This window comes from Streptomyces sp. 3330, assembly GCF_031456635.1.
In the GTDB taxonomy this organism is placed as follows: domain Bacteria; phylum Actinomycetota; class Actinomycetes; order Streptomycetales; family Streptomycetaceae; genus Streptomyces.
This window is the reverse complement of the sequence record NZ_JAVDVA010000005.1, coordinates 166,867-391,357: the sequence shown is the minus strand read 5'-3', so window position 1 is coordinate 391,357 and position 224,491 is coordinate 166,867. Positions and strand designations below refer to the sequence as shown.

General features: G+C 72.4%; 203 protein-coding genes, 1 pseudogene and 1 riboswitch (1 of these 205 cut by a window edge). Of the genes and pseudogenes, 89 read left to right on the top strand and 115 right to left on the bottom strand.

Features of this window, described 5'->3' with window-relative positions; genetic code table 11:
• The 7 genes from J2X68_RS11950 to J2X68_RS11920 all read right to left on the bottom strand — a co-directional run.
• Nucleotides 1-881 carry the 5' portion of a type II secretion system F family protein gene (locus tag J2X68_RS11950; RefSeq protein WP_310432435.1) on the bottom strand. It extends 64 nt beyond the left edge of the window, so only the first 881 of its 945 coding nucleotides appear in the window; it begins with the start codon at nucleotides 879-881; the stop codon falls past the left edge of the window.
• A 5-nt stretch (nucleotides 882-886) separates the two neighbouring features.
• A complete protein-coding gene (locus tag J2X68_RS11945; RefSeq protein WP_310432434.1) occupies nucleotides 887-2,224 on the bottom strand; it encodes a CpaF family protein in 1,338 nt (445 codons plus the stop codon).
• Nucleotides 2,225-2,240: 16 nt separating this feature from the next.
• The gene (locus J2X68_RS11940) at nucleotides 2,241-2,636 is read right to left on the bottom strand and encodes a TadE/TadG family type IV pilus assembly protein (protein WP_310432433.1); all 396 of its coding nucleotides are present in this window, start codon (nucleotides 2,634-2,636) and stop codon (nucleotides 2,241-2,243) included.
• 1 nt (nucleotide 2,637) lies between these two features.
• Nucleotides 2,638-3,021 carry a pilus assembly protein gene (locus tag J2X68_RS11935; RefSeq protein ID WP_310432432.1) on the bottom strand — a complete coding sequence of 128 codons (384 nt, stop codon included), beginning with the start codon at nucleotides 3,019-3,021 and terminating at the stop codon, nucleotides 2,638-2,640.
• 5 nt (nucleotides 3,022-3,026) lie between these two features.
• On the bottom strand, nucleotides 3,027-4,283 hold the full coding sequence (locus tag J2X68_RS11930) for an AAA family ATPase (protein ID WP_310432431.1): 1,257 nt from the start codon (nucleotides 4,281-4,283) through the stop codon (nucleotides 3,027-3,029).
• A 13-nt stretch (nucleotides 4,284-4,296) separates the two neighbouring features.
• Entirely contained in the window at nucleotides 4,297-5,004 is a 708-nt protein-coding gene (gene cpaB / locus J2X68_RS11925; RefSeq protein ID WP_310432430.1) for a Flp pilus assembly protein CpaB, read from the bottom strand.
• Nucleotides 5,005-5,104: 100 nt separating this feature from the next.
• Nucleotides 5,105-5,977, bottom strand: a complete 873-nt coding sequence (locus tag J2X68_RS11920) for a hypothetical protein (protein ID WP_310432429.1) — start codon at nucleotides 5,975-5,977, stop codon at nucleotides 5,105-5,107.
• 250 nt (nucleotides 5,978-6,227) lie between these two features.
• On the opposite strand from J2X68_RS11920, the gene J2X68_RS11915 reads away from it, so the two are divergent.
• Entirely contained in the window at nucleotides 6,228-7,925 is a 1,698-nt protein-coding gene (locus J2X68_RS11915; protein WP_310432428.1) for a glycoside hydrolase family 18 protein, read from the top strand.
• Between the two features lie 188 nt (nucleotides 7,926-8,113).
• On the opposite strand, the gene J2X68_RS11910 is transcribed toward J2X68_RS11915, so the two are convergent.
• Nucleotides 8,114-8,518: a hypothetical protein gene (locus tag J2X68_RS11910; RefSeq protein WP_310432427.1), complete on the bottom strand. Its 405-nt coding sequence runs from the start codon at nucleotides 8,516-8,518 to the stop codon at nucleotides 8,114-8,116.
• A gap of 118 nt (nucleotides 8,519-8,636) precedes the next feature.
• On the opposite strand from J2X68_RS11910, the gene J2X68_RS11905 reads away from it, so the two are divergent.
• Together J2X68_RS11905 and J2X68_RS11900 are read left to right on the top strand one after the other, a co-directional pair.
• A complete protein-coding gene (locus J2X68_RS11905; protein ID WP_310432426.1) occupies nucleotides 8,637-9,149 on the top strand; it encodes a SigE family RNA polymerase sigma factor in 513 nt (170 codons plus the stop codon).
• A gap of 146 nt (nucleotides 9,150-9,295) precedes the next feature.
• Nucleotides 9,296-10,555 (top strand): hypothetical protein, encoded by a 1,260-nt coding sequence (locus tag J2X68_RS11900; RefSeq protein ID WP_310432425.1) that lies wholly within the window; start codon nucleotides 9,296-9,298, stop codon nucleotides 10,553-10,555.
• Between the two features lie 241 nt (nucleotides 10,556-10,796).
• Here the strand turns inward: J2X68_RS11900 and J2X68_RS11895 are convergent, their stop codons facing one another.
• Nucleotides 10,797-12,134 (bottom strand): Nramp family divalent metal transporter, encoded by a 1,338-nt coding sequence (locus J2X68_RS11895; protein WP_310432424.1) that lies wholly within the window; start codon nucleotides 12,132-12,134, stop codon nucleotides 10,797-10,799.
• A 280-nt stretch (nucleotides 12,135-12,414) separates the two neighbouring features.
• Here J2X68_RS11895 and J2X68_RS11890 point away from each other — a divergent pair, with 280 nt between their 5' ends.
• The gene (locus J2X68_RS11890; protein WP_310432423.1) at nucleotides 12,415-13,785 is read left to right on the top strand and encodes a M14 family metallopeptidase; all 1,371 of its coding nucleotides are present in this window, start codon (nucleotides 12,415-12,417) and stop codon (nucleotides 13,783-13,785) included.
• Here the strand turns inward: J2X68_RS11890 and J2X68_RS11885 are convergent.
• The 5 genes from J2X68_RS11885 to J2X68_RS11865 all read right to left on the bottom strand — a co-directional run bounded on the left by J2X68_RS11885 (nucleotide 13,782) and on the right by J2X68_RS11865 (nucleotide 18,394).
• Nucleotides 13,782-14,453 (bottom strand): hypothetical protein, encoded by a 672-nt coding sequence (locus J2X68_RS11885; RefSeq protein WP_310432422.1) that lies wholly within the window; start codon nucleotides 14,451-14,453, stop codon nucleotides 13,782-13,784. The two genes, J2X68_RS11890 and J2X68_RS11885, sit on opposite strands and share 4 nt — an antisense overlap.
• A gap of 65 nt (nucleotides 14,454-14,518) precedes the next feature.
• Nucleotides 14,519-15,997, bottom strand: a complete 1,479-nt coding sequence (locus J2X68_RS11880) for a gluconate:H+ symporter (RefSeq protein WP_310432421.1) — start codon at nucleotides 15,995-15,997, stop codon at nucleotides 14,519-14,521.
• Nucleotides 15,998-16,156: 159 nt separating this feature from the next.
• Nucleotides 16,157-16,567, bottom strand: coding sequence for a RidA family protein (locus J2X68_RS11875; protein ID WP_310432420.1), 411 nt, complete (start codon nucleotides 16,565-16,567; stop codon nucleotides 16,157-16,159).
• A 7-nt stretch (nucleotides 16,568-16,574) separates the two neighbouring features.
• On the bottom strand, nucleotides 16,575-17,342 hold the full coding sequence (locus J2X68_RS11870) for an IclR family transcriptional regulator (protein ID WP_310432419.1): 768 nt from the start codon (nucleotides 17,340-17,342) through the stop codon (nucleotides 16,575-16,577).
• Nucleotides 17,339-18,394, bottom strand: a complete 1,056-nt coding sequence (locus J2X68_RS11865) for a sugar kinase (protein WP_310432418.1) — start codon at nucleotides 18,392-18,394, stop codon at nucleotides 17,339-17,341. The genes J2X68_RS11870 and J2X68_RS11865 overlap by 4 nt, the downstream gene beginning before the upstream one ends.
• Nucleotides 18,395-18,556: 162 nt before the next feature.
• Between J2X68_RS11865 and J2X68_RS11860 the strand changes: the two genes are divergently transcribed.
• The gene (locus J2X68_RS11860) at nucleotides 18,557-19,831 is read left to right on the top strand and encodes an amino acid deaminase (RefSeq protein WP_310432417.1); all 1,275 of its coding nucleotides are present in this window, start codon (nucleotides 18,557-18,559) and stop codon (nucleotides 19,829-19,831) included.
• A gap of 39 nt (nucleotides 19,832-19,870) precedes the next feature.
• Nucleotides 19,871-21,496, top strand: coding sequence for a D-aminoacylase (locus tag J2X68_RS11855; protein ID WP_310432416.1), 1,626 nt, complete (start codon nucleotides 19,871-19,873; stop codon nucleotides 21,494-21,496).
• Nucleotides 21,497-21,526: 30 nt separating this feature from the next.
• On the opposite strand, the gene J2X68_RS11850 is transcribed toward J2X68_RS11855, so the two are convergent.
• Nucleotides 21,527-22,417 carry a serine protease gene (locus J2X68_RS11850; RefSeq protein ID WP_310432415.1) on the bottom strand — a complete coding sequence of 297 codons (891 nt, stop codon included), beginning with the start codon at nucleotides 22,415-22,417 and terminating at the stop codon, nucleotides 21,527-21,529.
• Nucleotides 22,418-22,559: 142 nt separating this feature from the next.
• Nucleotides 22,560-23,180, bottom strand: coding sequence for a hypothetical protein (locus J2X68_RS11845; protein ID WP_310432414.1), 621 nt, complete (start codon nucleotides 23,178-23,180; stop codon nucleotides 22,560-22,562).
• Nucleotides 23,181-23,304: 124 nt separating this feature from the next.
• On the opposite strand from J2X68_RS11845, the gene J2X68_RS11840 reads away from it, so the two are divergent.
• The 3 genes from J2X68_RS11840 to J2X68_RS11830 all read left to right on the top strand — a co-directional run bounded on the left by J2X68_RS11840 (nucleotide 23,305) and on the right by J2X68_RS11830 (nucleotide 25,423).
• Entirely contained in the window at nucleotides 23,305-24,516 is a 1,212-nt protein-coding gene (locus J2X68_RS11840; RefSeq protein ID WP_020128071.1) for a pyridoxal phosphate-dependent aminotransferase, read from the top strand.
• 77 nt (nucleotides 24,517-24,593) lie between these two features.
• Nucleotides 24,594-25,034 (top strand): hypothetical protein, encoded by a 441-nt coding sequence (locus J2X68_RS11835; RefSeq protein ID WP_310432413.1) that lies wholly within the window; start codon nucleotides 24,594-24,596, stop codon nucleotides 25,032-25,034.
• Nucleotides 25,035-25,141: 107 nt separating this feature from the next.
• On the top strand, nucleotides 25,142-25,423 hold the full coding sequence (locus tag J2X68_RS11830) for a hypothetical protein (protein ID WP_310432412.1): 282 nt from the start codon (nucleotides 25,142-25,144) through the stop codon (nucleotides 25,421-25,423).
• 167 nt (nucleotides 25,424-25,590) lie between these two features.
• Here the strand turns inward: J2X68_RS11830 and J2X68_RS11825 are convergent, their stop codons facing one another.
• Nucleotides 25,591-27,414, bottom strand: a complete 1,824-nt coding sequence (locus tag J2X68_RS11825) for a phosphoenolpyruvate carboxykinase (GTP) (protein WP_310432411.1) — start codon at nucleotides 27,412-27,414, stop codon at nucleotides 25,591-25,593.
• Between the two features lie 313 nt (nucleotides 27,415-27,727).
• On the opposite strand from J2X68_RS11825, the gene J2X68_RS11820 reads away from it, so the two are divergent.
• From J2X68_RS11820 to J2X68_RS11805, 4 genes are all read left to right on the top strand, one after another.
• The gene (locus J2X68_RS11820; RefSeq protein WP_310432410.1) at nucleotides 27,728-28,441 is read left to right on the top strand and encodes a hemolysin III family protein; all 714 of its coding nucleotides are present in this window, start codon (nucleotides 27,728-27,730) and stop codon (nucleotides 28,439-28,441) included.
• Between the two features lie 143 nt (nucleotides 28,442-28,584).
• On the top strand, nucleotides 28,585-28,767 hold the full coding sequence (locus J2X68_RS11815) for a hypothetical protein (RefSeq protein ID WP_310432481.1): 183 nt from the start codon (nucleotides 28,585-28,587) through the stop codon (nucleotides 28,765-28,767).
• A complete protein-coding gene (locus J2X68_RS11810; RefSeq protein WP_310432409.1) occupies nucleotides 28,764-29,393 on the top strand; it encodes a TetR family transcriptional regulator in 630 nt (209 codons plus the stop codon). The genes J2X68_RS11815 and J2X68_RS11810 overlap by 4 nt, the downstream gene beginning before the upstream one ends.
• A 33-nt stretch (nucleotides 29,394-29,426) precedes the next feature.
• Nucleotides 29,427-30,152 carry a Mut7-C RNAse domain-containing protein gene (locus tag J2X68_RS11805; RefSeq protein WP_310432408.1) on the top strand — a complete coding sequence of 242 codons (726 nt, stop codon included), beginning with the start codon at nucleotides 29,427-29,429 and terminating at the stop codon, nucleotides 30,150-30,152.
• Here J2X68_RS11805 and J2X68_RS11800 read toward each other — a convergent pair.
• The 5 genes from J2X68_RS11800 to J2X68_RS11780 form a co-directional block, all read right to left on the bottom strand.
• Nucleotides 30,149-32,557: a galactose oxidase-like domain-containing protein gene (locus J2X68_RS11800; protein WP_310432478.1), complete on the bottom strand. Its 2,409-nt coding sequence runs from the start codon at nucleotides 32,555-32,557 to the stop codon at nucleotides 30,149-30,151. The genes J2X68_RS11805 and J2X68_RS11800 overlap by 4 nt on opposite strands.
• 23 nt (nucleotides 32,558-32,580) lie before the next feature.
• Complete coding sequence (locus J2X68_RS11795) at nucleotides 32,581-33,771, bottom strand: glycosyltransferase family 2 protein (protein ID WP_310432407.1); 1,191 nt, start codon at nucleotides 33,769-33,771, stop codon at nucleotides 32,581-32,583.
• Entirely contained in the window at nucleotides 33,768-35,414 is a 1,647-nt protein-coding gene (locus tag J2X68_RS11790) for a phospholipid carrier-dependent glycosyltransferase (protein WP_310432406.1), read from the bottom strand. The genes J2X68_RS11795 and J2X68_RS11790 overlap by 4 nt, the downstream gene beginning before the upstream one ends.
• Nucleotides 35,411-36,751, bottom strand: a complete 1,341-nt coding sequence (locus J2X68_RS11785; RefSeq protein ID WP_310432405.1) for a glycosyltransferase — start codon at nucleotides 36,749-36,751, stop codon at nucleotides 35,411-35,413. Before J2X68_RS11785 ends, J2X68_RS11790 begins: the two co-directional genes overlap by 4 nt.
• Nucleotides 36,752-36,964: 213 nt before the next feature.
• Complete coding sequence (locus J2X68_RS11780; RefSeq protein ID WP_310432404.1) at nucleotides 36,965-39,010, bottom strand: thioredoxin domain-containing protein; 2,046 nt, start codon at nucleotides 39,008-39,010, stop codon at nucleotides 36,965-36,967.
• Between the two features lie 156 nt (nucleotides 39,011-39,166).
• Between J2X68_RS11780 and J2X68_RS11775 the strand changes: the two genes are divergently transcribed.
• Nucleotides 39,167-42,367, top strand: coding sequence for a tetratricopeptide repeat protein (locus J2X68_RS11775; RefSeq protein ID WP_310432403.1), 3,201 nt, complete (start codon nucleotides 39,167-39,169; stop codon nucleotides 42,365-42,367).
• Nucleotides 42,368-42,498: 131 nt separating this feature from the next.
• Here the strand turns inward: J2X68_RS11775 and J2X68_RS11770 are convergent, their stop codons facing one another.
• Complete coding sequence (locus J2X68_RS11770; protein WP_310432402.1) at nucleotides 42,499-42,762, bottom strand: hypothetical protein; 264 nt, start codon at nucleotides 42,760-42,762, stop codon at nucleotides 42,499-42,501.
• Nucleotides 42,755-43,615 (bottom strand): mycothiol conjugate amidase Mca, encoded by an 861-nt coding sequence (mca, locus tag J2X68_RS11765; RefSeq protein WP_310432477.1) that lies wholly within the window; start codon nucleotides 43,613-43,615, stop codon nucleotides 42,755-42,757. The genes J2X68_RS11770 and mca overlap by 8 nt, the downstream gene beginning before the upstream one ends.
• Nucleotides 43,616-43,740: 125 nt before the next feature.
• Here mca and J2X68_RS11760 point away from each other — a divergent pair, with 125 nt between their 5' ends.
• Nucleotides 43,741-44,142, top strand: coding sequence for a DUF4307 domain-containing protein (locus J2X68_RS11760; protein ID WP_310432401.1), 402 nt, complete (start codon nucleotides 43,741-43,743; stop codon nucleotides 44,140-44,142).
• Nucleotides 44,143-44,342: 200 nt separating this feature from the next.
• Nucleotides 44,343-44,843: a transcription elongation factor GreA gene (gene greA / locus J2X68_RS11755; RefSeq protein ID WP_020128091.1), complete on the top strand. Its 501-nt coding sequence runs from the start codon at nucleotides 44,343-44,345 to the stop codon at nucleotides 44,841-44,843.
• 78 nt (nucleotides 44,844-44,921) lie between these two features.
• On the opposite strand, the gene J2X68_RS11750 is transcribed toward greA, so the two are convergent.
• The 3 genes from J2X68_RS11750 to ilvA all read right to left on the bottom strand — a co-directional run bounded on the left by J2X68_RS11750 (nucleotide 44,922) and on the right by ilvA (nucleotide 48,390).
• Nucleotides 44,922-45,785, bottom strand: coding sequence for an ABC transporter permease (locus J2X68_RS11750; RefSeq protein WP_310432400.1), 864 nt, complete (start codon nucleotides 45,783-45,785; stop codon nucleotides 44,922-44,924).
• Nucleotides 45,782-46,822, bottom strand: coding sequence for an ATP-binding cassette domain-containing protein (locus J2X68_RS11745; protein WP_310432399.1), 1,041 nt, complete (start codon nucleotides 46,820-46,822; stop codon nucleotides 45,782-45,784). The genes J2X68_RS11750 and J2X68_RS11745 overlap by 4 nt, the downstream gene beginning before the upstream one ends.
• 338 nt (nucleotides 46,823-47,160) lie before the next feature.
• The gene (ilvA, locus tag J2X68_RS11740) at nucleotides 47,161-48,390 is read right to left on the bottom strand and encodes a threonine ammonia-lyase (RefSeq protein WP_310432398.1); all 1,230 of its coding nucleotides are present in this window, start codon (nucleotides 48,388-48,390) and stop codon (nucleotides 47,161-47,163) included.
• A gap of 163 nt (nucleotides 48,391-48,553) precedes the next feature.
• On the opposite strand from ilvA, the gene J2X68_RS11735 reads away from it, so the two are divergent.
• The 3 genes from J2X68_RS11735 to J2X68_RS11725 all read left to right on the top strand — a co-directional run bounded on the left by J2X68_RS11735 (nucleotide 48,554) and on the right by J2X68_RS11725 (nucleotide 49,970).
• Nucleotides 48,554-49,063, top strand: a complete 510-nt coding sequence (locus J2X68_RS11735) for a MarR family transcriptional regulator (protein WP_310432476.1) — start codon at nucleotides 48,554-48,556, stop codon at nucleotides 49,061-49,063.
• Nucleotides 49,064-49,212: 149 nt separating this feature from the next.
• Nucleotides 49,213-49,725: a sigma factor-like helix-turn-helix DNA-binding protein gene (locus J2X68_RS11730; protein WP_310432397.1), complete on the top strand. Its 513-nt coding sequence runs from the start codon at nucleotides 49,213-49,215 to the stop codon at nucleotides 49,723-49,725.
• The gene (locus tag J2X68_RS11725) at nucleotides 49,722-49,970 is read left to right on the top strand and encodes a hypothetical protein (RefSeq protein ID WP_310432396.1); all 249 of its coding nucleotides are present in this window, start codon (nucleotides 49,722-49,724) and stop codon (nucleotides 49,968-49,970) included. The genes J2X68_RS11730 and J2X68_RS11725 overlap by 4 nt, the downstream gene beginning before the upstream one ends.
• Nucleotides 49,971-50,072: 102 nt before the next feature.
• Here the strand turns inward: J2X68_RS11725 and J2X68_RS11720 are convergent, their stop codons facing one another.
• Complete coding sequence (locus J2X68_RS11720) at nucleotides 50,073-51,227, bottom strand: cystathionine gamma-synthase (RefSeq protein WP_310432395.1); 1,155 nt, start codon at nucleotides 51,225-51,227, stop codon at nucleotides 50,073-50,075.
• A gap of 267 nt (nucleotides 51,228-51,494) precedes the next feature.
• Here J2X68_RS11720 and J2X68_RS11715 point away from each other — a divergent pair, with 267 nt between their 5' ends.
• The 6 genes from J2X68_RS11715 to J2X68_RS11690 all read left to right on the top strand — a co-directional run bounded on the left by J2X68_RS11715 (nucleotide 51,495) and on the right by J2X68_RS11690 (nucleotide 56,608).
• Entirely contained in the window at nucleotides 51,495-52,613 is a 1,119-nt protein-coding gene (locus J2X68_RS11715; protein ID WP_310432394.1) for a hypothetical protein, read from the top strand.
• Between the two features lie 281 nt (nucleotides 52,614-52,894).
• Nucleotides 52,895-53,428: a peptide-methionine (S)-S-oxide reductase MsrA gene (gene msrA, locus J2X68_RS11710; RefSeq protein WP_399039772.1), complete on the top strand. Its 534-nt coding sequence runs from the start codon at nucleotides 52,895-52,897 to the stop codon at nucleotides 53,426-53,428.
• 106 nt (nucleotides 53,429-53,534) lie between these two features.
• Nucleotides 53,535-54,647 carry an AI-2E family transporter gene (locus J2X68_RS11705; RefSeq protein WP_310432392.1) on the top strand — a complete coding sequence of 371 codons (1,113 nt, stop codon included), beginning with the start codon at nucleotides 53,535-53,537 and terminating at the stop codon, nucleotides 54,645-54,647.
• A gap of 106 nt (nucleotides 54,648-54,753) precedes the next feature.
• Nucleotides 54,754-55,425, top strand: coding sequence for a HEAT repeat domain-containing protein (locus J2X68_RS11700; RefSeq protein ID WP_310432391.1), 672 nt, complete (start codon nucleotides 54,754-54,756; stop codon nucleotides 55,423-55,425).
• A 3-nt stretch (nucleotides 55,426-55,428) separates the two neighbouring features.
• Nucleotides 55,429-56,433 carry a MerR family transcriptional regulator gene (locus tag J2X68_RS11695; RefSeq protein ID WP_310432390.1) on the top strand — a complete coding sequence of 335 codons (1,005 nt, stop codon included), beginning with the start codon at nucleotides 55,429-55,431 and terminating at the stop codon, nucleotides 56,431-56,433.
• A gap of 4 nt (nucleotides 56,434-56,437) precedes the next feature.
• Nucleotides 56,438-56,608, top strand: coding sequence for a hypothetical protein (locus J2X68_RS11690; protein WP_310432389.1), 171 nt, complete (start codon nucleotides 56,438-56,440; stop codon nucleotides 56,606-56,608).
• On the opposite strand, the gene J2X68_RS11685 is transcribed toward J2X68_RS11690, so the two are convergent.
• Nucleotides 56,595-57,047, bottom strand: coding sequence for a DUF5707 domain-containing protein (locus tag J2X68_RS11685; protein ID WP_310432388.1), 453 nt, complete (start codon nucleotides 57,045-57,047; stop codon nucleotides 56,595-56,597). The two genes, J2X68_RS11690 and J2X68_RS11685, sit on opposite strands and share 14 nt — an antisense overlap.
• Nucleotides 57,048-57,326: 279 nt before the next feature.
• On the opposite strand from J2X68_RS11685, the gene J2X68_RS11680 reads away from it, so the two are divergent.
• The 3 genes from J2X68_RS11680 to J2X68_RS11670 all read left to right on the top strand — a co-directional run bounded on the left by J2X68_RS11680 (nucleotide 57,327) and on the right by J2X68_RS11670 (nucleotide 60,143).
• On the top strand, nucleotides 57,327-58,052 hold the full coding sequence (locus J2X68_RS11680) for a DUF4389 domain-containing protein (RefSeq protein WP_310432387.1): 726 nt from the start codon (nucleotides 57,327-57,329) through the stop codon (nucleotides 58,050-58,052).
• A gap of 84 nt (nucleotides 58,053-58,136) precedes the next feature.
• Complete coding sequence (locus J2X68_RS11675; protein ID WP_310432386.1) at nucleotides 58,137-59,267, top strand: serine hydrolase domain-containing protein; 1,131 nt, start codon at nucleotides 58,137-58,139, stop codon at nucleotides 59,265-59,267.
• Nucleotides 59,268-59,345: 78 nt separating this feature from the next.
• Nucleotides 59,346-60,143, top strand: coding sequence for a Type 1 glutamine amidotransferase-like domain-containing protein (locus J2X68_RS11670; RefSeq protein ID WP_310432385.1), 798 nt, complete (start codon nucleotides 59,346-59,348; stop codon nucleotides 60,141-60,143).
• Nucleotides 60,144-60,265: 122 nt separating this feature from the next.
• On the opposite strand, the gene J2X68_RS11665 is transcribed toward J2X68_RS11670, so the two are convergent.
• The gene (locus tag J2X68_RS11665) at nucleotides 60,266-61,306 is read right to left on the bottom strand and encodes an NAD(P)-dependent alcohol dehydrogenase (RefSeq protein WP_310432384.1); all 1,041 of its coding nucleotides are present in this window, start codon (nucleotides 61,304-61,306) and stop codon (nucleotides 60,266-60,268) included.
• A 172-nt stretch (nucleotides 61,307-61,478) separates the two neighbouring features.
• Between J2X68_RS11665 and J2X68_RS11660 the strand changes: the two genes are divergently transcribed.
• Nucleotides 61,479-62,384, top strand: a complete 906-nt coding sequence (locus tag J2X68_RS11660) for a helix-turn-helix transcriptional regulator (RefSeq protein WP_310432383.1) — start codon at nucleotides 61,479-61,481, stop codon at nucleotides 62,382-62,384.
• Between the two features lie 26 nt (nucleotides 62,385-62,410).
• Here J2X68_RS11660 and J2X68_RS11655 read toward each other — a convergent pair whose 3' ends face one another.
• The 5 genes from J2X68_RS11655 to J2X68_RS11635 form a co-directional block, all read right to left on the bottom strand.
• Nucleotides 62,411-63,202: an antibiotic biosynthesis monooxygenase gene (locus tag J2X68_RS11655; RefSeq protein ID WP_310432382.1), complete on the bottom strand. Its 792-nt coding sequence runs from the start codon at nucleotides 63,200-63,202 to the stop codon at nucleotides 62,411-62,413.
• A 90-nt stretch (nucleotides 63,203-63,292) separates the two neighbouring features.
• Complete coding sequence (locus tag J2X68_RS11650) at nucleotides 63,293-63,979, bottom strand: ABC transporter ATP-binding protein (protein ID WP_054242539.1); 687 nt, start codon at nucleotides 63,977-63,979, stop codon at nucleotides 63,293-63,295.
• A 47-nt stretch (nucleotides 63,980-64,026) separates the two neighbouring features.
• On the bottom strand, nucleotides 64,027-65,511 hold the full coding sequence (locus J2X68_RS11645; RefSeq protein ID WP_310432381.1) for an ABC transporter permease: 1,485 nt from the start codon (nucleotides 65,509-65,511) through the stop codon (nucleotides 64,027-64,029).
• A 156-nt stretch (nucleotides 65,512-65,667) separates the two neighbouring features.
• Nucleotides 65,668-66,912, bottom strand: a complete 1,245-nt coding sequence (locus tag J2X68_RS11640; protein WP_310432380.1) for an Ig-like domain-containing protein — start codon at nucleotides 66,910-66,912, stop codon at nucleotides 65,668-65,670.
• Nucleotides 66,913-67,127: 215 nt separating this feature from the next.
• Nucleotides 67,128-67,493 (bottom strand): hypothetical protein, encoded by a 366-nt coding sequence (locus J2X68_RS11635; RefSeq protein ID WP_310432379.1) that lies wholly within the window; start codon nucleotides 67,491-67,493, stop codon nucleotides 67,128-67,130.
• 109 nt (nucleotides 67,494-67,602) lie between these two features.
• On the opposite strand from J2X68_RS11635, the gene J2X68_RS11630 reads away from it, so the two are divergent.
• Both J2X68_RS11630 and J2X68_RS11625 read left to right on the top strand, forming a co-directional pair.
• A complete protein-coding gene (locus J2X68_RS11630; RefSeq protein WP_310432378.1) occupies nucleotides 67,603-67,992 on the top strand; it encodes an LPXTG cell wall anchor domain-containing protein in 390 nt (129 codons plus the stop codon).
• Nucleotides 67,993-68,034: 42 nt separating this feature from the next.
• Entirely contained in the window at nucleotides 68,035-68,823 is a 789-nt protein-coding gene (locus tag J2X68_RS11625; protein WP_310432377.1) for a hypothetical protein, read from the top strand.
• Nucleotides 68,824-68,946: 123 nt separating this feature from the next.
• On the opposite strand, the gene hutH is transcribed toward J2X68_RS11625, so the two are convergent.
• The 3 genes from hutH to J2X68_RS11610 form a co-directional block, all read right to left on the bottom strand.
• On the bottom strand, nucleotides 68,947-70,485 hold the full coding sequence (hutH, locus tag J2X68_RS11620; RefSeq protein ID WP_310432475.1) for a histidine ammonia-lyase: 1,539 nt from the start codon (nucleotides 70,483-70,485) through the stop codon (nucleotides 68,947-68,949).
• Nucleotides 70,486-70,569: 84 nt separating this feature from the next.
• The gene (locus J2X68_RS11615; protein WP_310432376.1) at nucleotides 70,570-71,712 is read right to left on the bottom strand and encodes a GGDEF domain-containing protein; all 1,143 of its coding nucleotides are present in this window, start codon (nucleotides 71,710-71,712) and stop codon (nucleotides 70,570-70,572) included.
• A gap of 126 nt (nucleotides 71,713-71,838) precedes the next feature.
• Nucleotides 71,839-72,642 (bottom strand): enoyl-CoA hydratase-related protein, encoded by an 804-nt coding sequence (locus J2X68_RS11610; RefSeq protein WP_310432375.1) that lies wholly within the window; start codon nucleotides 72,640-72,642, stop codon nucleotides 71,839-71,841.
• Between the two features lie 245 nt (nucleotides 72,643-72,887).
• Between J2X68_RS11610 and J2X68_RS11605 the strand changes: the two genes are divergently transcribed.
• Nucleotides 72,888-73,580 carry a hypothetical protein gene (locus J2X68_RS11605; RefSeq protein ID WP_310432374.1) on the top strand — a complete coding sequence of 231 codons (693 nt, stop codon included), beginning with the start codon at nucleotides 72,888-72,890 and terminating at the stop codon, nucleotides 73,578-73,580.
• Nucleotides 73,581-73,649: 69 nt separating this feature from the next.
• Here J2X68_RS11605 and J2X68_RS11600 read toward each other — a convergent pair whose 3' ends face one another.
• Both J2X68_RS11600 and J2X68_RS11595 read right to left on the bottom strand, forming a co-directional pair.
• A complete protein-coding gene (locus J2X68_RS11600; RefSeq protein ID WP_310432373.1) occupies nucleotides 73,650-74,798 on the bottom strand; it encodes an adenylate/guanylate cyclase domain-containing protein in 1,149 nt (382 codons plus the stop codon).
• 115 nt (nucleotides 74,799-74,913) lie between these two features.
• Complete coding sequence (locus tag J2X68_RS11595; protein WP_310432372.1) at nucleotides 74,914-75,780, bottom strand: biotin--[acetyl-CoA-carboxylase] ligase; 867 nt, start codon at nucleotides 75,778-75,780, stop codon at nucleotides 74,914-74,916.
• Nucleotides 75,781-75,890: 110 nt separating this feature from the next.
• On the opposite strand from J2X68_RS11595, the gene J2X68_RS11590 reads away from it, so the two are divergent.
• The 4 genes from J2X68_RS11590 to J2X68_RS11575 all read left to right on the top strand — a co-directional run bounded on the left by J2X68_RS11590 (nucleotide 75,891) and on the right by J2X68_RS11575 (nucleotide 78,651).
• Entirely contained in the window at nucleotides 75,891-77,504 is a 1,614-nt protein-coding gene (locus J2X68_RS11590; protein ID WP_310432371.1) for an acyl-CoA carboxylase subunit beta, read from the top strand.
• Nucleotides 77,505-77,513: 9 nt separating this feature from the next.
• Nucleotides 77,514-77,723 carry an acyl-CoA carboxylase epsilon subunit gene (locus J2X68_RS11585; protein WP_310432370.1) on the top strand — a complete coding sequence of 70 codons (210 nt, stop codon included), beginning with the start codon at nucleotides 77,514-77,516 and terminating at the stop codon, nucleotides 77,721-77,723.
• Between the two features lie 166 nt (nucleotides 77,724-77,889).
• On the top strand, nucleotides 77,890-78,018 hold the full coding sequence (gene mmpB / locus J2X68_RS11580; RefSeq protein WP_267887997.1) for a morphogenic membrane protein MmpB: 129 nt from the start codon (nucleotides 77,890-77,892) through the stop codon (nucleotides 78,016-78,018).
• Between the two features lie 27 nt (nucleotides 78,019-78,045).
• Nucleotides 78,046-78,651: a nucleoside triphosphate pyrophosphatase gene (locus J2X68_RS11575; protein ID WP_310432369.1), complete on the top strand. Its 606-nt coding sequence runs from the start codon at nucleotides 78,046-78,048 to the stop codon at nucleotides 78,649-78,651.
• Here J2X68_RS11575 and J2X68_RS11570 read toward each other — a convergent pair.
• A complete protein-coding gene (locus tag J2X68_RS11570) occupies nucleotides 78,620-79,123 on the bottom strand; it encodes a hypothetical protein (RefSeq protein ID WP_399039734.1) in 504 nt (167 codons plus the stop codon). The two genes, J2X68_RS11575 and J2X68_RS11570, sit on opposite strands and share 32 nt — an antisense overlap.
• Before the next feature lie 363 nt (nucleotides 79,124-79,486).
• Between J2X68_RS11570 and J2X68_RS11565 the strand changes: the two genes are divergently transcribed.
• The gene (locus J2X68_RS11565) at nucleotides 79,487-81,259 is read left to right on the top strand and encodes a biotin carboxylase N-terminal domain-containing protein (protein WP_310432367.1); all 1,773 of its coding nucleotides are present in this window, start codon (nucleotides 79,487-79,489) and stop codon (nucleotides 81,257-81,259) included.
• A 181-nt stretch (nucleotides 81,260-81,440) separates the two neighbouring features.
• Here J2X68_RS11565 and J2X68_RS11560 read toward each other — a convergent pair whose 3' ends face one another.
• Nucleotides 81,441-82,406, bottom strand: coding sequence for a DeoR/GlpR family DNA-binding transcription regulator (locus tag J2X68_RS11560; RefSeq protein ID WP_310432366.1), 966 nt, complete (start codon nucleotides 82,404-82,406; stop codon nucleotides 81,441-81,443).
• Nucleotides 82,407-82,594: 188 nt separating this feature from the next.
• On the bottom strand, nucleotides 82,595-84,043 hold the full coding sequence (locus J2X68_RS11555; protein WP_310432365.1) for an NAD(P)H-quinone dehydrogenase: 1,449 nt from the start codon (nucleotides 84,041-84,043) through the stop codon (nucleotides 82,595-82,597).
• 96 nt (nucleotides 84,044-84,139) lie between these two features.
• Here J2X68_RS11555 and J2X68_RS11550 point away from each other — a divergent pair, with 96 nt between their 5' ends.
• The 3 genes from J2X68_RS11550 (at nucleotide 84,140) to J2X68_RS11540 (ending at nucleotide 87,514) form a co-directional block, all read left to right on the top strand.
• Nucleotides 84,140-84,586, top strand: a complete 447-nt coding sequence (locus J2X68_RS11550) for a gamma-glutamylcyclotransferase (protein ID WP_310432364.1) — start codon at nucleotides 84,140-84,142, stop codon at nucleotides 84,584-84,586.
• A gap of 332 nt (nucleotides 84,587-84,918) precedes the next feature.
• Complete coding sequence (locus J2X68_RS11545) at nucleotides 84,919-85,743, top strand: purine-nucleoside phosphorylase (protein WP_310432363.1); 825 nt, start codon at nucleotides 84,919-84,921, stop codon at nucleotides 85,741-85,743.
• Nucleotides 85,744-85,885: 142 nt separating this feature from the next.
• Nucleotides 85,886-87,514 (top strand): phospho-sugar mutase, encoded by a 1,629-nt coding sequence (locus J2X68_RS11540; protein WP_310432362.1) that lies wholly within the window; start codon nucleotides 85,886-85,888, stop codon nucleotides 87,512-87,514.
• 643 nt (nucleotides 87,515-88,157) lie between these two features.
• On the opposite strand, the gene J2X68_RS11535 is transcribed toward J2X68_RS11540, so the two are convergent.
• The gene (locus J2X68_RS11535) at nucleotides 88,158-88,871 is read right to left on the bottom strand and encodes a PH domain-containing protein (protein ID WP_310432361.1); all 714 of its coding nucleotides are present in this window, start codon (nucleotides 88,869-88,871) and stop codon (nucleotides 88,158-88,160) included.
• A 123-nt stretch (nucleotides 88,872-88,994) separates the two neighbouring features.
• Between J2X68_RS11535 and deoC the strand changes: the two genes are divergently transcribed.
• Genes deoC through J2X68_RS11520 form a run of 3 tightly spaced genes read left to right on the top strand, consistent with a single transcriptional unit; the run spans nucleotide 88,995 to nucleotide 92,318 of the window.
• On the top strand, nucleotides 88,995-89,957 hold the full coding sequence (gene deoC / locus J2X68_RS11530; RefSeq protein ID WP_310432474.1) for a deoxyribose-phosphate aldolase: 963 nt from the start codon (nucleotides 88,995-88,997) through the stop codon (nucleotides 89,955-89,957).
• Between the two features lie 5 nt (nucleotides 89,958-89,962).
• Nucleotides 89,963-91,414, top strand: coding sequence for an aldehyde dehydrogenase family protein (locus J2X68_RS11525; RefSeq protein WP_310432360.1), 1,452 nt, complete (start codon nucleotides 89,963-89,965; stop codon nucleotides 91,412-91,414).
• Entirely contained in the window at nucleotides 91,404-92,318 is a 915-nt protein-coding gene (locus tag J2X68_RS11520) for an aldehyde dehydrogenase family protein (RefSeq protein WP_310432359.1), read from the top strand. The genes J2X68_RS11525 and J2X68_RS11520 overlap by 11 nt, the downstream gene beginning before the upstream one ends.
• Nucleotides 92,319-92,402: 84 nt before the next feature.
• Here J2X68_RS11520 and J2X68_RS11515 read toward each other — a convergent pair whose 3' ends face one another.
• Nucleotides 92,403-92,810, bottom strand: a complete 408-nt coding sequence (locus J2X68_RS11515; protein WP_310432358.1) for a hypothetical protein — start codon at nucleotides 92,808-92,810, stop codon at nucleotides 92,403-92,405.
• Nucleotides 92,811-92,868: 58 nt separating this feature from the next.
• On the opposite strand from J2X68_RS11515, the gene J2X68_RS11510 reads away from it, so the two are divergent.
• On the top strand, nucleotides 92,869-93,576 hold the full coding sequence (locus J2X68_RS11510; protein ID WP_310432357.1) for a uridine kinase: 708 nt from the start codon (nucleotides 92,869-92,871) through the stop codon (nucleotides 93,574-93,576).
• 231 nt (nucleotides 93,577-93,807) lie between these two features.
• Here J2X68_RS11510 and J2X68_RS11505 read toward each other — a convergent pair whose 3' ends face one another.
• Nucleotides 93,808-94,551 (bottom strand): SigE family RNA polymerase sigma factor, encoded by a 744-nt coding sequence (locus J2X68_RS11505; protein WP_310432356.1) that lies wholly within the window; start codon nucleotides 94,549-94,551, stop codon nucleotides 93,808-93,810.
• Nucleotides 94,552-95,243: 692 nt separating this feature from the next.
• Here J2X68_RS11505 and afsQ1 point away from each other — a divergent pair.
• The 5 genes from afsQ1 to J2X68_RS11480 all read left to right on the top strand — a co-directional run bounded on the left by afsQ1 (nucleotide 95,244) and on the right by J2X68_RS11480 (nucleotide 99,302).
• Nucleotides 95,244-95,921, top strand: coding sequence for a two-component system response regulator AfsQ1 (afsQ1, locus tag J2X68_RS11500; RefSeq protein WP_028807033.1), 678 nt, complete (start codon nucleotides 95,244-95,246; stop codon nucleotides 95,919-95,921).
• Entirely contained in the window at nucleotides 95,918-97,597 is a 1,680-nt protein-coding gene (locus tag J2X68_RS11495; RefSeq protein WP_399039728.1) for an ATP-binding protein, read from the top strand. Before afsQ1 ends, J2X68_RS11495 begins: the two co-directional genes overlap by 4 nt.
• A gap of 5 nt (nucleotides 97,598-97,602) precedes the next feature.
• On the top strand, nucleotides 97,603-98,229 hold the full coding sequence (locus tag J2X68_RS11490; protein ID WP_310432473.1) for a hypothetical protein: 627 nt from the start codon (nucleotides 97,603-97,605) through the stop codon (nucleotides 98,227-98,229).
• 187 nt (nucleotides 98,230-98,416) lie between these two features.
• Nucleotides 98,417-98,968, top strand: a complete 552-nt coding sequence (locus J2X68_RS11485) for a VanZ family protein (RefSeq protein ID WP_310432355.1) — start codon at nucleotides 98,417-98,419, stop codon at nucleotides 98,966-98,968.
• A 130-nt stretch (nucleotides 98,969-99,098) separates the two neighbouring features.
• Nucleotides 99,099-99,302: a PspC domain-containing protein gene (locus J2X68_RS11480; RefSeq protein ID WP_310432354.1), complete on the top strand. Its 204-nt coding sequence runs from the start codon at nucleotides 99,099-99,101 to the stop codon at nucleotides 99,300-99,302.
• A gap of 85 nt (nucleotides 99,303-99,387) precedes the next feature.
• On the opposite strand, the gene J2X68_RS11475 is transcribed toward J2X68_RS11480, so the two are convergent.
• The gene (locus tag J2X68_RS11475; protein ID WP_310432353.1) at nucleotides 99,388-99,741 is read right to left on the bottom strand and encodes an ATP-binding protein; all 354 of its coding nucleotides are present in this window, start codon (nucleotides 99,739-99,741) and stop codon (nucleotides 99,388-99,390) included.
• 138 nt (nucleotides 99,742-99,879) lie between these two features.
• A complete protein-coding gene (locus J2X68_RS11470) occupies nucleotides 99,880-101,043 on the bottom strand; it encodes an adenosine deaminase (RefSeq protein WP_310432352.1) in 1,164 nt (387 codons plus the stop codon).
• Nucleotides 101,044-101,156: 113 nt separating this feature from the next.
• Between J2X68_RS11470 and J2X68_RS11465 the strand changes: the two genes are divergently transcribed.
• Complete coding sequence (locus J2X68_RS11465) at nucleotides 101,157-101,930, top strand: alpha/beta fold hydrolase (RefSeq protein ID WP_310432351.1); 774 nt, start codon at nucleotides 101,157-101,159, stop codon at nucleotides 101,928-101,930.
• A gap of 10 nt (nucleotides 101,931-101,940) precedes the next feature.
• On the opposite strand, the gene J2X68_RS11460 is transcribed toward J2X68_RS11465, so the two are convergent.
• Nucleotides 101,941-102,903, bottom strand: a complete 963-nt coding sequence (locus J2X68_RS11460) for a LysR substrate-binding domain-containing protein (protein WP_310432350.1) — start codon at nucleotides 102,901-102,903, stop codon at nucleotides 101,941-101,943.
• A gap of 63 nt (nucleotides 102,904-102,966) precedes the next feature.
• On the opposite strand from J2X68_RS11460, the gene J2X68_RS11455 reads away from it, so the two are divergent.
• The 3 genes from J2X68_RS11455 (at nucleotide 102,967) to J2X68_RS11445 (ending at nucleotide 106,739) form a co-directional block, all read left to right on the top strand.
• Nucleotides 102,967-104,238: an MFS transporter gene (locus J2X68_RS11455; protein WP_310432349.1), complete on the top strand. Its 1,272-nt coding sequence runs from the start codon at nucleotides 102,967-102,969 to the stop codon at nucleotides 104,236-104,238.
• A 101-nt stretch (nucleotides 104,239-104,339) separates the two neighbouring features.
• On the top strand, nucleotides 104,340-105,455 hold the full coding sequence (gene dnaN / locus J2X68_RS11450; protein WP_310432348.1) for a DNA polymerase III subunit beta: 1,116 nt from the start codon (nucleotides 104,340-104,342) through the stop codon (nucleotides 105,453-105,455).
• 267 nt (nucleotides 105,456-105,722) lie between these two features.
• Nucleotides 105,723-106,739, top strand: a complete 1,017-nt coding sequence (locus tag J2X68_RS11445; RefSeq protein ID WP_310432347.1) for a sigma-70 family RNA polymerase sigma factor — start codon at nucleotides 105,723-105,725, stop codon at nucleotides 106,737-106,739.
• Here the strand turns inward: J2X68_RS11445 and J2X68_RS11440 are convergent.
• From J2X68_RS11440 to J2X68_RS11400, 9 genes are all read right to left on the bottom strand, one after another.
• Complete coding sequence (locus tag J2X68_RS11440; protein WP_310432346.1) at nucleotides 106,623-107,009, bottom strand: STAS domain-containing protein; 387 nt, start codon at nucleotides 107,007-107,009, stop codon at nucleotides 106,623-106,625. The two genes, J2X68_RS11445 and J2X68_RS11440, sit on opposite strands and share 117 nt — an antisense overlap.
• Nucleotides 107,010-107,041: 32 nt before the next feature.
• Nucleotides 107,042-108,325, bottom strand: a complete 1,284-nt coding sequence (locus J2X68_RS11435; RefSeq protein ID WP_310432472.1) for a thymidine phosphorylase — start codon at nucleotides 108,323-108,325, stop codon at nucleotides 107,042-107,044.
• A gap of 117 nt (nucleotides 108,326-108,442) precedes the next feature.
• Entirely contained in the window at nucleotides 108,443-108,859 is a 417-nt protein-coding gene (locus tag J2X68_RS11430; RefSeq protein WP_310432345.1) for a cytidine deaminase, read from the bottom strand.
• Nucleotides 108,856-110,118: an ABC transporter permease gene (locus tag J2X68_RS11425; protein WP_310432344.1), complete on the bottom strand. Its 1,263-nt coding sequence runs from the start codon at nucleotides 110,116-110,118 to the stop codon at nucleotides 108,856-108,858. The genes J2X68_RS11430 and J2X68_RS11425 overlap by 4 nt, the downstream gene beginning before the upstream one ends.
• Nucleotides 110,118-111,236, bottom strand: coding sequence for an ABC transporter permease (locus J2X68_RS11420; RefSeq protein ID WP_310432343.1), 1,119 nt, complete (start codon nucleotides 111,234-111,236; stop codon nucleotides 110,118-110,120). Before J2X68_RS11420 ends, J2X68_RS11425 begins: the two co-directional genes overlap by 1 nt.
• Complete coding sequence (locus J2X68_RS11415) at nucleotides 111,233-112,921, bottom strand: ABC transporter ATP-binding protein (protein ID WP_310432471.1); 1,689 nt, start codon at nucleotides 112,919-112,921, stop codon at nucleotides 111,233-111,235. Before J2X68_RS11415 ends, J2X68_RS11420 begins: the two co-directional genes overlap by 4 nt.
• A 246-nt stretch (nucleotides 112,922-113,167) precedes the next feature.
• The gene (locus tag J2X68_RS11410; RefSeq protein WP_310432342.1) at nucleotides 113,168-114,220 is read right to left on the bottom strand and encodes a BMP family ABC transporter substrate-binding protein; all 1,053 of its coding nucleotides are present in this window, start codon (nucleotides 114,218-114,220) and stop codon (nucleotides 113,168-113,170) included.
• 231 nt (nucleotides 114,221-114,451) lie between these two features.
• Nucleotides 114,452-115,528: a BMP family ABC transporter substrate-binding protein gene (locus J2X68_RS11405; RefSeq protein WP_310432341.1), complete on the bottom strand. Its 1,077-nt coding sequence runs from the start codon at nucleotides 115,526-115,528 to the stop codon at nucleotides 114,452-114,454.
• Nucleotides 115,529-115,847: 319 nt separating this feature from the next.
• The gene (locus J2X68_RS11400) at nucleotides 115,848-117,140 is read right to left on the bottom strand and encodes an amidohydrolase (RefSeq protein WP_310432470.1); all 1,293 of its coding nucleotides are present in this window, start codon (nucleotides 117,138-117,140) and stop codon (nucleotides 115,848-115,850) included.
• Nucleotides 117,141-117,441: 301 nt separating this feature from the next.
• Between J2X68_RS11400 and J2X68_RS11395 the strand changes: the two genes are divergently transcribed.
• Nucleotides 117,442-117,693, top strand: coding sequence for a hypothetical protein (locus J2X68_RS11395; RefSeq protein WP_310432340.1), 252 nt, complete (start codon nucleotides 117,442-117,444; stop codon nucleotides 117,691-117,693).
• Nucleotides 117,694-117,716: 23 nt separating this feature from the next.
• Here the strand turns inward: J2X68_RS11395 and J2X68_RS11390 are convergent, their stop codons facing one another.
• The 4 genes from J2X68_RS11390 to J2X68_RS11375 are packed head-to-tail and all read right to left on the bottom strand — an operon-like array spanning nucleotide 117,717 to nucleotide 122,413.
• Nucleotides 117,717-118,808 carry a hypothetical protein gene (locus J2X68_RS11390; protein WP_310432339.1) on the bottom strand — a complete coding sequence of 364 codons (1,092 nt, stop codon included), beginning with the start codon at nucleotides 118,806-118,808 and terminating at the stop codon, nucleotides 117,717-117,719.
• A gap of 44 nt (nucleotides 118,809-118,852) precedes the next feature.
• Nucleotides 118,853-119,791, bottom strand: a complete 939-nt coding sequence (locus J2X68_RS11385; RefSeq protein ID WP_310432338.1) for an N-acetylneuraminate synthase family protein — start codon at nucleotides 119,789-119,791, stop codon at nucleotides 118,853-118,855.
• A gap of 13 nt (nucleotides 119,792-119,804) precedes the next feature.
• Nucleotides 119,805-121,052: an N-acylneuraminate cytidylyltransferase gene (locus tag J2X68_RS11380; protein ID WP_310432337.1), complete on the bottom strand. Its 1,248-nt coding sequence runs from the start codon at nucleotides 121,050-121,052 to the stop codon at nucleotides 119,805-119,807.
• A 20-nt stretch (nucleotides 121,053-121,072) separates the two neighbouring features.
• Nucleotides 121,073-122,413: a DUF6716 putative glycosyltransferase gene (locus J2X68_RS11375; RefSeq protein ID WP_310432336.1), complete on the bottom strand. Its 1,341-nt coding sequence runs from the start codon at nucleotides 122,411-122,413 to the stop codon at nucleotides 121,073-121,075.
• 198 nt (nucleotides 122,414-122,611) lie between these two features.
• Here J2X68_RS11375 and J2X68_RS11370 point away from each other — a divergent pair, with 198 nt between their 5' ends.
• The 3 genes from J2X68_RS11370 (at nucleotide 122,612) to J2X68_RS11360 (ending at nucleotide 126,442) form a co-directional block, all read left to right on the top strand.
• A complete protein-coding gene (locus J2X68_RS11370; RefSeq protein WP_310432335.1) occupies nucleotides 122,612-123,607 on the top strand; it encodes a glycosyltransferase family 2 protein in 996 nt (331 codons plus the stop codon).
• Nucleotides 123,607-124,959: a polysialyltransferase family glycosyltransferase gene (locus tag J2X68_RS11365; protein WP_310432334.1), complete on the top strand. Its 1,353-nt coding sequence runs from the start codon at nucleotides 123,607-123,609 to the stop codon at nucleotides 124,957-124,959. Before J2X68_RS11370 ends, J2X68_RS11365 begins: the two co-directional genes overlap by 1 nt.
• 322 nt (nucleotides 124,960-125,281) lie before the next feature.
• Nucleotides 125,282-126,442 carry an acyltransferase gene (locus J2X68_RS11360; protein WP_310432333.1) on the top strand — a complete coding sequence of 387 codons (1,161 nt, stop codon included), beginning with the start codon at nucleotides 125,282-125,284 and terminating at the stop codon, nucleotides 126,440-126,442.
• A gap of 166 nt (nucleotides 126,443-126,608) precedes the next feature.
• Here J2X68_RS11360 and J2X68_RS11355 read toward each other — a convergent pair whose 3' ends face one another.
• The 3 genes from J2X68_RS11355 to J2X68_RS11345 all read right to left on the bottom strand — a co-directional run bounded on the left by J2X68_RS11355 (nucleotide 126,609) and on the right by J2X68_RS11345 (nucleotide 129,843).
• Nucleotides 126,609-127,964 (bottom strand): polysialyltransferase family glycosyltransferase, encoded by a 1,356-nt coding sequence (locus J2X68_RS11355; RefSeq protein WP_310432332.1) that lies wholly within the window; start codon nucleotides 127,962-127,964, stop codon nucleotides 126,609-126,611.
• Nucleotides 127,961-128,944, bottom strand: a complete 984-nt coding sequence (locus tag J2X68_RS11350; protein ID WP_310432331.1) for a glycosyltransferase family 2 protein — start codon at nucleotides 128,942-128,944, stop codon at nucleotides 127,961-127,963. Before J2X68_RS11350 ends, J2X68_RS11355 begins: the two co-directional genes overlap by 4 nt.
• A gap of 248 nt (nucleotides 128,945-129,192) precedes the next feature.
• Nucleotides 129,193-129,843: a TetR/AcrR family transcriptional regulator C-terminal domain-containing protein gene (locus J2X68_RS11345; protein WP_310432330.1), complete on the bottom strand. Its 651-nt coding sequence runs from the start codon at nucleotides 129,841-129,843 to the stop codon at nucleotides 129,193-129,195.
• An 88-nt stretch (nucleotides 129,844-129,931) separates the two neighbouring features.
• Between J2X68_RS11345 and J2X68_RS11340 the strand changes: the two genes are divergently transcribed.
• Complete coding sequence (locus J2X68_RS11340) at nucleotides 129,932-131,269, top strand: FAD-dependent monooxygenase (RefSeq protein ID WP_310432469.1); 1,338 nt, start codon at nucleotides 129,932-129,934, stop codon at nucleotides 131,267-131,269.
• 260 nt (nucleotides 131,270-131,529) lie between these two features.
• On the opposite strand, the gene J2X68_RS11335 is transcribed toward J2X68_RS11340, so the two are convergent.
• Entirely contained in the window at nucleotides 131,530-133,110 is a 1,581-nt protein-coding gene (locus tag J2X68_RS11335; RefSeq protein WP_310432329.1) for a methylmalonyl-CoA mutase family protein, read from the bottom strand.
• Between the two features lie 192 nt (nucleotides 133,111-133,302).
• Here J2X68_RS11335 and J2X68_RS11330 point away from each other — a divergent pair, with 192 nt between their 5' ends.
• Nucleotides 133,303-134,157: a L,D-transpeptidase family protein gene (locus tag J2X68_RS11330; protein ID WP_399039719.1), complete on the top strand. Its 855-nt coding sequence runs from the start codon at nucleotides 133,303-133,305 to the stop codon at nucleotides 134,155-134,157.
• A gap of 212 nt (nucleotides 134,158-134,369) precedes the next feature.
• On the opposite strand, the gene J2X68_RS11325 is transcribed toward J2X68_RS11330, so the two are convergent.
• The 7 genes from J2X68_RS11325 to J2X68_RS11295 form a co-directional block, all read right to left on the bottom strand.
• The gene (locus J2X68_RS11325; protein ID WP_310432327.1) at nucleotides 134,370-135,539 is read right to left on the bottom strand and encodes a hypothetical protein; all 1,170 of its coding nucleotides are present in this window, start codon (nucleotides 135,537-135,539) and stop codon (nucleotides 134,370-134,372) included.
• A complete protein-coding gene (locus tag J2X68_RS11320; protein WP_310432326.1) occupies nucleotides 135,539-136,198 on the bottom strand; it encodes an RNA polymerase sigma factor in 660 nt (219 codons plus the stop codon). The genes J2X68_RS11325 and J2X68_RS11320 overlap by 1 nt, the downstream gene beginning before the upstream one ends.
• Before the next feature lie 293 nt (nucleotides 136,199-136,491).
• Nucleotides 136,492-137,358 carry a hypothetical protein gene (locus tag J2X68_RS11315; protein ID WP_310432325.1) on the bottom strand — a complete coding sequence of 289 codons (867 nt, stop codon included), beginning with the start codon at nucleotides 137,356-137,358 and terminating at the stop codon, nucleotides 136,492-136,494.
• A gap of 94 nt (nucleotides 137,359-137,452) precedes the next feature.
• Nucleotides 137,453-138,085, bottom strand: a complete 633-nt coding sequence (locus tag J2X68_RS11310) for an RNA polymerase sigma factor (protein WP_310432324.1) — start codon at nucleotides 138,083-138,085, stop codon at nucleotides 137,453-137,455.
• Nucleotides 138,086-138,243: 158 nt separating this feature from the next.
• Nucleotides 138,244-138,708: a hypothetical protein gene (locus J2X68_RS11305; RefSeq protein WP_310432323.1), complete on the bottom strand. Its 465-nt coding sequence runs from the start codon at nucleotides 138,706-138,708 to the stop codon at nucleotides 138,244-138,246.
• 55 nt (nucleotides 138,709-138,763) lie between these two features.
• On the bottom strand, nucleotides 138,764-139,318 hold the full coding sequence (locus tag J2X68_RS11300; RefSeq protein WP_310432322.1) for a hypothetical protein: 555 nt from the start codon (nucleotides 139,316-139,318) through the stop codon (nucleotides 138,764-138,766).
• A 310-nt stretch (nucleotides 139,319-139,628) separates the two neighbouring features.
• Entirely contained in the window at nucleotides 139,629-141,218 is a 1,590-nt protein-coding gene (locus tag J2X68_RS11295; RefSeq protein WP_310432468.1) for a glycoside hydrolase family 20 protein, read from the bottom strand.
• A 249-nt stretch (nucleotides 141,219-141,467) separates the two neighbouring features.
• On the opposite strand from J2X68_RS11295, the gene J2X68_RS11290 reads away from it, so the two are divergent.
• The 5 genes from J2X68_RS11290 to J2X68_RS11270 all read left to right on the top strand — a co-directional run bounded on the left by J2X68_RS11290 (nucleotide 141,468) and on the right by J2X68_RS11270 (nucleotide 145,678).
• Complete coding sequence (locus J2X68_RS11290; protein WP_310432321.1) at nucleotides 141,468-142,007, top strand: 2-oxo-4-hydroxy-4-carboxy-5-ureidoimidazoline decarboxylase; 540 nt, start codon at nucleotides 141,468-141,470, stop codon at nucleotides 142,005-142,007.
• Nucleotides 142,008-142,260: 253 nt separating this feature from the next.
• Entirely contained in the window at nucleotides 142,261-142,641 is a 381-nt protein-coding gene (sdhC, locus tag J2X68_RS11285) for a succinate dehydrogenase, cytochrome b556 subunit (protein WP_272112828.1), read from the top strand.
• 5 nt (nucleotides 142,642-142,646) lie between these two features.
• Nucleotides 142,647-143,129 (top strand): succinate dehydrogenase hydrophobic membrane anchor subunit, encoded by a 483-nt coding sequence (locus J2X68_RS11280; RefSeq protein WP_310432320.1) that lies wholly within the window; start codon nucleotides 142,647-142,649, stop codon nucleotides 143,127-143,129.
• 33 nt (nucleotides 143,130-143,162) lie between these two features.
• Nucleotides 143,163-144,917 (top strand): succinate dehydrogenase flavoprotein subunit, encoded by a 1,755-nt coding sequence (sdhA, locus tag J2X68_RS11275; protein ID WP_310432319.1) that lies wholly within the window; start codon nucleotides 143,163-143,165, stop codon nucleotides 144,915-144,917.
• A complete protein-coding gene (locus J2X68_RS11270) occupies nucleotides 144,917-145,678 on the top strand; it encodes a succinate dehydrogenase iron-sulfur subunit (RefSeq protein WP_189920427.1) in 762 nt (253 codons plus the stop codon). Before sdhA ends, J2X68_RS11270 begins: the two co-directional genes overlap by 1 nt.
• A gap of 85 nt (nucleotides 145,679-145,763) precedes the next feature.
• On the opposite strand, the gene J2X68_RS11265 is transcribed toward J2X68_RS11270, so the two are convergent.
• The 3 genes from J2X68_RS11265 to J2X68_RS11255 form a co-directional block, all read right to left on the bottom strand.
• Nucleotides 145,764-146,027 carry a TM2 domain-containing protein gene (locus J2X68_RS11265; RefSeq protein ID WP_310432318.1) on the bottom strand — a complete coding sequence of 88 codons (264 nt, stop codon included), beginning with the start codon at nucleotides 146,025-146,027 and terminating at the stop codon, nucleotides 145,764-145,766.
• A 235-nt stretch (nucleotides 146,028-146,262) separates the two neighbouring features.
• Entirely contained in the window at nucleotides 146,263-146,682 is a 420-nt protein-coding gene (locus tag J2X68_RS11260; protein WP_310432317.1) for a DUF2752 domain-containing protein, read from the bottom strand.
• Complete coding sequence (locus J2X68_RS11255) at nucleotides 146,675-147,178, bottom strand: TM2 domain-containing protein (protein ID WP_310432316.1); 504 nt, start codon at nucleotides 147,176-147,178, stop codon at nucleotides 146,675-146,677. Before J2X68_RS11255 ends, J2X68_RS11260 begins: the two co-directional genes overlap by 8 nt.
• A gap of 149 nt (nucleotides 147,179-147,327) precedes the next feature.
• Here J2X68_RS11255 and J2X68_RS11250 point away from each other — a divergent pair, with 149 nt between their 5' ends.
• From J2X68_RS11250 to J2X68_RS11235, 4 genes are all read left to right on the top strand, one after another.
• The gene (locus J2X68_RS11250; protein ID WP_310432315.1) at nucleotides 147,328-147,735 is read left to right on the top strand and encodes a VOC family protein; all 408 of its coding nucleotides are present in this window, start codon (nucleotides 147,328-147,330) and stop codon (nucleotides 147,733-147,735) included.
• Between the two features lie 100 nt (nucleotides 147,736-147,835).
• Nucleotides 147,836-148,252, top strand: coding sequence for a hypothetical protein (locus J2X68_RS11245; protein WP_310432314.1), 417 nt, complete (start codon nucleotides 147,836-147,838; stop codon nucleotides 148,250-148,252).
• Nucleotides 148,253-148,257: 5 nt separating this feature from the next.
• Complete coding sequence (locus J2X68_RS11240; protein ID WP_310432467.1) at nucleotides 148,258-148,767, top strand: DCC1-like thiol-disulfide oxidoreductase family protein; 510 nt, start codon at nucleotides 148,258-148,260, stop codon at nucleotides 148,765-148,767.
• Nucleotides 148,768-148,777: 10 nt separating this feature from the next.
• Entirely contained in the window at nucleotides 148,778-149,629 is an 852-nt protein-coding gene (locus J2X68_RS11235; protein ID WP_310432313.1) for a TetR family transcriptional regulator, read from the top strand.
• A gap of 1 nt (nucleotide 149,630) precedes the next feature.
• Here the strand turns inward: J2X68_RS11235 and J2X68_RS11230 are convergent, their stop codons facing one another.
• Nucleotides 149,631-152,042 carry an MMPL family transporter gene (locus J2X68_RS11230; protein WP_310432466.1) on the bottom strand — a complete coding sequence of 804 codons (2,412 nt, stop codon included), beginning with the start codon at nucleotides 152,040-152,042 and terminating at the stop codon, nucleotides 149,631-149,633.
• Nucleotides 152,043-152,209: 167 nt separating this feature from the next.
• Between J2X68_RS11230 and J2X68_RS11225 the strand changes: the two genes are divergently transcribed.
• Complete coding sequence (locus J2X68_RS11225) at nucleotides 152,210-152,899, top strand: response regulator transcription factor (RefSeq protein ID WP_310432312.1); 690 nt, start codon at nucleotides 152,210-152,212, stop codon at nucleotides 152,897-152,899.
• The gene (locus J2X68_RS11220; RefSeq protein ID WP_310432311.1) at nucleotides 152,896-154,347 is read left to right on the top strand and encodes a HAMP domain-containing sensor histidine kinase; all 1,452 of its coding nucleotides are present in this window, start codon (nucleotides 152,896-152,898) and stop codon (nucleotides 154,345-154,347) included. The genes J2X68_RS11225 and J2X68_RS11220 overlap by 4 nt, the downstream gene beginning before the upstream one ends.
• A gap of 72 nt (nucleotides 154,348-154,419) precedes the next feature.
• On the opposite strand, the gene J2X68_RS11215 is transcribed toward J2X68_RS11220, so the two are convergent.
• The 4 genes from J2X68_RS11215 to J2X68_RS11200 form a co-directional block, all read right to left on the bottom strand.
• On the bottom strand, nucleotides 154,420-154,821 hold the full coding sequence (locus J2X68_RS11215; RefSeq protein WP_310432310.1) for an ATP-binding protein: 402 nt from the start codon (nucleotides 154,819-154,821) through the stop codon (nucleotides 154,420-154,422).
• A gap of 122 nt (nucleotides 154,822-154,943) precedes the next feature.
• Entirely contained in the window at nucleotides 154,944-156,497 is a 1,554-nt protein-coding gene (locus J2X68_RS11210) for an ABC transporter substrate-binding protein (protein WP_310432309.1), read from the bottom strand.
• A gap of 195 nt (nucleotides 156,498-156,692) precedes the next feature.
• Complete coding sequence (locus J2X68_RS11205) at nucleotides 156,693-158,135, bottom strand: metallophosphoesterase (protein ID WP_310432308.1); 1,443 nt, start codon at nucleotides 158,133-158,135, stop codon at nucleotides 156,693-156,695.
• 2 nt (nucleotides 158,136-158,137) lie between these two features.
• Entirely contained in the window at nucleotides 158,138-158,377 is a 240-nt protein-coding gene (locus J2X68_RS11200) for an SCO4848 family membrane protein (protein ID WP_310432307.1), read from the bottom strand.
• Between the two features lie 91 nt (nucleotides 158,378-158,468).
• Here J2X68_RS11200 and J2X68_RS11195 point away from each other — a divergent pair, with 91 nt between their 5' ends.
• A complete protein-coding gene (locus J2X68_RS11195) occupies nucleotides 158,469-159,818 on the top strand; it encodes a D-alanyl-D-alanine carboxypeptidase family protein (protein ID WP_399039711.1) in 1,350 nt (449 codons plus the stop codon).
• Here J2X68_RS11195 and J2X68_RS11190 read toward each other — a convergent pair.
• The 3 genes from J2X68_RS11190 to J2X68_RS11180 all read right to left on the bottom strand — a co-directional run bounded on the left by J2X68_RS11190 (nucleotide 159,772) and on the right by J2X68_RS11180 (nucleotide 162,284).
• Nucleotides 159,772-160,689 (bottom strand): YihY/virulence factor BrkB family protein, encoded by a 918-nt coding sequence (locus J2X68_RS11190; RefSeq protein WP_310432305.1) that lies wholly within the window; start codon nucleotides 160,687-160,689, stop codon nucleotides 159,772-159,774. The two genes, J2X68_RS11195 and J2X68_RS11190, sit on opposite strands and share 47 nt — an antisense overlap.
• A 139-nt stretch (nucleotides 160,690-160,828) precedes the next feature.
• Nucleotides 160,829-161,782: a decaprenyl-phosphate phosphoribosyltransferase gene (locus tag J2X68_RS11185; RefSeq protein ID WP_310432304.1), complete on the bottom strand. Its 954-nt coding sequence runs from the start codon at nucleotides 161,780-161,782 to the stop codon at nucleotides 160,829-160,831.
• Entirely contained in the window at nucleotides 161,775-162,284 is a 510-nt protein-coding gene (locus J2X68_RS11180; protein WP_310432303.1) for a phosphatase PAP2 family protein, read from the bottom strand. The genes J2X68_RS11185 and J2X68_RS11180 overlap by 8 nt, the downstream gene beginning before the upstream one ends.
• A 132-nt stretch (nucleotides 162,285-162,416) precedes the next feature.
• Here J2X68_RS11180 and J2X68_RS11175 point away from each other — a divergent pair, with 132 nt between their 5' ends.
• A complete protein-coding gene (locus J2X68_RS11175; RefSeq protein ID WP_310432302.1) occupies nucleotides 162,417-163,790 on the top strand; it encodes an FAD-binding oxidoreductase in 1,374 nt (457 codons plus the stop codon).
• The gene (locus J2X68_RS11170) at nucleotides 163,787-164,542 is read left to right on the top strand and encodes a decaprenylphospho-beta-D-erythro-pentofuranosid-2-ulose 2-reductase (protein WP_310432301.1); all 756 of its coding nucleotides are present in this window, start codon (nucleotides 163,787-163,789) and stop codon (nucleotides 164,540-164,542) included. Before J2X68_RS11175 ends, J2X68_RS11170 begins: the two co-directional genes overlap by 4 nt.
• On the opposite strand, the gene J2X68_RS11165 is transcribed toward J2X68_RS11170, so the two are convergent.
• The 5 genes from J2X68_RS11165 to J2X68_RS11145 form a co-directional block, all read right to left on the bottom strand.
• The gene (locus tag J2X68_RS11165) at nucleotides 164,539-165,117 is read right to left on the bottom strand and encodes a 2'-5' RNA ligase family protein (protein ID WP_310432300.1); all 579 of its coding nucleotides are present in this window, start codon (nucleotides 165,115-165,117) and stop codon (nucleotides 164,539-164,541) included. The genes J2X68_RS11170 and J2X68_RS11165 overlap by 4 nt on opposite strands.
• Nucleotides 165,118-165,294: 177 nt before the next feature.
• Entirely contained in the window at nucleotides 165,295-166,308 is a 1,014-nt protein-coding gene (gene trpS / locus J2X68_RS11160) for a tryptophan--tRNA ligase (protein WP_310432299.1), read from the bottom strand.
• A gap of 81 nt (nucleotides 166,309-166,389) precedes the next feature.
• On the bottom strand, nucleotides 166,390-167,841 hold the full coding sequence (locus tag J2X68_RS11155; RefSeq protein ID WP_310432298.1) for a glycine hydroxymethyltransferase: 1,452 nt from the start codon (nucleotides 167,839-167,841) through the stop codon (nucleotides 166,390-166,392).
• Between the two features lie 43 nt (nucleotides 167,842-167,884).
• Nucleotides 167,885-167,974, bottom strand: a riboswitch (ZMP/ZTP riboswitch).
• Between the two features lie 124 nt (nucleotides 167,975-168,098).
• Nucleotides 168,099-169,286 carry a glutathionylspermidine synthase family protein gene (locus J2X68_RS11150; RefSeq protein ID WP_310432297.1) on the bottom strand — a complete coding sequence of 396 codons (1,188 nt, stop codon included), beginning with the start codon at nucleotides 169,284-169,286 and terminating at the stop codon, nucleotides 168,099-168,101.
• Between the two features lie 31 nt (nucleotides 169,287-169,317).
• A complete protein-coding gene (locus J2X68_RS11145; protein ID WP_310432296.1) occupies nucleotides 169,318-169,773 on the bottom strand; it encodes a hypothetical protein in 456 nt (151 codons plus the stop codon).
• Between the two features lie 129 nt (nucleotides 169,774-169,902).
• Here J2X68_RS11145 and J2X68_RS11140 point away from each other — a divergent pair, with 129 nt between their 5' ends.
• The gene (locus tag J2X68_RS11140; RefSeq protein ID WP_310432465.1) at nucleotides 169,903-170,769 is read left to right on the top strand and encodes a hypothetical protein; all 867 of its coding nucleotides are present in this window, start codon (nucleotides 169,903-169,905) and stop codon (nucleotides 170,767-170,769) included.
• Between the two features lie 110 nt (nucleotides 170,770-170,879).
• Here the strand turns inward: J2X68_RS11140 and J2X68_RS11135 are convergent, their stop codons facing one another.
• Nucleotides 170,880-172,337, bottom strand: coding sequence for a PLP-dependent aminotransferase family protein (locus J2X68_RS11135; protein ID WP_310432295.1), 1,458 nt, complete (start codon nucleotides 172,335-172,337; stop codon nucleotides 170,880-170,882).
• A 47-nt stretch (nucleotides 172,338-172,384) separates the two neighbouring features.
• On the opposite strand from J2X68_RS11135, the gene J2X68_RS11130 reads away from it, so the two are divergent.
• From J2X68_RS11130 to J2X68_RS11120, 3 genes are read left to right on the top strand one after another with little or no spacing between them, the layout of a single operon-like run.
• A complete protein-coding gene (locus J2X68_RS11130; protein WP_310432294.1) occupies nucleotides 172,385-172,903 on the top strand; it encodes a carboxymuconolactone decarboxylase family protein in 519 nt (172 codons plus the stop codon).
• A complete protein-coding gene (locus tag J2X68_RS11125) occupies nucleotides 172,900-173,385 on the top strand; it encodes a carboxymuconolactone decarboxylase family protein (RefSeq protein WP_310432293.1) in 486 nt (161 codons plus the stop codon). The genes J2X68_RS11130 and J2X68_RS11125 overlap by 4 nt, the downstream gene beginning before the upstream one ends.
• Nucleotides 173,382-174,119: an isocitrate lyase/phosphoenolpyruvate mutase family protein gene (locus tag J2X68_RS11120; RefSeq protein WP_310432292.1), complete on the top strand. Its 738-nt coding sequence runs from the start codon at nucleotides 173,382-173,384 to the stop codon at nucleotides 174,117-174,119. Before J2X68_RS11125 ends, J2X68_RS11120 begins: the two co-directional genes overlap by 4 nt.
• A gap of 3 nt (nucleotides 174,120-174,122) precedes the next feature.
• Here J2X68_RS11120 and J2X68_RS11115 read toward each other — a convergent pair whose 3' ends face one another.
• Genes J2X68_RS11115 through J2X68_RS11095 form a run of 5 tightly spaced genes read right to left on the bottom strand, consistent with a single transcriptional unit; the run spans nucleotide 174,123 to nucleotide 181,293 of the window.
• Nucleotides 174,123-175,079, bottom strand: a complete 957-nt coding sequence (locus tag J2X68_RS11115) for an ABC transporter substrate-binding protein (RefSeq protein ID WP_310432464.1) — start codon at nucleotides 175,077-175,079, stop codon at nucleotides 174,123-174,125.
• Nucleotides 175,080-175,095: 16 nt separating this feature from the next.
• On the bottom strand, nucleotides 175,096-177,042 hold the full coding sequence (locus J2X68_RS11110; RefSeq protein WP_310432291.1) for an ABC transporter permease subunit: 1,947 nt from the start codon (nucleotides 177,040-177,042) through the stop codon (nucleotides 175,096-175,098).
• Entirely contained in the window at nucleotides 177,042-178,172 is a 1,131-nt protein-coding gene (locus J2X68_RS11105; protein WP_399039766.1) for a glycine betaine/L-proline ABC transporter ATP-binding protein, read from the bottom strand. Before J2X68_RS11105 ends, J2X68_RS11110 begins: the two co-directional genes overlap by 1 nt.
• Before the next feature lie 5 nt (nucleotides 178,173-178,177).
• Nucleotides 178,178-179,710 carry a GMC oxidoreductase gene (locus tag J2X68_RS11100; protein WP_310432289.1) on the bottom strand — a complete coding sequence of 511 codons (1,533 nt, stop codon included), beginning with the start codon at nucleotides 179,708-179,710 and terminating at the stop codon, nucleotides 178,178-178,180.
• A 53-nt stretch (nucleotides 179,711-179,763) separates the two neighbouring features.
• Entirely contained in the window at nucleotides 179,764-181,293 is a 1,530-nt protein-coding gene (locus tag J2X68_RS11095) for an aldehyde dehydrogenase family protein (RefSeq protein WP_310432288.1), read from the bottom strand.
• Between the two features lie 233 nt (nucleotides 181,294-181,526).
• Between J2X68_RS11095 and J2X68_RS11090 the strand changes: the two genes are divergently transcribed.
• Entirely contained in the window at nucleotides 181,527-182,537 is a 1,011-nt protein-coding gene (locus J2X68_RS11090; protein ID WP_310432287.1) for a helix-turn-helix domain-containing GNAT family N-acetyltransferase, read from the top strand.
• On the opposite strand, the gene J2X68_RS11085 is transcribed toward J2X68_RS11090, so the two are convergent.
• Complete coding sequence (locus J2X68_RS11085) at nucleotides 182,520-183,464, bottom strand: LysR family transcriptional regulator (protein ID WP_399039703.1); 945 nt, start codon at nucleotides 183,462-183,464, stop codon at nucleotides 182,520-182,522. The two genes, J2X68_RS11090 and J2X68_RS11085, sit on opposite strands and share 18 nt — an antisense overlap.
• A 98-nt stretch (nucleotides 183,465-183,562) precedes the next feature.
• Between J2X68_RS11085 and J2X68_RS11080 the strand changes: the two genes are divergently transcribed.
• Nucleotides 183,563-184,966, top strand: a complete 1,404-nt coding sequence (locus J2X68_RS11080) for an MFS transporter (RefSeq protein WP_310432285.1) — start codon at nucleotides 183,563-183,565, stop codon at nucleotides 184,964-184,966.
• A gap of 314 nt (nucleotides 184,967-185,280) precedes the next feature.
• On the opposite strand, the gene J2X68_RS11075 is transcribed toward J2X68_RS11080, so the two are convergent.
• The 5 genes from J2X68_RS11075 to J2X68_RS11055 form a co-directional block, all read right to left on the bottom strand.
• A complete protein-coding gene (locus tag J2X68_RS11075) occupies nucleotides 185,281-186,270 on the bottom strand; it encodes a malate dehydrogenase (protein ID WP_310432284.1) in 990 nt (329 codons plus the stop codon).
• Between the two features lie 414 nt (nucleotides 186,271-186,684).
• On the bottom strand, nucleotides 186,685-187,641 hold the full coding sequence (locus tag J2X68_RS11070) for a helix-turn-helix domain-containing protein (RefSeq protein ID WP_310432283.1): 957 nt from the start codon (nucleotides 187,639-187,641) through the stop codon (nucleotides 186,685-186,687).
• Between the two features lie 126 nt (nucleotides 187,642-187,767).
• Nucleotides 187,768-188,226 carry a helix-turn-helix transcriptional regulator gene (locus J2X68_RS11065; RefSeq protein ID WP_310432282.1) on the bottom strand — a complete coding sequence of 153 codons (459 nt, stop codon included), beginning with the start codon at nucleotides 188,224-188,226 and terminating at the stop codon, nucleotides 187,768-187,770.
• A 250-nt stretch (nucleotides 188,227-188,476) separates the two neighbouring features.
• Nucleotides 188,477-189,037, bottom strand: a complete 561-nt coding sequence (locus J2X68_RS11060) for a DUF3017 domain-containing protein (protein ID WP_399039701.1) — start codon at nucleotides 189,035-189,037, stop codon at nucleotides 188,477-188,479.
• Nucleotides 189,027-189,881: a bifunctional methylenetetrahydrofolate dehydrogenase/methenyltetrahydrofolate cyclohydrolase gene (locus J2X68_RS11055; protein WP_310432281.1), complete on the bottom strand. Its 855-nt coding sequence runs from the start codon at nucleotides 189,879-189,881 to the stop codon at nucleotides 189,027-189,029. Before J2X68_RS11055 ends, J2X68_RS11060 begins: the two co-directional genes overlap by 11 nt.
• A gap of 302 nt (nucleotides 189,882-190,183) precedes the next feature.
• On the opposite strand from J2X68_RS11055, the gene J2X68_RS11050 reads away from it, so the two are divergent.
• Nucleotides 190,184-190,816: an RDD family protein gene (locus J2X68_RS11050; RefSeq protein WP_310432280.1), complete on the top strand. Its 633-nt coding sequence runs from the start codon at nucleotides 190,184-190,186 to the stop codon at nucleotides 190,814-190,816.
• A gap of 126 nt (nucleotides 190,817-190,942) precedes the next feature.
• On the opposite strand, the gene purH is transcribed toward J2X68_RS11050, so the two are convergent.
• The gene (gene purH / locus J2X68_RS11045; RefSeq protein WP_310432279.1) at nucleotides 190,943-192,526 is read right to left on the bottom strand and encodes a bifunctional phosphoribosylaminoimidazolecarboxamide formyltransferase/IMP cyclohydrolase; all 1,584 of its coding nucleotides are present in this window, start codon (nucleotides 192,524-192,526) and stop codon (nucleotides 190,943-190,945) included.
• Nucleotides 192,523-193,152 (bottom strand): phosphoribosylglycinamide formyltransferase, encoded by a 630-nt coding sequence (gene purN / locus J2X68_RS11040; protein WP_310432278.1) that lies wholly within the window; start codon nucleotides 193,150-193,152, stop codon nucleotides 192,523-192,525. Before purN ends, purH begins: the two co-directional genes overlap by 4 nt.
• Before the next feature lie 308 nt (nucleotides 193,153-193,460).
• On the opposite strand from purN, the gene J2X68_RS11035 reads away from it, so the two are divergent.
• A complete protein-coding gene (locus tag J2X68_RS11035; protein ID WP_310432277.1) occupies nucleotides 193,461-194,207 on the top strand; it encodes a hypothetical protein in 747 nt (248 codons plus the stop codon).
• Between the two features lie 142 nt (nucleotides 194,208-194,349).
• Here J2X68_RS11035 and J2X68_RS11030 read toward each other — a convergent pair whose 3' ends face one another.
• Nucleotides 194,350-196,329: a DUF6350 family protein gene (locus J2X68_RS11030; protein ID WP_310432276.1), complete on the bottom strand. Its 1,980-nt coding sequence runs from the start codon at nucleotides 196,327-196,329 to the stop codon at nucleotides 194,350-194,352.
• Nucleotides 196,330-196,425: 96 nt separating this feature from the next.
• Between J2X68_RS11030 and J2X68_RS11025 the strand changes: the two genes are divergently transcribed.
• Complete coding sequence (locus J2X68_RS11025; protein ID WP_310432275.1) at nucleotides 196,426-197,586, top strand: helix-turn-helix domain-containing protein; 1,161 nt, start codon at nucleotides 196,426-196,428, stop codon at nucleotides 197,584-197,586.
• Between the two features lie 85 nt (nucleotides 197,587-197,671).
• Here J2X68_RS11025 and sucD read toward each other — a convergent pair whose 3' ends face one another.
• The 6 genes and pseudogenes from sucD to J2X68_RS10995 all read right to left on the bottom strand — a co-directional run bounded on the left by sucD (nucleotide 197,672) and on the right by J2X68_RS10995 (nucleotide 207,037).
• Complete coding sequence (gene sucD / locus J2X68_RS11020) at nucleotides 197,672-198,559, bottom strand: succinate--CoA ligase subunit alpha (RefSeq protein WP_310432274.1); 888 nt, start codon at nucleotides 198,557-198,559, stop codon at nucleotides 197,672-197,674.
• Nucleotides 198,560-198,580: 21 nt separating this feature from the next.
• Nucleotides 198,581-199,759 carry an ADP-forming succinate--CoA ligase subunit beta gene (gene sucC, locus J2X68_RS11015; protein WP_062640466.1) on the bottom strand — a complete coding sequence of 393 codons (1,179 nt, stop codon included), beginning with the start codon at nucleotides 199,757-199,759 and terminating at the stop codon, nucleotides 198,581-198,583.
• Nucleotides 199,760-200,470: 711 nt separating this feature from the next.
• Nucleotides 200,471-201,709: a hypothetical protein gene (locus tag J2X68_RS11010; RefSeq protein ID WP_310432273.1), complete on the bottom strand. Its 1,239-nt coding sequence runs from the start codon at nucleotides 201,707-201,709 to the stop codon at nucleotides 200,471-200,473.
• Between the two features lie 66 nt (nucleotides 201,710-201,775).
• Nucleotides 201,776-202,945, bottom strand: a complete 1,170-nt coding sequence (locus J2X68_RS11005) for a VWA domain-containing protein (protein WP_310432272.1) — start codon at nucleotides 202,943-202,945, stop codon at nucleotides 201,776-201,778.
• 239 nt (nucleotides 202,946-203,184) lie between these two features.
• Nucleotides 203,185-205,779: pseudogene (locus tag J2X68_RS11000) on the bottom strand (DUF5682 family protein); the annotation flags it as partial.
• A gap of 115 nt (nucleotides 205,780-205,894) precedes the next feature.
• Nucleotides 205,895-207,037, bottom strand: a complete 1,143-nt coding sequence (locus tag J2X68_RS10995) for an AAA family ATPase (RefSeq protein WP_310432270.1) — start codon at nucleotides 207,035-207,037, stop codon at nucleotides 205,895-205,897.
• A gap of 179 nt (nucleotides 207,038-207,216) precedes the next feature.
• On the opposite strand from J2X68_RS10995, the gene J2X68_RS10990 reads away from it, so the two are divergent.
• Nucleotides 207,217-208,569, top strand: coding sequence for an SWIM zinc finger family protein (locus J2X68_RS10990; RefSeq protein WP_310432269.1), 1,353 nt, complete (start codon nucleotides 207,217-207,219; stop codon nucleotides 208,567-208,569).
• Nucleotides 208,570-208,696: 127 nt separating this feature from the next.
• The gene (locus J2X68_RS10985; protein WP_310432268.1) at nucleotides 208,697-210,307 is read left to right on the top strand and encodes a DUF5691 domain-containing protein; all 1,611 of its coding nucleotides are present in this window, start codon (nucleotides 208,697-208,699) and stop codon (nucleotides 210,305-210,307) included.
• A 189-nt stretch (nucleotides 210,308-210,496) separates the two neighbouring features.
• Here J2X68_RS10985 and J2X68_RS10980 read toward each other — a convergent pair whose 3' ends face one another.
• Nucleotides 210,497-210,913: a cobalamin B12-binding domain-containing protein gene (locus J2X68_RS10980; RefSeq protein WP_020132112.1), complete on the bottom strand. Its 417-nt coding sequence runs from the start codon at nucleotides 210,911-210,913 to the stop codon at nucleotides 210,497-210,499.
• Between the two features lie 501 nt (nucleotides 210,914-211,414).
• Here J2X68_RS10980 and J2X68_RS10975 point away from each other — a divergent pair.
• Entirely contained in the window at nucleotides 211,415-212,416 is a 1,002-nt protein-coding gene (locus J2X68_RS10975) for an alpha/beta fold hydrolase (RefSeq protein WP_310432267.1), read from the top strand.
• A gap of 473 nt (nucleotides 212,417-212,889) precedes the next feature.
• A complete protein-coding gene (locus J2X68_RS10970; RefSeq protein WP_310432266.1) occupies nucleotides 212,890-214,416 on the top strand; it encodes a M23 family metallopeptidase in 1,527 nt (508 codons plus the stop codon).
• 117 nt (nucleotides 214,417-214,533) lie between these two features.
• Here J2X68_RS10970 and pcrA read toward each other — a convergent pair whose 3' ends face one another.
• On the bottom strand, nucleotides 214,534-217,032 hold the full coding sequence (pcrA, locus tag J2X68_RS10965; RefSeq protein ID WP_310432265.1) for a DNA helicase PcrA: 2,499 nt from the start codon (nucleotides 217,030-217,032) through the stop codon (nucleotides 214,534-214,536).
• Nucleotides 217,033-217,490: 458 nt separating this feature from the next.
• Here pcrA and J2X68_RS10960 point away from each other — a divergent pair, with 458 nt between their 5' ends.
• Both J2X68_RS10960 and J2X68_RS10955 read left to right on the top strand, forming a co-directional pair.
• Complete coding sequence (locus J2X68_RS10960; protein ID WP_310432264.1) at nucleotides 217,491-218,648, top strand: NlpC/P60 family protein; 1,158 nt, start codon at nucleotides 217,491-217,493, stop codon at nucleotides 218,646-218,648.
• 304 nt (nucleotides 218,649-218,952) lie between these two features.
• Nucleotides 218,953-219,960, top strand: coding sequence for a tellurite resistance/C4-dicarboxylate transporter family protein (locus J2X68_RS10955; protein ID WP_310432263.1), 1,008 nt, complete (start codon nucleotides 218,953-218,955; stop codon nucleotides 219,958-219,960).
• Here J2X68_RS10955 and J2X68_RS10950 read toward each other — a convergent pair.
• The gene (locus J2X68_RS10950) at nucleotides 219,938-220,294 is read right to left on the bottom strand and encodes a hypothetical protein (RefSeq protein WP_310432262.1); all 357 of its coding nucleotides are present in this window, start codon (nucleotides 220,292-220,294) and stop codon (nucleotides 219,938-219,940) included. The genes J2X68_RS10955 and J2X68_RS10950 overlap by 23 nt on opposite strands.
• A gap of 460 nt (nucleotides 220,295-220,754) precedes the next feature.
• Between J2X68_RS10950 and J2X68_RS10945 the strand changes: the two genes are divergently transcribed.
• On the top strand, nucleotides 220,755-221,840 hold the full coding sequence (locus J2X68_RS10945; protein WP_310432261.1) for an NlpC/P60 family protein: 1,086 nt from the start codon (nucleotides 220,755-220,757) through the stop codon (nucleotides 221,838-221,840).
• Between the two features lie 160 nt (nucleotides 221,841-222,000).
• Here J2X68_RS10945 and J2X68_RS10940 read toward each other — a convergent pair whose 3' ends face one another.
• Both J2X68_RS10940 and J2X68_RS10935 read right to left on the bottom strand, forming a co-directional pair.
• Nucleotides 222,001-222,744 carry a response regulator transcription factor gene (locus J2X68_RS10940; protein WP_310432260.1) on the bottom strand — a complete coding sequence of 248 codons (744 nt, stop codon included), beginning with the start codon at nucleotides 222,742-222,744 and terminating at the stop codon, nucleotides 222,001-222,003.
• Complete coding sequence (locus J2X68_RS10935; RefSeq protein WP_399039694.1) at nucleotides 222,741-224,069, bottom strand: PspC domain-containing protein; 1,329 nt, start codon at nucleotides 224,067-224,069, stop codon at nucleotides 222,741-222,743. The genes J2X68_RS10940 and J2X68_RS10935 overlap by 4 nt, the downstream gene beginning before the upstream one ends.
• Between the last annotated feature and the right edge of the window lie 422 nt (nucleotides 224,070-224,491).

Genomic DNA, 224,491 nt, shown 5'->3' with positions numbered 1-224,491 from the left:
ATGATCACGCAGGCCTGGCCGATCGCCGAGCCCGTCATGCGGTCCAGCGTCCCGTCCTCGACGCTGTTCATGAGGAACAACGCCCCGACCCCCAGCACGGGCACCGCGTAGGACGTCATGTTCACCTGCGAGAGCTGGGTGCGGACCTCGCGCCGGGTCTCCTTGCGCTCCTCCAGGGTCTCCGTCAGGTTCCGCAGGGCGCCCACGACCTGGCCGCCGGCCCGGTTGGAGAGGACCAGGGTGGTGACGAGGACGACCAGTTCGCGGGAGGGGAGCCGGTCGGCGAGCTCGCCCAGGGCGTCGTCCATGGAGTGCCCCACCGCCAACTGGTTCGCCACCTTGGCGAGTTCCTCGCCCGCCGGGGCCTCCAGCTCCTCGGCGGCCATGCCGATCGCGGTGCGCAGCGCCAGGCCCGCGTGGGTGGCGTTGGCCAGGATGCGGGCCAGTTCGGGGAGTTGGTTGATGAACCGCTCGATGCGTTTCTGGCGTTGCCAGTTGAGGAACTGCCAGGCCGCCCAGACGCCCAGGAGGCCCGCGATCGGGCCGAAGAAGGGCGCCAGGGTGGCCTGGCCGATCAGCCACAGTCCGGCCACCGCCGCCAGCATGCCGACGAAGAACTCGCCGGGGGTCACGTCCAGGCCGGTCGCCGCCAGCTTGAGTTCGAGGGCGCGGCCCGTCCTCGTGCGGCGCAGTCGTCGGTCCAGGGTGCGGAAGCGCCGTCGGCGGCCGGTGTCGGGGAGCCGGCCGGTGGAGGAGAGGCGCTCCACCAGCTCCGCGCGCTGCGCCCGGCCCCGGGTGTAGGCGTGCAGGCCGGCGACGGCCAGGGCGCAGGTCACGACGGTCACGCCGGTGGTGAGGGTGATCAGGGTTTCGAGGTCCATCGGCGTCACCGGGCTTCCCGTGTCGTCAGTTCGTGTGCCGCGCGCGCCACCCCGAACGCCTGCGGGATCGGCTGGCCGGCCAGGTAGAGGCGGTCCGCGGTGCGGCGCGGGAGGGGGAAGTGCTGGAAGGCGCCGTGGACGCGGCCGTCGGCGGCCATCGGCCGGGCGTCGAAGCGGGCGATCGTCGCCAGCCGGTACGGCTCCCCGCCGTGGCTGTCGAGCACGGCCACCTCGGTGACGCGGCGGGCGCCGTCCGCGAAGCGGGTCAGCTGGACGACGACGTCCACCGCGCTGTTGATCTGGTCGTGCAGCGCGACGAAGGGGACCTCGACGTCCGACATCGACGCGAGGGTCTGGAGCCGCATCAGGGCGTCCTCCGCGCTGTTGGCGTGGACGGTGGCCAGGGAGCCGTCGTGGCCGGTGGACATCGCCTGGAGCATGTCGAGCGACTCGCCGCCGCGGACCTCGCCGACCACGATCCGGTCGGGGCGCATCCGCAGGGAGTTGCGGACCAGGTCGCGGATGGTGATGCGGCCGTTGCCCTCGACGTTCGGCGGCCGGGACTCCAGGCGGATCACGTGCGACTGCTGGAGCTGGAGTTCCGCCGAGTCCTCGATGGTGATGATGCGTTCGCCGTCCGGGATCAGGCCGGAGAGGGCGTTCAGCAGCGTCGTCTTGCCGGTGCCCGTGGCGCCCGAGACGATCACGTTGAACTTGGCCTGCACGAGGCCCGCCAGCAGGTACAGCATCTGCTCGTCCAGCGAGCCGAAGCCGATGAGTTCGTGGAGGGTGAAGGAGCGCGGGAAGCGGCGGATGGTGAGGATGGGCCCGGTCAGCGACAGCGGGGGGATGATGACGTTGACCCGCTCGCCCGACGGCAGCCGCGCGTCGACCATCGGGTTCGTCTCGTCGACGCGGCGGTTGACGGTCGAGACGATGCGTTCGATCGTCTGCATCAGCTGGTCGTTCGACGCGAAGCGGAGAGGCAGTTGTTCCACCCTGCCGCCGCGTTCGACGAAGATCGCGTCGGGGCCGTTCACCATGATCTCGGTGATGGACGCGTCCTCCAGGAGGGGCTCCAGGATGCCCAGGCCCAGTGCCTCGTCGACCACCCGGCGGATCAGCTGGGAGCGTTCCGCCGTGGACAGGACGGGACCCTCACGGCTGATGATGTGTCCCAGCACCCGCTCCAGCCGCGCCCGGCGCTCGGCGGCGGCCAGCGAGCTCATCTCGGCGAGGTCGATCTCCTCCAGCAGCTTGGCCCGGTAGGAGGTCACCAGGTGACCGTCCTCGCCCCGGCCGCCGTTCTCCTCGGGCGAGGTGATGCGTGCCCGCAGGCTCATGTCGGATGCCCTTCCCTCAGTGGTCGACCGGCATCGTGGCCGTCTTGTGGGCCTGGCCGAAGTCCCCGATGCCGGGAATGACGGACGGGATGGTGACGGTGGAGGTGACCCGGACCTCGTCGCCCAGGCCGGCCGCGCTGCAACTCACGTCCAGCCAACTGCTCACGGCCTGCGCGCAGCCGGCGCCGTAGTCCTCGTCGAGGGACGCGCTGCGGGCGCCGGTCCGGGCCGCCGTGCCCGCCTGCTGCGCCGCGTACGCGATCAGGCCGAGCTGTACGGCCGCCAGGGCCACGAGGAGGAGCAGCGGGAGGAACCCGAGGTACTCCAGGGCCACCTGACCCCGGTCACCGCCGCCCCCGCGCCCGCGCCCGGACCTCGCGCCGCGGGTCTCGCCGAACCTCGCTCCGGGCATCTCAGTCGCCGTCCTCTTCCTCGACGGCGCCGGCGTGGCCGCGCACCGTGAACGGGAAGTCGATGGTGCCGGGGAAGAGGACCGGGACCTTGAGGGAGACGTCCGCCGTGACATAGCCGCTGCCGCCGCAATCGACCACGGCGTTCCCCTTCCACGCGTCCCCGAGCTTCTCCAGGCCCGCCTGCCGGCACGCCTCGAGCCGCTCCCCCGGAGGGGCCGCCGTCCCCGCCCGCACCGCCTCGTCGGCAGCATTCCCCGCGAGCGTGAACGTGTACCCCACGAGGACGAACTGCCACACCACCACCAAGGTCACGATGATCAGCGGTGTCATGCCGAGGAACTCGATGGTGACCTGGCCCCGGTCGCGCGCCCTGTGTCCCCACATGCCGTTCACTCCCTTCGCCGCCGGAACCCGGCCGCGCCCCGGTCCGCGGCGCGCGCCCGGCCGCCCGCCCTGCGCACGAGGGCGGTCTCCGGCGCCTTGACCAGTCCCAGTTCCGCCGCGAGCGCCCACAGGGCCTGCCGCACGGCGCCCTTGCCGTCGAGGGCGTGCACCCGGCCCGCGTCGACCGCGGCCTGCAGTTCCCGGAAGTTGGCGGGGACGGTGGTCGCGGCGATCGCCGTGCCGGTGATCTTCTGGATGAGCGGGGGCTGGATCTCCGTGCCGCGCGTGTGGCGGTTGACGACGACGGTCGTCTCCTCGGCCTTGCGGATCTGGAGCCGGTCCCACATGCGCACGGTGCGTTTGGCGCCGCGGACGGCCACCACGTCGGGGGTGGTGACGAGCAGGGCCCGCTCGGCCAGTTCGACGGCGGCCGCGCCCGCGCCGCTCAGCTGCGCCCCGCAGTCGACGACGACGACCTCGTAGCGGGAGCGCAGGGCGCCGAGGATCTGGCGGGCGGCCCGGTCGGTGACCTCCTCGCCGCGTTCGCCCTCGGCGGGGGCGAGGAGGAGGGCCACGCCCGTGTCGTGCCGGAAGACGGCCTCGGCGAGGATGCGGGGCGAGATGTCGGTGATGGCGGCCAGGTCCACGACCGAGCGGCGGAACTGGACGTCCAGGTAGGAGGCCACGTCGCCGGACTGGAGGTCGAGGTCGACGAGGGCGGTGGACCGGCCGGACGCCTGGGCGGCGAGAGCCAGTTGCACGGCCGTGAGGGTCGCGCCCACGCCCCCCTTGGCGCCGCTGACCGTGACGACGGTGCCGCCGACGCCGGTGAACACGTCGGTGCCGTGGCCGAGATGGCGCCGTACTCCGACCGACCACTGGGCGACGGCCTGGACCCGGTTGGCGAGGTCCTCGTAGCTCAGCGGGAGGGTGACCAGGCCGCGGGCGCCGGAGTCCATGGCGGCGGCGAACAGGCCGGGGCCCACGTCGGTGGTCACGAGGATGACGCCGACCGCGGGAAAGCGCAGGGCGACCTCCCGGACCAGCTCCAGCGCCGGTACGGGGCCGATGCGTTCGTGGACGACGACGACCTCGGGCAGCTCGTCGACCGACTCGGCGGCCAGCCGGGCGAGGGTGTCCACGAGCTGGGTGGAGTCGGAGACCGGGGGCACCGGTTCGGCGTCCGGGAGCTGGCTGAGCAGGGTGGTGAGGGAACGGACCGCGTCCGCGTCGCCGACGGCCGGGAGGATCCTCGTGGGCATGGGCGGCGGCCTCTCACTTGTCCGTGACGAGTTCGTAGGTGCGGTCCTGGTCGGGGACCGTGGTGTCGCCGCCGGGCGCGACGAGGGCGAGGCGGACGCGCTTGGCGAAGGACTCGGCGTAGGTGATGCGCTGGGCGTCGAGCGTGGAGAGCGCGAAGGTGATGGGCACCGCGTCGGTGGGCGACTGGCTGCGGTTGTTCTCGTCCGGTTCGAGGGCCGTCAGCTCGCCCACGTCGAGGACCCGGGCGTTGGTGACGATGATCTTCGACTGGTCGGGGTCGCTCTCCCGGGCGCCCTCGAAGGTGGCGTAGACGTTGACCGACGACCCCGGGGTGATCTTGCCCGCGACGCCGGTGGCCGCGTCGATCATGATGGCGACCTCCTGCTGACCCGGCCGGAGGGCGGGCTGGTCGACGATCATGTCGCTCTGGAGCAGGGAGCCCTTCTTCAGCGTCGTCACGGCGATCTTGCCGCGGATCGCGTCGAGGTCGGTGACGGCGTTCTCCGAGAGCCAGCGCTCCGGCATCTCGATCTTCTTGAACTGGCCCGCGCTCAGGGTGGTGTAGGGCGCCACGTCGGAACGCAGCTCGTACGCCGTGACCTCGGGGCCGACCTTGGACTTCACGTCGTCGATGACGGAGAGGACGCCGGCGAACGCGCCGAGGGCGCACAGGACCGACAGGAGCAGGAGAATCACGCCGCGGCGCTGACGGGAGTTCATGAGCCGTGCAACCTCGTTGGGGGTCGGGTCGAGCGGACGGGAACAGGCGTACAGGTCGAGCTGGTCGGGCTGGTGGGGCTGGCGGGCCGGTGGGGCCGGTTCAGTCGCCCGCCGTGAGCGCGCGGGCGGCGGGACGGGCGGTGAGGTCGGAGGGAGGCGGCGGGGTCGCGGAGCAGAAGACGCAGCGGTCGCCGATCACGTCGATGCCGCACCAGTGGCAGAGGGACTGCCGGACGGAGGTGACCAGCTGGTAGAGGACCGAGAGGTCGGGCAGGTAGGCGCAGAACTCGATCGCCTTGCCGGTGCCCCACCAGTCGGCGGACTCGGCGGGCAGGTGTGTCTCGCGCAGCCCCTGGACCTTCCAGGCGGGGGCGAGGACCTCGGTGACCCAGTCGGACGGGAGCTGCCCGCGCGCGACGAGCAGCCAGGTGCCGAACTCCGGTCCGGGCAGCGCGGTTTCGGGAGTGGCCTTGACCAGGTGCGGTTGCGGGTGGGCGAGCACACCGAACTGACTACCCGGAACCCATGACCTGGCATGCGACTTCAGGCCGACCACCGGCACCCGGTCGAGGCGGGCGACCGAGCCGAGCAGCGCCCCCGCGTGGAGGTAGTGCGTGAGCAGCCGGCCGGCGGAGGCGAGGACGCCGGGCCCGAGGTCGCAGGAGGCCAGCTGGCGCAGCTGGCGGGCCAGGACGGCCACCGCGAGCGGCGGAAGGTCGGGGCGGAAGAGCGCGATGCGGTCGCTCTCCAGGAGGGAGCGGATGGTGTGCAGTCGCTGCTCGACGGCGGCGGGGACGGACCGCGAGAACACGACGATCACGTGTCCGTACTGATCGACGAGGGCCTGGACGGCGGCGAGGGCGCGGTCCAGGGGCTGCTGGTCGAGGTCGGCGAGGACGGTGGCGGGCAGGGTGCGCTCGTCCTGCGGCGGCAGCGCCAGGTCGGCTCCGGTCACGGCAATGGCTGTTGGCACGCGCAGCTCCCCGATTCCCGCGGTCCGGCCCACCGGCGTTACTCCGGTGCACCGGGGTGACTTCATTGCGTGACTACCTCAGCACTGTATCCACGCCTCTGTGGCCGGAGAACAGCTTTCCCTGGCTGCCAAGCAACTCTTCTTCGCGCAAGTACCGCCAAACCGGAGCAAGTTGCCCACGGACCCCCTCCACGCGCCCTCCACGGCCGGACCTCTTGACAACAGAATTGGTCTGGACCAACTTACTGTCATGTCCCCACTGAAACGAACGACACGACTCGGGTCGGGAGCCGCGGGCGTCCTCGCCGCCGCCCTCGCCCTGTCCATGACGGGCGCGGCTCAGGCGTCCGCCGCGGACCTGAACAACGCCAGGAACGCCGGCTTCGAGTCCGGCCTGACCGGCTGGAGCTGTTCGGCGGGCAGCGGCACGACCGTCTCCTCGCCCGTGCACGGAGGCGCGGCCGCGCTCAAGGCGACACCGGCCGGGCAGGACAACGCCCGGTGCGCCCAGACCGTGGCGGTGAAGCCCAACTCGACGTACACGCTCAGCGCATGGGTCCAGGGCGGCTACACCTACCTGGGCGTGACCGGCACCGGCACGACGGACGTGTCGACCTGGACGCCCGACTCGGCCTCCTGGAAGCAGCTGTCGACGACCTTCACCACCGGCGCGTCGACCACGTCGGTGTCCGTGTACACGCACGGCTGGTACGGCCAGGCGGCGTACTTCGCGGACGACGTGTCGGTGTACGGCCCCGACGGCGGCGGAGGCGGCGACCCGGCCCCGACGGTGCCCGCGGCCCCGGCCGGTCTGGCCGTGTCGGGCGCCACCTCGTCGTCCGTCTCCCTCTCCTGGAACGCGGTCTCCGGCGCGACCGGCTACTCCGTCTACCGCGGCGGCACGAAGGTCACGGCGGTGACGGGGACCTCGGCGACCGTCACCGGCCTCGCGGCCTCGACCTCGTACAGCTTCCAGGTCACCGCGACCAACGCGGCGGGCGAGTCGGTGAAGTCCACGGCGGTCACGGGCACCACCACCGCGACCGGCACCGGGGGCGGGACCGTGCCCAAGCACGCCGTGACCGGCTACTGGCAGAACTTCAACAACGGCGCGACCGTCCAGAAGATCTCCGACGTCTCCTCCCAGTACGACATCATCGCCGTGGCCTTCGCGGACGCGACGACGACGCCGGGCGCCGTGACCTTCAACCTGGACTCGGCGGGCCTGGGCGGCTACACGGTCGACCAGTTCAAGGCGGACATCAAGGCGAAGCAGGCGGCCGGCAAGAAGGTCATCGTCTCGGTGGGCGGCCAGAACGGCACCGTGTCGGTGAGCGACGCCACGTCCGCGACGAACTTCGCGAACTCGGTGTACTCGCTGATGCAGACGTACGGCTTCGACGGCGTGGACATCGACCTGGAGAACGGCCTGAACGCGACGTACATGTCGCAGGCGCTGCGGTCGCTGTCGTCGAAGGCGGGGTCGGGTCTGGTCCTGACGATGGCCCCGCAGACGATCGACATGCAGTCGACGTCGAACGGCTACTTCCAGACGGCGCTGAACGTGAAGGACATCCTCACGGTCGTCAACATGCAGTACTACAACAGCGGTTCGATGCTGGGCTGCGACGGCAAGGTCTACAGCCAGGGCTCGGTGGACTTCCTGACGGCGCTGGCCTGCATCCAGCTGGAGGGCGGCCTGGACCCGTCCCAGGTGGGCCTCGGCCTGCCGGCCTCGACGAGCGGCGCGGGCAGCGGATACGTGTCGCCGACGGTGGTCAACAACGCCCTGGACTGCCTCACCAAGGGCACGGGCTGCGGCTCCTTCAAGCCGTCGAAGACCTATCCCGGCCTGCGGGGCGCGATGACGTGGTCGACGAACTGGGACGCGTCGGCGGGCAACGCCTGGTCGGCGGCCGTGGGCCCGCACGTGCACGGACTGCCGTAGCGGCGGGGCCGCGCGCGCTCACGAACAGCCGCTGAACGGACGGCGGGCAGCGGGCGGCGGGTGACGGAGGGTGTCGCTCCACGGGACGACCGTGGACGGCACCCTCCGGCACGTCCGTCCACGCGTCCGCATGCCCCTCGTCCGCATGCCCTGGGGCCCACAGGTCAGGCCGCCCGCGCGTCCGCCGTCTAGTACGCCGTCGGCCGGTAGTGGCCCAGCACCCAGGCCAGTTGGGCGAACCAGCCCTGCAACCGTTCCCTCGGCCGCGCCGTCACCACGCACTCGTAGACCCTGCCGTCCACGTGGACCACGGCGACCATGAGCGCCTTGCCGTTGGGGCTCGCCTTGTAGTGCACGCTGCGGACCTCCGGCCAGGGGAACTCGACCGTGATGTCGTACATCTCGAAGGCGACGCCCGCCGCGTCCACGACGACCGCGTTGTGCTTGTCGACCGCGAGGAACTCCGGACCGGGCGGCGGCCCCGCCTGCGGGGCGTACTGCGGCGGGTGCTGCGGGGCGTACGACGGGGCGTACTGCGGCGGGGGCGGGCCGAAGCCCGGCGGCGGCGGAGGGGACGGCGGCTGGTCTGTCACACCGGAAAAGTACCCCCGCGATCCTGTGCGGCCACTTTCGGTCTCCCCTGAAACATTTCCCGCGCCCCACCGCATTAGTGAGGTGAGGCCGGCAGGCAACCGACACAGGGGGACACTCATGAGGCAGGCCGCCCGCGCGGACGAGTACGCCGAGTTCGCGGCGGCACGCACCGGGCATCTCTACCGGTCCGCGTGTCTGCTCACCGCCGGGGACACACACCTCGCGGAGGACCTGGTCCAGGAGACCCTCGGCAGGCTGTACGTCCGCTGGGGGCGGGTGTCCCGGGTCGACAACCCGGCCGGTTACGCGCAGACCGTCCTCACCCGTGCCTTCCTCGCCCACCAGCGGCGGCGCAGCAGTCGCGAGCGGGCGGTGGAGACGTTCCCGGACATGGCCGACGGCAGCGGGACCGACACGCCGTTGCGGCTGACCCTGATGCAGGCCCTCGGGCGGCTGCCCGCCAAGGACCGGGCGGTCGTGGTCCTGCGGTACTGGGAGGACCGCTCGATAGAGGAGACCGCGGGCGCGATGAACGCCAGCTCGGCGGCGGTGCGGACGCGCTGCTCGCGGGCGCTCGGGCGACTGCGGGAGCTGCTGGGCGAGGACATCGGCGAATACGCCCGCCCCTGAGCCGTCCGGCACCCGGCCCCGGCCTCCGGCGCCGGTCCCGCCCCCGGCAGCACGGACGCCCGCACCGCACACCCCGACCGCGCGCCTCCCTCTCCCTCCTGCTTCGCCCTCTCTTCGACCCGTCTCGCCGAAAGCGGTGGTTCACCATGCCCGTCGACCAGTACAGCGACCCCTTCGAGGAGCAGCTCTCCGCCGCCCTGCGGGAGGCGGGCGGCGCCTTCGACAGCCCCGCCGCGCTCGTCGCCGCCGGGCGGGCCCGGGGGGACCGGATGCGGCTGCGGCGCAGGACCGCGATCGCGGGGGGAGCGGCGAGCCTCGCCCTGGTGGGGGTGGGCGGGGCGCTGCTCGCGCCCTGGGGCGGCAGGCCCGAGCCCCTGCCCTCCACCGTCGCCGCGTCCGGCAGCGACGGCGCCGAGCCGGTCTACTCCTCCGACGACATGGTCCGCACCCTGCGACAGCTGCTTCCCGAGGGCACGTTCAGCCGTACGGAGGCGCGGGGCACGGGCGAGGACCTGCCGCCGCTGGCGGTGGGCGTGTTCGACGACGGCGAGGGCGAGGGGTCCGTCTCGGTGGGCCTGGCCCGGATCCCGGCGGACGCCGGGGAGGTGAATCCGTCCACCGCTGTGATGCCCTGCCCGGACGGCGAGCAGACGGGCCTCGACAGCTGCCGGACCGAGCTGCTGTCCGACGGCTCCGCGATCACCGTCTACCAGGGCTACGAGTATGCCGACCACCGCGAGAACCGGAAGGCGTGGGGCGCGGACCTGGTCACCCCGGCCGGGCACCATGTGAGCGTCGTCGAGTGGAACGCCGCGGCGGAGAAGGGCAAGCCCGTCAGCCGACCCGAACCACCGCTGACGAAGGACCAGTTGAAGAAGCTGGCCGAGGCCCCGCAGTGGCGCCGCATCGCCGACGCCATCCCCGACGAGGAGCGGAAGCCGGCCTCCCCGTCGGGCTCGGCCGGCCGCCCCCGGGAGATGGCCGGCTGGCTCGTCCTGCGCAAGCTCGCCCTGCTGCTGCCCAAGGACCTGGACCGCGTCGCGCACGGCAGCCAGGAGACGGGGTACGGCTACTTCGTCGTCGACGACGGCAAGGGCGCGAGCCTGGTCCAGGTCAACGTGCAGCCGAACATGTCCGACGTGGCCGGCGAGCTGTTCGGCTCGGGCGCCGAGACCCTTGCCGACGGCACGCGCGTCGCGACGGAGCAGGGGCCCGGCGAGAAGGGCGGCGCCGGGGTCGTGATGTGGACGGTGGACACCCTGCGCGAGGACGGTCTGCGGGTGGTCGTCAGCGCCTTCAACTCCGCCGAGCAGGACAAGGCCGCGACCCGCGCGGAGCCCGCGCTCACGGTCGAGCAGCTGCGGGCCGTCGCGCTCAGCCCCCGGTGGCGGGCCACGGAGGACTGAGGGCCGCGGACCGGGCACGGACCGGCCCTCGGGTTCAGGCCAGGGCGCCCGCGAGCAGGCCGAGGATCTCCCGCGTGGCGCCCGGCCCGCCGCGGAGCGGGGAGGGGTACGACACGCGGTGGCGGTGCGCGGCGGGAGCGGCCCCGCCCCCGCCGCGCTCCTCTCCCCGCTGCCTTCTCTCCCCTCCCTGCCGTCTCCGCCCGCTCTGCCTTCTCTCTCCCCTCCCGGCTGGCCGGACGGGTCAGAAGAACTCCGACCACGGCTGGTCCCAGATCTGCTTGACGCACAGCACCAGGAACAGCAGGCCCGCCAGCACCAGCATCGCGTTGCTCAGCAGTCCGTTGCGCCACTCCCCCGGCGTGCGGGAGGAGTTGAGCAGCCACAGCAGGGTTCCGGCCAGGAACGGCAGGAAGGCCGCGCCCAGCACGCCGTACAGGATGATCAGGCGGAACGGCTGGCCCTGGAAGAGCAGCACGATCGGCGGGAAGGTCAGCCACAGCAGATACGCCCGGAAGGGCCAGGAGCGCTCCCGCTCGCCCGAGGCGACCTCGGTGCCGCCCCCGTCGCCGCGGCCGCGGTAGCGCGCCACGAAGTCGGCGAACATCAGGCTCACGCCGTGCCAGACGCCGATCAGGGAGGTGAACGAGGTGGCGAAGAAGCCGATCAGGAAGAACTTGGCGGTCGCCGTGCCGTACTTCGCCTCCAGGATGTCGCTCAGCTGGATGAGCCCCTTGTCGCCGCTCGCGATCGCCACGTTCGCCGAGTGCAGCAGCTCCGCGCCGACGAAGAGCATGGCGACGACGAAGACGCCGGTCGTCACGTAGGCGACCCGGTTGTCGAGCCGCATCACCTTCATCCAGCCGGTGTTCGTCCAGCCCTTGGCGTTCACCCAGTAGCCGTAGGCGGCGAGGGTGATCGTGCCGCCGACGCCGCCGATCAGGCCGAGGGTGTTGAGGACGGAGTCCTTCTCGTCCGGCAGGATCGGGAGCAGGCCCGCGAAGGCGTCGCCGAGGTGGGGGGTGACCCGGATCGCCAGGTACACCGTCACCACGAACATGACGCCCACCAGGACCGTCATGACCTTCTCGAAGACGGCGTACTTGTTGAACCAGACGAACGCCAGGCCCACCAGACCGCAGGCGATGGCCCAGGACTCCAGGTCCATCACGTCCGGGAACAGCGCCTGGAGCGGCAGCGCGCTGGACGACATCGCCGCCGCGCCGTAGACGAAGCCCCAGACGACCACGTAGACGACGAAGAACCACGTCGTCCAGCGGCCGAGGCTCGCCCAGCCGTCGAAGAGGGTGCGGCCGGTGGAGAGGTGCCAGCGGCCGGCCGCCTCGGCCAGGGAGATCTTGACCAGGCAGCCGACCACGGCCGCCCAGAGCAGGGTGTAGCCGAAGTTGCTGCCGGCGATGAGCGTGGCCACCAGGTCGCCGGCGCCGACGCCGGTCGCGGCCACGACGATGCCGGGGCCGATGTACTTCCAACTCGATCTGCGGGGGGACGCGTTGTCGGTGCCGGATGGTGCCTCGGTGTGCGTGGAGTTTTCCGTGGGGGGTCCCGTGGTGTCCGCCATGGAGGTCAAGAAAACCCAAAGAGGCCGCTCCGGCAAGGGTGCGTGCGGGATCTCCACCCGATGTGCTCACACTCCGGCCGGACCCGGGATACCGGCCGACCGGTGCGGGCGCGGATAAACTGCGCGGCCGGCCACTCGTCGCATTCCGCATGATTTCGGCCAGCGGCCCCTTGTCCTGTCTTGACCTGCTCATGCCATGCCTCGACGATGAGCGGCACCGCACCGCCGCACACAGCAAGCGCACAGCCCCCCACGACCCGGCTCCCCACAAGGAGAGTTCATGCGACTTCGCATTCGCGGCTCAGGCGCCGGCGCCACAAGCGCCCACGGCGGCAGGCGGACCACCGTCCTCGCCGCACTGCTCGCCCTCGCGCTCGCCGGCCCGGTCTCGGCGACCGTCACCGACGCGGCGGCGGGCAGCGCACCGAAGGCGGCCCCCTCCGCCGACGACATCCGCCAGTACGAGATCCACGTCCACCACAGCACCGCCCGGACGCGCACCGCGATCGCCGCGTCCGGGGTGAGCGTCGACGAGGCCGACGAGGAGACCGTCGTGGTCTCCGGCCGCGCGGACCAGGTGCGGAAGCTGCGCGCGCAGGGGTACGAGGTGTCCCTGCTGGGCTCGGCACCCGACCGGGTCGCCGAGGACGAGGTACGGCTCTTCGACTTCCCGTCCGCCGACTCGAAGTACCACAACTACGCCGAGATGACCGCGGAGATCGACCAGCGCATCGCCGCCTACCCGGGCATCATGAGCAAGCGGGTCATCGGCAAGTCGTACCAGGGCCGGGACATCGTGGCCGTCAAGATCAGCGACAACGTCGCCACCGACGAGGCCGAGCCGGAGGTGCTGTTCACCCACCACCAGCACGCCCGCGAACACCTCACGGTCGAGATGGCGCTGTACCTGATCCGCGAGCTGGGCGCCGGCTACGGCTCCGACTCCCGCGTCACCGGCATGGTCGACGGCCGCGAGATCTGGATCGTCCCCGACCTCAACCCGGACGGCGGCGAGTACGACATCGCGACCGGCTCGTACCGCTCGTGGCGCAAGAACCGGCAGCCCAACTCCGGTTCCTCGTACGTCGGTACGGACCTCAACCGGAACTGGAACTACAAGTTCGGCTGCTGCGGCGGCTCCTCGGGGTCCACGTCCTCCGAGACCTACCGGGGCACGGCCGCCGAGTCCGCGCCCGAGGTGAAGGTCGTCGCCGACTTCGTGCGCAGCCGGATCGTGGGCGGGAAGCAGCAGATCACCGCCGGGATCGACTTCCACACGTACAGCCAGCTGGTGCTGTGGCCGTTCGGCTACACCACCGCGGACACGGCGACCGGCATGACCGCGGACGACAACGCCGCGTTCAAGGCCGTCGGGCAGAAGATGGCCGCGAGCAACGGGTACACGCCCGAGCAGTCCAGCGACCTGTACATCACCGACGGGTCGATCGACGACTATCTCTGGGGCACGCAGAAGATCTTCTCGTACACCTTCGAGATGTATCCGTCGTCCGCTTCCGGAGGGGGGTTCTACCCGCCCGACGAGGTCATCGAGCGGGAGACCTCCCGTAACCGGGACGCGGTGCTCCAGCTTCTCGAGAACGCGGACTGCATGTACCGGTCCATCGGGAAGCAGTCCCAGTACTGCGTCTAGTCCGCGGTCCTGACGTCGGCGTCCTCGGGCTTCGCGGCCTTGGCGTCGGCGTCCCCGGGCTCGGCGGGCTCGGCCTCGGCGGCCTCGGCGCCGGTGTCCTCGACGACGGCTTCGTCCCCGGCGTCCGCTTCGGCCTCGGCTTCGCCGTCCTCGAAGTAGGCGTCGAGGACGGCGTCCAGCTGCTCCTCCCACTCCTGGAAGCGGGACCTGGCCGTCGCCTCGATCTCGATCGGGTACCAGCGGCGGTCAGGGGTGTGCACCGTGACGGTGAACCGCTTGCCGAAGCGCGGCGTCTCGGTCTCGACCGCGCCGATCTCGTCCCAGCGGAACTCGCACGACTCCTCGTCGAGACGGAGCCGCACGCCCTTGGCGTCGGCGACGATCCGCGCGCGGCGGTCGGCGGCCTCGAAGACGGGGCCATCGACGGGCTCCGAGGAGTCGCCCGCATCACCGGACCCGTCGGACGCGTCCGGCTCCGCCGACGTCCGCGGGCGCTCCGCCGACTCCCCCTCTCCCGCCCCGGACTCGACGGCGTCGACGCCGTCGTCCTCGGCCGGCCTCTTGTCCGCCGGCTCCGCGGTCACGGGCGACGTGAGCCCGGGGATGAATGCCGGGTCGAACCCGGCGCCCTCCAGGGGCTGGCTGCTCGAACCTATGCGCTGCTCCACAGCGGGCAGTATGGTCGAAGATCCTGTGCCGGACACAGTCAGCCCCTGACTTCGTTACCGGAGTCCTACACGAAGAGGCTCATTCCGGCCGCCATCACGAACCCGGCCACCGAGAGCACCGTCTCCAGCACGGTCCACGTCCTGAGGGTGTCGCGCTCGCTGATGCCGAAGTACTTGGCCACCATCCAGAACCCGCCGTCGTTGACGTGCGAGGCGAAGATGGAGCCCGCCGAGATGGCCATGATGACGAGGGCGACGAAGGCCTGGGAGTGGTCGCCCTCGGCGAGCAGCGGCGCCACGATGCCCGCCGTCGTCACGATCGCCACCGTCGCCGAGCCCTGGGCGACCCGCAGCACGACCGAGATCAGGTACGAGAGGACGATCACCGGCAGACCCACGTCGTTGAAGGTGTCCGACAGCGCCTGGGCCACCCCGCTCGCCTTGAGGACGGCGCCGAAGATCCCGCCCGCGCCGACGACCAGCAGGATGTTGCCGACCGGCTTCAGCGAGGCCGTCGAGACGGTCTCCAGCGACCTGCGCGACCAGCCGCGCCGGATGCCGAGCAGGTAGTAGGCGAGGAGCAGGGCGATGGTCAGCGCCACGAACGGGCTGCCGAAGAACTCGATCACCGAGCGGAAGGTGGACGGGTCGAGCGCGATCGAGGAGAACGTGGCGGCGAGGATCAGCACCAGCGGCGTCCCGATGATCCCGACGACCGTGCCCAGCGGCACCGGGTCCTCGCGCGGCACGACACCCTGCCTCCGCTGCTCCTCGACGACCGCCCGCTTCGCCTCCGCCGCCGCCTCGACCATGTCCTGCGGCACCGCGACGAAGATGCGGCGGCCGATCCACGCCGAGAACGCCCACGCCGCCAGCACCGCCGGGAGACCGCAGACGACCCCCATGAGGATGACCCAGCCGAGGTCGACGTGCAGCAGGCCGGCGGCCGCGACCGGACCGGGGTGCGGGGGCAGGAACGCGTGGGTCATCGACAGGCCCGCGAGCAGCGGGAGGCAGTACAGCAGGATCGACTTGCCGCCGCGCTTGGCGGCCGCGTAGACGATCGGGGCCAGCACGAAGATGCCGACGTCGAAGAAGACCGGGATGCCGAAGATCAGGCCGGTCAGGCCCATGGCGAGGGGCGCCCGCCGCTCGCCGAACACGCCGAGCAGCCGGGACGCCAGCACCTCGGCGCCGCCGCTGACCTCGAGGACCGCGCCGAGCATCGTGCCCAGCCCGATGATGATCGCGACATGGCCGAGGATGCCGCCCATCCCGGACTCGATGGTGGAGACGGCGTCCGAACGCTGGACGGTGCCGAAGAGTTCGGTCACGGACAGTCCGGCCAGCAGGCCGACGGCTATGGAGACCGCGAGGAGGGCCACGAAGGGCTGGATCCTGACCTTGATGATCAGGAAGAGGAGCAGGGCGATGCCGAGGGCGGCGACCGTCAGCAGGCCTGCGGTGCCGTCGATCAGGAGGAGCAGTCCGCCGGTGTGGGGTGGCGCCTGGGCGGGGGTGGATGCCGCGAGCGGAAGGGGCATTCGGGGGTCCTCTGCTGGAGTTCACGATGCTTTCGGGCAGGGGGGATCGCGGCACGGCGCCCCCTGCGAACGGGGACGCCGTGCCGTGAGGCGGTACGGCGTGCGGGTGTTGACGGAGCGTCGGCGGGGCCGGTCGGCCGGGCCGGGTGTCCGGGTGGGTCAGCCGAGGACGGCGAGCGCGTCGATCTCGACCAGCAGCCCGGCCGGGAGGCCGACGTAGACCGTCGTACGGGCCGCGGGCGGGGCGGTGAGGGGCTGCGCCTCGAAGTACGCGTTGTAGAGCTCGTTGAACTCCGCGAAGTGCGCCGTGTCCGTCAGGTAGACGCGGATCATCATCACGTCGTCCCAGCTCGCGCCGCCCTCCTCCAGGACGGCCCGGACGTTGGCGAGGGTCTGGAGGGTCTGCTCGCGCAGGGTCGGGCCCGCCGGCGTCGGGGGCCTGCCCTCCTCGGCGGGCAGGAAGCCGACCTGGCCCGCCACCTGGAGGATGTTGCCCTTGCGCACCCCGTGCGAGAACTTCGCGGGCGGGGTGGTGTGGGTGCTGGGGGTGAGGGCGGTCTTCTCGGTCATGCCGGGCTCATTCCTTCGGGGCTTCCTTGATCGGGGTCCTGCCGGAGTACTCGCCGCTGATCGCGTCCGCCGTGCGGCGGACCAGCGGGAGCAGGGTGAGGAGTTCGTCGGCGGTGACGACGACGTTCGGCGCGGAGACCGACATCGCGGCGACCACCCGGCCGTCGGCGCCGCGGACGGGCGCGGCGACACAGTTGATGGACTCCTCGTGGCCACCGAGGTCGGTGGCCCAGCCCTGTTCGCGCACCTTGTCCAGCTCGCGCAGGAAGGCGGTGGCGTTGGGGGTCGAACGGGCCGTGTAGAGGGGGTAGTCGAGCTTCTCGGCGATGGCCCGCCGTTCGGGCTCGGGCAGGTCGGCGAGCAGCAGCTTGGCGACGGCGGCGACCGTGATGGCGACGGGCTTGCCGATCCGCGAGTACATGCGCACCGGGTAGCGGCTCTCCACCTTGTCGATGTAGAGGACCTCGCCCTCCTCGTACACGGCGAGGTGCACGGTGTGCCCGCAGGTCTCGTTGAGACGGGCGAGGTGCGGATGCGCGATCTCGCGGATGTCGAGGTTCTCCATCGCCTCCTGGGCGAGGGCGAAGAGGCGGGCGCCCAGACGGTAGCGCTGGTCGGACTGGCGGTAGACGAGGCCGTGCTCGTGCAGGGTGCGCAACAGCCGCAGGGCCGTCGATTTGTGCACGCCGAGGCGGTCGGCGACCTGTCCGAGGTCGGCGGGGCCCTCGGCGAGCAGCGGCAGGATGCTCAGCGCTCGGTCGACGGTCTGGCTCATGGGGTGGGTACCTCCTCGTCGGCCCGCTCTTCGGCGTGCGTCCAGCCGGGGCCGAGTCGAAGTCTCCCCCACGCGGCGTCGTCGAGGGCCGCGAGCCGGTCGGCGTGGTCCCGGGAGGGCGGTACGGCCAGGTCACCGGGGACGGTGAGGGCGGCGGCGGCCATGAGGTGCCCGTGCCGGAGGCGGTCGCGCACGGGCAGCCCGCGCAGGGTGGCGGAGAGGAATCCGGCGGCGAACGCGTCCCCGGCGCCGACGGCGGCGACCACGTCGACGTGCGGGGCGGGGACGTGCAGGACGCTCCCCCGGTCGAACACGGTCGCCCCGAGCGCGCCCTGTTTGACGACGAGCACCTCGGGGTCGGGGAACGCGCTCCGTACGGCGTCGACGCCCTCCAGGCCCCACGCCTCGGCCGCCTCGTCCTCGCCGACGAACACCAGGTCGGCGCCGCGGGCCAGTTCGAGCAGGACGTGGGGGCCGTTGCCGTCGGTCCACAGCCCCGGCCGGTGGTTGACGTCGAAGGAGACGAGGGGCCGGCCGCCGGGCCGGGGGGCCGTCAGTTCCCGCAGCAGGCCCAGGCAGTCCGCGGACAGGGCCGCGGTGATCCCGGTGAGGTGCAGCACCCGGCCGGCCCGCACGGCGTCGAGGCAGACGGTGTCGGCGGACATCGCGGAGGCCGCCGACCCGGCCCGGTAGTAGGCGACCTCGTGCGCGTCGGTGGCCCGGTCGCCGGCGGTGCGGAAGTAGACGCCGGTCGGGCGGTCGGGGTCGCGCCGTACGGAGGTCACGTCGACCCCGTAGGAGCCGACGGTCTCGACGAGATGGTCGCCGAACCCGTCCGCGCCGACCCTGCTGACCCAGCGCGCCGTGTGTCCGGCCGCGGCCAGCGCGCAGGCCACGTTGGACTCGGCGCCGCCGATGCCCCGGTCGAAGGAGGGTACGTCGGCGAGGCGGCCCGGCCGGGAGGGCAGGAAGGTGACCATGGACTCGCCGAGCGCGACGACGTCCACGGCGTCGGAGGCGTTGCAGGGTCCGGTGGCGGTCACGATCGTCATGGCTCCTGTGCTGGTGCGGGTGAGCGAAGCGAGAGGGGGTCCCCCCGGGCGAAGGCCGGGAGAGGCTCCGTTGACCCCGTGTTGGCCGAGATGTTAGACAGCACTAAGCGATATACGCAATGGACGTTGCATGCTGCGCAACGCTCCTGATCAGGAGGTTCCATGGGTACCGAGGCACGCGAGGCGCTCGCCCGACTGGCCGGGGAACGCGTCGACCACCGCTTCAAGGGCCTCCCGCCGGACGCCGACGGCCTCACCGTCGGCGAGCTGGCCGCCCAGCGCCGCAACCTCTTCACCGACGGCTTCGCCACCCCCGTGCTGGCCCTGTCCGCCGAGCGCCTCGAACACAACCTCGCCCTCATGGAGACCTACGCGGTCCGCCACGGGCTCGCCTTCGCCCCGCACGGCAAGACCTCCATGGCCCCGCAGCTCTTCCGGCGCCAGACCGACCGCGGCGCCTGGGGCATCACCCTCGCGGTCCCGCACCAGGTCCGGGTGGCCCGGGCGTACGGCGTCCAGCGGGTCTTCCTCGCCAACGAACTGGTGGACGCGGCCGCTCTGCGCTGGATCTCCGCGCAGCTCGACGCCGACCCCGACTTCCGCTTCGTCTGCTACGTCGACTCGGTGCGCGGGGTCGGGCTGATGGACGCCGCGCTGCGCGGCGCCCGGCGCCCCCTGGACGTCGTCGTCGAACTGGCCGCGGGCGAGGGCGCCCGCACCGGGGTCCGTACGGAGAAGGAGTGCGCGGCGGTCGCGGACGCGGTGGCCGCCGCGCCGTCCCTGCGGCTGATCGGGGTCGCGGGCTACGAGGGCGAGGTCCCGCGGGCCGACCCCGAGCGGGTGCGGGCCTGGCTGCGCCGCCTGGTCGCCCTCGCCGTCGACTTCGACGAGGCCGGGCGCTTCGCGGGAGCCGAGGAGATCGTGGTCAGCGCGGGCGGCAGCGCCTGGTTCGACACGGTCGCCGAGGTCTTCGCCGGCATCCCCGGACTCTCCCTGCCGGTGCTGAAGCTGCTGCGCTCCGGAGCGTACGTCTCGCACGACGACGGTCACTACCGCAGGCTGACCCCGTTCAACCGGGTCCCCGAGGAGGGCGCGCTGGAGCCCGCGTTCCGCCTGTGGACCCAGGTCGTCTCCCGCCCCGCCCCCGACCAGGCGTTCGTCAACGCGGGCAAGCGCGACGCGGCCTACGACCTGGACCTGCCCGTCGCCCAGGTGATCCGCCGCGACGGCACGGAACGCCCCGCCACCGGCGTCTCGGTGACCGCGCTCTCCGACCAGCACGCCTGGCTGCGCACCGGCCCCGAGGCGGACCTCGAGGTGGGCGACTGGGTCGGCCTGGGCCTCTCCCACCCCTGCACGTCCTTCGACAAGTGGCCGCTGATCCCGCTGGCCGAGGCGGACGGCACCGTCGTCGACTACATCCGCACGTTCTTCTAGCCGGCAGCGGCAGACGACAGACTGGCAGGAGGCAACGGCATGGAAGACCTCGTCGTCCGGGACGCGGACGTCGTCGACGGCAGCGGCGCGGACTCCTACCGCGCGGACGTGGTGATCGACGGCGGCAGGATCGTCTCCATCGTGAAGGAGGCGGCGGCCGCCGGCTGCCAGCGCCCGAAGGCGGTGCGGGAACTGGACGCGGAGGGGCTGGTCCTCTCCCCCGGCTTCATCGACATGCACGCCCACAGCGACCTCGCCCTGCTGCGCGACCCCGACCACAGCGCGAAGGCCGCCCAGGGCGTCACCCTCGAAGTCCTCGGCCAGGACGGGCTCTCGTACGCCCCGGTCGACGACCGCACCCTCGAAGGGGTCCGCCGGGCCATCACCGGCTGGAACGGGTACGGCGACGACCTCGACTTCGACTGGCGTTCGGTCGGCGAGTACCTGGACCGCCTGGACCACGGTTTCGGGGGCCGGGGCATCGCCGTCAACGCGGCCTACCTCGTCCCGCAGGGCACGGTCCGCGCCCTGGTCGTCGGCTGGGAGGACCGCCCGGCCACCGACCGGGAGCTGGACCGGATGCGCCGGCTGGTCGCGGAGGGACTGGAACAGGGCGCCGTGGGCCTGTCCTCCGGGCTGACGTACACACCCGGCATGTACGCGCGCGGCGCCGAACTGACGGAACTGTGCCGGGTGGTGGCGTCCTACGGCGGCTACTACTGCCCCCACCACCGCAGTTACGGGGCCGGCGCGCTCGCGGCGTACGCGGAGATGGTCGAGCTGACCCGCGAGGCCGGCTGCCCGCTGCACCTGGCCCACGCCACCATGAACTTCGGCGTGAACGAGGGCCGCGCGCCCGAGCTCCTGATGCTCCTGGACGAGGCCCTGGACTCCGGATCCGACATCACCCTCGACACCTACCCGTACACCCCCGGCTGCACGACTCTCGCGGCCCTGCTGCCCAGCTGGGCGAGCGAGGGCGGCCCGCAGGAGATCCTGCGCCGCCTCGCGGACGACGACACGGCCGCCCGCGTCCGCCACGACCTGGAGGTGACCGGCGCGGACGGCTGCCACGGGGTGCCGGTGGACTGGGACACCATCGAGATCTCGGGCGTGGGCGACGAGCGGCTGGCGGACCACGTGGGCCGCACGGTCCACGCCTCGGCGCTCCTGCGCGGCGAGGAACCCTGGACGACGGCCCGCCGCCTCCTCGTCGAGGACCGGCTGGCCCCCACGATCCTCCAGCACGTCGGCCACGAGGAGAACGTCCGCACGATCATGCGCCACCGTGTCCACACGGGCGGCTCGGACGGCGTCCTGACGGGCGCCAAGCCGCATCCGCGGGCGTACGGCACGTTCCCGCGCTACCTCGGCCACTACGTGCGGGAGGCGGGGATCCTGTCCCTGGAGGAGTGCGTGGCCCACCTGACCGGCCGCCCGGCGGCTCGGCTGCGCCTGCCGGACCGGGGCCTGGTCCGTGAGGGATACCGCGCCGACCTGGTGCTCTTCGACCCGCGCACCGTGGCGGCGGGCTCGACCTACGAAGCCCCGCGCACCCTGCCCACCGGCATCCCGCACGTCCTGATCGACGGCCGCTTCGTCGTCGAGGACGGCCGCCGCACGGACGAGCTGGCGGGGCGGGCGGTCCGTCGCAGTCCCGTGTGACGGAACGCCGCGCGCCCGGTGGCCCGAGCCCTACGGCTTGGGCAGGGTGCAGGCGGTCGCGCTCAGGTTGAGCTGGTTGCCGGTCGTGAAGCAGGCCGGGATCAGGTAGGTCTCCTGGGCGTAGTTGATGCCCTGGCGGACGGTGACGTTGCCGCTCGCGTCGACCTCACAGGGGTTGTTCTCCGTGCAGCGCGCGCCGTCCTCGTTGCCGGTGTTGTTGACGGCGACGACCTTGCCGGTGGACTGGTCGATCACCGGCGAGCCGGAGGTGCCGCCGATGGTCTGGCAGGCGGAGGTGTAGCGGACCGAGTCCTTCCAGGTCCAGTCGCCCTCCTTCAGGCGGTACACGAACCCGTCGATGTTGCAGTTGTAGAGCGTCTTCCAGTAGCCGGAGGCCACGGTGATGGCGGTGCCGGCGGTCGGGTGGGTGTCCTGCACGGTGAGCGCGGAGATCCCGTACGCGTTCTTGATCGTGGCGTAGGTGCTGGTGAGCTGGTAGATCGAGACGTCCGTGTCGGTCATCGTCCCGTAGGCCAGCTTGCTGGCGCGCAGGGTCGCGACCCGGGTGCCGGCGGAGTTCAGCAGGCCGAAGGTGCGGCTGGAGGCCTGGTTGACGAGCACCTCGCCGGGCTCCGGGAAGCCGGTCGACAGGCAGTGGCCGTTGGACAGCACCAGCGCCGGGTCGGTGTCCAGGGAGTTCGGGAAGCGGACGACGGAGCCGGAACAGTTGCTGAGCGCGACGGTCCCGGCGAGGTTGACGGCCCGCAGCGTCGGCGCGGCGGCGGCCTTGGTGTCCGCCGCGGAGGCCGAGGCCGTGGAAGCGGTCGCGGGCTTGGCGCTCACCGGCGCGGCGACCGCGGGTGCCGCGCCCGCCCCGGCGATGGCCAGGGCGAAGAGCACGGCGACGAGAGGCTTTCTCATGTGGGGGTCCCCTCTTACGACAAGGCGACCGGAGATCTTCCGGCCGCCCGTTGTTTTGTCATGCGCATTGTTAGTGCGCAGAGAGGAGACGACAAGGGTCGCTTTTCAGCCGCGGAAGCCGGGGCCGAGGGGCCGCTCCGGCCTACCTGCCGCTCTTGTCCCGGCCCCGCCCCTTCCCGGGATTGCCCTTCCCGGACCCGGCCCCGGACGCCGAGGCCGAGGGCGCGGCGCTCGCCGACCGGCTCGCGGCGGCGTCGGCCGACTCCTCGGCCGAGGGCGACGCGGAGTCCGTGCCCCCCGCGGACGGCACCGCGGCGACGGAGGCGGACGGGGTCGGCCGCACGGACCCGTCGGAGCCGCTCACGGCCGAAGCCGGGGCGTCCGACGGACTCACCGCGTCGTCCGCGGAGCGGGTGTCCCCCTGCTTCCCGCGCTGGCCCGCGGCCGGATCCCCGGAGAAGGACATCCCCGCCACCACCGCGGCCAGCGCCACCGCACCGACCGCCCCCGCGGCGGCCAGCACACGGCGCGAGGACCGGCCGCCCGCCCGGCGCTCGGCGCGCCGACGGTCCACCCGGCCGCCCGGCTCCCTCTCCGGAGGGGAGACCCGGGGCAGCTGGGCCGTCTCGTCGTAGGCGTTCTCCCAGCCATGGGCGGCCGCCGGATCGGCGTAGCTCTCGTACGAGGCCGGATCGGTCTCGGCGTACGGGTGGTACACGATCGGCCGCACCGGGGGCCCGCCACTCTCACCTGGCCTGAACATGCCGGGGATTGTAGGGACTGAAGTGACTCCTGGGACAGCTACCGGCGATAACGACCCAAACCACACGTCTCACGTGGCGGGAAACACGCCCCCGGAAGCGTTACCGGGCCGTAAGCTCCCAGACATGCAGGTGATCCAGTCGACCAAGCTCGCCAACGTCTGTTACGAGATCCGGGGCCCGGTTCTCGAGGAGGCGATGCGCCTGGAAGCGGCTGGTCACCGCATCCTCAAGCTGAACACCGGCAACCCGGCCGCCTTCGGCTTCGACTGCCCGCCGGAGATCCTGGAGGACATCCTCCGCAACGTCTCGACGGCACACGGGTACGGCGACGCCAAGGGCCTGCTGGCCGCACGCCGGGCCGTGGTGATGCACAACCAGACGCTGGGCATCGAGACGGACGTCGAGCACGTCTTCATCGGCAACGGCGTGTCCGAGCTGATCGTGATGGCGATGCAGGGGCTGCTGGACGACGGGGACGAGGTCCTCGTACCGGCCCCCGACTACCCGCTGTGGACCGCCGCCGTCTCGCTCTCCGGCGGCACCGCCGTGCACTACCGGTGCGACGAGCAGTCGGACTGGATGCCCGACCTCGCCGACGTCGAGCGCAAGATCACCGACCGCACCAAGGCGATCGTCATCATCAACCCGAACAACCCGACGGGCGCGGTCTACGACGAGGCCATGATCCGGGGACTGACGGACATCGCGCGCCGCCACAACCTGCTGGTCTGCTCGGACGAGATCTACGACAAGATCCTCTACGACGGCGCCACGCACACCCCGACCGCCAAGGTCGCCCCCGACCTGCTCACTCTCACCTTCAACGGCATGTCGAAGGCGTACCGGGTGGCCGGCTACCGGGTCGGCTGGATGGCGATCTCCGGCCCGCGCGCGCACGCCGACTCCTACATCGAGGGCCTCACGATCCTGGCGAACATGCGCCTGTGCGCCAACATGCCGGGGCAGCACGGCGTCGTGGCCGCGCTCAGCGGACGCCAGACGATCAAGGACCTGGTGCTGCCGGGCGGGCGGCTCAAGGAGCAGGTGGACACGGCGTACGAGCTGCTGACACAGATCCCGGGCGTGACGTGCGTGCGCCCGAAGGGGGCGCTGTACCTGTTCCCGCGCCTGGACCCCACCGTCTTCAAGATCAAGGACGACCGGCAGATGGTCCTGGACCTGCTGCGCCAGGAAAAGATCATGGTCGTCCAGGGCACCGGCTTCAACTGGCCGGAGCCGGACCACTTCCGGGTCGTCACACTGCCGACGGCGACAGACCTGCGGGACGCGGTGGGCCGGATCGCCCGCTTCCTGGACGGCTACAGCCAGCCGTAGCGGCGGTTCCGTGGACGGCTCAACTTTAGACGAGATCTAAGCTAGGATGGTTTCCTGACAGCACAGGAGGCCATCCTATGTACGAGCCGATCCGCACCCCAGCTTCGCGTGGATCCGTCCACACCACGATGGCCGGCACGCCCTCGGACTTCCCCCACCGCACCCGCGAGGAGGAGCTGGACATCCAGCTCGCGGCTCATCTCGCGGCGCTGCTCGCCGTCACCGACGACCTGCGCGCGGCGGCGCCGTCCGCCGACCTGGACGCCGCGGCCGCACGGCTCGCGCAGCAGGTGACCCGGCTGCGGGGAGGGCGGGCCCCGGTCCGCTCCGACCTCGCCGCCGACCAGGCGGACCCGCGCCTCGCGGCCCTGCACGAGCGGGCGCACGCACTGGCCGGCCGCGCGCTCCTCGTCGCCGCCTCCCGCGCGGACACCGCGGCCGCGATCCTGGCGGCCCAGCGCATGGACGCGCACGCCGCCGCCCTGGCGGAGAAGCAGGAACTGAGCACCGCCGGCTGAATCCCCTCACCGGGACTCCCCTCCGGGGGACCATGAACGGCCCCGGTCCGCGTGCACCCGCAGCGACGCGCGGACCGGGCGCCATCTTTCCTCCGTACCCTGCGGACATGGGCACGGACCGGGCGAAGACGCGTACGTCGCGCACCCCGGTCACCGAGAAACGCGCCGACCGCCCCGCCAGGGCAATCCCCCGCCGCCCGGTCGTCGACCCGCGCAAGGGCACGACCGAGGTGCCCTCCGAGCCGTGCGGCGGCCGCTCCAGCCGTACGGAGTCCTCCGTCCACGGTGACGAGGCGCCCTTCGGCCCCTGGACCGTGCAGACCGACGGCTTCGGGCGGGACGGCAAGGCCCGCGACCGCAGGGACCGACCGGCCGTCAGGGGGCGGTAGGCGAAGGCCTGCCGCCGTCTCCTCGTCGGGGCGGACGGGGGGACGACGACAGGCCCATGGCCACGTACGCCGTTGTACGCGGCTCGCCGCATCGCACCGCGGCCGGCCGTGACGATCACTGGTCAGGGCACATCCGTGCCGGCCGCGGAGTCTTTCGGGGACGGGCGTCAGCCCAGGCGCTGCACCAGCGCGCGGTACTCGTCCCACAGTTCCTTGGGGGTGTGGTCGCCGAAGGTGTTGAGGTGCTCGGGAACCAGGGCGGCCTCCTCGCGCCAGACCTCCTTGTCCACGGTGAGGAGGAACTCCAGGTCGGAGTCGGCCAGTTCGAGGCCCTTGGTGTCGAGGGCGTCCTTGGTCGGCAGGATGCCGATCGGGGTCTCGACGCCCTCGGCCTTGCCGTCCAGGCGCTCCACGATCCACTTGAGCACGCGGCTGTTCTCGCCGAAGCCGGGCCAGACGAACTTGCCCGCCTCGTTCTTGCGGAACCAGTTGACGTAGTAGATCTTCGGCAGCTTCGCCTGGTCCTTGCCCTTGGCGACGTCGACCCAGTGGCCCATGTAGTCGCCCATGTTGTAGCCGCAGAACGGCAGCATGGCGAAGGGGTCGCGGCGCAGCTCGCCGACCTTGCCCTCGGCGGCGGCGGTCTTCTCGGAGGCCACGTTGGCGCCGAGGAAGACGCCGTGGTTCCAGTCGAAGGACTCCGTCACCAGCGGGACCGCGGAGGCGCGCCGGCCGCCGAAGAGGATGGCCGAGATCGGCACGCCCCGGGGGTCCTCCCACTCGGGCGCGATGATCGGGCACTGCGCGGCGGGGACGGTGAAGCGGGCGTTGGGGTGGGCGGCGGGGACGCCGGACTCCGGCGTCCAGTCGTTGCCCTTCCAGTCGGTGAGGTGGGCGGGAGTCTCCTCCGTCATGCCCTCCCACCAGATGTCGTTGTCGTCGGTGAGGGCGACGTTGGTGAAGACCGAGTTGCCCCAGAGCGTCTTCATCGCGTTGGCGTTGGTGTGCTCACCGGTGCCGGGCGCCACGCCGAAGAAGCCGGCCTCCGGGTTGATGGCGTACAGGCGGCCGTCCTCGCCGAAGCGCATCCAGGCGATGTCGTCGCCGATGGTCTCGACGGTCCAGCCGGAGACGGTCGGTTCCAGCATGGCGAGGTTGGTCTTGCCGCAGGCGCTCGGGAAGGCGGCGGCGACGTACTTGGACTCGCCCTGCGGCGGGGTCAGTTTGAGGATCAGCATGTGCTCGGCGAGCCAGCCCTCGTCGCGGGCCATGACGGACGCGATGCGCAGGGCGTAGCACTTCTTGCCGAGCAGGGCGTTGCCGCCGTAGCCGGAGCCGTAGGACCAGATCTCGCGGCTCTCGGGGAAGTGCGAGATGTACTTGGTCTGGTTGCAGGGCCACGGGACGTCGGCCTCGCCCTCGGCCAGCGGCGCCCCGAGCGTGTGCACGGCACGCACGAAGAACCCGTCGGTGCCGAGTTCGTCCAGCACCGGCTGTCCCATGCGGGTCATGGTGCGCATGGACACGGCGACGTAGGCGGAGTCGGTGATCTCGACGCCGATCGCGGAGAGGTCGGAGCCCAGCGGGCCCATGCAGAAGGGGACGACGTACATCGTGCGGCCGCGCATGGAGCCGCGGAACAGCCCCTTCTCACCGGAGAAGATCTCCCGCATCTCGGCGGGCGCCTTCCAGTGGTTGGTCGGGCCGGCGTCCTCCTCCTTCTCGGAACAGATGAAGGTGCGGTCCTCGACGCGGGCGACATCGGTGGGGTCGGAGGCGGCGTAGTAGGAGTTCGGGCGCTGGACCGGGTCGAGCCTCTTGAAGGTGCCCTTCTCCACGAGCTCGTCGCACAGTCGCTCGTACTCGGCCTCGGATCCGTCACACCAGACCACGTTGTCCGGCTGCGTCAGTTCGGCGATCTCGTTCACCCAGGAGACGAGTTCCTGGTGGTCGGTGGGGATGACGGGGGGAGCCGCGATGTCGCGCGCCACGATTGCTCCTAAATGAGGGATTTTTGTCTGGAGGCCCCGTGGGGGCTGCGACCCGGATGCTTCGGTGGTGACCTTGGCGCTCATCCGGTGTCGACCGCACTCATTTGATCATCCGATGCTACCGCCCATATGTCCAGAGGGCCTCACAGGTGAGCGGAGTGAGGATGGCCACGTGTAGCGGCGACGTTTTGCGTCCACATGACGTTCAGCCGACGGCCTTTTGACCCGGCCGCCGTGAGAAGATGGCCACTCTTCGCCCTTCGGCGCGCGGGACTGATCCGCAACCTACGGTTCCGTAGGTACGATTCGGCGCATGACTGCGCCCGTCCCCGACGCTCCAACGGACACGCCGGCCGCCGGCCGTGGTCCCGTCGCGCTCTCCCTGCCGCATCCGGTCAAGCCCAAGCTCCGCGGCTGGCTGCATCTCGGAATGTTTCCGGCCGCCCTCGTCTCGGGCCTCGTGCTCACCGCCCTCGCCGACTCCACCCGCGGCCGCATCGCGTGCGGCATCTACGCCCTCACCGCGTGCCTGCTGTTCGGCGTGAGCGCGCTCTACCACCGGGGCGACTGGAACGCGCGCATGGACGGCATCCTGCGCAGACTCGACCACGCGAACATCTTCCTGATCATCGCGGGCACCTACACACCGCTCACCCTGCTGCTCCTGCCGGAGTCGAAGGGACAGTGGCTGCTGTGGAGCATCTGGGCGGCCGCGGTCGCGGGCATCGTCTTCCGGGTCTTCTGGGTCGGCGCCCCGCGCTGGCTCTACACCCCCTGCTACATCGCGATGGGCTGGGCCGCCGTCTTCTTCCTGCCGGACTTCATGCGGGCGGGCGGCATCGCCGTCATGGTCCTGGTGATCGTCGGCGGGCTCCTCTACAGCGCGGGCGGCGTGATCTACGGGATCAAGCGCCCCAACCCGTCACCGCGCTGGTTCGGCTTCCACGAGGTCTTCCACTCGCTGACCCTCGCCGCGTTCGTCGTGCACTACGTCGGCATCTCCCTGGTGGCATACCAGCACGGATGACGTCACTTTTCCGCCTTCTTCCGGCCACGGCTTCCGAGCCGTGGCCCTTTTTCGTGCCCCGCCGCCCGCCGCTGGTGGGCCCTGGGAGCCCTGGTCGCGAGCATGCTCACGCTCGGCTTCGACACGGCTACGGTTCCTCGATCGTGCCCGCGACGGCCGGCGCCCCGGGCGCCGACCGCGCCGGCGGCGGCTCCGGCCTGCTGATGCCCCTGCGCCAGGTCGGCGCCGCCCTCGGCATCGCGCTGCCCGGCAGCCTGCTCGCGAGCGCCCTCCCTGGGTCCTGGCGTCTTCGCCGCCGCGGGCGATGGCCGACAATGAGCCCATGACGGCCGCACGCAGCAGTTCTCCCGCCGACCCCCCGCAGCCGGGTCTCCGGGAGCGCAAGAAGACCAAGACCCGCGAGGCGATCCGCACCGCCACCTACGCGCTGGTCGAGGAGCAGGGCTACGACGCCACGACGATCGACCAGATCGCCGAGCGCGCCGAGGTGTCGCCGTCGACCGTCCTCCGCTACTTCCCGACCAAGGAGGACATCGTCCTCACCGGCGAGCAGGATCCGGTCCTGCCGGCGCTGCTGCGCTCCCGGCCCACCGACGAACCGCTGGCGGACACCATGCGGTACGTCATGCGGGAAGGCGCCCGCAGGGGCTTCGACGAGGACCCGGAAGTGGCCCGGCTGCGCACCCGGCTGATGGTCCAGGTCCCTGCGGTGCGCTCGCGGATGACGGAGAGCATGTCGGTCCTCGGCCGCATGCTCGGCACCGCGATCGGCGAGCGCTCCGGCCGCGCCCCCGACAGCCTGGAGGTCCGCGTCTACACGATGTCCCTGCTCGGCGGTCTCATGCAGACGGCCCTGTACTGGGGCGAGCACGGCCACGAGGGCGACTTCGGCGCCCTCCTCGACCGCGCCATGGACGTCCTGGAACACGGCCTGAGCAACGAAAAGCGCTGAGCCCCCGCCCCTCCCCCGTGCCATCCTGACCAGGTGAACGCATTCGAGATCCGCGTCGAAGTCGCCCCGGAGCTGGCCCTGTTCGTCCCGCACGCACGGCGTGCGGGAGCCACCGCACTCGCCGTCGACGGCGTCTCCACCCTCGGTCATGTCGTCGAGTCGCTCGGGGTGCCGCTCACCGAGGTCGGCAGTCTGCTCGTCGACGGCCGTGCGGTACCGGTCTCCCACATCCCCGCCGCCGGCGAGTCGGTGACCGTGCGCCCGGTGGCCCGCCCGCAGCGGATCCCGGGTGCGCCGCTGCGCTTCCTCCTCGACGTCCACCTCGGCACCCTCGCCCGCCGGCTGCGGCTGCTCGGCGTGGACACGGCGTACGAGTCGACGGACATCGGCGACCCGGCGCTCGCCGCCCGGTCGGCCGCCGAACAGCGCGTCATGCTGAGCCGGGACCGGGGCCTGCTGCGGCGGCGCGAACTGTGGGCGGGCGCGTACGTCTACAGCACCGACCCCGAGCAGCAGCTCCGTGACGTCCTCGACCGGTTCGCTCCCGAGCTCCTTCCCTGGACGCGGTGCACCGCCTGCAACGGGCTGCTGCGCGAGGCCACCAAGGAGGAGGTGGCCGACCAGCTGCGGCACGGCACGCGGCAGTCGTACGACGTGTTCGCGCAGTGCCTGTCCTGCGGGCGCGCGTACTGGAAGGGCGCGCACCACGATCAGCTGGTGGCCATCGTGGAGCGCGCCCTGGCGGAGTTCGCGGGTTAGGCCCTGCGCAGATCGCCCTTTCCGCACGCGAGGCCGTCCCGGTCGGGGTCGAGCCCCAGCGGGTCGTCCTTGCCGTTGACCTTCAGCCGCCCGTAGTCGTTGGCCTCGAGCCAGGAGCAGCGGGCGGCCGTCGTCCTCTTCACCGTCGCCGGGAACGCCGTCGGCACGCACACGTTGATCGAGCCGTAGTGCCGGTCGCAGCCGGAGACGGTCGGGCCGACCGCCTGCGAGGTCCGCTTCCGGCCGGGGCCGGTGACCTTGCCGCTCAGGTCGTCGGCGAAGGAGTGCACATGCGGTGCGGCCCCGGTGCCCGAGGACACCGAGAACGCCGAGGCGGAGTCCGCGGCGAGTCCGGCCGGGCCCTGGAGGTGCACCCACTTCGCCACCGACGGCACCCCGTTCGCGTCCACCGCGAAGAGCATGTACCAGCCCGGCGGCGCCAGGTTGGGGTTGCTCGTCACGTTGAGGTCGACGTTGTTGCCGTCGACCGAGAGCGGGAGGTCCACGAAGCGCTGGTTCGGGTCGGAGGAGTGCGTCACCGCGGCCGGGCGGATCAGTTCCGCCTTGGCGATGGGCCGGTCCACCGTGATGCGCTGGGTGTCGCCGTAGGTCCACTCCGTGTCGATGACCGACGTGATCGCCGGCCGGGCGCCCCTGAGCAGATAGGGCGGGGTGTAGATCGACACGTTGTGGTTCCAGGTGCCGTTGCCCGGGTTGTCGCCGGTGGACATCACCCGGCCGTCGGGCAGCAGGAACGAGGACGAGTGGTAGCCGCGGGCCTGCGGGTCGGCGGCGACGGGATCGAAGGTGTTCGTGCCGGGGTCGTAGAGCGACGACTCGAAGACCGGGTCGGCCCGGTTGTGCAGCGCGCCGCCCGTCTCCAGCACCTTGCCGTCGGGCAGGAGCACGGCGGAGACGTACATCTTGCCCTGGGCGCCGGTCTCGGGCACCGGCCCGTTGCCGAGGTCGACGGTGCCCTGCGGGAGCGGCGGCCCGGCGACGTACGACGGGTTCGCCGCCTTCAGGTCGATGACGTCGGTGAGCCGGTTGCCGTCCGGGTTGGAGTCGATGTTGCCGCCGCCGAGGGTGAGGACCCGCTGGTCCTGCGCCGGGGGCAGCAGGACGCTCGCCGACTGGTCGCGCTGGTCCTTGTTCTGGAGACCGGGGATCTGGGTGACCGTGTTGGCGTCGTAGTCGTAGACCGCCGCACCCGTACCGGGGATGTTGTTGCCGAAGACATGGCTGCCCGAGTAGAAGAGGCGGCCGTCCTGCATCAGGATCATCGACGGGTACAGACCCCAGTACGACCAGGTCTGGTGGACCTTCCACAGCGGCTGCCACTGCTGCTCCGCCTGCGAGAACAGCTCGGCCGTCACCGATCCGGTCGAGTCCTCGCGCAGCCCGCCGAAGGACAGCACGTCACCGTTGCCCATGATCGTGGCCGACGGGTACCAGTGGCCGTCGTTCATGTCGTTGGTCTTGCTGTACGTCTCGGTGACGGGGTCGAAGACGTACGAGTCCTTGAAGCCCTCGTAGCCGTGTCCGCCGGCCACCGGGTAGGCCTTGTTGCCGCTCATCACGAGGACGCGCCCGTCCTGGAGCTGCACATGCCCGGAGCAGAACATGTCCTTCGGCGTCGGGACGACCTTGTAGCTGCCGTCGGCCGGGTCGTACACCGCCGAGGTGAACGTGCCCGCCGCGAACTGCTCCTCGCTGTTGCCGGAGCCCGCGATCAGCAGCACCTTGCCGTTGTGGAGGACGACGGAGTGCATGGAGCGGACCGGGTTCCGCGTGGGCAGGACGTCCCATCGGCCGTCGGCGCACTGCTCGGTGGTGCCGGTGCAGGTCGCGGGCGGGAGGACGTCCGGCACCTGGTCCATCGTGTAGTCGTCGGTGGTCACCGAGCCGGTCCCGTACACGGAGACGCCCCAGGTGACGCGGTCGGTGCCGGCCGGCACCGCGGGGGTGCGGACGGTGGCCCGGGTGTAGGCGGACGCCATGTCCAGCGTCTTCAGGTCCGTCCAGTACTGCCAGCCCGCCGTCGGGTCGTGCCGGAAGAGGGTGACGGAGGTGTCGGGGGTCGTCGACTTGTACCAGAGCGACAGGTCGTACTGCTTGCCCGGCGTCACCGCGGGCGCGCAGGCCGCCGACTCGGTGATCAGCGCCTTGCGGTCGCCGTCCACCCGGCGGGTCAGCGTCACCTTCATCGCCTTGGCGCCGGTGTGCGCGTCCGAGGTGTGGGTGAAGGCGAAGTCGTTGTCGCCCCAGCCCGACTTCTCCCAGCAGTACGGCATGCCGTCCGTGCCCGCGGTCTCGAAGCCGGGGTTCTTGACGAGGTCGGCGGCGGACGCGGGCTGCGGGCCGGTCAGCGACAGGCCTCCGGTGAGGCCGGCCACCGCCAGCATCGCGATCCGTCTGCGGCGTCTGTTCACACGGCTCTCCTTGCGGTGCGGCTCGCCCCCGGCTTCCTGCGGGGGAGGTAGACCAGCGCTTCGGTACCGGCGAAGCGCACGACGAACGTCGTCACCAGCGCCAGCGCCGTCGCGGACAGCGCGCCCATCCCGAACCGGTGCACGAACAGCGCGATCAGCGGGATGCGCAGCACCAGATCGGCGTTGGCGAGCAGCGCGAACCGGCCGGCCCTGTCCCACCAGCGGCGATGGGCCCGGCGGTCGCGGAACAGCAGATGCTCGACGAGGACGAAGTTCCAGGCGACACCGAGCTGGTTGGCGAGGATCTCGGCCGGCACGTAGTGCAGTCCGGCGGCGGTGAGGGCCCACAGTCCCAGCAGGTTGGGCAGGAACCCGGTCGCCCCGATCAGCCCGAAGCCGACCATGCGGGCGACCGGCGACGCGGTGCGCAGTCCGACCAGGTGGCGCAGGAAGCGGAGGCCCTCCCGCGCGCTCGACTTGGACTCGCCCGCGAAGCGTTCCTCGAAGACGAACGGGACCTCGCCGACCTTGCGCGGGCGGCTGCGGACGGCGAGTTCGAGGAGGATCTTGTAGCCGAGCGGCTGGAGGACGTCGGCGGTGACCGCGCTGCGCCGGATCGCGAAGAACCCGCTCATCGGGTCGCTGATGCCGTGCAGCTTCCGCGGGAACAGGGACTTGGTGAGCCAGGTGGCCCCGCGGGAGACGGCCACCCGGTAGTTGCCCGCGAGCCCGGCGCGGCTGCCGCCCTTGATGTACCGGGAGGCGACCACGAGCCCGGCGTTCGACCGCTCCCCGGTGGCCACCAGCTCCGGCACCAGGGACGGGGGATGCTGGCAGTCGCCGTCCATGACGACGATCCAGTCCGACCCGGCCGCCTTCATCCCCTCGACGACCGCGCCGCCGAGCCCGCCGACCGGTTCCTCCCGGTGCAGCACGGTCACCGGGAACGGGCAGTCGCGCGCCGCGTCCCGGATGACCTCGGGGGTGTCGTCGGTGGAGTCGTCCACGAAGACGACCTCGCAGGGCAGCCGGGACGGCACGGACTCGGTGATCCGGTGCAGCAGCCGGCGGATGTTCGGCGACTCGTTGAAGGTCGGCACGACGATGGTGACCGCGCCGGGCTCGGCGAGCTCGGCGGCGTTCAGATCGGGGACGGGGGCGCTGTACTCGGTGTATTCGTGGCTCATCGGGCGCCTCCGGAGTCGGTCTGGATCCGCCGGATCTCGATCCGGTCCTCGCCGGAGCCGAAGGCGGCCACCGGCGTCGAGTGCTCGAGGGCCGCCCCGACCTGCGGCAGGTCGCTGGCGTCCCGCCGGACGGTCGGCGAGGCGACGACGTAGTCGATGTCCCGCCAGCCGTTAGGCAGGGTCTTGGTGACCGCCGGGTCCAGGTCGGCCTTGTAGAACCAGATGGCGCCGAGCCCGGGCCGGTACCCGGCGTGCACCAGGTCCAGCCAGAGCGCGTCGTCGACCAGGACCCGGGTGCCGGCCGGGTCGTCGACCGCCGTGGCCAGCCACGCGGAGGCGGCCCGGTAGGGGGCGTTGGCGTCGGCGGTGACGGCGGTGCGGTCGCCGTCGTACCAGCGCGGGACGACGTACGCCCCCGCCGCCAGGGCGAGGACGGCCGCGAGGGCGTAGCGGCCGCCGGTCCGCCACCGCGCCTCGTCGGGCCCACGTCGTCTGCGCAGGACGGCGTGGGCGACGCTCGCCGTGCCGCCGGCGAGGACGAGCGCGAGGAACGGCAGCGCCTGGATGACGTACATCGCGGGCAGGTAGCCGCCGGGCCGCATCGCGACCACCGCGAGGGTCGCCACGGCCAGCGACGGGCCGGCCAGCGCGCGGGCGGTGACCGACCAGCGCCAGGTGAGCAGGAGCAGCAGCGCGCCCGCGAGACCGCCGAGGAGGAGCACGCGGTCGTAGTAGAGCCACGACCGGAGCACGCCGTGGGCCCCCGAGCCGTGGTCGAGGATGAAGCCCGACCCCGGTCTCGTCATCTGGTACGCGATGCCGTCCCAGAGCGAGACATGGCCGCTGCCCGGCAGCAACTCGCCCTTGAGCAGGGCGAAGAGGGGGTACGCGAGGCCGATCAGCACACAGGCGGTGACCGCGCCGGTGAGGGCGAACTTACGGGTGTCGCGGTGGCTGTGCCGCCACATGGTGACGAGGACCGCCGGGAGGACGAAAAGCATCGTCTCCTTGGTGAGCACCGCCGTCGCGGCGGCGACGCCGGCTCCGAAGTGGTGCCAGAGGTGGCGGCTGGGCGAGGCGGCCAGCGTGAACGCGAGCAGGGTCCACATCACCGCGAGGTTGTCGAGGAAGATCTCCCGCTGGAGGACGACGGAGAGCGGGGAGAGCCCGAACAGGACCATGCCGAGCCCGGCCGCCCACCGGGGCAGCGACAGCCGCCGCCCGAGGACGTAGACGAGGACGGCGCTGACCGCGCCGACCACGAGCATCGCGGGCCGCATCGCGCCCACGGTCATCGCGTCGGGGCTGATCAGCTTGGGGATCCAGGTCAGCAGGGCGAGCTGGATCCAGCCGAGGGGCGGGTGGTCGTACCAGTAGGTGTAGTGGGCGAGTCCCTTGCCCTCCTGGACGGCCCAGGCCTGGGCGAGGTAGGTGCCCTCGTCGTCGCTCAGGGCCGGGTAGTCGGCGATGTTCCAGCCCTGGACGACGAGGATCGCCGCCAGGAGCACGCCGCACAGGATCAGGTCGGGACGGGAACGGCGCAGCCGCTTCGGCGAAGTCCGGCCGGTCGAACGCTCGTCAGGCACAGGTCCGCGCCGCGCGGGGACCGTGCCGGTGGTCACCGCGGGAAGGGTGGAGGTCACGCAGGAACGTCCTCTCGGATCGCTGCGGGATCGGGAGCGGGGCCGGCGACGGTCCCGGCCGCGGGTCCCCGCACGGTCGTGCTCGCGGGGGCCGGAGTGGCCGCGGTCAGATGCGCGCCGACGTGCGAGGTCAGCTCCCAGTCGTTGCGGCCGCGTTGTTCGCGCCAGACGGCGCGCATCGCGGCTCCCGCGAGGAGGACCTGGTAGAAGGGGCCGCCCACGACGAGCTTCAGATAGTGGACGAGGCGCACGCGCAGGCCGTACTGCTTGCCGAAGTCGTGCAGGCCGACGAGCTCGAAGACGAAGGTGACGAGTGCGGTGACGGCGGGCAGGAAGGTGACGAAGGCGATGGCGACGGGCACGTCGAGGAAGAGCGCGATCGCCACGTTGAGCGGGATGATCACCCCGGAGAACGCCTGCAGGAAGGGCGTCATGAGGGTGTAGCGGGCCAGCAACCGCTGCCCGAAGCCCGGCAGTTGCTTCCAGTCCTTCTTCCGGTAGACCTGGAGGAAACCCTGGTTCCAGCGGGTGCGCTGCTTGAGCAGGGACATCAGCGAGCCCGGGGTCTCCTCCCGGGTCACCATGTCGGAGTCGTAGGCGACGACGACCTTCTTGCCGGCGCTGGAGAGACGGACTCCGAGGTCGCAGTCCTCGGCCAGGCAGTCCGGGTCCCAGCCGCCGGCCTCCCTGAGGGTGTGCGTGCGCACGAAGACGGTGTTGCCGCCCAGCGGGATGAATCCTTTCTGCGCATGCAGATGGAGCCGCGAGCGGAACCAGAAGAAGTACTCCAGGCAGTTGCGCAGGCTGTACCAGCTGGAGTGGAAGTTGATGAGCTGTACCCCGCCCTGCACGACGTCGGCCCCCGTGGTCCGGAAGGCGTGGTCGACATGGGCGAGCAGCTCGGGATGGACCTGGTCCTCGGCGTCGAAGACCCCGACGACGTCGCCACGGCAGTGCGGCAGCGCCGTGTTCATGGCCTTCGGCTTGTTCTTCTTCTCGTGGGTGTCGACGACGACACGGACGCGCGGGTCGCGTTCGGCGGCGCTCTCGGCCACCGCCGTGGTCTCGGGGTCGTCGTGCCCCACGATGACGATGATCTCGAAGTCGGTGTGGCTGGATTCCAGCAGCCGCTGGATGGTGTGGTCCAGCACGGCCTGTTCGTGCCGCGCCGGAAGCAACAGCGAGAAGGAGACGTGTTCGCCGCCGTCCGGACTGCTGAACCGGGTGGAGGCGAGCACTTCGGGCGTACGCCACGCGTGCATCTGCCACCACAGGGTGAACGCCGCCATCCAGAACAAGGCCAGTGACACGGCAGCGATGAAGACAGACGTGAGCAAGTAGATCCCCCCAGATCCCAGAGCCCCCTGCCGCGACGGCGTTCCACCTCCGTCGCGGCACTGTGGAGAGACTAGGGGGAGTCTGTGAAGTCCGGGAACTCTTCCGATAAATAGATTGTTTCGGAACTCTGCCGCTCGTAACCCGACTTATCCGAACAGGTGCTCAGCTTTCCCCTCGGGATCGACCGTGCCGTGCGGCTGTTTCCGGCCGTTTCAGCCGCTCACCACCGTGGTCAACGCCGTGCGCAGTCGGTCGGCATCGGTGGTCGGGGCGTCACAGGTGAAGTTACGGCAGACGTACGCGGTCGGTTCACCGCCGACCAGCGGCCGGTCGGCGAGCAACGGGAACTCCGCACTCCCGGTGGTGCCGAACGCGACGACGGCCCCCGGCGCGGTGCCCAGAAGTGCCGTGCGGTGCAACGCCCTCGACGCCGGGTCTGCCTTGTCGGGCGCCACCACGGCCACCTCGCGCGGCCCGTCGAGCAGCGCCTCGGCGGCGGCGAGACCCCAGCCGATGAACCGGGGCACCCGCGGGCCGAGCGTCTTCACGACGCCCAGAGCCCGCTCCGCGGCCGTGCGGTGCGGCTCCGACCCGGTGTGGGCGGCGTAGCTCAGCAGCGCGCCCGCGGCGGCGGTCCAGCCGGAGGGCGCCGCGTTGTCCGTCGGATCCTGCGGACGCCGGATGAGCCGCTCGGCGTCGGCCGCGGTGTCGTACAGCGCGCCGGAGTCGGGGTCGACGAACCGGACGAGGACGTGATCGAGCAGGAATCCCGCGAACTCCAGCCAGACGCCCTCCCCGGTGACGGAGGCGAGGGCGAGGAACCCCTCCGCCACGTCGGCGTAGTCCTCCAGGACCCCCGCGTGGGCCCCGGCCTGTCCGTCCTTGCTGGTACGGGCGATGCGGGCCTGCTCGTCGAGATGCAGCCGGACCAGGAGATCGGCGGCCCCGACCGCGGCCTCGACGAGATCCGGCCGGTCGAAGTAGGCGCCGGTCTCGGCGAGCGCGGCGATCGCGAGCCCGTTCCAGGCGGCGACGACCTTGTCGTCGCGGCCCGGGGCGGGCCGACCGCCGCGCTCGGCGAGCAGCCGCTCCTTGATCCCGGCGATCCTCTCCGCGTCGAAGACCTCTTCCTGCTGCGGCAGTTGGAGGACGGAGGAACCGTGCTCGAAGGTGCCCTCCTCGGTGACGCCGAAGTAGCGCGCGGCGAGCTCGGCGTCCTGCGGCCCGAGCACCTCGGCGAGCTGGGCGGGCGTCCAGACGTAGTACACGCCCTCGACGTGCCGCCCGCTCCCGTCGTCGCTGTCGGCGTCCAGGGCGGAGGCGAACCCGCCCTGCTCGGTGCGCAGTTCGCGCACCATGAAGTCGGCGGTCTCCAGGGCGACCCGCCGGGCCAGCTCACTGCCGGTGGCCCGCCACAGATGGGCGTAGACCCGGCACAGCAGGGCGTTGTCGTACAGCATCTTCTCGAAGTGCGGCACGACCCAGTCCCGGTCGACGGAGTACCGGGCGAACCCGCCGCCCAGCTGGTCGTAGATCCCGCCCCTGGCCATCCGTTCACAGGTGTCCCGGGCCATCTGCAGGGCGCCCTCCGCCCCGGTCCGGGCGTGGTGGCGCAGCAGGAACTCGATCACCATCGACGGCGGGAACTTCGGCGCGCCGGCGAATCCGCCGCGCTGCGGGTCGTACTCCCGGGTCAGCCCCAGCAGCGCCTGCGACAGCTCCTGCTCGCCGGGGGCCACGCCGTCGCCGTAGGAGATCTCCCGCCCCGCCAGATCCCGGACGATCTTCCCGGCGACCTCGGCCACCTCGTCCCGCCGCTCGGTCCAGGCCTGCCGCACCCCCTCCAGCACCTGCCGGAAGGAGGGCATGCCCTGCCGGGGCGCGGGCGGGAAGTACGTCCCGAAGTAGAAGGGCTCGGCGTCGGGCGTCAGGAACACGGTCATGGGCCAGCCGCCCTGGCCGGTGGCGGCCTGCACGGCCTCCATGTAGACGGCGTCCACGTCGGGACGCTCTTCCCGGTCGACCTTGACGCTGACGAAGTGCTCGTTGAGGTGGTCGGCGGTCTCCCGGTCCTCGAAGGACTCGTGCGCCATCACATGGCACCAGTGGCAGCTCGAATACCCGACGCTCAGCAGCACCGGCACCCCCCGCCGGCGCGCCTCCTCGAAGGCCTCCGCCGACCAGGGCCACCAGTCGACGGGGTTGTCGGCGTGCTGGAGGAGGTACGGGGACGTCTCATGAGCCAGTCGGTTCGGCATGGGGTCCATCCTGCCGCAGTACCCCGCCCGCCGGACGTCAGGCGCCTCCGGGCGATCACCGCCGCGGTGCCCACGAACCCTTCGCCCCCTCGCGTGGCGGGGCCGCCCGCAGCACACTTGACCAAGGAAAGCGGTGACTCCGGAGGGGGACGGATCATGCGGGACGGCCACAGGGCGGAAGCCGAGCGCTTGTTGGCGCGGGCCGTGGAGGAGGAAGTACGGCGCTCCGGCGGACGCAGCGACCGGCAGGTGCTGATGACCCGGGCGCGCGGCGCGCTGGACGCCATGGCGCAGACGGCCGCCGAGGAGTACGAGGCCTACGCGCGCGCCCTGGAGGAGGCGGAGGCCGGCCAGGTCAGTTTCGGACAGCGCTACGCCCGCGAGGGCGGGCGGACTCCCTTGCTGGTGGCCGGTGTTGCCGCCGTCGCGACGGCGGTCGCCGATCTCGCGCTGGGCACCGGGCCGGGCACCGCGCTCGGCGCCGGGGTGGCCGTCGGGGTCGTCGGCGCCGCGACGACCGTCGTGAAGGTGGCGGGCTCCCATCTGCCGGCCGCCCACCAGCGGGCCGGCGAGGCGGGGCAGCCGGGCGGCGCCGAGCAGCTGCGGCTGCAGTGGCTCACCGCGCTGGAGGTGCGCGGCATCCGGCCGTTCCTGGACCAGCAGCGGATGCTGAGCGCGACGACCGGCCCGAAGAAGGCCGCGGGACCGCAGCTGCGCGGCGCCGACAAGAGCGCGGCGGCGCGCGGACGGTCCGTACTGGCCCAGTCGTTCGCCCAACTGCCCGAACCGGCGGGCCCGTTCGCCGGGCGCCGGACCGAACTCGGGCAGCTCAGGCAGTGGGTGCAGGCGTCGCGCGCCGGCACCCGGACCCGGCCGACGGTCGTCGTGCTGCACGGACCCCCCGGCAGCGGCCGCACCACCCTCGCGGTGCGGGCCGCGCACGATCTGCGCGACCAGTTCCGCGGCGCCTGCGTGGTGGACCTGCGCGGCCACAGCGCGCAGGAGCCGCCCCTGCCCACCCGGGACGCCCTGCTGCACCTGCTGAACCGGCTCGGCGCGCCCCGCGAGCAGCTCCTCTTCCGGGAGCGCTCCTCCGCGGACCAGCAGCTCAAACGGCTCACCGAGCTGTACCAGCAGCACCTGACCGGCCTGCCGGTCACGGTGATCCTGGACGACGCCTCGGACCCCGCACAGGTCCTCGCGCTCGTGCCGGAACGCTCCGACAGCCTGGTCCTGGTCACCGCCCGGACCCCGCTGGACCTGCCGGCCGAACTGTCCGCGTGGGTGCACGAACTGCCGGTGCGACCGCTGGACGCGGCGGGCGCGGAGGAACTGCTGAGCGCGGCCGCCCAGGACGCCTCGGGCCCCTACGACGCCGAATCAGCGGACCGCATACGGGAGTTGTGCGGCGGGCTGCCGCTGGCGCTGCGGGTCGTGGGCTCCTCGCTCGGCCCGCGCTCACCGCGTGCGCTGGCGGCGGACCTGGGGGTGTACGGACCGGTGGAGCCGGTCGAACGTGCCCTGTGGCTGCGCTACAGGGACCAGCCGGACGTGACCCGCCGACTGCTGCGCCGGCTGGCCCTGGCCGGACGGGCCTCGCTCGGGACGGCCGCGGCGGCCGCGCTGCTCGCCACCGACCGGGCGGAGGCCACCCGCCATCTCACCGCCCTCGCCGACGCCGGGCTGGTCGACCACGTCCGCGGCGACCGCTACCGCCTGCACGACCTGGTCCGCGCCTTCGCCCAGGCCCGGCTCCTCGACGAGGAGGAGCAGACCGAGCGCGCGGCGGCCCAGGAACGCCTGATCGTCAGCTACGCCGAGCTCGCCGACTCCGTGCTGCGGCTGGTCGACGGCAACATGTCGACCCGCTCGGACCGCTTCACCCCGCACGGCTTCACCTCCCTGGACGAGGCGCTGCGCTGGCTGGACGACGAGTCGAGCTTCATCACGGCGACCCTGCGGCACGCGGAGGGCGTGGACCAGAACGCCGTACTGAGCCTGCTGGGCGCCCTGTGCGACTACTGCCTGCTGCGCGGCGACCTCTACCGGCTCGGTGAGATCAGCGAGCTGGCGCAGTCGGTCGGCCAGGACCTGCTGGTGCGGTCCGTGCAGTGGCGTACGGGGATCGCGGCCCGTCAGCTGGGCGAGCTGGACAAGGCCCGCACGACGCTCAGCTCGGTCGTCGACCTCTACCTCCAGGCCCACCACGACGCGGGGGCGGCGCGCGCCCTGTGCTCGCTGGGCATCACCCTGCACCACCAGGGCCAGCTGACGGAGGCCGCGGCGAAGCTGCGGGAGGCGATGGAGCTCCAGGCCGCGCCCGAGCTGGCCACGGACCGGGCCTGGACGATGCACGCGCTGGCGGCGGTGGAACGGGACCGGGCGCACCTGGCCGAGGCACTCGACCTGCTCACCCGCTCCCTGGTCCTGCACCGGGAGGGCGGTTCCGTGCACGGCGAGGCATGGGCGCACTTCCAGCTGGGCCAGCTGAACCTGCGCCGCGGGGACGTCACGCGGGCGGAGGCCGATCTGCGCGAGGCCCTCGATCTGTACGGCCGCACCCGCGACACCCGCGGCGAGGCCTGGGCCCTGACCCAGCTGGCCCGGGCCCGGCTGATCGCCGGGGATCCCGGCCCGGCGGCGGAGGACCTGCGCCGGGCGGCGGCACGGCACCGGGACAACGAGGACGCGCGCGGCGAGGCCTGGACGGTCTACTACCTGGGCCTGGCCCTGGAGGAGACGGGCGACCTGGACCACGCCGTCCGCGAGCTGGAACGTTCCCGCTCGCTGTTCTCCCGGATGCGTGACGTCTACGGCCTGGCCTGCGCCCGCCACCACTCGGCCCGGGTGACCCGCGACCAGCGCGCCGCCCAGACCGGTTCCCTGCGCAACTCCGGCTTCGCCCGGCAGCTCCTCGTCGACGCGCGCTCCGACTTCCAGCGCATCGGCGTCGCCCACGGCGAGGCCTGGACCTGCCTGGAGCTCGCGGTCGTCGACGCGGGGAACGCCCGTACGCAGGCGGCCCTGGCCCTGTGCGACGAGGCGGCCGGCCTGTTCGCGTCGTACGGCGACCGGCGCGGCGAGGACTGGGCCCGCTTCCTGCGCTGCACCCTGCTGCCGTACGCGGCCCCCGGCGGGGTCGAGGTCGGCACGGTGGTGGCGCAGGAGGAACTGGCCCGGCTGGTCCGCACCGACCACCCGCTGCGCGACGGCATGCTCAACGAGGGCCTGGAGGCCTACGGCCTGCTGCTGGAACGGGGCGTCCGCCTGGAGTCGGGCTGGCAGGCCTGGCGCCTGGGACTGGTGCCCGGCAGACACGCCCGCGAGGTCATGGGCGTGGCAGTGGGCGACGACTAGCCCCCGGGCGGGGGTGGAGCGGGCGCCGGCACGAGGCGGGCGCCGGGGTGCACGGGCGCAGGTGGGGCGGGCGCCGGGGCGGGGCGGGCAGCCCGCACCCCCGCGCTACGCGTCCTTGCCGTGCGCCCGCCTCACGAGGTCGAGGAGGGCTTCCCCGTCGCGGTCGGCTGCGCCGAACCGGCGGCGGAGGTCTGCTCCGGATCCGCCGGCTCCTTGAAGTCGACCTTGCCCATGTGCTTGCTCATGGACTTCATCAGGCCCCACACCGCCACCGCCATCGCCGCGAAGACGATGAAGCCGAGGACGCCGGGGGTGACCTTGTTCTCGTCGACCTCCTTGGCCAGGGGGACGAGGTGCGTCATTGCCAGGCTCACGCTTGCGCTCATGTCAGGCATTGTCGCGGATGCCCGCAAAGAGGTCGTCCTCGGGGAGGGAGGTATCGACGCGGGACTTCGCGAGCTCGTACTCCTCCGTGGGCCAGACCTCCTTCTGGATCTCCATCGGCACCCGGAACCAGCCGCCGTCCGGGTCGATCTGCGTGGCGTGCGCGATCAGCGCCTTGTCGCGGATCTCGTAGAAGTCGGCGCACGGAACGTGCGTGGTGAGCGTGCGCTCCTTCTGGCCGAACTCGTCCCAGCGCTTGAGCCACTCCCCGTAGGGGGACTCCAGGCCGCGGTCGAGCATCGCGTGGTGCAGCGCCTCGGTGCGGGGGCGGTTGAAGCCCTGGTTGTAGTACAGCTTCGACGGCCGGTACACGGGCCCGAACTCGGCCTCGGGGTACTTCACGGCGTCGTCCGCGCCCTCGAAGGCCACCATCGAGATCTTGTGGGTCATGATGTGGTCGGGATGCGGGTAGCCGCCGTTCTCGTCGTAGGTGGTGATCACCTGGGGACGGAAGGAGCGGATCTGCCTCACCAGCTCGCCGGCCGCCTTGTCGACGTCCTCCAGGGCGAAGCAGCCGTCGGGCAGCGGCGGCAGCGGGTCGCCCTCGGGCAGGCCCGAGTCGATGAAGCCGAGCCACTCCTGCTTGATGCCGAGGATCTCGCGGGCCTCGTCCATCTCCTTCTTGCGTACCTCGTGGATGTGCTCCTCGATGTACTTGTCGCCCTGAAGCTTCGGATTGAGGATGGAGCCGCGCTCCCCGCCCGTGCAGGTCACCACCAGCACGTCCACCCCCTCGGACACGTACTTCGCCATGGTGGCCGCGCCCTTGCTCGACTCGTCGTCGGGGTGCGCGTGAACGGCCATCAGTCGCAGCTGGTCAGTCAAGACTCAATCCTCGGTAAGTCGGCGCCCGGTGTGAACCGGCGCGATCGCAGGCTTCTATAGTGACCGAATCGGGAGGCGAATAATTCCGTGCCTGGAGGACGATCATGAGTACGGCGAGCACGCGACTCCCCGAGGGCCGCTACGGCCGTCCCTCGGACGAGCGGGCCGACCACAAGCTCAAGATCATCGGCGCCGTACTCGGCGCGCTCCTGCTCGCCCTGGTCGGCTACTTCGCCTACCACTACGTCGGCCAGAACAAGATCAGCGCCGAGGTGATCACCTTCAAGGCGACCTCGGACGAGGCGGTGCGGCTCCACCTGGAGGTCCGCAAGGACGCGGGCGCGAGCGGCTACTGCACGGTGCGCTCACAGGCGGCCGACGGCGCCGAGGTGGGCCGGGCGGACTTCCGCTTCACCGGTTCCGACACGCGCATCGACCGGACGGTCACGCTGCGTACGACGGCGAAGGGCACGACCGCCGAGCTGCTCGGCTGTCACGCCGACTGACGCACACCGGCGCCGGGGCCGCCGGGCGAGCGGAATCGTCCACAATACGAACGCGCTGACCTGCGTCGACGTAATTCTGATGGCTTATGTCCTCCCCCTTCGGCCACTGAATTGTTAGGCTCGTGGTTTCGCCCATCGCCTGAGGAACATGCTTTTGGTAGGGCGATGCTTTGTATTCCCAGTACCGACGAGGAGCACCTGTGACCCAGACCAGCGAGTCCGTCACCTGGCTGACCCAGGAGGCGTACAACAAGCTCAAGGTCGAGCTTGAGTACCTTACTGGTCCTGCGCGCACGGAGATCGCCGCCAAGATCGCGGCAGCGCGCGAGGAGGGGGACCTGCGTGAGAACGGTGGGTACCACGCGGCCAAGGAGGAGCAGGGCAAGCAGGAGCTCCGTGTGCGCCAGCTGACCCAGCTTCTCGACAACGCCAAGGTCGGCGAGACCCCGGCTTCCGCCGACGGCGCGGTGGCGCCCGGCATGGTCGTGACGATCGCCTTCGACGGTGACGAGGACGACACCATGACGTTCCTGCTCGCCTCGCGCGAGTACGCGAGCTCGGACATCGAGACCTACTCGCCGCAGTCCCCGCTCGGCACCGGCGTCATCGGCCACAAGGTCGGCGAGGACGCGGAGTACGAGCTGCCCAACGGCAAGAAGGCCTCCGTGCGCATTCTCAAGGCCGAGGCCTACAGCGGCTGACCGGCCCCTGTCCGTCGCCCCTGCTCGACGAAGCCCCCGGCGCCCACGCGCCGGGGGCTTCGCACTGCACGGGAACGCTCAGGCCGTCGCCGAGCGGTACTTGCGGACCGCCAGCGTCCGGAAGATCACGACGATCAGCACGGAGTAGATCAGCGAGGCCCAGACCGGGTGCTGCATGGGCCAGGCGTCGGACGTCGACTGCCCCGGGTTGGCGAAGAGCACCCGACAGGCCTGGACGGTGGCGCTGAACGGATTCCACTCGGCGATGTGCCGCAGCCACGGCGTCATGTTGCTGGTGTCCACGAACGCGTTGGAGATGAAGGTCACCGGGAAGAGCCAGATCAGCCCGCCGGAGGTGGCCGCCTCGGGGGTGCGCACGCTCAGGCCGATGAGGGCGCCGATCCAGGTGAACGCGTAGCCGAGCAGGAGCAGCAGCCCGAAGGCGGCCAGGACCCGGGCGGCGTCGGTACTGCCGTCGGAGCCGACCCGCCAGCCGACCAGGAGGGCGACCACCGCGAGGACGAGCAGCGTGAGCGCCGTCTGCACGAGGTCGGCGAGGGTGCGGCCGGTGAGCACCGCGCCGCGCGCCATGGGCAGTGAACGGAAGCGGTCGATGAGGCCCTTGTGCATGTCGTCGGCGATGCCCGCGCCGGCTCCGGCGGTGGCGAAGGTGACGGTCTGCGCGAAGATGCCCGCCATCAGGAAGTTCGTGTAGTCGGCGGCGCTCGTGCTGCCGCCGATCTGCATGGACCCGCCGAACACGTAGGTGAACAGCACCACGAACATGATCGGCTGGATGAGCCCGAAGATGACCATCTCCGGGATCCGGGACATCCGGATCAGGTTGCGCTTCGCGATGACCAGGGAGTCGCGGACGGACTGTCCGAGCGGATGGGCGGGCTTGGGCGCCGCGCCGCGTACGGCGTCGGTGACGGCACTCACTTGACGGTCTCCCTCTCGCTCTTTCCGCTCCGGCCGTCGCGTTCGCTCCGACCGCGCCGGTCTTCCTGTCCGTCCTCTTCGGTCTCCTCGGCCTTCGCCTCGGCGACGTGCCCCGTCAGGGACAGGAAGACGTCGTCGAGGGTGGGGCGGCGCAGGCCGATGTCGTCGATCTCGATGCCGCGGCTGTCGAGTTCACGGATGACCTCGGCGAGGAGCTTGGCGCCGCCGGTGACGGGCACCGTGAGCTTGCGGGTGTGCTGCTCGACGGTGGTCTCGCCTTTGCCGAAGCCGGCCAGCACCTCCGCGGCCGTGGCGATGTGCTCGCGTTCGTGCACCACGACCTCCACGCGCTCTCCGCCGGTGCGGGCCTTGAGCTGGTCGGAGGTGCCGCGGGCGATCACCCGGCCGTGGTCGACGACCGCGATGTCGTGCGCGAGATGGTCGGCCTCTTCGAGGTACTGGGTGGTGAGCAGCAGCGTCGTGCCGCCGGAGACGAGGCGCTTGATCACCTCCCACAGCATCTGGCGGTTGCGCGGGTCGAGGCCGGTCGTCGGCTCGTCCATGAACATCACGGGCGGCGAGACGACCAGGGCCGCGGCCAGGTCGAGGCGGCGGCGCATGCCTCCGGAGTACGTCTTGGCGGTGCGGTCGGCGGCTTCCGCGAGGCCGAACTGGTCGAGCAGTTCGGCGGCCCGGGCCTTCGCCGCGCCCGCCTTCATCTGGTAGAGCCGGCCGACCATCTGGAGGTTCTCGCGGCCGGTGAGGTATTCGTCGACGGCCGCGAACTGGCCGGACAGGCCGATGGACCGGCGGACCTCGTTGGGGTGCTTGAGCACGTCGAGGCCGGCGACCATGGCCCGGCCGCTGTCGGGGCGCAGGAGCGTGGTCAGACAGCGGACCGTGGTGGTCTTGCCCGCTCCGTTCGGCCCGAGCAGGCCCAGGACCGTGCCCTCCGGGACGTCCAGGTCCACGCCGTCCAGAGCCTTTACGTCGCCGAAGGTCTTCACCAGGCCTTCGGCATAGATGGCACCCGGCATAACAGTCTCCACGTCATTGAGGATTCTTCGGAAAGCCTAGGTTCGTGCTCTACGTTCCGCCCGAGGGGAGGTGGGGGGAGCGGCGCGGGACACACCATAACGCGATGTATCGCGTCTCACAACGACCTTTCTCGAACGAGTGACGAAGGAACGCGGACCAGGCCCGAGCGAACCCGCGGTGGGCCCGATACCGGCCCGCGCGGGGCCCGCAACGAACCCGAAGCCGACCCGCGGGCGAGCCCGCTCGCAGGCTCCGAGCGGCTTCCGACCGCCTCCGGGCGGTTCCCGCACGGTCCTCGGCCTCGCTCCGGCCTCTCGGCCGAGGCCCCCCGCCGACCTCAGTCGATGACGGTGTACCCGGCGTCGCGCAAGGTCCGGCGGACCTCGGCGCAGTGCTCCGGCCCCTTCGTCTCCAGGTGCAGCTCGACCTCCGCCTCGGTCAGCCCGAGCCGGGGGTCGGTCCGCAGATGGCTCACGTCCAGAACGTTAGCGTCGACCACTGACAACGACCCCAGCAGCGTGGCGAGGGCCCCCGGCCGGTCCGTCAGCCGCAGCCGTACGGCCAGGTAGCGGCCCTGCGCCGCCATGCCGTGCCGCAGGACGCGCTCCATCAGCACCGGGTCCACGTTGCCGCCGGACAGCACCGCGACGACCGGGCCCTCGAAGGCGCCGGGAGCGCTGAGCAGCGCGGCCACCGGGCTCGCCCCGGCCGGCTCGACGACCAGCTTGGCCCGCTCCAGGCACAGCAGCAGCGCGGCGGCCAGCTCGTCCTCCGTCACCGTGCGCACCTCGTCCACCAGATCGCCGACGAGGGCGAACGGCACGTCTCCGGGCCGGCCGACCTTGATGCCGTCGGCCATCGTCGCCGGGGTGCGGATCGACATCGGCCGCCCGGCCGCCAGCGAGGGCGGGTACGCCGCGGCCCCCTCCGCCTGCACCCCCACGATCCGCACGTCCGGGCGCAGCGCCTTCACCGCGACCGCGATGCCCGCCGCCAGCCCGCCGCCGCCGATCCCGACGACGATCGTGCGCACCTCCGGGCACTGCTCCAGGATCTCCAGGCCGACCGTGCCCTGACCGGCGATGATGTCCGGGTGGTCGAAGGGGTGGATGAACACCGCACCCGTCCCGGCCGCGTACTCCTGCGCCGCGGCCAGCGTCTCGTCGACCACCTGGCCGTGCAGCCGCACCTCGGCGCCGTACTCACGGGTGGCGCTGATCTTCGGCAGCGGAGCGCCCTGGGGCATGAACACCGTGGAGCGCACCCCCAGCAGCGCCGAGGCCAGCGCCACGCCCTGCGCGTGGTTGCCCGCGCTGGCCGCGACCACCCCGGCGGCCCGCTCCTCCGGCAGCAGCCCCGCGATCCGGACGTACGCGCCGCGCAGCTTGAACGACCCCGTCCGCTGGAGGTTCTCGCACTTGAAGTGCACCGGCGCCCCGACCAGCTGGGACAGGTGCCTGCTGCCCTCCATCGCGGTCGTCCGCGCCACGCCCGACAGCATCTTCTGCGCCCCGCGCACATCGTCGAGGGTGACGGAACGCAAGGAGTCAGCCGGGCGGTAGCTCATGACTCCAGCATCGCAGTTCACAGGCGGCCAGGAGGTCTGTGACCAACCTCCGAGACCGGTTTCCGCAGCGTCGGTACGACCCGCCTTCCGGCCGCGTACTCTGTCCCCCATTCCAGCAGCCCCTTCATGAAGTGAGCCCCCGGCCATGCCCACAACACCTGAAATGTCGATGGACATGACGACCGTCGGTGACACCGGTCTTCTCGACACCTTGCAGCACGAGGTCGCGGTGTTCGCCCGCCGTGCCGAACAGACCCGGCTCGGCGGCGTGGGGCAGGTGCGCAACTCCATGGACCGCGCCGCGTACCTGCTGCTCAACCGCCTCGACAAGGAAGGTCCGATGGGCGTCAAGGCGCTCGCGGCGAGCATGGGCATCGACTCGTCCACCGTCACCCGGCAGGTGGCTCCGCTCGTCGACACCGGCCTGGTGAAGCGGACCTCGCACCCCGAGGACGGGCGGGCCGTGGTGCTCCAGCTGTCCCCGCGCGGACAGTCCCGGCTGGAGGAAGTGCGTTCCTCCCGGCGCCAGTTGATGGCCGAGTTGACGGACGACTGGGCGCCGGAGGAGCGCGAGACGTTCTGCGAGCTCCTCACCCGCTTCAACACCGCCCTGTCCTCCAGGATGGCGGCCCAGGGCGTACCCGGCGCGGAATCGTCGTCGGCCGCTTCCTGATCCGGCCGCACCGCGATCCGCCCGCACGCGCGCGTGCGGCGACTTTCCGGCAGCCGTGCGCGGCCCTTGACCGAAAGCCCACCCCTGTCCTCATATGAGACCGGGGCGTATGGCCCTCCAGGGGGACGCCGTCAGGCGGGAGGCTCGGTGTGCGAGAGAGGCGTGCGGCCCAGGAAGCCCGCCGGGCACGGGAGTTCGAGGCGTTCGTCGCCGGAGCGGGCGGCCGGTTGCTGCACGCCGCCACCCTGCTCACGGCGGAGGCCCCGGCCGACAACCCGCGCGCGCTGCGCCTGCTGACCCACGCCCTCGCGCACACGTACGCGTGCTGGGACAGGCTGCACGGCGAGGACCCCTACAACCGGGCCCGCGAGTACCTCGCCACCCGCTTCGCCCACAGCTCCTGGCACCGGTACACCGCTCTGCCCCTCGGCCTCGGCCGGCCGCTCCCCGCCGTCGGCCCGCTGGCCCGGCTCGGCCCCCAGGAGCGACTCGTCCTGGTCCTGAGGCTCTACGAGGGTGTCGCCGACGAACAGGTGGCGGCCCTGCTCGGCCTGCCGGTGGAGCGGATCCGCACGGTCTGCGACCGGGCGACGGCGACGCTTCTGCATCCGCCCCGGGGCCCGGCCCCCGCGGTGCGCCGGGCGAGGGCGGCGGCGTCGTGAACCGGCCCGAGCGGGAGGCCGCCGTACGGCAGATCATGGAGCGGACCGCCCCGCGCGTGCCGACGGACCTCCACGCGGACGTCGTGCGCCGGGGCGGCCGGATACTGCGCCGCCGCACGCTCGCCCGGCGGCTGCTGTGGCTGCTGCTCCTCGCGGCCACACTGGCGTTCACGGTCTGGGCGGTGGTGGCCCAGCCGTGGGTGGAGCCGCCGTCGCAGACGACTCCACCCCTGACCGGCTGGTGATCCGAAGCCCGTCGAGCCGCCGGGGCCCTGGCGGCCGCTGAGGCGCGCGGGCCCCTGACGCACTTCCGGCAGGCCGGTCCACGCGAGCCGGCCCAGGCGCGTCTAGCCGAGAGCCTGCTGGAGGTCGGCGAGGAGATCGTCGATGTTCTCGATGCCGACGGAGAGCCGGACGAGGTCGCCGGGGACCTCCAGCGCCGAGCCGACCACGGACGCGTGCGTCATGCGCCCCGGGTGCTCGATGAGGGACTCGACGCCGCCCAGCGACTCGCCGAGGGTGAACACCTTGGCGCGGTTGCACACCTCGACGGCCGCCTCCTCGCCGCCGGCGACCTGGAACGAGATCATGCCGCCGAACGCCCGCATCTGCTTGGCCGCGACCTCGTGACCGGGGTGGTCCGGCAGGCCCGGGTACAGCACGTTCGTCACGCGCGCGTGCCGGGTCAGCATGTCGGCGACCTTGGTGGCGTTCTCGCTGTGCCGGTCCATGCGCACCGACAGCGTCTTGGCGCCGCGCAGCACCAGCCAGGAGTCGAAGGGCCCGGCGACCGCGCCCATCGCGTTCTGGTGGTACGCCAGCTCCTCGCCCAGCTCCGCGTCCGCGGTGACCAGCGCGCCGCCGACGACGTCCGAGTGACCGCCCATGTACTTGGTCAGGGAGTGCACCACGACGTCCGCGCCGAGCGAGAGCGGCTGCTGAAGGTACGGCGTGGCGAAGGTGTTGTCGACGACGAGACGGGCGCCCGCCTCCCGGGCGACCTGGGCGACGGCCGCGATGTCGGTGATGCCGAGGAGCGGGTTGGACGGGGTCTCCACCCACACGGCCTTGGTCTTGGGGGTGATCGCGGCCCGCACGGCGGCGGCGTCGCCGGTGTCGGCGACCGACCACTCCACACCCCAGCGGGCGACGACCTTCGCGAAGAGCCGGAACGTGCCGCCGTAGGCGTCGTTCGGGATCACCACGTGGTCCCCGGGGCTGAGCAGCGTACGCAACAGGCAGTCCTCGGCCGCCAGTCCGGAAGCGAACGCGAGACCTCGGCGGCCGCCTTCGAGGGCGGCGAGGTTCTCCTCCAGGGCGGTCCTGGTCGGGTTGGCGCTGCGGCTGTACTCGTAGCCGCCGCGCAGACCGCCGACGCCGTCCTGCTTGTAGGTCGAGACCTGGTAGATCGGCGGGACCACCGCGCCGGTGAGGGGATCGGCGGTGTTGCCCGCGTGGATCGCGAGGGTCTCGAAGTGCTGACTGATGTGCCTGTCGCTCATGAGCCCCGAGCGTAGTCCGCCCGCGGGCCTGTTGCGGGACGCCGGGAGCGCACGGACGCCGAGGGACGGAGACGCACAGCGGCAGACAACGGCGGACGCCCCTCCCCGACGCCCCTCCCCCGACCCTGCCCTCGCCCCTCTCCCGCCCGTTCCCTCGCCGCTCTCCCGCCCCTCTCCCGCCCCGTTCCCCGGCGGTCCCCACGACGTTTTTCCACAGGTTCGGGGGCGGGTTGGCCAATTGTCGGCGCGGTCTGGTTCGCTTGACGCATGGAGATTCTGTTCGTCCTCATGGCGCTGCTCATGATCAGCTTCGTGCTGCTGCCGTTCCTGCGGCGCAGGCGCGGCATGATCGAGCAGGTCCCGGCGGGCCACCCGGACGCCGCGGACCCCGAGACCTACGGTTTCGTGCGCACGGAGGAACTGGACATCCGCATGCCCGGCCCCGACCAGGACCTGCTGGACGTCCTGGACGTGGTGCAGCGCACGCAGGACTACCGGGCCGCGCAGCAACTGCTGGCCGGCACGGAGCAGGAGGGCGAGCTGCGCTGGCAGCGCGTCCAGGCCTTCGCGGGCGCCGCTGCGCTGGAGCTCCAGCAGCGGCCGGGCGGGGTCGCCGAGGCGCCGGGCGGACAGTGGCTGCGGGTGTGGCGCACGGAGGCGCCGAAGGACGCGGGCGGCGCGGCGGTCCACGCGGAGTTCCTGGTGCAGCAGGCCTGGCGGACGTCGACGCGGGGCACGGACGACTTCCGGATCATCATGGAGGAGGCGAAGGACGCCTGCGGCCAGGCGGCGCTGCTCTCCCCCGGTGACCCGATCCCGTACATCGTCGAGTTGTCGGTGGCCCGCGGTCTGCAGTACACGCAGAAGGAGTTCGAGCAGCTCTGGCTGCAGATCCTGGACCGTGCCCCGGCGCACATGGGGGCGCATCTGGCGGCCCTGCACTACTGGTGCGAGAAGTGGCACGGCTCGCGCGAACTGGCGAACGGGTTCGCGGAGGCGGCCGCCGCCCGGGCCCCCCAGGGCTCCCTGCTCGCGGCCATGCCGCTGTTCGCGGTCTTCGAGCACCTCCCCGAGGTGAACCTGGTCAGCGGCTTCTACCAGAGCGAGGTCGTCACGAAGGCGATGCACGGCGCGCTGTTCGCGGTGCACGCGGCCCGTCCCGACGACCCGATGCTGGCGCACGTGCGTCACCTGCTGATCTTCTTCCTGGTGCGTGCCGAACGCTGGTCGGAGGCGATGAACCAGCTCATACACGTGGACGGCCATGTGGGCGCCCTGCCGTGGACCCTCTCCCCCGACCCGGCCGGCGAGTTCGCGGTCTACCGGGCCCTGGCGGTGGCGGGCTACGAGGCGAACGGCGGCAGCCCGGCGACTCTGCCCCACTGACCCGGGTCCGTCCCCCGGCAGGCGGTGGGCGGGACTCTCCGCTGCGGCGGGGCGCCGGGGCGATCCGGAATCCGACGGGGCGCGTGCACGTTGACCGCTCCGCACAGCCCCCGCAGCCCTCGGCACCTCGGCACCCTGGAGAGCGCATGTTCCCGCACAGCCGCACACCGCAGCTCTTGACGTACGAACAGGCGCTGCCGGGCCGACCGGCGCCGGTGTACTCCGTCCTCGACCGTCACGCGGTCCTCGGCAACCGGCTTCTCGGCCCCTACCCCGAGGGCCTGGAGGTCGCGGACTTCGGCCTGGGCTGCTTCTGGGGGGCGGAGCGCGGGTTCTGGCAGCTCCCGGCGGGCGTGTGGACGACCCTGGTCGGCTACCAGGGCGGCCACACCGAGTACCCCACCTACGAGGAGGTCTGCTCGGGACTGACCGCCCACGCGGAGGTCGTCCGCGTGGTCTTCGACCCGGCGGTGATCTCCTACGAGAGCCTCCTGAAGACGTTCTGGGAGTCCCACGACCCCACCCAGGGCTTCCGCCAGGGCAACGACGTCGGCAGCCAGTACCGCTCCGCGATCTACACCCACTCCCCGGCGCAGGCGACCACCGCCGAGTCCTCCCGCATCTCCTACCAGCAGGCTCTCGCCGCCTCCGGCCACGGCCCGGTCACCACGGAGATCGGCCCGGCCTCGGCCCGCCCGTTCTACCCGGCCGAGACGTATCACCAGCAGTACCTCGCCAGAAACCCGAACGGCTACTGCGGGACCGGCGGGACGGGCGTGTCCTGCCCCATCGGCGTGGCGGGGGCCGAGGGGTGAGCACCGGGGCGACTCCCACCCGGCTCGCGGGCGTCGCGGCGTTACGGCGACGTCGGTAGTGCCGCCGGTATGACAGGTGTGACTTGTGTACCCATAGGGTGCAGGCGTGACTGCCACCTTGAGTTCCACGAGAACCCGCGCCGCGCTCCGTACGACGGCGCGGGCGTCCGTCGAGCTGCTGCTCATATTCCTCATGCTCGCGGTGACGTTGTGGATCGTGGGCCGGATGTGGTCGGTCGTCTGGCCGCTCGTGGTCGGCCTGCTGCTGACCACGCTGACCTGGCCGCCGACCCGGTACCTGCGTCGTCGCGGGTGGCAGCCCGCCCTCGCCGCGTCGGTCGTGACCGTGCTGTTCCTCCTGGTCGCCGTCGGCGTCGTGGCGCTGATCGCGGTACCGGTGGCGTCCCAGTCCGGCGACCTGACCGACGGCGTGGTCGAAGGCATCCAGAAGTTGCGCGAGTGGGCGGCCGGGCCGCCGTTGAACATCGGCGACGCCCAGATCGACAAGGCCTTCGACACCGGGGTCTCGCGGGCGCAGGACGGCCTCGGCAGCATGGTCGGCGCTGTCGTCACAGGAGTGAGCACCGTGGTGAACGGCCTGGTCACAGCCGTTCTGGCGCTCTTCCTGATGTTCTTCTTCCTCAAGGACGGCCCCCGGTTCCTGCCGTGGCTGGCCCATCAGCTGCCCGGCCGGCTCGCCACCGACGTGCCGGCCGTGGCCGCGCGCAGCTGGGACACCCTGGGGGCGTTCGTGCGTTCCCAGGCGGCCGTCGGTCTGCTCGACGCCGTCCTGATCGGCGTGGGCCTGTGGGTCGTGGGGGTGCCCCTGGTGCTCCCGCTGGCGGTGCTGACCTTCGTCTCCGCGTTCGTGCCGATCGTCGGAGCCCTGTTCGCCGGTTTCGTCGCGGTGCTCATCGCGCTGGTCTCCAACGGCCTGACGGACGCGCTGATCGTGCTGGCCGTCATCGTCGTGGTGCAGCAGCTCGAGGGCAACGTCTTCCAGCCCATGATCCAGAGTCGGGGGCTCGGCCTGCACGCGGCGGTGGTCCTGCTGGCGGTGACGCTGGGCGGCAGTCTGGCGGGCATCGTGGGCAGTCTGCTCGCCGTCCCGGTGGCCGCGCTGATCGCGGTGATCTGGAACTACGTGCGCGAGCAATTGCGGGAACCGTCACGTCCCGAGTCGGACACCACGGACGCGGGCGCCGCCGTCCCGTCGTAGGCGTCCCGGGGGACGAGCGACCCCGGCGAGGACGTGAAGCCGTCCGGTGAGCCGTTGACCTTGACACGGTGACAAGGCCTTCACTGCTGCCGAGGAGGTGGTCCCGATGACCATGACGACACAGGACGCGGATACGGCACGAGCGCTCCAGGCCCTGGAGGACGGGCGTCCGTCCGTGCGGCTGCGGGCGGCCATGGCGGTGGGCTCGACGCCGGATCCGCGCTTCGTGGACAAGCTCGTCGAGCGCTGCGCGATCGAGCCCGAGTTCTTCGTCCGCGAGACGCTGACCTGGGCGCTCACCCGCCACCCGGTGTCCCTGACGCTCCCCGGGCTGCTACGCGAGGTCCGCTCGGAGCGGGCGCAGGCGCGGAGCCAGGCTCTGCACACCCTGTCCAAGATCGGGGACCGGCGGGCGTGGCGGGCGATCACACCGGCGCTCCTGTCGGACGCCGACGACGACGTGGCGCGCAGCGCCTGGCGGGCCGCGGTCGTGCTCGTCCCCGATGGCGACGAGTCCGGGCTGGCCGCGATGCTGGTGGGACAGCTCGGGCGCGGGGAGCGGGAGACGCAGCTGAGCCTCAGCCGGGCGCTGGTCGCGCTGGGCGAGGCCGTCGAGCCGCTTCTGCGCGAGGCGGCGGCGAGCCCCGACCCGCGGGTGCGCACGCACGCGCTCGCCACGGAGCGGCTGCTGAGCGACCCGGAGACCGGATTCGACTTCGCGATCGACGAGGCGAAGCGCGTCGTCGCGCTCGGCGGGGCCGGCCAGGAAGGGCGATAGGACGTGTTGATCGGTGAGGTCGCGCGGCGGTCCGGGGTCAGTGCCCGCATGCTCAGGCACTACGAGTCGCTCGGCCTGCTGCGGCCTTCCGGCCGGACGGGTTCCGGCTACCGGGAGTACTCCGGCGCGGACATCCGGCGGATCTTCCACATCGAGAGCCTGCGGTCGCTGGGGCTGTCGCTGCGTGAGATCGGGCGCGCGCTCGACGATCCCGGCTTCGTGCCCTCGGCGCTCGTCGACGACCTCATCCGCCAGACGCGCCGGCGCATCGCGGCCGAGACCGAGCTGCTCACCCGGCTCCGCAGGATCGACGCCGCCGGACCCGGGGGCTGGGAGGACGTCCTCCAGGTCGTCGCCCAGCTCCAGGCGCTGGGGTCGACGAGCGCCGCCGCGCGCCAGCGGGCGGCCCTGTCCTCGGCCGACGGGGTTCCGGTGCCGGTGGAGGCCCTGGTCGAGGCGGTGCTGCGGGAGGCGGAGCCGAACGTCGCCGGAGCCCTGAGCTGGGCGCTGGCCCGCTCGGGCGAGGGCGGTACGGCGCTGCTGGCGGAGGGCCTCGGCTCACCGGTCGCCGCGGTGCGGGAGCGTGCCGTCCGGTGCCTGACCGAGATGCCCGGCGACGAGGCCACCGCCCGGCTGCGGGACGCCCTCGCGAACCCCGACGCGGTGGTGCGCGGGCATGCGGCCCTGGCGCTCGGGTCGCGCGGGGCGGCCGAGGCGGCCCCGACCCTCATCGACATGATCGTGGCGGGCCGGAACGACACCGACGCGGCCGACGCGCTGAGCGTGCTGGCGAGCGACTCGGCGACGGCGGACCGGATCGCCGCGGGGCTCGTCGACCGCCTCGCCCACGACGCCTCCGAAGCACCCGCGCGCGTACGGCTGACCCAGGCGCTGGCGGACATCCCGGGGGCCACGGCGTCCCGTGCCCTGCTGGAGCTGTCGCGGGACGGTGACCGTGCCGTCGCGCTGACCGCGGCCTACCTTCTCCGGCTGCGCGACGCACGCTGAGCCCGTGGGCGACCGCGGGGAACTCCCCCCCGCTCACCGCCGCCGGGACGGCTACGGCATCCGCGACCGGACCGGCCGCAACCGCGCCGCTCCGCACACGGCCGACGCGAACACGGCCGTTCCCGAAGGCGCCCGCTCCGGACACGCGCCCGCCCTCCGGGTCACCCGACGGTGAAGTCGGCCGCCTGCGTGTCCAGGGTCGTGGTGCCGTCCTTCGCGGTGGCCAGGACCGCGACGTGCCAGACACCGCGCGGGGACGCCTCGGCGTCGGCGCCGGTGACCGGGACGGTGTAGGTGCAGCGCGCGGCGTCCTCCCCCGAGGGCTCGCAGACGGCCTGTTCCGCCGCGGCCATCTCCCCCGCGGTCGGCTTCTTCTCGGCGAGAGCCGAGTTCTGCGGCCAGGCCAGGACCTTCACGCTCTTGACGCCGCCGGACGCGGTGACGTCGGTGACGAAGGTCAACGAGCCGTCGCGGCCGCCTTCGGGAGCGGCGTAGCGGGCAGTGCTGCCCGCCAGCCCCGGGGACTGCTCCCCGGCGTGGGCGAGCGCGAAGGCGCCGGCGCCACCGAGGACGACGACACCGGCGGCGACGGACAGGGCGATACGACGGGACATGGGATTCTCCGCTGTGACTCGGCTGGATCGGGCCGGCGCACCTCGACCGCGCCGTTGCACCGATGCTCGCCGCGCAGGGCCCCTCCGGGCATGAGCGCGCGTACTCAACTCGCCCTGGGTACAACGCCGTAGAGCCCCCTCCGCCGTGCGCCCCGGCGTCCGCCGCGGGGGCCTCGGTCGGCGTCGGACGCGCACCAGAGGGAGCGCGACAGCCCCGGTCGCGACCCTCCTCGCAGTGTGCGAGCCTGAAATCATGATCCGGGAACGGAGCTGGTCCGCATGAATCCGGTCACCGTGTCGCCCGTGCGTCTCGAGGCGTTTCTCGATCCTCGGTTGTCGCGATGGATGTGGCTGGTGAAGTGGTTTCTCGCCGTCCCGCACTACATCGTCCTGTTCTTCCTGTGGATCGCGTTCTCCTTCGTGACCTTCGTGGCGTTCTTCGCGATCCTGTTCACGGCCCGCTACCCCCGGGCGCTGTTCGACTTCAACGTCGGGGTGATGCGCTGGAACTGGCGGGTCGCCTACTACGCCCACACCGCGCTCGGCACCGACCGGTACCCGCCGTTCACCCTCGCCGAGGCGCCCGACTACCCGGCCCACTTCGACGTCGTGTATCCCGAGCGTCTGTCGCGCGGTCTGGTGCTCGTGAAGTGGTGGCTGCTGGCCATCCCGCAGTACATCGTCGTGGGGGTGTTCGTCGGCGACTGGGGCTGGGGCTGGGGCTGGGGCGGGACGGACCACTGGCACGGCGGGCTCGTCTACTTCCTCTCCTTCGTCGCCGTGATCATCCTGGCGTTCACCGGCCGGTACCCGGTGCACCTCTTCGACTTCCTGCTCGGCCTGGCCCGCTGGGTCGCCCGGGTGGGCGCCTACGCGGCGCTGATGACCGACGCGTATCCGCCGTTCCGTCTGGACATGGGCCCGCAGGACCCCCCGCCCGCGGAGCCGCCCCGGGCGCCGACGGGCGGGCCGGGGACGGCAGAGCCCGGACGGTGGGGCGGGTAGGGCCGGGACGGCGGGACGGGCAAGGGCCCCGCGGCTTCGGAATTCGGTTGCCCGCGGTCGTCCCGCGGGGGCTCAATGGCGGTCATGGCTGACATCCAGGGCTCCTACGACGACCTGTTCACCGCCGTGCCCACCGCGCTGGCCGCGCTGCTGGACGGCGGGGACGCCGGCGGCTCGGTGGCCGTCTTCGTGGACGGCGAGCCGGTGGTGGACGTGTGGGGCGGGTTCGCGGACGCGGCGCGCGGGATCCCCTGGCAGCGCGACACGATCGTCAACGTCTGGTCCGTCACCAAGACGATGACGGCGCTGTGCGCGCTGGTCCTGGCCGACCGCGGGGAGCTCGATCCGGACGCACCGGTGGCCCGGTACTGGCCGCAGTTCGCGGCGGCGGGCAAGGAGGCGGTGCTGGTCAGGCATCTGCTCTCGCACACGGCGGGTCTGCCCGACTGGGACGGTCCGGTGGCGGAGCTCTACGACTGGCAGGCCGCGACGGCACGACTGGCGGCGCAGGCCCCGCGGTGGGAGCCGGGCAGCGCGGCCGGGTACCACTCGCTCACCCAGGGATTCCTCGTGGGCGAGGTCGTGCGCCGGATCACCGGCCGGATCCCGGGTGAGTTCTTCGCCGACGAGATCGCCGGACCGCTGGGCGCGGACTTCCACCTGGGGCTGCCGGCCGAGCACGACCACCGGGTGGCGCTCGCGGTCCCGCCGCCGTCGCGGGACGAGGACTACATCGCCGGCGCGGCGCGCGGCGACGGGGCCCGGACCGCGCCGGGCACGCCGGGCGCCCCGACGGCGATCCGGCTCCGCGACGGCAACAGCACGGCCTGGCGCCGGGCGCAGATCCCGGCGGCGAGCGGCTTCGGCAACGCCCGCTCGGTCGCCCTCGTGCAGTCGGTGATGGCCTGCGGGGGTTCCGTGGGCGGGGTGCGCCTGCTGTCCCCGGCGGGCTGCGACCGGGCCTGGGAGGAGCAGTTCAGCGGCGAGGACCGGGTGCTGGGGATGCCGATCAGCTGGGGTCTGGGCTACGGGCGGTTCGGCGGCACCTACGGGTGGGGCGGCTGGGGCGGCTCGACGGTCATGATCGAGCCCGAGTCCCGCGCGGTGGTGGCCTACGTGACCCACCAGATGCGCGAACCGGCGAAGGACACCCGGGGGCTGGACATCCTGATGGCCGCCTACGACGGTCTCCAGGGGCTCCGGGCCGATGGCTGAGGCGCGAACCGGCACCGCCGGGCCGCCCTTCGTGAGTTACTGGCCCGAGTCGTCCATGAGCCCAGGGGGGAAGTGCGCGTGAGCAGCGGTACGAAGAGCAGGGGTGGCCGGGTGTTCCTGATCGGCGGCGGGTGGGAGGAGACGGCCGCCGACGTCGTCCACGGACCGTTTCTGCGCGCCGCCCGCGCCGCGTCGGGGACGGCGGGATCCGGCTCGGGCCCGGCGCCCCGCATCCTCTGCGTGCTCCTCGACGAGGGCGACGGGGCCGCCCAGTTCGCCCGGTACGACGTGGCGTTGCGCAAGGCCGGGGACTGTGTGCCGGTGCCCGCGCTGGTCCCGGTCGGCGAGCGGTTCGAGACCGGCACGGTGTCCGAGGACGTGGCCGGGGTGTTCGTCTGCGGCGGGCTCACGCCCGCGTACCAGGACGCGTTGGCCGAGGCCTCCGGTGCGCTGGCCGCTTTGCTCTCCGAGCGCGGACTTCCCTACGCCGGGTTCTCCGCGGGGGCCGCGCTCGCCGGGCGGGACGCGGTGGTCGGGGGGTGGCTGGTGGACGGCGTCGCCGTGTGTCCGCCGGACACCGCCGAGGATCTGGAGGAGCTGGAGGTCAGGCCCGGGCTGGGCCTCGTGCCCTTCGCGGTGGAGAACCACGCCGCGCAATGGGGGACGCTGGGGCGGCTGGCCGCCGTCGTGGCGGGCGGGCGGCTCGCGCACGGGGTGGCCATCGACGAGAACACGCTGGTGGAGGTCGGGGGCGAGGACGGCGACCGCCGTGCGCGGGTGGCCGGGCGCGGCCGGGCCCACTCCGTGCGTCCCGCTCCGGGCGGCGGAGTCCTCGTGCGGTCCTACGGCGACGGCGAGTCGTTCCCCGTGGCCTGACGCCCCCGCCCGGCGACGGGAAGGGCCCCCTGCGCGAGGCGCCGGGGGCCCGTTCACGGCCGGGACACCGCGAGACCGTCAGAGGTCCGCGAGGTCCGTCACCACGTCCTTCGCCAGGTACGTCAGATCGTCGACGCGTCGATCACGAACCGGTAGCGGACGTCGCTGGCGAGCACCCGCTCGTACGCCTCGTTGATCCGGTCGGCGCTGATCAGCTCGATCTCGGCGCCGAAGCCGTGCTCGGCGCAGAAGTCCAGCATCTCCTGGGTCTCCTGGATGCCGCCGATGCCGGAGCCGGCGAGGGTCTTGCGGCCGCCGATCACCGAGAACAGGTTGAGGGCGACGGGCTCCTCGGGCGCGCCGACGTTCACGAAGGCGCCGTCGGTCTTCAGCAGAGCCAGGTAGGCGTCCAGGTTCAGCGGGGCCGAGACCGTCGAGAGGATGAGGTCGAAGGTGCCCTTCAGCTCCTTGAAGGTGTTCTCGTCGCTGGTGGCGTAGTAGTGGTCGGCGCCCAGCTTCAGGCCGTCGTCCTTCTTGCGCAGCGACTGGGACAGGACGGTCACCTCGGCGCCGAGGGCGTGCGCGATCTTGACGCCCATGTGGCCGAGGCCGCCCATGCCGAGGATCGCGACCTTCTTGCCGGGGCCGGCGTTCCAGTGCTTCAGCGGGGAGTACGTGGTGATGCCGGCGCAGAGCAGCGGGGCCGCTATGTCGAGCGAGAGGCCGTCGGGGATGCGGACGACGTAGTTCTCGTCGACGACGATCTTCTGCGCGTAGCCGCCGTAGGTGGGCTCGCCGTCCTTGCCGACGGCGTTGTAGGTGCCGACGCTGCCGCCGGTGCAGTACTGCTCCAGACCGGCCTTGCAGTTGTCGCACTCACGGCAGGAGTCGACGAGGCAGCCGACGCCCACACGGTCGCCGACGGCGAACCTGGTGACGCCGGGGCCGACCTCGGAGACGACGCCCGCGATCTCGTGACCGGGCACCATCGGGAAGATCGCCTCGCCCCAGCCTTCCCGGGCCTGGTGGATGTCCGAGTGACAGATTCCGGCGAACTCGATGTCGATCAGGACGTCGAACTCGCGCACCGGGCGGCGTTCGATCGTCGTGCGCTCCAGCGGAGCCTTGGCGGAGGGTGCGGCGTACGCGGCAACGGTGGTCATGCCGGGGATCTCCTAGCGAGGGGTCGTGTTCCGGCCTGCCTTCGGGCCGGGTACGACGTCGAGCCTGCCCCATCTCACAAGAATCACCCAGGTCACGCCTCTGCGTATGTCCGCTGTGCCTACCACTGGTGGGGTCAGGCTCGTGTGCGTACGACCGGGAATACTGGACGGCATGGACGAACACCCCGAACCCCCCGGCGCCTCCCTGGACCGGCGCGCCGAGCTCAGCGAGTTCCTGCGCACCCGGCGGGCCAGGCTGAAGCCGGAGGACGTGGGGCTGCCCGACTTCGGCCGGCACCGCAGGGTGCCCGGGCTGCGGCGCGAGGAGCTGGCGCAGCTGGCCGGCGTGTCGGTGGCGTACTACACGCGCCTGGAGCAGGGCAACGGACGGAACGTGTCGGCGGAGGTGCTCGACTCCATCGCCAGGGCGCTGCGGCTGTCCGACGCCGAGCACGCGCATCTCACGCACCTGGCGAAGCCGAAGCACAAGAAGAAGCAGAGCGCCCCGCCCCAGCAGGTGCGGGGTCCGCTGCGGCAGCTGCTGGACACGATGGACTCGGTGCCCGCGTACCTCGTCGGGCGGCGTACCGAGATCCTGGGCTGGAACCGGATGGCGGCGGCGGTCTTCGGTGACTGGTCGGAGCTGCCGGCCGAGGAGCGCAACTGGGCCCAGCTGGTCTTCCTGCGCCCCGACTACCGGGACCTCTTCCTGGACTGGGAGCAGAAGGCGATCGACATCGTCTGCGCCCTGCGCATGGACGCGGGCTGCTATCCGGACGACCCGCGGCTGTCCGCGCTGGTGGGCCGGCTGTCCGTGAAGAGCGAGGACTTCCGGCGGCTGTGGGCGACCCACGACGTCAAGGAGAAGAGCCACGGCGTGAAGCTGCTGCGGCATCCGCTGGTCGGCGAGCTCTCCCTCAACTTCGAGGGGTTCAGGCTGGTCGGCGACGGCGAACTGACGATGGTGACGTACCACGCGGAACCGGGGTCGGCCTCGGCGGACGCGCTGCGGCTGCTGGCGAGCTGGGGCACCGACGCGACCCGGGCGGGGGCCGGCTCCCGGACTCCGTCGGTCTGAGAACCGCCCGGCGCCCCTCGGGACCGTCAGCCCTGGTACGGGGGCGCCGCGCCCCATCCCCAGGCGGGCACCGGCTGCTCGGCCGGCGGCTTGGCGTCGGGACCGGAGAAGTGGACGGCGAGCCGGGTGCCCCACTCCACGTAGGCGAGGAACGCCGAACGGAACTCGGCGTCGGTCGGCAGACCCGCCTCGTCGGCCGCGTCCTGGATGAGGTGCACCCAGCGGCGGCGCTGGGGCTCGGTGATGCCCCGCCCGAAGTGCTTGGCCACCATGTGGCTGTGGCCGCCCTGGGTAGCCGAGTAGTTCTCCGGGCCGCCGAACACCTCCGCGAGCCAGAGGGCGACGTGCTCGGCGTGCTCGGGGGCGAGGCCCGCGAAGACCGGAGCGAGCAGGTCGTCCTGGAGCACCTTGGCGTAGAAGGCCTCGGTGAGCCGGGTGAAGGCCTCGGCGCCGCCCGCCCAGTCGTACAGGGTGGGGACGGCGGAGCCCTTGCCGTGCACCGAGGTGACCTTGTAGTGCCGCATCTCGTCGATGTGCCCGACGTACGGGCGGATCTCCGCGAGGAAGGCGGGGAAGAGGTCGGAGGTGCGGAAGCCCTCGAGGTGGTCCTCGGTCGACGTCCAGGTGATCCGCAGGATGTAGTGGCCGAAGTCCTCCTCGCAGCGGGCGAGCTCGTAGTCGACGCAGTGCGGGGAGGCGGCGAGCTCGCGTGAGGCCCGGGTGTACGCGGCCAGGAACTCCGCGGACCGGTCCTCGGGGATCCGGTACCGGATGTACTCGACGGTGGTGCGGGGCGTGGGTGTCTCGGGTGCCGTCATGGGGCCACGCAAGCACGAACGGCCCGCCGGAGGCTCGTCTTCCGGCGGGCGTTCGCTCAGCGCTCAGCGAACCGGCGTGCGCGGCACGCGTCAGGCGGACGCCGCGTTCTCCTTCACCGTGATCTTGCCCTTGCGGATCGTCGCGACGCGCGGGGCCTTCTTCGCTATCGAGGAGTCGTGGGTGACCATGATGAACGTCAGCCCGTGCTCCTTCCACATGGTGTGCAGCACGTCCATGATCTCGTCGCGCATGCTCTCGTCGAGGTTGCCGGTGGGCTCGTCGGCGAGGAGCACCTTCGGCTGCTTCACCAGCGCGCGGGCGATCGCGACGCGCTGCTGCTGGCCGCCGGACATCTCGGACGGCAGGTGTCCGAGGCGCTCGCCCAGGCCCACCGACCGCAGCGCCTCGGCGGCCCGCTCGCGCCGCTCCTTGACCTTCACGCCGAGCGGGACCAGCGCGGTCTCGACGTTCTCCTGCGCGTTGAGCGTCGGGATGAGGTTGAAGGACTGGAAGACGAAGCCGATGTTCTCGCTGCGGACCTTCGTCAGCCTGGCCTCGGAGAGCTTGGCCAGGTCGACGCCGTCGAGGACGATCTCGCCCTCGGACGGCCGGTCGAGCGCGCCGATCATCTGCAGCAGCGTGGACTTGCCGCCGCCGGTGGGGCCCTGGATGACGAGCCGGTCGCCGTCCGGGATGGTCAGGTCGACGCCGGCGAGGGCGTGGACCGTCTCCTTGCCCCGGCTGTAGCGCTTGGTGACGCCTCTGAGTTCGTACATGGGGACAACAACTCCTGGTCTGCGGGGGGAGGGTGAGGGCGGTTCGGCTATTCGACGCGGCGCAGCGCGTCGGCGGGGCGCAGCCGCGAGGCGCGCCAGCCGCCGAACGCCCCGGCGATCAGGCCGCCGGCCACGGCGAGACCCACCGCGACGGCCACTGTCGTGGCGCTCACCGGTGCGGTCAGCGCCACGTCGAGGGTCTTGGCCGCCGTCTGACGACCGGGTCCGCCGAAGCCGCCGCCACCGCCGCCGGGACCGCCCTGGCCGCCACCGCCACCGCCGCCGCCCAACTGGGCCTGGAGCGTGGGGCTGATCGCGGTCACGGCGTAGGCGCCGGCCAGGCCCAGCGCGATGCCCAGGGCGCCGCCCAGCAGGCCGTTGACCATGGCCTCGCCGACGACCTGCCGGGTGACCCGGCCGGACTTCCAGCCCAGCGCCTTCAGCGTGCCGAACTCGCGGACGCGGCGGGAGACCGCCGAGGAGGTGAGCAGACCGGCGACCAGGAAGGCGGCGACGAGCACCGCGATGGACAGCCACTTGCCGACGTTGGTGGCGAGCGAGGAGGCGGTGGAGAGGGAGCCGGAGACGGTGTCCGCGAGGTCGGCGGAGGTGGTCACCGTGGTGCCCGAGACGTTCTTCTGGATCGTCGACTTGACGCTGTCGATCTTCTGGGAGTCGGTCGCCTTCACGTAGATCGTGGTGACCTTGTCCTTCGAGTCGCTGAGGGTCTGAGCCTGGGTCAGCGGAAGGTAGACGTTGGCGGCCGCGTCACCGCTGTCGGCGGTGGCGATGCCGATCACCGAGAACTTGACCTTGCTGACGGTCAGCGTGGAGCCGACCTTGAGCGACTTCTCCTTGGCGTACGCCGAGTCGAGGACCGCGACCTTGCCGTTGTTCTCCGTGGTCTTGAAGGTGCGGCCGCTGGTGATCGTCGAGGAGGTGAGCGGGCCGAGCTCGGGCTCGGTGACGTCGGTGCCGTAGACGGAGTAGCTGTTGACGTCGAAGTCGGCGCCGCCGCCCTGCACTTCACCCTGCGGCTGGCCGCCGTTGCCGCCGCCGTTGCCGCTGGGGCCGCCGCCCTGCTGGCCGCCGTTGCCGCTGTCGTTCTGCTGGAACTGGCCGCGGGTGAACTGGCCGTTGACCTTGAGGACCTGCAGGCTCAGTCCGCCGACCGCGTCGGAGACGCCGCTCTGCTTGCCGACCTTGGTGACCGTCGCGGTCGACAGGGTCTGGAAGCCCTGCACCATGACGCGGTCGGTGCTCTGCTCCGCGTCGGAGTCGTCGTCCTGCGCGTCGAACTGGAAGCGCGGCCGGTCCGACGCGCTCGCGGTGGGTGTGGCGGCCTTGGTGACCGTCATGTCCGTGCCCAGTCCGTACAGGGACTGCAGGACCTTGTCCTGGGCCTTCCCCATGCCGGACGACACGGAGGTGACCACGATGACCAGCGCGATGCCCAGCGCGAGTCCGGAGGCGACGACGAGGGCCGCTTTTCTGCGGCGGCGCAGTTCGCGCCTCAGGTAGGTGAAGAACATGGCCGCACGGTAGGGAGCGCGCGTGATGAAGGGATAAGGCCGAAATAAGAGAACGATGAGAAGGCTGTGATCCACCCCGGAAACACCGGTGCCGCCCCTGGGGGCGGCACCGTCAAGCTGTGGGCGGACTGTCGGAACCGGCCGCCGGAGTATGCGTCAGACGGCCGAACCGGCCTTCCACTGCGCCCAGTCCATGTTCCAGCCGTTGAGGCCGTTGTCCGGGGACACGGTCTTGTCGCCGGTGTTCTTGACCACCACGACGTCGCCGACGATGGAGTTGGTGTAGAACCAGTAGCCCGCCGTGCCCGAGTCGTTGGCGCCCTTGGTGTCGGACAGCCCCACGCAGCCGTGGCTGGTGTTCACCGAGCCGAAGATGGACTTCGCGCCCCAGTAGTTGCCGTGCACGAAGGTGCCGGAGTTGGTGAGGCGGATGGCGTGCGGCACGTCCTTGATGTCGTACTCGCCCTTGCCGTCGTCATCGGTGAAGCCCACGGTCGCGCCGTTCATGCGCGTCTCCTTGAACTTCTCCGACATCACCATCTGGCCCTCGTACGTCTTGTTGTCGGGCGAGCCGGCCGAGATCGGGATGGTCTTGATGACGGCGCCGTTGTGCGTGACCTTCATCTGCTTGGTCTTGGCGTCGACGTAGGAGACCTGGTTGCGGCCGATCTTGAAGGTGACCGTCTTCTGCTGGACACCGAAGACACCGTCGGCGCCCTCCACACCGTCGAGCGCGAGCTTCAGCGTGACGGTGGAGTTCTCCTTCCAGTAGTCCTCGGGACGGCAGTCCATGCGCTGGGTGGAGAACCAGTGGCAGACGACCTCCTGACCGCTGGTGGAGGTGACGGTGACGCCCTTCTGCACGGCCGCCTTGTTGGTGATCTCCTTGTTGAAGTTGATCGACACCGGCATGCCCACGCCGACGGTCGAGCCGTTCTCCGGGGTGAAGTTGCCTATGAAGCTGTTGTCCGGGGAGACCGTGGTGAAGGAGGCGTTCTCGTGTGCCACGAGGCCGCCGGAGTCCTTGGCCTCCGCCGCCACCTTGTAGGTCGTGGAGCGCTCGAGCTGCGCGGCCGGCTTCCAGCTGGTCTTGTCGGCGGAGAGCGCGCCCTCGACGGCCGTGCCGTCGGAGGTGGTCATCGTGACCGCCGTGAGCGTGCCCTTGCTCACCGTGACGGTCGAGTTGTTGATGGAGGCGTTGTCCGAACCGTCCGCAGGTGTGATCTTGATCTGGGCCTCGGAGGATTTCTTGGCCGCCGCCTCGTCGGCCTTGGCCTGCGAGGAGCTGCCTCCGCTGTCGGAGGCGTCACTGTCGCCGCCGGAACACGCAGAGAGCACCAGAACACCGCCGAGCAGTGCGGACGCGGTCATCAGACCTCGGCGCCGCCTACTGTCCGTCATCACACGCTTCTCCATCGTTGCCGAATACCAGAACCCAGAGAGTCCCCGTCAAGAACACCAACGCTACGACCGGTTCCCTCCGTTCCACATTCCCGAAGGTGTGGGGCACGCCACGTTCTCGGCGCGGCTGGTGCGGGTGTCGGTTCGTGCGCCTGTTGAGACGACGAAACCCCGGCCGGCGGTTGCCGTCCGGGGTGGCGAGTTTCCCGGAACGCTCAGTCGATGCGGCCTTCTTCGCCGTCCGCCCCGCGCTTCTCGCCCTCTTCGTCGACATCATCCTCGTCGAGGTCCCACTCCGGCGAGTCCGGGTCGTAGTCGATCCGTTCGCTGGACCAGGAGGCCTGCTGGAGCTCCACCCCGGGCACCTCGCCCACCAGGTCGAACGGGTCGACGAGGTAGGCGAGCGCCTCGGCGGTGTCTTCCGTCACAGCGCCCTCGGCGTGCGCGCGCTCGGCGTCCGGGAGTTCCGCGTCGTCGGCGATCCGCCGCAGTGCCGCCGTCGTCACGGCGTCCTCGTCGTGGACCTCGAGGAGAATATCGACCCTAATCCGAACAAAACGTGATGTCTCTTCAGTGTTCATGGCCGGAGCGTACGGCTCACAGCTCCCGCAACTTTCCCGCGACCCGCGACTTTCATTAGCATCGGACCACACGGCCAATTCGCCAGCGCCACAAGGGGATCGATATTCCGTGTCATCCGCTCGACGTCCGTTGCTGACCGCCACCGCCGCGGGGACCCTGCTGGGTGCCCTGTGGTTCGTCCCGTCCGCGAACGCGTCCCAGGACACTCCGGCCGGAACGGGTACGACGACGCAGATCACGACCCAGGCACGGGCCGCGTCGACGACCACGACCGACACCACCTCCGGCACCACCACCGCCGACGCCGCCGACGCCGACGGCACCACGACCGAGACGGCGGTCGAGACGGCCGCCGACACCACGGTCGACGACGGCACCCGGCTCGCCGACACCGGCAGCTTCGACACGACCCCCTACGTCGTCGGCGGAACCACGCTTCTCGCGCTGGGCGCGGGCTTCGTCGTCTACTCCGTTCGCCGGGAACGTCTCGGTTTTTGAATCGACTTGACTGTCCTTTGACAGGCTCTTCATAGTTCGCTCATGAAGAGATCACCGGGGGCACGGCTGTGCGCCACCGCCGCCATAGGCGCACTGTCGCTCTCCCTCCTCACCGCATGCTCGGACGAGGGGTCGAAGGACTCCGCGGACTCCAAGGCGTCCGCCTCCTCGTCCGCCGCCTCCTCCTCGTCGGGTCCCGCCGCGAAGGCGCTCACCACCGCCGAGTTGGAGAAGCTGCTGCTCGCGCAGGGCGAACTCAAGGGCTTCAAGTCCGCGTCGGGCGACGACACCCTCCCGGCCTCCAAGAGCTCGGTGAAGACCGACAAGCCGGCCTGCGACCCGCTGGCCTGGGCCACGGCCGCCCTCGCCCCGGGTGACACGGACGCCAACGCCAGCAACACGGTCTCCGAGGACAAGGCGTCGGGCGCCACCGCGCAGCCCGAGGACATCGCCGAGGCCTTCGACGTCGACATGACGTTCGTGGGTCTCTCCTCGTACGACGGCGACGGCGCCGAGAAGGCCGTGAAGGCCGTCTCCGACGGCGTGACGGCATGCGCCGGCGGGTACGGCCTGACGGCCGAGGGCGAGAGCACCAAGGTCACCAAGGTGGTCGCAGAGAAGGGCGCCACGAAGGGCGACGAGACGGTGTCCTTCGCCGCGGACGTCGACATGGACGGCGCGGGCACGGCCACCTTCCACACCCAGGTGGTGCGCAAGGGCAACACCGTCGCCTCGTTCTACACGGTGAACTTCGCCGCGATGTCGAAGGGCGGCGACATGGGCGCCGTCCCGGCGGCCGTGGTCGACGCGCAGATCGCCAAGCTGAAGTAACCGGAGAATCCGCAGCCGCCGAAGCCGCCCGAGCGGTCGCGCGACGCAAGCAGTCCGCCGGGCCACCGCCCGCACGGCGCACCGGGGCCCCGCCGTCACCTCGTACGGCGGGGCCCGCTCGCTCTACCGGAGCGGTCCGGTGACCGTCTCCACCGCGGCGACGACCCGTCCGCCGCGCACGAAGGCGTCCGCCGCCGCGAGGTCGGGCGCGAGGAACCGGTCCGGGCCGGGACCGCGCACACCGGCCTCGCGGACCGCCTCGATGACCGCACGCGTCGCCGGGGCCGGGTTGAGCCCCTCACGCAGCTCCACCCCGCGGGTGGCGGCGTACAGCTCGACGGCGATCACGCGCGTGAGGTTGTCGACGGCGGTGCGCAGCTTGCGGGCCGCGGACCAGCCCATCGACACATGGTCCTCCTGCATCGCGGAGGACGGGATCGAGTCGGCGGACGCCGGTACGGCCAGCCGCTTCAACTCGCTGACCAGCGCCGCCTGCGTGTACTGGGCGATCATCAGCCCGGAGTCGACACCGGCGTCGTCCGCGAGGAACGGCGGGAGGCCGTGGCTGCGGTTCTTGTCCAGCAGCCGGTCCGTGCGCCGCTCGGCGATGGAGGCGAGGTCGGCCACGGCGATGGCGAGGAAGTCCAGCACGTAGGCGACCGGCGCGCCGTGGAAGTTGCCGTTGGACTCGACCCTGCCGTCGGGCAGCACCACCGGGTTGTCGACGGCGGAGGCCAGCTCCCGCTCGGCGACGAGCCGGGCGTGCGCCATGGTGTCGCGGCCGGCGCCGGCGACCTGCGGGGCGCAGCGCACCGAGTAGGCGTCCTGGACCCGGGGCGCGTCGTCCTGGTGGTGGCCGGTGAGTTCCGAACCCGCCAGCACGGCCAGCATGTTGGCGGCCGAGGCGCCCTGCCCCGGGTGCGGTCGGATGGCGTGCAGCTCGGGGGCGAGCACCTTGTCGGTGCCGAGCAGCGCCTCCAGGCTGAGCGCCGCCGTGACGTCGGCGGACTTGTAGAGCATGTCGAGGTCGGCGAGGGCCATGACCAGCATGCCGAGCATGCCGTCGGTGCCGTTGAGGAGCGCCAGGCCCTCCTTCTCGCGCAGCTCGACGGGGGCGATGCCGTGCTCGGCGAGCAGCTCGCCCGCGGGCCGTACGACGCCGTCCGGGCCCTCCGCGTCGCCTTCGCCCATGAGGGTGAGGGCGCAGTGCGAGAGCGGGGCCAGGTCGCCGGAGCAGCCGAGGGAGCCGTACTCGTGCACGACCGGCGTGATGCCCGCGTTGAGGACGTCGGCCATGGTCTGCGCGACCTCGGGCCGGACGCCGGTGTGCCCGGAGCAGACGGTCTTCAGCCGCAGGAACATCAGCGCGCGGACGACCTCGCGCTCGACCCGCGGGCCCATCCCGGCGGCGTGCGACCGGACGATGTTGCGCTGGAGCTGGGCGCGCAGCTCCGGGCTGATGTGCCGGGTGGCGAGGGCGCCGAACCCGGTGGAGACGCCGTAGACGGGCTCGGGCTTGGCCGCCAGCGCGTCCACGATCTCGCGGGCCGCGGCGAGGGCCGCCACCGCCTCGCCGGAGAGCTCGATCCGGGCGCCGCCGCGCGCCACCGCGAGCACGTCGGACGCGGTCACGCCGGACGTCCCCACCACCACAGTGTGCATATCCATATTCAGGAGCGTACGCAGTGAAGACCAGGATGTCACCAGTGGGTACCGGGTTCACCCCTTACCGAATAGGTCACACCCTCACCGCCGCCCCCGGAACCGCCGCCGCTCGCCGGTCCGCTCGTGGGCGGGCTCGTCGGCGAGGCGCACGACGGGGTCGTCCGGCCCCTCCCGCCCGGCGACCACCGGCCGGGCGGCCCGCACGGCCTTGGCCCGGTACTGGGCGGCGTCGGCGAGCCGGAACAGCCGGCGTGCGGAGGTCACCGGCCCGATGGGGTCCTCGGTGGAGGCGACCCCGCAGGCAACCCCCTCACCCAGTTCCAGCTCGCCGGCCCGTCGGCAGAGGTCGTCGGCGACCTTGACGACATCGTCGGCGAGCGGCCCGACGGCCAGCAGGCAGAACTCGTCGCCGCCGAGCCGGGCGGCCAGCGCGCCGGGCAGCATGGCCCCGCACAGCGACAGCACCGAGCCGAACCGCTCCAGCAGCCGGTCCCCGACGGCGTGCCCGAGGGTGTCGTTGACCCGCTTCAGCCCGTTCAGGTCGCACACCACCAGGCTGACGACGATCCCCTCGGCCCGGTGCCGCTCGATCGCCTCCTCCAGCCGTACGTCGACGGAGCGGCGGTTGGCCAGGCCGGTGAGGGCGTCGGTGAAGGCGAGCCGGCGGGCCTCCTCCAGCCGCTCGGTCTGGGCGAGCCCGGCGGCGACGACGGCGGCCAGGACGGTGGCGAAGTCGGCGTCGGCCCGGTCGAAGACGGGGGTGCCCACGGCGCGGGCGACGTACAGCTCACCCCAGGCGCGGCCGTGCAGCACGATCGGCGCGACGACACAGGAGCCGCGGCCCCGGCGGCGCAGGGCGGCGACCCGCTGATGGCAGTAGCCGGGGCGCCCGGCGGCGGGACCCTGGGCCGTCTCCACCCAGGCGTCGGGCTCCCCGCCGGACACCCAGCGCTCGTGCAGGAACTCGGTGATCTCGGGGAACTGGTGGACCGGGTAGGCCTCCCCGTCGGGGAACTCGTCCTCGTCGGCGGCCCGGTCCCCCACGTTCACCAGGACGCGCAGCCGCCCGAGGTCCCGCTCCCACACCGAGAGCGCGGCGAAGCCTCCGGAGAGCGCCCGGCAGGCCCCGAGCGCGGCCGCGCGCCACGACTCACGGGGGGTGTGCGCGGCCGCCATCCCCTGCGCGAGCGCCACCACGGCCACCAGGCGTCTGTCCTCACCCATCTCCCCAGGCTAGGGACATTCAGCCCGAAAGGGGACACCGAAGGGGCACCGAGAGTGATGAGCGCACCTCGGGTCGCGTGTCGCCCGCCGCCCGCCCACTCCCGTACCCGTCCGCCGCCCGCTCCCTCACTCGCCCGGCCACTGCGGCTTCCGCTTCTCGTTGAAGGCCGCCACCCCCTCCGCCCGGTCCCCGGAGAAGGCCACCGACCGCCAGGCCGCGTCCTCGACCTCCAGCCCGGCCCGCAGATCCAGCCCCTGCCCCAGCCGCAGCGCCCGCTTCGCCGCCCGCAGACCCACCGGCGAGTTGCCGCCGATGCGCGCGGCCAGCGCCAGCGCCTCCTCCCGGTCCCGCCCCTCCTGCACCAGGACGTCCACCAGACCCAGGTCCCGCGCCTCGGCCGCCGCCACCCGGCGGGCGCTGAACACCAGCTCGGCCGCCCGGGCCGCCCCCACCCGGCGCGGCAGCAGCTGCGTCCCGCCGCCGCCGGGGATCACGCCCACCGACACCTCCGGCAGCCCGACCACGGCCGTCCCGTCCGCCACGATCACGTCGCACGCCAGCGCCAGTTCGAAGCCGCCGCCCAGCGCGAAGCCGTGCACCGCCGCGACCGAGGGCACCGGCAGCTCCAGCACCCCGGTGTACGCGGCCCGGGTGAGCGGCCGCTGCCGCAGCAGTTCGGCGTCGCTGAAGGAGTTCCGCTCCTTCAGGTCGGCCCCGACGCAGAACGCCCGCTCGTGCGTCGAGGTCAGCACCACCACCCGCACGTCCCGGTCCCCGCCCAGCGCCGCGCACGCCCCGGCGATCGACCGGGCCATGTCGGTGGAGACGGCGTTCATGGCCTTCGGCCGGTCGAGGACCAGCTCGGCGACATGGCCGCCTTCGCCGTGCCGCCGCACCAGGACGAACTCCCCGAACCGCTCCTCGCTCATGCCACCGCTCCCGACACCGCTCACGACACCCTCCGGTTAACGCGGGTTAACAACGCCGGTCCGATCATCGCAGCCGGGACCGGCGGACGAAAGAGCGGACCGGCCCGCCGCGCGCCCCGCATCCCGGTTCCGGCTACCCGTTCGGGTGACATGCCGCCCAACTCACCCCGCAACGCCCACGGGAGCGCATAACGTGCGTCCGCCCCGGTGCATCGGGGGCGCGACCGCACCGGGGAGAGAACGCGATGACGAGCACACCGGTGAGCACGTGGACCGGGCCGTACGAGACGGCCGCGCGGGAGGAGGCGGCGTCCGGGGAGACCGGCGGCCTGTGGGCCCCGCGCCCCCGGGGCCGGCACCGCCGTCCCCGCCCCCGCAAGGTGCTCTTCGCCGTCGGCGGTCTCGCGCTGGCGGCCGGGGTGCTGAGTCTCGTCCGGCTGACCCCGGACCCGGGCGGCGCCGGTGGTCCCGGCGGCGCGGAGGCCGGACCGCGGCCCGAACCCGTCGCGGGCACCGACACCGGCGCCGCCCCGGAAACCGACGCGGACGCCGACCGCCCGGCGGGCCCGGGCGCCCCCGTCCTGCCCTCACCGACCGCGCCCAGCGCGATGGGCGGCGCGAGCGCCACTCCGGCGCCCGAGGCAGGCCTGCTCCCGGGCGTCCCCGGCGCGCCGACGTCCGTCGCCCTCACCCCGGGCGCCACCTACAGCCCGGCCGCGCCCGCACCCCGCTCCCCGGCGCCCGGGACGACGGCCGCCCCGCGGCCCGACTCGCCCCCGAGGACACCGGCGCCCGCCCCGAGCACCGCCGCACCCGAACCCGCGCCCGTGCCCTCGTCCCGGCCGGAGCAGCCCGACGACCCGCGGCGGCCGGGCGTCTGCGTTCCTGTCATCGGCCTGTGCGTGGACCCGCTGGGCGCCGCCGCACCGAGGCCCTGAGCCGGGTCGGCCCGGAGCTGTCCGGCGGCCGATCCGTCCGTCGGGCAAGGCCCGTCCGCCGGACAGGGCCTATCCGTCGACGTCGTTGCGCCGCGTCAGCAGCCAGGGCTCGACCACGCCGAGACCACGCACCGGCCGCTGCCACATCGGCTGGAGCGCGAAGCGGTACTTCGGCGGCTCCTCGCCCTCCTTCTCGGCTGCGGCCGCCTCCTCCGCGGCCTCCGCCTCCGAGGCCGGGGCGTCGCCGGTGCGGATCAGCTCCTCGGCGAAGGCGCTGTCGACGAGGACGGCGTCCCGGGGAGCTATCGACGTCAGCCGGGAGGCCAGGTTGACCGTCGTGCCGAAGACATCGCCCATCCGGGTGGTGACCGTGCCGAACGCCATGCCGACCCGCAGCTCGGGCATCGTCTCGTCGTTGCTCATCGTCTCGACGAGCAGCAGCGCGATGTCGGCGGCGATGCCCGCGTCGTCGGCCGCGTACAGCACCTCGTCGCCGAGCGTCTTGATCAGCCGTCCGCCGCGGGCCGCGACCAGGTCGGCGGCGGTCGTCTCGAAGGCCTCGACGAGTTCGCCGAGTTCCTCCTCCTCCATCCGCCGGGTCAGCCGGGTGAAGCCGACGAGGTCAGCGAAGGCGACGGCCAGCCGCCGGTCGACCATCTCCTCGTCGTCGGCGGCCTGGACGACCCGGCCCGCCGAGGCGGCGAGCTGGCGGCGCCAGACGTAGACGAGGAACTCCTCCAGTTCGGGCAGCAGCAGCTCGACGATGGGATACGTGACCTCGGTACGGGTCATCCCCGGCTCGGGCGGCTCGGTCAGCCCCTCCAGGAAGGAGTCGATCTGCCATTCCGCCAGACGGGCGGTGGTCTGCCCGGTGGACCGCGCCACCTGCACGGCCATCGCCTCGCTCAGCAGCCCCGCCTCCACGAGACCGGCCAGGCGGCGCAGGGCGAGGACGTCGGCCTCGGTGAGCGCCCTGGCCTGCCCGATGTCGGCGAAGCCCATGGCGCGCCAGAAACGCGACGCCAGCTCCATGGAGACACCGGCGCTGCGGGCGGCCTGGAACGGGGTGTAGCGCCGCTCGGCGCCGAGGATGAGCTGTTCGAGGCGCAGGGCGAGAGGATGCGGGTCCTCACCGGGGTCGCCCGGCTCACCGGGTTCGGCCGGCAGGTTTCCCCGGCCGTCCGCGCCCGCGCCGGAGCCCGTGTCGTCGACGGTCACGCCTGCTGCCCTTCCGATCTTCCGCGGTCAGGTATCGACCGGCCTCAACTCTACGGCAGGTGTGCGCCAGCTCACTCCGTCCGGTTCGGCGGGGTCACGCCACCCGGCGTCCGGTTCACACCGGCCTCAGATGCACGATGTCGCCCGCGCCCACCGGCTCCTGTACCCCTTCCTTCGTCGCGATCACAAGCCGTCCGTCCCCGTCGACCGCGACCGCCTCGCCGACGATCGACCGGTCGCCCGGCAGCTCGGCCCGTACCGTTCGTCCCAGCGTCGCGCACCCGGCCGCGTACGTCTCCTGGAGACCACTTTCCGCGGGGTCCCCCCCGGCCGCCCGCCAGCGCCTGTACCACTCCTCCAGCGAGCGCAGGACGCCCCGCAGCAGCGTGTCCCGGTCCGTGGTCAGCGCGCCGGCCAGGGCCAGCGACCCCGCCAGCGGCACCGGCAGCTCGTCCGCGCGCAGGGTGACGTTGAGGCCGACACCGACGACCACCGCGTCCCGCCCGGCCCGCTCCGCGAGGATGCCGCCCGCCTTGCGTTCCTCTCCCCCGACGGTCACCAGCAGGTCGTTCGGCCATTTGAGTGCCGTGTCCACGCCGGCCGCCCGGGACAGTCCCGTCGCCACGGCGACCCCGGTGAGCAGCGGCAGCCAGCCCCAGCGGGCCACCGGCACCTCGCTCGGGGTGAGCAGCACGGAGAAGAACAGCCCGGAGCGCGGGGGCGCGGTCCACCGGCGGTCCAGCCGGCCGCGCCCCGCGGTCTGCTCCTCGGCGACGAGGACCGCGCCCTCCCGCGCCTTGCCGGCACCGGCCGCGTCGACCAGGTCGGAGTTGGTGGAACCGGTGCTCTGCACCACCTCCACCTGCGACCACAGCCCGCCCTCACGTACCAGCGCCCGGCGCAGGGCCGGGGCGTTGAGGGGCGGACGGTCCAGATCGGACCACCGGCTGCCGCCGTCGTCTGCTGCATCTCGCGGTGTCATGCAAGCCACCCTAGGTGTGTTGAATGCCGCACTGCCGATCCCCAGGGCCAGCACTACGCTACGGATGAGTAACCGTCCCCCCTTTTGAGCAGGCAGGGAGCCACATCCCGATGTCCGAGCCGGAAGAGCGCCACGAGATCCCAGGGATCGACATCCACACGACCGCGGGCAAGCTCGCGGATCTCCAGCGCCGCATCCAGGAAGCGACGCACGCCGGTTCGGAGCGTGCCGTGGAGAAGCAGCACGCGAAGGGCAAACTGACGGCCCGTGAGCGGATCGAACTGCTCCTCGACGAGGGCTCCTTCGTCGAGTTGGACGAGTTCGCCCGGCACCGCTCCACCAGCTTCGGCCTGGAGCAGAACCGCCCGTACGGTGACGGCGTCGTCACCGGCTACGGCACGGTCGACGGCCGCCCGGTCGCCGTCTTCTCCCAGGACTTCACGGTCTTCGGCGGCGCCCTCGGCGAGGTCTACGGCCAGAAGATCGTCAAGGTCATGGACTTCGCGCTGAAGACCGGCTGCCCGGTCATCGGCATCAACGACTCCGGCGGCGCCCGCATCCAGGAGGGCGTCGCCTCCCTGGGCGCGTACGGCGAGATCTTCCGCCGCAACACGCACGCGTCCGGTGTGATCCCGCAGATCAGCCTGGTCGTCGGCCCGTGCGCGGGCGGCGCGGTGTACTCGCCGGCGATCACCGACTTCACGGTGATGGTGGACCAGACCTCGCACATGTTCATCACCGGTCCGGACGTCATCAAGACGGTCACCGGCGAGGACGTCGGCTTCGAGGAACTGGGCGGCGCGCGCACCCACAACGCGGTGTCGGGCGTGGCGCACCACATGGCCGGCGACGAGAAGGACGCCATCGAGTACGTCAAGCAGCTGCTGTCGTACCTGCCGTCCAACAACCTGTCCGAGGCCCCGGTGTACCCGGAGGAGGCGGACCTGTCCGTCACCGACGAGGACCTGGAGCTGGACTCGATCGTCCCGGACAGCGCCAACCAGCCGTACGACATGCACACGGTGATCGAACACGTGCTGGACGACGCCGAGTTCTTCGAGACCCAGGCGCTGTTCGCACCGAACATCCTCACCGGTTACGGCCGGGTCGAGGGCCACCCGGTCGGCATCGTCGCCAACCAGCCGATGCAGTTCGCCGGGTGCCTGGACATCACGGCGTCGGAGAAGGCGGCCCGCTTCGTCCGCACCTGCGACGCCTTCAACATCCCGGTCATCACCTTCGTGGACGTGCCCGGCTTCCTGCCCGGCGTCGACCAGGAGCACGACGGCATCATCCGCCGCGGCGCCAAGCTGATCTACGCGTACGCGGAGGCGACGGTCCCGCTCATCACGGTGATCACCCGCAAGGCCTTCGGCGGCGCCTACGACGTCATGGGCTCCAAGCACCTGGGCGCGGACCTGAACCTGGCCTGGCCGACCGCCCAGATCGCCGTGATGGGCGCCCAGGGCGCGGTCAACATCCTGCACCGCCGCACGATCGCCGAGGCGGCGGCGAGCGGTGAGGATCTGGAGGCGGTGCGGGCCCGGCTGATCCAGGAGTACGAGGACGCCCTCCTCAACCCGTACGTCGCGGCCGAGCGCGGTTACGTCGACTCGGTGATCATGCCGTCCGAGACGCGTCGGCACATCGTGCGCGGGCTGCGTCAGCTGCGCACCAAGCGGGAATCCCTCCCGCCGAAGAAGCACGGCAACATCCCCCTCTAAGGAGCCGCTGTGACGATCAAGGTCGTACGGGGCAATCCGACCCCCGAGGAGCTCGCCGCCGCCCTGGCGGTGGTCCGGGCCCGCGCCGCCGCGGCGGCGGCCGCTCCGTCCGGCGCGGAGACCCCGAAGGACGCGTGGTCCGACCCGGCCCGGATCGCGGCACCACGCGTGCCGCACCCCGGCCGGGCGTCCTGGAGCCGCACCTACTGGCCGAGCTGAGCGCAGCCGGCCCACCCGCCGCTTCCGGGGGGCGCGGGGAAGCGCGCGATCAGCGCTCACGGCCCGCAGTCGTACACCGGCCGAACATCCGGTGAACGGCTGCGGGCCCACAACTTGAGTACGGGTACTCAGGCGCCGTCAATCCGGCATGCCGCACGCTGGCGGCATGCTGTGGTCCGACCCCGAGAACGAGCCCCCCGAGGAACTCCGCGAGATGCAGGAGAGCCTGCGGAGACTCGGCCTCTTCCTCGCGCTGGCCATGGTGGTGGCGATGATCGTGCTGGGGCTCAGGTGAAGCGCGTCGCGCCGCTAGGCTGATCACATGCGCCGACTCGTCCTCGCCTCCCAGTCCCCCGCCCGGCTGAACCTGCTGCGCCAGGCGGGTCTCGCTCCCGAGGTGATCGTGAGCGGTGTCGACGAGGACGCCGTCACCGCCCCCACCCCCGCCGAGCTGGCGCTCGCGCTCGCCGAGGCGAAGGCCTCCGTCGTGGCCGCGAAGCCCGAGGTCAAGGGCGCCCTGGTGATCGGCTGCGACTCGGTGCTGGACCTGGACGGCGAGGCGCTGGGCAAGCCCGCGGACGCCGCGGAGGCCACCGCGCGCTGGAAGGCCATGCGCGGCCGGGCCGGGACGCTCCAGACCGGCCACTGCGTCTACGACACCGTCAGCGGGCGCTACACGTCCGCGACCGCCTCCACCGTCGTCCGCTTCGGCGAGCCGACCGACGAGGAGATCGCGGCCTACGTCGCCTCGGGCGAGCCCCTCTACGTCGCCGGGGCGTTCACCCTCGACGGCCGCTCGGCCCCGTTCATCGAGGGCATCGAGGGCGACCACGGCAACGTCATCGGGATCAGCCTGCCCCTCGTGCGCCGGCTGCTGGCGCACCTGGGCGTCGGGATCACGGAGTTGTGGGCGCCGTCGGAGGGGTGACGGGCGCGGGCGCGACCGGCGGGGCGCCACCGTCGCCCTTGCCGTCCTCCGGCTGCCGGGCAGCGGTCCGCTCCTGGGCGTCGTACGTCATCAGGAGCAGCACGATCAGGGCGAGGACGACCACCATGAACAGGAACTGCGTCCAGCCCAGCAGACCCCACGCGAAGGCCCCCAGCAGGCCGTGCACGACCGCGGCGCTGATCAGCAGCACCCGGCCCGCTCCGGCGGGCGCGCGGTCGCGCAGCGCCACCAGGAGGGCCACCACGGCGCACAGGCCGAAGTAGAGGCCGAAGAGGATCCCGCCGACCTTCGAGGACGTCGACATGACGTCCGGGTCCATCCCGGCCAGGGACATGTCCTGCCGGTCCACCACGACGCCCATGAACCAGTTCACCGCGGCGACGCCGAGCGCCTCCGCGAGGAGCACGACCGCCACGATCCACGCCACCGGTCTGCGCACCACCGGTCCCACCCACTTTCGACCCCGACCCGAGCAAGGGTGCTGTTACCTGAAGTACGTTCGGAACACCTGAACGCTACTAACGGGTAAACCGCGGGACAAGGGTTCTGCGTGCGGCAAAGAATCGTTGGGCCATTCGTAGGGACTCCACAAAGAAACGGAGTGGGCCGCAGCACGTGCTCACAGAGACCTTGGCCACATCAGAGGGCTAGGGTTTGCCGGAGGAGTGCTGCGTACGGCGGTACTACAAGGGATTTCACGGTCGAGTGAGCCTGGCATCACGCTCCGTGTGGGCAAGCTCACCTTTGGGGACGGGTCGATGAGGCGTGTCGGCAGTCCCTAAACTCGGCTTGTTTCAAGGAGGGAGCCTCAATCGTGCGCAAGGTGCTCATCGCCAACCGTGGCGAAATCGCAGTCCGCGTGGCCCGGGCGTGCCGGGATGCCGGTATCGCGAGCGTGGCCGTGTACGCCGACCCGGACCGGGACGCTCTGCATGTCCGCGCAGCGGATGAGGCGTTCGCCCTGGGCGGTGACTCTCCTGCGACCAGCTATCTCGACATCGAGAAGGTGCTGAACGCGGCACGGGAGTCCGAGGCCGACGCCGTTCACCCCGGCTACGGCTTCCTCTCGGAGAACGCCGAGTTCGCGCAGGCGGTCCTGGACGCGGGCCTGATCTGGATCGGCCCGCCCCCGCAGGCCATCCGCGACCTCGGCGACAAGGTCGCCGCCCGGCACATCGCCCAGCGGGCCGGCGCGCCCCTGGTCGCCGGCACACCCGACCCGGTCTCCGGCGCCGACGAGGTCGTCGCCTTCGCCGAGCAGCACGGGCTGCCGATCGCGATCAAGGCCGCCTTCGGCGGCGGCGGGCGCGGTCTGAAGGTCGCCCGGACGCTGGAGGAGGTGCCGGAGCTGTACGACTCGGCCGTCCGCGAGGCGGTCGCCGCCTTCGGCCGGGGCGAGTGCTTCGTCGAGCGGTACCTGGACAAGCCGCGGCACGTGGAGACGCAGTGCCTGGCCGACACCCACGGCAACGTGGTCGTCGTGTCGACCCGTGACTGCTCGCTCCAGCGCCGCCACCAGAAGCTGGTCGAGGAGGCCCCGGCGCCGTTCCTCTCCGAGGCGCAGGTCGCCGAGCTGTACTCGTCCTCGAAGGCCATCCTCAAGGAGGCTGGCTACGTCGGCGCGGGCACCGTCGAGTTCCTCGTCGGTGCCGACGGCACGATCTCCTTCCTGGAGGTCAACACCCGTCTCCAGGTCGAGCACCCGGTGACCGAGGAGGTCGCGGGCATCGACCTGGTGCGCGAGATGTTCCGGATCGCCGACGGCGAGGAGCTCGGCTACGGCGACCCGGAGCTGCGCGGTCACTCTTTCGAGTTCCGTATCAACGGCGAGGACCCGGGCCGGGGCTTCCTGCCGGCCCCCGGCACGGTCACCACGTTCGCGCCGCCGTCCGGCCCGGGTGTGCGGCTGGACGCGGGCGTCGAGTCCGGAAGCGTGATCGGCCCGGCGTGGGACTCGCTGCTCGCCAAGCTGATCGTCACCGGCGCCACCCGTCAGCAGGCGCTCCAGCGGGCGGCCCGCGCCCTCGCGGAGTTCCAGGTCGAGGGCATGGCCACGGCCATCCCGTTCCACCGCGCGGTGGTCTCGGACCCGGCGTTCGCGCCGGAGCTCACCGGCAGCCAGGACCCGTTCACGATCCACACCCGCTGGATCGAGACCGAGTTCGTCAACGAGATCCCCCCGTTCTCGGCCCCGGCCGACAGCGAGGCCGAGGACGACACGGACCGCGAGACGATCGTCGTCGAGGTCGGCGGCAAGCGTCTGGAAGTCTCGCTCCCGTCCTCGCTCGGCATGAGCCTGGCCCGTACGGGTCTCGCGGCGGGCGCCAAGCCCAAACGCCGCGCGGCCAAGAAGTCCGGCCCCATGGCCTCCGGCGACACCCTCGCCTCCCCGATGCAGGGCACCATCGTCAAGGTGGCCGTCGAGGAGGGCCAGGAGGTCAAGGAGGGCGACCTGATCGTCGTCCTCGAAGCGATGAAGATGGAGCAGCCGCTGAACGCGCACCGCTCCGGCACCGTCAAGGCTCTGGCCGCGGAGGTCGGCGCGTCCATCACCTCGGGCGCGGCGATCTGCGAGATCAAGGACTGACCCACCGCTCCACCGTCGAGGCGCCCGCTCCCCGGGCGCCTCGTCGCGTTTCACCACCCTGACGGATCCGTCCGTCCGCCCCCGCCCGGGCCGTCCAGCCCGTCCGGCGCTCGAGGACGAGGCCCGTTCAGGGCCGAAAGGGGTCCGGGGCGGAGCCCCCGGGGCCGGCAGACCGGCGAGGTCACCGACGACGCAGGTCCGCGACCCTCGCCCGCTCTCCGCCAGGGGTCTGCTCACCCAGCATCGCGGCGGCCCGCAGGCCGGCGGCGGCGCCCGGCACCTGACCACGGCGCGGGGCGGGCAACGGAACGTCCCGACGCTGCTGCTGATGGCGCGCCGGGACCGCATCACCCCCCGGGCTCCCTGACGCCCCGGCCACGGCGATCTGCACCCCCTGGTCCGCCAGAGCCTGGAGCTCCGTGGCCGCACGGTCGTCGTGCGCGGGCGGCTCGTCGGTCACCAGCCGGGTGATGACGTCCGTCGGCACGGTCTGGAACATCGTGTCCGTGCCGAGCTTGGTGTGGTCGGCGAGGACGACGACCTCGGCGGCCGCCTGCACCAGCGCCCGGTCCACGGACGCCGACAGCATGTTGGACGTGGACAGCCCGCGCTCCGCGGTCAGTCCGCTCCCGGAGATGAAGGCCCGCGACACCCTGAGTCCCTGGAGGGACTGCTCGGCGCCGCTCCCCACGAGGGCGTAGTTGGAGCCGCGCAGGGTGCCGCCGGTCATGACGACCTCGACCCGGTTGGCATGGGCCAACGCCTGGGCGACGAGCAGGGAGTTGGTGACGACGGTCAGGCCGGGCACCCGGGCGAGCCGGCGGGCCAGCTCCTGTGTGGTGGTGCCCGCCCCGACCACGATGGCCTCGCCCTCTTCGACGAAGTTGGCGGCGAGGTCCGCGATGGCGGTCTTTTCGGCGGTCGCGAGATGGGATTTCTGCGGAAAGCCGGATTCTCGCGTGAACCCGCCCGGCAATACCGCACCGCCGTGTCGGCGGTCGAGGAGTCCTTCTGCCTCCAGCGCGCGCACGTCCCGCCGCACGGTCACTTCGGAGGTCTGGACGACGCGGGCGAGTTCACGGAGCGACACGGCCCCGTTCGCTCGCACCATTTCGAGGATCAATTGACGACGTTCTGCAGCGAACACGAAACTGACAGTAACGCGGACGACCGTCTGCTTTCAGCTCTTTGCGCCGAATAGTAGAAGTTGTTCGCACAGGGGGACGGGGAGTGGTATAGGGCCCAGTTCCGGCGCCTATGCCCCCCGCATGTCCGGCAACCCGGCGACGACGCGCCGTCAACTCCCCGTGACCAGCGGGGAGTCGGAACCGGCCGTCAGGCCTCGCCTGTCGTCTTCCGGGTGTGCAGCTGGCGCGCTACCTCCGCGATCGACCCGGAAAGGGACGGGTACACGGTGAACGCGTTCGCGATCTGTTCGACCGTCAGATTGTTGTCGACGGCGATCGAGATCGGGTGGATGAGTTCCGAGGCGCGCGGCGCCACGACCACACCGCCGACGACGATCCCGGTGCCGGGCCGGCAGAAGATCTTGACGAAGCCGTCGCGGATGCCCTGCATCTTGGCGCGCGGGTTGCGCAGCAGCGGCAGCTTGACGACCCGGGCGTCGATCTTGCCGCCGTCCACGTCGGCCTGGCTGTAGCCGACGGTGGCGATCTCGGGGTCGGTGAAGACGTTCGAGGAGACGGTCTTGAGGTTGAGCGGGGCCACCGCGTCGCCGAGGAAGTGGTACATGGCGATCCGGCCCTGCATGGCGGCCACGGAGGCCAGGGCGAAGATCCCGGTCACGTCGCCCGCCGCGTACACGCCGGGGGCGGTGGTCCGGGAGACCTTGTCGGTCCAGATGTGCCCCGACTCGCGGACCTTGACGCCCGCCTCCTCCAGCCCCATCCCCTCGCTGTTGGGGATGGCGCCGACCGCCATGAGGCAGTGCGACCCGCTGATGACCCGGCCGTCGGACAGGGTGACCTCGACCCGGTCGCCGACCCGCTTGGCGGACTCGGCGCGCGAGCGGGCCATGACGTTCATGCCGCGGCGCCGGAAGACGTCCTCGAGGACGGCGGCGGCGTCCGGGTCCTCGCCGGGCAGCACGCGGTCGCGCGAGGACACGAGGGTGACCTTGGAGCCGAGGGCCTGGTAGGCGCCGGCGAACTCCGCGCCGGTCACACCGGAGCCGACCACGATGAGTTCCTCGGGGAGCTCGCCGAGGTCGTAGACCTGGGTCCAGTTCAGGATGCGCTCGCCGTCGGGCTGCGCGTCCGGCAGCTCGCGCGGGTGGGCGCCGGTGGCGAGCAGGACGGCGTCGGCGGTGAGGGTCTCCTCGGTGCCGTCGGCGGCGCTGACGACGACCTTGCGCGAGCCGTCGAGGGCCTGCATGCCCTCCAGCCGGCCACGGCCGCGCAGCACGCGCGCGCCGGCCCGGGTGACGGAGGCGGTGATGTCGTGCGACTGGGCGAGCGCGAGCCGCTTCACCCGGCGGTTGACCTTGCCGAGGTCCACCCCGACGACCCGGGCGGCCTGCTCCAGCGGCGGGGTGTCGTCGGCGACGATGATCCCCAGCTCCTCGTAGGAGGAGTCGAAGGTGGTCATCACCTCGGCCGTGGCGATCAGGGTCTTCGACGGCACGCAGTCGGTCAGCACCGACGCCCCGCCCAGACCGTCGCAGTCGACGACGGTCACCTCCGCGCCGAGCTGCGCGGCCACCAGCGCCGCCTCATAGCCGCCGGGTCCGCCACCGATGATCACGATCCGAGTCACGTACTCCATTGTCCCGCACGGGGACCGGTGGTACCGCCCCGGGGGCGGCGGGGGCCGCCACTGTTACGAGAGTGACGCGTGAGCGGCCTGCCGTACTCTCCTTGCATGTCGCTCTACGCCGCCTACGCCGGCAACCTCGACGCGCGGCTGATGACCCGCCGCGCTCCCCACTCGCCACTGCGCGCCACCGGCTGGCTGAACGGGTGGCGGCTGACGTTCGGCGGCGAGCAGCTGGGCTGGGAGGGCGCGCTGGCGACGGTCGTCGAGGACCCCGCTGACCCCGGCGCGCAGGTCTTCGTCGCGCTGTACGACGTGGCCCCCATGGACGAGGACTCCCTGGACCGCTGGGAGGGCGTGGGTCTCGGCATCTACCGGCGCGCCCGGGTGCGGGTGCAGACGATGCAGGGGGAGGAGTCCGCCTGGATGTTCGTGCTGAACGGCTACGAGGGCGGGCTGCCCGCGGCCCGCTACCTGGGCGAGATCGCCGACGCGGCGGAATCGGCGGGAGCGCCGCACGACTACGTGATGGAGCTGCGCAAGCGTCCTTGCTGACCCGTTCCTTCCGGGGCCCGCCCGGCAGGGCGAGGTCCGCCGGCGAGGGTCCGCCGGCGACGACCGTGCGACCCGACCCGCCCGGAGAACCCGTTTCCCGTCGGGAACGTTCCCGTCGGGTGCGAGGCCGGCCGCCCGCCGGCCCTCCTCGTCGACGTGCCCCAGGCGTGGACGCTCCAGGCTGTGGACGCTCCGGGACGTGGACGTGGTGATCGCCGGCGCCTGATCGCCGTCCCGTGGTCCACGCCTCGTTGGAAACGACAAGACAACGATCGCCATCCCGTCGGCTCTGTCATCTACGCGCGTAGGCCGGAACCGGCTACCCTCATCGCGTGAACGCATCTCTTCTCCCGGACGACATCCAGGGCGACCCGCACGCCGCCGCCGACGCCGCCGCCGCGCGCCTGCGCGAACTGACCGGCGCCGAGACCCACGACGTCGCCCTCGTGATGGGCTCCGGCTGGGCACCGGCCGTGGACGCCCTGGGCGCTCCCGACGCCGAGTTCCAGGTCACCGAGCTGCCCGGTTTCCCGCCGCCCGCGGTCGAGGGTCACGGCGGCAAGATCCGCTCCTACCAGATCGGCGAGAAGCGGGCGCTGGTCTTCCTGGGCCGCACCCACTACTACGAGGGCCGCGGCGTCGCCGCCGTCGCCCACGGTGTCCGCACGGCGGTGGCGGCGGGCTGCAAGACCATCGTGCTGACCAACGGCTGCGGCGGTCTGCGCGAGGGCATGCGCCCCGGGCAGCCGGTGCTGATCAGCGACCACATCAACCTCACGGCGACCTCCCCCATCGTCGGCGCGAACTTCGTGGACCTCACCGACCTCTACTCCCCGCGGCTGCGCGCCCTCTGCAAGGAGATCGACGCCACGCTGGAGGAGGGCGTCTACGCCCAGTTCCCCGGCCCGCACTACGAGACGCCGGCCGAGATCCGGATGGCCCGCACCATCGGCGCGGACCTGGTGGGCATGTCGACCGTGCTGGAGGCCATCGCGGCCCGTGAGGCCGGGGCCGAGGTGCTCGGCATCTCCCTCGTGACCAACCTCGCCGCCGGCATGACCGGCGAACCGCTGAACCACGAGGAGGTCCTCCAGGCGGGACGCGACTCGGCGACCCGTATGGGTTCCCTGCTGGCCCAGGTGCTCGGCCGCCTCTAGGAGCGGTCGCACCGCGGCGCCGGTCCGCGCATCCCATTCCGTCCGGCGCCCGAGGACGAGGCCCGTTCCGGGCCGATGGGGGTCCGGGGGCGCACCGCTCCCGGGAACCCGGACCACGAGACGACGAGAGGTTGACCCCACCGTGCACGACGTCATCGCCCGCGCCCACGCATGGCTCGCCGAGGACCCCGACCCGGAGACCCGCGACGAGCTCGCCGGGCTCATCGAGGCCGCGGACGTCACCGAGCTCTCCGAGCGTTTCGGCGGCACCCTCCAGTTCGGCACCGCCGGACTCCGCGGTGAGCTCGGGGCCGGGCCCATGCGGATGAACCGCTCCGTCGTGATCCGGGCCGCGGCCGGCCTCGCCGCGTACCTCACGAAGAACGGCGCCGCCGGCGGCGTCGTCGTCATCGGCTACGACGCCCGCCACAAGTCGGAGGACTTCGCCCGCGACACGGCGGCCGTGATGACGGGCGCGGGCTTCCGCGCTGCCGTGCTCCCCCGCCCGCTCCCCACCCCCGTCCTCGCCTTCGCCATAAGGCACCTGGGCGCGGTCGCCGGTGTGGAGGTCACCGCCAGCCACAACCCGCCGCGCGACAACGGCTACAAGGTGTACCTGGGGGACGGCTCGCAGATCGTGCCGCCCGCCGACGCCGGCATCGCGGCCGAGATCGACGCGATCGCCGCCCTGAAGGACGTGCCGCGTCCGGAGGCCGGCTGGCAGACCCTCGACGACACGGTCCTCGACGCCTATCTGGCCCGGACGGACGCCGTCCTCGCGCCGGACTCCCCGCGCACGGCCCGCACGGTGTACACGGCCATGCACGGCGTGGGCAGGGACGTCCTGCTGGCCGCCTTCGCCCGCGCGGGCTTCCCCGAGCCCGTCCTCGTCGCCGAGCAGGCCGAACCCGACCCGGACTTCCCGACCGTCGCCTTCCCCAACCCGGAAGAGCCCGGCGCGATGGACCTGGCCTTCGCCAGGGCCCGCGAGGCCGCCCCCGACCTGATCATCGCCAACGACCCGGACGCCGACCGCTGCGCCGTGGCCGTGCCCCACGCGGGCGACTGGCGCATGCTGCGGGGCGACGAGGTCGGCTCGCTCCTCGCCGCGCACCTCGTCCGGCGCGGCGCGCGGGGCACGTTCGCCGAGTCGATCGTGTCCTCCTCCCTCCTCGGCCGTATCGCCGAGAAGGCGGGCCTGCCCTACGAGGAGACCCTGACCGGCTTCAAGTGGATCGCCCGGGTCGACGGCCTGCGCTACGGCTACGAAGAGGCCCTGGGCTACTGCGTGGACCCCGAGGGCGTGCGCGACAAGGACGGCATCACCGCCGCCCTGCTCGTCACGGAGCTGGCCTCCACCCTCAAGGCCGACGGCCGCACCCTGCTCGACCTGCTCGACGACCTCGCCGTGGAGCACGGTCTGCACGCCACCGACCAGCTGTCGGTGCGCGTACAGGACCTCTCGCTCATCGCCCGCGCGATGGAACGGCTCCGCGAGCGGCCGCCGACCTCCCTCGCGGGCCTGGCCGTCACCCGGGCCGAGGACCTCACCCTGGGCACGGACAGCCTGCCCCCCACCGACGGACTGCGCTACACGCTGGACGGCGCCCGGGTCGTCGTCCGCCCCAGCGGCACCGAGCCGAAGCTGAAGTGCTACCTGGAGGTCGTGGTCCCGGCCCCCACCCACGCCGACCTCCCGGCGGCCCGCGCCGAGGCCGACGACCTGCTCGCCGCGATCAAGCGGGACCTGTCGGCGGCGGCCGGTATCTGACCGCAGGACACCACCCGCGCACCGGAACCCGGCCACCGCCCTCGTCGGCACGGTGATCGGAATCGGCGACGGCCTCGGGCCGGGCCCCCTCCCGGGGCCCGGCCCGAGGCCGCTCGCGGGCCCGGACGGCACTCTCGCCACTGTCCGACGGCGCACGGAGCGAGGGCCGCCCGACGGAACCCGTCACCGCAGGACCGCCCGACGGGAGTCACCTGCGGGGGCAGCTTCGGGCGTGGGCGTGTGGCGTCCGGCTTGGGGCGTCGGCGTGCGGCGTCCGGCTTCGGCGTGTGGCGTCCGGCTTCGGGCGTCGGCGTGGGCTTCGGGCTTCGCGCGCAGGGCTTCGAGCGTCCGGCACCGGCCTTCGGGTGTCGCCGCGGGACTTCGGGTTTCTCGGGCCTCCGGGTGTCGCCGCGGGACTTCGGGTCTCGGGCGTCCGGCACCGGCTCCGCGTGTCGCCGCAGGGCTTCGGGTCTCGGGCGTCCGGCACCGGCTCCGCGTGTCGGCGCGGGACTTCGAGCGTCCGGCACCGGCATTTGGGCGTCGCCGCAGGGCTTCGAGCGTCCGGCACCGGCCTTCGGGTGTCGCCGCAGGGCTTCGGGTCTCGGGCGTCCGGCACTCCGACGCCCGACGCCCGCCCCCGGCGCTACCCCACCGCCAGCAGAATCCCCAGCACCACGGCCCCCGCCACCGCCGGGCCCAGGATCTCCCAGGCCCAGCGCACGGTCACCTCGCCCTGGGCGCTCTCCGCCTTCTGGCGGGTCTCCCGCAGTTCCCGCAGCTCGTCCATGACCCGGTCGGTCTCGGCGCGCACGGGCCCGTCCGGCACGGCGCCGCCGCCGCGGGACAGACCGCCGCCCAGGCCGCCGAACCCGCCGAACCCGCCACCGCCCCGGGTGTCCCGGGCCTCCCGGCCGCCGGCCCGCTCCGCCGCCGCCTTGGACTCCCGCCGGGTCGCCTTCTTGCGGGCCCGCAGCGAGACCGGGATGGACCACAGCTGGAACTTCTTCCCCGACGCGGCGACGACCTCGTTGGAGTAGCCGGACCGCAGGGAGGCGACCTGCCCCCACGGCAGCACGATCACCCGGAACGGATTGCGCACCCGGAGCCGGTCCTGGCCCGCGAACACGGCGGGCCGCAGCGTGAAGGCGACGACCAGCGGCACCACCAGGATCAGCGCCGCGAGCGCCAGCCACGGCGTGCGCCCCTCGCCGACCACGATCGCGTCGATGCCGAGCCAGGCCCCCAGGCCCAGCAGCAGCACGCCGCCCGCCATGCCCGCGGGCGACCGGTAGATGCGGTCCTGGGTCTCGGGTGCCGACGGCTGCGGCGCGGGTGACTGGTCTTCCGGGGTCGTCATGGCCCCGATTCTGCCCGACGCCCGCCGGCCCGCTCATCCGCAGCCCCGCCGTTCACGGCGAGCACGGATGCGACCGCCGGGGTGTACAGCCGCTACGCGCGTAGATATGCTCGTCTGGTGACCATGCCCACCAATACACCTACCGCAGCCGACGCACTCACGGACGTCACGGCGTCCGACGGCTCGCTGCGCCGCTTCCTCCACGGGCTGCCCGGCGTCGACACGGTCGGCCTGGAGGCGCGCGCCGCCGCGCTCGGCACCCGTTCCATCAAGACGACCGCGAAGGCGTACGCCATCGACCTCGCCATCTCGATGGTCGACCTGACGACGCTGGAAGGCGCGGACACCCCGGGCAAGGTCCGGGCGCTCGGCGCGAAGGCGGTCCACCCCGACCCCACCGACCGCACCACCCCGACCACGGCCGCGGTCTGCGTGTATCCGGACATGGTCGCCACCGCCAAGGCCGCCGTCGCCGGGTCCGGCGTCAAGGTCGCCTCGGTCGCCACCGCCTTCCCGGCCGGCCGCGCCGCCCTCGCGGTGAAGCTCGCGGACGTCCGCGACGCCATCGCCGCGGGCGCCGACGAGATCGACATGGTCATCGACCGCGGGGCCTTCCTCGCGGGCAAGTACCTGAAGGTGTACGACGAGATCACCGCCGTGCGCGAGGCGTGCGGGACGGCCGCCCGGCTGAAGGTCATCTTCGAGACGGGCGAGCTGTCGACGTACGACAACATCCGCCGGGCGAGCTGGCTCGGCATGCTCGCGGGCGCGGACTTCATCAAGACCTCGACCGGCAAGGTCGCCGTCAACGCCACTCCCGCGAACACCCTCCTGATGCTGGAGGCCGTGCGCGACTTCCGCGCCCAGACCGGCGTCCAGGTCGGCGTGAAGCCCGCCGGCGGCATCCGTACCACCAAGGACGCGATCAAGTTCCTCGTCCTGGTCAACGAGACCGCGGGCGAGGACTGGCTGGACAACCACTGGTTCCGCTTCGGCGCCTCCTCGCTCCTGAACGACCTGCTGATGCAGCGTCAGAAGCTGGCCACCGGCCGCTACTCCGGCCCCGACTACGTGACGGTGGACTGATCACCATGGCATCCACGACTGCATCCGCATTCGAGTACGCTCCGGCCCCCGAGTCCCGCTCGGTCGTCGACATCGCCCCCTCCTACGGCCTGTTCATCGACGGCGAGTTCACCGAGGCGGCCGACGGCAAGGTCTTCAAGACCGTCTCGCCGTCCACCGAGGAGGTCCTCTCCGAGATCGCCCAGGCGGGCGAGGCGGACGTCGACCGTGCCGTGCGGGCCGCCCGCAAGGCCTTCGGCAAGTGGTCCGCACTGCCGGGCTCCGAGCGCGCCAAGTACCTGTTCCGCATCGCCCGGATCATCCAGGAGCGCAGCCGCGAACTGGCCGTCCTGGAGACGCTGGACAACGGCAAGCCGATCAAGGAGACGCGCGACGCCGACCTGCCCCTGGTCGCCGCGCACTTCTTCTACTACGCGGGCTGGGCCGACAAGCTCGACCACGCCGGGTTCGGCTCCTCGCCCCGGCCGCTGGGCGTCGCCGGACAGGTCATCCCCTGGAACTTCCCCCTGCTGATGCTGGCGTGGAAGATCGCCCCGGCGCTCGCCACCGGCAACACGGTCGTCCTGAAGCCGGCCGAGACCACCCCGCTGTCGGCGCTGTTCTTCGCGGACATCTGCCGCCAGGCGGGCCTGCCCAAGGGCGTCGTCAACATCCTCCCCGGCTACGGCGACGCGGGCGCCGCGCTGGTCGCGCACCCGGACGTGGACAAGGTCGCCTTCACCGGCTCCACCGCCGTGGGCAAGGCGATCGCCCGGCAGGTCGCGGGCTCGCACAAGAAGGTCACGCTCGAACTGGGCGGCAAGGGCGCCAACATCGTCTTCGACGACGCGCCGATCGACCAGGCCGTCGAGGGCATCGTCAGCGGCATCTTCTTCAACCAGGGCCAGGTCTGCTGCGCGGGCAGCCGGCTCCTCGTCCAGGAGTCGATCCAGGACGAGCTGCTGGAGTCGCTGAAGCGCCGCCTCGCCACGCTCCGGCTCGGCGACCCGCTCGACAAGAACACCGACATCGGCGCGATCAACTCCGCCGAGCAGCTCTCGCGCATCACCTCGCTCGTCGAGCAGGGCGAGGCGGAGGGCGCCGAACGCTGGTCCCCGGCCTGCGAACTGCCCACCTCGGGCTACTGGTTCGCCCCGACGCTCTTCACGAACGTCACCCAGGCGCACACCGTCGCCCGGGACGAGATCTTCGGCCCGGTCCTGTCGGTCCTCAGTTTCCGCACGCCGGAGGAGGCCGTCGCCAAGGCCAACAACACGCCGTACGGCCTGTCGGCCGGCATCTGGACGGAGAAGGGCTCGCGCATCCTCGCGGTGGCGAGCAAGCTCCGCGCGGGCGTGATCTGGTCCAACACGTTCAACAAGTTCGACCCGACGTCGCCGTTCGGCGGCTACAAGGAGTCGGGCTTCGGCCGCGAGGGCGGCCGCCACGGCCTGGAGGCGTACCTCGATGTCCGATAAGACCGCCAAGACCGAGCAGCAGCAGCGGCTCAGCGTCTTCAAGACCTACAAGCTGTACGTCGGCGGGAAGTTCCCGCGTTCCGAGAGCGGCCGGGTGTACGAGGTGACCGACGCAAAGGGCAAGTGGCTGGCCAACGCGCCGCAGTCGTCCCGCAAGGACGCCCGGGACGCGGTCGTCGCCGCACGCAAGGCGTTCGGCGGCTGGTCCGGGGCGACGGCGTACAACCGCGGCCAGATCCTCTACCGCGTCGCGGAGATGCTGGAGGGCCGCAGGGGCCAGTTCGTCCACGAGGTCGCCGAGGCCGAGGGCCTGTCGAAGTCCAGGGCCGCCGAGCAGGTGGAGGCGACGATCGACCGCTGGGTCTGGTACGCGGGCTGGACCGACAAGATCGCCCAGGTCGTGGGCGGCGGGAACCCGGTGGCGGGCCCCTACTTCAACCTCTCCTCGCCCGAACCGACGGGCGTGGTCACGGTGCTGGCCCCGCAGGAGTCGTCCTTCCTGGGCCTGGTCTCGGTGCTCGCCCCGGTGATCGCGACCGGCAACACGGCGATCGTGATCGCGAGCGAGCGCGCCCCGCTCCCGGCGCTGTCGCTCGGCGAGGTGCTGGCCACCTCCGACGTGCCCGGCGGGGTGGTGAACGTGCTCTCCGGACGTACGGCGGAGATCGCGGCGCCGCTCGCCGCCCACCAGGACGTCAACGCGATCGACCTGGCGGGCGCGGACGACGTGCTGGCGAAGGAGCTGGAGATCGCGGCGGCCGACAACCTGAAGCGCGTCCTTCGTCCACAGCCTGTGGACGACTGGTCGGCGACGCCGGGCATCGACCGCATGACGGCCTTCCTGGAGACGAAGACGGTCTGGCACCCCACGGGTTCACTGGGCGCCTCGGGCTCGTCGTACTAGCCCGGTCACCGGGTCCCGAAGACGCGGAAGCCGCGCCGCCCCTCCGTCCGGGGGCGGCGCGGCTTCCGTCCGTGCGGGCCGGCCTCAGCCGCCCAGCACCTTCGTCACGTCCCCCAGCACCGGGATCGAGCCGATGGACTGCGCCTGCGCCACCGGCCCGGTGAGCATCTGGGACGTCAGCGGCTTGAAGTCGGCGAGCTGGGTGCCGACGCCGTTGTCGAGCGGGTCGACGCCGGTGCCCGCCAGGGGGTTGGGCTTGAGGCCGCTCACGGCGCCCGTGACGTATGTCAGGGAGCCGAGCGCCCCCTGCACGCCCGCCTGCGGGTCGAGCTGACCGACCGAGGTGGGTTTCGTCCGCACCAGGTCGAGGGCCGGTTCGCCGGTCGCCGCGGCGGCGGTCCCGGCGCCGGCGCCCAGCGCCACCCCGGCGGTCGCGAGGGCGGCGAGGGCGCGCCGGCCGGAGGAGGTGTGGGGGGAAGCGTGTCGGGCCATCGCGATGCCGCCTTCTGATGCTCAAGGTGATCAGGTCGACACGAAGGGTAGTTGAGGTGTGACACGCGCATCAAAGCCGACCCGCGGGGTCGTTGACGGCCGGGGGCATGCCTCACACTGGTGTCCCGTGACCTCCCCTCCGCCCATACCGACGCGAGTCGTGCTGCTCTGCGGCCCCTCCGGCTCCGGCAAGTCCCTGCTCGCCGCCCGCTCCGGCCTCCCGGTGCTGCGGCTCGACGACTTCTACAAGGAAGGCGACGACCCGACGCTGCCGCTCGTCGCCGGGAGTTCCGACATCGACTGGGACCACCCCGGATCGTGGGACGCGGACACGGCGGTCGCCTCGATCGTGGAACTGTGCGCCACCGGCCGCACCCATGTTCCCGTCTACGACATCTCGCTGAGCGCGCGCACCGGCGCGGACGCGATCGACATCGGGCGGACCCCGCTGTTCATCGCGGAGGGCATCTTCGCCGCCGAGATCGTGACCCGGTGCCGCGAACTCGGCGTCCTGGCCGACGCGCTGTGCCTGAGCCGCGGACCGGTGAAGACCTTCCGCAGGCGCTTCCTGCGCGATCTGCGGGAGGGCCGCAAGTCGGTGCCCTTCCTGCTGCGGCGCGGCTGGCGCCTGATGCGCACCGAGCGCTCCATCGTCGCCCGCCAGACCGCGCTCGGGGCGCACGCCTGCGACCGCGACGAGGCGATGGGCCGCCTGGCGGCAGCGGCGGCGGGCCGTCTAGCCCCGACGGCGCGTACGGCCGTCTAGGGCCCGTACAGCGGCACGGACGGCACACAGAAGCGGGACTGGATGGACCCCCCGGCCCTCCAGCCCCGCTTCCTCGGTGCTCCCCCGTGTCCCCCCGGGGTGGTGCTTCCCCCGTGCTTGCGCGGTACCGCTCCTCCGACGTCCCCCGTCGAGCCCCCCGGTACCGCGTCCCCCGTGCTTCCCCCGTTCACCGGCCCCCTGAGCGGAGCCGGGCCCTTCCCCCGTTCACCCTCAGGCGACAAGCTCCCCGAAGGCGTCCTCCTCGTCACGGCCGAAGCTGAGGACCTCGTCCTCGCGCAGCCGGCGGAGCGACCGCCAGATGCTGGACTTCACCGTGCCGACACTGATGTCGAGGATCTCCGCGATCTCCGGGTCGGTGCGGCCCTCGTAGTAGCGCAGGACCAGCATCGTCCGCTGGAGTTCGGGCAGCCGGGCCAGTGCCTGCCACAGGACCGCGCGCAGCTCGGTGCCGCGCATCGCGTCCGTGTCGCCGACCGTCTCCGGCAGCTCCTCGGTGGGGTACTCGTTCAGCTTGCGGCGGCGCCACGCGCTGATGTGCAGGTTGGTCATCGTCCGGCGGAGGTACCCGCCGACCGCTGCCTTGTCGCTGATCCGGTCCCACGCCCGGTACGTCGAGAACAGCGCGCTCTGGAGCAGGTCCTCGGCCTCGAAGCGGTCGCCGGTGAGGTGGTAGGCGGTGGCGTACAGGGAGGCGCGGCGCTCCTGGACGTAGGCGGTGAACTCCGCCTCGGTCAGCGAACGACGCTCCCCCGTGTCCTCCCTGTACGCGGCTCCCCCGTGAGCCGCCTGGTCCCCCGTGTCGACCACCGTCATGAAGGCGGTGTGCTGGCGCCCGGTGCCGCGAGCGCACCCCCGCCCGCTCACGGCACCGGACTTCTCGGAACCCCGGTGCACGTCGTGCAGACGCGTGACGACTGCGACTGCGTTGGTGCTCATACCGTGCAGCGTGTTCATCTCGCGCCCCCCGTCGTGGACTTCCGGTGTTCGGTCTCCTGCGCCGGTCCGGCTCCGCTGTCGTTCCGCGTCGCCTTGTCCGTGACCAAAAGATTGCCCGGGCCACTTCATCGCCGTGTCCGCCGACTGTCACAGACCTGTCACAGGGGCCTGTCACGGCAACGCCACAGACCGTCCACAGGCGTCCCCGGTAGGGCAGTTGACGCGGTCCGCGCAGGTCACGGCGGGACGCGGGGGACTCCCGGCGTGGTGCTGTTCGACTCCCGTCCCCATCGCCCCCTCGCCCCTGTCACCGCCACCGTCCTCCGACGGGCGCGCGTCCGTCCGCCGTGGCGGCCCGGCCGGCGGCCGCCGCCGCTCGCGAACCGGGGGTGCGCGACGGGGACGGCAGGACGCCGAGCGGGTTCCCGACGGTTCTCGGGCGGCACCTGCGGCCGGGCCGCGGCGCCGCCCGATCTTGTCCGATCTGGCCGGACCCCTCGGTCCGCGCACCCGCGAGGAGCCGCTGCGGCCCGTGGAAAGCGCAGGTCCGCGGGTTGCGGACGGTACCGGTGTACGGCTCGGGCACAGGCGTTCGCAGGACGCGTCCGAGCCCCTGTACGCGGCCCGCGGCGCCGGAACCATCCGCCTCCGGCGCCTCACCACCTACCCACAGGTCGAACGACAGCCCCCTCATGGGCCAGAATGAGCCCGTGCCTTCCCTGTTGCTGATCGAGGACGACGACGCCATCCGTACGGCCCTGGAGCTCTCACTGACGCGCCAGGGACACCGGGTGGCCACCGCTGCCAGCGGTGAGGACGGTCTGAAGCTGCTGCGCGAGCAGCGGCCGGATCTCATCGTGCTGGACGTGATGCTGCCCGGCATCGACGGTTTCGAGGTGTGCCGGCGCATCCGGCGCACCGACCAACTGCCGATCATCTTGCTGACCGCGCGCAGCGACGACATCGACGTGGTCGTCGGGCTGGAGTCCGGCGCCGACGACTACGTCGTCAAACCCGTGCAGGGCCGGGTGCTGGACGCCCGGATCCGGGCCGTGCTGCGGCGCGGGGAGCGCGAGTCGAGCGACTCGGCGACGTTCGGCAGTCTCGTCATCGACCGCGCGGCGATGACGGTGACGAAGAACGGCGAGGACCTCCAGCTCACCCCGACCGAGCTGCGGCTGCTGCTCGAACTGAGCCGGCGGCCGGGGCAGGCGCTGTCCCGGCAGCAGTTGCTGCGGCTGGTGTGGGAGCACGACTACCTGGGCGACTCGCGGCTGGTGGACGCCTGTGTCCAGCGGCTGCGGGCCAAGGTCGAGGACGTGCCGTCGTCCCCGGTCCTGATCCGTACCGTGCGCGGCGTCGGCTACCGCCTGGACGCCCCTCAGTGACACAGCCGCAAGGGGGGCTCCGCGGCTGGTCCGCGGCGCGCAAGGGGAGACTGTCGCGGCTGCGTTTCACCAGCCTGCGGCTGCGGCTCGTGGTCGTCTTCGGGGCGGTGGCGCTGACCGCCGCCGTGTCCGCGTCCGGCATCGCGTACTGGCTCAACCGCGAGGCCGTGCTGACCCGGACCCAGGGTGCGGTGCTGCGGGACTTCGAGCAGGAGATGGAGAACCGGGCGAGTTCGCTGCCCGAGCATCCCTCGCAGGACGAGCTCCAGCACACCGCGGGGCAGATGGCCAACAGCAGCCAGCGCTTCAGCGTGCTGCTGGTGGGCGAGGACGCGAGCGGCAAGACCGTCTACGGCAACTCGGGCGGCCTGAACGGTTTCTCGCTGGAGGACGTGCCCGGGCCGCTGCGTACCGCGGTGAACAAGCGGCAGGCCGTCACGGGCGGCAACAAGTCGCCGTACCACCTGTACTGGCAGCGGGTCGTCGACCACGGGACGCCGTATCTGGTGGCCGGGACGAAGGTGAACGGGGGCGGGCCCACCGGGTACATGCGCAAGTCGCTGGAGCCGGAGGCCAAGGACCTCAACTCGCTGGCCTGGTCGCTGGGGATCGCCACCGCTCTGGCGCTGATCGGGGCAGCGCTGCTCGCGCAGGCCGCCGGGACGACCGTGCTGAAGCCGGTGCACCGGCTGGGCGTCGCGGCGCGGCGGCTCGGCGAGGGCCGGTTCGACACCCGGCTGCGGGTGTCGGGGACGGACGAACTCGCCGATCTGTCCCGCACGTTCAACCGGGCCGCGGAGTCCCTGGAGAAGCGGGTCGCGGACATGGCCGCGCGGGACAACGCCTCGCGGCGGTTCGTCGCCGACATGTCGCACGAGCTGCGGACGCCGCTGACCGCCATCACCACCGTCGCGGAGGTGCTGGAGGAGGAGCTGGACGCCGAGTCGGGCAGCATCGACCCGATGATCGAGCCCGCGGTGCGGCTCGTGGTCAGCGAGACGCGGCGGCTGAACAACCTCGTCGAGAACCTGATGGAGGTCACCCGCTTCGACGCGGGCACGGCACGGCTGGTCCTGGACGACGTCGACGTCGCCGACCAGATCACCCACTGCATCGACGCACGCGCCTGGCTGGACGCGGTCGACCTGGACGCCGAGCGCGGCATCCACGCCCTGCTCGACCCGCGCCGGCTGGACGTGATCCTCGCCAACCTCATCGGCAACGCGCTCAAGCACGGCGGTTCGCCGGTGCGGGTGTCGGTGTCGGCGGCGGACGACGCGGTCGTCATCTCCGTGCGCGACCACGGGCCCGGCATCCCCGAGGAGGTGCTGCCGCACGTCTTCGACCGGTTCTACAAGGCGAGCGCCTCCCGGCCGCGCTCCGAGGGCAGCGGGCTCGGCCTGTCCATCGCCCTGGAGAACGCCCACATCCACGGCGGCGAGATCACCGCCGCCAACTCCCCTGAGGGCGGTGCGGTGTTCACGCTGCGGCTGCCCCGGGGCGTCCTGGAGGCGACGGACCAGGGCGGCGAGGAGGACCGGCGGGCCGTGCGGCCGACGCAGGCCGGCCCGCCCATGCCCGCACAGTCCGGGAAGTCCGGGCAGTCCGGGAAGTCCGGGCAGTCCGGGAAAGCCGTGCAGTCCGGGAAAGCCGTGCAGGACAAGGGGGACGCGTAGTGACCATGCGCCGTGCGACGGTACGACGGCTGCGCGCCGTGCCCCTGCTGGCCGGCCTGGCCGCCCTGCTCGCCGGCTGCGGGATCCGGGCGACCGAGGTGCCGACCGACTTCGGGCCCGCGCCCTCCCGGGCGCGCTGCTCGCTCACCGAGCCGGACGTGACGTCACAGTCCGCCCGGGCGGGCGTGCCGGTGCAGGTGTTCCTGCTGTGCGGCTCCTCGCTGGTGACCGTCGACCGGTCCGTGCGGGTCCCGCAGGGCGCGGCGGACTCCGAACGGCGGGTGCTGGTGGCCCAGGGCCTGCTCGACCAGCTCGCCGAGTCGCCGTCGGCGGCCGAGAAGGAGGCCGGGTACACGACGGACGTGCGCGGCGGCATGACGGTCGCCGGGCCCCGTGCGCAGGACCCCGACGACGCGCTGCGGCTGAGCAGCCCGCCGGGGAACCTGACCTCGTACGCCCTCGCCCAGGTCGTCTGCACGTTCTCCGACTCGGCGGCGGCCGAGGGCGACGGCTCGGTGATCCTGGGCGGTCCCGGCTCCGACCCGCTGCGCCGCTACGAGTGCACCGACGAGGTCCGCTCCCGTCCCGGCAGCGCGGAGCCCCCGTCCTCGACGGTCACCGGCAGCGGCTGATCAGGACCGGGCGCCACGGGAAACGCCGGCCGGTGTGGCGGACGCCTCACGCGGCGCCAGGCGGCCGTGGTCGTCGCAGGTCACCGTCGGCCGGGGAGCCCGGCCGGCCCGGCGGCGCGGGTGACTCGTGCCAGGTGCCCGGCGGCGGGCCGGAACCGATCGTGCCGGCGGTCGCGTCTTGGGAGGCGTGCAGCGTCAAGGCTCCATCGGCGGCAGCGCCGCGATCCGCATCCGCGCGACCGGGATCATCCTCCTGGCCGCCCACCTCGTGTTCGTCGCCTGGGTCGCGCTGCGCCCGCTGAACGTCCCCTGGGTGGTGCCGGCCAACCTCCATCCCTTCGAAGGGATCCGGGCCGACCTGAGACTGGGCTGGCCCGAGGCGGCGCGGCGGATCGGCGTGGGACTGGGGCTGCTGGCCCCGCTGGGCTTTCTGCTGCCGCTGGTGCACGGCAGGCTCCGTGTCTCGCCGCTCGCCTCCCTGATCCGCACGGTCACGGCGGGCGCCCTGCTGTCGCTGGGCATCGAGCTGCTGCAGACCGGGGTGCCCGGTCAGGTCGTGGACATCGACTCGTTGCTGCTCAACACCCTCGGGGTGGCCATGGCGCATGTCGCGGTGGTGCCGGCGGTGCGGGCCTGGCTGCGCCGCAGGGACGAGCGCCGGGGACGGGCCGCGGTCCGTCAGGAGGAGGCCGCTCAGGGTCTGACCCCGAGGATTCCCAGGGTCGGGGTCGCACCGTAGAGCGACGCTTCGTCCCCTTCGTCACCGTAGCGTCGAAGACAGCAGGAGGGGCCGTCGGGGCCGCCTCCGTCCCCCACTCTCGACTTCGCTCGACCGGGTGGGTCCCCCGTCGCTCACGAAGGAGCCGCAGATGTCCAGCCTCGCTCGCCCCACCAACGGCCGCATGATCGGCGGAGTGTGCGCCGCGCTGGCCCGGCGCTTCGGCACCTCCGCCACCACGATGCGGGTGATCTTCGTGCTCTCCTGCCTGCTGCCCGGCCCGCAGTTCCTGCTCTACATAGCGCTGTGGGTGCTGCTGCCGTCGGAGGACAAGGCGGCGCGCTCGGCCTGGTGACGGCCGTCCGCAGCAACGCCGTCGGGGCGCGTCCGGTGATCCGGGTGCGCCCCGACGGCGTGTCGTGCGTGACGGGCGGCGCCGTTCAGCCCAGCGGGATGCCGTTCACCGGGAGACCGTGCGTCGGCAGGCCCTTGAGCGGCAGACCGCCGAGCAGACCGGCGACGGGCGCGGTCGGCCCGCCGGCGAGCGCCTGCTCGGCGATCGGCTGCGCGGCGGCCAGGCTCGCGCCGAGCGCGGGCTGGGCCTGCGTCAGCACCTCACCGGCCGCGGGCAGCGCCGTGGCCAGGTTCTCCGCCGGCAGCGTCCTGGTGACACCGTCCAGGGCCTGCGTGGCGTCCGGGACGGCCGGGGCGGCGTTCGCGGCGCCCGCACCGACGGCGGCGAAGGCGGCACCGAGAGCGGCGACACCGAGGGTCTTGGCAGCAGACTGCTTCATGATGAATGCGTCCTCGAATGGGATACGGGGAACTGAGCGGTTCTCGACCGTAAACACGCAGAGGGGTCGGCGGCAAACATCGAAATGCGGACAGATGGTGAACGTCTGCCCGCATTCCGTGCTCCGGAAAACCGCTACTCAGCCTTCCGTATCGGCAGAACCGCTGGTGGAGACGGTCTGCTGGAACAGCCATTCGGACTTCAGCTCGGAATATCCGGGCTTGATCACGTCACTGATCATGGCAAGTCGTTCATCGAAAGGAATGAATGCTGACTTCATAGCATTGACGGAGAACCACTGGAGATCGTCGAGCGTGTAGCCGAACGCGTCGACAAGGTGCTCGAATTCCCGGCTCATGCTGGTGCCGGACATCAGGCGGTTGTCCGTGTTGACGGTGGCCCGGAAGTGGAGCCGGCGCAGCAGGCCGATGGGGTGCTCGGCGTAGGAGGCGGCCGCTCCGGTCTGGAGGTTGGAACTGGGGCACAGCTCCAGCGGGATGCGCTTGTCGCGGACGTAGGAGGCGAGCCGGCCGAGCTTCACGCTGCCGTCGGCGGCGATCTCGATGTCGTCGATGATGCGCACCCCGTGGCCCAGCCGGTCGGCGCCGCACCACTGGAGGGCCTGCCAGATCGACGGCAGCCCGAAGGCCTCGCCGGCGTGGATGGTGAAGTGGTTGTTCTCGCGCTTCAGGTACTCGAAGGCGTCGAGGTGCCGGGTGGGCGGGAAGCCCGCCTCGGCGCCCGCGATGTCGAAGCCCACCACGCCCAGGTCCCGGAAGCGGTTGGCGAGTTCGGCGATCTCCAGGGCGCGGGCCGCGTGCCGCATGGCGGTGAGCAGGGCGCCGACGCGGATGCGGTGGCCGTTGCGCCGGGCCGTCCGCTCGCCCTCCCGGAAGCCCTCGTTGACGGCCTCGACGACCTCTTCGAGGCTCAGTCCGCCTTCGAGGTGCTGTTCGGGCGCGTAGCGCACCTCGGCGTAGACGACGCCGTCCTCGGCGAGGTCCTCGGCGCACTCGCGGGCGACCCGGACGAGCGCGTCGCGGGTCTGCATCACGCCGACGGTGTGCGAGAAGGTCTCCAGGTACCGTTCCAGCGAACCGGAGTCGGCGGCCTCCCGGAACCAGATGCCGAGCTTGTCGGGGTCGGTCTCCGGGAGTTGCGCGTACCCGGTGTCCCGGGCGAGGTCGACGATCGTGCCGGGGCGCAGCCCGCCGTCGAGATGGTCGTGCAGCAGAACCTTGGGTGCCCGCCGGATCTGGTCCGAGCTCGGGGTGTTGCCCGCCTGGGTGCTCTGGCTCGTCATTTCCGCACTCTAACTCCTACGCGCGTAGACGGCGCGCTGTACAACTCCGCCGATACGTAACGGTGACCGCCCGGACAGGTGGAGTACAACGGCGCTTCTGACACTGTTCTGTCATGGCACAGGATGTGACGCCGGTTCGGACGGTCCGGCTGGGGAAGGCGCTGGGCCCGGCGCCGACGGCGGTGAGCGGGGTGGTGCTGCTGCTCCCGGGCGGCGAGGAGGTGTCCAGCCGGAAACCGTCCGCCGTGTGGGCGGCCGCCTCCGTACGGGGGTTGGGGCGCAGGCTGGCCCGCGCGGGACGCGAGGAGGGCCTGGCCGTCCACGCCGTGCACTACCGCTACCGCGGCTGGAACGGCAGCGAGGCGCATCTCGCGGCGGACGCGGCCTGGGCGGCCGACGAGGCGGTACGGCGCTACGGGGACGTCCCCGTCTGCCTGGCCGGCGTCGACATGGGGGCGCGGGCGGCGCTGCGGGCGGCCGGCCACGAGGCCGTCAACTCCGTGCTGGCGATCGCCCCCTGGCTGCCGGAGGAGGACATGGCCGCTCCACCCGAACCGGTGAAGCAGCTGGCCGGGCGGCGGGTGCTGATCGTGCACGGCACGAACGACGAGCGCTGCGACCCCGAGCTGTCGTTCCGGCTCGCGGCGCGGGCGAAGAAGGCGAACCGGGACGTGTGCCGGTTCGAGGTGCACGCCGACGGCCACGGTCTGCACCAGTATCGCGGTGAAGTCCTGTCGCTGGCCGAGGACTTCGTGATGGGCGCGCTGTTCGGCCGGGCGCTCTCCCGGCCGGTGGAGGACGCGCTGGCCGCCCCGCCGCCGCTGGGGCTGCGGATGCCGTTGGCCGTGGGGTTCGGCACCTCGTTACGGCGCCCGGGCCGCCCCTGAGGCGTGGCCCTCAGTCCGGCAGCAAGCTGCCCCTCCTCGACAGCAGGAACTTCTTGAAGGCCGCCACGGGCGGGGTGTCCGGGTGGCCGTCCAGCCAGGCCACGCCGATCTCGCGGGCGGCTCTCGGGGCCGTGACCGTCAGCTCCACGACCCCCGGGCGGGCCACGGCGGGCGGCGGCAGCAGCGCCACGCCCAGGCCCGCCGCCACCAGTCCGCGCAGGGTCTCCGCCTCCTCCCCCTCGAAGGCGATCCGGGGCCGGAAACCGGCCTCCTTGCAGAGGTCGTCGGTGATCCGGCGCAGGCCGTAGCCCGGTTCCAGGGTCACGAAGGTCTCGTCGGCGGCCTCGGCGAGACGGACCCGCCTGCGGGCGGCGAGCCGGTGGTCGGCGGGGACGACCAGCCGCAGTTTCTGCTCGTCCAGGCGGCGGGCCACCAGGTCGGGGGCGTCCGGGACGGGGGAGGTCAGGCAGAGGTCCAGCTCCCCCGCCCGCAGCCGTTCGAGCATCGCCTCGCCGTAGTTCTGGACCAGGCTGAAGCGGACGCGCGGGTGATCGGCGCGGAAGGCGTGGATCAGCCCCGGGACCGTCTCCGCGCCCATGGTGTGCAGGAAGCCGAAGGCGACCTTCCCGGTGGCTGCGTCGGCGTCCGCCCGGACCTCGTCGGCGGCCCGCTCGATCTCGCCGAGGGCGCGCTCGACGGAGGCGAGGAAGGTGCGGCCCGCGGGGGTCAGGGAGACCGTGCGGCCGTGCCGGGCGAACAGGTCGACGCCCAGGTCCTGTTCGAGGCGGACCATGGCCCGGGAGAGCGTCGACTGCGGGACCTGCATCTCCTGCGCGGCGCGCGTGACGTGCTCGGTGCGGGCCACTCCGGCGAAGTAGGCGAGCCTGGGGGCCAGCAGCCTCGACATGTCCGCCATGTCTTCTGTGTCACCGGACGGTGACAGACGAGCCTGTGACCTCTGCTGATGCGCCATGGGAACGATTATGTCGATTCCATGCATTGGACGGATGAGCGGGGGCGTACGTAACTTCGAGGCATGTCTCCCGCCAGTACCGGGGCGTCCACGATCGTGGGCGCCGCGTCCTCCGCTCCCGTCTCCTCCGACTCCCGTCTGGCCCCCGGCGGCCCCGGCTACCGCCGGATGAGCTTCGCGCTCTTCCTCGCCGGTGTGGCGACCTTCGCCCTGCTGTATTCCACGCAGGCGCTCCTGCCGCTGATCTCCGACGACTTCGGGGTGGCGGCGAGCCGGGCGAGCTGGACGGTGGCGGCGGCGACCGGTGGCCTGGCGCTGTTCGTGCTCCCGATGAGCGCCCTGTCGGAGCGCTACGGCCGCCGTACGGTCATGACGGCCTCGCTGGGCGTGGCGGTGGGCGTGGGCCTGCTGGTCCCGTTCGCGCCCTCCCTGGGCACGCTGGTCGTGCTGCGGGCGGTGCAGGGCGCGGCGCTGGCCGGCCTCCCGGCGTCGGCGACCGCGTACCTGGCCGAGGAGGTCCGGCCGAAGGCCCTCGTCACGGCGATCGGCCTGTTCGTGGCGGGCAACAGCGTCGGCGGGATGAGCGGCCGGGTCGTCACCGGCTGGATCGCGCAGGAGTGGGGCTGGCGGGTGGCCGTCGGGGTGATCGGCGCCCTCGCGGTGGCCTGCGCGATCGCCTTCCGCCTGCTGCTGCCGGCGCCCCGGCACTTCACGGCGGGTTCGCCGGCGCCCCGCGTGCTCATCGGCACGGTCCGCGGGCACCTCGCCGACCCGCTGCTGCGTCGGCTGTACGCGATCGGCGCGCTGTTCATGACGGTGTTCGGCGGCGTGTACACGGTGATCGGCTACCGGCTGACGGAGGCGCCGTTCTCGCTGCCCCAGGGCATCGTCGGCTCGATCTTCCTGGTGTACCTGGTGGGCACGGTGTCGGCGTCGACGGCGGGCCGGCTGGTCGGCCGCCTCGGCCGGCGCGGCGCGCTGTACCTGGCGGGCGGCACCACGGCCGCAGGACTGCTGGTGTCGCTGGCGGACTCGCTGGTCCTGGTCCTGCTCGGCCTGGTCCTGATCACGGCGGGCTTCTTCGCGGGGCACGCGGTGGCCTCCTCGGCCGTCAGCAAGACGGCGACGACCGGCCGCGCCCAGGCCTCCGCCCTCTACCAGTCCGCGTACTACATCGGCTCCAGCGCGGGCTCCACGGTCGGGGCGCTGGCCTTCCACTCGGGCGGCTGGGCCGGGACGGTCGGCGTGGGCGTCCTGGCGGTGCTCGGCGTCGTGACGATCACGGTGTCCGGGACCCGGGCGGCCCGCCGGGAGACGCTGGTCCCCGCGCACTGAACGTCCCGCGGCCCCGCCGCGGTCCTCCCCCTGCTCGGGGCCGGTTGTCAGTGGTGGCGCATAGCCTCCGCGCGACGACCGGTGCGAGCAGGGGGTTTTTCATGGAGTTCCGTATCGACCGCGGTGACCTCGCGGAGGCGGTGGCCTGGGCGGCCCGGGCGCTGCCCGCCCGTACGCCGGTCCCCGTGCTGGGCGGGCTGCTGCTCGAGGCGGCGGCGGGCCGGCTGACGGTGTCGGGGTTCGACTTCGAGACGGCGGCCCGGATCGAGACGGACGCCGAGGTCGCGACGGCGGGCCGGGTGCTCGTGCTCGGCCGCCGGCTCCTCGACATCTGCAAGGTGCTGCCGGACGGGCCGGTGAGCTGCGCCCTGGCCGGCAGCCGGTTCACGGTCGAGGCGGGCGGCACGGGCTTCGGCCTGTCGACTCTCCCGCGCGAGGAGTACCCCGCCCCGCCGGAACCGCCGGCGGCGTACGGCACGGTGGACGCGGCCGCGTTCGCGACCGCCGTCGCCCAGGTCGCGGTGGCCGCGGGCCGCGACGACACGCTCCCGGTGCTGACGGGCGTCCAACTGCGCCTGGAGGGGGAGGAGATGACGCTGTCGGCGTCGGACCGCTACCGGTACGCGGTGCGAGCGCTGGAGTGGAAGCCGGAGGCGGCCGCCGCGGGGGTGGCGGAGGCGCTCGTGCCGGCCCGGCGGCTGCTGGACGTGGCCCGGTCGCTGGCCCGCTGCGGGACGGTCCGGGTCGGGCTCGACGGGGCCTCGGGGGGTGGGCCGATCGGCTTCGACGGCGGGCGGACGCGGACCGTGGTCCGGCGGCTGGACGGGCGGCTGCCCGCCTACGGGAAGCTGTTCGACATGGCGGGGGCCGCCGTCGCCGAGGTGGAGAGCGGGGCGCTGACGGAGGCCGTGCGGAGAGTCGCGGTGGTGGCGGAGGCGAACAGCCCGGTACGGCTGGACTTCTCGGCCGACTCCGTCCTGCTGCGCGCCGGGTACGGCGACGACGTGGCCGCCCAGCGGCTGCCCGCCGCGCTGACCGGCGCCGACGAGGTGGGCGTGGCCTTCAACCCGGCCTACCTGCTGGACGCGCTGGCCTCCTTCGGGACACCGAGGCTGCGGGTGGAGCTGCTGGGGACGGGCCAGCGGGCGCTGCTGAGCGCGGCGGACGCGCCCGAGGCCCACCGACACCTGCTGATGTCCGTGAAGCAGCTGGTCTGAGCACGGCGGTCACGCCTGCGCCCGGACCCGGCGTCCTCGGCGACGCCGCCGCGCCACGGCAGTACGTCACGGCGTCCCGGACACGGCGGCCCGGCTACGGCGGCCTGCGTGCGAAGGTCCGGGGCGCGATGGGCTGATCATGGGTCGGGCCATGGCCCTGGCCTGCGGATTCGGTGACTCGGCGGGCCATTGTCAGTGGGCTGCGGTAGCTTCCGAAGTGCTGGGCGCACAGGCGCGTGACAGAACGGCCACAGGGGTGGGTGGACGATGGGCAACAGCACGGCGACGACGAGCGGCATCGACGTCGCACTGGAGAAGCACCGGACGGAACTGACCGGCTACTGCTACCGCATGCTCGGCTCCTCCTTCGAGGCCGAGGACGCGGTGCAGGACACCATGGTCCGCGCCTGGCGGAGCTACGAGAAGTTCGAGGGCCGCTCCAGTCTGCGCTCGTGGCTGTACCGGATCGCGACGAACGTCTGTCTGGACATGCTGACGGCCGGCAACAAGCGGGCCCGGCCGATGGACCTCTCCGAGTCCACCCCGCTGGCCCGGGCCGCCCTCTCCCCCCGCCCCGACAACACCTGGCTGGAGCCCATGCCGGACGCCCGTGTGCTGCCGACGGTGGAGGACCCGGCCGAGGCGGCGGTCGCCAAGGAGTCGGTGCGCCTCGCGTTCATGGCCGCCTTGCAGCAGCTCCCGCCGAAGCAGCGGGCGGTGCTGATCCTGCGGGAGGTGCTGGCGTGGAGGGCGAGCGAGGTCGCCGAGCTGCTCGACACCTCGGTCGCCTCGGTGAACAGCGCGCTCCAGCGGGCGCGGGCGACCCTGTCCGAGCGGGAGGCCTCCGGCGCGGACGCGGCGGTGTCCGACCCGCTGGACGAGGAGCAGCAGAAACTGCTCGACCGCTATGTGGCGGCCTTCGAGGGCTATGACATGGCGGCGCTGACGGCTCTCCTCCACGAGGACGCCATCATGACGATGCCGCCGTTCGACCTGTGGCTGACCGGCCACGACGACATCACCGGCTTCATGACCACGATCGGCTCCGCGTGCGAGGGCTCGCGCCTGCTGCCGGTCCAGGTCAACGGACTGCCGGGCTTCGCCCAGTACAAGCCGGACCCCGACCGGGGCGGGTTCACCCCGTGGGCGATCCAGGTCCTGGAGATCTCAGACGGCCGCCTCACCGGGTTCCACTTCTACCTCGACACGCAGCGCTGGTTCCCCCTCTTCGACCTCCCCCTCCACCTCGAAGCGGAGACCGGCGAGGTCGAGCAGGGCGCGTAGGGCCGGGTCGGGGGCGCGCAGCCGTATGTGTCCCCCGGCCCGCCGGGCGGCCAGCTGGAGCCGCGCCAGCAGGTCGACGGCGGTGAGCCCCGGCGGTCCGATCCCGGCGACGTCGCAGACGACGACCGCGGCGCCGGTGGCCTCCATCAGCGCCCGTGCGTCGTCGACGAGCCCTGGCACCCGCGGACGGGTGACAGGGCCGTTCAGAGTGAGCACGGGCGGTGTCGTCGATTCCACGATCGGTAGACCGGCGCCGGGCGCCCAACTCATCGGAGCGGGAGCGCCGACGTCGGGCCGTCCGCTCAGGCGATGCGCTCCAGCACCACGGGAGACGGGGTGAACCCGGTGCCGGCCGCGCCGATGTCGTACGAGCCCTGGACGGCCTCGAGCGCGTACGCGAAGCGCTCCGGGGTGTCCGTGTGCAGGGTCAGCAGGGGCTGGCCCTCCTTGACCGTGTCACCGGGCTTGGCGTGCAGTTCGACGCCCGCGCCCGCCTGCACCGGGTCCTCCTTGCGGGCCCGGCCCGCACCGAGACGCCAGGCGGCGATGCCGATGTCGTAGGCGTCGAGACGGGTCAGGACGCCCGAGGCGTCCGCCTTCACCACGTGCTGTTCCTTCGCCGTGGGCAGCGGGGCGTCCGGGTCGCCGCCCTGGGCCGCGATCATGCGGCGCCAGACGTCCATGGCCGAGCCGTCGGCCAGCGCCTTCGCCGGGTCCGCGTCCTTCACGCCGGCCGCGTCGAGCATCTCGCGGGCGAGCGCGATCGTCAGTTCCACCACGTCCGCCGGGCCGCCGCCGGCCAGCACCTCGACGGACTCACGGACCTCGAGGGCGTTGCCGGCCGTCAGACCGAGGGGGGTGGACATGTCGGTCAGCAGCGCGACCGTCTTCACGCCGTGGTCGGTGCCGAGGCCGACCATCGTCGAGGCCAGCTCGCGCGCGTCCTCGATGGTCTTCATGAAGGCGCCGGTGCCGACCTTCACGTCGAGGACCAGGGAGCCGGTGCCCTCCGCGATCTTCTTCGACATGATCGACGAGGCGATCAGCGGGATCGCCTCCACCGTGCCCGTGACGTCGCGCAGCGCGTACAGCTTCTTGTCGGCCGGGGCGAGGCCGTCGCCCGCCGCGCAGATCACCGCGCCGGTCGTGTCGAGGACGTGCAGCATCTCCTCGTTCGACAGCAGCGCGCGCCAGCCGGGGATCGACTCCAGCTTGTCCAGGGTGCCGCCGGTGTGGCCGAGACCGCGGCCGGAGAGCTGCGGGACCGCCGCGCCGCAGGCCGCCACCAGCGGGGCCAGCGGAAGCGTGATCTTGTCGCCGACGCCGCCCGTGGAGTGCTTGTCGGCCGTCGGACGCGACAGCGTGGAGAAGTCCATCCGCTCGCCGGAGGCGATCATCGCGGCCGTCCAGCGGGCGATCTCGCGGCGGTTCATGCCGTTGAGCAGGATGGCCATGTTGAGGGCGGCCATCTGGTAGTCGGCGACCTCACCGCCGGTGTACGCGTCGATGACCCAGTCGATCTGCGCGTCGCTGAGCTCACCGCGGTCCCGCTTGGTGCGGATGACGGACACGGCGTCCATCGACAACTGCGTCATGGCTTTCCTTCCGGTGGTGCTTCGTAGTGCGGGTGCGCGGTGGCGCGGCAAAAGACGTTGCGGAAACCGCGCGGCCCCTCTGCGCCGGTCAGAGGGGCCGCGCGGGACTCACCCTGCGAGGTGGCCCGGACCGAAGGCCTGCGGGAGCATCTCCGCCAGCGGCAGGATCCCCGCCGGCGTCTCCAGCAGGAGTTCCGGGCCGCCGAACTCGTAGAGCAGCTGGCGGCAGCGGCCGCACGGGACGAGGATCTCGCCCCGGCCGTCCACACAGGTGAAGTGGGTGAGCCGGCCGCCGCCGGTGTTCTGGAGCTCCGAGACGAGCCCGCACTCGGCGCACAGGCCGAGCCCGTAGGAGGCGTTCTCGACGTTGCAGCCGGACACGGTCCGGCCGTCGTCGACCAGGGCCGCCACGCCGACCGGGTAGCCGGAGTACGGGGCGTACGCCCGGGACATGGCGTCCCGGGCCACCGTACGCAGCTTCTCCCAGTCGACCGTCTCGGCGGGTCCGGCGGCGGGCGGGGTCACTTGCCCTGCCCCTTCCGGTACGGCATGCCGTCCGCCTTGGGCATCCTGAGGGACTGGGCGGAGAGCGAGAGCACCAGCAGGGTGACGACGTACGGCGCGGCCGTCACGACCTGGCGCGGGACCTCGTCGGTGCCGAGGTACCAGACGAACATCAGGGCCGAGACCAGCACGGTGACGACGGCGGGGACGTACTTCTTCTTCCACGCCAGGTAGGCCGCGCCGAACACCAGGACGATCGCGAGCAGCAGGATCAGCGCGTGCACGTTGGTGGTGCCGCCGCGCAGGTTGAGGCTGTCGGTGTAGCCGAACAGGCCCGCGCCGAGGGCGAGGCCGCCCGGCATCCAGTTGCCGAAGATCATCGCGGCGAGGCCGATGTAGCCGCGGCCCGCGGTCTGGCCGTCGAGGTAGACGTTCGAGGCCACGATGGACAGGAACGCGCCGCCGAGGCCGGCGAAGCCACCGCTGATGATCACGGCGATGTACTTGTACTTGTAGACGTTGACGCCGAGGGACTCGGCGGCCACCGGGTTCTCGCCGCAGGACCGCAGCCGCAGGCCGAAGGCCGTCCGCCACAGCACCCACCAGGTGACCGGGACGAGGGCGACGGCGACGACGGTGAGCGGCGACAGGTCGGTGATCAGACCGCCGACCAGGCCGGCGACGTCCGAGATCAGGAACCAGTGCTTCTCGTTGAGCGTGTCCAGCCAGCCCGACAGACCCGGCACGTCGAAGGTGCCCAGCGAGTCGATCGGCGGGGACTGCTTGGCGGAGCCGCCGTCGGCGTTCTCGAAGGTGAACTTCGACAGGTAGCGGGTGGTGCCCAGGGCCAGGATGTTGATGGCCACACCGGAGACGATGTGGTTCACGTTGAAGGTGACGGTCGCGATGGCGTGCAGGACGGCGCCGAGCGCGCCGCCGATGATGCCGAAGGCGACGCCCGTCCACGGGCCCCACTGGTAGCCGGCCCAGGCGCCGAACCAGGTGCCGAGGATCATCATGCCCTCGAGGCCGATGTTGACGACGCCCGCGCGCTCGGCCCACAGACCGCCGAGGCCGGCGAGGCCGATCGGGACGGCGAGGCGCAGGGCCGTGGACATCTGGCCGGTGGAGGTGATGCCGTCCGCGCCGGTGATGAGACGGACGATCGAGGTCAGCACCAGAACGCCCGCGATGATCAGCAGGAGGACCGGGAGCGAGAGTTTGCGGCCGCCCTTGCCGGGCTGCTTCGCCTGCGGCTTGGCGATGGTCGTGGTGCTCATCAGACCGTCACCTCCTTCTTGGTGTTCTGGGCGGCGGCGGCGAGCTCGGCGCCGACGCGCTTCTGCTGGCGGCGCAGACCCCACTGGCGTACGGCCTCGTACGAGATGACGACCGCGAAGACGATCAGGCCCTGCATGATCGTGGCGATCTCCTTCTCGTACGCCACGGGGGTGGCGTAGTCGAGGGCGGGAGAGGCCTTGTCGAGGAAGGCGATCAGGAGCGCGGCGAAGGCGATGCCGACCGGGTTGTTGCGGCCGAGCAGGGCGATGGTGATGCCGGTGAAGCCCAGACCCGTGGGGAAGCTCAGGCTGTAGGTGTGGGCGTCGCCGAGCAGCAGCGGCAGACCGGAGAGGCCCGCGATGCCGCCGGAGATGAGCATGGCGGTGAGGACCATCTTCTTGGCGTCGACGCCGGAGGCCGCGGCCGCGGTCTCGGACTCGCCGGTGGCGCGCAGGTCGAAGCCGAAGCGGGTGCGGTTGAGGACGATCCAGTAGACGATGCCGAGCGCGATGGCGAGGAAGACCAGGCCGTAGATCTCGCCGACGTCCGCGCCGAGGTCGATGCCGGGCACCCAGCCGGATTCCTCCATGATGCCGGTGGTGTTGTTGTTGCCGACCTGCACACCCCAGATGTTGTCGAGGGTGAGGTAGCCGATCAGGCTGGTGGCGATCGCGTTCAGCATGATCGTCGCGACGACCTCGCTGACCCCTCGGGTGACCTTCAGGACGCCCGCGATGCCGGCCCAGAAGGCGCCGGTGAGGACGCCGACGAGGAGCAGCAGCGGAATCTGCAGGAAGGACGGCAGGGCGATGTTCGCGCCGACCACGGCGGTCATCATCGCGGCGAGGCGGTACTGGCCGTCGACGCCGATGTTGAACAGGTTCATGCGGAAGCCGATGGCGACCGCCAGGGCGGCGATGTAGTACATCGAGGCCTGGTTGACGATCAGGACCTGGACGTCGGAGTAGCCGGCCTGCTCCAGCATGAGCGTGTACGGCTCGATCGGGCTCTTGCCCGAGGCGATCAGCACGACCGAGGTCAGCAGGATCGCCGCGACGAGCGCGATGACCGGGCCGGCCACCGCGAGGAGCACGCGCTCCTTGTCGAACTTCTTCATCGGGCCTCGTCCTCCGGACCGGCAGCTTCCTCGGTGGTTTCCGCGTCGTCCACGTGTTCCAGATGACCGGTCGCGGCGCCGGTCATGGCGGAGCCGAGCTCCTCCGGGGTGATGGTGGCGGGGTCGGCGTCCGCGACCAGGGTGCCGTTGTAGATCACGCGCAGGGTGTCCGACAGGCCGATGAGCTCGTCGAGGTCGGCGGAGATCAGCAGCACGGCCAGGCCCTCGCGGCGGGCCTCGCGGATGCGGTCCCAGATCTGGGCCTGCGCGCCGACGTCCACACCCCGGGTCGGGTGGGCGGCGATCAGGAACTTCGGGTTGTGGCTCATCTCGCGGCCGACGATCAGCTTCTGCTGGTTGCCGCCGGAGAGCGAGGCGGCGGTGACGTCGATGCCGGGGGTGCGGACGTCGAACTCCTCGACGATCCGGCGGGTGTCGGCCTGGGCGCCCTTGATGTTCAGCCAGAAGCCCTTGGCGTTGGGCGCCTCGGTGACATGGCCGAGGATGCGGTTCTCCCAGAGGGGCGCTTCCAGGAGCAGTCCCTGGCGGTGGCGGTCCTCGGGGATGTAGCCGACGCCGGACTCGCGGCGCTTGCGCGTGGACCAGGGGGTGATGTCCTCGCCGAGGAAGGCGATGGTGCCGGAGTCGGCGTTCTTGGTGCCGATCAGCGCGTCGATCAGCTCGGTCTGGCCGTTGCCCTCGACACCGGCGATGCCCATGACCTCACCGGCGTGGATGGTGAAGCTGACGTCGTCGAGCGCCTTCTTGACCTCGCCGCCGAGCGCGACCTCGGGCGCGATCATGCCGCTGACCCCGCCGGTCGTGGGCTCCGCCTCGACGCCCAGGGAGGCGCCGCCGCTGGCGTACACGGTGAGGTTCGCGACCTGGATGACGGGCTTGTCGGTGACCGTGGACTCGGCGGTCTCCGGGGTGGGCAGCTCGCTGCCGACCATCATCTCGGCGAGCTGGCGCGGGGTGGTCTCGGCGGGGACGGCCGTGCCGACGGTCGTGCCGCGCCGGATGACGGTGATCTCGTCGGCGACGGAGAGCACCTCGCCCAGCTTGTGGGAGATGAAGATGACGGACAGGCCCTCGGACTTCAGTTCGCGGAGGTTGTCGAAGAGCGCGTCGACCTCCTGCGGGACGAGCACGGCGGTCGGCTCGTCGAGGATGAGGGTCTTGGCGCCGCGGAAGAGGACCTTGAGGATCTCCACCCGCTGCCGGTCGGCGACGCCGAGGTCCTCGACCAGGGCGTCCGGGCGCACGCCGAGCCCGTAGCGGTCGGAGATCTCCTTGATCTTCTTACGGGCGTTGCCACCGATGCCGTGCAGCTTCTCGCTGCCCAGCACGACGTTCTCCAGGACGGTCAGGTTGTCGGCCAGCATGAAGTGCTGGTGGACCATGCCGATGCCGCGGGCGATGGCGTCGGCGGGGCTGGAGAAGGTCACCTGTCCGCCGTCGATCGCGATGGTGCCCTCGTCCGGCTTCTGCATGCCGTAGAGGATCTTCATCAGCGTCGACTTGCCGGCGCCGTTCTCGCCGACGAGGGCGTGCACGGTGCCTTTGCGGACGGTGAGGTGGATGTCGTGGTTGGCGACGACACCGGGGAAGCGCTTGGTGATCCCCGCCAGCTCTACCGCGATCGTCGACTGTGCGGTGAGCGGAGGGCTGCTGGACGCGTCGATGGCGCACTCTCCTTGGGAAAGGGGCCGCTCTACGCGCGTAGCGCCCCTGCTTTAAATAGTGCCCGGATCAGGTCGATCTTGAATGATCTTGATAGCCGCCGTGGCGGTTTCACGATCGGTTCTCGATCCGTTCCGAGCATTCTGCCGCGCGAACGGGGCGCGGGGAGGACATCCTTCCCGCGCCCGGTTCCGTGGCCGTAACGCTGCCATTACAGCGCTCCATCGGCCAAGGCCTCTGACAGAAGGTCAGGAGGTCTTCACCGTGATGGTGCCGTTCTTGATGCCCTCTTCGGCCTTCTTGATCGCGTCCTGGATCGCGGTGTTGCTGGCGAAGGCCGGGTTCGAGTCCGACACGCTCACGCCGCCGTTCTCCAGGCTGCCGCGGACCACGCCGGTCGCGGGCTTGCCGTCGTGCACGGACTTGGCCAGCGTGTAGACCGCGCCCTCGACGTTCTTCATGGCCGACGTGAGGATCGAGTCCTTGTACGTCTTCAGCGCGTCCTGCTTGTACTGGTCGGAGTCGACGCCGATGGCCCACACCTTGTTGGCGTTGGCGGCCTTGATGACGCCCTGGCCGGACAGGCCGGCGGCGGCGTAGACGACGTCCGCGCCGGCGTCGATCTGGCCCTCGGCGGCGCTCTCACCCTTGTCGGGGCTGGAGAAGCCGCCCTCGGCGGCGGTCTCGGTCAGGTACTGCGACTTGACCGTGACGCCCTTCTTGGTGTCCTGGACGCCCTGCTTGAAGCCCGCCTCGAACTTGTGGATCAGCGGGACGTCCACGCCGCCGACGAAGCCGACGGTGTTGGTCTTGGTGGCCTTGGCGGCGGCGACGCCGGCGAGGTAGGAGGCCTGCTCCTCGTGGAAGACGAGGTCGGCGACGTTGTCGGCCTTGATCTGCTCGTCGTCGACGATGCCGAAGGTGGTCTTCGGGTACTTGGCCGCGACCTCCTTGACGGCGGGCGCGTAGGCGAAGCCGACGCCGATCACCGGGTTGTAGCCCTGCTTGGCAAGGCTCTCCAGGCGCTGCACCTTGTCCGCGTCGGACTCGCCGTCCTGCGGCTCGACCGCGGTGGACTTGTAGCCGAACTCCTTGTCGGCCTTGTCCAGGCCGGCCGTGGCGGCGTCGTTGAAGGACTGGTCGCCCTTGCCACCGACGTCGTACGCGAGCGCGAGGCCCAGGTTCTTGTCACTGCTGTCGGAGGAGGACGACGACGTGGAGGAGCTTCCGCAAGCGGAAACGGTTACGGCGAGGGCTGCGGTGGCAACGCCCGCAACCGCGATTCGGGACACCCGGCGCATGGAACTTGACTCCTTTGTGCAAGCGCCCAAACCAGGCGCTGGTTCCGCCGCAGCGTAACGCGCGTAGACCAGACGGAAAAACCCTTCTGTCCGGTCCGTTACCGAGCTGTGGCCACAGTCGCGGTCCAGGTTACGGACAGCAGTGCGCCCCTTGCGGGAGGCAAGGGGCGCATGGGCTGCAAGGACGCCCGGAAGGGCGTAGCCGGAGCCGGGTGGAACGGGTTTCGGCCGTTACTTGGTGTTAACCGTGATCTTGCCGTCGATGATGTCCTGCTTGGCCTTGTCGACGGCCGCGACGACGTCCGTCATCGCCTTGTACTTCGGGTTGCTGTCGGCGAATCCGACACCGTCGTTGGAGAGGCTGCCGCGGACCACACCGGACAGCGGCTTGCCCGCGTGGACGGACTTCACGAGGTCGTAGACGGCGCCGCCGACGTTCTTCAGCGCCGAGCCGAGGATGTAGTCCTTGTAGGCCGCCAGCGCGCTCTGGCTGTACTGGTCGGAGTCGACGCCGATGGCCCACACCTTCTTGGCCGCGGCCTCGGTGATGACGCCCTGACCGGAGAGACCGGCCGCGTGGTAGATGACGTCGGCGCCCGCCTCGACCTGGCCGCTCGCCGCGTCCTTGCCCTTGTCGGGGCTGGAGAAGCCGCCCTCCTGGGCGGTCTCCGTCAGGTACTGCGACTCGATCTTGATGTTCGGGTTGACCGACTTGGCGCCCTGGACGTAACCGGCCTCGAACTTGTGGATCAGCGGGATGTCCACGCCCCCGATGAAGCCGATGTGCGCCTTCTTGCTGGCCTTGGCGGCCGCGACACCGGCGAGGTAGGAGGCCTGCTCCTCGTGGAAGACCATGTCGGCGACGTTCTTCGCCTGGATCTGCTCGTCGTCGATGATCCCGAAGGTGGTCTTCGGGAACTTGGCGGCGACCGCCTTGACGGCCGGCGCGTAGGCGAAGCCGACGCCGATCACCGGGTTGTAGCCGGCCTGGGCGAGCTGCGTCAGGCGCTGCACCTTGTCCGCGTCGGACTCGCCGTCCTGCGGCTCGATGTCCTGGCCGCCGATCTTGAATTCCTTCTCGGCCTTCTGGAAACCGGCGTAGGCGGCGTCATTGAAGGACTGGTCGCCCTTGCCACCGATGTCGTACGCGAGGCCGATGCCCTTGCCCGAGTAGGTGCCGCTGCCGGATTCCGAGTCGCTCGACTTGGAGTCGGTGCTGGACTTGCCGCAACCGGCGGCGGCGAGCGCGACGACCGCGACGGTCACCGCGGCCCGGGAGAATCTCGTCCTCCGAGAGATCAGACGCATAGCTAGCACCCCTTCATCCCCACGGCGCCGTGACCGGCCCGCTTTCCCCTTGGTGGCGCCGTTCAGGAGGGGCTCCCCAACAAGCCTTTCCCGGTGGCGATTCCGGCGCACAGTAACGCGCGTAGAAGCGCAGGGGAACGGGGTTTCTCCGGGCCGTTATCGATTCGTGCCGACGCCGGGTTACAACCACGTCCCCGGGGTTACGGGTGGGTGACACAAGGGGATGAAGGGGCGCTTTTCCGGCACCCCTTCGCCCGGCACCCCTTCGCCCGGCGCACCTGCGCGCGGGCCCTCGCCGAGATCCCCTCGCCGGGTTCCCTCAGCGGGTGCGGGTCGCCGCGTCCAGCAGTGCGGCCGCGGTGAAGAGCTCCACGCCGACGGTGATCGCCGACTCGTCCGCGTCGAAGTCGCCCTGGTGCAGATCGCGCACGGTGCGCTCGCCGGGCGGGCGGACGCCGAGGCGGGCCATCGCGCCGGGCACCCGCTCCAGGTACCAGGAGAAGTCCTCGCCGCCGAGGCTCTGCTCGGTGCCCTCCACGGCCGTCTCGCCGCGTCGGGCGATCATGGCGTCCCGCAGCAGGCCGGCGACCTCGCCGTCGTTGACGACGGGCGGGACGCCCCGCACGTAGTTGATCTCCGACTTGGCCCGGTGCAGGTTGGCGACCTCGTCGATCGCCGCGACGACGATGTCCGGAGCCTGCCGCCACGCCTCGATGTCCAGGCAGCGCACGGTCCCGGAGAGCTCGGCGTGCTGCGGGATCACGTTCGGCGCGTGCCCGCTCTCGATCCGGCCCCAGGTGACGGCCAGCCCGGCCCGGGTGTCGACGCGGCGGCCGACCAGCGCGGGCACGTCGGTCACGACCCGGGCGACGGCGGTCACCAGGTCGGTGGTGAGATGCGGGCGGGCGGTGTGGCCGCCGGGCCCGTCCAGCGAGATCTCCAGCCGGTCGCAGGCGGAGGTGATGGCGCCCTCGCGCAGCCCGACCCGGCCCGCGTCGACCCGCGGGTCGCAGTGCACGGCGATGATCCGCCCGACCCCGTCCAGCGCCCCGTCCTCGATGGCGTCGGCGGCGCCGCCGGGCAGCACCTCCTCGGCGGGCTGGAAGATCAGCCGCACGGGCCGCGGGAGCCGGCCCTGCCGGTGCAGCTCGGCGAGGACGAGCCCGGCGCCGAGCACGACGGTGGTGTGCACGTCGTGTCCGCAGGCGTGCGCGCGGTCCGGCACGGTCGAGCGGTACGAGCACTCCGTCTTGGTGTCCGGGATGGGCAGCGCGTCGATGTCGGCGCGCATGGCGAGGACGGGGACCCCGTCGGCCCCGGCGCCCGCGACGCCGCCTCCGCCCACGGTCCCGATGTCACAGATGAGGCCGGTCCCCACGGCGAGTACGCGCGGCTCGAGGCCCGCCTTCTCGAGGCGGGCCTTGATCGCGGCCGTCGTGCGGAACTCCTGGTTGCCGAGCTCTGGGTGCATGTGCATGTCGCGGCGGAAGGCCACGAGTTCTGCGCGCAGCGCCTCCGGCAAGGTGCCGGGAAGGGCGCCGGGCAGCGCACCCGGAAGTGCGCCGGGGAGCACGTCTTCCCCTGACGGATCGGCCTCGGACTCTCGGGACATCAGTTGCTTCACCCTCTGAAGGGTAGGACGCCGGGGCGGTCAACTGACCCGATCAACAAAAGTTCAACCCGTTAGGCGAAGAAAAGTTGGCCGCGCGGCGCATGGCTGCTGTGGTGGATGGGTAAACTCGCCGGTTTCCCGTCGGCTCCCACACTTCTTCCTTCCTTTCACGGATACCACGGACGGCTCGAGGAACGCTGGGTTTGTCCACGTTCCGGGACCGATCCCGGAATCATCACCTCCCTGCGGCGATTGCGCCACGCCGGGCGACGGCGGGCGGCGGACCGGGCACGGTGCCCTCATGGAGACGATGACGTGCGGGTGCGGCGAGGACCGGATCCCCGGGATCCTGGCGAGGGGCGTGGTGGCGCTCACCCTGACGGGGCTGGTGGTGATGGCTCTCACGGCGTGTCTGCTCGGGGGTGTGCTGTGGGCGGTCACCCGGTGGCGCGACAGGACGCGCGGGGAGCCCGAGGAAAGCTTCTTCGACGGGTTCGGCCGTTGGGAGGAGGAACAGGCGGAGCCGCGGCCCCGTGGAGGCGGCGGCTCGTAGTCACCCGTGGTCCCGCCCTCGCGTCAGACGACGCTCACCGCCGCCAGCCGGTGCACGTCCTTCGCCGTGCCCGTCACCCCGGACAGGAACCCCTGGGCCCTGGGTGAGGCGTGGTCCGTCAGCCAGGCCGGGTCGATGTCGCAGACCGCGACGCGGACGTCCGTGCCGGACAGGGCCAGCGGCAGGGTGTGCACGACCGTGGAGGGAAAGCTGAGGACGGTCCGGCCGATGGGGCCGCGGCGGGCGATCAGTTCCAGCGGCAGGTCCGGGCGGACCACCTCCAGTCCCGTCTCGACGGCCAGCCGGTGGAGTTTGTCCGTGCTCTCCCGGCGGTGGGCGAAGTAGCGGGTCGCGCCGTGCGCCTCGGCGAGCCCGCGGACCGCCTCCAGATAGCGGTCGGCGTCCACCACGCCCGTCTCCACCAGCGAGGTGCCGACCATGTCCGCGGTCTTCGTCACCCGGGGCGGACCGAACCGGTCGCGGGTCCAGGCGAAGACGTTGGACGTGATCGTGACGCCGTCGGGCACCTCCTCCATCGGCATGGAGGAGAAGACCTCGACGCCGCGGCCGGGGCCGGGGGTCAGCCGGCGGCGGGCCGCGCCGGACACCGGGGCGAAGAGCACGTCCCGGGGGCCCGTGCGGCCGCCCTTGCGGTGCCAGCGGACGAGACGCTCGCCGCGGGCCAGCTGGCCCACGAACTCCATCGTCGCCGTGCCGTCGTCCACCACGACCAGCTCGCTCGCCCTGGTGATGGTCAGCAGCAGCTGGACGTAACGGGAGAACGGGTCGCCCATCACCATCCGTTCCGCGCGCCGCAGCAGCGGGGTGAGGCCGCCGATGGTGCGGAAGGGCGCCGTGGCGCCGCCGCGGGCCTCCTCCCAGCGGACCGTGTGCCCTTCCCGGCGGGCCAGCTCGGCCATGCGGCGCAGCTGGCCGCGGGTCATCGGGTCGGTCGGGGACAGGACGACGAGGGTCATCCCCGCGCCGGGCTCCTCCCCCGGGTGGAGTTCCCGGGCGTGCGCCCACTCGAGGACGTTCAGGAGCTGCACCGGACTCTCGACGAAGGCGAGGGTGTGGGGGGTGTGGCCGGAGTTCTTCCCGGCGCGAGGACTCATCGTCGGACGACCATCCCGTAAGGCACTCGGAGGGGTATGTCAGGTCACACCGCGACCGGTTCGCCCGCCGCCGCCGCGATCTCCGCCTCCGCGACGACGCCCGACACGCGGCGCAGCTTCTTCATGGGGCCGAGCTCGGAGTCGTAGACCTTCTTGACGCCGTCGCCGAGGGAGGCCTCGATGGTGCGGATGTCGCGGACGAGGCGGGCGAGGCCGCCCGGCTCGACGGAGGCGGCCTGGTCGGAGCCCCACATCGCGCGGTCGAGGGTGATGTGGCGCTCGACGAAGGCGGCGCCGAGGGCGACCGCGGCGAGGGTGGTCTGCAGGCCGGTCTCGTGGCCGGAGTAGCCGATCGGGACGTTCGGGTACTCCTTCTCCAGCGTGTTGATCACACGGAGGTTGAGCTCCTCGGCCTTCGCCGGGTAGGTCGAGGTGGCGTGGCACATGAGGATGTTGTCGCTGCCGAGGACCTCGACCGCGTGGCGGATCTGCCGGGGCGTCGACATGCCGGTGGAGAGGATGACGGCGCGGTTGGTGGAGCGCAGGGCGCGCAGCAGTTCGTCGTCCGTCAGCGAGGCGGACGCCACCTTGTGCGCGGGGACGTCGAACTTCTCCAGGAAGGCGACCGCCTCGGTGTCCCACGGGGACGCGAACCAGGCGATGCCCTTCTCCTTGCAGTACTCGTCGATCTGCCGGTACTCGTCCTCGCCGAACTCCACGCGGTGGCGGTAGTCGATGTAGGTCATGCGGCCCCAGGGGGTGTCGCGCTCGATGTCCCACTGGTCGCGCGGGGTGCAGATCTCGGGGGTGCGCTTCTGGAACTTCACGGCGTCGCAGCCGGCCTCGGCGGCCACGTCGATCAGCTTGAAGGCGTTGTCCAGCTCGCCGTTGTGGTTGATGCCGATCTCGCCGCAGATGTAGACGGGCCTGCCGGGACCGACCTCGCGGGAACCGAAGCTGCGCAGGCGGGAGTTGGTGCTCATGGCGAAGATGTCCTTACGTGGTGGGGGTGTCGAGAGAGGGTCCGAGGATCCAGCCGGCGATCTCCCGGATCGCGCCGTCGCCCCCGGGGAGGGTGGTGACCGCGCGGGCGGCGCCGCGTACGACGTCGTGGGCGCTCGCGACCGCCACCGGCCAGCCCACGAGGGCGAAGCAGGGGAGGTCGTTGACGTCGTTGCCGACGTAGAGCACGCGCTCCGGCGCGATGCCCTGTTCCTCGCACCACTGCTTGAGCGCGAGGTCCTTGCGGTCGACGCCGTGCAGGACCGGGAGCCTCAGCTTCCGGGCCCGGGCGGCGACGACCGGGTTCCGTTCGGTCGAGAGGATCAGCATCCGCAGGCCCGACCTGCGCAGAGCGGCGATGCCGAGGCCGTCGCCGCGGTGCACGGAGACGAACTCCCGTCCGTCGGAGTCGATCAGCACCCGGTCGTCGGTCTGGGTGCCGTCGAAGTCGAGGACGACCGCGTCGATGTCCGCGGGCGTGGGGAGGGAACCGGGTCGGCCGGTGTCGAAGAGCGGGGCCAGCGACCTGGCCCGGGCCAGGTCGTGCGGGTCGTCGATCTCCAGGACCCGGGCGGGGTCGGTGCGGACGAGTTCCGTGCGGCCGAAGAAGCGGTGGCCGTGCGCGCGGAAGCCGTCGGTCTGCATGGCGTAGGCGGCGCCGGTCTCCAGGAGGTCCTGGGGCCGGTCCTGCCGGCGGGGGCGGAAGGCCTTGTCGTGGTTGACGCCGAAGCCGCCGGCCGGACCGGGGCCCCCGTCGGCGCCGGCGCCCTGCGCGGCGTCCCCGTCGCGCCAGACGAAGCCGTGGAACGGGGCGACCGTCACCGCCGTGTCGGCGCCCTGCTCGACGACGGCCGCAGCGACCCCGTCGATGTCCTCGCGGACGAGGAAGGGGCTGGTGCACTGCACGAGCAGGACGGCGGCGACCGGGGAGCCGTGCAGTGCCTCGTGGGCGTCCAGCGCGTGCAGGACGGCCGCCTCCGAGGTCGCGGTGTCGCCGGCGATGGCGGAGGGCCGCAGCACGACCTCCGCGCCCGCCTCGCGCGCCGCCGCCGCGATGGCGTGGTCGTCGGTGGAGACGACCACGTCCGTCACGAGGCGGGTCGCCCGGCACTCGCGGACCGCGCGGGTGACGAGCGGTACGCCGCCCACCGGGGCGAGGTTCTTCGCGGGCACGCCCTTGGAGCCGCCGCGCGCGGGGATCACCGCGAGCACACGGCGCACCCCGGCTGGTGAGTCGGACATGGGTTCGTCTCCTTGACGGGTCACAGCTCGCCCATCCGCCGGATGACCGGGGCCACCCGCTGGACGCCGTGCCGGTAGGCGCCGCGTGCCGCCCGGCGGACGATCTGCCGGACCGGGCCCGGCTCCCGGTCGGCGGACGGCGCGCCGGACAGCGGGCTGCCGTCGGGGCCGAGGTGGTGGCGGGCGAGGATGCCGGGCAGGTAGCCGGGCGCGGTGGCGTGCGTGTAGTAGGGGGTGAGGGGCGGAAGGTCGCGGGCGTCGTCGAGCAGTTCGCCGATCCGCTCCCGCGCGGCGTCGAAGGCCGTCGCGTACGAACCGTCCGCGGCGACGCCCTGGCGGGCCACCCACTCCTCGTCGGGGGCGGGCCGGTGCCCGGCGTCGAGCTGGTCCCAGGAAGCGAGGCAGCCGGAGCCGGCGAAGTGGTGGTTGCCGAGCGCCTCGCGCACCCCGAGGTCGGTGAGGACGACCGTGGGGACCCGGCGGTGCAGGGACTCCAGGGCGGCCGTCGAGCTGACCGTGACCATGAGGTCGGTGCGGTCGAGGACGTCGCCCATGTTCCCGTACACCAGGCGGAAGTTGGGCGGCGGATCGAGCTTCTGGACCAGCCGCTGGTAGGGCAGCTCCTCGATGTGGGTGGTGTGCTCGCCCGGCTTGGAGCGGAGCTTCAGCAGCACCTCGCGCTCCGGGTGCAGCCGGGCGTGCCGCACCAGCCGGTCGAGCAGGTAGGTGCGGTCCCGGCGGTTCTCCGGCACGGAGGGCTGCGCGGCGAAGACGACGGTGTAGGGGTCGTGTCCGCCCGTGTACGGGGCGCCGCCGAGGAACGGCAGGGCCACTTCGGTGACCGCCGAGGCGTCGGCGCCCACGCCCTCGTACACGGCGCGGAAACGCTCCGCGTCCTGGCGGGAGTTGGCGAGGACGAGGTCGGCGCCGTGCCGCAGCAGCAGGCCGTCGGCGAGCTTCTCGTAGACGACTCCGACATAGCCGGTGACGACGACGGGACGTTCGGCCCGGCCCTCCCAGACGCGCTTCAGGCCGTGCAGCATCGCCTGGACGCCGCCGCCGACCAGGGCGAGGACGAGGACGTCGTACGGCGTCCGCGTCATGGCGCGCAGGAACTCCGGCGCGGTGACCTCGCTCAGCGAGTCGGCGCGCACGCCGACCTCGGCCAGCTGGCGGGGGGTGGGGGTGGCCCGGCCGCGCAGCAGGAATCCGTCCAGGACGGGGGCGACTCGCGCCCCGCTCCCGGATCCGGCTTCCACGGAGGGCGCGATCCGCGTCGCGGTCAGCGCACCCCATTTCCACCGGGTGTCGGAGTCCGCGAGGACGGCGATCCGTGGGGGGTTGGCATTGCTTGCTGGCACAGCCAAGACGCTAGAAAGCAAAAACCGGGCTTGGCCCAATCACCCCTCAACAAAAAGTTAACAGCGGACCACCGAACGCCGAACTGGCCCGCGGATCGCGGAAATGCGCGGCGGGTGCACCGTTCCGACACATCGAGTTCACCCCCCGTATCCGCACCGGCAAGTTGTGCCGCCGGGGGCCCTTCTAAGGTTTCGCGGGTGCCCAAGCTTTCCGTGATCGTGCCGTTCTACAACGTTCAGCACTACGCGCCCGACACCCTGACGAGCCTGCGTTCCAACGCGCGCGAGGACTTCGAGTTCATTCTGGTCGACGACTGTTCGACCGACGCGACCTCGGACATTCTCGCGCGTGCGGAGCGCGAACTCCCGGGCGCCGTATTGGTCAGACACGAAAGGAACGGAGGGCTGGCGACCGCGAGAAACAGCGGAATCGACAGGGCGCGCGGCGACTATCTGACGTTCCTGGACGGCGACGACTGGCTGGCGCCCGGGTACTTCCCGCAGCTCCTCGACTCCATCGAGCGGCTGGGGTGCGACTTCGTCCGCACCGACCATGTGCAGTGCACCGGCCGGACCCGGAGCATCCACCGCGTGCCGCACGGCCGGCGCGGGACGGTGCTGAACCCGCGGGACGCGATCCTGCCCGCCGACCGCTCCACTTCGGTGGACTACGCCTACGCCTGGGCCGGCGTCTACCACCGCCGCCTCGTCGACCGGGGACTGCTGCACTTCACCGACGGGCTGCGGACGGCCGAGGACCGGCCCTGGATCTGGAAGCTGCACCGGGAGGCCGACACCTTCGCCGTCGTCGGGCTGCTGGGCGTCCACTACCGGCGCGGGGTGGCCTCTTCCCTCACCCAGATCGGCGACGTACGGCAGCTGGACTTCATCCGCGCCTTCGACCAGGTGATCGAGGAGACCGCGCGGGACCCCGAGGGCGCGCGGCTGCTGCCCAAGGCGGTGCGCACCTACTGCGCGATCATGACGCATCACCTCGGCTCGATCGAGAGGTTCGAACCCGCCGTGGCACGGAAACTGCGCTCCCTGTGCGCCGCCGCCCTGAAGCGCATGCCGCAGGACGTGCTCGCGGAGGTCATGGACTCGATGGACGTCCGGCGGGCGGGCGCGCTGCGGCGGGTACGCCGCAGGCCGGTCGCGGCGCGGACGGTGGCGGCGCGGACGGTGGCGCTCTGATGCCGCGCACCACCCGGATCTTCTGCGTCTCGACCCTGTACGGCGCGGCGACCCTGGCCGCCGCCCTGGACGCCGGGCTCTTCGCACCGACCGACCGCCGGCTGCTGCTCGTCACCAACAACGCGGTCAACCCGGAGATCACGGCCTCCGTCGACGCCATGCCGGGCTTCGCCCGGATCCGTGAGCGCTTCGACGAGGTGCTGTCCTGGAACGGGACCATCGCCCCCTTCCACCCCGGCGGCTGGGGCCCCCGCGGGGACGACATCCCGATGTGGGAGCGGTACGTACGGCTGCTGTGGGACCTCGGTGACGACGAGGTCCACCTGGCCGTCGAGTCCCTCCAGGTGAATCCGGCGCTGGCGCTGTGCCAGATCTTCACCGGCGCGCCCGTCGACGCCTACGCCGACGGTCTGATGAGCTACGGCCCCACGCGCGACAAGATCGACCCGCTGGTCGGCACCCGGGTGGACCGGCTGCTGCACCTCGATCTGGTGCCGGGCCTCACTCCCCTGCTGCTCACCGAGTTCGGCGTGCCGCCGGTGCTGGTGCCGTCCGAGGCGTTCCTGAAGGTGCTGGGCGAACTCGCCGCGGACGAGACCGGGTTGCCCGCTCCCGGGGAGCGGCCGGCGCTGCTGCTCGGGCAGTACCTCTCGGCGCTCGGCATCCTCGACGACGCCGAGGAGGAGGAACTGCATCGGGGCATGGTGCGCGGCGCCGTGGCGCTGGGGCACCGCAGACTCGTCTTCAAGCCGCACCCCGTCGCGCCCGCCCGCTGGACCCGGCTGCTGGAGGACGAGGCGAGCAGGCTGGGCGCCGAACTGGCCCTTCTCGACCGGCCCGTCCTCGCCGAGGTGGCCTACCAGCGGCTGCGGCCCGCCCTCGTGGTCGGCTGCTTCTCCACCGCGCTGCTCACCGCCGCCGGTCTGTACGGCCTCCCGGTCGCGCGGGTCGGCACCGACACGGTGCTGGCCAGGCTCGCGCCGTACCAGAACAGCAACCGGGTGCCGCTGACCATCGTCGACGCGCTGCTGCCGGATCTGGCGGACGGGGCGGCGGTGGAGGCGTGGACCATGCCGTCGGCGGAGCGGGTGGCCGAGCTGGCCGCGCTCCTCAAGGCCGTCGGCTTCGCGATGCAGCCCAGGATCCACCCGGGGCTGCTGGGCGACGCGGAGCGCTACCTCGCCACGCGTCTCGACCCGCACACCTGGCGCTACTTCAAGCGCCGGCGTCTGGCGGCACTGGGCCTGCCCGGCGCCGTACCGGGCCGGCTCGCCTTCGTCCCACGCAACGCGACCGTCCGCCGCCTGGCGCGCCGCGCGCGGGCCCTGAAGCGGGGGACGGGCACGCGGTAGCAAGCGGGGGACCGGCGAGCGGTGACGGCGGGCGCTCCGCCGACGCTGCGGGCGCTTCCCCGGCGTGGCGGGCAATGCCCGGGCGTGGCGAGCACTGCCCCGGCGTGGCGCGCTCCCCCGGGCGTGGCGGGCGCACCGGAGGAGCGGAAACGCGACATTCCGGGACAGCTGTTCATCCGATCGTCATGCTCACGCCGCCGGCGGGTCAGCCGTCACTCATCCCCGACTTGTCGGCGATGCATAGCGTTCCGTCGTCGGGGCGACGGCCATGACCGCGACTCCCGACGGAACACCCCTCACGACTCCCACGGAAGGTCCCAGGATGAGCGCGGCTGACCAGGCGGCGGCTCCGGCCCCGACACCGGCACTCCGGCTGAACCTCCCCGGCCCCGACCGCGCCGCGGACCGTGCCCCGGTCCGGGCCCGGACGGAGAGCCGGCTGCGCGCCCTGGACGGACTGCGTCTGCTGGCGGCCCTGATGGTCTGCCTCTACCACTACGCCGGCAAGAACGGCGAGGTCGCGCAGTCCTGGCACCAGTCCCCCGGCCAGAAGTTCCCGACGCTGTCGCAGTTCGCCACCTACGGCAGCCTGGGTGTGCAGTTCTTCTTCCTGATCAGCGGCTTCGTGATCTGCATGAGCAGCTGGGGCCGAACCACCGGGGACTTCTTCCGCTCCCGGGTCGCCCGGCTGTACCCGGCGTACTGGGCGGCGATCGTCCTGGTCACCGCCGCGGGCCTGATCCTGCCGGTGGTGGCCGCGCCGCTGCGCTCGGACGAGATCCTCACCAACCTCACCATGCTCCAGCAGCCGATGGGCGTGCCCCGGGTGCTGGGGGTGGACTGGACGCTCTGGGTGGAGGTGCGCTTCTACGCCCTGTTCGCGCTGTTCGTGGTCTGGCGGGGTGTCACCTACCGCAGGGTGGTGACGTTCTGCTGCCTGTGGACGCTGGCCGGCGTCCTCGCCCGGGTCGCCGACAACCCGCTGGCCGACGAGCTGGTGATGCGCGACCACGCCCCGTACTTCATCGGCGGTCTCGCCTTCTACCTGATCCACCGCTTCGGCAACGACCTGCTGCTGTGGGGCATCGTCGGCTTCAGCTTCCTGCTCGGCCAGCGCTACTCGGTCACAGCCCTGTGGCACCCCGGCCCGCAGGGCCAGTTCCACCGCAGCCCGTACGTCGTCCAGCTGATCGTCCTCGTCGCCTTCGTCGCCGTCGCCGCGGTGGCCCTGGGGTGGACGAGCCGCGCGAACTGGCGCTGGCTGACCGTGGCCGGGGCGCTGACCTACCCCTTCTATCTGATCCACGAGCACCTGGGCTGGTTCTTCATCCGGGTGCTGTACCGCGAGTTCGGCCTCGACGCGTGGCTGACGCTCGGCACGACGGTGCTGTCGATGCTCGGGATCGCCTGGCTTCTCCACCGGTTCGTGGAGAAGCCGTTCGGGCCCCGTCTCAAGCGCGCGCTCGCCGTGCGGCGGGCCTGAGGGGCGAGCGCCCGGCGGCGCCAGGCGCTGCCGTCAGCCGTCAGCCGTCAGCCGTCAGCCGTCAGCCGTCAGCCGTCAGCCGTCAGCGGCACCGTCGTGGACGATCGCGTGGTTCCCGCGCCCCTTTCGAGGTGCGGGAACCACGCTCGTTCACGCCCCGGGGGGCCTATCCCTGGCGGGCCGTCGAGCGGATCCGGCGGACGGCGCGTCGTACCGCCGGGTGGCGGCGGAGCGCCTCGGCCCGGATCGGGCCGCCGCCGGGCAGGCGCAGGCTCGTGAGGCGGCGGCGCTTGAAGTAGCGCCGGTACGGGGACCCTTCGGTGAGATGCCCGGCGAGCCAGGCGGCCGTCTCGCCGCGCAGACCGTGGTACTTGCGGGACTGCATGCAGTACCCCACGGCCCGGATCAGGGGCGTCAGCTCCTCGGCCGCCCCCGCGAGTTCCAGCGGGGCGCCGAGTTCCGCGTGCTCCGCGTCGGGCAGCGCCGCGTCGATGATGGTGAGCGGGACGCGGTTGCTGTTCTCGTACGGCGTGATGCGTTCCAGGAGCAGTTCCGTGCCGACCCGGGCGACGGGGATGCCGTAGAAGGCGGCGGCGGTCATCAGCGCCGTGGAGAAGCAGCCGATGACGAGCTTCGGCTTCAGGAAGGCGAAGACCGTCTCGGCGAGGACCGGTTCGTTGAGCACGGTGAGCCGCACGCCGAGTTCCCCGGCGGCCGCCTCCAGGGACTCGCTGTAGACGGCGGGCGCGCTCGGGTGCGGCTTGAACAGCACGTCCTCGTGCCCCGCGCGGGCGGCGGCGCGCAGCATGCGGACGTGCAGCCGCTCCTCCTCGTCCTGGGTGAGCAGGTCGATCGCGGAGAGGTACTGGCCGAGGAGCACGGCGGTGGCCCGGTGGCCGGCCGGGAGCCGCTCGGCGAGGACGCCGGCGCCGGACTCGCCGAGCTGCGCGAGGACGTCGATCATCGCTTCGCCCGGCACGGCCTCGGGCCGGACGCCGTACTCGGACAGGAGCATCGGCCGCAGCCCGGGCACCAGGTCGAGGTGGAGCACCCGGGTGATGCGGCTGCTCATGCCGTGCGGGATGCGGTTGCGGGTGGGGCCGTAGCTCATCAGCCCGTCCGCGTACACGTGGATCGGGCTGTCCGCGAAGATGTCGGCGATCGCGCGGGAGGGGTTGGCCTGGATGGACTCGCAGGCGATCTCGACGGGTTCCTCGCCGAGCTCCCAGGCGAGGCGTACGGCCTTCTCCCAGAGCCTGGTGTCCTGGGCGCGCGGCGACCAGCCGGCCGGGTGGTGGGGCGAGATGAACTCGTTCCAGGAGTGCACCTGGTCGAACTCGGGGCGCAGCTTCTCGAAGCCGGTCATCCGGTCCAGCGGGGTGCCGACCTCCGGCGCGGGGGCGGTGTCGCTGACGACGAGGATGCGGCGGACGCCCTCGCGCGGGCCGAACAGACCGGCGCGGATCGCGGCGGTGACGGTCGCGGCCGCGTACTGGGTGGCCGAGCAGAATATCTGGATCACGCCGCCACACCCTTCATGCCGCCGCGGACCCGGCGCAGTACCTGTACGCGTTCCTCGCCCATCCCCACCACGGCCTCGGCCAGTTCCTCCTCGCTCATCCCGCCCAGCGCCTCGGCGGCCAGCCGCTTCAGCCGCGCGGCCACACTGCGCTCGAACCGGCGCCGGTCGATCAGCTGGTGGGCGATGACGACGCAGAAGTTGCGCAGCGCCTTCCCACGCAGCCGGTCCGCCTCGGGATCGTCGGCGAGTTCGGCGAGGACGAGCTCGAAGGAGCGGAAGAAGTCCAGCTGGCGCACGTCACCGATCTGGGTGAGCGAACTGGCGATGCCCCGGCGGTAGAAGACCCCGTGCAGGCTGGCGACGACGTACGACTCGGCCCTGCGGTGCAGGTCCCAGATCCACGGCCGGTCCTCGGCGGTGCGCAGCCCGTCGTGGAAGCGGAGCATGCCCCGGTCGAGGAGGCGGCGGTGGTAGACGCCGGCCCAGGCGTACGGATAGTCGACCATCGTGGTGTCGTCGACGGGGAGGATCGAGGTGCGCGGGTCGAGGGGGGTGTGGCGGCGGCCCTCGGGCGCCCGGTGGACGGTGCGCTCGATACCGGTGACCTGCACATGGTCGGTGCGGACGAAGTCGACGTCGAACCGCTCGACGACGTCCACCAGCCGGGCCAGATATCCCGGCGCCAGCCAGTCGTCGCCGTCGAGGAAGGTGAGGTAGCGGCCTTCCGCGACGTCGATGCCGGTATTGCGCGCGGTCGCCAGTCCGCCGTTCCGCTCGTGCCGGATCACCCGGCTGTTCCCGAGCCGCTCCGTCAGGGCGAGGAGCGCTTCGTAGGTCCTGTCCTTGGTGGATCTGTCCTCGACGAAGATGAACTCGAAGTCGTCCCGCGCGTTGTTGACCAGACTGGTCACCGTCTCGGGCAGAAACGACTCGATGTTGTAGCAGGGGACGACGACGGACAGGGTCGGAGTATTGGCCACGTGTGCGCACCTGGATTCTCAGCGGAAAGTCAGGTGATCCTAAGAAAGCAGGATCTGCTTCCGCGTGTCCCGTCACCGACAGCCAGGTGAATTCGGCGTGACATCCGGACAGGGCCGGGAAACGACGGATGAGGAACGGGCGAGGCGGCCCCTCTCCCCTCTCCCCCCTCTCCTCCCCTTTTCCCCTTAACCCTTTCCCCTTTTCGCCGCCACGGCGCCCCGTTTCCCCGCCGCATCACCCCGTACCGCTACCGCACCCCGTACCGCGCGGCGATGCCGGCCACGATGATCTCCAGGCCCTCCGCGAACTGGCGGTCGTAGTCCTCGAACATCTCCGCGCCCGCCTTCGCCGACAGCGGGAACCCGGCGAGCAGCCGGGCGCGTTCCGCCACGTCGAACCCCTCGCGCCGCTCGTCCGGCCGCGGGTGCACGCCCTGTTCCTCGATGACGAACCCGACGGTGAACGCGTACGCGGTCGACGAGGCGCGCACGGCGTCGGCCAGGGTGAAGCCCGCGGCCGTGAACAGGCGCAGGTTCTCCTCCATCTGCACGGCGTGGTCGGTGCCGGTGAAGCGGGAGCCGCTGAAGACCTTCGCGCCGTCGCGGTAGGCCAGCAGGGCCGCCCGGAGCCCGTGGTTGGCCTTGCGCGTCCGGTCCTGCCAGGTGTCGTCGGGGTCGAAGGCGATGCCCTCGACCATCCGGCGGAACATCTCGGTCGCCATCTCGTCCAGCAGTGCCTGCTTGTCCTTGAAGTGCCAGTAGAGGGCGGGCGCCTTGACGTCCAGCTCCGTGGCGATGGCACGCAGGGTCAGCCCGTCGAGGCCCGCCTCGTCGAGCAGCCTGAGGGCGGTGTCCGCCACCCGCTTGCGGTCGAGGGGGGCGCGTCGTCCGGTACTCACGCTTGACAGTTTAACGCCGTTAAGGGCAGTCTCCTGAACGACATCACTTAACAGCGTTAAGGAGAGTGGCATGGATCTGACGGCGCACGTGGACGTGGACGTCCTGATCGTCGGCGCGGGCCCCACCGGCCTCGCCCTCGGCATCGACCTGGCCCGGCGCGGAGTGGACGCGCTGGTGGTGGAACGGGGCGAGACCCTCGCCCCCGGCTCACGAGGCAAGGGCCTCCAGCCGCGCACGCTGGAGGTCTACGAGGATCTCGGCGTCCTCGACGAGATCCTCGCCGCCGGCGGCGCGTACCCGGTGGGCATGATCTGGACGGACGGCGAGCAGGTCGGCCGGCACGCGATGTTCGACCCGGCGGAGGACGGCGAGGAGGGCTCCCGCTTCACCGGCCCCTGGATGGTCCCGCAGTGGCGCAACCAGGAGATCCTGCTGGCGCGGCTGAGGGAGCTCGGCGGAACCGTGGCCTTCGGCCGCGAGGTGGTGCGGATCGGGCAGAACGCGGAAGGCGTGACGGCACACTTCGCCTCCGGCGCTCCGGTCCGCGCCCGGTACGCCGTCGCCGCGGACGGCGGCCGCTCGGCGGTGCGCCGCGCGCTGGGCATCCCGATGGCGGGCGAGACGCTGGACCCGGACCGGGCCTTGGTGGCGGACGTGCGGATCCCGGAGCTGGAGCGGACCTGGTGGCACGTCTTCCCGCCGAGCGGGCCGGACTCGGGCTTCCTGGCGCTGTGCCCGCTGGCCGGGACGGACCAGTTCCAGCTGGTGGCGCGGCTCTCCGCGGGCGCGGAACCGGATCTGTCCCCGGAAGGCGTCCGCAAGCTGGTCGCGGAGCGCACCCACCTGGCGCCCGAGGCGGTGACCGAGCTCTTGTGGGCGTCCGACTTCCGCCCGCGCGCGGCCCTGGCGGACCGCCTCCGCGAGGGACGGGTCTTCCTGGCCGGCGACGCGGCGCACGTCCACTCCCCGGCCGGCGGCCAGGGCCTGAACACCAGCGTCCAGGACGCGTACAACCTGGGCTGGAAACTGGGCGCGGTACTGGGCGGACGGGCGCCGGAGGCGCTGCTGGACACCTACGAGGAGGAGCGCCGCCCCGTCGCCGAGCACGTGCTCGGCCTGTCCACCGCGATCCTCCGCGCGGAGGCGAGGCGGGGGGCGGCCACCCGGCAGCTCGGCCTGAACTACCGGCACTCGTCACTGAGCGAGGAGACCCGGCGCGACCCCGGCCCGCTGTCCGCGGGCGACCGCGTCCCGGACCTGACGGTCGACGGCGTCCGCCTGTTCGACCGGCTCAAGGGCCCGGACTGGACCCTGCTGACCCTGGATTCCGGCGTGTTCCTGGTCCGCCCGGACGGATACGTGGGCTGGGCGGGAGACACGGAGGACGGCCTCGGGACCTACCGCGCCCGGGTCGGCCTCGGCTAGTCGGCGCCGCCGGGGAGGCGGCCGGCGGACGCGCGGAGAACGCCACCGACGGCCTCCGGCACGGAACGGCGACGGGGCGGCGGGCGGCGGGCGGCGACGGGGCCCGGCCCCGCCGGCAGCGCACGGGACCGACGCGGAACCGTCGGCGCGCAGCCGTCCGGCCAGGAATTGCCCGGCTCAGAACGGCCGCCTCAGAACCGTCGGCTCAGAACGCCTCGCCTCCTAACCCGTCGGAACCCGCCGCCTCCGAACCCGCCGCCTCAGAACGCGTCCGACGGCACGTACGTGCCCCAGACCTCCCGCAGGGCGTTGCACACCTCGCCGACCGTCGCCCGGGCCCGCAGCGCGTCCTTCATCGGGTAGAGGACGTTGTCCTCGCCCTCGGCCGCCTTCTTCAGGGCGTCCAGGGCGGCGTCGACCGCGGCCTGGTCGCGCTCGGCGCGCAGCCGCGCCAGGCGCTCGGCCTGCTGGGCCTCGATGGCCGGGTCCACGCGGAGCGGCTCGTAGGGCTCCTCGGCGTCGAGCTGATAGCGGTTGACGCCGACCACCACCCGCTCGCCGGAGTCGGTCTCCTGCGCGATCCGGTACGCGCTGCGCTCGATCTCGTTCTTCTGGAAGCCGCGCTCGATGGCCGCCACCGCGCCGCCGAGGTCCTCGACCTTCCGCATCAGCCCGACGGCCGCCGCCTCGACGTCGTCGGTCATCTTCTCGACGACGTAGGAACCCGCGAAGGGGTCCACGGTCGCGGTCACGTCCGTCTCGTAGGCCAGCACCTGCTGGGTGCGCAGGGCGAGGCGCGCGCTCTTGTCCGTGGGCAGCGCGATCGCCTCGTCGAAGGAGTTGGTGTGCAGGGACTGGGTGCCGCCGAGCACCGCGGCCAGACCCTGGACGGCGACCCGGACCAGGTTCACCTCGGGCTGCTGGGCCGTCAGCTGGACGCCGGCCGTCTGCGTGTGGAAGCGGAGCATCAGCGACTTGGGGTTCTTCGCGCCGAACTCCTCGCGCATCACCCGCGCCCAGATCCGGCGCGCGGCGCGGAACTTCGCGACCTCTTCGAGGATCGTCGTCCGGGCCACGAAGAAGAAGGACAGCCGGGGCGCGAAGTCGTCCACGTCCATCCCCGCCGCCACCGCCGTACGCACGTACTCGATGCCGTCCGCCAGGGTGAAGGCGATCTCCTGCGCCGGGGACGCGCCCGCCTCCGCCATGTGGTAGCCGGAGATCGAGATCGTGTTCCACTTCGGGATCTCGGCCTTGCAGTACTTGAAGATGTCGGCGATCAGGCGGAGCGAGGGCTTGGGCGGGAAGATGTACGTGCCGCGCGCGATGTACTCCTTCAGCACGTCGTTCTGGATCGTGCCCGTGAGCCGGTCGGCCGGGACGCCCTGCTCCTCGCCGACCAGTTGGTACATGAGCAGCAGCAGGGCCGCCGGGGCGTTGATCGTCATGGACGTCGACACCCTGTCCAGGGGGATCCCGCCGAACAGCACCCGCATGTCCTCGACGGAGTCGATGGCCACGCCCACCTTGCCGACCTCGCCGCTCGCGATCGGGGCGTCCGAGTCGTGGCCCATCTGCGTGGGCAGGTCGAAGGCGACCGACAGGCCCATCGTGCCGTTGGCGATCAGCTGCTTGTAGCGGGCGTTGGACTCCACCGCCGTGCCGAAGCCCGCGTACTGGCGCATGGTCCAGGGCCGGCCGGTGTACATCGACGGGTAGACGCCCCGGGTGAAGGGGTACCGGCCCGGCTCGCCCAGTTGCCCGGCCGGGTCCCAGCCCGCCAGGTCCTCCGGCCCGTACACCGGCTCGATGGGCAGTCCGGACTCCGACTCACGCGCCATGGGTGTGATGCCTCCCGCTGAGCAATACCCGCTGCTTCGACCGCTCGGGTCACCTACCGGCCGTCTGCGACCGCCGGTTACCCGCCAGTACGGTCCGACCGTCCGACGGACTGTATCGGCGCGCGCGCAGCCCGTGCAGAGGGCCGCGCTGGGACCTTCCTCACAGACTGTCCCGCGGCGCCGGTCACCGCAATGCCGGTCCGTTCGCGAGGCGTCGTCCGGGGGGAACATCTCCGGCATGCGGATGCGGAGAACGATCGCCGTCCTGGCCGGCACGGCGGCCCTGGTGACGGTGTGCGGCTGTGGTGTGCGGGCCCCGGAGGCGGACGCGACGGCGGGGCGGCCTCGGCGCCGGCCCCGGCCAGGACCACCACCGACGACCGGCCGAGCGCTCCGGCCACCGGCGCCCCGCCTCCCGCGGTCCTGTGGTCGCGCGGCGACCAGGGACGCGACGTCCGTGAACTCCAGGCCCGGCTGCGCCAGATCGCCTGGCTCTTCGAGGGGCCCACGGGAGCGTACGGCGAGGTCACCGAGCGGGCCGTGAAGGGCTTCCAGGCCAAGCGCGGGCTCCCGGCGACAGGGAAGGCGGACGCCGTCACCTGGCAGCGGCTGCTGAGGATGACCCGGGAACCCGGCGAGTGGGAGCTGTATCCGATGGGCGGCCGGCCGGCCGCCGCGCCGGATCCGCGGTGCCTGTCCGGACGCGTGCTGTGCATCGACAAGACGAGCCGGATCCTGCGCTGGATGGTCGACGGCCGGACTCTCACGACGGTGTCGGTCCGCTTCGGCTCGCAGTACACGCCCACCCGGGAGGGCGTGTTCCACGTCTACTGGAAGTCCCGGGACCATGTGTCCACGCTCTACCGCTCGCCGATGCCGTACGCGATGTTCTTCAGCGGCGGGCAGGCCGTGCACTACTCGGCCGACTTCGCCGCCCGCGGCTACGCGGGGGCTTCGCACGGCTGCGTCAACGTGCGGGACGAGGCGGCGATCGCACGGCTCTTCACGCAGGTGCGCAACGGCGACAAGGTCGTCGTGTCCTGGTGAGCGCGGGGCGCGGGCGAGGTGAGGAGTTTGGGGCGCGAGCGGGACCGGGGGAACGTGTCCCGCCCGCGCCGAGCGCACGAGCCAGAAGTACGGGGGGAACCCCGGCTCTGTGCAAGGGCCGATGACCAGTCGGCTCACTTCTTACTGCGCACCGGCCGCCGAAAACGTCACACCCCTGGCGAAAAAACTTCGCCGATCAGCGAAGTCGCAGGTCAGCGGCGGTGCGAGGACGAGCTTCCGCCGGAGTGGCCCGAGGGTCCGGAACCGTCGCCGCCCCGGTCGCCGCCGTCGTCGCCGCCGCGGCTCCCGTGACCCCGGCCCCGGCCGCGCTCGCCGTCACGGCCCCGGTCTCCGTCCCGGTCACGACCACGGTCGCCGTCGCCGTCGTCGTCGGAGCCGCCCTTGTCGCCGGAGCCGCTCTTGTCACCCGAACCGCTCTTGTCGCCGGAGGCGCCGTCGCGGCCCCCGCGGTCGCCCTGGTTCTTCCCGGTGTCCCGGCCGGTGGCGCCGTTCGGGGAGCGGTCGTCGCCCCGGGAGTTTCCGGCGGCGCCGTCGAGGACGCCCGCGCAGTACTTCGGGACGCGCGTCGGACCGCCCGCGAGCTGCTCCAGGGTCTGGCGGCGCCCGGCGTCCAGGGCGCGGCCGGCGCTCAGGTCGCGGCAGGACGAGGTCACGCCGGCCGGCCGGCTGCCGTCGGCGTCCGGGGTGGCCGAGGGGGAGCCTTCCGCGCCGCCCTTCCCGGCGTCCTCGCGGCCGGTGCCGCCCGTGCCGCCGTCCGGTGTCGCGGGGTCCCCGCCGCCGGAGGCGTCCGGCGCGGGCGAGACGGGCGCGTGTTCGTCCGGGACCACGGGGGCCGGGACGGAGGCCACGGGACGGGCGGGTTCGGCGCCGTCGAAGGGGGTCGGCAGGGCGCCGGTCGCGGCCGCGATGCCGCCCACCATCCCGGCGGCGAGCGCGGCGGCCAGCCCCAGCCGTACGGGCCGGCCCCAGCGGGCCGGACGCCCGGCTGCCGGGACGCGACCGCCGATGCGCACGAGTCCCGCGTCGGCGGCGGGCGTGTCCCGGAGGGGACCCGTCGCGGCGGCCGTCCCGCCGCCGGCTCCGGCGGGCCCCATGGCGGGACCGGGGCGTCCGGCGAGGTCGGCGCGGTCCGCGTGGGCCTTGCGGAAGGCGGCCAGGGCCGCGGCCTCACCGGGGAGTTCCTCGTCCGCGGGCAGCGGCTCGGCGGCCAGTGCGGCGAGCGCGCCGAGGGTCCGGGCGAGCCGCTCTTCCTCTTCCCGGGCCACGGCATCGACGGCGTCGACAGCGTTGTCCGGTGACTCACCGCGCAGCAGACGCTCCGCCGTTTCGCGATCGAGCCACCTGTCCTGCTTGTCGGCCATCACATGTCCTTCTGCGTCCGCGCGCACGTATGCGTCACACCGGCGGACGTCACCGCACGCGTGCGCGGTTCTCGCGGGGACGGCAGCGCGTCGAGCGCGGCGCCCGTCTCCGGGTCCGCGCCGAGCAGGTCGGCGAGCTTCTTCAGACCGCGGTGCGCCGCCGTACGCACGGCGCCGGGCCGTTTGCCGAGCGTCTCGGCGGCCGTCTTGGCGTCCAGGCCCATGACGACCCGGAGCACGACGGCCTCGGCCTGGTCCTGCGGCAGCCGGGCTATGAGATCCAGGGTGCGGCCGGTGGCCAGCGCCTCCATGGCCTCGCCCGCGGTGTCGGACTCGGCGGGCCGGCCCGTCAGTTCGGTGTCGTCGGTGACCGTCGCCGGGCGCCGGCCGCGCATGCGTATGTGGTCCAGGGCGCGGTTGCGGGCGATCCGGGCGGCCCAGCCGCGGAAGCGGTCCGCGTCACCGCTGAACCGCTCCAGGTCCCGGGTTATCTGGAGCCAGGCCTCGGAGGACACGTCCTCGGCGTCGAGGTCGCCGACGAGCGTGCGTACGTACCCGAGCAGCCGCGGGTGCACCGTGCGGTACACAGTCCGGAACGCGGTCTCGTCCCCGTTCTGTGCCGCGAGCACCGCGGCTGTCAGCTCCGCGTCGTCCCCCACGTCGTGGTTTCCTCGGTCGATGGTTCGCGGTTTTCTGGACCGCAGGTCGTTGCGGTGGTCTGCCGCTTGGCCGTCCGGCGCGAAAGGCACGTTACGACCTGAAACCGCCGCACGTCCATGTCCGTAGAACATGCAACTAACTCGTGACGCGAGCGGGTGCGCTCGGGGTGTGACAGAAAACGCACTCATGGCGCTGTAGGGAGTACGGGCCGCCGCGCGGCCCGTGCCGCGCGACGGCCGGGGCCTCTCCTGTGGGGGGTGGCGGCCTCGGCCGTTGCTTTGGCGGCAACCGTTTACCGGCCTTCGGCCCCGCTCCCGGTGGCCTTGCCGCTCTTCTCGGCCTCGGGTGTCCGCCCGGCCTGCGTGGCCGACGCGGCCTTGTGCGTCCGGTCGGCCTCGGGGCTCCTGCCGTTCTGCGGAGTCTCGTCCGCCTCGGGGTCCTTGCCGGACGTGGATCCGTCCGCCGACGAGGCGGCTCCCGACGCCATGGCCGACCGAGACGCCTCCACCGCCGCGCAGTACGCCGTGACGTTCGCCTCGCCCCCCGCCGCCGTCACGAGCCGTTGCCAGGCGGTGGAGTCCATCGCCTGGCCGCGCCCCTGGACCTTCTCGTACGCGCGGCAGTGCGCGTCGGTGTCCCCGGCGCTCACGGGCCGGTCCGGGCCGTCCGGCACGGCCGGCCGGTCGCTCACGGACGCGCTGGCCGCGGAGCCGGCCCCGGCCCGGGCCCCGGACCCGGTCGGGGTGGCCGACGGGCCGGAGCGGGCCGCGCCGTCGGCGCCGCCGTCCGCGGAGGACCCGACGGCGGCGAAGGCCGCCCCGCCCAGCGCGAGGCCGGCGACCAGCACCGAGAGCGAGGCCCGCAGCGAACGGGCGGTGTGCCGCCGGGCCCTGGGCCGCCAGTCGTCCCGGCGCCGGGTCCGGGCCTGGTGCGCACCGGCGTCCCGGGCGGCCCGGAAGGCGGCGACGGCCCGCAGCTCGCCGTCGCCGGGCGGGTCCTGGGCGCTCAGGGCCCGGACGAGCAGCGCCTCCAGGGGAAGCGCCGCGCCCGCTGCCGCGTCGGCGGCGGCCTCCGCGAGGCGGGCGTCCTCGGCGGTGGCGTCCGCGGGGTGCGCGTGCCGACGGCCGTGGCCCGCGCCGTCGTTCAGCCGTTCACCCATGTCCGTTTCCGCCTCTGTCCCGTCCGTCCGGTCAGGCCGCTCGGCCTGATGGCCGGACCCGCCACTGATCCATACGGTCCGTGGCCCCCGCCGTTCATGTCGACTCCCCCAGCGTTCGGGAGCCGCCATCCGTCACACCTTCGCCCGCGTTCGCGGCGCCGAGCTGACCGGCGAGCCGTTTCAGGCCCCGGTGCGCCGCCGTGCGGACGGCGCCCGGGCGCTTGCCGAGCACGCGGGCCGCGGCGGGTCCGTCCAGCCCGACCACCACCCGCAGCAGCACCGCCTCGGCCTGGTCGCGCGGCAGCCCGCGGACGAGTTCGAGGGCGTGCTCGGTGGAGAGCGACTCCAGCGCCTCGTCGTGCGTGCTGTGCGGACCGGCCAGGTCGACGACGGCGTCCTGGTCCAGCGCCGCCGACCGGGGCCGGACCCGCAGCCGGCGCAGATGGTCGAGGGCCCGGTGCCGGGCGATGGTCGCGGTCCAGCCGCGGAACCCGGCGCCGTCGCCCTTGAACCGCCCCAGATCCCGGGCGATCTCCAGCCAGGCGTCGGAGGCCACGTCCTCGGCCTCGTCGCCGACGATCCCCCGCAGGTAGCCGAGCAGTCCGGGCTGCACGAGCCGGTACGCCACGGCGAACGCGGCCTCGTCGCCGTCCTGGGCCCGCGTCACGGCCGCGCCCAGTTCCCCGTCGTACGCCTGCGCGCGCCGGGGTTCCCCTCCCTGGCCCAAGACTGTCCTCGTTCGTGCGGAGTTCGTTCCGGCGCGCGACTCCCCCGCCGGACCCCGGGTCCGTACGCGGCCACGCCCCCCACGGTCATCAGCGTCGGGCCGCACAGAAGTGTCACAGCCGGCACATACGCCGCCGGGCCCGCCCGCGTCCACCCGGCCTACCGCCGGGCCCGCATCGCGTCCCTGCACAGCAGCCGCAGGGAGCCGTGGCCGCCGAAGCAGCGGCGGGCCTCGTCGAGGGGTTCCCAGAGACGGCCGTCGGGCGTGCGGACCCAGTGGTCGCCCGCGGAGCCCCACCACTCGCCGCCGGTCTGCCGGACGATCACCTCGCCCGCGTAGGAGCCGAACCCGCGCAGCGTCTGCGCCACGGCGGTGGGCGACGGGCCCTCGCGCCGCAGGTCCTCGATCATGCGGTCGACCCGCCACAGGCTCTGCGCCGAGTGGTCGAGATGGGGCCGGACGGCGTCGGGCACGGCGGCCAGCGCCTCCGCGGCCCACCGCACGGGCTTCGCCGCGGCGGAGGGGCGGGGCGGCCGGCCGCTCCGGTCGGTCTGGGCGGTCTGGTCGGTCGTCCTGTCTGTCACATCAGGAAGAGCGAGGTCGGCGCGGGTTGCGTCACTCATGTCCGGGGCCTCGCCGAGACCGGTGCAGGACCGACCCATCTCCCCCGCACTCCGCTCACTTACGTCCACGCGCCCGCCGCGAAACCACCGCGCGCAGCACCCGGCGGCCCTCCACGGAGACCTCGAGGGCGCGGCGCAGTCCGCCCGCGCCATGACCCGCGAGGACCTCCAGGACGACGGCCTGGCGGCGCAGCTCGGCGGCGACGAGGGGCGACATGCCCTCCGTGAGGCCTTCGCGGCAGGAGTCGACCGGTGAGGCGTCCTCGGCCGGGTCGAGGAGGCGGTGGATCTGGAGCGAGGCGACGGAGCAGGCGTCGGCCCAGAGCCGTACGTCGGCGGCGGAGCGGTCCTGGGGGGCGGCGTCCAGCATCCGGCGGGCCAGCAGCTCGGCCTCGTCGCCCTCCTCCGGGGCCGACGCCAGCTTGCCGCGCGCTTCTTCCAGCAGCCCGCCCCAGCCGGCGGCGTCGGCGTCCTCCGTGAGGTTCCCCCAGAGGGGTCGGAGGATCTCGTCGTCGCCCCCGAGCAGGGGTATGCACCGATCCAAACAAGCCAGCCCGCTGGCAGCCAGTCCGCGTTCGTCGGCCTGAGCGATCAGTTCCACCAGGCTCATCCACGCCTCCCTCGCCAGGGCACCGACCTTACGGAGCCCGCACTTCCCCTTACTGCGTGCGACGGGTCAGGAGTGTCACAGGCACGGTTTTTCAGCCAACTCCATCGGGGGCCGTCACCGCTACCCCTTCCGCCGAACCCGCCGATTCCGCCGCCGTCCGCGCGCGGGACGGACGGGGGTGGGCGGGCGGCATGCGGCGGGTGCCCCGGGGGGGGGCGTGCACGGGTGCGGGCCGGGTGCGTCTCCCCCGGGCCTCGGGCAGGGCGGCACGCGGGCCGGGCGGGCGGCCCGGCGCGCGAGTCCGCCGGGATCAGCCGAGCCTGTTCGCCAGCGCCGTGAACTGTGCCCAGGTCAGCGGTGGCGTCCCGGCGTCCCACAGCTTCTGCGAGGTGGCCCGCAGCGGCATCCGGATCCCGGCCGCGATCTGGTCCTGGGTCTGCGAGTTCGCGAGGTCGCACCACACCGAGAAGGAGCCGCCGAGGATCTGGGCGTCGTACTTCGCCGCGACCGGCGTGGTGCCGCGCAGCACCCGCGGGGTCCACTGCTCGTAGATCCGCCGCCCGGTCGGGTAGGCGAAGTCGTTCGGCTCTCCGAGGACGTAGTACAGGTACTCGTCGTTGTAGTTGAGCATCTTGCGCCCCGCGCTCAGATACTCGACCGGCGGCCGCGCCCCGATCTCCTTGCCCGTCCAGTAGGCGACCACGAGGTCGGAGGCCGGCTTGACCGACGTCCCGCGGAAGAAGCCGTCGTTCCACACCCGCATGGTGCGGTCGTGGGCGCGGACGGTGTCGGCGCGGTCGTTGAGCCAGCCCGTCGTGAGGTCCGCGACGCCCGCGCCGGAGCCGTACCGGGCCGTCGCGGCGGCGGCGAGCTGGGGGTAGGAGGCCGACGGGCTGGAGACCGTCAGGGCCTGGTACTCGTCGCCGCCGAGGTGCCAGTAGCCGCCGGGGAAGACGTCGGCGTACTCGTCCAGCAGGTCGTCGAGGAGGTTCGCGGACTCCTCCTTGGAGATGTCGATCGCCCCGCGGGTCGCCACCCCGCTCGCGTTGCGCAGCTGGAGCTCGGGGTGGGCGGCGAGGACGGCGCCCAGGTGCCCGGGCGAGTCGATCTCGGGCACGACGGTGATGTGCCGGGCCGCCGCGAGGTCGACGATCTTCTTCACCTGGGCCTTGGTGAGGTGCGGGTCCGAGACGATCTCCGGGTGGGTGTCGGACTCGATCCGGAAGGCCTGGTCGTCGGAGAAGTGCAGGCCCAGCTGGTTGTACTTCAGGTCGCCGAGCTCGCGGACCCGGTCCTCGATCCAGGCGGCGGTGAAGTGCTTGCGCGCGATGTCCAGCGTGAACCCGCGCTGCGGCTTGGCCGGCTGGTCCCGCACGACGCCCTCCGGCGCCGTACCGCCGGCGTGCACTGCCTGCTTGAGGGTGCGGGTGCCGTAGAAGACGCCCGCGTCGGCGGGCGCGCTGATGGTGACCCGCCCGCCGCGCACGGTCATGGTGTACGACTCCGGGTTCGCGCCCTCGTCGTCGTTGAGGGCCAGCCGCAGGTCACCGGCGCGCACGTCGTCCTTCTCGCCCGCGTACGTCAGCCCGAGCTCACCGGCGACCAGCCGTCCCTCGTCGGCGAGCCCGGCGTCGCTCACCACCACCCGGTGCGTGGACCGCGGCTTCCACCCGGGGCCGCGCGCGGGAGTGTGGGCGCTGACGGCGGGGATGGTGCGGGGGGTGGTGGAGAGGGCGTAGGAGCGGCTGGGCGTGGGGGTCGCGGCCTGCGCGGCCCCGGCGCCCGTCCTCGCGGCGGCCTGCCGGGAGGCGGACGCTCCGGCCGCCGTGGCGCTGTCGTCGTCCGACGAGGCCCACACGGCGATCCCGGCGCCGAGGGCGGCGACCAGGCCACCCGCCAGGAGTGACCGCGCCACGACCTGCCGGTGCGGTGTGCTCTGCGGCGCCCGGCGCCGATGCCTGTGCCTGCTCACTCCGCCAACCGTACGACCCCCGGCCGCCCGAAGCGCGCCGAGCACGGGGTGACGGAGTCCACGACACGTTCCGAAACTCTCTCGTTCGGGTGAAATTCAGGCATCGGTCAGACACGTCCTGACCGCTCTCGATAACGTGTCGACACACCTTTCACTGCATCCCCTGCCACATCACACGTGACGCGAGGATCCACGCTGCCTGCGCACCGTCTCTCCCCTCCCTCCGGCTGCCTCGCCATACCGGCGCAGACCCGGAGCTCACCCGCACCCGCGCTGGACGGTCTCAACTCCGCTCCCGCCGACGAGGCGCACCGCACCCTCCTCACCTGCCTGCACAGCCTGCGCTGGGCCCGCCGCCTCGCCGACCACCGCCCGTACCCGACGCTCGACGCCCTGCTGGCCGCCTCCGACGAGGCCGCGTACGACCTGAGCCCGGGCGATCTGGCGGAGGCCCTGGCGGCGGAGTCGCTGCCCGGCCTGCCGGAGGACGCCTACGGGGCGGCGCACATGGCGTTGAACGCGGCCCACGTGGCCTACCGGGCCAGATTCGGACACGCGTTCGTCATCTGCCTCGACGGCGTCCCCCGGGAGGAGTCCCTGGACCACGTCCTGACGAGCATCCGGTCACGATTGACGAACGATCCCGAGGACGAGCGGGTCGTGGCGGCGGAGGAGCTCCGAAGACTGGCCAGGCAGCGTCTGGCGCGGCTCGCCTGAGGCGTGCGGCGGTGACGGGTGCGGCCACGGCGGGGTGCAACCGGCCACGACGGGCGCCCGAAACGGGGCACACCACCCCGGATGCCGCAACGCTCACCCATCTGCGTGCCACTTTGATCACACAGGTAGGCCCGACGTAAGCCGAGCGCCAGCGCCTCGCTACGATGCTGGGGGCCGGTGGACCGTACCCGGCCGGGCCCGTCCGACACCCCAAGCCGGCAGGCCCCAATCCCCGCTCCCGGAGGGTTCTTCCGTGCCGGCTGGAACGCTGTACCGCGGCCGGGAAGGAATGTGGTCCTGGGTGGCTCATCGAGTCACCGGCGTCCTCATCTTCTTCTTCCTGTTCGTTCACGTGCTGGACACCGCGCTCGTGCGTGTCTCCCCCGAGGACTACGACAAGGTCGTAGCCACCTACAAGACGCCGGTCGTGGCGCTGCTGGAGTACGGCCTCGTCGCCGCCATCCTCTTCCACGCGCTCAACGGCCTGCGCGTCATCGCCGTCGACTTCTGGTCGAAGGGCCCGCGCTACCAGAAGCAGATGCTCTGGAGTGTCGTCGGCCTGTGGCTGGTGCTGATGCTCGGGGCGATCTACCCCGTGCTCGGCCACGCCGCTCGTGAACTGTTCGGGAGCTGAGACCGATGGCCACCACTGAAACCACCGCGGCCGGGATCGGCCCCGTCGAGGGCGGTTCCGTCTACGACGTGGACAACCCCGCCCCCTTCATCGAGCCCCCGCGCAAGCGCACCAAGAAGACCCCCCGGTCCACCCGGGGCAACTTCGAGATGGCCGCCTGGCTCTTCATGCGCCTGTCGGGCGTCGTGCTGGTCGTCCTGGTCCTGGGTCACCTGCTGATCCAGCTCGTCCTGGACGGCGGCGTCTCCAAGATCGGCTTCGCCTTCGTGGCCGGCCGCTGGGCCTCCCCGTTCTGGCAGGTCTGGGACCTGCTGATGCTGTGGCTCGCCATGCTGCACGGGGCGAACGGCCTGCGCACGGTCATCAACGACTACGCGGAACGCGCGAACACCCGGCTGTGGCTGAAGGGCCTGCTCTACACCGCCACGGTGTTCACCATCCTGCTGGGCACGCTGGTGATCTTCACCTTCGACCCGAACATCCGCTAGGCGCACGGGACCGAGGGACTGAGAGAACCACTCATGAAGATCCATAAGTACGACACCGTCATCGTCGGCGCCGGCGGCGCCGGTATGCGCGCGGCGATCGAGTCGACGAAGCGCAGCCGCACCGCCGTGCTGACCAAGCTCTACCCCACCCGCTCCCACACGGGCGCCGCGCAGGGCGGCATGGCCGCCGCGCTGGCCAACGTGGAGGAGGACAACTGGGAGTGGCACACCTTCGACACGGTCAAGGGCGGTGACTACCTGGTCGACCAGGACGCCGCCGAGATCCTGGCGAAGGAGGCCATCGACTCCGTCCTCGACCTGGAGAAGATGGGCCTGCCGTTCAACCGGACACCCGACGGCACGATCGACCAGCGCCGCTTCGGCGGTCACAGCCGCAACCACGGCGAGGCGCCGGTCCGCCGGTCCTGCTACGCGGCCGACCGCACCGGTCACATGATCCTCCAGACGCTCTACCAGAACTGCGTGAAGGAGGGCGTGGAGTTCTACAACGAGTTCTACGTCCTCGACCAGCTGATCACCGAGGTCGACGGTGTGAAGCGGTCCGCGGGCGTGGTCGCGTACGAGCTGGCGACCGGCGAGATCCACGTCTTCCAGGCGAAGGCCGTCATCTACGCCTCCGGCGGCACCGGCAAGTTCTTCAAGGTGACCTCGAACGCGCACACGCTGACGGGTGACGGCCAGGCGGCCGTCTACCGGCGCGGGCTGCCGCTGGAGGACATGGAGTTCTTCCAGTTCCACCCGACCGGCATCTGGCGCATGGGCATCCTGCTGACGGAGGGCGCCCGCGGTGAGGGCGGCATCCTCCGCAACAAGGACGGCGAGCGCTTCATGGAGAAGTACGCGCCGGTCATGAAGGACCTGGCGTCCCGTGACGTCGTGTCCCGCTCGATCTACACGGAGATCCGGGAAGGCCGCGGCTGCGGCCCCGAGGGCGACCACGTCTACCTGGACCTCACCCACCTCCCGCCGGAGCAGCTGGACGCGAAGCTCCCGGACATCACGGAGTTCGCGCGCACGTACCTCGGCATCGAGCCGTACACGGACCCGATCCCGATCCAGCCCACCGCGCACTACGCGATGGGCGGCATCCCGACGAACGTCGCGGGCGAGGTCCTGAGCGACAACACGACGGTCGTGCCGGGCCTGTACGCGGCCGGCGAGGTCGCCTGCGTGTCGGTGCACGGCGCCAACCGTCTGGGCACGAACTCGCTGCTGGACATCAACGTGTTCGGCAAGCGGGCCGGCATCGCGGCCGCCGAGTACTCCCAGAAGGCGGAGTACGTCGAGCTGCCGGAGAACCCCGCGCAGCAGGTGATCGACCAGGTGGAGCACCTGCGTTCGTCCACCGGCACCGAGCGGGTGGCGGAGCTGCGCCGCGAGCTCCAGGAGACCATGGACGCGAACGTCATGGTGTTCCGCACGGAGCAGACGATCAAGACGGCGGTCGAGAAGCTCGCCGAGCTGCGCGAGCGGTACAAGAACATCTCGATCCAGGACAAGGGCCGGCGGTTCAACACCGACCTGCTGGAGGCCATCGAGCTGGGCAACCTGCTCGACCTGGCCGAGGTCATGGCGGTGTCGGCGCTGGCCCGCAAGGAGTCCCGCGGCGGTCACTACCGCGAGGACTACCCGAACCGCGACGACGTCAACTTCATGCGCCACACCATGGCGTACCGCGAGGTCGGCGACGACGGCACCGAGTCCATCCGTCTCGACTACAAGCCGGTCGTCCAGACCCGCTACCAGCCGATGGAGCGTAAGTACTGATGGCAACCCCCGTTCTGGACAAGGTCGAGGCGGAGTCCGCGGCCTCTCCGTACATCACGGTCACCTTCCGGGTCCGCCGGTTCAACCCGGAGGTCTCGGCGGAGGCCGTCTGGCAGGACTTCCAGCTGGAGATCGACCCGAAGGAGCGTGTGCTCGACGGTCTCCACAAGATCAAGTGGGACGTCGACGGCACGCTGACCTTCCGGCGTTCCTGCGCCCACGGCATCTGCGGCTCGGACGCGATGCGGATCAACGGCAAGAACCGCCTCGCGTGCAAGACGCTGATCAAGGACATCAACCCCGAGAAGCCGATCACGGTCGAGCCCATCAAGGGCCTGACGGTCCTGAAGGACCTGGTCGTCGACATGGAGCCGTTCTTCCAGGCGTACCGGGACGTCATGCCCTTCCTCATCACGAAGGACACGAACGAGCCCACGCGTGAGCGCTTCCAGACCGCCGAGGACCGCGAGCGGTTCGACGACACGACGAAGTGCATCCTCTGCGCGGCCTGCACGTCGTCCTGCCCGGTGTTCTGGAACGACGGCCAGTACTTCGGTCCGGCCGCGATCGTGAACGCCCACCGCTTCATCTTCGACTCGCGCGACGAGGCGGGTGAGCAGCGCCTGGAGATCCTGAACGACAAGGACGGCGTCTGGCGCTGCCGCACGACGTTCAACTGCACGGACGCCTGCCCGCGCGGCATCGAGGTCACGAAGGCGATCCAGGAGGTGAAGCGGGCGCTGATCACGCGCCGCTTCTGAGTCTCCCGGCTCGCTGAGCCCCACGACATGGCGAGGGCCCCGCTCCTTGGGAGCGGGGCCCTCGCCGTGTGTCGCCGCGCCGGTGTCAGCCGCGCAGGACGCGACCCTGCTTGTCGGTGCGGTCGTTGCTGGTGAGGAACAGGATGCCGTCGACCAGCGCCCAGATGCCGAGGCCGCCGCAGGTGAACAGCTGGGCGATGCCCACGCCGACGGAGCCGACGTAGAAGCGTCCGATGCCGAGGGTGCCCAGGAAGAGCTGGAGGATGCCGGCGACGATCTTGGACTTGTCGGAGTACGGACGACCAAGCGGGTCGACCCCGTAGGGGGCCTGCGGGGTGGGGACGGTCATGAGAACTGCTCCTGAAATGCCTGCGGGAGACCGGTGCGGTCTGCTCCGAAATGGGGAGTCCAGGAGGAACGCGACGCGACGGAATCCCGCGTCGACCGACGTCGACCGATCTCGACCCACGCCCCCGCACGGCTCCGCCATGCCAGGACGTCCCCCCTGTGAATGGTGAGCCTAGAGAAAACAGAGGGTAAAAAGGGAGTACAGATGATCCATCGTTCCTGATCCGTGATCAAAATCAGTCAACTACGTTCCGGAGCACCGTCCATGCCACCGCGACGCCGAGGACGACCGTCGTACCCCTCGGGCTCAGGCGCGGATGCCAGGTGCGGCCGTGCAGGCCCGCCCACATCCAGCGGACCAGCAACGCGAGCGCGTACGGCGAGGCGAGCAGCAGGACCCGGTTGTCGAGCCAGGCCTGGGCGAAGTGACCGTGCATCAGGTCGTAAACCAGGCGGGTGCCGCCGCAGGCGGGGCAGAGCAGGCCGGTGACGAGCCGGAACGGGCACCGCGGGAGCCAGTGGCCGGGCTGATGCGGGTCGGTGACGTAGAGATACGCGGAACCGGCCGCGCCGGCGACGAGCACCGCGAGGGGTGCCGTCGCCGGGTGCCGCAGCGCGGCCGAACACCTCGCGGAGAGGCGTTCCGCGTCAGCCACGCAGGATCCGCCCGTCGGCGTCGGTCTTGTCGTCGCTGACCAGCAGGATGATGCCGTCGATCAGCGCCCAGATGCCGAGGCCGCCGCAGGTGAACAGCTGGGCGAGGCCGATGCCGACGTCACCCATGTAGAACCGGCCGACGCCGAAGCTGCCCAGGGTCAGCTGGAGCACCCCCGCGACGATCTTCGACTTCTCGGAGTAGGGACGGCCCAGGACGTCGTACCCGTAGGGGGCCTGAGGGTCGCCGGTGAAGGTGCCGGGCGGTATGTAGCCAGGTCCGGGGTAGCCGGGCCCGGGATAGCCGGGAGCCTGGTATCCGGGATGGGCGTAGCCCGGGTACGGCGGGCCGGCCTGGGGGTAGCCGTAGGGGCCGGGCCCGGGCCGGCCGGGCGGAGCCGCGTCCTGCGGGCCGCCGGGGCCGGCCGGATACCCGTAGCCGGGCGGCGGCTGCGGCGGCTGCTGGGGCTCCTGCGGCTGCTGTGGCGTTTCGGACAAGGCGAGTTCCCCCGAGGTCAGGTGATCGGATCATCCGCAGATGAGACGAGTGCGGATGAGTGCAGAACATCTTGCAGCAGAAAACCCGCCACGCGGAGACCGGGGTGCTCTTGACCGATTTTCGGGTCCTGTACACCTAATCTGACGGCATGTCAGATGACCAGTCGTACGAGCTGCTCGGTTTCGACAATCTCCTCCTGCCCGTCGGGGATCTCGGCGAGGCGGTCGGCTTCTACGAGCGGGCCGGGTTCACGGTGGGACTGCGGTTCGACGAGGCCGGGATCGCGCTGCTGAAGGTCGGGGGCGAGACGCCGGGGGTCCTGCTCCGGCACGAGGAAGCCCTCGGGCACCGGCCGCCGCCCTGGCCGTCCCCGCGTGTCTGGCTGGAGGTGCCGGACGCGCGGGCGGCGGCGCGGCGGCTGACCGAGGCGGGCATCCCCCCGCTGGATCCGCCGTTCTCCACGTCCACCGGCTGGACCGTCGAGATCGCCGACCCCTGGGGGAACGTGCTCGGCTTCACGGACTACCTCAAGCGGCCCGAGCTGGCGAGGCGTTAGGGCGGCGAAACGACGGCCCCCCTCGGTTGAACGTGTTCAAAACAAGCGCTACAGTCCTCGCACGACAGCGTCTTGAACGCGTTCAGAAAAGGTGGGGAACATGGACCGCACGGTCATCGCCTACGTCGTCTACCTGATCGTCAGCATCGGTCTGACCGTCTGGGTGGCACGGACCCTCAGCAGCAACGGACGGGTGTTCCTCGCCGACGTGCTCCAGGGGAACGAGAAGCTCGCCGACGCCGTCAACCACCTTCTGGTGGTCGGCTTCTACCTCGTCAACCTCGGTTTCGTCGCCCTCTACCTGAGCGGCGACGACACCATCGAGGACACGCGCGGCATCTTCGAGGCCCTGTCGACCAAGGTGGGCGTGGTGCTGCTGGTGCTCGGCGCGATGCACCTGGCCAACGTGTACGTCCTCAACCGGATCCGGCGGCGCGGGGTCATGGAGCGGGAGCAGATCCCGCCCGTCGCCCCGCAGGCCTGGGCCGCTCCCTCGGCGCCCACCACCGGGGCGTGAGCACGATGGCCGCCGCTCAGGCCGCCGACGACCGGGACGCCCGGCGCGTCCCGGTCCGCCGGCTCACCGTGCTGCACGACGCCGCATGCTCCCTGTGCGGGTTCCTGCGCGACTGGCTGGGCCGGCAGCCGCAGCTGGTGCCGCTGGAGTTCGTCCCGGCGGGGTCCGCGCAGGCCGCCGCCCGCTTCCCCGGCCTCGACCACCGCGCGACCCTCGACGAGATCACCGTCGTCGGCGACTCCGGCCAGGTCTACCGGGGCGCCGCCGCCTGGATCGTCACCCTGTGGGCGCTGCGCGAGTACCGCCCGCTGTCCCACCGGCTGAGCACCCCCGCCGGGGCGAAGCTCGCGCGGGGCGCCGTCCTCGCCGCCGCCAAGTGGCGTGACGGACAGGGCCGGTCCGCGGGCTGGGGCGGGGGCGTCTACCACCGTGGCGACGGCTGGTCGTACGACCCGCAGCTGGGCTGGAGCCACCACCCGCCCACCTGTGCGGACGGCACCTGCTCCACTGGCTAGGCTCCTGTACGTGCCCGCGAACAACGACGGTCCCGCCGAGGCCGCTACCCCGTCCGAGCCCCATGAGGCCGCTGCCGCGACCGAACGCCATGAGGCCGCCCCCACGTCCAAGTCCGAGCAGACCCGCGCTCTGATCCTGGAGACGGCGATGCGGCTGTTCCAGGAGCGCGGCTACGACAAGACGACGATGCGGGCCATCGCCCAGGAGGCCGGCGTCTCGGTCGGCAACGCCTACTACTACTTCGCCGGCAAGGAGCACCTGATCCAGGGCTTCTACGACCGGCTCGCCGCCGAGCACCGGGAGGCCGTGCGGGACATCCTGGCGCGGGAGACCAGCCTGGAGGCGCGGCTGGCGGGGGTGCTGCGGGTCTGGCTGGACGTGGCCAGGCCGTACCACGAGTTCGCGGTCCAGTTCTTCAAGAACGCCGCCGACCCGGACAGCCCGCTCAGCCCCTTCTCCGCCGAGTCGGAGCACGCGCGCAGGGAGGCCATCGCCGTCCACAAGGAGGTGCTCGCGGGATCGAAGGCGAAGGTCCCGGAGGAGCTGCGGGAGGTGCTGCCCGAGCTGATGTGGCTCTCCCAGATGGGCCTCGTCATGTACTGGATCTACGACCGCACGGAGGGGCGCGAGCGCAGCTACCGGCTGGCCGGCCGGGGCGCGCGTCTCACCGCGCGGGGCGTGGCGCTGGCCCGGTTCCGGGTGCTGCGGCCGCTCGTGCTGGAGGTCCACGACCTGTTCACGGACTTCCTGCCCGGCATGACCAACGCCCTGCCGGACCCCGCGAGGAAGAGCCCGCCGGGCCGGACGGGCTCGGCGGACCCCGCGGGCTCCTCGGACCCTGCGGGCTCTTCCTCGGGCTGAGTCAGCTCACCTCCGCGCCTTCCTCCAGCTCCACGTCGTGGACCAGGGGCTCCCCCGCGACCGTCAGCTGCCGGGCACGGGGAAGCAGCGGCGGTGCGGCGGTCGTCGCCAGCAGATAGGTTCCCGGTGCCGGGACGGAGAGGATGTACGAGCCGTCGGCGAGGGTGGCGACGCGGTCCAGTTCCCGCCCGCCCGTCGACATCAGGGCGACCTTCGCGTCCTCGACGGGTTCACCGGCCGTGTTCCGGACGAAGCCGTGCACGGCCGAGGCCGGTCCCTCGCCCGGCGCGGCCGTCATCGGCGCCGCCTCCTCCTTGGGCTCGACCGCGAGGTGCGGCAGCCGCTTCTCCAGCCACCCGGGCAGCCACCAGTTGGAGTCGCCCAGCAGGTGCATCGCGGCCGGGACCAGCGCCGTGCGCAGGATGAACGCGTCCAGCGCGACGGCGGCCGCGAGACCGACGCCCGCCATCGCCGCGCCCGCGTCGCCGCTGAGCACGAAGGCCAGGAAGACGCAGACCATGATCAGGGCGGCGGAGTTGATGACCCGGCTGGTCTCCGCGAGGCCCACCCGGACCGCTCGCGCGTTGTCCTTGGTGTGCACCCACTCCTCGTGCATCCGGCTGACCAGGAAGACCTGGTAGTCCATCGACAGGCCGAAGAGCAGGGACAGCATGATGACGGGCAGGAAGGCGTTGATCGGCCCCTCCTTGCCGAGGCCCAGCAGGTCGAGGCCCCAGCCCCACTGGAAGACCGCGACGAGGACGCCGAAGGAGGCCGCGGCCGCGATCAGGTTCATCACGGCGGCCGTCAGCGGCACCACCAGGGAGCGGAAGGCGACCAGCAGCAGCAGGAAGCCCAGGCCGATGATGGTGGCGATGAAGAGCGGCAGCCGGTCGCCGGTGACCGTGGCGAAGTCCTTGGACACCGCCGTGACACCGCCCACGTGCGCCTGGGCCCCGGCCCGCGGGATGACGTCGTCCCGCAGCCGGTCGATCAGGGTGTCCGTCTCCTCGGACTGCGGTGAGGTCGTCGGCACCACCTGGATGACGGTGACCCCGCTCGCGGGCGGCAGCGCGGCCACCCGGGCGACGCCGGGCGTGTCCTTGATGCCCTGGGTCAGAGCGGTGGCGTCGCCGCCGTCCACGACCACTTGGAGGGGGCCGTTGAAGCCCGGTCCGAAACCCTCGGCGAGCAGGTCGTAGGCCTGCCGGGTGGTCGTCGACGCGTCGTCGTTGCCCTGGTCGGTGGCGCCGAGGCGCAGCGACAGCACGGGGAGCGCGAGGACGGCCATGACGACCAGCGCGAGGGCGGCGATCGTCCGCGGCCGGCGTTGCACGCCCGTCGACCAGCGGGCCGCGGGACCGCTCGCCTTCTCGGGCTCCGGGCCGGTCGCGGCCAGCAGCCGCCGCTGCTTGCGGCTCAGCACGCGAGCGCCGAGGAAGCCGAGCAGGGCGGGCAGCAGGGTCGTCGCGGCGAGGACGCTCAGCACCACGGTCAGCGAGGTGCCGATGACGACGCCGTCGAGGAAGCGCAGGTTCGTCACCAGCATGCCGGCCAGGGCGATGCACACCGTGCCGCCGGCGAACAGCACCGCCCGGCCGGAGGTGTTGAGGGCGGTGACCGCCGACTCCTCCGGGTCCAGGCCGCGCAGCACGCCCTTGCGGTGCCGGGTGACGATGAACAGGGCGTAGTCGATGCCGACGCCGAGGCCGATCAGCGAGGACAGCAGCGGGGCCAGGTCCGGGATGTCGGTGACATGGCTGAGCAGCTGGGTCGAGAACAGGCCCATGCCGACGCCGAAGATCGCCACGGCGAGCGGCAGCAGCATCGCGTACAGCGAGCCGAAGGCCAGGAACAGGACCACCGCCGCGGCCGCGAGGCCGACCATCTCGGCGAGGCCGGTGGGCGGTTCCTGGACCCGCTGGACGGCCTGGCCGCCCACCTCCACCTCCAGGCCGTCCCGGCCGGCGTCCCGCGCGGTGTCGACGACGTCCTGGACGAGTTCCTTCGGTACGGCGTTCGCCTGCTCGGTGAAGGTGATCTGGGCGTAGGCGATCCGCCCGTCACCGCTGATCTGCGCCGCGCCCGCCGCGTCCGCCGCGTAGGGGCCGGTGACCCCGCCGACGCCCTTCATGCCCGCGATCCTGTCGAGCGCGGGCTGGATCCGGGAGCGCACGTCCTGGTCCCGGACCGAGCCCTCGTCGACCTTCCACACGACCGTGTCGGTGTCGCCCGCGCTCGCCGGGAACGCCTTCTCCATCAGGTCGTACGCCTTCTTGGAGTCCGTGTCGGGAAGGGAGAAGACGTTCGCGTAGTCCGTGCCCGCCGTCGAGGCCGAGAATCCCAGGCCGAACAGCGCCCCCACCCAGAGCAACAGGACCACCAGCCGGTGCCGATAGCACCAGCGCGCCAATGCCGCCACGCTCAATCTCCTTCAACAGATCGTCGGTCGGTCCCCCAGGTCCTGGGCAACAGGATCGGTGGCGCCACGTGTGCGTGGACATGTGATGACCATGACTCTCAAGGAACTCCAAAGCGTGAACCGGCGCGATCGCCGGTGGGTCACCGGATACTGGGGGCATGACGACGGCTTCCGGCACGGTGCTGGTCGTGGAGGACGAACCGAGCATCGCGGACGTCCTGGCCATCGCCCTGCGCTACCACCGCTTCGAGGTCATGGTCGCGGGCACCGTCCGCGAGGCCCTCGCCCTCGCCGACCGCACCCGGCCCGACGTGGCCCTGCTGGACGTGATGCTGCCGGACGGCGACGGCCGGGCGCTGGGTCGTGAACTGCGCTCGCGCAGGCCGGACCTGGCGCTGGTGTTCCTCACCGCGCGGGACGCGCCGACCGAGATCGTCGGCGCCCTCGGCTTCGGCGACGACTACATCACCAAACCGTTCGACATCGACGTGGTCGTCGCCCGCATCACCGCCGTGCTGCGCCGCACCCGGCCGGCCGACGTCCTCCCGCAGCGCCCGCCGCTGCGGTACGGCGACCTGGAGCTCGACGAGACGACGTACAGCGTGCACCGGGCGGGCCGCTCGGTCGAGCTCACCCCCACCGAGTACGCGCTGCTGCGGTTCCTGGTGCGCAACGGCGGCCGGATCGTGCCCAAGGAGCAACTCCTGCGCCACGTCTGGCAGTACGAGCACACTCCGCCGGAGTCGACGGTCGTCGAGACCTACATCAGCTATCTGCGGCGCAAACTGGACGTCCTGGGGCCGCCGGTGATCACCACCCGGCGGGGCGTCGGATACGGGCTGGCGTGAGGCGCATCCACCGGCACGGCATCCACTCGCTGCGTGCCAAGCTGACGGCGGCGAACGTGGGGCTGCTGGCGCTGGGCATCGTCGTCGCGACCGCGGTCAGCCTGATGGGGATGCGGCACTACCTGGTCGACCAGGTGGACGCCGAGCTGACCAAGATGCGTGACTCGCTGGGCAGTTCGCGGCTCACCCTGCGCCAGATCGACTCGCTGTCCGTGCTGAGCGTCGTCAGCGACCGCCTCGTGCCGCAGGTCACGGACTCCGGCTCCCGGCCGGCGCCGGACTCGATCTTCACCGCCGTCGACGGCCGGGGCACCGCCCTGACCATCTTCGACGTCGAGCCCACCGAAGCCCAGCGCGGCCTCGCGGGCGCGGTGTCCGACCCGCTCGCCCTCTCCACCGACGCCGACCCGCACGACGTCACCGTGCACGGGGACACCTACCGCGCGACCGCGACCCGGCTGACCGACGGCACGTACATCCTGCTGGCCACCTCCACCGAGGCCCTCCACAAGGGCATAGCGAAGGCCTTGAAGCTCGATCTCGCCGTCGGCACGCTGCTGCTGGCCCTGCTCGCCTGTCTGACCCTGTTCAGCGTGCGGCGGCGGATGCTGCCGCTGGAGGACATGGTGGAGACGTCGTCGGCGATCGCCGAAGGCGACCTGACCCGGCGCGTGCCCTCCAGCCACCATCCCACCCAGGAGGTCGAACAGCTGCGGCTCGCCCTGAACTCCATGCTCCACCAGGTGGAGACGGCGTACCGCACGCGCGAGCACAGCGCGGCCCAGCTGCGCCGCTTCGTGGCCGACGCCTCGCACGAGCTGCGCACCCCGCTCTCCGCGATCCGCGGCTATCTCCAGCTGTACGACCAGGGCATGCTGGTCGAGCCGGACGAGCGCCGGCGGGCCTGGGACCGGATGAACGGCGAGGTCGACCGGATGGGCCGGCTCGTCGACGAGCTGCTCACCCTGGCCCGCCTCGACCAGCGGCCCGAACTGCGGCTGCGGGGCGTCGACGTGAGCCGTCTGGTGCGGGACTCGGCGCAGGACCTGCGCGCGCAGCAGCCCGGGCGGCCGGTCACGGTCGAGGCCGACGGAACCGTGCTGGTGCGGGCCGACGAGTCGGGACTGCGTCAGGTGCTGGGCAACCTGGTGGCCAACGTGCGCACGCACACGTCCGCCGAGGTGCCGGTGCGGCTCGGGGTGGAGCGGGCGGACGGCGTCGTCCGGCTGTCGGTCGAGGACAAGGGGCCGGGGCTGGGGCCGGAGGACGCGGCGCGGGTCTTCGACCGCTTCTTCCGGGCCGGGGGCGGCGCGGGCAGCGGGCTGGGCCTGGCGATCGTGCAGGGGGTCGTGCACGCGCACGGCGGCGAGGTGAGCGTGCGGACGGCTCCCGGCGAGGGGCTGGCGGTCACGGTGACCCTGCCGGCCCGGCCCAAGGCCTGCGTCTGACCGCCTGCCCCGGAGGGCCGCCCCCGCGGGACTCGTCGAGGCGGGCGCCGTGCGGCAGCCCCGCGGGCTCGCCTAGGCGGGGGCCGTGACCAGGGCCCATACCGTCTTGCCGTGCCGGCCCCTGCTCCAGACGCCCCACGCGGCGGCGAGGTGCTCCACCAGGTGCAGGCCGCGGCCGTGCTCCTCCGACTCCCCGGCCGGCCGCAGCCGGGGTTCGAGCCGGCCCTCGTCGGAGACCTCTATGAGACAGGAACCGTCACCGAGGGCGGTCACGGCCACCTCGAACTCCCGCTCCAGCAGCGGCCCATGGCGTACGACGTTGGTGGCCAGCTCGGACACCACCAGGACGGCGTCGGCCAGCGCCGGGTCGTCGGGGCCGTGCCCCCAGTCCGCCAGATGGTCCCGTACCCGGCGCCGGGCGAGACCGACGGACGCCGGATGCCGGGGCAGCCGGAAGGAGTTGCGTCTCAGCACGTCTGCTCCTCGTCCCGTACACACCTCCGTCACATGGTGCCGCTTCGGGTGCCTGCCCGGTGTGACGGGGGCGCATGCCCGGCTCACGGGATCAAGTCCGCGCGCCGGGTGGGTACTTCGGATCAGATCCAGTCGAGTTTCCAGAGGCGGAACACGCCGTTCCCGTCCGCCAGGAACTGGCCCCCGCCGATGTCCGCGCTGGTGACGACGTACTCCTTGCGCTGCCACAGCGGGACGACCGGCACGTCCCGGGCGACGACCTGCTGGAGAGCGCGGAAGTCGCCGGCGGTCCGGCTGCGGTCGGCGTACTGCCGGCTTCCGGCGATGTACTTGTCGACGGCCTTGCTGCTGTAGCCGGTGTTCATGGTGGAGCCGGTGCCGACCAGCGGGCCCGCGAAGGTGTCCGGGTCGGGGTAGTCGGCGACCCAGCCGACCGCGTAGGCGTCGAGTCTGCCGGTGGCCCACCGCTTCTGGAAGTCGGTCCACTCGTAACCCTTGACGTCCACTTCGAACAGACCGCTCGCCTCCAGCTGCCGCTTCAGCTCCTCGGCCTCGGCCGCCGCGGCGCCGCTGCCCAGGCCGTAGCCGTAGGTGAACTTCACGGGGACGCCGACGCCCGCCGACTTCAGCAGCTTGCGGGCCTTGTCGGCGCTCCGGTCCGGGTAACTGTCGAAGAAGGACGTGGTGTGGCCGGTGATGCCGGTCGGGATGAGCGAGTACAGCGGCTCGACGGTCCCGTCGTACACGCTCGCGGCCAGCTGCTCGCGGTCGATCAGCCAGGCGATCGCCCGGCGGACGTCCGTGTCGTGCAGCGGTGAGCCGGAGCGGGTGTCGAAGTACAGGTTGCGGGTCTCGGAGCCGTCGGCCTCGTAGACGCGCTGGTCGGGGTCGCTGGTGTCGAGGGCGGCCAGCACCGCGGGCGGCAGCTGCCGGGCGGCCGCCTCGACCTGCTTGGCCTTCCAGGCCTTCTCGAGCGCCGCGGGGTCCGCGTAATAGCGCAGCTCGATCGGGGCGCCGGTCGACACGGCGCCCTTGTAGCGCGGGTTGGGCGACAGCAGGACCTTCTTGCCCTTGGTGTACCCGCTCAGCCGGTAGGGGCCGGTGCCGTCGACGCTGCTGCCGACCCGCAGGCCGTCCGCCGGGTAGCGGGTGCGGTCGACGATCGAGCCGGCCCCGGTGGCCACCTTGAACGGGAAGGTCGCGTCCGGCGACGACAGGTGGAAGGTGACCTTCAGGCCCTTGGCGTCCACCGACTTCAGGGTGGAGAACAGGGACGCCGGGCCGACGTCCGAGTTGATCTTCTTGACCCGGTCGAAGGAGTACTTCACGTCCTCGGCGGTCACCTCCGAGCCGCTGTCGAAGGTGAGGTCGTCTCGCAGCTCGCAGGTGTACGTGACGAGGCTGCCCTTGAGGAACGAACAGCTCTCGGCCGCGTCCGGCACGGGCGAGACGCCGCCCGGCTCGTACGTCAGGAGCGACTGGAAGACGTTGCTGAACAGCGCCCAGGATCCGGCGTCGTAGGCGCCCGCCGGGTCGAGCGAGGTGACCGTGTCCGTGGTGCCGACCGTGATGGTCGCGTCACCGTTGTCCTGCGACGGCAGCAACTGCCGGCCGCCCACTCCGACGACCGCGAGAACCAGCAGCGTCACGAGGATCCGCATGCGAACAGATCGCATGGTGATGTCCTGCCTCCCCAGGCCCGCGGGAGGGACCCAGTCCACAGAAGAAAGTGCCGCCCCCCTTGGCGGCGGGCTCACCTAATCACACGTGTTTCGCCAGGGGGAAGAGGATTCTGACGAGAGGGGAAAGAAGTCGCCGACGCCTTGTTTCGGGCGGGTTTCACAGCCCGTCCACAGGTTTCTGACCGGGCGTCAGGCGTGCGTCGAGGCGAGTTCGACGATGGTGATGTCGGAGGGGGCGCCGACCCGGGTGGGCGGGCCCCAGGCGCCCGCGCCCCGGGACACGTACAGCTGGGTGTCGCCGTACCGTTCCAGCCCCGCCACCGTCGGATTCGCGGCGGCCGCGAGGAAGGAGCCGGGCCACAGCTGGCCGCCGTGCGTGTGACCGGAGAGCTGGAGGTCGACGCCGTGGCGCACGGCCTCGTGGATCTGCACCGGCTGGTGGGCGAGGAGCACGCACGCGCGCGTGGTGTCGCGGTCGCCGAGCGCGCCGGCGAAGTCGGGCCCCTGGCCCTCGCTCTCGCCCGCGATGTCGTTGACGCCGGCCAGGTCGAACCAGGGCAGCTCGGTACGGGCGTTCTCCAGCGGCTCCAGGCCGAGCCGCCGCACCTCCTCGACCCACTGTGCGGCTCCGGAGAAGTACTCGTGGTTGCCGGTGACGAAGAAGCTGCCCTGGCGGGCCCTCAGCCGCGCGAGCGGAGCCGCCGCCGGGCCCAGGTCCTTCACGCTGCCGTCGACCAGGTCGCCGACGACCGCGATCAGGTCGGGCTGCGTCGCGTTGATGGTGTCGACGACCTTCTGCGCGAAGCCCCGGCCGAGCACCGGGCCCAGGTGGATGTCGCTGACGACCGCGATCCGGTAGCCGTGGGCGGCGCGCGGGAGCTTGGCCAGGGGCACCGTCACCCTCTTGACACCGGGGCCGCGCAGCACGCCGTAGGTGCCGTAGCCGACCGTGCCGACGGCGACCGCGGCCGCCGTGCCCGCCACGACCCGCGACACGAAGAGCCGGCGGGACGGGTCGGAGGCGGACCGCGCCGGCGCCCCGGGCTGCGGATCCGCGGAAGCGGACTCCCCGGACCCGGGCCTGCCGGACACCGGGTCCGCGGACTCGGCCGGCCGGCCGCCCTCCGGCTTGTTCGTCTGCGCCTCCCCGGTCTCCGCGCCGCCCGGCCCGGGCTGCTCGAAGGCCGGCCGTCCTGACTCCGGTCGTCCTGACTCCGGCCGTCCGGGCTGCGGCGGCGTCGCCTCCCGTGTCCCGGGGGCGGGCGCTCCGACCGGGAGGGGCTCCCGCTCGGGCCGGGCCGCGGGGGGCCCGGCGGGCGCCCGCTTCGCCAGGAAGCGGCGCAGGACCGGCCGTACGGCCTCGCCCACGAGCACGGCCAGCAGCAGGTAGACCGACAGGGCCAGCCACAGGAAGCCGGGCCAGGCCATGACGCGCTGCAGCCAGAAGGGGGCGCCGGTGCGTTCGGCGACCAGGGCGCCGATCGCCAGCGCCCAGCCGCCCGCGACCAGCACCGCGCCACCGCGGCGGACCGGGCCGGGGCCGCGGGTGGTGTCGCGGAACAGCCGCCGCCACAGGTACCAGTTGGCCGTGACCAGCACGGTCAGGGCGAGCAGCGCGAAGACGATCACCATCGCTATGACGCCTGCCGCAGACCGCGCAGACCGCGCAACCCGATGGCCCCGACGACCGTCCCCCATACGAAGGAGACGACAGCGAGCGTCAGGTGCACCCAGAAGTACGCCGTGGGATCGCCGTCGTCGAACGCGAGTCCGCTGCTGTCCTTGACCAGGTTCTTGACGAAAGTGACCCAGATGACCCAGCTCCACACCCCGAAGGCGAGCAGGAACCAGGAGACGCGGCGGCTGAGCTTCATGGGTTCAGTATCACCGGCCGTTGTCCGGTTCCGTGACCGGGGTGGAGAGGGTGACGGGACTTCCCGTCGCGTGCCCGGTACGTTCTCCGTCGTGCCCGCACCCATGAAGCAGACCGTCAGGCGATGCCTGCTGGTCACCTCCGCGACCCTCGCGTCCCTCGCGCTCACCGCGCCCGCCTCGCTCGCGGCCCCGAGCCCGTCGCCGTCCCCGGCCGCGTCGGGATCGCCGTCCGCTTCGGTCCCGCCCTCCGGATCGCCGTCCGCGTCCGCCTCGCCGTCGGTCGCTCCCCCGGCGGACATGTCGTCCGTGGGCGGCACGCGGCTCGGGCAGCCCGGGACGCAGGTGGCGATCGCGGGGGGCGCGCCGGTGCTGCCGAAGGACCTCACGGCGCGGTCGTGGATCGTCGCCGACGCCGAGTCGGGGGACGTGCTCGCCGCGCACAACGCGCACTGGCGGCTGCCCCCGGCCAGCACGTTGAAGATGCTGTTCGCCGACACCGTGCTGCCGCGCTTCCCCAAGGCCACCGTGCACAAGGTCGAGGCGAAGGACCTGGCCGGCATGGGGGCCGGTTCCAGCCTCGTGGGCATAAAGGAGGGCGAGACGTATACGGTCCACGACCTGTGGCTCGGCGTCTTCCTGCGCTCCGGCAACGACGCCGTGCACGTCCTGTCGCAGATGAACGGCGGCATCGCCGAGACCGTCGAGGACATGAACGAGCACGCCGAGGAGCTCCAGGCCCTCGACACCCACGTCGTCTCCCCGGACGGCTATGACGCCCCGCGTCAGGTCTCCTCCGCGTACGACCTGACGCTGTTCGCCCGCTCGGGGCTGCAGAAGCAGGACTTCCGGGAGTACTGCTCGACGGTGACGGCCAAGTTCCCCGGCGAGACGACGAAGAAGAAGGGCAAGACCTCCCGCGGGACCTTCGAGATCCAGAACACCAACCGGCTGCTGAGCGGCGACTACGACATCTCCCAGTACCCGGGCATCGCCGGCGTCAAGAACGGCAACACCACCAAGGCCGGCGCCACCTTCACCGGGGTGGCCGAGCGCAACGGCAAGGTGCTGCTCGTCACGGTCATGAACCCGGAGAAGACCGACCACAACGAGGTCTACAAGGAGACCGCCGCCCTGCTGGACTGGGGCTTCCAGGCGGCCGGCAAGGTGACGCCGGTCGGCGAGCTGGTCGCGCCGAAGGGCACCGCGCAGGCCGACGCGCAGCCGGGCGCCAACCCGTCGGCCTCCGAGGGGTCGGGGCAGGCCGGCGGCGCCGGGGACGTGTCGGCGAAGCCGGTGGCGGGCGCGGTGACCGAGGACGGCTCGGGCGGGATGTGGATCGCGCTGGCGATCACCGGCGGACTGCTGGTGCTGCTGGCGGGCGGCGGGTACCTGGTCAACCGCCGCTGGCCGCTGCCGGACCTGGTACGGCGTCGTCGCTGACGTCGAGGTCCCGGGGGTTGTCGGGGGCGCTGCCCGTCGCCGTCCAGGCGGCGCAGTACAGGACCAGCTTCGAGGTGAAGTTGATCCACAGCAGCAGGGCGATGGGCACGCCGAACGCGCCGTACATGCTCTTGGCGGCCACGCCCTGCATGTAGCCGCTCAGCAGCAGCTTCAGCAGTTCGAAGCCGATGGCGCCGATGAGCGCGGCGACGACGAGGCGGCGGCGCGGGGGTTCGACGCCGGGCAGCAGGGTGAGGACGTACAGCAGGAGCAGGAAGTCGGCGAGGACGGCGACGGAGAACGCGGCGACGCGCAGCAGGACGATGCCCCAGCCCTCCTTGTCGATGCCGGACTGCTCGGTGATCCAGCCGACCAGCGCCGAGGCGACGGTGGAGATGGCCAGGGTGAGCAGGACGGCTCCGCCGAAGCCGACGAGGACGCCCGTGTCCTTGGCCTTGCGCAGGACGGGGTTCTCGTCGTCGTCGGGCCGCTCCCAGACGGCACGCAGGCAGTCCCGCATCTGGCCGACCCAGCCGATGCCGGTGAGCAGCAGCAGCGCGCCGGCGATGAGACCGACGGTGCCCGCGTTCTGGACCAGGCCGTTGATGTCCAGCTGGTCGGAGATGCCGGGCACCTGATCGGCGATCTTGTCCTGGAGCTCCTGCTGCCGGGACTCGCTCAGCGTGGCGGCGGCGACGGCGGCGGCCACGGTCAGCAGCGGGAAGAGCGCGACGAAGCTGACGAACGTCATGGCGGCGGCCAGCCGCGTCCACTTCACGCGGTCCAGTCGCTCGTACGACCGCCACGCGTGCGTGGCCATGAGGCGCGCGACCCACGGCCCGATGCCGGGGAGCTTCTTCAGCCAGTCCATGATCCGACTCTGCCCCTGTCCGGAGGAACGACGCGGATATCGCCGATGCGGATATCGCGGAACACCAGGGTGCGGGTACCCCGCGAACGCGGGACGGCGGCCCGTGCCGTGCCGGCTCGCCGCGGCACGCGCGCGTGACTCACCAGTCGGCCACGGCCAGCGCGTACATGGCCAGCCAGGCCAGGCCGATCAGGGCGAGGGCGCGGTCGCCCAGGACGACCTCCTCGGGCTCGCCCGCCGTGCCCCGGTCGGCGAAGACGGCGTACCGCAGGACCGCCAGGACGAACGCGACGACGGACAGCTGGCGCCAGGGCAGCACGCCCGTGTGCGGGACGCCGCCCTCCTCCAGGGCCCACAGGCAGTAGCCGAGGACGGCGACCCCGGCCGCCAGCTGCCAGACGAAGCGCAGATAGCCGGTGGTGTACTCGGTGAGCAGCACCCGCGTGGCGCCCGCCGTGCCGGCCAGCTGGACGGCCTCGGAGTAGCGCTTGGCCGCGACCATGAAGAGCGCCCCGAACCCGGTGGTGATCAGGAACCATCGGGAGAGCGGGAGCCCCAGGGCGAGTCCGCCCGCCATGGCCCGCATCAGGAAGCCGGTCGCGACGACGACGAGGTCCACGACCAGGACGTGCTTCAGGCTGACGCAGTAGGCCAGTTGCATGGCGAGGTAGGCGGTGAGGAGCACCGCGACGGCGGGGGTCGTCAGCCAGGCCGCGGCGGCCGGCGCGAGGACCGCGAGGGCGCCCGCGACGCCGTACGCCAGGGGCACCGGGACCAGTCCCGCGGCGATCGGGCGGTGCCGCTTCGTGGGGTGGGCGCGGTCGGCCTCGGCGTCCCGGGCGTCGTTGATCAGGTAGACGGCGGCGGCGCAGGCGGTGAACAGGGCGAAGACGAGGGCGAGTCGGGTGGCGGCGTGCAGGGAGAAGAGCCGGCCGGCCGCGGCGGGGGCGGCGACGACCAGGATGTTCTTGACCCACTGCTTGGGGCGGGTGGTCCTGAGGAGACCGCCGGCGAGGGTGCCGGGGCGGTGGCCCGGGGGCCCGGGCGCCGGCGGGCGGCGCGTGCGCTGGCGGTGGAGCAGTGCCTCAGCCATGGTGGCCCCCTCTCATCCAGCGCGCCCCCAGCCGCGCGGTGACCGCACCGAGGGCCGCGCCCGCCGCCACGTCGGAGGGATGGTGGACGCCGGCGACCAGGCGGGACAGGCACATCGCGACCGCGACCGGCGCGGCGGCGTGCACGCCGAGCGCGCCGTAGGCGACGGCGGCGGCCGCGGCGGAGGTGGCGTGCGAGCTGGGGAAGGAGTGCCGTCCCGCGGTGCGCACGAGGGGTGCGACACGGGTGGGGCGCGGACGTCGGACGATACGTTTCACCCCGACGCTGGCGGCGTGCGCGCCCGCGGTGAGCGCGGTGGCGCGCAGCCAGGGGCCGCGCCGGGAGACGTCGACGACGGCTCCGGCGACGCCCGCCGCGAGCCACAGGGCGCCGTGCTCGCCCGCCCAGGAGAGGGCGCGCGCGACGCGGGCGACGCGAGGGTCCGCGCCCCGGGCGTGGAGCGCCGCGAGGATCCGGTGGTCCAGGTCGTCGAGTCCGTCCATGTGGATTCACTGTTCACGCCTGCGCGCTCGGAACACCGGCAATATTGAGCGACATCCCATTAATCACCCATTTCGGGGAGTAGTGCATGTTTCAAAATTAATCGCCCATATAGAGGCGATACGGTCACGACCATGCCTGCCGAGACCACCACCGAGACCGTCGCCGTCACGGGATGGGGCCGCACCGCCCCCTCCGCCGCGCGCCTGGTCCGCCCCCGGACCTACGCGGAGGCCGTGACGGCGGTCCGGGACTGCGGGCCTCGCGGCGGCATCCCCAGGGGCCTGGGACGGGCCTACGGGGACGCGGCGCAGAACGCCGGCGGGGCGGTGATCGACCTGACCGGCCTGGACCGGATCCACGTCATCGACGCCGGCGAGGGGAGTGTCCTGTGCGACGCGGGAGTCTCCCTGCACCGGCTCACGGAGGTCCTGCTGCCGCTCGGCTGGTTCGTGCCCGTGACCCCCGGGACCCGGTACGTGACCGTGGGCGGCGCGATCGGCGCCGACATCCACGGCAAGAACCACCATGTGTCCGGGTCCTTCGCCCGGCATGTGCTGTCCTTCGAACTGCTCACGGCGGACGGCACGATCCGCACGGTGGAGCAGGGCACCGACCTGTTCGACGCGACGGCCGGCGGCATGGGCCTGACCGGCGTCGTCCTGACGGCCAGGATCCGGCTCCAGCCGGTCGCGACGTCGCTGATGTCCGTCGACACCGAGCGGGCCGCCGACCTGGACGACCTGATGGCCCGGATGACGGCCGGCGACCACCGCTACCGCTACTCGGTCGCCTGGATCGACCTCCTCGCGCGCGGCGCGGCCACCGGACGCGCGGTCCTGACCCGCGGCGAGCACGCGTCCCCGCAGGAGCTGCCCGCCCGCGCGCGCAGGGCCCCGCTCGTGTTCCGCCCGCCCCGGTTCCCGGCCGCGCCCGCGTTCCTGCCGAGCGGCCTGCTCACCCGCACGACCGTCGGGCTGTTCAACGAGTTCTGGTACCGCAGAGCGCCACGCGCGCGTACCGGAGAGCTCCAGAGCCTGTCCGCCTTCTTCCACCCGCTCGACGGCGTCCCCCACTGGAACCGCGTCTACGGCCGCGACGGCTTCGTGCAGTACCAGTTCGTCGTCGGGTACGGCCAGGAGGACACCCTGCGCCGGATCGTGGGGCGCGTGTCCGCCCGCCGCTGCCCGTCGTTCCTGGCCGTCCTCAAGCGGTTCGGGGACGCCGACCCCGGCTGGCTGTCGTTCCCGCGCCCGGGCTGGACCCTCGCCCTGGACATCCCGGCCGGACTGCCCGGCCTCGCCGCGTTCCTCGACGGGCTGGACGAGGAGGTGGCCGCCGCGGGCGGCCGCGTCTACCTCGCCAAGGACTCCCGGCTGCGCCCCGACCTGCTCACCGCGATGTACCCGCGCCTCGACGACTTCCGCGCGCTGCGCGCGGAGCTGGACCCGCGCGGGGTGTTCGTGTCGGACCTCGCCCGCCGGCTCAACTTCCAGGAGTCACCATGAAGGACGCCTTCGGCCTCCCCCAGTCCCTGCTCGTCCTCGGCGGCACGTCCGAGATCGCGCTGGCCACCGCGCGCCGGCTGATCGCCCGCCGCACCCGCACGGTGTGGCTCGCCGGACGCTCGTCGCCCGCCCTGGAGTCGGCCGCCGCCGAGCTGCGCACACTGGGGCCGGACGTCCACACCGTCCCCTTCGACGCGCTCGACCCCGAGTCCCACGAGACGGTCCTCGGCAAGGTCTTCGCCGAGGGCGACGTCGACACGGTGCTGCTCGCCTTCGGTGTCCTCGGCGACCAGGCGAACGACGAACGCGACCCGGCGGCCGCGGTGCGCGTCGCGCAGACCAACTACACGGGGGCGGTGTCGGCGGGGCTGGTCGCCGCGCGCGCCCTCCAGACCCAGGGGCACGGCTCCCTGGTCGTCCTGTCCTCCGTCGCCGGCGAGCGGGCCCGCCGCTCGAACTTCATCTACGGCTCCAGCAAGGCGGGCCTCGACGCCTTCGCCCAGGGGCTCGGCGACGCGCTGCACGGCACGGGCGTGCACGTCATGGTCGTACGCCCCGGGTTCGTCCGGACGAAGATGACCGCCGGGCTGGCGGAGGCGCCGCTCGCGACCACCCCGGAGGCGGTCGCCACGGCCGTCGAACTGGGGCTGCGGCGCCGCTCGGAGACCGTGTGGGTGCCGGGCGTGCTGCGCGTGGTGATGTCGGCGCTGCGCCACGCGCCCCGCGGGCTGTTCCGCAGGCTGCCGGTCTAGCGCGTCGGCAGCGAACCGCGGTCGACGTGGGCCGCCTGCGGGGGGACGACCGCACCCCCGAAGGCGTAGTCGCGCAGCTTGCGCCAGACCCCGTCGGCGCCTTGCTCCGCGAGGGCGAAACCGGTGCAGGACCAGTCGGCCTCGTACTGGGCGAGCTCGGCGTAGGCCCGGTCCATCGCCGCCTCGTCGATGCCGTGCGCGACGGTGACGTGCGGGTGGTACGGGAACTGGAGCTCGCGGGTCAGCGGCCCGGAGGCGGCCCGGATGCGCTGCTGGAGCCAGGCGCAGGTCTCGGCGCCCTGGACGACCCGCACGTAGACCACCGGCGACATGGGCCGGAAGGTGCCGGTCCCGGACAGCCTCATCGGGAAGGGCCGGCCGGCCGCGGCGACCTCGGTGAGGTGGGCTTCGACGGCCGCCAGCGCGCCCGTCCCCACCTCGGTCGGCGGCAGCAGTGTGACGTGCGTGGGGATGCCGTGAGCCGCGGCGTCGCCGAAGCCCAGGCGCCGCTCCTGGAGCAGGCTGCCGTGGGGCTCCGGGACCGCGATCGACACACCGATCGTTACGGTCCCCACGTCTTCTCCTGTCGTCATGTCGTCCTGGCGGGGTGTGTTGCCGGGTTCGTACTCAGTCGTACGGCTATCGACTGTACGGCCACAGCTGTGCTCTGGGCAGGCGCAGGGAAAGTGATGTGCAGCGCTCTGCCCAGAGGAACAGGTGTGCGGTGCGCCCCGAGTGCTTCCGAGCGCCGCTCAGTGCTTCGCGGGCAGGAAGCCCACTCGCTCGTACGTCCGGGACAGGGTCTCCGCGGCCACGGCACGCGCCTTCTCCGCGCCCTTGGCCAGGATCGAGTCCAGCGTCTCCGGGTCGTCCAGGTACTGCTGGGTGCGGTCCCTGAAGGGCGTCACGAAGTCGACGACGACCTCGGCGAGGTCCGTCTTGAGCGCGCCGTAGAGCTTGCCCTCGTAGCGCTGCTCCAGCTCGGCGATGCCGGTGCCGGTCAGCGTCGAGTAGATGCCGAGCAGGTTGCTGACGCCGGGCTTGTTCTCGGTGTCGTAGCGCACGACCGTGTCGGTGTCCGTGACCGCGCTCCTGACCTTCTTGGCGGTCGCCTTCGGGTCGTCGAGCAGGTTGATGAGGCCCTTCGGCGTGGACGCCGACTTGCTCATCTTGATCGACGGGTCCTGGAGGTCGTAGATCTTGCCCGTCTCCTTCAGGATGTGCGGCTTCGGGATCGTGAAGGTCTCGCCGAAGCGGCCGTTGAAGCGCTCCGCGAGGTCGCGGGTCAGCTCGATGTGCTGGCGCTGGTCCTCACCCACCGGCACCTCGTCGGCCTGGTAGAGCAGGATGTCCGCGACCTGGAGGATCGGGTACGTGAACAGGCCCACGGAGGCGCGGTCCGCGCCCTGCCGGGCGGACTTGTCCTTGAACTGGGTCATCCGGCTCGCCTCGCCGAAACCGGTGAGGCAGTTCATGACCCAGGCGAGCTGGGCGTGCTCGGGGACATGGCTCTGGACGAAGAGGGTGCAGCGGTCCGGGTCGAGACCGGCCGCGAGCAGCTGGGCGGCGGCCAGCCGCGTGTTCGCGCTGAGTTCCTTCGGGTCCTGCGGCACCGTGATCGCGTGCAGGTCGACGACCATGTAGAACGCGTCGTGGGACTCCTGGAGCGCCACCCACTGGCGGACGGCGCCGAGGTAGTTGCCGAGGTGGAACGAGCCTGCGGTGGGCTGGATTCCGGAGAGCACGCGGGGTCGGTCTGAGGCCATGTCCATCATTGTCTCAGAGCGCGGAGACCGCCCGGAACGGGTCCCGGGCGGCCGCGGGGGCCGCCCGGGGCGGGGCCGGGCTCAGCCGAGGTCGATCTCCGGGTACAGCGGGAAGCCCGCCACCAGGTCGGTCGCCCGCCGGGAGATCTCGTCGGCCACCTTCGCGTCCAGGACGTGGGCGGCCTTCGAGGGGGCGCCCGACTTCGTCGTGCCCGCCTCCGTCGTGGTGAGGACGCGGTCGATCAGGCCCGCCACCTCGTCCATCTCGGCCGTCCCCAGACCCCGGGTCGTCAGCGCCGGCGTGCCGATCCGGATGCCGGAGGTGTACCAGGCGCCGTTCGGGTCGGCGGGGATCGCGTTGCGGTTGGTGACGATGCCCGAGTCGAGCAGCGCCGCCTCGGCCTGGCGGCCGGTGAGGCCGTAGGAGGAGGCCACGTCGATCAGGTTCAGGTGGTTGTCCGTGCCGCCGGTGACCAGGGTCGCGCCGCGCCGCGTCAGGCCCTCGGCGAGGGCGCGGGAGTTGTCGACGATGCGCTGGGCGTAGTCCTGGAAGGACGGCTGCCGGGCCTCCGCCAGGGCGACGGCCTTGGCGGCCATGACGTGCGGGAGCGGGCCGCCGAGGACCATGGGGCAGCCTCGGTCGACCTGGTCCTTGAGGGAGTCGTCGCACAGGACCATGCCGCCGCGCGGGCCGCGCAGGGACTTGTGGGTGGTCGTCGTCACGATCTGGGCGTGCGGGACCGGGTCGAAGTCGCCGGTCAGGACCTTGCCCGCGACCAGGCCGGCGAAGTGCGCCATGTCGACCATGAGGGTCGCGCCGACCTCGTCGGCGATCTCGCGCATGATCCGGAAGTTCACCAGACGGGGGTACGCGGAGTAGCCAGCGACGATGATCAGCGGCTTGAAGTCGCGGGCCGAGGCGCGCAGTGCCTCGTAGTCGATCAGGCCGGTGGCCGGGTCGGTGCCGTAGGAGCGCTGGTCGAACATCTTGCCGCTGATGTTGGGCCTGAAGCCGTGGGTGAGGTGGCCGCCCGCGTCCAGGGACATGCCGAGCATGCGCTGGTTGCCGAAGGCCCGGCGCAGCTCGGCCCAGTCGGCCTCGGAGAGGTCGTTGACCTGGCGGACGCCCGCCTTCGCCAGGGCCGGGGCCTCCACACGGTCGGCGAGGACGGACCAGAAGGCGACGAGGTTGGCGTCGATGCCGGAGTGCGGCTGGACGTAGGCGTGGCGGGCGCCGAACAGCTCGCGGGCATGCTCGGCGGCCAGCGCCTCGACGGTGTCGACGTTGCGGCAGCCGGCGTAGAAGCGGCGGCCGATGGTGCCCTCGGCGTACTTGTCGCTGAACCAGTTGCCCATCGCGAGGAGGGTGGCCGGGGAGGCGTAGTTCTCGGAGGCGATCAGCTTGAGCATCTCGCGCTGGTCGTGGACCTCCTGGCCGATGGCGTCGGCGACGCGCGGCTCGACGGCGCGGATCACGTCGAGCGCGGCGCGGAAGGCGGTGGACTCGGTGGAGAGGGGCTGCTGCTCAGACATCTGTCGGCCTCCGGGTGGCGTGGCGTGCGAGCGGTCACGGTCTCGGTCTGGCCCAGGCGCACGGCACTCTGTCACTCACAGGCCGCTCCCCGATGGTCCGTCCCATCCCAGCGCGCCAGTCACGGCCCGCTCGCCAGCCTACCGGGCACGTCCGGATCACCAGGTCCGGCGTCCACCATGCGAGCGACGTCGGAGCGGCGCAGGACCGGGCCTCCAGCGGCGCCGGAGCGGCCCGCGGACCGGGCCCCCCGCAGGGGTCAGAGGATCACGTGCGGCACGAAGCGGGCGTACTCGTCCGTGATCGGGCCGGAGGACTCGCGGATGCCGAGACCGGCCGCCTCGCCCTCCACCGTCCAGGCGCCGAGGACGACGTGGTTGCCGTCGAACGTGGGAAGGGGCGCCGACTGCTGGTAGCAGCAGGCCTCGTCGGTGCGCGGGACGGGAGCGCCGCCCGGTTCGTGCAGAGTGACGCCGGCTCCCTCGCGGCCCAGCAGCGGCTTGGCCGCGTAGCCGGTGGTGGCCGCCAGCTCGCGGGGGCCGTCGAGGTAGGCGGGAAGCAGGTGGGGGTGTCCGGGGTACAGCTCCCACAGGACGGCGAGCAGGGCCTTGTTGCTGAGGAGCATCTTCCAGGCCGGTTCGATCCACAGGGTCGTGCCGGTGCCGCCGCCGTTGTCGAGGGTGTCGAGGACATGACCGGCGAAGCGGTCGGTGGTCAGCCACTCCCAGGGGTACAGCTTGAAGCAGCTGCGGATGAAGCGGAGTCGACGGTCCACGAAGCGGCCGGACAACGGGTCCCAGCCGATCTCCTCCATCGAGATCCAGTCGGTCTCCAGGCCGGCCTGCTCGGCGGTCTCCTTGAGGTAGGCGACCGTCATCAGGTCCTCGCCCAGTTCGTCCGCCGAGGAGTGCGCGAAGTGGAGCGGACCGCCGGGCGGGAGGAGGGGCGCCTGCTTCTTCCAGGCGGCGACCAGGCGCTCGTGCAGGGAGTTCCACTGGTCGGCGCCGGGGAATCGTTCCTCCATCCAGAACCACTGAGGGGAGGCCGCCTCCACGAGCGAGGTGGGGGTGTCGGCGTTGTACTCCAGGAGCTTCGCCGGGCCGGCGCCGTCGTAGCGGAGGTCGAAACGGCCGTAGAGGGACGGCAGTTCGGCGCGCCGGTGCCAGGCCTCGGTGACCGCCGCCGCGATCCGCGGGTCGGTGATGCCGAGGTCGGCGAGGCGGTCGGTCTCGACGAGGTGGGCGGCGGCCGCCAGGCACATGGTGTGCAGTTCCTCGACGGTCTCCTCCAGCGCCTCGACCTCGTCGAGGGTGAAGACGTAGTACGCGCTCTCGTCCCAGTAGGGGCGCAGGCGCCCGTCGGGGTGGCGGGTGAGGGGGTAGACGAGCCCCTGGTCCTCGACGGTCCGCTGCCAGTCGGGGCGGGGTTCGATGGTGTGACGTCGCACGGTGCCGGTGTCCTGTTCCGCCGCCGGGCGCTCAGCCGCCGGAGCTTCCCTTGCCGACACCGCTTCCGCCGTCGCCGTCACCGCCGCTGCCGAAGCCGTTGCGGTCCACCCCGCCGCTGCTCCCGCTGCCTCCGCTGCCGCTGCTCCCACCGGTGCCGCTCGTCGAGCCGGTCGAGCTGCCGGAACCCTCACCCGGTTCGGCGAAGGAGCCGCCGTCGACCCAGGAGCCCTTCTTCTCGCCGCCGTAGTACCAGGCGTTGTCGGCGGTGGACTTGCCGGCCGTGGCGGACTTGCCGGTCCTGGCGGACCCGGTGGACCCGCAGTTCTTGTCGGCGACGACCTTGTAGCCCTTGGCGAGGTGGTAACTGTCGCGGTCGACGCACCGCTTGTCGGGGTCGGAGGAGCAGGCGGACAGAGCCGCCGCGAGCACTCCCATGCCGCCGAGTACGACCGTGCCCGAGCGAAGTCTGCGACGCGCGTCCGCCATGTCCCGTCTCCCCGTTGCCGCATCGCCCCTACGACGATGCCCGGCCGTCAGCCTAGACACCGTGCGGAGGGCGGCCGAAGGCGGCCCGCCCAGGAGCCGTTCCCCTACAGTCCTTTCGTGCTCTTCGGAATGGTGTGCGCCCTCGGCGCGGCGGTCTGCTTCGGTACGGCGACGGTCTTGCAGGCGATGGCGGCGCGGGCGGCCGCCGGCGGGAGCGGCGGGGAGGCGGCGCTGCTGCTGCGGGCGGTCCGGGAGTGGCGGTACCTGGCGGGGCTCGCGCTGGACGGCCTGGGGTTCCTGTTCCAGATCGCCGCGCTGCGGTCGGTGCCGATCTACGCCGTGGCGGCGGCCCTCGCGTCGAGCCTGGCGGTGACGGCGGTGGTCGCCGCGCGGCTGCTGCGGGTACGGCTGAGCCGGACCGAGTGGGCTGCGGTCGGGGTGGTGTGCGCGGGGCTGGCGATGCTGGGCCTGTCGGCGGGCACGGAGGGCGAGGAGAGCGGGCCCCGGGCGTTGCCGTGGGTGATGCTCGGCGCGGCGGTCGGGGTGCTGCTGCTGGGGCCGGCCGGACGGCGGCTGTCCGGGCGCGGGCGGGCGCTGGTGCTGGGCCTGGGAGCCGGTCTCGGGTTCGGGGTGGTGGAGGTGGCGGTGCGGCTGATCGACTCGCTCGCGCCGTCGGACCTGCTCACCGATCCGGCGGTGTACGCCCTGCTGCTGGGCGGCGGCGCCGCGTTCCTGCTGCTGACGTCGGCTCTCCAGCGGGGGTCGGTGACGACGGCCACGGCCGGGATGGTGATCGGGGAGACGATCGGGCCGGCGCTGGTGGGCGTGGTGTGGCTGGGCGACCGCACCCGGGAGGGGCTCGGCTGGCTGGCCGTGCTCGGCTTCGCCGTCGCCGTGGCCGGAGCGCTGGCCCTGGCCCGGTTCGGCGAGGCGCCCGAGACGGCGCCCGCCCCGGAGCCGGCACCGGAGCAGCCGGCCGGGCCGCCGGCCCCGTGACGCCGGCTCCGTGACGCCGGCTCGGGCCGCCGTCTCCGTGACACCGCCTCACGGGCGTCGGGGTTCGGGGTGCGCGGTGTGACGCGGACGCCGCGCCGTGCGTCGGTGGGCTAGCCGGGGAAGCGGAGGTCCGAGCCGTTCTCACCGGAGGGAAGGGCGGCGCACAGGGCGTCCAGCGCGCCGGACCAGGCGTGGTCCGGCGGGGTCCCGTAGCCGACGACCAGGGCGTCCAGCGGCTCGGTGACCGCGTCGGGGTGGCGGTGGCGGGGGGTGAGGCCGTGGACCGCCAGGCCCTGGTAGGCCGCCGCCCGCACCACCGCCTCCTCCGTGCCGGGCGGCAGCCGCAGGACGGCGTGCAGGCCCGCCGCGATGCCGGTGACGCGGATCGCGGGGGCCTGCGCGGTGAGGGCCGCGACGAGCGCGTCACGGCGGCGGCGGTAGCGCAGGCGGGCCGCCCGGACATGGCGGTCGTACGCGCCCGACGTGAGGAACTCCGCCAGCGTCAACTGGTCCAGGACCCCCGAGGAGTCCACCCCGCCCTTCGCCGCCACCACCTCCTCCACGAGGTCCGGCGGCAGCGCCATCCAGCCCAGGCGCAGGCCGGGAGCCAGCGACTTGCTCGCGGTGCCCAGGTACACCACGTGGTCGGGACCGAGGCCCTGGAGGGCGCCGACGGGCTGGCGGTCGTAGCGGAACTCGCCGTCGTAGTCGTCCTCCAGGACCAGGCCGCCGGTGTGCCGCGCCCAGTCCACGACGGCCGCCCGGCGGTCGTGGTGCAGGGGCACGCCCATCGGGAACTGGTGGGCGGGAGTGAGCAGGACCGCGCCGACGCCGCCCGGCAGGCGGGTGTCCGTGCCGCGTTCGTCGACCGGCAGCGCGGTCATGCCCAGCCCGGCCGCCGCCAGCAGCCTCCAGTGCTCGTCCAGGCCGTAGGAGTCGACGGCGATCGTGCGCACCCCGCGTGCCCGCAGGACTCCGGCGAGCAGTCCCAGGCCGTGCGCGAACCCGGAGCACACCACGACGCGTTCGGGGTCGGCGCGCACGCCGCGGGCGCGGGACAGGTAGCCCGCGAGGGCGGTGCGCAGTTCGGCCCGGCCGCGGGGATCGCCGTAGCCGAGCGCGTCGGAGGGGGCGGCGGTGAGGGCGCGGCGGGCCGCCCTGAGCCACTGCGCGCGCGGGAAGGACCCGAGGTCGGGGGTGCCGGGGCGCAGGTCGTACGCGGGCCGGCGGCGCTCGGGGCGAGGGGGCGCCGCGCCCGTGGGCGGGACGCCGCTGTCGCCCCGCGGCCTCGACGGCGTGGGAGCCACCCCCGTGGCCACCCGCGTGCCCGAGCCCTGGCGGGCGGTGAGCCAGCCCTCGGCGACCAGGTCGGCGTAGGCGTCGGCGACCGTGTTGCGGGCGATGCCCAGGTCGGCGGCGAGCGAGCGCGAGGAGGGGAGCCGGGTGCCGGAGGGCAGCCGGCCGCTGCGCACCGCCTCGCGCAGGGCGTCGGTCAGACCCCGGCGCAGGTGCGGTCCGGTGGGCTCCAGATGCAGGTCGACGCCGAAAGTGGCCCAGGATCTCGCCATGGAAATGGACCATACTCCTGGGCTGCCCGGCTCCTAGGGTCGAGAGCATGACGACGTACGCAGACACCACCGCCACCGACGGACAGGTTCCCCACGCCCCCGAGCACACCCCGCGGCTGGACTGGTCCGCGCATGCGCCCGAGGTCCTCAAGGCGATGCTCCGGCTCGACGCCGCCGCCCGTAAGGGCCTCGACCCGAAACTGGTCGAGCTGGTCAAGGTCCGTGCCTCGCAGATCAACCGCTGCGCGCTCTGCGTCGACATGCACAGCAAGGACGCGCTCGCGGCGGGCGAGAGCGTCGAGCGGATCATCCAGCTCAGCGCGTGGGAGGAGTCGGAGCACTTCTACACCGAGAAGGAGCTCGCGGCGCTGGCCCTGACGGAGGCGGTGACCGTGCTGACGGACGGCTTCGTGCCCGACGCGGTGTACGAGCGGGCCGCCCGGCACTTCGAGGAGGCCGAGCTGGCGCAGCTGATCGCCGCGATCACGGTGATCAACGCGTGGAACCGGTTCGGCGTGACCTGCCGGCTGGTGCCGGGCCACTACCGGCCGGGGCAGCACGCGTGAGCCGGACGAACCTCCTGGACCGCGAGGTCGCCCGGGCCATGTCCGCGCTCAGCGCGGCCGCGAAACGGGGTCTCGGCGATCCCGCGCTCGCCGAGCTCGTGGTGATCCGCGCCTCGCAGCTGAACCACTGCGCGTTCTGCCTCGACATGCACCTCGCCATCGCGCGCGAGCACGGGGTGAGCGCGAGGCAGCTCGATCTGCTGAGCGCGTGGGAGGAGGCGGGGGACGTCTACGGCGAGCGGGAGCGGGCCGCGCTCGCGCTCACCGAGGCGGTGACCTTGCTGACCGGGGACGGCTCCCGGGGCGTCGGCTCCACGGCGGGCTCCGGGGCGGGCTTCGTGCCCGACGCGGTGTACGAGCGGGCCGCCCGGCACTTCGACGCCCCGCGGCTCGCCCATCTCGTCGCGCTGATCATCGCCATCAACAGCTGGAACCGGGTGATGGTCGCCCGCCGTGTCCCACCGGGGGGTTACACGCCATGAGCGGGGTGGACGCGAGGAGCAAGGCGGAGGAATTCCGTCGGCTTCACCACGGCCGGCTGCCGGACGATCCGCTCGTCCTGCCCGGCCCCTGGGACGCGGCCGCCGCCCGGGTGTTCGCCGAGGCCGGGTTCCCGGCGCTCGCCACGCCCAGCGCGGGCGTCGCCGCCGCGCTCGGGTACGCGGACGGGCGGACCCCGGCCGACGAGATGTTCGCGGCGGTCGCCCGGATCGTCCGGGCGGTGGACGTGCCGGTGTCGGCGGACGTCGAGGGCGGGTACGGGCTGGCGCCGGAGGAACTGGTGGAACGGCTGCTGGAGACGGGCGCCGTGGGCTGCAACCTGGAGGACTCGGCCGACGGCGTCCTCAAGGACCCGCACGAGCACGCCGAATGGCTCGCCGAGGTGCGGCGGGCGGCGGGCGACCGGCTCTTCGTCAACGCGCGCGTCGACACCTTCGCGTACGGCGACGGCGACCCGGACGACGCCATCGGACGGGCGGCGGCGTACGTGGCGGCGGGCGCCGACTGCGTCTATCCGATCGGCGCCCCGGCCGCCGTCCTGCCGTTGCTGCGGTCCGGGACGCAGGGGCCGCTGAACGTGTTCGCCCAGGTCGGCGCGGGCCCCTCGCCCACCGCACTCGGTGAACTCGGGGCCACCCGCGTCACGTTCGGACCGGGCCTCCAGCAGCGGTCGGTGATCCTCCTGCGGGATCTCGTCACCGAGCTGCGGCCGTGACCGTCAGGACAGCCACGCCTTCCAGGTCGACGGGTGGCTGTCCACCCACTTCTTCGCGGCCGCCTCCGGGGTGAGCTTCTGGTCCGCGATCATCAGGGACACCTCGTTCTGGTCCTCCGTCGTCCACTTGAACTTCTTGAGGAAGGCGGCCGCCTTGCCGCCGTCCTCCGAGAAGCCCGCGTTGAGGTACTTCTGGAGCGGGGTGTGCGGGTAGCCGCAGGCCACCTTGTCCGGCTCCGCGTCGCAGCCCTCCTTGTAGGCGGGCAGCTTCACCTCGGTCATCGGGACCTTCTCGAAGAGCCACTGCGGCGCGTACCAGTAGGTGAGGAAGGGCTTCTTCTCCTTGGCGAACTGCCTCATCTGGGTGATCTGGGCGGCCTCGGAACCGGCGAAGACGACCTGGTAGTCGAGCTTCAGGTTCTTCACCAGCGCCTTGTCGTTGGTGACGTAGGACGGGGAGCCGTCCATCAGCTGGCCCTTGCCGCCGCTCTCCGCGGTGCGGAACTGCGACGCGTACTTGTTCAGGTTCTTCCAGTCGGTGACGTCCGGGTGCTGCTCGGCGAAGTACGTCGGGACGAACCAGCCGATGTGCCCGGTGACGCCGAGGTCGCCGCCGCGGGCGATCGTCTTCTTGTCGTCGACGTAGCGCGCCTCCTGGTCGGGGTGGCCCCAGTCCTCCAGGATCGCGTCGACCCGGCCCTGGCTGAGCGCGTCCCAGGCGGGCACCTCGTCGACCTGGACGGTGTCGACGCGGTAGCCGAGCTTGTGCTCCAGCAGGTACTGGGCGACGGCCACGTTGGCCTGCGCGCCCACCCAGGACTGGACCGAGAGCGTCACGGTCTTGGCGCCCTGCGCGTTGGCGAAGGGCGAGGCCTGCTTGGTCATGTCGGCGGCGCCGCAGCCGGTGAGCAGCAGGAGCGCGGACGCCCCGGCGGTCATGGCAGTCGTACGAAGCCGCAGGTCACGAAGTCGCATGTCACGCTCCCTTCTTCACGCGGCGGTCGGCCGGCTGGGTCACCCGGTCGAGCATCAGGCCGAGGCAGACGATCGCGGCGCCGGCCACCAGACCGGTCGCCAGGTCGCCCTGGGCGAGCCCGAACACGGCGTCGTAGCCGAGCGCGCCGCCGCCGACCAGACCGCCGATGATGACGACGGCGAGGACGAGGACCACGCCCTGGTTCACGGCGAGCAGCAGCGCGGGCCGGGCGAGCGGGAGCTGGACCTGGCGCAGTTGCTGCACGCCGGTCGCGCCGAGGGAGCGGGCGGACTCCATCGCCGCCGGGTCGACCTGGCGCAGGCCCTGGGTGGTGATGCGGACGACGGCGGGCAGCGCGTAGACGACGGCCGCCGCGACGGCGGGGGCGCGGCCGACGCCGAACAGGGCGACGACCGGGATCAGGTACACGAACTGCGGCATCGTCTGGAACACGTCCAGGACCGGGCGCAGCAGCCGTTCGACGCGGTCGCTGCGGGCGGCGGCGATGCCGGTCGCGAAGCCGAGGACGAGGGTGACGGCGACGGCGGCCAGCACCTGGGAGAGGGTGTCCAGGGACGGTTCCCACACGCCGAGCACGCCGGTCGCGGCCAGCGCGAGGACCGCGGTCAGCGCAGTGCGCCAGGTGCCGATCGGCCAGGCGATCGCGGCGACCAGCAGCAGCACGGCCCACCAGGGCAGGCCCTGGAGCCCGGACCGCAGGGGGTCGAGGACCCAGGTGGTGAAGTGGCCGGCCCAGTCGGCGGTGCCGCCGATCACGGGCACCCCGGAGTAGAGGTGGTCGGTCATCCAGTCGACGGCGTCGTTGACCGGGGCGGCGATGCCCACCGTCCAGGTGTCGGGCCAGTCGAGCCGGCCGGCCACGCGTCCGGCGAGCGCCACGGCGACGGCGGCGGCAGCGGCGTAGAGCCAGGCGGCCCGGTGGCCGCCCGGTTCGCCGTCGCCGGCACGGCCGGCGGCGGCCGTGACGCGGTCGAGGACGACCGCGAGGAGCACGATCGGGACACCGGCGGCGAGGGCCGCGCCGACGTCGACCGAGGCCAGCGCCTGGTAGACGCGGTCACCGAGGCCGCCCGCGCCGATCACCGACGCGATGACGGCCATGCCCAGCGCCATCATGATCGTCTGGTTGAGGCCGAGGAGGAGTTCCTTGCGGGCCAGCGGGATCCGGGCGGTCAGCAGACGCTGCCGGGCGGTCGCGCCCAGCGACTCCACCGCTTCCAGGACCTCCTTGTCGGCGCCGCGCAGTCCGAGCGCGGTGAGCCGCGCCATGGGCGGGGCGGCGTACACGACGGTGGCCAGGACGGCCGCCGGGACGCCGATGCCGAAGACGAGGACGACCGGGAGCAGATAGGCGAAGGCGGGCAGGACCTGCATGGTGTCGAGGACCGGGCGCAGGGCGCGGTCCATGCGGTCGGAGAGACCGCCGGCCAGGCCGAGCGCGACGCCCACGACGACCGACACGAGGACGGCGACGATCATCAGGGCCAGTGTCTGCATGGTCGGCACCCACATGCCGAGCAGGCCGCAGGCCAGGAACGCGGCCGCGGTGCCGAGCGCGAGCCGCACCCCGGCCGCCCGCCAGGCGACCAGCGCGGCCGCCGCGGTGACCCCGGCCCAGCCCGCGCCGAGCAGCACCAGGTAGACGGCGCGCACCGAGAGGACCACGCCGTTGCTGAGGTAGCCGAAGAAGTAGAGGAACAGGGGGTGGCTGTCGCGGTTGTCGATGATCCAGTCGTTGGCGCCGGTGAGCGGCTTGGTCAGGTCGACGGTGAGCGCGTGCGGCCAGCTGCCGCCGCCCCACCGGGCGTCGGCCAGGGGGACGAGGACCGCGGCCGCGAGCGCGAGGATCAGGAGTTTGCGGACGGCGTGATGCCGCAGGACGCCCGGGAGGGCGACCCGGGGGGCGGAGGTGGTCACCGTGGCCATCAGACCGCCTCCTTACGGGGCTCCGTTCCGACCGCGACGGATCCGGGCCCCCGTCCGGCCGGGACGGCGACGGGACCCGTGCCGGCGACGACACCGAGCAGTCCCTCGTGATCGACGACGCCCAGGCACCGTCCCGCGTCCATGACCCGCACCGGGAGGCCCGCGCGGGCGACCGCCTCGATCGCCTGGGACACCGTGGCGTCCGGGGACACGGCCGGGCCGCCGCCCGCCTCGTCCGGGGAGGCGGGCCGCATGGCCGTACGCACCGTCAGGACCTGCTCGCGCGGCACGTCCCGGACGAACTCGCGGACGTAGTCGTCGGCCGGGGAGCCCACGATCTCCTCGGGCGTGCCCAGCTGCACGACCTCGCCGTCGCGCATCAGGGCGATGCGGTCGCCCAGCTTCAGCGCCTCGCTGAGGTCGTGCGTGATGAAGACCATCGTGCGGCCCTCCTCGCGGTGCAGCCGGACGACCTCCTCCTGCATGTCGCGCCGGATGAGCGGGTCGAGGGCGCTGAAGGGCTCGTCGAAGAGGAGCACCTCCGGGTCGGCGGCCAGCGCGCGGGCCAGGCCGACGCGCTGCCGCTGGCCGCCGGAGAGCTGGGCGGGCCTGCGCTGTTCCATGCCGTCCAGGCCGACCTTGTCGACGACCTCCTTGGCGCGGGCGCGTCGCTCGGCGCGGCCCATGCCCTGGATCTCCAGGCCGTAGGCCACGTTGTCGAGGACCGTGCGGTGCGGGAGGAGGCCGAAGTGCTGGAAGACCATCGCGGCGCGGTGCCGGCGCAGTTCGCGCAGCCGGGTGCGGTCCATCGCGCGGACGTCCTCGCCGTCGACGACGATGGTGCCGGCCGTCGGCTCGATCAGCCGGGTCAGACAGCGCACCAGGGTGGACTTGCCGGACCCGGACAGGCCCATGACGACGAAGACCTCGCCCTTGCGCACGTCGAAGGAGACGTCGCGGACGGCGGCGGTGCAGCCGGTGCGGGAGCGGAGTTCGGCGGGCGGGAGCGCGGCGAGTTCCGGGTCGGCCGGGACCCTCTCGCTCTTGGGTCCGAAGACCTTCCACAGTCCGTCCACCGAGAAGACGGCGGCCTCGGTGTCCGTGGTGGGCGGCTTACGGGTGGCGGGCATGATCGTCATCGCGCATCGTCTCCGATCAGGTCGACGGCTTTCTCGCCGACCATGAGCACCCCGATCATGGGGTTCACGGCGGTCATGGTGGGGAACACGGAGGCGTCCGCGATGCGGATGCCCTCCAGGCCGCGGATCCTCAACCGCGGGTCCACCACGGCCAGTTCGTCGTCCTCGGCGCCCATGCGGCAGGTGCCCGCCGGGTGGTAGACGGTGTGTGCGACCTTGCGGGCGTACTCGCTCAGTTCCTCGTCGCCCGTGATGTCGGGGCCGGGCGCCACCTCGCGCTTGAGCCAGCCGGCCAGCGGCTCGGTCTTCGCGATCTCACGGGCGATCCTGATCCCGTCGACGAGGGTGCGGCCGTCGTAGTCGTCCTCGTCGGTGAAGTAGCGGAAGTCGAGGGCGGGCTTCACCGACGGGTCCGCGCTCTCCAGGTAGAGCCGGCCGCGGGACTTCGGCTTGGGGATGTTGGGGGTCATCGAGACGCCGTGCGGCGGGCGTTCGTAGCCGAGGCGCTCGGGGTTGTCGGTGAAGGGGACCTGGTAGAAGTGGAACATCAGGTCGGGGCCGTGGTGGCCGGGGTCGCGGCGCACGAAGAGACCGGCGTCGGAGTCCATCGCGGAGTTCTCCGGGATCGGACCGTGGGTCTCCCAGACGATCACCGACTCGGGATGGTCGAGGAGGTTCTCGCCGACCCCGGGCAGGTCGAGCACGACGGGTATGCCGAGCGCGTCGAGGTCGGCCTTCGGGCCGATGCCGGAGTGCAGCAGCAGCCGGGGCGTGTCGACGGCGCCCGCGCACAGCACGACCTCGCGCCGGGCCCGTACGAGGATCTCCTCGCCGTCCTTGGTGCGGACGTGCACGCCTTCCGCGCGCGTGCCGTCGAGCTCCAGCCGGTGGGCCCAGCTCTCCAGCAGGATCGTCAGGTGGGGCCGCTCGTCCATCACCGGGTGCAGATAGGCCACCGAGGCGCTCGACCGCTTGTTGGTCTCCGGGTGGTAGGCGAGGTCGAAGAAGCCGACGCCGTCGTCGAAGGGCTTCTGGTTGAAGCCCTCGATCCGCGGCACTCCGGTCGCCCGCTGCGCGGCGTCGACGAAGTCGCGGGCGATGGCGTTCCGGTCCTTCTCGTCGACCGGGACGATGTGGTTCAGCAGGCGTGCGTAGTACGCCTCCATCGGGACCGCGCCCCACCCCTCGGCGCCGGCCGCCTCCCACTCGTCGAAGTCGGACGGCAGCGGCTTGAAGGCGATGAGCGTGTTGTGGGAGGAGCAGCCGCCGAGGACGCGGGCGCGGCTGTGCCGGATGTGGGAGTTGCCGCGCGGCTGCTCGGTGGTCGGGTAGTCGTAGTCGAGCTCACCGCCGAGCAGCCCCATCCAGCGGCGCAGCGTGAGGACGTCGTCGCGGCCGACGTCGCTGGGGCCGCCCTCGATGACGGCGACGGTGGTGTCCGGGTTCTCGGTCAGCCGGGAGGCGATGACGGAACCGGCGGTGCCGCCTCCGACGACGACATAGTCGTAGACATGTGCGTTCTCTGGCATGGGGGGTACTCCAGGGGCGTGCGAAGTCTTTCGGGCGGGCTCGGTGCGGGAGGTCAGCCGGCGAACCAGCGGACCGGGCGCGGCGCGAGGTTCTGGTAGATGTGCTTGGACTCGCGGTACTCGGCGAGCCCGGCGGGGCCGAGTTCGCGGCCCACCCCGCTCTTTCCGAAGCCGCCCCACTCCGCCTGCGGCAGGTAGGGGTGGAAGTCGTTGATCCAGACGGTGCCGTGCCGCAGCCGGCCGGCGACCCGGCGCGCCCGGCCCGCGTCGGCGGTCCAGACGGCGCCCGCGAGGCCGTACTCGGTGTCGTTGGCGAGGGCCACGGCCTCGTCCTCGGTGCGGAAGGTCTCGACGGTGAGGACCGGTCCGAAGACCTCCTCCCGCACGACCCGCATCTCGCGGTGGCAGCGGTCGAGGACGGTGGGCTCGTAGAAGTAGCCCGACTCAGGCCGCTGCGGGGCGGGTTCCGGGCGTCGGCCGCCGGACCGCAGCACCGCGCCCTCTTCGAGTGCGGAGGCGACGTAGGCCTCGGTCTTGGCGCGCTGCTGCTCGGAGACGAGCGGACCGCACTCGACGCCGTCCTCCGTGCCGCGGCCGAGCCGGATCCGCTCGGCCCTGCGGGCGAGTTCGGCGACGAACCGCTCCCGGACCGACTCCTCGACGATCAGCCGGGAGCCCGCCGAGCAGACCTGGCCGCTGTGGATGAAGGCGGCGTTGAGGGCCTGGTCGACGGCGGTGTCGAAGCCCTCGTCGGTGGCGCAGGCGTCGGCGAAGACCACGTTGGGGTTCTTGCCGCCGAGTTCGAGCGCGACCTTCTTCACGCTCGGGGCGGCCGCCTGGGCGACCTTCGTGCCGCTGACCAGGCCGCCGGTGAAGGAGACGAGGTCGACGTCGGGGTGCTCGGCGAGCCGGGCGCCGACCGTGTGCCCGGGCCCGGTGACGATGCCCGCGACCCCGGCGGGCAGTCCGGCCTCCAGGAGCAGGTCGATGAGCGCGATCGTCGTCATCGGGGTGATCTCGCTGGGCTTGACGACGAAGGTGTTGCCCGCGGCGAGCGCCGGGGCGATCTTCCAACTCGCCTGCAGCAGCGGGTAGTTCCAGGGCGTGATGAGCGCGCAGACGCCGACCGGCTCGTGCACGACGACGCTGTGGACCTCGGGCGAGCCCGCGTCCACCACCCGGCCCGGGGCCTCGGCGGCGACGAGTCCGGCGAAGTAGCGGAAGGCGTCGGCGACGCAGTCGATGTCGACGCGCCCTTCCTCGACGGTCTTTCCGGCGTCCCGGCTCTCCAGCAGGCCGAGCCGTTCGCGATCGCGCACGAGAAGATCGGCGACGCGGTGCAGCAGTGCGGCGCGTTCGGCGACGGGCGTGCGCGGCCATCCGCCCTCGTCGAAGGCGGTGCGGGCGGCGGCGACCGCGAGGTCGGTGTCCTTCTCGTCGCCCTCCGCGACCACCGCGAAGGGCCGGCCGTCCGCGGGGTCGAGAATCTCACGGGTCGCGCCGGAGACGGCTTCCAGCCACTCTCCACCCGCATGGATCGTCCGGTGGTCGCGCTGTTCCGGCTGTTCCGTCCTGTCGGCCATGATCGCTGTCGCCTTCCGTTCCTGTTCAGTCCCCCTGCGTCACCTGTGGGTCTGTGTCGGCGACGTGCGTCCACATGCCCCCAACCTCTCATTGCATGCGCAATGGTTGGCCGAAAGTGTGCTGCATCACTGACGTAATGGACATAAAGCGCCAAAACGTACGCGCGATCGCGGCCCGCGGATCCGGACGGACCATGGACGGGCCGGAAACCTTTGACTAAAGTCAAAGAACTATGGAGCCAGTGCAGACGGAGCCGGTGCGGGCGGAGCCGGTGCGGGCGGAGCTGGTACGGGCGGAGCCGGTGCCGACCGAGCGGGCCGAGCGGGCCGAGCAGGTTGAGCAGGCCGAGCAGGTCGAGGCGGAGCAGGTCGCGGCCTTCCGCCGTTTCAACCGCTACTTCACGCGCCGGATCGGCGCCCTGGACGACCACTACCTGGGCCAGGACCGCCCGCTGGGCGAGGCCCGGCTGCTGTTCGAGATCGGGGACGGTGTGTCCCTGCGCGCGCTGCGCGGCCGGCTCGGTCTGGACGCCGGGTATCTGAGCCGGATGGCGAAGGCCCTGGAGTCGCAGGGCATGGTCCGGATCAGCGTGCATCCCGAGGACAACCGGCTGCGGATGGTCGAGCTGACCCCGGCCGGACACGTCGAACTCACGGAACAGAACCGCCGCGCCGACGTACGCACGGCGGACCTGCTGAGCGGCCTCGGCGCGCGCCAACGCGCGGAACTGACCGAGGCGATGGCCACCGCGCGCCGCCTGCTGCGGCTGGCCGCCATCACCGTCGAGCGGGTCGACGGCGCCGCGCCGGACGCCCGCGCCTGCCTGGAGGCCTACGCCGCCGACCTCACCGCCCGCTTCGGCAGCTTCACCGCCTCCGATCTGGTCGGTCCCGAGGAGGTCTCCGCGCCGACCGGCGCCTTCTTCGTGGCGTACGAGGAGGGCCGGGCCGTGGGCTGCGGAGGGCTGCGCACCCTGGAACCCGGCGTGGGCGAGCTGAAGCACGTCTGGGTGCACCCGGACGCCCGCCGCCTCGGCCTGGCCCGGCGGCTCCTCGGCCACCTGGAGCGCGCGGCGGCGGAGCACGACCTGCGCCTGCTCCGCCTGGACACCAACGCGTCGCTCACCGAGGCACGGGCGATGTACCGGGCGTGCGGGTACCGCGAGATCCCGGCGTACGGCGACCACGTCTACGCCGACCACTGGTTCGAGAAGCGGCTCGACGCGTCAACGACCGCCGGGTGACCACCGGGCGACCAGGTCCCGCACCGCGCCGCGCAGCCAGGCGTGGGCCGGGTCGGCGTCGTGGCGCGGATGCCAGGCCATGCCCAGCCGGAGCGGGGGCAGGGGCAGCGGCACCTCGAAGGAGACCAGGCCGAGACTCCGCGCCAGCGGCAGCCCCCAGGCGGTGTTGAGGCCCACCAGGTCGGTGTCGCGGATGACGAACAGGGAGGAGGGCAGGGAACCGACGGCTCCCACCACCCGCCGCTCCAGACCGAGTTCGGCGAGCGCGGCGTCGACCGGCCCGTGCAGTCTGCCGCGCCGGGACACGATGATGTGGTCGGCCTCCCGCGCGTACCTTTCGGGCGTCAACTCGCCCTCCAGCAACGGGTGTCCGGCCCGGGCGACGCCCATCATGCGGTCCTCGTGAAGCGGTTCGCGATGCACCTCGGGGGCGGCCGTGTCGAGCACGCCCACCTCCAGGTCGGCGGTGCCCTCGCGCAGGAACGGCGCGTCGATGTGGCTCTCGCTCAGGAAGCGCAGCCGGATACCGGGGGCCTCGGCGGCGGCGCGGGCGTAGAGGGCCGGGCCGTGGGCGGCCGCGATGGCGTCGTGGCCGAGGATCGTGAAGGAGCGGGTCACCGTCCTCAGATCGGCGCCGTCGACCGGCGCGAACAGCGCCCGCGCCCGCTCCACGACCGCGCTCACCTCGGCCCGTACGGCGATCGCGCGGGGCGTCGGCACCATCCGCCGCCCGGCCCGCACCAGGACCGGATCGCCGAGCGCCTTGCGGATCCGGCCGAGGGTGCGGCTCATCGCCGGTTCCGAGAGGTGCAGGCGCCGGGCAGCGCCCTGCACGCTCTGTTCCTCCAGCAGCACGTCCAGCGCGACCAGCAGATTCAGGTCCAGCCCCGGGGAGCCGGTTCCCGATCTCCTCACGGATTGCGTCATACGCATTCGTCCCTTGCAAAGGTTGCACTGGAAAGCAGGTCGGAGGCGAGCCTACGGTGACAGGGCATCCCACCCCGACGAGCTCCCCGGGAGGAGCCGTGCCCTCGCACGCCCTGAAACGGTCCACCCTCCTCGCGCTGTGCGCCTGCGTGCTGGTCGCGCAGGGCATGGTCGCCGCGATCAACCTGCTCATCCCGCAACTGGCCTCCTCGTCCCTGCGTCCCTCGCACACCGAGATCCTGTGGACCGTCGACGCCTACGTCATCGCGTTCGCCGGCCTGCTCGTCCCGGCCGGTGCGCTCGGCGACCGCCACGGACGCAAGGGCGCCCTTCTCGCCGGCCTCGCCCTGTTCGCCGCGGGTGCCGCCACCAGCGCGTTCGCTCCCGGCCCGGCGGTGCTGATCGCGGGCCGGGGCATCTCCGGAGCGGGCGCGGCACTGATCACCCCGGCGACGATGTCGATCCTCGTCCACCTCGCCGGACCACGGCGCAGGGCCCAGGCGATGGCGTCCTGGACCCTCGCCATCGGCCTCGGCGGCCTGGCGGGCAACCTGGGCGGCGGTCTGGTCGGCCAGTTCCTGACCTGGCGGGCCCTCTTCGGGGCGATGGTGCCGCTGGCGGCCCTGCTGGCGCTCGCCGTGGCGCTGACCACCCCGCGCACCGACCGCTCCCCGCACGGCGACCTCGATCCGCTGGGCGCCCTGCTGCTGACCGCCGGGCTGGTGGCCGTCCTGTTCGGGATCATCGAGGGACCGGACCACGGCTGGGCGTCGTCGCGCATCCTGGGCTCGTTCGGTGCGGGAGCCCTCCTGGTCGCCGCCTTCACCCTGCGGGCCCTGCGCTCCCGCGCCCCCCTCTTCGACCCCCGCGTGTTCCGCTCGGCCGGTCTGCGCGCGACCGGCCTCGGCCTGATGACCGGCTTCTTCGGCCTGTTCGCCCTGTTCTTCGTCAACTCCCAGTACCTCCAGGAGGTGAAGGGCTACGGGCCCGCCGTCACCGGGATCGCCATCCTCCCGGTGATCACCGGGATGGCCGTCGTCCCCAGGCTCGCCGCCCGCTGGTCCGCGCACCCCCGCCCGGTCATCGGCGCCGGCCTCGCCCTGATCGGTCTGGGCCTGCTCGGCGTGTCCACCGCGGACGCCGGCACGCCCTACGCGCTCTACGCGTGCTGGCTGCTGGTCGTCTCGGCGGGCACGGGCCTGTCGATGCCCGCGCTCACCCTGGGCGTCGTCACCTCGCTCCCCCAGCACCAGGCGGGCCTCGGCTCCGGCCTCGGCACCTCCGCCCGTGAGATCGGCGCGGCCCTGGGCGTCGCGGTCACCGGCACCGTCCTGGCCGGTCACTCCGACTTCACAGGCGGCATGGGCCCGGCCCTGCGCACGGTCGCCGTGGTCGTCCTGGCCGCGACCGCCGTGGTCGTGACCGGCCTGCGGGGACCGGCCCGGCACGCCTCCCGCCCGACGCCGGAAGCCGCGACCCCCGCGAAGGAGCCGGTGGCCTGACCCGGCTCCGGCGCACGCCCGCCCCGGCGCGAGCACGGAACTGCGTCCCCGTGCGGGACGGCGAGGCCCCCGAGCGCGGCGCCCTCCTGGTCGACGCGGGGGTCCGGTCCGTCTTCGTCTCGTCGATCACCGTGCCGGCGTGGCCGAACCGGCGAGCGCGGAGGCGGAGTCGGACCAGGACCTGGCGGAGCGGGTCGTGGAGAGCCGGATGCGCTGGCCCCGGATGCGCTGACCCCGGACGCACTGGTCCCCGGGCGGCCGGGGCCGCCCGGGGACCGGGAGCAGTCAGACGGTCAGGAACCGACCGGCAGGGCTCAGATGAGGCCGAGCGCGCGGACCGCTTCACGCTCCTCCGCCAGTTCCTGCACCGACGCGTCGATACGGGCGCGGGAGAACTCGTTGATGTCCAGGCCCTGGACGATCTCGTACGAGCCGTCCTTGGTGGTGACCGGGAAGGAGGAGATCAGGCCCTCCGGGACGCCGTAGGAGCCGTCCGAGGGGATGCCCATGGAGGCCCAGTCGCCGTCGGCCGTGCCGTTGACCCAGGTGTGGACGTGGTCGATGGCCGCGTTGGCGGCGGAGGCGGCGGAGGACGCGCCGCGCGCCTCGATGATGGCCGCGCCGCGCTTGGCGACGGTCGGGATGAAGTCCTCGGCCAGCCACTTCTCGTCGTTCACGGTCTCGGCCGCGTTCTTGCCGGCGATCGTGGCGTGGAAGATGTCCGGGTACTGGGTCGCGGAGTGGTTGCCCCAGATGGTCAGCCGCTTGATGTCGGCGACCGTCGTGCCCGTCTTCTTCGCGAGCTGGGTCAGCGCGCGGTTGTGGTCGAGGCGGGTCATCGCGGTGAAGCGCTCGGCCGGTACGTCCGGGGCGGCGGCCTGGGCGATCAGGGCGTTGGTGTTGGCCGGGTTGCCGACGACCAGGACCTTGATGTCGTCCGCGGCGTGGTCGTTGATGGCCTTGCCCTGCGGCTTGAAGATGCCGCCGTTGGCCTCGAGGAGGTCACCGCGCTCCATGCCCTTGGTGCGCGGGCGGGCGCCGACCAGGAGGGCGACGTTGGCGCCGTCGAAGGCGACGTTCGGGTCGTCGCTGATGTCGATGCCCTGGAGCAGCGGGAACGCGCAGTCGTCGAGCTCCATGGCGGTGCCCTCGGCGGCCTTGAGGGCCGGGGTGATCTCCAGCAGGCGCAGCTTGACCGGCACGTCCGCGCCGAGCAGCTGGCCGGAGGCGATGCGGAAGAGCAGGGCGTAACCGATCTGGCCGGCCGCGCCGGTGACGGTGACGTTCACGGGAGTGCGGGTCATGGCGTTCTCCGTATGACAGCTGTCGGTGGGGCGTCCCTGCCCCTGGTGGGACGTACAAATGATCGATCTCTTGGTATCAAGAGATCCAACCAGCGGTCAGGCTATCGCGCCCGCGGGATCCCGGGCGGCCGGGGTTGTGTGGCCCGTCCCACAGAGGGGTCCCCGCTGTACGGCCGGAGCGGCCCCGGCCGGACGCGAAGCGGCGGCCGCCGGTCCGGGAGAGGTGGAACCGTGCGGCCGCCGTAGGGGGGACCGGGTCGTGCCGGGCTCCCGTGGGGGTTACGGTTCGCGTGCCCGGGAGGGAGGCCGGTATTCCTGCCGGCTCCGAGATTTTTCGCCGCCGGGCCGCCGGGGCCCGCCGACGCCGCTCATGTCACCCGTTCGGCCCGCGATCCGGTCCGGCCACCGGCCGTCTCAGGGCGTGCACCCCTGCTGCCCCGACGCCAGCACCGCGCAGGCCGTCGCCTCCGCCGCGCTCTTCACCGCCACCATCGGGGTGTACGCGATCGTGTCGCCGGGCGCCGTGATCGCGCCGGTCCGCCGCACCGACCCCACGGTCAGCCGCACCTCGTCGCCCTGAGCGGCCGGAGTGATCCGGCCCCAGACCGCCCCGCACGTGCTGCTGTAGCGGACCTCGACCAGGGCCGTCCCGACCGTCGCCGATGTCGCCGTCGTCGCGAGGTCGCCGCCGCACCCCGCCTCCTCCGCGTCCCGGCCCGTGCAGTCGGAGCCGGCGCACAGCACGCCGGAGGGCAGGGTGCTCGGCGCGGCCGGGGCGGGCGAGGAGGGCCCGGTGTTCCCCACCGCCTGCTTCGGGTCCCCTCCGTCGGTCAGGAGGAACGCGCCCACCGCGATCGTCACCACCCCCACGACCCCCGCGAGGAACAGCGTGGCCCGCCGCGGGCCGACGCCGTCGCCCGGCTCGCCGCCCGAGGGGCGCGGGATCGTCGGTGACACGCCCGCCGGCCCCGCGACGCCCGGGGTCACGGCGAGCCGGCCCACGTCGCTCTCGCGCACATCGGGCGGCGGCCCGAACTCCCCCAGCGCGGCCCGCGCCTGGGAGATCCGGACGGCCTCCATGGTTTGGTCGTGCCGCATCTCCGAGCGGCTCCAGGCCCGCTCGGCCAGTTCCCACAGGGTGGTGAGGTGGACGGGAGGCGTGCCGGTGACCTCGGCCAGCGCGACGACCGCGCCCTTGGGGGCGAGCAGCCGGCCGTCGAGATACCGCTCCCAGGACTTCTTGCCGTAGCCCGTGCGGTCGGCGACGGCCGCGACACTCAGCCCCGTGCGGTCCACGAGCCGCCGCAACTGCTCGGCGAACTCCCTCACCTGCGGGTCGAGTTCATCGGGCAAAGCCCTCCAGCGAGGCATCGAACCCCTCCCTCCGCCACATCCCCCGTCGGCCACGTTAGACCCGATGCCGAGACGATTCGGGACAGATACCCGAACTGTCAACGTATCGACACGACGAGCGCACATCCGCACGACGAGCGCACATCAGCCGAAGACGACCGCTCCCCCGACGGCGGTGCACAGCAGGGCCAGCAGAAGCAGGGCCGCGTACAGCAGCAGGTGTCCGGCGGGCCGGGACGGCGCCTCGGGAGCGGGCTCCTCCGGGCGGTCCCACCAGGGGACGGTCGGGTCGTCCCGGTACTCCTCGGCCGGGCTCTCCGGCTTCGGCCGCGGCCACGCCTCGACGGCCAGTTCCCAGCGCACCACGTGCCGTTCGGCGTCCGCGCCGACCAGACCCGCCACCCGGCACAGCGCGGCGACGGCCTGCCGGGGCGGCGGCTGGACGGCGTTGAGATAGCGCTGCCAGGACGACTTGCTGTACGCGGTGCGCGCGCCGAGCGAGGCCAGACTGAGGCCCGTGGCGTCCTTGAGCTGCCGCAACTGCTCGACGAAGTGCCGTACCTCCGACGGCAGCCCGTCCGGCAGCGGCTGCCAGGCGCCCATCCCGCCCACCTCTCCTTCGATCCGTTGAGGGGACGACGGGGGGCGGCCGGACGGTTCCCGGGGCGGGGGCCGCTGTGGCCGGGCGCGCACACCGTGGCGGAACGGTCACATCCGTGCCACAGCGCCCGGACAGCTGTTGAACAGGCAGGTCAGAAGGGGGGACCGTGGAACGCGTCGGCGGCCCGTCCTCCTCGGGGGATGAGGACGGGCCGCCGACGCGTCGCGCCCTGACGGGCCGGACCGGCTCGGTTCAGCTGCTGACCGTGAAGTGCAGGGTGTCCTTCAGGAAGGGGATCTGGAGCCACGGGTCGGGCTGCGCCATCAGCGCCAGCAGGACGATCGCGGCGCCCAGCACGGTGTACGTCACGATGTCGGTGAAGCGGGAGCGTACGGCGAGCATGCCGACCCCGGGCAGCAGCCAGCGCAGCACCGCGCCGACCAGCAGTCCGACGCCGATCAGGATCGTGCCGATCCGGAACACGTCGAGCGCCGTCACCAGCAGACCGAGCGCGACGATGCCCAGGACCACGATGATCGGCCACTGCCGGGCGGCCAGCGCGTCGCCGGGAGCGGCCCGGCCGCCGCCCTCGGGGCGCGCGGTGTCCCGGGTGAACAGCGGGAACCTGCGGGTGGTGCGGCGCGGTACCCCGTCGGCGTCGGGCGCGCTGACCGGGTCCCGCACCTCGATGCCGTCGACGCCCTCGGTGACGTCGTGGCCGCCACCGCCGTCGGCGCCGCCGGTGGTGGTTCCGGGGGTGCCGCCGGTCTCGTCGGTGTTCGCGGCCTTGTGGGTCGTTCCGTCAGCCGACACTGCGCTCCGCCGCCTCCACCACGTTGACGAGCAGCTGGGCGCGGGTCATCGGGCCCACCCCGCCGGGGTTCGGGGAGACCCAGCCGGCCACCTCGCGGACGTCCGGGTGGACGTCACCCACGATCTTCCCCTCCGCGCTGCGGGAGACGCCGACGTCCAGGACGGCCGCGCCCGGCTTGACGTCCTCGGCCCGGATCAGATGCGCGGAACCGGCCGCGGCGACGATGATGTCGGCCCGCTTCAGGTGCGCCGCGAGATCCCGGGTGCCGGTGTGGCACTGGGTCACCGTCGCGTTCTCGCTGCGCCGCGTCAGCAGCAGCGGCATCGGGCGGCCGATGGTGACCCCGCGGCCGACGACCACGACCTCGGCGCCCTTGATCTCGATGCCGTACGTGCGCAGCAGCGTGAGCACGCCGTTGGGGGTGCAGGGCAGCGGGGCGGGCTCGTTGAGGACGAGCCGGCCGAGGTTCATCGGGTGCAGGCCGTCGGCGTCCTTGGCCGGGTCCATGAGTTCCAGGATCCGGTTCTCGTCGATGCCCTTGGGCAGCGGGAGCTGGACGATGTAGCCGGTGCAGGCGGGGTCGTCGTTCAGCTCGCGGACGACCGCCTCGATCTCCTCCTGGGTGGCCGTGCCGGGCAGCTCGCGCTGGATGGAGGCGATGCCGACCTCGGCGCAGTCACGGTGCTTGCCCGCGACGTACTTCTGGCTGCCGGGGTCGGTGCCGACGAGGATCGTGCCGAGTCCGGGCGTCACGCCCTTCTCCCTCAGCGCCGCCACCCGGGCGGTCAGATCGGACTTGATCGCGGCTGCGGTGGCCTTGCCATCGAGAATCTGGGCGGTCATGGACCCATCCTCCCGGATGACGGCCCCCCGGTTCCAATCCGGATGAACCCGGTCACCGGCGAACCGGGTCCCGGCCGCGCCCCTCGCCGCCCCCGGCGGTTCCGTCCGACGCCGTTTCGGCCATGATCGGGAAGGTTGCACTTGCACAAAGCCTGCGGAATGCGGCTGGACAGGAGCACACCTGTCCAAGAACGATGGGTCTCCGCAGTATGCGGTCGGTGTTGGGGGGCAAACCGCTCATCTGAAGATGTTCCTCCGCGCACTCCGCGTCGTCCCCGCTTGTGCAACGGAGGAAAATCGCCATGAGCTTCGGCCCGCCCAACGACCCCTACGGTCAGCCGCAGAACCCCCAGCAGGGGCAGCCGGGTTACGGCTACCCCCAGCAGGGCCAGCCCGGTTACGGCCAGCAGGCGCCGCAGGGCGTCCCCCCGCAGGGGTACGGCCAGCCGCAGCAGCCGGGTTACCCCCAGCAGCCCGGCTACCCGCAGCAGCCCGGTTATCCGCAGCAGGGTTACGGCTACCCGCAGCAGCCCGGCTACGGCGGTCAGCCGCCGTACGCGAACTGGGGTCAGCGGTTCCTGGGCACTCTGGTCGACATGCTGGTGTTCGCGGTGCCCTACGCGCTCGTCATCATCGGCAAGGACACCCCGGCGCTGATGGCCATCGGCGCCGTCGCCCTGCTCGGCCTCGCGATCTGGCAGCTGATCCAGGAGGGCCGCACCGGCCAGACGGTCGGCAAGAAGGCCCTGGGCATCCGCCTGGTGCGGGAGATCGACGGGCAGCCGCTCGGCGTCGGCATGGCGTTCGTCCGCCGCCTGGCCCACTTCCTGGACAGCCTGGCGTGCTACCTCGGCTGGCTGTGGCCGGCCTGGGACGCCAAGAAGCAGACGTTCGCCGACAAGGTGTGCAGCTCGATCGTGATCCGCACGCACTGACGCACGCCCTGCCCCGTACGCTGCCCCACGCGCTGACGCAGGCGCCGCGGGTGAACGCACGTCGGCCCCGGTCGCCCTCCTGGTTCCAGGAGAGGCGACCGGGGCCGCGGCGCCGGTCGGGGAAGATCAGTGGAAGAAGTGGCGCGTCCCCGTGAAGTACATCGTCACGCCCGCCTTCTTCGCGGCCTCGACGACCAGCTCGTCACGGACCGAACCGCCGGGCTGCACCACGGCCTTGACGCCGGCCTCGACCAGGACCTCCAGCCCGTCCGGGAAGGGGAAGAACGCGTCGGAGGCCGCGTACGAGCCGCGCGCCCGCTCCTCACCGGCCCGCTCGACGGCCAGCTTCGCCGAGTCGACCCGGTTGACCTGCCCCATGCCGACGCCGACCGAGGCGCCGTCCTTGGCGAGCAGGATGGCGTTGGACTTGACGGCCCGGCAGGCCCGCCAGGCGAACGCCAGGTCGGCGAGCTCGGACGCGCCGAGCGCCTCGCCGGTCGCCAGCGTCCAGTTCGCCGGGTCGTCGCCGTCGGCCTGGAGCCGGTCGGTGACCTGGAGCAGCGCGCCGCCGCCGACGGGCTTGAGCTCGACGGCGCCCGCGGGGCCCTGGGGCGCCCTGAGCACCCGGATGTTCTTCTTCTTGGTGAGGGCCTCGAGCGCCCCCTCCTCGTAGTCGGGCGCGACGATGACCTCGGTGAAGATCTCGGCGACCTGCTCCGCCATCTCTTTGCTGACGGGCCGGTTGACGGCGATGACGCCGCCGAACGCCGACAGCGGGTCGCAGGCGTGCGCCTTGCGGTGCGCCTCGGCCACGTCCGCGCCGACGGCGATGCCGCACGGGTTGGCGTGCTTGATGATCGCGACGGCCGGCTCGGCGTGGTCGTACGCGGCACGGTGCGCGGCGTCCGTGTCCGTGTAGTTGTTGTACGACATCTCCTTGCCGTGCAGCTGCTCGGCCTCGGCGAGACCGCCACCGCTGCCGTCCACGTAGAGCGCGGCGGGCTGGTGCGGGTTCTCGCCGTAGCGCAGGGTGCTCTTGCGCTCCCAGGTGGCGCCGAGGAAGTCGGGGAACCGCGACTCGTCCACGGGCGCGTAGGAGGACGCGAACCAGGAGGCCACGGCCACGTCGTAGGCGGCGGTGTGCTGGAAGGCCTCGGCGGCGAGCCGCTTGCGGGCGGCCAGGTCGAAGCCGCCGGCCTGCACGGCCGCGAGGACGTCGGCGTACCGCGCCGGGCTGGTGACCACGGCCACCGACGGGTGGTTCTTCGCGGCGGCGCGCACCATGGACGGCCCGCCGATGTCGATCTGCTCGACGCACTCGTCCTCGGAGGCGCCGGAGGCGACGGTCTCCCGGAAGGGGTACAGGTTCACGACGACGAGGTCGAACGGCGCGACGCCCAGCTCGTCCAGCTGCTGCCGGTGGCTGTCGAGCCGCAGGTCGGCGAGGATGCCGGCGTGGACCTTGGGGTGCAGGGTCTTGACCCGGCCGTCCAGGCACTCGGGGAAGCCGGTGAGCTCCTCGACCTTGGTGACGGGGACGCCGGCGGCGGCGATACGGGAGGCGGTGGAACCGGTGGAGACGAGCTCGACGCCGCTCTCGTGCAGCCCGCGCGCGAGCTCTTCCAGACCGGTCTTGTCGTAGACGCTGACGAGCGCGCGACGGATGCCCCGCTTGCTGCTCTCTGCCGTGACAGTGCTGTCGGCGGTCACTGGATAACTACCTTTCGTCCCTCAATGCGATAGCCGTTGCGGGCGAGCCGCCCCACGACCTCGACGAGCAGCCTTCGCTCGACTTCCTTGATGCGCTCGTGCAGAGCGCTCTCGTCGTCCTCGTCCCGGACCTCGACCACGCCCTGGGCGATGATCGGTCCGGTGTCGACGCCGTCGTCGACGAAGTGGACGGTGCAGCCGGTGACCCGGGCGCCGTACGCGAGCGCGTCCCGCACGCCGTGGGCTCCGGGAAAGCTGGGCAGCAGGGCCGGGTGCGTGTTGACGAACCGCCCCCCGAACCGCGCCAGGAATTCCTTGCCCACGATCTTCATGAACCCGGCGGAGACGACGAGGTCCGGCTCGTGGGCGGCCACCGCCTCGGCGAGGGCGGCGTCCCACTCCTGCCGGCTCCCGTAGTCCTTGACCTTCCGCACGAAGGTGGGGATCCCGGCGCGCTCGGCCCGGGCGAGCCCCTCGACACCCTCCCGGTCGGCTCCTACGGCCACGATCTCGGCGCCGTAGGCGTCGACGCCGGCGTCCGCGATGGCGTCGAGGAGGGCCTGGAGGTTCGTACCGGATCCGGAGACCAGCACGACGAGGCGCTTGGCCACGGGCTTGGCGGCCACAGTGGGGCCCTTTCTCGGGGAAGCGTTTGCACGGCCGGTTCATGCATTCGTACGAATGCTTCGCGCCCCGGGATACGGGGAAGTCTACGAAGCGGCCGACCGTCAGCAACGATACCGGCACACCGGACGGCCCCCACGGGACGGGGGCGTGGCCGGAAGGTAGCGTCTGGGGCGAGCGGGCTCGGGAACGTGATGGCGACGTGGTGCGTTCTGCAAGTGACGGCCCAGCCAGGCACTACCAGCCCAAGACCGTTCATTACCAGCCAAATCCGATCACTAGCCGATCACTAGGGGAAGACGCCCACTTGATGCCGGACCGCAGTCTGCGACTCCTCACGCTCCCCCCGCAGTCACGGCAGGGAGGGGAGCGCGGCGCCGTGCTGCTGCGAGAGCGCCCAACCTCTCCCCCCGACACCCCCTCGGGCGACACCCCGCCCCCCGAGGACGACAACCCCTTCGCCCCGCCCCCCGAGGGCACCCCGGACCGCCCCTGGCAGCCCCGGCGTCCGGCGGGCGGGGGCCCCGAGGAGGGGCGCACCCCGTGGGGCGGCCAGTGGAGCGACCAGCAGCCCGGCCGCTCCCCCGGCGGCTTCGGCGAGCGCCCCGGCGGCGCCCCCGAGGGCGGCGGCCCCGGCACCGACCCCGCCAAGCGCTGGGACCCCACCGACCCCGCCCAGCGCCACGCGCGCTACGCCCTGCTCTGCGGGATGTGGGCCTTCTTCTTCGCGCTCTTCGGCTGGCCGTACGTGGCGCTGCTGCTCGGCGCGCTGGCCCTGAACTGGGGAATCAGCGCCCTGCGCGCCAAGCCCCGCACGCCCGACCCCGACGCCCCGCCGGCACCCGAGACCACCGGCCGCCCCCAGAAGACCGCCGCCGTGAGCGGCCTGGTGACCGCGTCCCTGGCCCTGGCCCTGGTCGCCGCGAGCTTCACCGCGCAGCTGGTCTACAGCGACTACTACACCTGCACGAAGGACGCGCTCACCACCGAGGCCGAACAGTCCTGCAGCGACCTGCTCCCCAAGGAGCTGAAGAACATCCTGGGCGCCAACGCGTGAGCGACGGGAGGGCGTAGCCCGTCCGGCCACCGAGGACGAGACGCCACCCGGCCCGGGAAAAGGCCCGGGGGTGCCGGACCGGGCACCGGACCGGGAGCGGGAGGACAGGAACAGTAGGGCGGAGGCGCCACCCCCTCGCCGGTCAGCGCCCCGTCCCACCGCCCTCGCTCCCCGGGGGACCTTCCACGCCCTCGTCGTCGCCGGCCTCCCGCAGCGCCGCCCACCGCGCCTCGCGCGCCCCGTCCCCGTGCCACACCGGCTCCACGTCACCCTCCGGATCCCCGGCGTCCGGGGAACCCGCACGGCCCCCGGGCCGGTCGGCGGGGTCCCGGGCATCGACGGGATCCCAGGAGCCGATCGAGCCCCAGGCACCGCGGGGATCCTCCGAGTCGATCGGGTCCCCCGGGTTGATCGGGGTCACCCGGTCCATCGGGGTCACCGGGTCCATCGAGGTCGCCGCGTCGAAGGGGTGCGGACGCCCGAAGGAGTCGAGCGGGGCGAGGGGCTTCAGACGGTCGAAGGGGCTCAGGGGGGCAAAGGCGTCCAGAGGGGCGAAGGGATCCACCGGCTCGACCGGCTCGGGCGCGAGATCCGGCACGGGAGGCACAGCGGGCACGGGCGGCACCCCGGTCAGACCGAGCACCCCGGGCAGGCCGAGCACGCCGGGCGGAGCGGGCACGGCAGGCAGCGGCGGGACGGACGGGCCGACCGCTTCGGCGGCCGAGGCGGTTCCGCCGCGCGCCGCCCCGCCGCCGGGCTCCACCGGTGAGAAGTCGTACAGCTCGGACGCTCCCGCCGAGCCGACGGCGGCAGACGTCTTCCCCGCCCTCTCCCCCCAGCAGCGCCACCACCGCACCACCAGCGCTACCGGCACCCCCACCCCCACGGTCCACAACGTCACCGCACCCCCCACCTGCCACCACACCGGCCCGAACCGAGCCAGCGCGGAGACCCCGAGCGGCCCACCGGCCATCCCCGCGAGCCCTCCCATCAGCACCCCGCACCACACTCCCGCCAGCACCACACCCCCGGCGGTCCGGCCGCGCGACCAGGCTCCCCCGGCCCCCGCCCCACGCGCCACGAACACCCCCACCACCACTCCGGCGACCAGCGGCACCGCTCCCACCGCCCAGTTCCACGGCGTCCCGGCCCCCGCCTCCGGCACCGCCGCCAGCAGCGGGAACCGCGGCAGCAGAGGCGCCGGGTCGGCGGACAACGGCGCCACCACATGTCCGGCGCCGAGGGCGTACCCCGGACCGAGGGCGTACGCCGCCCCCCAGACCGCCGCGTTCGGAACCAGCGCGACGCACAGCAGCAGCACCGCGAACCGCCCCGACCAGCCCTCCGTCAGCTGGAGGAACGCCTCACGGGCCGCGCCCAGGTGCCACATTGAGGACACCGCCACCAGCGCCGCCCCGCCCCCGAAGAGCACCGCGGCCCCGGCCCCCGCCGCCCGCCCCGCGACCCCGAGCCGCTCCGGCCCGTCCGCCGCGAGCAGCAGCCGCCGCAGACCGCGGGGCAGCATCAGCAGTGCGCTGTCGACAGCTTCGCGAGGGCGGCCGCAGGCCGACCAGACCCCCGCCGCGGCGGCCGCCGCGGCGACCGCCGGCACGCCCACCGCCGTCCACGCCCACGAGGGCCGCAGCGCGTCACCGGTGGCCGCGTAGCAGGCGGCGCCCGCCCCGACGGCGAGATAGCCGAGCACGACGCCCGCCCACGCCGTACGGGCGCTCACGGGTACCCCGTCCTCGTCGTCGCCCCCGTCCACCGCGTCCCGCGCGGCGCGCCGCACCAGCCACACCGGGAGCACGAGCAGCAGCAGCGGGGTGACGCCGACCGGCGCCGGGACGCCGGACAGCGTGTCGACGCGCACCAGTTCCGCGCCGTGGGCCAGCAGCCACAACGCGGCGGCGACATGCAGCGCGCCGTCCGGCCCGCTGTCGGGATACGGCGAGCTGATCCACAGCACCATCACGAGCACGGCGAACGAACCGAGTCCGAGCCCGGCCGCGAGCGCACCGCCCAGGAGGCCGGCGGCCAGCCCGGAAGATCGGTCACGCATCCGGCCGAGCAGGGGCGACAACGACAGTCGGCGAGCGGTCATCTGGGTCACGCCCGTCATGCTCCCAACGACACGCGCTTTCCCGTCGTAACAGGCGAAGTTCCGTTGTGTCGCTCAATATACGTTTATGTACATTTTCGTGCGAAGGGTTCCCCTGTGACGCAGAGCCCTGCCCCACTCCCCCCTCCCGAACTGCGCCGACGCCTGCGCGAGGCGGCCTCGCTGACGCAGGCTCAGGTCGCCGAACGGGTGGGCGTCGCCCGGGAGACGGTGCGCGCGTGGGAGTCCGGCCGCACGACACCGCGCGGCCGCAGGCGGGAGGCGTACGCGAAACTGCTGGCATCGCTGACCAAGGCGGACATGGTGACGAACACCCAGGAGGCAGCGCCCGCACCCCAGGTGACGGTGCGCCCGGACAAGAAGCCGGACCCCGTCGGCGCGGGACCGGCGCCCACCCCCACCCCTTCCACCCCGGTCACGGCCGCGGTCCCCGTCCCGTCCCCCGGGACCACGCCCACCGCCCGGACGCCCGCTCAGGCCTTCGACGCCCTGTACGCCTTCTGCGCCCCCGCCCTCGTACGGCAGGCGTACCTGCTGTGCGGCCGTCGCGAACTGGCGCGCGAATCGGTCGAGCGTGCGTTCCAACTGGCCTGGCAGCGCTGGCCCGAGGTGGCCGTGGACCGCGACCCGGCGGGCTGGGTACGGGCGACGGCGTACGAGTACGCGCTCTCCCCCTGGCACCGGTTCCGTCCGCGCTACCGCCACCCGGAGCCGCCCCCGGCCGACGCCGCCGACCGCGTGCTGCTGGACGTCCTGCTGACCCTCCCCACGCCCTACCGCCGCACGCTCCTCCTCTACGACGGGGTCGGCCTCGACCTCCCGGAGACGGCGGCGGAGACGGAGGCGAGCACCCCGGCGACGGCTAACCGGCTGCTGCACGCCCGCGAGGCGGTGGCCGCGCGGCTGCCCGAGCTGGCGAGCCCGGCGGCACTGCACCGGCGGCTCGCGGAGGTGGCGTCCGCCGAGCGGCTGCGCGCGCCCGAGCCGACGGCCGTGCGGGCGGGCAGCGAGCACCGGGCCCGCTTCTGGACCAGGGCGGCGATCGCCTTCACGGTCGCGATCATCGGCGCGACGGCGCTGACCGTCCGCACGGCCCCCACCCGGTACGAGCCCGCGGTGCCCCCCGGCGAGACGGTGCAGGGCATCCCCCCGCGGTCGGCCCCCGGCACGCTCTCGGACGCGGAACGGGACCTGCGCGCCAAGCTGAGGTCCGGGATCCAGCACGGCCCGCAGCGGCTGACCCCGCTGGCCGAATGAGCCGGACTTGGCCCTCACGGCCCGCGAAACGCCGGTGGGACCGCTCCTCGGAAGAGGAACGGGCCCACCGGCACTCGGCGTGGACTCAGCCGGCCGCGAGGATCTCGCGGGCCAGCTTCGCCGTCTCGGTCGGCGTCTTGCCGACCTTGACGCCGGCGGCCTCGAGGGCCTCCTTCTTCGCCTGGGCGGTGCCGGAGGAACCGGAGACGATGGCGCCGGCGTGGCCCATGGTCTTGCCCTCGGGCGCGGTGAAGCCCGCGACGTAGCCGACGACCGGCTTCTTCACGTTGTCCTTGATGAAGGCCGCGGCCCGCTCCTCGGCGTCGCCGCCGATCTCACCGATCATGACGATCAGGTCGGTGTCGGGGTCGGCCTCGAACGCGGCGAGCGCGTCGATGTGCGTCGTGCCGATGATCGGGTCGCCACCGATGCCGACGGCGGACGAGAAGCCGATGTCGCGCAGCTCGTACATCATCTGGTAGGTCAGCGTGCCGGACTTCGAGACCAGACCGATGCGGCCCGGCTTCGTGATGTCGCCCGGGATGATGCCGGCGTTCGACTGGCCCGGGGTGATGAGACCGGGGCAGTTCGGGCCGATGATCCGGGTCTTGTTGCCCTGCGACACGGCGTAGGCGTAGAACGCGGCCGAGTCGTGGACGGCGATGCCCTCGGTGATGACGACCGCGAGGGGGATCTCCGCGTCGATCGCCTCGACGACGGCGGCCTTGGCGAAGGCCGGCGGCACGAAGAGGACGGACACGTTGGCGCCCGTCTTCTCCATCGCCTCGGCGACCGTGCCGAAGACCGGGATCTCGGTGCCGTCGATGTCGACGGCAGTGCCCGCCTTGCGGGGGTTCACGCCACCGACGATGTTGGTGCCGTCCGCCAGCATGAGCTTGGTGTGCTTCATGCCCGTGGCACCGGTCATGCCCTGGACGATGACCTTGCTGTCCTTGTTCAGGAAGATAGCCATGGCTGTTCTGTCCCTCTTCCCTTACTTCGCAGCCGCGAGCTCGGCGGCCTTGTCGGCCGCGCCGTCCATGGTGTCCACGCGCTGGACCAGCGGGTGGTTGGCGTCGGAGAGGATCTTGCGACCCAGCTCGGCGTTGTTGCCGTCGAGGCGCACGACCAGCGGCTTGGTGACTTCCTCACCCTTGTCCGCCAGCAGCTGGAGCGCCTGGACGATGCCGTTGGCGACCTCGTCACAGGCGGTGATGCCACCGAAGACGTTGACGAAGACGGACTTGACGTCCGGGTCGCCGAGGATGATCTCCAGGCCGTTCGCCATGACGGCGGCGGAGGCGCCGCCACCGATGTCGAGGAAGTTGGCGGGCTTGACCCCACCGTGCGCCTCACCGGCGTACGCCACGACGTCCAGGGTGCTCATGACGAGACCCGCGCCGTTGCCGATGATGCCGACCTCGCCGTCGAGCTTGACGTAGTTGAGGTTCTTCGCCTTGGCAGCGGCCTCGAGCGGGTTGGCCGACGCGTGGTCGACGAACTCCTCGTGTCCCGGCTGACGGAACTCGGCGTTCTCGTCCAGCGAGACCTTGCCGTCGAGGGCGATGACGTCGCCGGAGGCGACCTTCGCCAGCGGGTTGACCTCGACGAGGAGGGCGTCCTCCTCGATGAAGGTCTTCCACAGCGTCACGAGGACGTCGGCCACCTTGTCGGCGACCTCGGCCGGGAAGTTCGCCGCCTCGACGATCTCACGGGCCTTCGCGGGGGTCACACCCTCGTTGGCGTCGATCGGCGTCTTGGCGACGGCCTCGGGGCGGGTCTCCGCCACCTCCTCGATCTCCATGCCGCCCTCGACGGACGCGATGGAGAGGAAGGTGCGGTTGGCACGGTCGAGGAGGAAGGAGACGTAGTACTCCTCCAGGATCTCCGGGGCCGTCTCGGCGATCATCACCTTGTGGACCGTGTGGCCCTTGATGTCCATGCCGAGGATGTTGGTCGCGTGCTCCACGGCCTCGTCGGCGCTGGCGGCGAGCTTCACGCCGCCGGCCTTGCCACGCCCGCCGACCTTCACCTGGGCCTTGACGACGGACTTGCCACCGAGACGCTCGGTGGCTGCGCGGGCCGCCTCAGGCGTGTCGATGACTTCACCGGCCAGCACCGGTACATCGTGCTTGGCGAAGAGGTCCCTCGCCTGGTACTCGAACAGGTCCACGCGCTTCCGTCCCTATCAGTGATCTCGCGGTTCGTTGTCTGCGTGGGCGTGCCGCGAGGGCAACGTGACGTCCGCCGTCTGTCAGTCACAAGGGAGGCGCACACGGTGTCCGAGCGCGCGGCATGTCCGTCTCGCAGGTTATCGCTGCTTGCAGGAGGCCCCTAAATCGAGGGTCACACCTGAGCGGTGATACCTGTCACATGATGCCGGGATCACTGGCACCCGGTGCCGGGTGTGAGGAGATCGGGAGGAGACGGGAAGGGCCTCACCGGGTTGGGGTTGACCCGGTGAGGCCCCCTGAACAGCCCCTTGAGGGCTCAGGTCGGTCGATCCTCACCCCAATGAGGACCACTCGACCCCGTCCGTGAGGTTTCGGTCGGACGAACCGGTGGCTTTCGGCCGTCCGGGGGCCTGCCGCCTCACGGAGTCAACCGGTCAGACGCGTGACGCGCTGCCGGGGTACATGGTTGCGCGCGCTGTGCGCGGAGCCCCGGCCCCGGCCCGGTCCCAGCAGCCGCCCCGGCCACGGCCCGGGCCCCGGGTCCGGCTCTGAGATCCGGCCCTGAAGCCGCGGCTCGGGAGCTCGGGGCTCAGGGTCCGGGCTCGGGGCTCAGGGTCCGGGGCCGCTGGGGGCGGGAGGGGGCGTGGGGCGGGCCTGAGAGGCCCGCGGGCGGGTCCGGGGGCTCGGGGAGGCCCTCGGGGGGCGGTGCCCTAGCCGGGGAAGACGGGGATGCTGCGGTGCGCGTCCCGGGTGCCGGCCGCCTCGGAGCGCGCGGCGCCGCCGGGGGCCGGTCGCAACGGCACCCGGGGGCACGGTGTGACGGCATGCGTGTCGCCGTGCCGGGGCGCGCCACCGTCGAGCACCGACGTACCGCCGCCCAGCACGCCGTCGTGATCGCCGGCGGGCCCGCGCCGCACGGGCCCGGGACCTTGGGCAGGCGCGGGCACGGGAACATGACCGGCTCGGGCGGACGCCAGGCGGTGACCGACGTCGACCGAACCGCCGACGCCGGTGCTCACCGGGCCGTACGACGCCTTCTCCACAGCCGCAGCCGTCTGCGCCGCCGGGTCCGCGGCCGTCACGGTCGCCGTCACCGCGCCGGCGGTCCCCAGACCGCCGGGCACGGTGGTCCCCTCTCCGTCCGGCCCCGGGCTCGCCCCAGGCCCCTGCGCGGGAACCTCCACGACCGGCACCGGAAGCGTCCGCACCGGAACCGACGGCAGTGCCGGGAGACCGGGCAGAGCGGGGAGAGCCGGAAGAGCGGGCAGTTCCGGGAGGGCGGGGAGGGCAGGCACTTCCGGGAGGACGGGGAGGGTCGAAAGGTCGGGGAGGGTCGAAAGGTCGGGAAGAGCGGGGAGGCCCGGGAGGGCGGGCAGGCCGGAAACGTCGGCGAGCTGCGGAAGTCCTGCCGCCTCGGGGATGTCAGCAACGGCGGGAACGTCGGAAAGCTCGGGGAGGTCCGGCACGGTCAGCGGCGTCGGCGACGACGAGGCGGGCGACGACGAGGCGGGCGACGGCGAGGCAGACGGCGAGGCGAACGACGACACGAGCGGCGCCACCTGCGCCGGGAGCTGCTCCCCCCTGCCGCCCACGGCGGCCGCCACCACGACGTCATCGACCACCCGCCCAGGACCGGAGGCGAGGCGCTCGACCTGATCGGTCACCGCGGCCGGTGCGGACCCTGTCGCCACGGACCGCGCAGGTCCGGACAAGACCGGCACGGACAGGGCCGATACGGGCGCGGACAGGGCCGGTGCGGCCTCCGCAGGCGCGGTCAGGGCCGGTGCGGCCAGGTGCTCCGCCGCGTGCGCCTGCTCCCCGCAGAGAAACCCGAGCGCGAACAACCCGCCGACCAGCAGCGCCAGTTCCACCACACGCCGCCCGGCCGCGCCACGCAGGACGCGCAGGGTTCGCAGAGCGGCACCAGGCAGGGGGGTGGGCCAGGTCAAGGGGGGACGTTCCTCCCGTGCGGCGACGACGTGTCCCCGATCCTCGCATGGGTGTCCGACGTGACGTCAGGCGGTGTCCGGCACGGGCAGCGGACGCCTCTCGATCGCGGCCGCCATGACGTCCGGGAACAGATCGGGTGTACAGGCGAACGCCGGTGCGCCGAGCGCCGCGAGAGCCGCCGCGTGCTCCCGGTCGTAGGCGGGCGCCCCCTCGTCCGACAGCGCGAGCAACGCGACGAACTGCACGCCGGACGCCTTCATCGCAGCGACGCGCTTGAGCATCTCCTGCCGTATGCCTCCCTCGTACAGGTCGCTGATGAGCACGACCACCGTCTCGGCGGGCCGGGTGATCTGCGCCTGGCAGTACGCGAGCGCCCGGTTGATGTCCGTACCGCCGCCGAGCCGGGTGCCGAACAGGACGTCCACCGGGTCGTCGAGCAGCTCGGTGAGATCGGCGACCGCCGTGTCGAAGACGACGAGCCGGGTGCTGATCGACCGCATCGACGCCAGTACCGCCCCGAAGACCGAGGCGTACACGACCGACGACGCCATCGATCCCGACTGGTCGATGCAGAGGATCACCTCCTTCTGCACGGACCGCGACGCCCGCCCGTACCCGACGAGCCGCTCCGGCACGACCGTCCCGTACTCGGGCAGGTAGTGCTTGAGGTTGACGGCGATCGTGCGGTTCCAGTCGATGTCGTGATGGCGCGGGCGACGGACGCGCGTGCCCCGGTCGAGGGCGCCGGCGAGGGCGGCACGGGTGCGGGTGGCGAGCCGCTTCTCCAGGTCGTCGACGACTTTGCGGACCACGGCCCGTGCCGTCTCCTTCGTGGTCTCCGGCATCGCCTTGTTCAGCGAGAGCAGCGTGCCCACCAGGTGCACGTCGGCCTCCACCGCCTCCAGCATCTCCGGTTCCAGCAGCAGCGTGGACAGGCCCAGCCGGTCGATGGCGTCGCGCTGCATGACCTGTACGACGGAGGTGGGGAAGTACGTGCGGATGTCCCCGAGCCAGCGGGCCACCGACGGCGCCGAGGCCCCGAGCCCCGCCGAACGGTCCCGCCCCGTCCGCGCCACGCTCTCCTTCCCGTAGAGCGCCGTGAGCGCCCCGTCCATGGCGGCGTCCCGCCCGGAGAGCCCGTGGCCGGTGCCGTCGGCCGTGTCGCCCCCGAGCACCAGCCGCCAGCGCCGCAGCCGCTCCCGCCCGGCCTCGTCCACCGCGTCGGTCGCCGTCATGTACCCACCCCCGCACACTCGTTGTCGCCGTCGACCGACCCGCGCCCGGCCTCCCGGCCGGGTTCAGGCCCCGGTCCCGGTCCTGGTTCACCGGATCCCGGTCCTCCTTCCGATCCCGGCCTCGGTTCGGGCCCCGGTCCTGGTTCACCGGGGCCCGGGACTCCGCCTGCCACCGGTCCCGGTGCACCCGGTCCCCGCTCAGACCCGGGGCTCGGTTCGGGGCCCAGGCCCAGGTCCAGGTCCAGGCCCAACAGCAGCCTCACCACCGGCAGGACGGCATCCGCGCGGCCCTCGTCGAGCCCGGCCGCGAATCCGGGTTTCGTGGAGTCCGCGACCGGTCCGCCGCCCCGCTTCCCCGGGCCGCGCCGGACCAGCTCGCCGAGCGTTCTGCGCACCCCCGGTTCGTACGCCGAGAACGTCCGCCGCAGCAACGGCAGTACGTCCGTGAACGCCTCCGCCGGCACCGACGTGAGCCAGCCGTCGACCAGCCCCAGCAGCCGCTCGTCGTGCATGAGGAGCAGCCCGCCCCCGGAGCCGCCTCCGACGAAACCCTCGATCCACGCGGCCGCGTCCGCCGGCGGTGTGCCCGGTGACAGGGCGAGCCCCATGAGCCGCGCCGCCTCCTCCTGGTCCAACTCCCCCTCGTCCAGGAGCAGCCGCCCGGCCCGTCCCCGGATCACGCCGGGCACGGTGTCCCGCCCGGTGAGCACCCGCAGCACCTTCCGCCAGCGCTCCCGCAGACCGCCGCGCCCCGGACGGGGCTCACCACCGGCACCCCGATCGCCCTCCGTCGAAGCACCCGGCGGTTCCCAGCCGCCCCCGTCCGTCTCCACGGCTTCGGAGCAGCTCTCCGCCGCCCCGGCCGCTGCTCCGGCCACGGTCCCGGCCCGCTCCGGGGTCATCGCCGACGCCGTCCCCGTCTCCTCCAGCATCCCGACCGCTCCGTGCACCGCGTCCACATGGCGCCGCATCTCCTCCGCCGCGGCCGCGTCGAGCGAGGCGCAGGCCGGGGGGAGACCTACGAAGACCCGTTCGGCGAGGCCCGCGGCGACCTCCGCCAGCGCGCCCGTGTCGGTGCCGCGCACATCGCCGTAGCGGAGCGAACGCACCAGCGCGGGCAGGGCCTGGGCGAGGTGGCCGACGTCCGTGTCGAGGGCCGCCCGGTCGGCGAGGACCCGCATCACCGCCGGGAGGGCGTCCGGCAGCCCGGCCAGCAGACAGCGCTCGGCGAGCCCGGTCACCTCGGCGAGGCCCCGCGCGGCGACGGCGTCCGCCTCCGCCTTGGCGGTGGCCGCGGCGAGCACGGTCGTTCCCCATACCCCGGCCTCGGCGGTCCGCACCGACAGCTCCGGCTCCCACCGCAGCCGCCACGCCTCCCGGAACGTTCCCGTGCTGCCGGGCGAGGCAGCCGGAGCGCCCCACTCGACACGCAGCAGCCGCAGCCGGTGCAGGAGCCTGCTGCGCTCGGCGTCGTTGTCCTTGCGCAGATCGAGCGCCAGCTCGCGTACGGCCGCCTCCGGTTTGAGCCGCAGCCGACGCTGCAGCCGGTCGAGGTCCCGCTGCAGCGGCACGGCGGGCGCCCCGGCCGGCACCTCCCCCAGGACGTCCCCGACCACCAGCCGGTCGCGCACCAGCGCCAACGGGACGTCCGAGCCTTCGCAGAGCACCGCGCGCACGGCGTCGGTGGTCTCGCTCAGCCCCGGCAGCGGCCGGCCGCGCAGCGCCGCGAGCGTCTCGGCCAGCCGGACCGCCTCGATGACATGCGCCGAGGACACCATCCGGTCCTCCGCGCGCAGCAGGACCGCCACCTTCGTCAGCCAGCGCTCGACCGGCCGGTCCTGCGCGCCGAAGAGGTGGGCGTACCAGCCCGGCGAGTCGATACCCGCCCCGTATCCCCCGGCCCGGGCCAGCCTGCGGTGGGTCCACGGCACCCAGGTCAGGTCGGCCCTGACCTTGGGCAGCCCCTTGAGCAGCGCGCGGTCGGCGGCGACGGCGACCTTCCGGCGCAGCGCGGGGACATGCCACGCCCCGCACACCACGGCCACCGCGTCCGACCCGAACTCCTTCTGCGCGGCTCGCACTTGGAGGCGCATGTACGCCTCCCGCACGAGGTCCCGGCCGTCGCCGCCCTGCGCTGCTTCGGTGGCGCACGCCTCCCTCAGCGCCCCCATGGCCTCCTCGACCGCGGCGAACGGCGCGAACGGATCCTTCGCCCCCGCGGACCGGTGCTCGACGACGTCCTCCCACCATCGCTCGGGATCGTCGTACCCGGCGACCGCGGCGAGCCGCCCGAGAGGATCCCCCCGCATCCCCTCCCCGGGCACGTCATCCCCGCTTCCGCTCTCGCTTCCACTCTTGTCGTCGGCCTCTGCCTCCCCCTCCTTCGGTTCCTCCTGCGGTTCCTCCTTCGGCCCGTAGCCCGGTGTCCTTTTCGGCGCCTCGTGCGGTCCTTGGGGTCCCGGGCCCGCCTTGTCCCAGGCCAGCGTGTGGGTGGCCGGGAGGTCGATGAAGCGGGCGGGGACGCCGTGCTCCAGGGCCCAGCGGAGGGCCACCCATTCCGGCGAGAACTCGGCCATCGGCCAGAAGGCCGACCGGCCGGGCTCGTCGACGGCGTGGGCGAGCAGCGCGACCGGCGGCCGCATGTCCTCGTCGGCGGCGAGCGGGATCAGCGCGTCGGCCTCGGGCGGCCCCTCGACCAGCACGGTCCGGGGCCGGGCGGCGTCCAGCGCCGCCCGGACCGCCCGCGCCGACCCCGGCCCGTGGTGACGCACCCCGAGCAGCAACGGCCGGCCCGCCCCCGGGCCCCGGCCGCCGCGCTCCCCGACGCCCGTCATCCCCTCCTGCCCTCACGCCTGCGGGGCCACCTCGTGTCGTCCTCCACAACCACCCTCCACGCTCCGCGGGCCCCCGCCCGCATCTCCCGGCTCCCGTTGCTCGCGCGGCTCCCGATCACGCGCTCACCTCCCGGCAGGCCCGGTAGAAGTCCGTCCAGCCGGCCCTCTCCCGGACGACCGCCTCCAGGTACTCCTGCCAGACGACCCGGTCGGCCGCCGGATCGCGGACGACGGCGCCGAGGACGCCCGCGGCCACGTCCCCCGCCCGCAGCACGCCGTCGCCGAAGTGCGCGGCCAGCGCGAGACCGCCCGTGACGACGGAGATGGCCTCGGCGGTCGACAGCGTGCCGCTGGGCGACTTCACCTTCGTACGCCCGTCCGAGGTGACTCCCGCGCGCAGTTCGCGGAAGACCGTCACCACCCGGCGGATCTCGTCGATGCCCTCGGGAACGGCCGGCAGGTCGAGGGAGCGGCCGATCTGGTCGACGCGCCGGGCGACGATGTCCACCTCGGCCTCGACGCTCTCGGGCAGCGGCAGCACCACCGTGTTGAAGCGGCGGCGCAGGGCGCTGGACAGCTCGTTGACCCCGCGGTCGCGGTCGTTGGCCGTGGCGATGAGGCTGAACCCGCGGACCGCCTGCACCTCCTGGCCCAGCTCGGGTATCGGCAGGGTCTTCTCGGACAGGATGGTGATGAGGGTGTCCTGCACGTCGGCCGGGATCCGGGTCAGCTCCTCCACCCGCACCGTCGCCCCCTCGGCCATGGCCCGCATGACGGGGCTGGGCACCAGCGCGTCCCGGCTCGGGCCGTGCGCGAGCAGCTGCGCGTAGTTCCAGCCGTAGCGGATCGCCTCTTCCGGTGTGCCCGCGGTGCCCTGCACCAGCAGCGTCGAGTCGCCGCTGACCGCCGCGGCCAGATGTTCGGAGACCCAGGTCTTGGCGGTGCCCGGGACGCCGAGCAGCAGCAGGGCGCGGTCGGTGGCGAGGGTGGACACGGCGACCTCGACGATGCGGCGCGGGCCCACGTACTTCGGTGAGATCACGGTGCCGTCCGGGAGGACGCCGCCGAGGAGATAGGTGGCGACGGCCCACGGCGACAGCTTCCAGCGGGCCGGGCGCGGGCGGTCGTCCTGCGCGGCCAGCGCGGCGAGTTCGCCGGCGAAGGCGTCCTCGGCGTGCGGACGCAATGCTTGCGCCGAGTCGTTCCCACTCGGTGCCACGGGCATGGGATCTGCCGTGGGATCTACGGACACGGACATGGCTGAATCCCCCTCCAGCTCGGCCGGTTCGGCATCTGGTGTCCACCGTGCACCACGCCACTGACAATGCGTTCCGACCTGCGAAAACGCGCCTCAGGCCCGCCGCGGAGCACGGCCCGCGAACGCTCGGCGGGCGCTCGCCGGACCGATTGTCAGTGGGAGGATCTACCTTCGATGGCATGACTCAGCAGGGGGTGCGCTGGACGGCGGACCAGGTGCTGGCACTGGCGCCTGACTCCACGTCACGCAAAGCGGGAAGCAAACTCGGCTCGGCCGATCCGTGGTCGGGCACGGGCAGTTCGCGGGAGGGGGCGGTGTGGGGCGTGTGCGAGGGCAGCGGCGGCACTCCGTACCGGACGGCCGTGGACACGGCGGGCGGGACCGGTCCGGCGTACAGGTGCAGCTGTCCGAGCCGTAAGTTCCCGTGCAAGCACGCGCTCGGGCTGCTGCTGCTCTGGTCCGGCGGCGAGGGGGCGGCACCGGCGGGGCGGGCGCCGGACTGGGTCGAGCAGTGGATCGCGGGGCGCCGGCGTACGCAGGCGGAAGGGGAGGCCGGCGCCACGGCTCCCGGGTCCGGCCCGGTCGATCCGGAGGCGGCGCGCCGCCGGGCCGAGCGGCGCGCCGAGCGGATCACCGCGGGGGCGACGGAACTGGAGGAGCGGCTCGCCGATCTCCTGCGTTCGGGCCTGGCCACGGCCGAGCAGTCGGGGTACGCGCTGTGGGAGGAGACGGCGGCCCGCATGGTCGACGCCCAGGCGCCCGGACTGGCTTCCCGGGTAAGGGAGTTGGGTGCGCTGCCGGGATCCGGGCCGGACTGGCCGGTGCGGTTGCTGGAGGAGTGCGCGCTGCTCCACCTCCTCGACCAGGGGTGGCTGCACCGCGAGCGGCTGCCGGAGGCCCTGGCGGCGGCGGTCCGCGCCCGCGTGGGTCTGCCGACCTCCCCGACGGGCCCGCCGGTCCGCGATCACTGGCTGGTCCTCTCCCAGCACGACACGCAGGACCCGAGACTGACGACCCGACGCATCTGGCTGTACGGCACCGCGTCCGGCCGCACGGCGCTGCTCCTCTCCTACGGCGCCGCGGGCCGCGCGCCGGAGCTCACCCTGCCCGTCGGCCTCGCCCTGGACGCCGAACTGTCGGCGCACCCGGGCGCGGGGCGGCAACGGGTCTCCCTCGGCGAGCAGTTCGCCCCGCCCGTCCTCAACAGGGCCCGTCCTCCGGGCATGACGACGACCGAGGCGACGGCCCGCTACGGCGAGACCCTGCGCCAGGACCCGTGGCAGGACTCCGTGCCGGTGACGCTGGACGACGTCGTACCGACACCGGACGGCGAGGCCTGGCAACTCGCGGACGCCGAGGGCGACACGGCGCTACCGCTCACCCCCGCGGCGGCGTCCCGCCCCGGCCTGTGGCGCCTGGTCGCCCTGTCGGGCGGCGCCCCCGTCAAGGTATTCGGCGAGTGCGGTCACCGTGGCTTCACCCCGCTGACGGCCTGGCCCAGCGGCCCGGGAGAGGCGGTCCGCCTGTGCTGAACGGACCTCCGCGACGGAGCCAGCCCGCACCGGACACCAGGCTCCAGACACCAGGGACCAGACACCAGACACCAGACATCGGCATCACCCATCGGCCACCGTCACGACGGCCGCGGAAGGGAGTCTCATGAACGCCGGCCCGCCCCACGCCCCGCCGGCCGTCTGGGAGGACCTGGTCACCGCCGCCCTGCTCGGCACGGATCGCCGTACACCCCCGGGCGCGGCCCCCGGCCGGGCGGCTCCGGCCGCGCTGCTCGACGCCGCCGCCGCGGAGACCGTACGCCGACGGGCCGGCCTGCGTCCGGGCCGGGCGGCCCCCCGGCCGACGCCCGCCGCCGAGGACCCCCGCCCGGCCCTGCCCGCCGCGGCGGCCCGCCGGCTCGCCTTCCTGCTGGCCGACCGCCCCGGCACGGGCGCGGGCGGCCGCAGGGGCACCGCACCGGATCTCATGGAACTGCTGCCGCAGTGGCTGACGGCGGTGAACGCCCGAGGGTTCGCCGCGCCCGCCGAGTCCCTCCCCGCCCTGCTCGACGCGGCACGCGGACGGACGGACCTGCGTCCGGCGGCGCTGGAGTTCGCCGGGCCACGCGCCCTGTGGCTGGCCCGGCTGAACCCGGACTGGCGGTTCGCCCTGCGCGCGTCACCGGGCGGCGGCGCCTCGCTGCCGGGCCCCGCCGAGACCGAGCGCACCGAGACCCTCTGGCGGGAGGGTCTCTTCGCCGAGCGGGTCGCCCTGCTGGCGTCGATCCGCTCCCGCGACCCCGACGCGGCCCGTGAACTGCTGGCCGCTTCCTGGTCGACGGAGCGCGCCGAGGACCGGCTGATGTTCCTGGACTCGCTGCGCACCGGGCTCGGCCCACGGGACGAGCCCTTCCTGGAGCAGGCTCTGACGGACCGGAGCCGCAACGTGCGGGCCACCGCGGCGGAGCTGCTCTCGGCGCTGCCGGGTTCGGCGCTCGCCGCGCGGATGGCGGTCCGGGCCGGCGCGTGCGTCGCCGTCGACCACACCCTCGACACGCCGACGCTCCTCGTGGAGGCCCCGCACGAGTGCGACGCGGCCATGGAACGCGACGGTGTGTCGGCGAAGGCGCCGCCCGGCCGGGGTGAGCGGTCCTGGTGGTTCGGCCAGCTCGTGGAGGCGGCCCCGCTCGCCACCTGGCCCGCGCGCCTGGGCGGTCGCGCGCCGGAGCAGATCGTGGCGTTGCCGGTGGCCGACGACTGGCTGGGCGAGTTGCACGCGGCGTGGTGCCGGGCCGCCGTCCGGCAGCGCGACGCGGACTGGTCGCGGGCGCTGCTCGGGGCGCCGTCGGCACCCGGCGCGGGCGGGCCGGGTGCGGTCTCCCTCGCCGAGCGGGCCAAACTGCTGGGCGCGCTTCCGGCGGCCGAACGCGCCGAGTGGGTCGCCGGTTTCATCGCCGCGCACGGCCTCTCGGAGGCCTTCCAGCTCCTCGGCGTGTGCCCCGTGCCGTGGGCCACACCGCTCGGCCGCTCCGTCGTCGACGCGCTCAACATCGCACGGGACGCGGGCAGTTACCCCTGGAGCTTCAGTGGCGTCATGGGCCTGGCCGAGCGCTGTCTCGACCCCGCGGAGGCGACCCGCCTCGACGCCCTCCTGGCCGTGCCGGACGAACCGGAGGACGCCTCACCGGGCGCCGGCGGCTACTGGGCGGAGGCATTCCAACGACTGGGCAGAACGCTGCGGCTGCGCGCGGTGATGGCCGCGGAACTGGAGCCGTGAAGACGGCTCCGGGAGCCCGCACACCGCACCACCCGGCGGGCCCGGCTCCTCGGCGACGCCGGTCTGCGCGACCCGGCCCGCCCGCCCTGGGAGGACGAGGCCCGGTCAGGGCCGCAGCGGCCGTTCTCGGGCGGCGGCCCCAGGAGCGGCCCCCGGTCCCACCGCACGGCCGGCCGCATAACGACCCGCTCAGGCGCCGGCGGGCTGCCGCACGTTCGCCCGCACCCAGTCGACGATCGAAGCGGTGGTCGCACCCGGCGTGAAGATCTCGGCGACGCCCTTCTCCTTCAGCGGCGCGATGTCCGCCTCCGGGATGATGCCCCCGCCGAACACCAGGATGTCCGCCGCGTCCCGCTCCTTCAGCAGCTCGATCACCGCGGCGAAGAGCGTGTTGTGGGCCCCGGACAGGATGGACAGGCCGATCGCGTCGGCGTCCTCCTGGATCGCGGTGCCGACGATCTGCTCGGGCGTCTGGTGGAGCCCGGTGTAGATGACCTCCATACCGGCGTCGCGCAGCGCCCGCGCGATCACCTTGGCCCCGCGATCGTGGCCGTCGAGCCCCGGCTTGGCCACCACCACGCGGATCGGACCGGCTGCCACACCCATCACTGCCTCCATGAAGCGACTACGTCCATCCTCAACGGCACGGACACCCCGTGCCAGACCGCCCGGGGAAGTGAACGAACGTTATCGCCAGCATCCCGCAACCGGCAGTTTCACGGTGGGGACCGAGGGGGAAATCACACGAAGGGACACTTTCACCGCGCACCGATCCCCCGCGCCACGGGGGAACAGGCGCACCGGGAGCCGCACAGAGGTCGCCCTACCGTCAGGCCACCGGCCGCTGGCGTGGCGGTACGGCGCATCGGAAGGCACGATGGGCACGTAGGACAGGCAAGGCACGACAGCGGGGAGCCTCGTCGCCAGACCGGCAGGGTTCCTTGCACGTCAGCGGTGCAACGGGTGTCACACAAGCCGTACACACCCCGCCCACCAGGCCCTGCCCGCCCCACTCCCTGCCGTGCCCGATCGACCTCCTCCACCGCGACTTCCACGAGGGCACACGGGGGACAGAGAAGTCCTCAGCGTGCCGACAGGAGGTCGGCCATGAAGGTCACCCGGGCATTCCAGCCCCTTCTTCCGCTGTGCCAGCGTCTGCTGCCGGACATGCGGACCCTTCCGGGCATCCTGAATCTCTCGATCCTGCCGAACCTCCCAGGACTCCCCGGCCTCCCAGGACTCCCCGGCCTGCCGAGCAGGCTGGCCGGTTTCTCCCTGGCGCTTCTGAAGGCGACCGCCCTGGATCTCGCGATCCTCGCGGGTCACCTGCTCCTCTACCCCTCCGGCATCGCCCAGGAGCGCCGCGTCACGCCTCGGCCCGCGCTGCCCAGCGCCTCCGGCGTCGCGGACCCGGCACCGCTGCCGACCAAGGCTCCGCTCCCGGTCGTCCTGCTGCACGGGTTCATCGACAACCGTTCCGTGTTCGTCCTGCTGCGCCGCAGCCTCGCCCAGCACGGCAGGCACCGGGTGGAGTCGCTCAACTACTCCCCCCTGACCTGCGACATCCGGACGGCCGCCGAACTGCTCGGCCGGCACATAGAGGAGATCTGCGAGCGCACCGGCAGCGCGCAGGTGGACGTGGTCGGACACAGCCTGGGCGGCCTCATCGCCCGCTACTACGTGCAGCGGCTGGGCGGTGACGGCCGGGTCAGGACCCTGGTCACGCTGGGCACCCCGCACTCCGGCACCCGGGTGGCGCCGCTGGCGAACGCCCACCCGATCGTGCGCCAGATGCGCCCCGGCTCCGAGCTGATCGAGGAACTGTCCCGACCCGCGCCCGGCTGCCGTACGCAGTTCGTCAGCTTCTGGAGCGACCTCGACCACCTCATGGACCCGCTGGAGAGCGCCTGCGTCGAGCATCCCGACCTGCTGGTGCAGAACGTCCGGGTGACCGGGATCGGCCACCTCGCCCTGCCCGTCCACCCGGCGGTCGCCACCGGCATACGGCAGGCCCTCGACACGGCACCCGCAGGAGCGGCCGCGGGCGCCCGTACCGGCGTCCTCGGCACCCGCGCCGACGCGCAGACCGACGGCCTCACGGTGGCCTGACCACACCCCCGCCCTTCCCCTCACCACGGCCCGACTACCGCGCGGCCGCCGCCACACCGCCGCGTATGCCGCCGTCCGACCCACTGCCCCACCGCCGCCCGACCGCCGCTCGTCCGCCGCCTGACGTCGTCCGGCCGTCGCCTGGTGTCGTCCTTCCAGGGGCCTGACCACCGCCTGGCCGCTGTCCGACCACCGCCCGACCTCTGTCCGATCGGCGCTGGACCTCTGTCCGATCGGCGCTGGACCGCCGTCCGATCGGCGCTGGACCGCCGTCCGATCGGCGTCCCGCAGCCGTCCGATATCGAACGCCATTCGAACGTAGGGCCAAACCCACGCCCGTCGTCCCCCGAAACACGGCCGAATGCCCCTTTCCCGCAGGGCCGAAACCTGCGGAAGATTGTCGTGCCCGCATACCGCCGGGTACAGTCGCCGCACTGCTCTGGCAGCCCCTGTTGTCGGCGAAAGAGAAGTTGGTGAACGACCGTCACCCGTCGGGGATCATGACCACCCCGACCCCGGCTTCCGACGCCGCTTCGGCGCACTACGCGTCGTACGGCACCCAGGAAGCCGAGTACGACGGCTTCGCCACGTACCACGGCTACGAGACCGGCGCCTTCGACGCCGGAGCGCACGCCACCGGCCACTTCACGCCGGCCGACCCGCTCTTCGGTGAGTTCCCGGGCGACGGCACGACCTCCGCCACCGGCACGTTCGACACCACCCAATGGGGCACCGGCGGCCACCAGGTCCCGGACACGGGCAGTCACCAGATCCTGCATCACGACGGGTACGCGGCCCAGCATCACGCCGCCTACGACACGGGCGCCTACGACGCCAGCGCCTGGTCCCCGGATCACCACCAGCAACTGAACGCCGTCCCGCAACAGGGAACGGCACCCGATGCCAGCGGCCAGTGGGACGCGAGCGCCTGGCTCCAGCCCGACCAGTCCGTGACCCCCGCGGACCGGACCCAGCAATGGGAATGGGGCACGCAGGCCTTCGACACCGGCGCCTACGACGCCACGCAGTGGAACTCCGACGGCGGCGAAGGCGACCGGCAGGCCTCGGACGAGCACGAGCAGCAGGCCGAGGTCCCGTTCGACCAGCAGGCCACGGCCACCTTCGAACAGGTCGGGCTCGACGAACACGCCTCGGCCGGGGGCGAGTTGCCCGACAGCTCCCCGCTGCCCCTCCTCGACGACCAGGAGGAGACCGCCCCGGCCCCCGTGCCGGGCGGGCGGGCGGCCGCCCGCAACGCGAACCGTTCCCGGCGCCGGATGCCCGCGAAGCGCTCCGCGCTGCTGACCGTGGCCGTGCCCTCGGCCTGTGTGATGGGGGTCGCCGGGATCGCCGCGGCCTCGGTCGGCACGCTGACCGGCGGCGACGACAAGGACACCACGGCCTCCGCCTCGGACGCGCAGCCGGTGAAACCGGTCGCCGCCAACAACAAGCTGGACGCCCAGCTCGAGACCCTCAGCGCCGGAGCCGACGACTTCGCCGACCGGGCCAGCCGGACGCAGGAACGTATCGACCTCAAGACGCAGCAGGAAGCCGAGAAGAAGAAGGCGGCGGCCGAGGCGGCCCGCAAGGAGCGGCTCCGCCCCAAGTACGCCCTCCCGGTCGCGCAGCACGGCCTCAGCGCCTACTTCGGCCAGGCCGGCATCAACTGGATGTCCCAGCACACCGGCATCGACTTCCCCGTCTCCTACGGCACGACCGTGATGGCGGCGACCGACGGCACCGTACGGACGCAGTGGAACAGCGCCTACGGCAACATGATGATCGTGACGTCGAAGGACGGCACGGAGACCTGGTACTGCCACCTCTCCAGCTACCGCGTCTCCTCCGGCACGACGGTCAAGGCCGGCGACGCGATCGCGTACTCCGGCAACTCCGGCAACTCCACCGGCCCGCACCTGCACTTCGAGGTCCGGCCCGCGGGAGGCTCCGCGATCGACCCGCTGCCGTGGCTGCGCAGCCACGGACTCAACCCGACGTAGGCGCCCGCCCGTGCCCCGGCCGGGGTACGACCACGACCGCCCCCGTGCGCGCCGAGCCCCCGCCCTCGAAGCGGGGGCTCACTCATGCGCGTGCCGTCACCGGACCCGGCCCCGCCGCTACAGCTTCTCCACCGGCGCGTAGCGCAGCAGCAGGCGCTTCGGCTTGATGTCGCCGAAGTCGACCGTCGCCTCCGCGTTCGCGCCCGTGCCCTTCACGCCGACGACCGTGCCGAGGCCGAACTGGTCGTGGGTGACACGGTCGCCGACGGCCAGCGTGACCACCGGCTTGTCGGCGGAACGGCGGGTGGCGAAGCCGGACGCGCCCGCGGCCGAGGACCGCGAACGGGACGAGGACAGCGAGGCCGCCACGCCGGAAACGGGCCCGGAGGACACGGTCGCGGTCGCCCCCGTCCGCTTCCAGTCCACGTGGGTCGGCGGGATCTCCTCCAGGAACCGGGAGGGCGGGTTGTAGGACGGCTGGCCCCAGGCGCTGCGCAGCGCGGACCGCGTGAGGTAGAGCCGCTCCCGCGCGCGCGTGATCCCGACGTACGCCAGGCGGCGCTCCTCCTCGAGCTCCTTGGTCTGGCCGAGCGCGCGCATGTGCGGGAAGACGCCGTCCTCCATGCCGGTGAGGAAGACGACCGGGAACTCGAGGCCCTTGGCGGTGTGCAGGGTCATCAGGGTGATGACGCCCGAGCCGTCCTCCTCCTCGTCGGGGATCTGGTCGGAGTCGGCGACCAGGGCGACCCGCTCGAGGAACTCGGAGAGCCCGACCGGCGCCGTGTCCTCGCCCTCCGCGGCGGCGGCCTCCTGCTCGAACTCCAGGGCGACGGCGGCGAGTTCCTGGAGGTTCTCGATCCGCGTCTCGTCCTGCGGGTCGGTGGAGGCCTGCAACTCGGCGAGGTAGCCGGTGCGTTCGAGCACCGCCTCCAGGACCGTCGCCGGGCCGGCGCCCGACTCGACGATCGTACGGAGCTCCTCCATCAGCGCGTTGAACCGCTTCACGGCGTTCGTCGAGCGCGAGGCCATGCCGTACGCCTCGTCGACGCGCTTCAGGGCCTGCGGGAAGCTGATCTTCTCCCGCTGGGAGAGGGCGTCGATCATCGCCTCGGCGCGGTCGCCGATGCCCCGCTTCGGCACGTTGAGGATCCGGCGCAGCGGCACCGAGTCCTCCGGGTTGGCCAGCACACGCAGGTAGGCCAGGACGTCCCGGACCTCCTTGCGCTCGTAGAAGCGGACCCCGCCGACGACCTTGTAGGGCAGGCCGACGCGGATGAAGATCTCCTCGAAGACACGGGACTGGGCGTTGGTGCGGTAGAAGACGGCGACATCGCCCGCCTTCGCGTCGCCCGCGTCCGTGAGCCGGTCTATCTCGTCGGCGACGAACTGCGCCTCGTCGTGCTCGGTGTCGGCCACGTAGCCGGTGATGCGCGCGCCCGCGCCCGCGTTGGTCCACAGGTTCTTGGGGCGCCGGGACTCGTTGCGCTCGATGACGGCGTTGGCGGCGGACAGGATCGTCTGCGTGGAGCGGTAGTTCTGCTCGAGCAGGATCGTCGTCGCGTCCGGGTAGTCCTCCTCGAACTGGAGGATGTTGCGGATCGTCGCGCCGCGGAAGGCGTAGATCGACTGGTCGGCGTCACCGACGACGCAGAGCTCGGCCGGCGGCACGTCGTACTCGCCCGGGGGTACGTCGACGGGGTGCTCGGAGGTGCCGACCAGCTCGCGCACGAGGGCGTACTGGGCGTGGTTGGTGTCCTGGTACTCGTCGACCAGGACGTGCCGGAACCGGCGGCGGTAGTGCTCGGCGACGTCCGGGAAGGCGCGCAGCAGATTGACCGTCGTCATGATCAGGTCGTCGAAGTCGAGGGCGTTGGCCTCGCGCAGCCGGGACTGGTACATGGCGTACGCCTGGGCGAGGGTCTTCTCGAACCCGTCGGCGGCCTGGGCGGCGAAGTCCTCCTCGTCGATCAGCTCGTTCTTCAGGTTGCTGATCTTGGCGCTGAAGGACTTGGGCGGGTAGCGCTTGGGGTCGAGGTCCAGGTCGCGGCAGACCAGGGCCATCAGGCGCTTGGAGTCGGCGGCGTCGTAGATCGAGAACGACGACGTGAAGCCGAGCCGCTTGCTCTCGCGGCGCAGGATGCGCACGCACGAGCTGTGGAACGTCATCACCCACATCGCGTGCGCGCGCGGGCCGACGAGCGCTTCGACGCGCTCCTTCATCTCGCCCGCGGCCTTGTTGGTGAAGGTGATCGCGAGGATCTGCCCCGGGTGCACGTGCCGCTCGGCGAGGAGGTGGGCGATGCGGTGGGTGAGCACGCGCGTCTTGCCGGAGCCGGCACCGGCCACGATGAGCAGCGGGGAGCCGGCGTGGGTGGCGGCCGCCCGCTGGTTGTCGTTCAGCCCCTCCAGGAGCGCGGCCGCGTCCAGAACGGGGCGCGGGGCGCCGTCGCGGTAGTGGGTGTCCCGGTCCGGGGGCACGTCGAACTTCCCGCCGAACAGATCGTCCGGAACCGACTCCGGTCCGTGATCGTCCTCGGGCGGTGGCGGGGGTTCCTCCTCGTGGGCGCGGGGGCCCTGGAGGTTCGCCAGGAAGCTGTCGTCAAAGAGGCTGCTCATCGCTCTCCGAGTCTAGGGGGCGCCACTGACAACCGGCCGCCGTCCCGGGAACATCGCCCGCCCTCACCCTCCGGGACACCCTCGTCACGATCCGCGAGCCGCGCGGCCCCGCCGCGCACCCTCGCCCGAAGGTCACGAAAATGTATCGGGCATATCGCCCATCAACCTTCACACGGACCACACGAGTTGGCTACCGTGCCGACAGGCCGTACGACCCCCACCGGCGAACCCCGCCGGACCGCACGGCCTCCGCCGAGTCCGACGCGTCCGCTCACGCCGACGGAACCGGGGACCCACCGAGACTTCGGGGTGAATCGGCCCGACGCCCCTCCCGGGCGCGGGCCGTAGGGCAACCCTTCCGACCCTCACCTGCCCGAACCCTCCCCAGCGCCTGACCGGCCTGGCAGGGACCCCCACCGCTGACCCGGTAGGCGGAGCACTGGAAGGAGTCGCCTCCCTTGGCGTCGCAGCACCGCAAGCCGCGCTCCGCGGGCACGCGCGTGGCGGGCATACGCACCCCCGCTCTGGCCACCGCCGCCCTCACGTCCGTGGCCCTGCTCTCCCAGACGGCGAACGCCGCTCCGTCGGACGACGGCAAGCCGAGCCTGGAGGAGGTCGAGAAGAAGGTCGACGACCTCTACCGCCAGGCGGAGTCGGCGACCGAGAAGTACAACGCCGCCAAGGAGAAGACGACCAAGCAGCGCAAACGCGCCGACGGCCTCGTCGACGACGTCGCCCGTCGCACCCAGAAGCTGAACGAGGCGCGCGAGGAGCTGGGTTCCTACGCCGCGGCCCAGTACCGCACCGGCGCCTCCGCGCCCGACACGGCGGCCTTCCTGCTGGCGGACACCCCGCAGGACTACTTCGACCAGAACCATCTGATGAGCCGGCTGACCGACCGCCAGAAGGGCGCGGTCGACGACTACGTCACCGAGCAGTCCGCGACGATGAAGCAGCGCCGGGAGGCCACCGAGAGCCTCGCGACGCTCACCGACTCGCAGAACGACCTGAAGGCCGCCAAGGCCGCGGTCCAGAAGAAGCTCGGTGACGCGCGGGAGCTGCTGTCCAAGCTGACCTCCCAGGAGAAGGCACGCCTCGCGGCGATCGAGAAGCAGCGGCAGGAGAAGGCGGCGCGCGAGGCGGCGGAACTCGCCCGGCAGCAGGCGGCGGAGCAGGCCGCGGCCCGGCAGGAGAGCGACGGCGCGTCCTCGGACACGGGGTCGTCCTCGACCGCCCCCGCCGTGGACCCCTCGTACGCCACGAAGGCCGAGAAGGCGCTCGCCTTCGCCCGCGCGCAGATCGGCAAGCCGTACGTCTGGGGTGCCACGGGCCCGGACTCGTACGACTGCTCGGGCCTCACCCAGGCCGTCTGGAAGGCCGCCGGCGTCACCCTCCCGCGCACCACCTACGACCAGGTCGACGCGGGCACCACCGTCTCCCTCGCCGACGCCCGGCCCGGCGACCTGATCTTCTTCTACGACGACGTCAGCCACGTCGGCGTCTACATCGGCAACGGCATGATGATCCACGCCCCGAAACCGGGCGCGTACGTCCGCGAGGAGTCCGTCTTCTACGACGGCGAGTCGGGCATCCACAGCGTGGTACGCCCCGCCTGAGGACGTAGGACGCGCAAGACGCAGCGGGCACGCGCGCGTGGGACATGCGGGGCACGCGCGCGTGGGACGCAGGGGGGTACGCGCGGGCATGCGGGCACGTACGCGCGCGACGCGGGAGACACGCGCGCGTGGGGCTTCGTTCGCGCGCGACGTGATCCCTCGCACACCTGAACCCCGCACCCGCACCCGCACCCCGAGCAACCTCGCCCCCGGGCACACCCCGGCCCTGCACCCGCGCGTATTTCTGCGCTCCCGCGCGCGTGCCCCGCTTCCGCGGCGCACCGGGCTCCTTAGCATCGGCCGCATGTCAGGCTCCCCCGCCCTCCCGTCGCCGGCCCCCTCCCCCGGCTCCGCGCTGCGCGTCTGGTGGGCGCGGCGGCCACCGGCGGCGGGAGCCGCGGTCATGGCGACCGGCATCCTGTCGACCGGACTGCACCTGACGGGGTACGACGTCCTGTCGCGCGTCACGCTGGTGCTGGCGGGCATCGCGTGGGTGGCGCTGGCGGCGGACTTCGTCGTTCGGCTGGTGCGCACCCGCGAGCGGTGGCTGACGGAGGCGGGCACGCCCGGCTCGCTGACCGCGGTGGCGGCGACGACCGTGCTCGGCACGCGTGTCTCCGTGCTCGGCCGGCTCACCCTAGCCGAGGCGCTGCTGGCCCTGGCGGCGGCGCTGTGGCCCGTGCTGTTCGTGACCGTCGTACGGCAGTGGAGGCGCGGCATGCCAGGGGTGGTGTTCCTGTGCTGTGTGGCCACCGAGGGACTCGCCGTACAGGGGGCGGTCGTCGCCGAGGCGGAGACGGCGGCCTGGCTCGCGCACACCGCGCTCGTGCTGTTCTGGCTCGGCCTCGTGCTCTACGTCGTCGCCCTCGCCCTCTTCGATCTGCGTCAGGTGGCCGAGGGCGCCGGGGACCAGTGGGTGGCGGGCGGCGCGCTCGCCATCTCGGCGCTGGCGGGAGCAGGGCTCCTCGCGGCCGACGACGGCGGCATGTACCTGTGGAACGCCGACGACACCGGCGTCCTGCGCACGGTGACGGTGGCCCTGCTGGTGCTCTCCCTGGCCTGGTACGCCGTCCTGCTCGTCGCCGAGGTGCGGTGGCCGCGGCCGCGCTACGACATGTGCCGCTGGGCGACCGTGTTCCCGATGGGGATGACGGCGGCGGCGACCCTGTCCGTCGCCGCCGCTGTCGACGTGCCGTCGCTGGAGCGACCCGGCGAGGTGCTGCTGTGGGTCGCGGTGGCGGCCTGGCTGGCCGTCGCCGCGGCGGCCCTGGCCACGGCCCGCGTGTCCCTCAGGTCCAGAGCACCGCGATGAAGATGTTCGCCGCGGTCAGCAGCCCGACCAGCGCGAACAGGGGTTTCTTCACCTCTGTTTCGTCCCGCTTCACGAAGACGAGGGCGAGGATCACGATCAGCAGAGCCAGCTTCACACCGATCTTGGCATTGTCGACGTCCTGGTCGTCCGCCCGGTTGAGGCCGACCAGGATCACACCGGTGACCAGCATGGCCACCGCGCCGCGGAGCATCAAAGGGGTGAAGCGGGCGGTGCCCTGGCCGCCCAAGGCCTTCAACTGCGTGAGGTAGCCGCCCAGGAGCGAGGCGATGCCGATGATGTGCAGGCCGACGAAAAGATGAATGAGTAAGTTCATGAGGCCGGATGCTATTCCGCCGCGGAGGTGTCCCGACAGCAGCTCTCCGCCATGTCTTGAGTCCGCATATATGCGCCCCATAGCATCTGGCCCCTTTCGCGTGTCTCGAAAGAGCCGTTTCGGTCAACGCGCCGCTCGAACCCGACGGCCCGGGTCCGTTCAGTCGGGCATTTGTGATCATGCCGCGGTCCACTGGTGTCACTTCCGCACTTCGCGTTACCGGACCGTCACAGGCGGGCCTAGCGTCCTCCCCCAGGTGACCGGCTCCCCACCGCCGCCCGGGCCAGGGGCGGCAGTCGGCCACCACCGCCGAGAAGGTCCGGCGGCGTCCCGCTCCCCCTGTGCGGGCCGTCGCCGGACACGTCAGCCGCCCTCCGGGGCCGTCCGTCCGCTCCCGCGACGGCTCTCCGGTGGCTGTGCGAACGGATGAGGCGGACGTACGAAAGGACGTGCAGTCCCAGTGGCAGCGCACCGCAAGCCCCGACAGCGCTCGCTCGGCGGCCAGACGGCCCGCACGGCGTTCACCCTCGCTCTCGCGGGCGCCGCGACGGCGACGGCCTTCGACGGGACCGGGCAGGCCGAGCCGAACCTGACCCCGGTCCAGGTCAAGGCGAAGGTGGCGAAGCTCTACCAGGAGGCGGAAGAGGCCACCGAGAAGTACAACGGCGCCCGGGAGAAGGCGACGGCGGCCGAGCAGCGGCTGGAGAGCCTGCAGGACGAGGCGGCGCGCAAGGAGGAGAAGCTCAACACGGCGCGGGAGGCGCTGGGTTCGATGGCCGCGGCCCAGTACCGCAGCACCGGGCTGGACCCGGCCGTGCAACTGGCGCTCTCCGACGACCCCGACCGGTACCTCGACGGCGCCGCCTTCGCCGAACGGGCCGGCGACCGCCAGTCGGCCGCCGTCACCCAGGTACGCAGGCAGCTGCGGGAGATCGAGCAGCTGCGCGGCGCCGCGCGCGTCGAACTGACCTCGCTCAGGACGCGCCAGGCCGAGCTGCGGACCCACAAGAAGACGATCACCGGCAAACTCGACGCGGCGCGCCGCCTGCTGAACCGGCTCACGGAGGCGGACCGGTCCCGGATCGGCGAGGCGACGAGCGGCGGCACGGCGAGCGGCCGCGCCTCACGCTCCTCGGCGGACGGACGTGACGGTCTCCAGGCCCCCGGTGCCGCCACCGCCACCGTCGAGGCCCCCAACTCCCGTGCGGCGGAAGCCGTTTCCTACGCGTACTCCAAGCTCGGCAGCCCCTATGTGTGGGGTGCCACCGGGCCGAACGCCTTCGACTGCTCGGGCCTCGTCCTCGCCTCGTACCGCTCCGCCGGCGTCTCGCTGCCGCGCACCACCTACGCCCAGATCGGCGCCGGACAGCGCGTCTCGCGCTCCGAACTCCTCCCGGGCGACCTGGTGTTCTTCTACTCCGGGATCACCCATGTCGGCCTCTACATCGGCGACGGCCGGATGATCCACGCACCGAACCCGTCGGCGCCGGTGCGGGTGGCGCCGATCGACGAGATGCCCTTCGCGGGCGCGACCCGGGTGGTGTGAGGCCGGGCCCGTGCGCAACCGCAGGGTGCGAATCCGCAGGGTGCGAGTCCGCCGCGTGCATCCCGCCCGCGTGCGGCGGGCCTGCGTAAGGCGGGCCTGCGTGAGGCGGGTCCGCGTGAGGCGGGTCCGCGTGAGACCCGCCCGTGTGAGGGGCCGTCCGTCACACCAGTCGTCGTGCCGTCGCCCAGCGGGTCAGCTCGTGCCGGTTGGACAGCTGGAGCTTGCGCAGCACCGCCGAGACATGCGACTCGACCGTCTTGACGGAGATGAAGAGCTGCTTGGCGATCTCCTTGTAGGCATAGCCCCGGGCGATGAGCCGCAGCACCTCCCGCTCGCGCTGGGTGAGACGGTCCAGGTCCTCGTCGACCGGCGGGGCGTCCGTCGAGGCGAAGGCGTCGAGGACGAACCCGGCGAGCCGCGGAGAGAACACGGCGTCGCCCTCCTGCACCCGGAAGATGGAGTTCACGAGGTCGGTGCCGGTGATCGTCTTGGTGACATAACCGCGGGCGCCTCCCCTGATCACCCCGATCACGTCCTCCGCCGCGTCCGACACGGACAGGGCGAGGAAGCGCACCGGCTGCTCGGCGTCGGCCATCAACGAAGCGCACCGGCGCAGCACTTCGACCCCGCCGCCACCCGGCAGATGGACGTCGAGGAGGACCACCTCGGGGCGGGTCGCGGTGATCACCGTGACCGCCTGGTCGACGTCCGCCGCCTCCCCGACGACCTCGACGCCGGTCTGCTCGGTCTGGCCGATCTCGGCCTGTACTCCCGTACGGAACATGCGGTGGTCGTCGACGAGGACCACGCGCACATGGCGTCCGCCCGTGCTGCCGGAGGACTGCGCCGGCTCGGCCGCCTCCGCCGCTCCCCCTGTGCCGTTCGTGTCGGTCGGGTCGCTCATGACGTCTTCTCCGCCCTCTCCATCTCCAGTTCGACCTCCGTGCCGCCGTCCGGGACGGCCCGCAGTCGCGCGGTGCCCCCGTGACGTTCCATGCGGCCGATGATCGATTCTCTGACGCCCATGCGGTCGGCGGGTATCGAGTCGAGGTCGAAGCCGGGTCCGCGGTCCCGGACGGACACGAAGACCGTTCTGCCCTCGACTTCGGCGTAGACCTGCACGGCGCCGCCCTCGCCACCGTACTTGGCCGCGTTGACCATCGCCTCACGCGCGGCCTGCATCTGTGCCCCGATCCGTTCGTCGAGCGGGCAGTCGCCGACGACGACGACCTCGATGGGGACGCCGTGCTTGTCCTCGACCTCGGCGGCGTTGCGCCGCACCGCGTCGGCGAGCGTGGTCGGCTCGTCGGCCTCCTCCTTGCCGGTGCCCTCGGGTTTGTAGAGCCAGGTGCGCAGGTCGCGCTCCTGGGCGCGGGCGAGGCGGCGCACCTCCCCGGCGTTCTCCGCGTTGCGCTGGATCAGCGTCAGGGTGTGCAGCACCGAGTCGTGGACATGTGCGGCAACCTCCGCGCGCTCCTGGGCCCGGATGCGCATCAGGCGCTCCTCGGAGAGATCCTGGGTCATGCGGACCAGATAGGGACCGGCGAGGAGCGTGATGCCGACGAGGACGGCGAGGGCCGCCTGGAGCACGGAGCCGAGGTGGGCGGCGGAGCCCTGGAGGACGAAGATGCCGGAGACGCCGGCCGTGACGAGGAGGACGCCGGCGCCCGCGCGCAGGAGCGTGAGCGTGCGGCGTCTGCGGCCCACCTCGACCCAGCGGGCCCGGCGCGCGTTGTCCGCCTGGCGCCAGACGAGGGCGACGCCGGCGCCGACGAGGACGGCGGGCAGCAGATAGGCCTTGGCTCCGCTCCCCAGATTCACGTTGCCCACGAACACCATGGCGACGACGACCATGAGGAGCAGCGCGACGATCTGCCCCTTGTCCGGCTTGCGCGCGACGAGCCTGCGACGGCCGTCCGGCGCGGTCTCGGTGCCGACGAGCGCCGGGGGCTTCTGGCCTCCGACGCCGCCGACCCCGAGCGGCACGAAGAACCAGAAGGCCGCGTAGAGCAGGGCGCCGAGACCGTCCGCCATGAACAGGCCGACGAAGACGAGCCGCACCCACACCACGGGCAGCCCGAGGTGCCCGGCGAGCCCCCGCGCCACGCCACCGAGCCAGCGTCCGTCACTGCTGCGGTAGAGCTTGCGCGGCGGCCGCGGTTCGACGAGTGGGACTGCTGCGGCTTCCGGCATGCCAACGATGGTCACACGGCCGCCGGCCCCGGGCATCAGGGTTCGCCCCCGAGACGCCCCTGATCTACGAGCTGCTCGCCCGTCGAACGTCTCCCCCGCCTCGGGTCAGGGCCGATATCAGGGTCCGACCAGGGTCGTTCCGACTGCCGCGAGGGCGGCTCGCCCGCCACCATGGACTCATGACAGATCACCAGCACGCCGCGGACGCCGTGCCCGACGGGGGCACCGCGCCCGACGCGGCCGCCCCGTCCTCCGGCGCCCGGGGCGCCGCGGGTGAGGAACCGCGCACGCACGAGCGGGCGGACGCGCACGCGGAACAGGGGGAGGCCGCCGGACGCGGCCCGTCGCAGAACCCCGGACCGGACGCGGACGAAAGGACCGTGATCGAGGCGGCCACCGAGGCCGCGACAGCCGCCGCGGCGGCGGCCCGCACCGGCGCGGGAACCGATGGCGGAACA

What these genes read in the sequence shown, in the direction of transcription:
- J2X68_RS11900 (WP_310432425.1), top strand. Translation starts at nt 9,296, where the DNA reads ATGCCCGTCGACCAGTACAGCGACCCCTTCGAGGAGCAGCTCTCCGCC.
- J2X68_RS11185 (WP_310432304.1), bottom strand. Translation starts at nt 161,782, where the DNA reads ATGGCTGAGGCACTGCTCCACCGCCAGCGCACGCGCCGCCCGCCGGCG.
- J2X68_RS11890 (WP_310432423.1), top strand. Translation starts at nt 12,415, where the DNA reads ATGCGACTTCGCATTCGCGGCTCAGGCGCCGGCGCCACAAGCGCCCAC.
- J2X68_RS11605 (WP_310432374.1), top strand. Translation starts at nt 72,888, where the DNA reads ATGACGAGCACACCGGTGAGCACGTGGACCGGGCCGTACGAGACGGCC.
- J2X68_RS11095 (WP_310432288.1), bottom strand. Translation starts at nt 181,293, where the DNA reads ATGGCCGACAGGACGGAACAGCCGGAACAGCGCGACCACCGGACGATC.
- J2X68_RS11065 (WP_310432282.1), bottom strand. Translation starts at nt 188,226, where the DNA reads ATGGGCGCCTGGCAGCCGCTGCCGGACGGGCTGCCGTCGGAGGTACGG.
- J2X68_RS11210 (WP_310432309.1), bottom strand. Translation starts at nt 156,497, where the DNA reads ATGCGATCTGTTCGCATGCGGATCCTCGTGACGCTGCTGGTTCTCGCG.
- J2X68_RS11075 (WP_310432284.1), bottom strand. Translation starts at nt 186,270, where the DNA reads ATGACCCGCACTCCCGTGAACGTCACCGTCACCGGCGCGGCCGGCCAG.
- J2X68_RS11360 (WP_310432333.1), top strand. Translation starts at nt 125,282, where the DNA reads ATGAGCGCGGCTGACCAGGCGGCGGCTCCGGCCCCGACACCGGCACTC.
- mmpB (WP_267887997.1), top strand. Translation starts at nt 77,890, where the DNA reads ATGCTGTGGTCCGACCCCGAGAACGAGCCCCCCGAGGAACTCCGCGAG.
- J2X68_RS11470 (WP_310432352.1), bottom strand. Translation starts at nt 101,043, where the DNA reads ATGACGAGCCAGAGCACCCAGGCGGGCAACACCCCGAGCTCGGACCAG.
- J2X68_RS11795 (WP_310432407.1), bottom strand. Translation starts at nt 33,771, where the DNA reads ATGAGCCACGAATACACCGAGTACAGCGCCCCCGTCCCCGATCTGAAC.
- J2X68_RS11135 (WP_310432295.1), bottom strand. Translation starts at nt 172,337, where the DNA reads ATGGCGAGATCCTGGGCCACTTTCGGCGTCGACCTGCATCTGGAGCCC.
- dnaN (WP_310432348.1), top strand. Translation starts at nt 104,340, where the DNA reads ATGGAGTTCCGTATCGACCGCGGTGACCTCGCGGAGGCGGTGGCCTGG.
- J2X68_RS11090 (WP_310432287.1), top strand. Translation starts at nt 181,527, where the DNA reads ATGGAGCCAGTGCAGACGGAGCCGGTGCGGGCGGAGCCGGTGCGGGCG.
- J2X68_RS11735 (WP_310432476.1), top strand. Translation starts at nt 48,554, where the DNA reads ATGTCGATGGACATGACGACCGTCGGTGACACCGGTCTTCTCGACACC.
- J2X68_RS11665 (WP_310432384.1), bottom strand. Translation starts at nt 61,306, where the DNA reads ATGACCACCGTTGCCGCGTACGCCGCACCCTCCGCCAAGGCTCCGCTG.
- J2X68_RS11800 (WP_310432478.1), bottom strand. Translation starts at nt 32,557, where the DNA reads ATGCTGGCGGTGGCCGGCCTCACCGGAGGCCTGTCGCTGACCGGCCCG.
- J2X68_RS11425 (WP_310432344.1), bottom strand. Translation starts at nt 110,118, where the DNA reads ATGAGCACCACGACCATCGCCAAGCCGCAGGCGAAGCAGCCCGGCAAG.
- J2X68_RS11515 (WP_310432358.1), bottom strand. Translation starts at nt 92,810, where the DNA reads ATGGCCCGACACGCTTCCCCCCACACCTCCTCCGGCCGGCGCGCCCTC.
- J2X68_RS11905 (WP_310432426.1), top strand. Translation starts at nt 8,637, where the DNA reads ATGAGGCAGGCCGCCCGCGCGGACGAGTACGCCGAGTTCGCGGCGGCA.
- mca (WP_310432477.1), bottom strand. Translation starts at nt 43,615, where the DNA reads ATGGCCGTTCACGCGCACCCCGACGACGAGTCGAGCAAGGGCGCGGCC.
- hutH (WP_310432475.1), bottom strand. Translation starts at nt 70,485, where the DNA reads ATGCACACTGTGGTGGTGGGGACGTCCGGCGTGACCGCGTCCGACGTG.
- J2X68_RS11030 (WP_310432276.1), bottom strand. Translation starts at nt 196,329, where the DNA reads ATGACGGGCGTGACCCAGATGACCGCTCGCCGACTGTCGTTGTCGCCC.
- J2X68_RS11050 (WP_310432280.1), top strand. Translation starts at nt 190,184, where the DNA reads ATGAGCTTCGGCCCGCCCAACGACCCCTACGGTCAGCCGCAGAACCCC.
- J2X68_RS11655 (WP_310432382.1), bottom strand. Translation starts at nt 63,202, where the DNA reads ATGACGGCACCCGAGACACCCACGCCCCGCACCACCGTCGAGTACATC.
- J2X68_RS11685 (WP_310432388.1), bottom strand. Translation starts at nt 57,047, where the DNA reads ATGTCCCGTCGTATCGCCCTGTCCGTCGCCGCCGGTGTCGTCGTCCTC.
- J2X68_RS10990 (WP_310432269.1), top strand. Translation starts at nt 207,217, where the DNA reads ATGACTCAGCAGGGGGTGCGCTGGACGGCGGACCAGGTGCTGGCACTG.
- J2X68_RS11445 (WP_310432347.1), top strand. Translation starts at nt 105,723, where the DNA reads ATGGGCAACAGCACGGCGACGACGAGCGGCATCGACGTCGCACTGGAG.
- J2X68_RS10950 (WP_310432262.1), bottom strand. Translation starts at nt 220,294, where the DNA reads ATGAACTTACTCATTCATCTTTTCGTCGGCCTGCACATCATCGGCATC.
- J2X68_RS11325 (WP_310432327.1), bottom strand. Translation starts at nt 135,539, where the DNA reads ATGGCCGACAAGCAGGACAGGTGGCTCGATCGCGAAACGGCGGAGCGT.
- J2X68_RS11335 (WP_310432329.1), bottom strand. Translation starts at nt 133,110, where the DNA reads ATGGCGCGTGAGTCGGAGTCCGGACTGCCCATCGAGCCGGTGTACGGG.
- J2X68_RS11300 (WP_310432322.1), bottom strand. Translation starts at nt 139,318, where the DNA reads ATGAGCCTGGTGGAACTGATCGCTCAGGCCGACGAACGCGGACTGGCT.
- J2X68_RS11315 (WP_310432325.1), bottom strand. Translation starts at nt 137,358, where the DNA reads ATGGGTGAACGGCTGAACGACGGCGCGGGCCACGGCCGTCGGCACGCG.
- J2X68_RS11305 (WP_310432323.1), bottom strand. Translation starts at nt 138,708, where the DNA reads ATGAGTGACGCAACCCGCGCCGACCTCGCTCTTCCTGATGTGACAGAC.
- J2X68_RS11835 (WP_310432413.1), top strand. Translation starts at nt 24,594, where the DNA reads ATGTACGAGCCGATCCGCACCCCAGCTTCGCGTGGATCCGTCCACACC.
- J2X68_RS11845 (WP_310432414.1), bottom strand. Translation starts at nt 23,180, where the DNA reads ATGTTCAGGCCAGGTGAGAGTGGCGGGCCCCCGGTGCGGCCGATCGTG.
- J2X68_RS11625 (WP_310432377.1), top strand. Translation starts at nt 68,035, where the DNA reads ATGAAGAGATCACCGGGGGCACGGCTGTGCGCCACCGCCGCCATAGGC.
- J2X68_RS11650 (WP_054242539.1), bottom strand. Translation starts at nt 63,979, where the DNA reads ATGTACGAACTCAGAGGCGTCACCAAGCGCTACAGCCGGGGCAAGGAG.
- J2X68_RS11190 (WP_310432305.1), bottom strand. Translation starts at nt 160,689, where the DNA reads ATGGACTGGCTGAAGAAGCTCCCCGGCATCGGGCCGTGGGTCGCGCGC.
- J2X68_RS11745 (WP_310432399.1), bottom strand. Translation starts at nt 46,822, where the DNA reads ATGCCGGGTGCCATCTATGCCGAAGGCCTGGTGAAGACCTTCGGCGAC.
- J2X68_RS11380 (WP_310432337.1), bottom strand. Translation starts at nt 121,052, where the DNA reads ATGTCCGACTCACCAGCCGGGGTGCGCCGTGTGCTCGCGGTGATCCCC.
- J2X68_RS11645 (WP_310432381.1), bottom strand. Translation starts at nt 65,511, where the DNA reads ATGTTCTTCACCTACCTGAGGCGCGAACTGCGCCGCCGCAGAAAAGCG.
- J2X68_RS11410 (WP_310432342.1), bottom strand. Translation starts at nt 114,220, where the DNA reads ATGCGCCGGGTGTCCCGAATCGCGGTTGCGGGCGTTGCCACCGCAGCC.
- J2X68_RS11880 (WP_310432421.1), bottom strand. Translation starts at nt 15,997, where the DNA reads ATGCCCCTTCCGCTCGCGGCATCCACCCCCGCCCAGGCGCCACCCCAC.
- J2X68_RS11840 (WP_020128071.1), top strand. Translation starts at nt 23,305, where the DNA reads ATGCAGGTGATCCAGTCGACCAAGCTCGCCAACGTCTGTTACGAGATC.
- J2X68_RS10975 (WP_310432267.1), top strand. Translation starts at nt 211,415, where the DNA reads ATGAAGGTCACCCGGGCATTCCAGCCCCTTCTTCCGCTGTGCCAGCGT.
- J2X68_RS11240 (WP_310432467.1), top strand. Translation starts at nt 148,258, where the DNA reads ATGGCCGCCGCTCAGGCCGCCGACGACCGGGACGCCCGGCGCGTCCCG.
- J2X68_RS11550 (WP_310432364.1), top strand. Translation starts at nt 84,140, where the DNA reads ATGTCGCTCTACGCCGCCTACGCCGGCAACCTCGACGCGCGGCTGATG.
- J2X68_RS11100 (WP_310432289.1), bottom strand. Translation starts at nt 179,710, where the DNA reads ATGCCAGAGAACGCACATGTCTACGACTATGTCGTCGTCGGAGGCGGC.
- J2X68_RS11465 (WP_310432351.1), top strand. Translation starts at nt 101,157, where the DNA reads ATGGCACAGGATGTGACGCCGGTTCGGACGGTCCGGCTGGGGAAGGCG.
- J2X68_RS11400 (WP_310432470.1), bottom strand. Translation starts at nt 117,140, where the DNA reads ATGTCCCGAGAGTCCGAGGCCGATCCGTCAGGGGAAGACGTGCTCCCC.
- J2X68_RS10985 (WP_310432268.1), top strand. Translation starts at nt 208,697, where the DNA reads ATGAACGCCGGCCCGCCCCACGCCCCGCCGGCCGTCTGGGAGGACCTG.
- J2X68_RS11675 (WP_310432386.1), top strand. Translation starts at nt 58,137, where the DNA reads ATGGCTGACATCCAGGGCTCCTACGACGACCTGTTCACCGCCGTGCCC.
- J2X68_RS11330 (WP_399039719.1), top strand. Translation starts at nt 133,303, where the DNA reads ATGCCGGTCCGTTCGCGAGGCGTCGTCCGGGGGGAACATCTCCGGCAT.
- pcrA (WP_310432265.1), bottom strand. Translation starts at nt 217,032, where the DNA reads ATGAGCAGCCTCTTTGACGACAGCTTCCTGGCGAACCTCCAGGGCCCC.
- J2X68_RS11935 (WP_310432432.1), bottom strand. Translation starts at nt 3,021, where the DNA reads ATGTGGGGACACAGGGCGCGCGACCGGGGCCAGGTCACCATCGAGTTC.
- J2X68_RS11535 (WP_310432361.1), bottom strand. Translation starts at nt 88,871, where the DNA reads ATGACGACCCCGGAAGACCAGTCACCCGCGCCGCAGCCGTCGGCACCC.
- J2X68_RS11525 (WP_310432360.1), top strand. Translation starts at nt 89,963, where the DNA reads ATGGCATCCACGACTGCATCCGCATTCGAGTACGCTCCGGCCCCCGAG.
- J2X68_RS11180 (WP_310432303.1), bottom strand. Translation starts at nt 162,284, where the DNA reads ATGGACGGACTCGACGACCTGGACCACCGGATCCTCGCGGCGCTCCAC.
- J2X68_RS11035 (WP_310432277.1), top strand. Translation starts at nt 193,461, where the DNA reads ATGCCGGACCGCAGTCTGCGACTCCTCACGCTCCCCCCGCAGTCACGG.
- J2X68_RS11760 (WP_310432401.1), top strand. Translation starts at nt 43,741, where the DNA reads ATGAGTACGGCGAGCACGCGACTCCCCGAGGGCCGCTACGGCCGTCCC.
- J2X68_RS11130 (WP_310432294.1), top strand. Translation starts at nt 172,385, where the DNA reads ATGACGACGTACGCAGACACCACCGCCACCGACGGACAGGTTCCCCAC.
- J2X68_RS11940 (WP_310432433.1), bottom strand. Translation starts at nt 2,636, where the DNA reads ATGCCCGGAGCGAGGTTCGGCGAGACCCGCGGCGCGAGGTCCGGGCGC.
- J2X68_RS11610 (WP_310432375.1), bottom strand. Translation starts at nt 72,642, where the DNA reads ATGAGCGAGGAGCGGTTCGGGGAGTTCGTCCTGGTGCGGCGGCACGGC.
- J2X68_RS10980 (WP_020132112.1), bottom strand. Translation starts at nt 210,913, where the DNA reads ATGGGTGTGGCAGCCGGTCCGATCCGCGTGGTGGTGGCCAAGCCGGGG.
- J2X68_RS11640 (WP_310432380.1), bottom strand. Translation starts at nt 66,912, where the DNA reads ATGACGGACAGTAGGCGGCGCCGAGGTCTGATGACCGCGTCCGCACTG.
- J2X68_RS11365 (WP_310432334.1), top strand. Translation starts at nt 123,607, where the DNA reads ATGCCGCGCACCACCCGGATCTTCTGCGTCTCGACCCTGTACGGCGCG.
- J2X68_RS11420 (WP_310432343.1), bottom strand. Translation starts at nt 111,236, where the DNA reads ATGAAGAAGTTCGACAAGGAGCGCGTGCTCCTCGCGGTGGCCGGCCCG.
- J2X68_RS11055 (WP_310432281.1), bottom strand. Translation starts at nt 189,881, where the DNA reads ATGACCGCCCAGATTCTCGATGGCAAGGCCACCGCAGCCGCGATCAAG.
- J2X68_RS11595 (WP_310432372.1), bottom strand. Translation starts at nt 75,780, where the DNA reads ATGACACCGCGAGATGCAGCAGACGACGGCGGCAGCCGGTGGTCCGAT.
- J2X68_RS11575 (WP_310432369.1), top strand. Translation starts at nt 78,046, where the DNA reads ATGCGCCGACTCGTCCTCGCCTCCCAGTCCCCCGCCCGGCTGAACCTG.
- J2X68_RS11490 (WP_310432473.1), top strand. Translation starts at nt 97,603, where the DNA reads ATGCGCCGTGCGACGGTACGACGGCTGCGCGCCGTGCCCCTGCTGGCC.
- J2X68_RS10995 (WP_310432270.1), bottom strand. Translation starts at nt 207,037, where the DNA reads ATGTCCGTGTCCGTAGATCCCACGGCAGATCCCATGCCCGTGGCACCG.
- J2X68_RS11715 (WP_310432394.1), top strand. Translation starts at nt 51,495, where the DNA reads ATGGAGATTCTGTTCGTCCTCATGGCGCTGCTCATGATCAGCTTCGTG.
- J2X68_RS11145 (WP_310432296.1), bottom strand. Translation starts at nt 169,773, where the DNA reads ATGGCGGACGCGCGTCGCAGACTTCGCTCGGGCACGGTCGTACTCGGC.
- J2X68_RS11635 (WP_310432379.1), bottom strand. Translation starts at nt 67,493, where the DNA reads ATGAACACTGAAGAGACATCACGTTTTGTTCGGATTAGGGTCGATATT.
- J2X68_RS11460 (WP_310432350.1), bottom strand. Translation starts at nt 102,903, where the DNA reads ATGGCGCATCAGCAGAGGTCACAGGCTCGTCTGTCACCGTCCGGTGAC.
- J2X68_RS11520 (WP_310432359.1), top strand. Translation starts at nt 91,404, where the DNA reads ATGTCCGATAAGACCGCCAAGACCGAGCAGCAGCAGCGGCTCAGCGTC.
- J2X68_RS11480 (WP_310432354.1), top strand. Translation starts at nt 99,099, where the DNA reads ATGTCCAGCCTCGCTCGCCCCACCAACGGCCGCATGATCGGCGGAGTG.
- J2X68_RS11205 (WP_310432308.1), bottom strand. Translation starts at nt 158,135, where the DNA reads ATGGTGATCGTCTTCGCGCTGCTCGCCCTGACCGTGCTGGTCACGGCC.
- J2X68_RS11945 (WP_310432434.1), bottom strand. Translation starts at nt 2,224, where the DNA reads ATGAGCCTGCGGGCACGCATCACCTCGCCCGAGGAGAACGGCGGCCGG.
- J2X68_RS11270 (WP_189920427.1), top strand. Translation starts at nt 144,917, where the DNA reads ATGGCAACCCCCGTTCTGGACAAGGTCGAGGCGGAGTCCGCGGCCTCT.
- J2X68_RS11810 (WP_310432409.1), top strand. Translation starts at nt 28,764, where the DNA reads ATGACGGCCGCACGCAGCAGTTCTCCCGCCGACCCCCCGCAGCCGGGT.
- J2X68_RS11385 (WP_310432338.1), bottom strand. Translation starts at nt 119,791, where the DNA reads ATGAGCACCAACTCCCGCCTGCGCAGCTTCGGTTCCCGCGAGGTCGGT.
- J2X68_RS11855 (WP_310432416.1), top strand. Translation starts at nt 19,871, where the DNA reads ATGGAAGACCTCGTCGTCCGGGACGCGGACGTCGTCGACGGCAGCGGC.
- J2X68_RS11915 (WP_310432428.1), top strand. Translation starts at nt 6,228, where the DNA reads ATGTCCCCACTGAAACGAACGACACGACTCGGGTCGGGAGCCGCGGGC.
- J2X68_RS11175 (WP_310432302.1), top strand. Translation starts at nt 162,417, where the DNA reads ATGCCTGCCGAGACCACCACCGAGACCGTCGCCGTCACGGGATGGGGC.
- J2X68_RS11770 (WP_310432402.1), bottom strand. Translation starts at nt 42,762, where the DNA reads ATGCCTGACATGAGCGCAAGCGTGAGCCTGGCAATGACGCACCTCGTC.
- sucD (WP_310432274.1), bottom strand. Translation starts at nt 198,559, where the DNA reads ATGGCTATCTTCCTGAACAAGGACAGCAAGGTCATCGTCCAGGGCATG.
- J2X68_RS11105 (WP_399039766.1), bottom strand. Translation starts at nt 178,172, where the DNA reads ATGCCCGCCACCCGTAAGCCGCCCACCACGGACACCGAGGCCGCCGTC.
- J2X68_RS11930 (WP_310432431.1), bottom strand. Translation starts at nt 4,283, where the DNA reads ATGCCCACGAGGATCCTCCCGGCCGTCGGCGACGCGGACGCGGTCCGT.
- J2X68_RS11555 (WP_310432365.1), bottom strand. Translation starts at nt 84,043, where the DNA reads ATGGAGTACGTGACTCGGATCGTGATCATCGGTGGCGGACCCGGCGGC.
- J2X68_RS10955 (WP_310432263.1), top strand. Translation starts at nt 218,953, where the DNA reads ATGTCAGGCTCCCCCGCCCTCCCGTCGCCGGCCCCCTCCCCCGGCTCC.
- J2X68_RS11225 (WP_310432312.1), top strand. Translation starts at nt 152,210, where the DNA reads ATGACGACGGCTTCCGGCACGGTGCTGGTCGTGGAGGACGAACCGAGC.
- J2X68_RS11850 (WP_310432415.1), bottom strand. Translation starts at nt 22,417, where the DNA reads ATGAGAAAGCCTCTCGTCGCCGTGCTCTTCGCCCTGGCCATCGCCGGG.
- J2X68_RS11455 (WP_310432349.1), top strand. Translation starts at nt 102,967, where the DNA reads ATGTCTCCCGCCAGTACCGGGGCGTCCACGATCGTGGGCGCCGCGTCC.
- J2X68_RS10935 (WP_399039694.1), bottom strand. Translation starts at nt 224,069, where the DNA reads ATGCCCGGGGCCGGCGGCCGTGTGACCATCGTTGGCATGCCGGAAGCC.
- J2X68_RS10940 (WP_310432260.1), bottom strand. Translation starts at nt 222,744, where the DNA reads ATGAGCGACCCGACCGACACGAACGGCACAGGGGGAGCGGCGGAGGCG.
- J2X68_RS11070 (WP_310432283.1), bottom strand. Translation starts at nt 187,641, where the DNA reads ATGCCTCGCTGGAGGGCTTTGCCCGATGAACTCGACCCGCAGGTGAGG.
- J2X68_RS11440 (WP_310432346.1), bottom strand. Translation starts at nt 107,009, where the DNA reads ATGAGTTGGGCGCCCGGCGCCGGTCTACCGATCGTGGAATCGACGACA.
- trpS (WP_310432299.1), bottom strand. Translation starts at nt 166,308, where the DNA reads ATGGCCTCAGACCGACCCCGCGTGCTCTCCGGAATCCAGCCCACCGCA.
- J2X68_RS11820 (WP_310432410.1), top strand. Translation starts at nt 27,728, where the DNA reads ATGACTGCGCCCGTCCCCGACGCTCCAACGGACACGCCGGCCGCCGGC.
- J2X68_RS11590 (WP_310432371.1), top strand. Translation starts at nt 75,891, where the DNA reads ATGTCCGAGCCGGAAGAGCGCCACGAGATCCCAGGGATCGACATCCAC.
- J2X68_RS11720 (WP_310432395.1), bottom strand. Translation starts at nt 51,227, where the DNA reads ATGAGCGACAGGCACATCAGTCAGCACTTCGAGACCCTCGCGATCCAC.
- J2X68_RS11250 (WP_310432315.1), top strand. Translation starts at nt 147,328, where the DNA reads ATGTCAGATGACCAGTCGTACGAGCTGCTCGGTTTCGACAATCTCCTC.
- J2X68_RS11155 (WP_310432298.1), bottom strand. Translation starts at nt 167,841, where the DNA reads ATGTCTGAGCAGCAGCCCCTCTCCACCGAGTCCACCGCCTTCCGCGCC.
- J2X68_RS11140 (WP_310432465.1), top strand. Translation starts at nt 169,903, where the DNA reads ATGGTGTGCGCCCTCGGCGCGGCGGTCTGCTTCGGTACGGCGACGGTC.
- J2X68_RS11660 (WP_310432383.1), top strand. Translation starts at nt 61,479, where the DNA reads ATGGACGAACACCCCGAACCCCCCGGCGCCTCCCTGGACCGGCGCGCC.
- J2X68_RS11110 (WP_310432291.1), bottom strand. Translation starts at nt 177,042, where the DNA reads ATGGCCACGGTGACCACCTCCGCCCCCCGGGTCGCCCTCCCGGGCGTC.
- J2X68_RS11390 (WP_310432339.1), bottom strand. Translation starts at nt 118,808, where the DNA reads ATGAGTCCTCGCGCCGGGAAGAACTCCGGCCACACCCCCCACACCCTC.
- J2X68_RS11505 (WP_310432356.1), bottom strand. Translation starts at nt 94,551, where the DNA reads ATGAACACGCTGCACGGTATGAGCACCAACGCAGTCGCAGTCGTCACG.
- J2X68_RS11860 (WP_310432417.1), top strand. Translation starts at nt 18,557, where the DNA reads ATGGGTACCGAGGCACGCGAGGCGCTCGCCCGACTGGCCGGGGAACGC.
- J2X68_RS11405 (WP_310432341.1), bottom strand. Translation starts at nt 115,528, where the DNA reads ATGCGTCTGATCTCTCGGAGGACGAGATTCTCCCGGGCCGCGGTGACC.
- J2X68_RS11395 (WP_310432340.1), top strand. Translation starts at nt 117,442, where the DNA reads ATGGAGACGATGACGTGCGGGTGCGGCGAGGACCGGATCCCCGGGATC.
- J2X68_RS11780 (WP_310432404.1), bottom strand. Translation starts at nt 39,010, where the DNA reads ATGCCGAACCGACTGGCTCATGAGACGTCCCCGTACCTCCTCCAGCAC.
- J2X68_RS11170 (WP_310432301.1), top strand. Translation starts at nt 163,787, where the DNA reads ATGAAGGACGCCTTCGGCCTCCCCCAGTCCCTGCTCGTCCTCGGCGGC.
- J2X68_RS11865 (WP_310432418.1), bottom strand. Translation starts at nt 18,394, where the DNA reads ATGACGATCGTGACCGCCACCGGACCCTGCAACGCCTCCGACGCCGTG.
- J2X68_RS11475 (WP_310432353.1), bottom strand. Translation starts at nt 99,741, where the DNA reads ATGAAGCAGTCTGCTGCCAAGACCCTCGGTGTCGCCGCTCTCGGTGCC.
- J2X68_RS11775 (WP_310432403.1), top strand. Translation starts at nt 39,167, where the DNA reads ATGCGGGACGGCCACAGGGCGGAAGCCGAGCGCTTGTTGGCGCGGGCC.
- J2X68_RS11120 (WP_310432292.1), top strand. Translation starts at nt 173,382, where the DNA reads ATGAGCGGGGTGGACGCGAGGAGCAAGGCGGAGGAATTCCGTCGGCTT.
- J2X68_RS11870 (WP_310432419.1), bottom strand. Translation starts at nt 17,342, where the DNA reads ATGAGCCAGACCGTCGACCGAGCGCTGAGCATCCTGCCGCTGCTCGCC.
- J2X68_RS11700 (WP_310432391.1), top strand. Translation starts at nt 54,754, where the DNA reads ATGACCATGACGACACAGGACGCGGATACGGCACGAGCGCTCCAGGCC.
- J2X68_RS11830 (WP_310432412.1), top strand. Translation starts at nt 25,142, where the DNA reads ATGGGCACGGACCGGGCGAAGACGCGTACGTCGCGCACCCCGGTCACC.
- J2X68_RS11280 (WP_310432320.1), top strand. Translation starts at nt 142,647, where the DNA reads ATGGCCACCACTGAAACCACCGCGGCCGGGATCGGCCCCGTCGAGGGC.
- J2X68_RS11615 (WP_310432376.1), bottom strand. Translation starts at nt 71,712, where the DNA reads ATGGGTGAGGACAGACGCCTGGTGGCCGTGGTGGCGCTCGCGCAGGGG.
- J2X68_RS11085 (WP_399039703.1), bottom strand. Translation starts at nt 183,464, where the DNA reads ATGACGCAATCCGTGAGGAGATCGGGAACCGGCTCCCCGGGGCTGGAC.
- sdhA (WP_310432319.1), top strand. Translation starts at nt 143,163, where the DNA reads ATGAAGATCCATAAGTACGACACCGTCATCGTCGGCGCCGGCGGCGCC.
- deoC (WP_310432474.1), top strand. Translation starts at nt 88,995, where the DNA reads ATGCCCACCAATACACCTACCGCAGCCGACGCACTCACGGACGTCACG.
- J2X68_RS11005 (WP_310432272.1), bottom strand. Translation starts at nt 202,945, where the DNA reads ATGACGGCGACCGACGCGGTGGACGAGGCCGGGCGGGAGCGGCTGCGG.
- cpaB (WP_310432430.1), bottom strand. Translation starts at nt 5,004, where the DNA reads ATGAACTCCCGTCAGCGCCGCGGCGTGATTCTCCTGCTCCTGTCGGTC.
- J2X68_RS11200 (WP_310432307.1), bottom strand. Translation starts at nt 158,377, where the DNA reads ATGAAGCTCAGCCGCCGCGTCTCCTGGTTCCTGCTCGCCTTCGGGGTG.
- J2X68_RS11245 (WP_310432314.1), top strand. Translation starts at nt 147,836, where the DNA reads ATGGACCGCACGGTCATCGCCTACGTCGTCTACCTGATCGTCAGCATC.
- J2X68_RS11875 (WP_310432420.1), bottom strand. Translation starts at nt 16,567, where the DNA reads ATGACCGAGAAGACCGCCCTCACCCCCAGCACCCACACCACCCCGCCC.
- J2X68_RS11265 (WP_310432318.1), bottom strand. Translation starts at nt 146,027, where the DNA reads ATGACCGTCCCCACCCCGCAGGCCCCCTACGGGGTCGACCCGCTTGGT.
- ilvA (WP_310432398.1), bottom strand. Translation starts at nt 48,390, where the DNA reads ATGAGCTACCGCCCGGCTGACTCCTTGCGTTCCGTCACCCTCGACGAT.
- J2X68_RS11680 (WP_310432387.1), top strand. Translation starts at nt 57,327, where the DNA reads ATGAATCCGGTCACCGTGTCGCCCGTGCGTCTCGAGGCGTTTCTCGAT.
- J2X68_RS11895 (WP_310432424.1), bottom strand. Translation starts at nt 12,134, where the DNA reads ATGGCGGACACCACGGGACCCCCCACGGAAAACTCCACGCACACCGAG.